The sequence below is a fragment of the Natranaerofaba carboxydovora genome (assembly GCF_022539405.1).
In the GTDB taxonomy this organism is placed as follows: domain Bacteria; phylum Bacillota; class Natranaerobiia; order Natranaerobiales; family Natranaerofabaceae; genus Natranaerofaba; species Natranaerofaba carboxydovora.
In genome coordinates, this window is record NZ_CP054394.1 from 1,444,290 (window position 1) to 1,674,975 (window position 230,686).

232 protein-coding genes, 2 pseudogenes and 1 riboswitch (1 of these 235 running past the window's edge) are annotated in these 230,686 nt (G+C 33.8%); of the genes and pseudogenes, 19 read left to right on the plus strand and 215 right to left on the minus strand.

Translation table 11 applies throughout. The features are described from left to right. The 3 genes in view from ACONDI_RS06870 to ACONDI_RS06880 are tightly spaced (at most 33 nt apart) and all read right to left on the minus strand, a layout consistent with a single transcriptional unit that may run on beyond the window. Positions 1–130, minus strand: the 5' end (the start) of a protein-coding gene (locus tag ACONDI_RS06870) for an FtsX-like permease family protein (RefSeq protein ID WP_241080725.1). It extends 2,252 nt beyond the left edge of the window; only the first 130 of its 2,382 coding nucleotides appear in the window; the start codon lies at positions 128–130; the stop codon falls past the left edge of the window. Then, positions 130–840 (minus strand): ABC transporter ATP-binding protein, encoded by a 711-nt coding sequence (locus ACONDI_RS06875; protein WP_241080726.1) that lies wholly within the window; start codon positions 838–840, stop codon positions 130–132. The genes ACONDI_RS06870 and ACONDI_RS06875 overlap by 1 nt, the downstream gene beginning before the upstream one ends. A gap of 33 nt (positions 841–873) precedes the next feature. Then, positions 874–1,491 carry a TetR/AcrR family transcriptional regulator gene (locus ACONDI_RS06880; protein WP_241080727.1) on the minus strand — a complete coding sequence of 206 codons (618 nt, stop codon included), beginning with the start codon at positions 1,489–1,491 and terminating at the stop codon, positions 874–876. 220 nt (positions 1,492–1,711) lie between these two features. Here ACONDI_RS06880 and ACONDI_RS06885 point away from each other — a divergent pair, with 220 nt between their 5' ends. Further along, positions 1,712–2,134 (plus strand): gamma-glutamylcyclotransferase family protein, encoded by a 423-nt coding sequence (locus ACONDI_RS06885; RefSeq protein WP_241080728.1) that lies wholly within the window; start codon positions 1,712–1,714, stop codon positions 2,132–2,134. A 2-nt stretch (positions 2,135–2,136) separates the two neighbouring features. Here the strand turns inward: ACONDI_RS06885 and ACONDI_RS06890 are convergent, their stop codons facing one another. From ACONDI_RS06890 to ACONDI_RS06935, 10 genes are all read right to left on the minus strand, one after another. Next, the gene (locus ACONDI_RS06890) at positions 2,137–2,493 is read right to left on the minus strand and encodes a hypothetical protein (RefSeq protein ID WP_241080729.1); all 357 of its coding nucleotides are present in this window, start codon (positions 2,491–2,493) and stop codon (positions 2,137–2,139) included. 126 nt (positions 2,494–2,619) lie between these two features. After that, positions 2,620–4,572 (minus strand): phosphodiester glycosidase family protein, encoded by a 1,953-nt coding sequence (locus tag ACONDI_RS06895; RefSeq protein ID WP_241080730.1) that lies wholly within the window; start codon positions 4,570–4,572, stop codon positions 2,620–2,622. 248 nt (positions 4,573–4,820) lie between these two features. Continuing rightward, positions 4,821–5,399, minus strand: coding sequence for an indolepyruvate oxidoreductase subunit beta (locus tag ACONDI_RS06900; protein WP_241080731.1), 579 nt, complete (start codon positions 5,397–5,399; stop codon positions 4,821–4,823). Continuing rightward, positions 5,392–7,152 (minus strand): indolepyruvate ferredoxin oxidoreductase subunit alpha, encoded by a 1,761-nt coding sequence (gene iorA / locus ACONDI_RS06905; protein WP_241080732.1) that lies wholly within the window; start codon positions 7,150–7,152, stop codon positions 5,392–5,394. Before iorA ends, ACONDI_RS06900 begins: the two co-directional genes overlap by 8 nt. Before the next feature lie 59 nt (positions 7,153–7,211). Continuing rightward, entirely contained in the window at positions 7,212–8,486 is a 1,275-nt protein-coding gene (locus ACONDI_RS06910) for a phenylacetate--CoA ligase family protein (protein ID WP_420848187.1), read from the minus strand. 204 nt (positions 8,487–8,690) lie between these two features. Then, positions 8,691–9,233 carry a carbonic anhydrase gene (locus ACONDI_RS06915; protein ID WP_241080734.1) on the minus strand — a complete coding sequence of 181 codons (543 nt, stop codon included), beginning with the start codon at positions 9,231–9,233 and terminating at the stop codon, positions 8,691–8,693. Positions 9,234–9,350: 117 nt separating this feature from the next. Next, positions 9,351–9,989: a cation diffusion facilitator family transporter gene (locus tag ACONDI_RS06920; RefSeq protein ID WP_241080735.1), complete on the minus strand. Its 639-nt coding sequence runs from the start codon at positions 9,987–9,989 to the stop codon at positions 9,351–9,353. Positions 9,990–10,068: 79 nt separating this feature from the next. Then, positions 10,069–11,373 carry a stalk domain-containing protein gene (locus ACONDI_RS06925; protein ID WP_241080736.1) on the minus strand — a complete coding sequence of 435 codons (1,305 nt, stop codon included), beginning with the start codon at positions 11,371–11,373 and terminating at the stop codon, positions 10,069–10,071. A 27-nt stretch (positions 11,374–11,400) separates the two neighbouring features. Continuing rightward, positions 11,401–12,357 (minus strand): tRNA modification radical SAM protein MnmL/YtqA, encoded by a 957-nt coding sequence (gene mnmL / locus ACONDI_RS06930; RefSeq protein WP_241080737.1) that lies wholly within the window; start codon positions 12,355–12,357, stop codon positions 11,401–11,403. Positions 12,358–12,415: 58 nt separating this feature from the next. Then, complete coding sequence (locus ACONDI_RS06935) at positions 12,416–13,132, minus strand: flavodoxin family protein (protein WP_241080738.1); 717 nt, start codon at positions 13,130–13,132, stop codon at positions 12,416–12,418. Between the two features lie 222 nt (positions 13,133–13,354). Between ACONDI_RS06935 and ACONDI_RS06940 the strand changes: the two genes are divergently transcribed. The 3 genes from ACONDI_RS06940 (at position 13,355) to ACONDI_RS06950 (ending at position 16,375) form a co-directional block, all read left to right on the plus strand. After that, positions 13,355–14,392, plus strand: a complete 1,038-nt coding sequence (locus tag ACONDI_RS06940; RefSeq protein WP_241080739.1) for a sodium:calcium antiporter — start codon at positions 13,355–13,357, stop codon at positions 14,390–14,392. Positions 14,393–14,748: 356 nt separating this feature from the next. After that, positions 14,749–15,096 carry a P-II family nitrogen regulator gene (locus ACONDI_RS06945; RefSeq protein WP_277397818.1) on the plus strand — a complete coding sequence of 116 codons (348 nt, stop codon included), beginning with the start codon at positions 14,749–14,751 and terminating at the stop codon, positions 15,094–15,096. Between the two features lie 25 nt (positions 15,097–15,121). Then, a complete protein-coding gene (locus ACONDI_RS06950; RefSeq protein WP_241080740.1) occupies positions 15,122–16,375 on the plus strand; it encodes an ammonium transporter in 1,254 nt (417 codons plus the stop codon). Positions 16,376–16,428: 53 nt separating this feature from the next. Here ACONDI_RS06950 and ACONDI_RS06955 read toward each other — a convergent pair whose 3' ends face one another. Next, positions 16,429–18,087 carry an NAD+ synthase gene (locus ACONDI_RS06955; RefSeq protein ID WP_241080741.1) on the minus strand — a complete coding sequence of 553 codons (1,659 nt, stop codon included), beginning with the start codon at positions 18,085–18,087 and terminating at the stop codon, positions 16,429–16,431. Positions 18,088–18,261: 174 nt separating this feature from the next. After that, entirely contained in the window at positions 18,262–20,172 is a 1,911-nt protein-coding gene (gene asnB, locus ACONDI_RS06960) for an asparagine synthase (glutamine-hydrolyzing) (protein WP_241080742.1), read from the minus strand. 188 nt (positions 20,173–20,360) lie between these two features. On the opposite strand from asnB (ACONDI_RS06960), the gene asnB (ACONDI_RS06965) reads away from it, so the two are divergent. Beyond that, positions 20,361–22,214: an asparagine synthase (glutamine-hydrolyzing) gene (asnB, locus tag ACONDI_RS06965; protein WP_241080743.1), complete on the plus strand. Its 1,854-nt coding sequence runs from the start codon at positions 20,361–20,363 to the stop codon at positions 22,212–22,214. Between the two features lie 188 nt (positions 22,215–22,402). Here the strand turns inward: asnB (ACONDI_RS06965) and ACONDI_RS06970 are convergent, their stop codons facing one another. The 3 genes from ACONDI_RS06970 to ACONDI_RS06980 are packed head-to-tail and all read right to left on the minus strand — an operon-like array spanning position 22,403 to position 25,795. Next, on the minus strand, positions 22,403–23,170 hold the full coding sequence (locus ACONDI_RS06970; protein WP_241080744.1) for a GltB/FmdC/FwdC-like GXGXG domain-containing protein: 768 nt from the start codon (positions 23,168–23,170) through the stop codon (positions 22,403–22,405). A 5-nt stretch (positions 23,171–23,175) separates the two neighbouring features. Continuing rightward, positions 23,176–24,654 (minus strand): glutamate synthase-related protein, encoded by a 1,479-nt coding sequence (locus ACONDI_RS06975; RefSeq protein ID WP_420848188.1) that lies wholly within the window; start codon positions 24,652–24,654, stop codon positions 23,176–23,178. Next, positions 24,641–25,795 carry a class II glutamine amidotransferase gene (locus ACONDI_RS06980; RefSeq protein ID WP_420848189.1) on the minus strand — a complete coding sequence of 385 codons (1,155 nt, stop codon included), beginning with the start codon at positions 25,793–25,795 and terminating at the stop codon, positions 24,641–24,643. Before ACONDI_RS06980 ends, ACONDI_RS06975 begins: the two co-directional genes overlap by 14 nt. A gap of 479 nt (positions 25,796–26,274) precedes the next feature. Between ACONDI_RS06980 and glnA the strand changes: the two genes are divergently transcribed. The 4 genes from glnA (at position 26,275) to carB (ACONDI_RS07000) (ending at position 32,638) form a co-directional block, all read left to right on the plus strand. Next, positions 26,275–27,600: a type I glutamate--ammonia ligase gene (gene glnA, locus ACONDI_RS06985; RefSeq protein WP_241080747.1), complete on the plus strand. Its 1,326-nt coding sequence runs from the start codon at positions 26,275–26,277 to the stop codon at positions 27,598–27,600. A gap of 119 nt (positions 27,601–27,719) precedes the next feature. After that, positions 27,720–28,295: an ANTAR domain-containing response regulator gene (locus tag ACONDI_RS06990; protein WP_241080748.1), complete on the plus strand. Its 576-nt coding sequence runs from the start codon at positions 27,720–27,722 to the stop codon at positions 28,293–28,295. A 34-nt stretch (positions 28,296–28,329) separates the two neighbouring features. Beyond that, the gene (gene carA, locus ACONDI_RS06995; RefSeq protein ID WP_241080749.1) at positions 28,330–29,415 is read left to right on the plus strand and encodes a glutamine-hydrolyzing carbamoyl-phosphate synthase small subunit; all 1,086 of its coding nucleotides are present in this window, start codon (positions 28,330–28,332) and stop codon (positions 29,413–29,415) included. Between the two features lie 13 nt (positions 29,416–29,428). Then, on the plus strand, positions 29,429–32,638 hold the full coding sequence (gene carB / locus ACONDI_RS07000) for a carbamoyl-phosphate synthase large subunit (protein WP_241080750.1): 3,210 nt from the start codon (positions 29,429–29,431) through the stop codon (positions 32,636–32,638). A 1-nt stretch (position 32,639) separates the two neighbouring features. Here carB (ACONDI_RS07000) and ACONDI_RS07005 read toward each other — a convergent pair whose 3' ends face one another. The 9 genes from ACONDI_RS07005 to ACONDI_RS07045 all read right to left on the minus strand — a co-directional run bounded on the left by ACONDI_RS07005 (position 32,640) and on the right by ACONDI_RS07045 (position 43,709). Continuing rightward, the gene (locus ACONDI_RS07005) at positions 32,640–32,873 is read right to left on the minus strand and encodes a hypothetical protein (protein ID WP_241080751.1); all 234 of its coding nucleotides are present in this window, start codon (positions 32,871–32,873) and stop codon (positions 32,640–32,642) included. Positions 32,874–33,138: 265 nt separating this feature from the next. Beyond that, complete coding sequence (locus tag ACONDI_RS07010) at positions 33,139–33,939, minus strand: methyltetrahydrofolate cobalamin methyltransferase (protein WP_420848190.1); 801 nt, start codon at positions 33,937–33,939, stop codon at positions 33,139–33,141. Next, positions 33,939–34,607, minus strand: a complete 669-nt coding sequence (locus ACONDI_RS07015; RefSeq protein WP_241080753.1) for a DUF1638 domain-containing protein — start codon at positions 34,605–34,607, stop codon at positions 33,939–33,941. Before ACONDI_RS07015 ends, ACONDI_RS07010 begins: the two co-directional genes overlap by 1 nt. A 159-nt stretch (positions 34,608–34,766) precedes the next feature. Further along, a complete protein-coding gene (locus ACONDI_RS07020) occupies positions 34,767–36,230 on the minus strand; it encodes a trimethylamine methyltransferase family protein (protein WP_241080754.1) in 1,464 nt (487 codons plus the stop codon). Between the two features lie 113 nt (positions 36,231–36,343). Next, complete coding sequence (locus ACONDI_RS07025) at positions 36,344–37,822, minus strand: trimethylamine methyltransferase family protein (RefSeq protein ID WP_241080755.1); 1,479 nt, start codon at positions 37,820–37,822, stop codon at positions 36,344–36,346. Positions 37,823–37,875: 53 nt separating this feature from the next. Continuing rightward, on the minus strand, positions 37,876–38,502 hold the full coding sequence (locus tag ACONDI_RS07030; protein ID WP_241080756.1) for a corrinoid protein: 627 nt from the start codon (positions 38,500–38,502) through the stop codon (positions 37,876–37,878). Positions 38,503–38,811: 309 nt separating this feature from the next. Further along, positions 38,812–40,221, minus strand: coding sequence for a trimethylamine methyltransferase family protein (locus tag ACONDI_RS07035; protein WP_241080757.1), 1,410 nt, complete (start codon positions 40,219–40,221; stop codon positions 38,812–38,814). Positions 40,222–40,425: 204 nt separating this feature from the next. Further along, positions 40,426–42,036, minus strand: a complete 1,611-nt coding sequence (gene cimA, locus ACONDI_RS07040; protein ID WP_241080758.1) for a citramalate synthase — start codon at positions 42,034–42,036, stop codon at positions 40,426–40,428. Between the two features lie 131 nt (positions 42,037–42,167). Next, on the minus strand, positions 42,168–43,709 hold the full coding sequence (locus tag ACONDI_RS07045) for a hypothetical protein (RefSeq protein ID WP_241080759.1): 1,542 nt from the start codon (positions 43,707–43,709) through the stop codon (positions 42,168–42,170). 194 nt (positions 43,710–43,903) lie between these two features. On the opposite strand from ACONDI_RS07045, the gene ACONDI_RS07050 reads away from it, so the two are divergent. Further along, the gene (locus ACONDI_RS07050) at positions 43,904–44,296 is read left to right on the plus strand and encodes a DUF4870 domain-containing protein (RefSeq protein ID WP_241080760.1); all 393 of its coding nucleotides are present in this window, start codon (positions 43,904–43,906) and stop codon (positions 44,294–44,296) included. Here ACONDI_RS07050 and ACONDI_RS07055 read toward each other — a convergent pair. From ACONDI_RS07055 to ACONDI_RS07110, 12 genes are all read right to left on the minus strand, one after another. Continuing rightward, complete coding sequence (locus tag ACONDI_RS07055) at positions 44,291–44,989, minus strand: O-methyltransferase (RefSeq protein ID WP_241080761.1); 699 nt, start codon at positions 44,987–44,989, stop codon at positions 44,291–44,293. The two genes, ACONDI_RS07050 and ACONDI_RS07055, sit on opposite strands and share 6 nt — an antisense overlap. A 24-nt stretch (positions 44,990–45,013) precedes the next feature. Continuing rightward, complete coding sequence (locus tag ACONDI_RS07060; RefSeq protein WP_241080762.1) at positions 45,014–46,120, minus strand: PP2C family protein-serine/threonine phosphatase; 1,107 nt, start codon at positions 46,118–46,120, stop codon at positions 45,014–45,016. A gap of 19 nt (positions 46,121–46,139) precedes the next feature. Next, entirely contained in the window at positions 46,140–46,556 is a 417-nt protein-coding gene (locus tag ACONDI_RS07065) for a GIY-YIG nuclease family protein (RefSeq protein ID WP_241080763.1), read from the minus strand. A gap of 41 nt (positions 46,557–46,597) precedes the next feature. Then, positions 46,598–47,266 (minus strand): HAD family hydrolase, encoded by a 669-nt coding sequence (locus ACONDI_RS07070; protein ID WP_338086473.1) that lies wholly within the window; start codon positions 47,264–47,266, stop codon positions 46,598–46,600. 106 nt (positions 47,267–47,372) lie between these two features. Continuing rightward, positions 47,373–48,623 (minus strand): nickel-dependent lactate racemase family protein, encoded by a 1,251-nt coding sequence (locus ACONDI_RS07075; protein ID WP_241080765.1) that lies wholly within the window; start codon positions 48,621–48,623, stop codon positions 47,373–47,375. A 136-nt stretch (positions 48,624–48,759) separates the two neighbouring features. Further along, complete coding sequence (locus ACONDI_RS07080; RefSeq protein WP_241080766.1) at positions 48,760–50,160, minus strand: anion permease; 1,401 nt, start codon at positions 50,158–50,160, stop codon at positions 48,760–48,762. A gap of 394 nt (positions 50,161–50,554) precedes the next feature. Continuing rightward, positions 50,555–51,646, minus strand: coding sequence for a hypothetical protein (locus ACONDI_RS07085; RefSeq protein ID WP_241080767.1), 1,092 nt, complete (start codon positions 51,644–51,646; stop codon positions 50,555–50,557). A 149-nt stretch (positions 51,647–51,795) separates the two neighbouring features. Next, positions 51,796–52,437 carry a hydroxyacylglutathione hydrolase family protein gene (locus ACONDI_RS07090; RefSeq protein ID WP_241080768.1) on the minus strand — a complete coding sequence of 214 codons (642 nt, stop codon included), beginning with the start codon at positions 52,435–52,437 and terminating at the stop codon, positions 51,796–51,798. Positions 52,438–52,500: 63 nt separating this feature from the next. Next, positions 52,501–53,781, minus strand: a complete 1,281-nt coding sequence (locus tag ACONDI_RS07095; protein WP_241080769.1) for an ATP-grasp domain-containing protein — start codon at positions 53,779–53,781, stop codon at positions 52,501–52,503. Positions 53,782–53,870: 89 nt separating this feature from the next. Continuing rightward, positions 53,871–55,106: a metal-dependent hydrolase family protein gene (locus ACONDI_RS07100; RefSeq protein ID WP_241080770.1), complete on the minus strand. Its 1,236-nt coding sequence runs from the start codon at positions 55,104–55,106 to the stop codon at positions 53,871–53,873. Between the two features lie 188 nt (positions 55,107–55,294). Next, the gene (locus ACONDI_RS07105; RefSeq protein ID WP_241080771.1) at positions 55,295–56,626 is read right to left on the minus strand and encodes a histone deacetylase family protein; all 1,332 of its coding nucleotides are present in this window, start codon (positions 56,624–56,626) and stop codon (positions 55,295–55,297) included. A 165-nt stretch (positions 56,627–56,791) separates the two neighbouring features. Further along, on the minus strand, positions 56,792–58,504 hold the full coding sequence (locus ACONDI_RS07110; RefSeq protein WP_241080772.1) for a hydantoinase/oxoprolinase family protein: 1,713 nt from the start codon (positions 58,502–58,504) through the stop codon (positions 56,792–56,794). A 194-nt stretch (positions 58,505–58,698) separates the two neighbouring features. On the opposite strand from ACONDI_RS07110, the gene ACONDI_RS07115 reads away from it, so the two are divergent. Then, a complete protein-coding gene (locus ACONDI_RS07115; protein WP_241080773.1) occupies positions 58,699–59,037 on the plus strand; it encodes a hypothetical protein in 339 nt (112 codons plus the stop codon). Between the two features lie 58 nt (positions 59,038–59,095). On the opposite strand, the gene ACONDI_RS07120 is transcribed toward ACONDI_RS07115, so the two are convergent. The 3 genes from ACONDI_RS07120 to ACONDI_RS07125 all read right to left on the minus strand — a co-directional run bounded on the left by ACONDI_RS07120 (position 59,096) and on the right by ACONDI_RS07125 (position 61,545). After that, the gene (locus ACONDI_RS07120) at positions 59,096–60,694 is read right to left on the minus strand and encodes a sodium:solute symporter family protein (RefSeq protein ID WP_241080774.1); all 1,599 of its coding nucleotides are present in this window, start codon (positions 60,692–60,694) and stop codon (positions 59,096–59,098) included. Then, entirely contained in the window at positions 60,691–60,798 is a 108-nt protein-coding gene (locus tag ACONDI_RS15755; protein ID WP_338086487.1) for a symporter small accessory protein, read from the minus strand. The genes ACONDI_RS07120 and ACONDI_RS15755 overlap by 4 nt, the downstream gene beginning before the upstream one ends. 108 nt (positions 60,799–60,906) lie before the next feature. After that, complete coding sequence (locus ACONDI_RS07125; protein WP_241080775.1) at positions 60,907–61,545, minus strand: class I SAM-dependent methyltransferase; 639 nt, start codon at positions 61,543–61,545, stop codon at positions 60,907–60,909. A 160-nt stretch (positions 61,546–61,705) separates the two neighbouring features. On the opposite strand from ACONDI_RS07125, the gene ACONDI_RS07130 reads away from it, so the two are divergent. Beyond that, complete coding sequence (locus tag ACONDI_RS07130) at positions 61,706–62,587, plus strand: cobalamin-dependent protein (RefSeq protein ID WP_241080776.1); 882 nt, start codon at positions 61,706–61,708, stop codon at positions 62,585–62,587. A 10-nt stretch (positions 62,588–62,597) separates the two neighbouring features. On the opposite strand, the gene ACONDI_RS07135 is transcribed toward ACONDI_RS07130, so the two are convergent. The 10 genes from ACONDI_RS07135 to ACONDI_RS07180 all read right to left on the minus strand — a co-directional run bounded on the left by ACONDI_RS07135 (position 62,598) and on the right by ACONDI_RS07180 (position 72,108). Beyond that, positions 62,598–63,065 (minus strand): hypothetical protein, encoded by a 468-nt coding sequence (locus tag ACONDI_RS07135; protein ID WP_241080777.1) that lies wholly within the window; start codon positions 63,063–63,065, stop codon positions 62,598–62,600. 253 nt (positions 63,066–63,318) lie between these two features. Beyond that, positions 63,319–65,655 carry an FAD-dependent oxidoreductase gene (locus tag ACONDI_RS07140; protein ID WP_241080778.1) on the minus strand — a complete coding sequence of 779 codons (2,337 nt, stop codon included), beginning with the start codon at positions 65,653–65,655 and terminating at the stop codon, positions 63,319–63,321. A 36-nt stretch (positions 65,656–65,691) separates the two neighbouring features. Further along, entirely contained in the window at positions 65,692–66,120 is a 429-nt protein-coding gene (locus ACONDI_RS07145; RefSeq protein ID WP_241080779.1) for a YbaK/EbsC family protein, read from the minus strand. 8 nt (positions 66,121–66,128) lie between these two features. Further along, positions 66,129–67,115: a heparan-alpha-glucosaminide N-acetyltransferase domain-containing protein gene (locus ACONDI_RS07150; protein ID WP_241080780.1), complete on the minus strand. Its 987-nt coding sequence runs from the start codon at positions 67,113–67,115 to the stop codon at positions 66,129–66,131. Beyond that, the gene (locus tag ACONDI_RS07155) at positions 67,115–69,214 is read right to left on the minus strand and encodes a hypothetical protein (protein WP_241080781.1); all 2,100 of its coding nucleotides are present in this window, start codon (positions 69,212–69,214) and stop codon (positions 67,115–67,117) included. Before ACONDI_RS07155 ends, ACONDI_RS07150 begins: the two co-directional genes overlap by 1 nt. A 32-nt stretch (positions 69,215–69,246) precedes the next feature. Next, positions 69,247–69,549, minus strand: a complete 303-nt coding sequence (locus ACONDI_RS07160) for an STAS domain-containing protein (protein ID WP_241080782.1) — start codon at positions 69,547–69,549, stop codon at positions 69,247–69,249. 86 nt (positions 69,550–69,635) lie between these two features. Continuing rightward, complete coding sequence (gene queF / locus ACONDI_RS07165) at positions 69,636–70,037, minus strand: preQ(1) synthase (RefSeq protein ID WP_241080783.1); 402 nt, start codon at positions 70,035–70,037, stop codon at positions 69,636–69,638. Then, the gene (locus ACONDI_RS07170; protein WP_241080784.1) at positions 70,030–70,671 is read right to left on the minus strand and encodes a queuosine precursor transporter; all 642 of its coding nucleotides are present in this window, start codon (positions 70,669–70,671) and stop codon (positions 70,030–70,032) included. The genes queF and ACONDI_RS07170 overlap by 8 nt, the downstream gene beginning before the upstream one ends. A gap of 70 nt (positions 70,672–70,741) precedes the next feature. Next, complete coding sequence (locus tag ACONDI_RS07175; protein WP_241080785.1) at positions 70,742–71,602, minus strand: aminotransferase class IV; 861 nt, start codon at positions 71,600–71,602, stop codon at positions 70,742–70,744. Between the two features lie 92 nt (positions 71,603–71,694). Continuing rightward, on the minus strand, positions 71,695–72,108 hold the full coding sequence (locus tag ACONDI_RS07180; protein WP_241080786.1) for a bifunctional nuclease family protein: 414 nt from the start codon (positions 72,106–72,108) through the stop codon (positions 71,695–71,697). A 215-nt stretch (positions 72,109–72,323) separates the two neighbouring features. On the opposite strand from ACONDI_RS07180, the gene ACONDI_RS07185 reads away from it, so the two are divergent. Continuing rightward, complete coding sequence (locus ACONDI_RS07185) at positions 72,324–72,947, plus strand: flavodoxin family protein (protein WP_241080787.1); 624 nt, start codon at positions 72,324–72,326, stop codon at positions 72,945–72,947. Between the two features lie 187 nt (positions 72,948–73,134). Further along, entirely contained in the window at positions 73,135–73,728 is a 594-nt protein-coding gene (locus tag ACONDI_RS07190; protein WP_241080788.1) for a flavodoxin family protein, read from the plus strand. Positions 73,729–73,825: 97 nt separating this feature from the next. Here ACONDI_RS07190 and ACONDI_RS07195 read toward each other — a convergent pair whose 3' ends face one another. The 13 genes from ACONDI_RS07195 to ACONDI_RS07255 all read right to left on the minus strand — a co-directional run bounded on the left by ACONDI_RS07195 (position 73,826) and on the right by ACONDI_RS07255 (position 90,843). Further along, positions 73,826–74,953 (minus strand): site-2 protease family protein, encoded by a 1,128-nt coding sequence (locus ACONDI_RS07195; protein WP_241080789.1) that lies wholly within the window; start codon positions 74,951–74,953, stop codon positions 73,826–73,828. Positions 74,954–75,011: 58 nt separating this feature from the next. Continuing rightward, positions 75,012–76,142 (minus strand): polysaccharide deacetylase family protein, encoded by a 1,131-nt coding sequence (locus ACONDI_RS07200; RefSeq protein ID WP_241080790.1) that lies wholly within the window; start codon positions 76,140–76,142, stop codon positions 75,012–75,014. A gap of 182 nt (positions 76,143–76,324) precedes the next feature. Further along, positions 76,325–76,594, minus strand: a complete 270-nt coding sequence (locus tag ACONDI_RS07205; RefSeq protein WP_241080791.1) for a hypothetical protein — start codon at positions 76,592–76,594, stop codon at positions 76,325–76,327. 360 nt (positions 76,595–76,954) lie between these two features. Further along, positions 76,955–77,773: an ABC transporter permease gene (locus ACONDI_RS07210; RefSeq protein WP_241080792.1), complete on the minus strand. Its 819-nt coding sequence runs from the start codon at positions 77,771–77,773 to the stop codon at positions 76,955–76,957. Continuing rightward, positions 77,766–78,944, minus strand: a complete 1,179-nt coding sequence (locus ACONDI_RS07215; RefSeq protein WP_277397820.1) for a quaternary amine ABC transporter ATP-binding protein — start codon at positions 78,942–78,944, stop codon at positions 77,766–77,768. Before ACONDI_RS07215 ends, ACONDI_RS07210 begins: the two co-directional genes overlap by 8 nt. Before the next feature lie 185 nt (positions 78,945–79,129). Beyond that, positions 79,130–79,696 carry an orotate phosphoribosyltransferase gene (gene pyrE / locus ACONDI_RS07220; RefSeq protein WP_420848191.1) on the minus strand — a complete coding sequence of 189 codons (567 nt, stop codon included), beginning with the start codon at positions 79,694–79,696 and terminating at the stop codon, positions 79,130–79,132. Between the two features lie 70 nt (positions 79,697–79,766). After that, positions 79,767–80,492: an orotidine-5'-phosphate decarboxylase gene (gene pyrF, locus ACONDI_RS07225; protein WP_241080794.1), complete on the minus strand. Its 726-nt coding sequence runs from the start codon at positions 80,490–80,492 to the stop codon at positions 79,767–79,769. Positions 80,493–80,521: 29 nt separating this feature from the next. Beyond that, positions 80,522–81,490 carry a dihydroorotate dehydrogenase gene (locus ACONDI_RS07230; RefSeq protein WP_241080795.1) on the minus strand — a complete coding sequence of 323 codons (969 nt, stop codon included), beginning with the start codon at positions 81,488–81,490 and terminating at the stop codon, positions 80,522–80,524. After that, complete coding sequence (locus ACONDI_RS07235) at positions 81,491–82,285, minus strand: dihydroorotate dehydrogenase electron transfer subunit (RefSeq protein WP_241080796.1); 795 nt, start codon at positions 82,283–82,285, stop codon at positions 81,491–81,493. Next, complete coding sequence (carB, locus tag ACONDI_RS07240; protein ID WP_241080797.1) at positions 82,285–85,542, minus strand: carbamoyl-phosphate synthase large subunit; 3,258 nt, start codon at positions 85,540–85,542, stop codon at positions 82,285–82,287. Before carB (ACONDI_RS07240) ends, ACONDI_RS07235 begins: the two co-directional genes overlap by 1 nt. Next, positions 85,529–86,845 (minus strand): dihydroorotase, encoded by a 1,317-nt coding sequence (locus ACONDI_RS07245; protein WP_241080798.1) that lies wholly within the window; start codon positions 86,843–86,845, stop codon positions 85,529–85,531. The genes carB (ACONDI_RS07240) and ACONDI_RS07245 overlap by 14 nt, the downstream gene beginning before the upstream one ends. Next, positions 86,826–87,764: an aspartate carbamoyltransferase catalytic subunit gene (locus tag ACONDI_RS07250; RefSeq protein ID WP_241080799.1), complete on the minus strand. Its 939-nt coding sequence runs from the start codon at positions 87,762–87,764 to the stop codon at positions 86,826–86,828. Before ACONDI_RS07250 ends, ACONDI_RS07245 begins: the two co-directional genes overlap by 20 nt. A gap of 292 nt (positions 87,765–88,056) precedes the next feature. Then, a complete protein-coding gene (locus tag ACONDI_RS07255; protein ID WP_241080800.1) occupies positions 88,057–90,843 on the minus strand; it encodes a YheC/YheD family endospore coat-associated protein in 2,787 nt (928 codons plus the stop codon). Positions 90,844–90,969: 126 nt separating this feature from the next. On the opposite strand from ACONDI_RS07255, the gene ACONDI_RS07260 reads away from it, so the two are divergent. Next, complete coding sequence (locus tag ACONDI_RS07260; RefSeq protein ID WP_241080801.1) at positions 90,970–91,281, plus strand: carboxypeptidase-like regulatory domain-containing protein; 312 nt, start codon at positions 90,970–90,972, stop codon at positions 91,279–91,281. Between the two features lie 35 nt (positions 91,282–91,316). Here ACONDI_RS07260 and ACONDI_RS07265 read toward each other — a convergent pair whose 3' ends face one another. Continuing rightward, positions 91,317–92,033, minus strand: a complete 717-nt coding sequence (locus ACONDI_RS07265; protein ID WP_241080802.1) for a CAP domain-containing protein — start codon at positions 92,031–92,033, stop codon at positions 91,317–91,319. A gap of 210 nt (positions 92,034–92,243) precedes the next feature. Further along, a complete protein-coding gene (locus ACONDI_RS07270) occupies positions 92,244–93,842 on the minus strand; it encodes a hypothetical protein (RefSeq protein WP_241080803.1) in 1,599 nt (532 codons plus the stop codon). A gap of 177 nt (positions 93,843–94,019) precedes the next feature. Between ACONDI_RS07270 and ACONDI_RS07275 the strand changes: the two genes are divergently transcribed. Next, the gene (locus ACONDI_RS07275; protein ID WP_241080804.1) at positions 94,020–94,676 is read left to right on the plus strand and encodes a hypothetical protein; all 657 of its coding nucleotides are present in this window, start codon (positions 94,020–94,022) and stop codon (positions 94,674–94,676) included. 103 nt (positions 94,677–94,779) lie between these two features. Here ACONDI_RS07275 and spoIVA read toward each other — a convergent pair whose 3' ends face one another. From spoIVA to ACONDI_RS15660, 116 genes and pseudogenes are all read right to left on the minus strand, one after another. Next, positions 94,780–96,258 carry a stage IV sporulation protein A gene (gene spoIVA / locus ACONDI_RS07280; RefSeq protein WP_241080805.1) on the minus strand — a complete coding sequence of 493 codons (1,479 nt, stop codon included), beginning with the start codon at positions 96,256–96,258 and terminating at the stop codon, positions 94,780–94,782. A gap of 105 nt (positions 96,259–96,363) precedes the next feature. Further along, on the minus strand, positions 96,364–97,404 hold the full coding sequence (locus ACONDI_RS07285) for an NAD(P)H-dependent glycerol-3-phosphate dehydrogenase (RefSeq protein ID WP_241080806.1): 1,041 nt from the start codon (positions 97,402–97,404) through the stop codon (positions 96,364–96,366). Between the two features lie 4 nt (positions 97,405–97,408). Continuing rightward, positions 97,409–98,008 (minus strand): glycerol-3-phosphate 1-O-acyltransferase PlsY, encoded by a 600-nt coding sequence (gene plsY, locus ACONDI_RS07290; protein ID WP_241080807.1) that lies wholly within the window; start codon positions 98,006–98,008, stop codon positions 97,409–97,411. 41 nt (positions 98,009–98,049) lie between these two features. After that, the gene (gene der, locus ACONDI_RS07295) at positions 98,050–99,375 is read right to left on the minus strand and encodes a ribosome biogenesis GTPase Der (RefSeq protein ID WP_241080941.1); all 1,326 of its coding nucleotides are present in this window, start codon (positions 99,373–99,375) and stop codon (positions 98,050–98,052) included. A gap of 15 nt (positions 99,376–99,390) precedes the next feature. Further along, positions 99,391–100,728 (minus strand): DUF512 domain-containing protein, encoded by a 1,338-nt coding sequence (locus ACONDI_RS07300; protein ID WP_241080808.1) that lies wholly within the window; start codon positions 100,726–100,728, stop codon positions 99,391–99,393. A 114-nt stretch (positions 100,729–100,842) separates the two neighbouring features. Beyond that, positions 100,843–101,310 (minus strand): DUF3189 family protein, encoded by a 468-nt coding sequence (locus tag ACONDI_RS07305; RefSeq protein WP_241080809.1) that lies wholly within the window; start codon positions 101,308–101,310, stop codon positions 100,843–100,845. Positions 101,311–101,353: 43 nt separating this feature from the next. After that, complete coding sequence (locus ACONDI_RS07310; RefSeq protein WP_241080810.1) at positions 101,354–101,545, minus strand: capping complex subunit for YIEGIA; 192 nt, start codon at positions 101,543–101,545, stop codon at positions 101,354–101,356. A gap of 26 nt (positions 101,546–101,571) precedes the next feature. Then, positions 101,572–102,483, minus strand: a complete 912-nt coding sequence (locus ACONDI_RS07315) for a YIEGIA family protein (RefSeq protein ID WP_241080811.1) — start codon at positions 102,481–102,483, stop codon at positions 101,572–101,574. A gap of 19 nt (positions 102,484–102,502) precedes the next feature. Then, entirely contained in the window at positions 102,503–103,720 is a 1,218-nt protein-coding gene (gene spoIIP, locus ACONDI_RS07320; RefSeq protein ID WP_241080812.1) for a stage II sporulation protein P, read from the minus strand. After that, complete coding sequence (locus ACONDI_RS07325) at positions 103,710–104,477, minus strand: DUF1614 domain-containing protein (protein ID WP_241080813.1); 768 nt, start codon at positions 104,475–104,477, stop codon at positions 103,710–103,712. The genes spoIIP and ACONDI_RS07325 overlap by 11 nt, the downstream gene beginning before the upstream one ends. A gap of 174 nt (positions 104,478–104,651) precedes the next feature. Next, positions 104,652–105,707: a type 2 isopentenyl-diphosphate Delta-isomerase gene (fni, locus tag ACONDI_RS07330; protein WP_241080814.1), complete on the minus strand. Its 1,056-nt coding sequence runs from the start codon at positions 105,705–105,707 to the stop codon at positions 104,652–104,654. Positions 105,708–105,742: 35 nt separating this feature from the next. After that, on the minus strand, positions 105,743–107,779 hold the full coding sequence (locus tag ACONDI_RS07335; RefSeq protein ID WP_241080815.1) for a bifunctional 4-hydroxy-3-methylbut-2-enyl diphosphate reductase/30S ribosomal protein S1: 2,037 nt from the start codon (positions 107,777–107,779) through the stop codon (positions 105,743–105,745). A gap of 18 nt (positions 107,780–107,797) precedes the next feature. Then, positions 107,798–108,382 (minus strand): lysophospholipid acyltransferase family protein, encoded by a 585-nt coding sequence (locus tag ACONDI_RS07340; RefSeq protein ID WP_241080816.1) that lies wholly within the window; start codon positions 108,380–108,382, stop codon positions 107,798–107,800. A gap of 1 nt (position 108,383) precedes the next feature. Then, positions 108,384–109,079 carry a (d)CMP kinase gene (gene cmk, locus ACONDI_RS07345; RefSeq protein ID WP_241080817.1) on the minus strand — a complete coding sequence of 232 codons (696 nt, stop codon included), beginning with the start codon at positions 109,077–109,079 and terminating at the stop codon, positions 108,384–108,386. Positions 109,080–109,216: 137 nt separating this feature from the next. After that, positions 109,217–109,585: a chorismate mutase gene (gene aroH / locus ACONDI_RS07350; protein ID WP_241080818.1), complete on the minus strand. Its 369-nt coding sequence runs from the start codon at positions 109,583–109,585 to the stop codon at positions 109,217–109,219. Between the two features lie 51 nt (positions 109,586–109,636). Beyond that, positions 109,637–110,086: a hypothetical protein gene (locus ACONDI_RS07355; RefSeq protein WP_241080819.1), complete on the minus strand. Its 450-nt coding sequence runs from the start codon at positions 110,084–110,086 to the stop codon at positions 109,637–109,639. 84 nt (positions 110,087–110,170) lie between these two features. Then, positions 110,171–110,887: a pseudouridine synthase gene (locus tag ACONDI_RS07360; protein ID WP_241080820.1), complete on the minus strand. Its 717-nt coding sequence runs from the start codon at positions 110,885–110,887 to the stop codon at positions 110,171–110,173. A gap of 16 nt (positions 110,888–110,903) precedes the next feature. Continuing rightward, a complete protein-coding gene (locus tag ACONDI_RS07365) occupies positions 110,904–111,605 on the minus strand; it encodes an NAD(P)-binding domain-containing protein (protein WP_241080821.1) in 702 nt (233 codons plus the stop codon). A 50-nt stretch (positions 111,606–111,655) separates the two neighbouring features. Next, positions 111,656–113,020, minus strand: coding sequence for a hypothetical protein (locus tag ACONDI_RS07370; RefSeq protein WP_241080822.1), 1,365 nt, complete (start codon positions 113,018–113,020; stop codon positions 111,656–111,658). A gap of 54 nt (positions 113,021–113,074) precedes the next feature. Then, positions 113,075–113,539, minus strand: a complete 465-nt coding sequence (locus ACONDI_RS07375; protein WP_241080823.1) for a RidA family protein — start codon at positions 113,537–113,539, stop codon at positions 113,075–113,077. 318 nt (positions 113,540–113,857) lie between these two features. Continuing rightward, positions 113,858–114,391: a spore maturation protein gene (locus ACONDI_RS07380; RefSeq protein ID WP_241080824.1), complete on the minus strand. Its 534-nt coding sequence runs from the start codon at positions 114,389–114,391 to the stop codon at positions 113,858–113,860. A 37-nt stretch (positions 114,392–114,428) separates the two neighbouring features. Then, positions 114,429–115,007 (minus strand): nucleoside recognition domain-containing protein, encoded by a 579-nt coding sequence (locus tag ACONDI_RS07385; protein WP_241080825.1) that lies wholly within the window; start codon positions 115,005–115,007, stop codon positions 114,429–114,431. A gap of 297 nt (positions 115,008–115,304) precedes the next feature. Continuing rightward, positions 115,305–116,432, minus strand: a complete 1,128-nt coding sequence (locus tag ACONDI_RS07390; protein WP_338086488.1) for a D-alanyl-D-alanine carboxypeptidase family protein — start codon at positions 116,430–116,432, stop codon at positions 115,305–115,307. 84 nt (positions 116,433–116,516) lie between these two features. Beyond that, a complete protein-coding gene (gene ytfJ / locus ACONDI_RS07395; RefSeq protein ID WP_241080826.1) occupies positions 116,517–116,969 on the minus strand; it encodes a GerW family sporulation protein in 453 nt (150 codons plus the stop codon). Further along, positions 116,942–117,571: a DUF2953 domain-containing protein gene (locus tag ACONDI_RS07400; protein WP_241080827.1), complete on the minus strand. Its 630-nt coding sequence runs from the start codon at positions 117,569–117,571 to the stop codon at positions 116,942–116,944. Before ACONDI_RS07400 ends, ytfJ begins: the two co-directional genes overlap by 28 nt. Before the next feature lie 168 nt (positions 117,572–117,739). Then, positions 117,740–118,276 carry an SMC-Scp complex subunit ScpB gene (gene scpB, locus ACONDI_RS07405; protein WP_241080828.1) on the minus strand — a complete coding sequence of 179 codons (537 nt, stop codon included), beginning with the start codon at positions 118,274–118,276 and terminating at the stop codon, positions 117,740–117,742. Between the two features lie 16 nt (positions 118,277–118,292). Next, positions 118,293–119,078 (minus strand): segregation and condensation protein A, encoded by a 786-nt coding sequence (locus ACONDI_RS07410; protein ID WP_241080829.1) that lies wholly within the window; start codon positions 119,076–119,078, stop codon positions 118,293–118,295. Between the two features lie 18 nt (positions 119,079–119,096). After that, positions 119,097–120,080, minus strand: a complete 984-nt coding sequence (gene trpS / locus ACONDI_RS07415) for a tryptophan--tRNA ligase (RefSeq protein ID WP_241080830.1) — start codon at positions 120,078–120,080, stop codon at positions 119,097–119,099. 39 nt (positions 120,081–120,119) lie between these two features. Then, entirely contained in the window at positions 120,120–120,812 is a 693-nt protein-coding gene (locus tag ACONDI_RS07420; RefSeq protein ID WP_241080831.1) for a site-2 protease family protein, read from the minus strand. Then, positions 120,805–123,465 carry a CBS domain-containing protein gene (locus ACONDI_RS07425; protein ID WP_241080832.1) on the minus strand — a complete coding sequence of 887 codons (2,661 nt, stop codon included), beginning with the start codon at positions 123,463–123,465 and terminating at the stop codon, positions 120,805–120,807. The genes ACONDI_RS07420 and ACONDI_RS07425 overlap by 8 nt, the downstream gene beginning before the upstream one ends. A 60-nt stretch (positions 123,466–123,525) precedes the next feature. Further along, on the minus strand, positions 123,526–124,608 hold the full coding sequence (locus ACONDI_RS07430; protein WP_241080833.1) for an acyl-CoA dehydratase activase-related protein: 1,083 nt from the start codon (positions 124,606–124,608) through the stop codon (positions 123,526–123,528). Next, a complete protein-coding gene (locus ACONDI_RS07435) occupies positions 124,605–125,597 on the minus strand; it encodes an acyl-CoA dehydratase activase-related protein (protein WP_241080834.1) in 993 nt (330 codons plus the stop codon). Before ACONDI_RS07435 ends, ACONDI_RS07430 begins: the two co-directional genes overlap by 4 nt. Positions 125,598–125,605: 8 nt before the next feature. Further along, a complete protein-coding gene (locus ACONDI_RS07440) occupies positions 125,606–127,081 on the minus strand; it encodes a spore germination protein (RefSeq protein ID WP_241080835.1) in 1,476 nt (491 codons plus the stop codon). 23 nt (positions 127,082–127,104) lie between these two features. After that, a complete protein-coding gene (gene spoVAE / locus ACONDI_RS07445; RefSeq protein ID WP_241080943.1) occupies positions 127,105–127,464 on the minus strand; it encodes a stage V sporulation protein AE in 360 nt (119 codons plus the stop codon). A 248-nt stretch (positions 127,465–127,712) separates the two neighbouring features. Further along, positions 127,713–128,768 carry a stage V sporulation protein AD gene (spoVAD, locus tag ACONDI_RS07450; protein WP_241080836.1) on the minus strand — a complete coding sequence of 352 codons (1,056 nt, stop codon included), beginning with the start codon at positions 128,766–128,768 and terminating at the stop codon, positions 127,713–127,715. 27 nt (positions 128,769–128,795) lie between these two features. Further along, positions 128,796–129,239 carry a stage V sporulation protein AC gene (gene spoVAC, locus ACONDI_RS07455; RefSeq protein ID WP_241080837.1) on the minus strand — a complete coding sequence of 148 codons (444 nt, stop codon included), beginning with the start codon at positions 129,237–129,239 and terminating at the stop codon, positions 128,796–128,798. Between the two features lie 49 nt (positions 129,240–129,288). Beyond that, a complete protein-coding gene (locus ACONDI_RS07460) occupies positions 129,289–129,495 on the minus strand; it encodes a dodecin family protein (RefSeq protein WP_241080838.1) in 207 nt (68 codons plus the stop codon). Positions 129,496–129,588: 93 nt separating this feature from the next. Further along, a complete protein-coding gene (locus tag ACONDI_RS07465) occupies positions 129,589–129,741 on the minus strand; it encodes a hypothetical protein (RefSeq protein WP_241080839.1) in 153 nt (50 codons plus the stop codon). Positions 129,742–129,937: 196 nt separating this feature from the next. After that, entirely contained in the window at positions 129,938–130,666 is a 729-nt protein-coding gene (locus tag ACONDI_RS07470; protein WP_241080840.1) for a sigma-70 family RNA polymerase sigma factor, read from the minus strand. 6 nt (positions 130,667–130,672) lie between these two features. Next, complete coding sequence (spoIIAB, locus tag ACONDI_RS07475) at positions 130,673–131,101, minus strand: anti-sigma F factor (protein WP_476739060.1); 429 nt, start codon at positions 131,099–131,101, stop codon at positions 130,673–130,675. A gap of 17 nt (positions 131,102–131,118) precedes the next feature. After that, positions 131,119–131,472: an STAS domain-containing protein gene (locus ACONDI_RS07480; protein WP_241080842.1), complete on the minus strand. Its 354-nt coding sequence runs from the start codon at positions 131,470–131,472 to the stop codon at positions 131,119–131,121. A gap of 176 nt (positions 131,473–131,648) precedes the next feature. Next, positions 131,649–132,902 (minus strand): D-alanyl-D-alanine carboxypeptidase family protein, encoded by a 1,254-nt coding sequence (locus ACONDI_RS07485; RefSeq protein ID WP_241080843.1) that lies wholly within the window; start codon positions 132,900–132,902, stop codon positions 131,649–131,651. A gap of 184 nt (positions 132,903–133,086) precedes the next feature. Next, positions 133,087–134,409, minus strand: coding sequence for a thymidine phosphorylase (locus ACONDI_RS07490; RefSeq protein ID WP_241080844.1), 1,323 nt, complete (start codon positions 134,407–134,409; stop codon positions 133,087–133,089). A 39-nt stretch (positions 134,410–134,448) separates the two neighbouring features. Then, positions 134,449–135,264: a purine-nucleoside phosphorylase gene (locus ACONDI_RS07495; RefSeq protein WP_241080845.1), complete on the minus strand. Its 816-nt coding sequence runs from the start codon at positions 135,262–135,264 to the stop codon at positions 134,449–134,451. Between the two features lie 149 nt (positions 135,265–135,413). After that, positions 135,414–136,580 carry a phosphopentomutase gene (locus ACONDI_RS07500; protein WP_420848192.1) on the minus strand — a complete coding sequence of 389 codons (1,167 nt, stop codon included), beginning with the start codon at positions 136,578–136,580 and terminating at the stop codon, positions 135,414–135,416. A 34-nt stretch (positions 136,581–136,614) separates the two neighbouring features. Beyond that, on the minus strand, positions 136,615–137,502 hold the full coding sequence (xerD, locus tag ACONDI_RS07505) for a site-specific tyrosine recombinase XerD (RefSeq protein WP_241080847.1): 888 nt from the start codon (positions 137,500–137,502) through the stop codon (positions 136,615–136,617). Positions 137,503–137,600: 98 nt separating this feature from the next. Then, the gene (locus ACONDI_RS07510; protein ID WP_241080848.1) at positions 137,601–137,831 is read right to left on the minus strand and encodes a hypothetical protein; all 231 of its coding nucleotides are present in this window, start codon (positions 137,829–137,831) and stop codon (positions 137,601–137,603) included. Between the two features lie 74 nt (positions 137,832–137,905). Continuing rightward, positions 137,906–138,538 carry a stage II sporulation protein M gene (spoIIM, locus tag ACONDI_RS07515; RefSeq protein ID WP_241080849.1) on the minus strand — a complete coding sequence of 211 codons (633 nt, stop codon included), beginning with the start codon at positions 138,536–138,538 and terminating at the stop codon, positions 137,906–137,908. A gap of 97 nt (positions 138,539–138,635) precedes the next feature. After that, a complete protein-coding gene (locus ACONDI_RS07520) occupies positions 138,636–139,184 on the minus strand; it encodes an NUDIX hydrolase (protein ID WP_241080850.1) in 549 nt (182 codons plus the stop codon). A 24-nt stretch (positions 139,185–139,208) separates the two neighbouring features. Then, positions 139,209–140,285, minus strand: coding sequence for a DUF3866 family protein (locus tag ACONDI_RS07525; RefSeq protein ID WP_241080851.1), 1,077 nt, complete (start codon positions 140,283–140,285; stop codon positions 139,209–139,211). Further along, positions 140,286–140,849, minus strand: coding sequence for a 2-oxoacid:acceptor oxidoreductase family protein (locus ACONDI_RS07530; RefSeq protein ID WP_241080852.1), 564 nt, complete (start codon positions 140,847–140,849; stop codon positions 140,286–140,288). A 15-nt stretch (positions 140,850–140,864) separates the two neighbouring features. Beyond that, positions 140,865–141,557, minus strand: coding sequence for a thiamine pyrophosphate-dependent enzyme (locus ACONDI_RS07535; RefSeq protein WP_420848193.1), 693 nt, complete (start codon positions 141,555–141,557; stop codon positions 140,865–140,867). 25 nt (positions 141,558–141,582) lie between these two features. Next, positions 141,583–142,671, minus strand: a complete 1,089-nt coding sequence (gene vorB / locus ACONDI_RS07540) for a 3-methyl-2-oxobutanoate dehydrogenase subunit VorB (protein WP_241080854.1) — start codon at positions 142,669–142,671, stop codon at positions 141,583–141,585. Between the two features lie 19 nt (positions 142,672–142,690). Continuing rightward, positions 142,691–143,767 (minus strand): butyrate kinase, encoded by a 1,077-nt coding sequence (gene buk / locus ACONDI_RS07545; protein ID WP_241080855.1) that lies wholly within the window; start codon positions 143,765–143,767, stop codon positions 142,691–142,693. Positions 143,768–143,793: 26 nt separating this feature from the next. Beyond that, complete coding sequence (locus ACONDI_RS07550; protein ID WP_241080856.1) at positions 143,794–144,846, minus strand: Leu/Phe/Val dehydrogenase; 1,053 nt, start codon at positions 144,844–144,846, stop codon at positions 143,794–143,796. A gap of 43 nt (positions 144,847–144,889) precedes the next feature. Then, positions 144,890–145,711: an MraY family glycosyltransferase gene (locus ACONDI_RS07555; protein ID WP_241080857.1), complete on the minus strand. Its 822-nt coding sequence runs from the start codon at positions 145,709–145,711 to the stop codon at positions 144,890–144,892. Next, complete coding sequence (locus ACONDI_RS07560) at positions 145,683–146,402, minus strand: glycosyltransferase family 2 protein (protein ID WP_241080858.1); 720 nt, start codon at positions 146,400–146,402, stop codon at positions 145,683–145,685. Before ACONDI_RS07560 ends, ACONDI_RS07555 begins: the two co-directional genes overlap by 29 nt. Before the next feature lie 12 nt (positions 146,403–146,414). Next, entirely contained in the window at positions 146,415–147,011 is a 597-nt protein-coding gene (locus ACONDI_RS07565) for a copper transporter (RefSeq protein ID WP_241080859.1), read from the minus strand. Positions 147,012–147,023: 12 nt separating this feature from the next. Further along, complete coding sequence (gene steA / locus ACONDI_RS07570) at positions 147,024–148,145, minus strand: putative cytokinetic ring protein SteA (RefSeq protein ID WP_241080860.1); 1,122 nt, start codon at positions 148,143–148,145, stop codon at positions 147,024–147,026. Positions 148,146–148,257: 112 nt separating this feature from the next. Continuing rightward, positions 148,258–149,118: a sporulation transcription factor Spo0A gene (spo0A, locus tag ACONDI_RS07575; RefSeq protein ID WP_241080861.1), complete on the minus strand. Its 861-nt coding sequence runs from the start codon at positions 149,116–149,118 to the stop codon at positions 148,258–148,260. A 350-nt stretch (positions 149,119–149,468) separates the two neighbouring features. Beyond that, a complete protein-coding gene (gene spoIVB / locus ACONDI_RS07580; protein ID WP_241080862.1) occupies positions 149,469–150,752 on the minus strand; it encodes a SpoIVB peptidase in 1,284 nt (427 codons plus the stop codon). A 194-nt stretch (positions 150,753–150,946) separates the two neighbouring features. Next, a complete protein-coding gene (recN, locus tag ACONDI_RS07585) occupies positions 150,947–152,638 on the minus strand; it encodes a DNA repair protein RecN (RefSeq protein WP_241080863.1) in 1,692 nt (563 codons plus the stop codon). Positions 152,639–152,667: 29 nt separating this feature from the next. Continuing rightward, positions 152,668–153,525: an NAD(+)/NADH kinase gene (locus tag ACONDI_RS07590; RefSeq protein ID WP_241080864.1), complete on the minus strand. Its 858-nt coding sequence runs from the start codon at positions 153,523–153,525 to the stop codon at positions 152,668–152,670. 37 nt (positions 153,526–153,562) lie between these two features. Then, entirely contained in the window at positions 153,563–154,393 is an 831-nt protein-coding gene (locus tag ACONDI_RS07595; protein WP_241080865.1) for a TlyA family RNA methyltransferase, read from the minus strand. Next, on the minus strand, positions 154,377–156,278 hold the full coding sequence (gene dxs, locus ACONDI_RS07600; RefSeq protein ID WP_241080866.1) for a 1-deoxy-D-xylulose-5-phosphate synthase: 1,902 nt from the start codon (positions 156,276–156,278) through the stop codon (positions 154,377–154,379). The genes ACONDI_RS07595 and dxs overlap by 17 nt, the downstream gene beginning before the upstream one ends. Positions 156,279–156,289: 11 nt before the next feature. Then, a complete protein-coding gene (locus ACONDI_RS07605) occupies positions 156,290–156,979 on the minus strand; it encodes a hypothetical protein (RefSeq protein WP_241080867.1) in 690 nt (229 codons plus the stop codon). A gap of 583 nt (positions 156,980–157,562) precedes the next feature. Continuing rightward, a complete protein-coding gene (locus ACONDI_RS07610; protein WP_241080868.1) occupies positions 157,563–158,456 on the minus strand; it encodes a polyprenyl synthetase family protein in 894 nt (297 codons plus the stop codon). Between the two features lies 1 nt (position 158,457). Then, complete coding sequence (gene xseB / locus ACONDI_RS07615; protein ID WP_241080869.1) at positions 158,458–158,760, minus strand: exodeoxyribonuclease VII small subunit; 303 nt, start codon at positions 158,758–158,760, stop codon at positions 158,458–158,460. Beyond that, complete coding sequence (xseA, locus tag ACONDI_RS07620) at positions 158,760–159,989, minus strand: exodeoxyribonuclease VII large subunit (protein ID WP_241080870.1); 1,230 nt, start codon at positions 159,987–159,989, stop codon at positions 158,760–158,762. Before xseA ends, xseB begins: the two co-directional genes overlap by 1 nt. Continuing rightward, the gene (gene folD / locus ACONDI_RS07625) at positions 159,979–160,830 is read right to left on the minus strand and encodes a bifunctional methylenetetrahydrofolate dehydrogenase/methenyltetrahydrofolate cyclohydrolase FolD (RefSeq protein WP_241080871.1); all 852 of its coding nucleotides are present in this window, start codon (positions 160,828–160,830) and stop codon (positions 159,979–159,981) included. The genes xseA and folD overlap by 11 nt, the downstream gene beginning before the upstream one ends. Positions 160,831–160,949: 119 nt before the next feature. Next, on the minus strand, positions 160,950–161,930 hold the full coding sequence (locus ACONDI_RS07630) for a Kae1-like domain-containing protein (RefSeq protein ID WP_241080872.1): 981 nt from the start codon (positions 161,928–161,930) through the stop codon (positions 160,950–160,952). After that, positions 161,927–162,346, minus strand: a complete 420-nt coding sequence (nusB, locus tag ACONDI_RS07635) for a transcription antitermination factor NusB (protein ID WP_241080873.1) — start codon at positions 162,344–162,346, stop codon at positions 161,927–161,929. Before nusB ends, ACONDI_RS07630 begins: the two co-directional genes overlap by 4 nt. Positions 162,347–162,367: 21 nt before the next feature. Then, on the minus strand, positions 162,368–162,586 hold the full coding sequence (locus tag ACONDI_RS07640) for a DUF2273 domain-containing protein (RefSeq protein WP_241080874.1): 219 nt from the start codon (positions 162,584–162,586) through the stop codon (positions 162,368–162,370). Positions 162,587–162,603: 17 nt separating this feature from the next. After that, positions 162,604–163,326: an alkaline shock response membrane anchor protein AmaP gene (gene amaP, locus ACONDI_RS07645; protein WP_241080875.1), complete on the minus strand. Its 723-nt coding sequence runs from the start codon at positions 163,324–163,326 to the stop codon at positions 162,604–162,606. A 30-nt stretch (positions 163,327–163,356) separates the two neighbouring features. Then, positions 163,357–163,719, minus strand: coding sequence for an Asp23/Gls24 family envelope stress response protein (locus ACONDI_RS07650; RefSeq protein WP_241080876.1), 363 nt, complete (start codon positions 163,717–163,719; stop codon positions 163,357–163,359). A gap of 208 nt (positions 163,720–163,927) precedes the next feature. Beyond that, complete coding sequence (locus ACONDI_RS07655; protein ID WP_241080877.1) at positions 163,928–164,578, minus strand: SpoIIIAH-like family protein; 651 nt, start codon at positions 164,576–164,578, stop codon at positions 163,928–163,930. Positions 164,579–164,625: 47 nt separating this feature from the next. Further along, complete coding sequence (gene spoIIIAG, locus ACONDI_RS07660; protein WP_241080878.1) at positions 164,626–165,213, minus strand: stage III sporulation protein AG; 588 nt, start codon at positions 165,211–165,213, stop codon at positions 164,626–164,628. Between the two features lie 6 nt (positions 165,214–165,219). Then, positions 165,220–165,924 carry a stage III sporulation protein AF gene (spoIIIAF, locus tag ACONDI_RS07665; RefSeq protein ID WP_241080879.1) on the minus strand — a complete coding sequence of 235 codons (705 nt, stop codon included), beginning with the start codon at positions 165,922–165,924 and terminating at the stop codon, positions 165,220–165,222. An 11-nt stretch (positions 165,925–165,935) separates the two neighbouring features. Next, a complete protein-coding gene (gene spoIIIAE / locus ACONDI_RS07670) occupies positions 165,936–167,228 on the minus strand; it encodes a stage III sporulation protein AE (RefSeq protein WP_241080880.1) in 1,293 nt (430 codons plus the stop codon). Between the two features lie 19 nt (positions 167,229–167,247). Continuing rightward, on the minus strand, positions 167,248–167,634 hold the full coding sequence (spoIIIAD, locus tag ACONDI_RS07675; protein ID WP_241080881.1) for a stage III sporulation protein AD: 387 nt from the start codon (positions 167,632–167,634) through the stop codon (positions 167,248–167,250). A gap of 29 nt (positions 167,635–167,663) precedes the next feature. Further along, positions 167,664–167,870 carry a stage III sporulation protein AC gene (spoIIIAC, locus tag ACONDI_RS07680; RefSeq protein ID WP_241080882.1) on the minus strand — a complete coding sequence of 69 codons (207 nt, stop codon included), beginning with the start codon at positions 167,868–167,870 and terminating at the stop codon, positions 167,664–167,666. 18 nt (positions 167,871–167,888) lie between these two features. Continuing rightward, a complete protein-coding gene (locus tag ACONDI_RS07685; RefSeq protein ID WP_241080883.1) occupies positions 167,889–168,413 on the minus strand; it encodes a hypothetical protein in 525 nt (174 codons plus the stop codon). Between the two features lie 12 nt (positions 168,414–168,425). Next, positions 168,426–169,268 (minus strand): annotated as a pseudogene (spoIIIAA, locus tag ACONDI_RS07690) (stage III sporulation protein AA); the annotation flags it as partial. Positions 169,269–169,517: 249 nt separating this feature from the next. Next, positions 169,518–169,940: a CD1247 N-terminal domain-containing protein gene (locus ACONDI_RS07695; RefSeq protein ID WP_241080884.1), complete on the minus strand. Its 423-nt coding sequence runs from the start codon at positions 169,938–169,940 to the stop codon at positions 169,518–169,520. Positions 169,941–170,016: 76 nt separating this feature from the next. Continuing rightward, complete coding sequence (gene efp / locus ACONDI_RS07700; RefSeq protein ID WP_241080885.1) at positions 170,017–170,574, minus strand: elongation factor P; 558 nt, start codon at positions 170,572–170,574, stop codon at positions 170,017–170,019. Positions 170,575–170,724: 150 nt separating this feature from the next. Next, positions 170,725–171,804, minus strand: a complete 1,080-nt coding sequence (locus ACONDI_RS07705) for a M24 family metallopeptidase (protein ID WP_241080886.1) — start codon at positions 171,802–171,804, stop codon at positions 170,725–170,727. Positions 171,805–171,820: 16 nt separating this feature from the next. Continuing rightward, positions 171,821–172,252 (minus strand): type II 3-dehydroquinate dehydratase, encoded by a 432-nt coding sequence (gene aroQ / locus ACONDI_RS07710; RefSeq protein WP_241080887.1) that lies wholly within the window; start codon positions 172,250–172,252, stop codon positions 171,821–171,823. 127 nt (positions 172,253–172,379) lie between these two features. Further along, positions 172,380–173,828: a dihydrolipoyl dehydrogenase gene (lpdA, locus tag ACONDI_RS07715; RefSeq protein ID WP_241080888.1), complete on the minus strand. Its 1,449-nt coding sequence runs from the start codon at positions 173,826–173,828 to the stop codon at positions 172,380–172,382. A 1-nt stretch (position 173,829) separates the two neighbouring features. Beyond that, on the minus strand, positions 173,830–174,645 hold the full coding sequence (locus ACONDI_RS07720) for a lipoate--protein ligase family protein (RefSeq protein ID WP_241080889.1): 816 nt from the start codon (positions 174,643–174,645) through the stop codon (positions 173,830–173,832). Beyond that, positions 174,620–175,675 (minus strand): LipS2 family lipoyl synthase, encoded by a 1,056-nt coding sequence (locus ACONDI_RS07725; RefSeq protein ID WP_241080890.1) that lies wholly within the window; start codon positions 175,673–175,675, stop codon positions 174,620–174,622. Before ACONDI_RS07725 ends, ACONDI_RS07720 begins: the two co-directional genes overlap by 26 nt. Continuing rightward, a complete protein-coding gene (locus ACONDI_RS07730; RefSeq protein WP_241080891.1) occupies positions 175,672–176,547 on the minus strand; it encodes a LipS1 family lipoyl synthase in 876 nt (291 codons plus the stop codon). The genes ACONDI_RS07725 and ACONDI_RS07730 overlap by 4 nt, the downstream gene beginning before the upstream one ends. Then, positions 176,540–178,051 carry an aminomethyl-transferring glycine dehydrogenase subunit GcvPB gene (gcvPB, locus tag ACONDI_RS07735; RefSeq protein ID WP_241080892.1) on the minus strand — a complete coding sequence of 504 codons (1,512 nt, stop codon included), beginning with the start codon at positions 178,049–178,051 and terminating at the stop codon, positions 176,540–176,542. The genes ACONDI_RS07730 and gcvPB overlap by 8 nt, the downstream gene beginning before the upstream one ends. Beyond that, positions 178,048–179,412: an aminomethyl-transferring glycine dehydrogenase subunit GcvPA gene (gene gcvPA / locus ACONDI_RS07740; RefSeq protein WP_241080893.1), complete on the minus strand. Its 1,365-nt coding sequence runs from the start codon at positions 179,410–179,412 to the stop codon at positions 178,048–178,050. Before gcvPA ends, gcvPB begins: the two co-directional genes overlap by 4 nt. 2 nt (positions 179,413–179,414) lie before the next feature. After that, complete coding sequence (gene gcvH, locus ACONDI_RS07745) at positions 179,415–179,810, minus strand: glycine cleavage system protein GcvH (RefSeq protein WP_241080894.1); 396 nt, start codon at positions 179,808–179,810, stop codon at positions 179,415–179,417. A 2-nt stretch (positions 179,811–179,812) separates the two neighbouring features. Further along, positions 179,813–180,940: a glycine cleavage system aminomethyltransferase GcvT gene (gcvT, locus tag ACONDI_RS07750; RefSeq protein ID WP_241080895.1), complete on the minus strand. Its 1,128-nt coding sequence runs from the start codon at positions 180,938–180,940 to the stop codon at positions 179,813–179,815. Between the two features lie 176 nt (positions 180,941–181,116). Further along, positions 181,117–181,224, minus strand: a riboswitch (glycine riboswitch). A 348-nt stretch (positions 181,225–181,572) separates the two neighbouring features. Continuing rightward, positions 181,573–182,505 carry a cysteine synthase A gene (gene cysK, locus ACONDI_RS07755; protein ID WP_241080896.1) on the minus strand — a complete coding sequence of 311 codons (933 nt, stop codon included), beginning with the start codon at positions 182,503–182,505 and terminating at the stop codon, positions 181,573–181,575. A gap of 16 nt (positions 182,506–182,521) precedes the next feature. Continuing rightward, entirely contained in the window at positions 182,522–183,034 is a 513-nt protein-coding gene (locus ACONDI_RS07760; RefSeq protein ID WP_241080897.1) for a shikimate kinase, read from the minus strand. Positions 183,035–183,082: 48 nt separating this feature from the next. Beyond that, complete coding sequence (locus ACONDI_RS07765) at positions 183,083–183,349, minus strand: late competence development ComFB family protein (RefSeq protein WP_241080898.1); 267 nt, start codon at positions 183,347–183,349, stop codon at positions 183,083–183,085. A gap of 88 nt (positions 183,350–183,437) precedes the next feature. Next, the gene (locus ACONDI_RS07770; RefSeq protein WP_277397822.1) at positions 183,438–183,974 is read right to left on the minus strand and encodes a GspH/FimT family pseudopilin; all 537 of its coding nucleotides are present in this window, start codon (positions 183,972–183,974) and stop codon (positions 183,438–183,440) included. Further along, entirely contained in the window at positions 183,958–184,581 is a 624-nt protein-coding gene (locus ACONDI_RS07775) for a type IV pilus inner membrane component PilO (RefSeq protein ID WP_241080900.1), read from the minus strand. Before ACONDI_RS07775 ends, ACONDI_RS07770 begins: the two co-directional genes overlap by 17 nt. Further along, positions 184,578–184,970, minus strand: coding sequence for a PilN domain-containing protein (locus tag ACONDI_RS07780; protein WP_241080901.1), 393 nt, complete (start codon positions 184,968–184,970; stop codon positions 184,578–184,580). The genes ACONDI_RS07775 and ACONDI_RS07780 overlap by 4 nt, the downstream gene beginning before the upstream one ends. A gap of 38 nt (positions 184,971–185,008) precedes the next feature. Continuing rightward, positions 185,009–185,131 (minus strand): hypothetical protein, encoded by a 123-nt coding sequence (locus ACONDI_RS15655; RefSeq protein ID WP_277397823.1) that lies wholly within the window; start codon positions 185,129–185,131, stop codon positions 185,009–185,011. Then, a complete protein-coding gene (pilM, locus tag ACONDI_RS07785; protein WP_241080902.1) occupies positions 185,131–186,120 on the minus strand; it encodes a type IV pilus biogenesis protein PilM in 990 nt (329 codons plus the stop codon). Before pilM ends, ACONDI_RS15655 begins: the two co-directional genes overlap by 1 nt. After that, a complete protein-coding gene (locus ACONDI_RS07790) occupies positions 186,101–186,628 on the minus strand; it encodes a hypothetical protein (protein WP_241080903.1) in 528 nt (175 codons plus the stop codon). Before ACONDI_RS07790 ends, pilM begins: the two co-directional genes overlap by 20 nt. Positions 186,629–186,647: 19 nt before the next feature. After that, positions 186,648–188,819, minus strand: coding sequence for a diguanylate cyclase domain-containing protein (locus ACONDI_RS07795; protein ID WP_241080904.1), 2,172 nt, complete (start codon positions 188,817–188,819; stop codon positions 186,648–186,650). A gap of 18 nt (positions 188,820–188,837) precedes the next feature. After that, on the minus strand, positions 188,838–189,353 hold the full coding sequence (locus ACONDI_RS07800; protein ID WP_241077978.1) for a PilW family protein: 516 nt from the start codon (positions 189,351–189,353) through the stop codon (positions 188,838–188,840). A 35-nt stretch (positions 189,354–189,388) separates the two neighbouring features. Next, positions 189,389–189,811: a prepilin-type N-terminal cleavage/methylation domain-containing protein gene (locus ACONDI_RS07805; protein WP_241077979.1), complete on the minus strand. Its 423-nt coding sequence runs from the start codon at positions 189,809–189,811 to the stop codon at positions 189,389–189,391. A 3-nt stretch (positions 189,812–189,814) separates the two neighbouring features. Further along, positions 189,815–191,050, minus strand: coding sequence for a type II secretion system F family protein (locus tag ACONDI_RS07810; protein WP_241077980.1), 1,236 nt, complete (start codon positions 191,048–191,050; stop codon positions 189,815–189,817). A 23-nt stretch (positions 191,051–191,073) separates the two neighbouring features. Beyond that, positions 191,074–192,609 (minus strand): GspE/PulE family protein, encoded by a 1,536-nt coding sequence (locus ACONDI_RS07815; protein ID WP_338086489.1) that lies wholly within the window; start codon positions 192,607–192,609, stop codon positions 191,074–191,076. Positions 192,610–192,736: 127 nt separating this feature from the next. Further along, positions 192,737–193,588 carry a shikimate dehydrogenase gene (gene aroE, locus ACONDI_RS07820; RefSeq protein WP_241077982.1) on the minus strand — a complete coding sequence of 284 codons (852 nt, stop codon included), beginning with the start codon at positions 193,586–193,588 and terminating at the stop codon, positions 192,737–192,739. Positions 193,589–193,636: 48 nt separating this feature from the next. Further along, positions 193,637–193,843: a hypothetical protein gene (locus ACONDI_RS07825; protein ID WP_241077983.1), complete on the minus strand. Its 207-nt coding sequence runs from the start codon at positions 193,841–193,843 to the stop codon at positions 193,637–193,639. A 52-nt stretch (positions 193,844–193,895) separates the two neighbouring features. Beyond that, positions 193,896–194,138 (minus strand): hypothetical protein, encoded by a 243-nt coding sequence (locus ACONDI_RS07830; protein WP_241077984.1) that lies wholly within the window; start codon positions 194,136–194,138, stop codon positions 193,896–193,898. A gap of 63 nt (positions 194,139–194,201) precedes the next feature. Then, on the minus strand, positions 194,202–194,693 hold the full coding sequence (locus ACONDI_RS07835; RefSeq protein WP_241077985.1) for a YqeG family HAD IIIA-type phosphatase: 492 nt from the start codon (positions 194,691–194,693) through the stop codon (positions 194,202–194,204). 72 nt (positions 194,694–194,765) lie between these two features. Then, complete coding sequence (locus ACONDI_RS07840; protein WP_338086490.1) at positions 194,766–195,227, minus strand: sigma-70 family RNA polymerase sigma factor; 462 nt, start codon at positions 195,225–195,227, stop codon at positions 194,766–194,768. 48 nt (positions 195,228–195,275) lie between these two features. After that, a complete protein-coding gene (locus ACONDI_RS07845) occupies positions 195,276–196,808 on the minus strand; it encodes a recombinase family protein (protein ID WP_241077987.1) in 1,533 nt (510 codons plus the stop codon). A 14-nt stretch (positions 196,809–196,822) separates the two neighbouring features. Further along, positions 196,823–196,954: a hypothetical protein gene (locus ACONDI_RS15660; protein WP_277397760.1), complete on the minus strand. Its 132-nt coding sequence runs from the start codon at positions 196,952–196,954 to the stop codon at positions 196,823–196,825. 376 nt (positions 196,955–197,330) lie between these two features. On the opposite strand from ACONDI_RS15660, the gene ACONDI_RS07850 reads away from it, so the two are divergent. Then, positions 197,331–197,855 carry a GNAT family N-acetyltransferase gene (locus tag ACONDI_RS07850; protein ID WP_241077988.1) on the plus strand — a complete coding sequence of 175 codons (525 nt, stop codon included), beginning with the start codon at positions 197,331–197,333 and terminating at the stop codon, positions 197,853–197,855. A 31-nt stretch (positions 197,856–197,886) separates the two neighbouring features. Here ACONDI_RS07850 and ACONDI_RS07855 read toward each other — a convergent pair. Continuing rightward, a pseudogene (locus ACONDI_RS07855) lies at positions 197,887–198,234 on the minus strand (sigma-70 family RNA polymerase sigma factor); the annotation flags it as partial. Positions 198,235–198,375: 141 nt separating this feature from the next. On the opposite strand from ACONDI_RS07855, the gene ACONDI_RS07860 reads away from it, so the two are divergent. Then, entirely contained in the window at positions 198,376–198,570 is a 195-nt protein-coding gene (locus ACONDI_RS07860; protein WP_241077990.1) for a MoaD/ThiS family protein, read from the plus strand. Between the two features lie 6 nt (positions 198,571–198,576). Continuing rightward, positions 198,577–199,536, plus strand: a complete 960-nt coding sequence (locus tag ACONDI_RS07865; protein WP_241077991.1) for an adenine nucleotide alpha hydrolase family protein — start codon at positions 198,577–198,579, stop codon at positions 199,534–199,536. 68 nt (positions 199,537–199,604) lie between these two features. Here the strand turns inward: ACONDI_RS07865 and ACONDI_RS07870 are convergent, their stop codons facing one another. The 31 genes from ACONDI_RS07870 to ACONDI_RS08020 form a co-directional block, all read right to left on the minus strand. Beyond that, positions 199,605–201,542, minus strand: coding sequence for a SpoIIE family protein phosphatase (locus ACONDI_RS07870; protein ID WP_241077992.1), 1,938 nt, complete (start codon positions 201,540–201,542; stop codon positions 199,605–199,607). A gap of 51 nt (positions 201,543–201,593) precedes the next feature. After that, positions 201,594–203,144 carry a stalk domain-containing protein gene (locus tag ACONDI_RS07875; RefSeq protein ID WP_241077993.1) on the minus strand — a complete coding sequence of 517 codons (1,551 nt, stop codon included), beginning with the start codon at positions 203,142–203,144 and terminating at the stop codon, positions 201,594–201,596. 146 nt (positions 203,145–203,290) lie between these two features. Then, the gene (locus ACONDI_RS07880) at positions 203,291–204,748 is read right to left on the minus strand and encodes a TrkH family potassium uptake protein (protein WP_241077994.1); all 1,458 of its coding nucleotides are present in this window, start codon (positions 204,746–204,748) and stop codon (positions 203,291–203,293) included. Positions 204,749–204,807: 59 nt separating this feature from the next. Further along, positions 204,808–206,175, minus strand: a complete 1,368-nt coding sequence (gene trkA, locus ACONDI_RS07885) for a Trk system potassium transporter TrkA (RefSeq protein ID WP_241077995.1) — start codon at positions 206,173–206,175, stop codon at positions 204,808–204,810. A gap of 141 nt (positions 206,176–206,316) precedes the next feature. After that, positions 206,317–207,567 (minus strand): peptidase U32 family protein, encoded by a 1,251-nt coding sequence (locus tag ACONDI_RS07890; protein WP_241077996.1) that lies wholly within the window; start codon positions 207,565–207,567, stop codon positions 206,317–206,319. A 34-nt stretch (positions 207,568–207,601) separates the two neighbouring features. Further along, positions 207,602–208,729 (minus strand): endolytic transglycosylase MltG, encoded by a 1,128-nt coding sequence (gene mltG, locus ACONDI_RS07895; protein ID WP_338086439.1) that lies wholly within the window; start codon positions 208,727–208,729, stop codon positions 207,602–207,604. A gap of 250 nt (positions 208,730–208,979) precedes the next feature. Further along, the gene (locus ACONDI_RS07900; RefSeq protein ID WP_241077998.1) at positions 208,980–209,294 is read right to left on the minus strand and encodes a DUF1292 domain-containing protein; all 315 of its coding nucleotides are present in this window, start codon (positions 209,292–209,294) and stop codon (positions 208,980–208,982) included. 22 nt (positions 209,295–209,316) lie between these two features. Further along, complete coding sequence (ruvX, locus tag ACONDI_RS07905) at positions 209,317–209,727, minus strand: Holliday junction resolvase RuvX (RefSeq protein ID WP_241077999.1); 411 nt, start codon at positions 209,725–209,727, stop codon at positions 209,317–209,319. Positions 209,728–209,752: 25 nt separating this feature from the next. Beyond that, entirely contained in the window at positions 209,753–210,025 is a 273-nt protein-coding gene (locus ACONDI_RS07910; protein ID WP_241078000.1) for an IreB family regulatory phosphoprotein, read from the minus strand. A 140-nt stretch (positions 210,026–210,165) separates the two neighbouring features. Continuing rightward, positions 210,166–212,790 (minus strand): alanine--tRNA ligase, encoded by a 2,625-nt coding sequence (alaS, locus tag ACONDI_RS07915; protein WP_241078001.1) that lies wholly within the window; start codon positions 212,788–212,790, stop codon positions 210,166–210,168. A 581-nt stretch (positions 212,791–213,371) separates the two neighbouring features. Then, a complete protein-coding gene (locus ACONDI_RS07920; protein ID WP_241078002.1) occupies positions 213,372–214,469 on the minus strand; it encodes an AI-2E family transporter in 1,098 nt (365 codons plus the stop codon). A gap of 231 nt (positions 214,470–214,700) precedes the next feature. Next, positions 214,701–214,880 (minus strand): hypothetical protein, encoded by a 180-nt coding sequence (locus ACONDI_RS07925; protein ID WP_241078003.1) that lies wholly within the window; start codon positions 214,878–214,880, stop codon positions 214,701–214,703. An 86-nt stretch (positions 214,881–214,966) separates the two neighbouring features. Further along, positions 214,967–216,094, minus strand: a complete 1,128-nt coding sequence (gene mnmA / locus ACONDI_RS07930; RefSeq protein WP_241078004.1) for a tRNA 2-thiouridine(34) synthase MnmA — start codon at positions 216,092–216,094, stop codon at positions 214,967–214,969. Continuing rightward, positions 216,084–217,439, minus strand: a complete 1,356-nt coding sequence (locus ACONDI_RS07935) for a replication-associated recombination protein A (RefSeq protein WP_420848194.1) — start codon at positions 217,437–217,439, stop codon at positions 216,084–216,086. The genes mnmA and ACONDI_RS07935 overlap by 11 nt, the downstream gene beginning before the upstream one ends. A gap of 21 nt (positions 217,440–217,460) precedes the next feature. Then, positions 217,461–218,879, minus strand: a complete 1,419-nt coding sequence (scfB, locus tag ACONDI_RS07940) for a thioether cross-link-forming SCIFF peptide maturase (protein WP_241078006.1) — start codon at positions 218,877–218,879, stop codon at positions 217,461–217,463. 81 nt (positions 218,880–218,960) lie between these two features. Then, positions 218,961–219,101: a six-cysteine ranthipeptide SCIFF gene (scfA, locus tag ACONDI_RS07945; protein WP_241078007.1), complete on the minus strand. Its 141-nt coding sequence runs from the start codon at positions 219,099–219,101 to the stop codon at positions 218,961–218,963. Between the two features lie 47 nt (positions 219,102–219,148). Next, the gene (locus ACONDI_RS07950; protein ID WP_338086492.1) at positions 219,149–219,325 is read right to left on the minus strand and encodes a DUF1858 domain-containing protein; all 177 of its coding nucleotides are present in this window, start codon (positions 219,323–219,325) and stop codon (positions 219,149–219,151) included. A 196-nt stretch (positions 219,326–219,521) separates the two neighbouring features. Continuing rightward, entirely contained in the window at positions 219,522–219,725 is a 204-nt protein-coding gene (locus ACONDI_RS07955) for an alpha/beta-type small acid-soluble spore protein (RefSeq protein ID WP_241078009.1), read from the minus strand. 84 nt (positions 219,726–219,809) lie between these two features. Beyond that, positions 219,810–220,214 carry a TIGR04086 family membrane protein gene (locus ACONDI_RS07960; RefSeq protein ID WP_241078010.1) on the minus strand — a complete coding sequence of 135 codons (405 nt, stop codon included), beginning with the start codon at positions 220,212–220,214 and terminating at the stop codon, positions 219,810–219,812. A gap of 78 nt (positions 220,215–220,292) precedes the next feature. Beyond that, positions 220,293–220,559 (minus strand): preprotein translocase subunit YajC, encoded by a 267-nt coding sequence (yajC, locus tag ACONDI_RS07965; protein WP_241078011.1) that lies wholly within the window; start codon positions 220,557–220,559, stop codon positions 220,293–220,295. A gap of 23 nt (positions 220,560–220,582) precedes the next feature. After that, positions 220,583–221,704, minus strand: coding sequence for a tRNA guanosine(34) transglycosylase Tgt (gene tgt / locus ACONDI_RS07970; RefSeq protein WP_241078012.1), 1,122 nt, complete (start codon positions 221,702–221,704; stop codon positions 220,583–220,585). Positions 221,705–221,759: 55 nt separating this feature from the next. Then, entirely contained in the window at positions 221,760–222,794 is a 1,035-nt protein-coding gene (gene queA, locus ACONDI_RS07975; RefSeq protein WP_241078013.1) for a tRNA preQ1(34) S-adenosylmethionine ribosyltransferase-isomerase QueA, read from the minus strand. A 19-nt stretch (positions 222,795–222,813) separates the two neighbouring features. Next, on the minus strand, positions 222,814–224,991 hold the full coding sequence (locus ACONDI_RS15760) for a SpoIID/LytB domain-containing protein (protein ID WP_241078014.1): 2,178 nt from the start codon (positions 224,989–224,991) through the stop codon (positions 222,814–222,816). Between the two features lie 51 nt (positions 224,992–225,042). After that, positions 225,043–225,261 carry a DUF2905 domain-containing protein gene (locus ACONDI_RS07985; protein ID WP_241078015.1) on the minus strand — a complete coding sequence of 73 codons (219 nt, stop codon included), beginning with the start codon at positions 225,259–225,261 and terminating at the stop codon, positions 225,043–225,045. A 34-nt stretch (positions 225,262–225,295) separates the two neighbouring features. Continuing rightward, positions 225,296–226,336, minus strand: a complete 1,041-nt coding sequence (ruvB, locus tag ACONDI_RS07990; protein WP_241078016.1) for a Holliday junction branch migration DNA helicase RuvB — start codon at positions 226,334–226,336, stop codon at positions 225,296–225,298. A gap of 12 nt (positions 226,337–226,348) precedes the next feature. Next, on the minus strand, positions 226,349–227,002 hold the full coding sequence (ruvA, locus tag ACONDI_RS07995) for a Holliday junction branch migration protein RuvA (RefSeq protein ID WP_241078017.1): 654 nt from the start codon (positions 227,000–227,002) through the stop codon (positions 226,349–226,351). Continuing rightward, complete coding sequence (ruvC, locus tag ACONDI_RS08000) at positions 226,999–227,493, minus strand: crossover junction endodeoxyribonuclease RuvC (protein WP_420848139.1); 495 nt, start codon at positions 227,491–227,493, stop codon at positions 226,999–227,001. The genes ruvA and ruvC overlap by 4 nt, the downstream gene beginning before the upstream one ends. An 86-nt stretch (positions 227,494–227,579) precedes the next feature. Beyond that, on the minus strand, positions 227,580–228,125 hold the full coding sequence (locus ACONDI_RS08005) for a BofC C-terminal domain-containing protein (protein ID WP_241078018.1): 546 nt from the start codon (positions 228,123–228,125) through the stop codon (positions 227,580–227,582). A 94-nt stretch (positions 228,126–228,219) separates the two neighbouring features. Then, on the minus strand, positions 228,220–228,972 hold the full coding sequence (locus tag ACONDI_RS08010) for a YebC/PmpR family DNA-binding transcriptional regulator (protein ID WP_241078019.1): 753 nt from the start codon (positions 228,970–228,972) through the stop codon (positions 228,220–228,222). Between the two features lie 53 nt (positions 228,973–229,025). Beyond that, positions 229,026–229,775, minus strand: a complete 750-nt coding sequence (nadE, locus tag ACONDI_RS08015) for an NAD(+) synthase (RefSeq protein ID WP_241078020.1) — start codon at positions 229,773–229,775, stop codon at positions 229,026–229,028. Between the two features lie 170 nt (positions 229,776–229,945). Further along, positions 229,946–230,656, minus strand: a complete 711-nt coding sequence (locus ACONDI_RS08020) for a hypothetical protein (protein WP_241078021.1) — start codon at positions 230,654–230,656, stop codon at positions 229,946–229,948. Between the last annotated feature and the right edge of the window lie 30 nt (positions 230,657–230,686).

Consider the following 230,686-nt stretch of genomic DNA (forward strand, 5'->3'; position numbering starts at 1 on the left):
AAAGGTTCAAGTTATCACTCAAAATTGAAAAAGAGGTAAATACAATTAAGCCTATAATAACTATAATAAGGCATGCAAGATACGATCCTTTGTTAGACCAAATATCTCGAATCATTTTTTTCCAAAGCATTACCAGCTCACCTTCTCGGGTGGTAGTGGTTTTTCATTCACCACTACTTTTTCAACCAAACCATCTTTCAGAGAAAAAACTCGGTCAGCCATGTTGCTAATAGCTTCATTATGGGTAATTATGACTACAGTCTTATTGTAGGTATCACAGAAACTTCGAAGCAGTTTAAGTATCTGAATACCAGTAGGCAGGTCCAAAGCTCCTGTAGGTTCGTCACATAGTAGCATACGCGGATTTTTGACAAGGGCTCTTGCTATAGCTACTCTCTGCTGCTCTCCTCCAGAAAGCTGCGAAGGAAAGTGATCTCTACGATCAAAAAGCCCTACCTGCCGGAGTAATTCATCAACCTGAAATGGTTCATTTGCAATTTGTACTGATAGATCAATATTTTCATAAGCCGTAAGATTAGGCATCAGATTATAAAATTGAAAAATAAATCCAACTTCGTTACGTCTAAAATATGTCAATTCTCTTTCACTAGCTTTGTGAAGGGGCTTATCTCCATAATAAAGTTCACCTTCACTTGCCATATCCATTCCACCAACAATATTAATCAATGTACTTTTGCCAGAACCACTTGGTCCAAGTACAACTACTAATTCCCCATCATATAAACTAAAATCAACTCCTCTTAAAGCATAAACCGTAACTTCGCCCATTTTGTATTTCATTTTAACACTTTTAGCTACAATCAAAGGAGATTTTGTCATAAAATCAATTTCCTTTCTAAAGAAATAGATTTCTTAATCTTTGTTTCCTGCTATCCCATACATAAAAAAGTCCGTCAAATCATCCAAAATATGTTCTTTTGAAATATTTAGCATCTCATCAGAAAATTTGACTTCTTTCTTGTTAGACCAATCTTTAAAATTAGTATACATCCATAAAGCTAAAAATTGACCCAGAGCAAATATCAGAAAATTTCTTGAACGTTTAATCTCTCCCATACTCTTCATATCCCCAATTAACTTTGTTAATTTTCCTTCGTTCGTTAAAAGAAAGTCCATATACTGATTCTTCATCTTATCTGAATAGGGTAGTTCATTAAAAATAATTCGAAAAGTATCATAATTTTCGACAAAAAGATTTAGCCTTAATTCTAAGCCTTTATACATTATATCCCGTAGGTTATAGGCTTCAGTAAAAATTTTGTGTTCAGCAATATCTATCATATTTTCAAAAATTGGTTTAACACACTCCATCATCAGTTCTTCTTTGTTTTCAAAATGTCTATAAATTGTTCCTTCAGATATTCCAGCAGATTTAGCAATTTCAGCCGTTGTTGCACCTTTAAAACCTCTCCTAGCGAATAGAGTCCTTGCAGATTCTATAATACTTTTTTTTGTATTTGTCTCATTCAAATAAACCCCTCCATTATTTCAAGCTAAAAAATACAAGCTAAAACTTCGAAAGTCGTAGATTATTGTAGATTCTTACTAAGTGTAAGTGAGTATTTACTTACATAATATATTAAAGGCATCTACAATGTCAATCACTTTAAAAATTAATTTCTATAATTTATAATATATAATGTGGTTAAGTAATTTCAAATATTTGCATATCTGTGGAGGCTTGATTCTATTGACAAATAGACATAATAATGAACTACCATTTTTTGTATATGGCACATTAAGAAGAGATCAACATAACTATGAGCGATATTTTAATAATAAAACAGAAAAAGAAAAAACTGCATGGATTAAAGGTAGCTTATATAACTATGGGAATTTGCCTGCGTATTTACCCCAAGGGGAGACCTGGATAAGAGGAGATTTGATCTACATAAAACCAAAATATTATCAGGAAGTTCTAACAGAGGTGGATTTCTTAGAAGGATATGAACCCTCATCAGAAGGTACTAGCCTCTACCTCAGAAGAAATCACAAAGTAACAACAGAAAATGATGAAAAAGTAGAAGCGTGGATATATATATTTAATTATCCTGTAAGCGAAAAACTAATGACTAAAATTGACTCAGGAGACTGGAACAGTCCTTTGGAATAATTTCATAATCCAGTTAATTTAACTATTTGGTCCACAGCTTCCCTTTGCTCTTTATTAAAATCATAATAATAACTTAACAAAAACTCCAACTGTTTTTGCGTAACTTTTCTAAAAAAACTTTCGTCATCTATATTATACATGCTGGTTTCCATAGAATAAACATTGTCTTCAGTAATTCGAATATATCCTTCTTTTTCTAAAATATAATCAGCATTTATATTGCCTCTGCTATTAATATTGTATTTTTCAATTATATCCTCAGCTAGATTTCTGTGTCCACAAGGCTTACAAGAATAAAATTTTCCATGGGGTGTTAACCAGCCGCATATTTGTTGATCACTATTTTGAAGATTTTTCATAAGAGCTATCCCCCTATTTTTAAGTTAATTGCGAATTTTCTTTCGATTCAAATTATAACATGACCGAACAGGCAAAAACACCCCAAAATAAATACTTTGGAGTGTTTTTGCCTGTTTTTCTTTATTTTATGATATTACTAATGCATTTCCAATGTTTCTTAAAGTTGCACCTGAGGGATGATTTATTATTTCATCTTCTAGCCACATCATTGTAGAGCCTCCACCATCTAGATTTAAGGCGGACTTAACACCTAAATCTTTTAAGTACTCTGCTAGTTCCTCTAACTCAAACCCTATACTTTTGGTTGGTGCTCTACCATCCACTGTTATAAGTAATATTTCATCATCTGGAAGTATTCCAATAGCAGTACGTGGATTTCTACCAGTACTAATATTGTCTGCTACTTTTTCTTCTTCTGTTTTGACATTAATCTCACCATCAGAAATCAACCCAGGACCAGCCCCGATAGCAAAAGAGATGTTCTCTAGTGTAAGTTCTGGCTCTAGATCCCATTCAAGTTTTATTTCGTCATCTTCTTTTATAATATCCCAATCATCATCGTTTTTTTCATCCACGGATATAACGTAACCATCTTCAGGTATTTTGCTATCTCCGTAATTTATTTCTTTAACTTTGCCATCAACCACTACAAATTCTTTATGCCCTTTATCATTTTCATCAGGTGTGCCGGTTTTTTCTCCATATTCTCTAGTGTATACAATAACACGTCCTTCGCCTCTGGTTCTATTAAAGTGATAAATGTTAAGTTCAAATTCACCATCATTTATTATAGCTTTATGATCATCACCCATATCTATTTGTTTTATTTCTGCTTTATTTGTTTCCCCGTCCATAATAAAAGCGCTGCTAGAATTACGCGGATGAGTTATTAAACGACCATTTTTTATTGTTAAACCTAAAGGATCACCCTGCCAGTGAAAATATCCACCATTAATAGCTGCTACTGCTTCTTTTCTTTTGGCTATCTCCTCTATACTTTCAAGTCCTTTGATTTCATCTTGTGCCAGTACCAAGTCAAGCTCTAAATCACTTTCTTCAGGATCAAAATATAACTTGTTTATGTTTAAGGGCCCATCTCTCACACCTTTGAATATGTTTCTTGATAATAAACCAGCTTCTAATTCTTTTTCTTTTTTCACTTCTTTAAATTCTCTAAAGATATTAAACTCAAGCTTATTTTCAGCATCTAGTAGATCATAATATTCAAAGTTATTCTCGGGGATAGGATATTTAAGCCGAAAAGTTAGTTTATTTATATTTAATTCTTCATTGTCCTCATAATCATCCGAAACATCATCAATTTCGTCTAAATCCAGTGGCTCTACTACTATCTCCTCTAATAACGGATCATTAAACTGATCTATTAATTTGTAATACTTTTCTCCAGTAAAGTAAAAATTAATTTCATTATCTTCAAATTCTACATCCAAAAGTTTTTGTTCTTCTTTATACACATGCTCGTCTACTGTTTGAAAATCTTCAATATTTAGTTCAACTCTGATCTTTTCATCTTCTAAGTCTATATCAAAATCAGGTTGTTCATATTTTTCTTCTTTTTCTTTTTTTTCATCTTCTTTCTCTTCTTCTTTTTCGTATTTTGGAGTTAGATCAACACTTCGTGATTCTTCATTCCATTTTACATCATATTCAAACCACTCTGCTAAAAATCTCAAAGGTGCATAAGACCTATCATTCTCAATAAATACTGGAGAATCCGTCTCTGTCTCCTTATCATTAACTATAACATATTCATTATCAATCCACATGCTAATTTCTAAATTATCATATGAAATTATTATACGTCTATCCTCTGGCTTAAACTTAACATCTGCTCCCAAGGTTTCAGCTAAATTTCTAACAGGAGCATATGTCCTATCATCTCTTATAATAGGCTCTAACTCTTTGCTTACTTCTTCATCTTCTATGTATATTACAATATCGTTTTTTTGATCATTATTATTTTCTTTATTTGCAGCATTGTCTTCAGCTAAAACAAAACCAGTTGATAAAAATAGCATAATAATTGCTGAAATGGTTATTGTTGTTAGTTTTTTCAATTAAATAAGTCCACCTCCGTTATTTTGTAATTTATTTATATTAGACGTCTAATTTAGAAAAAAGTTCGCTTTAATAGGATTCTTTTCTCTTTATAAATATATTCAAAATTTATAGCAATTAAATTAACCAAAAAACCCCTTTAACCAGAAATATCCTTAGTTTAAAAGGGGTTTATTGAGAAAACCATTTTTAATACTTGATTCTGGTGCAAAATGAGTAGACTTTTTGCACTAGAATTTTACTTAAATTAAGTATGATTATAACCTAACATGAATGCTTCTTTATTTGGCTCAATTATTTTTTCAGGTATAATACTTTCAAGGGCTCTAACCCAGTAATTTTTCTCAAATTCTAACTGTCTGGCAAGCACTCCTAACAGGACAACATTAACTGTTTTTTCATTTCCAGCCTGTTCAGCTAATTTTAGCGCATCAACTTCTAAAGTTTTATCAACGTTTTTCTTTAATCTATTTATTATATTGTCAGGGTATTCTTGGTATCCTGATATTACGGGTACGGGGCTGATTACCTGTGTATTAACTACAGCCATCCCGCCCTCTCTTAAATACCCAAGCCAACGCCAGGCTTCTAATTGTTCAAAAGCAAGTATAACATCTGCTTGTCCTTTCTGAATAAGCGGAGAATAAACCTTATCTCCCATTCTGAGGTGAGTAACAACGCTACCTCCTCTTTGGGCCATTCCATGCACTTCAGAGATTTTGACCTCTAAATTATTATCCTGAGCAACGTGGGCTAAAATTCTACTGGCCAATATGGTTCCCTGTCCGCCGACTCCAACAAGTAAAATGTCAGATCCTTTATTCATTTGTATCACCTGCTTTCTTGATAGCACCCTTTTTACATACCTGTTCACATAAACTGCAGCCAGTACACATGGTTTTTTCTACTTGAACTTTTTCTTCTTCAACATCATTCATTAGAGCAGGACAACCAAGGTTCAGACAAAGTTTGCAATAGACACATTTATCCTCATCAACAACATAAGGTGTATCCTTTTTTCTTTCTAATAGAGCACATGGCTTTCTAAAAATTATTACAGAGGGTTCTGATATGTTCACCTCTTCTTGGACAATTTCTTTTGTCTTTTCTAAGTTTGAAGGATCAGCAATAGTTACACGGTCAACGCCCATAGCTTTTACAACTTCACTAAGACTTGCAGCTTTGGTCTCTTCTCCTTTTAGAGTTTTTCCTGTGCCAGGATGATCTTGATGTCCTGTCATGGCCGTTGTTCTGTTATCAAGAATTATTATAGTTGATGATCCAAGATTGTATGCCACATCCAAGGTGCCTGTTAAGCCAGAGTGAAAATACGTTGAGTCGCCAATAACTGCTACTATTTTACCTTTTAGCTCTGGATTAGCCTTTTCCATTCCAAGGGCTTTTCCAATGCTTGCCCCCATACAAACACAGCTATCTATAGACTCCAAAGGTGGGAGACAACCAAGAGTATAACAACCTATATCTCCAGTAACTATAAGTTTTAATTTTTTGAGAGTATAAAAGACTCCTCTATGTGAGCAACCAGGACACATAACGGGAGGCCTGGCTGGAATTTCATCCTCATCATAATCACTTAATTGAATAGTTTCAAATTCTTTTTCACCTTTTATTTTTTCCTGAATCATAGATGCGCTTATTTCACCGTTTAGAGGAAATACTTCCTTGCCAATAACTTCTATCCCCATTGCTTTTATCTTTTCTTCCATATATGGTTCTAATTCTTCAACAACATATAATTTGTTAACTTTGCTTGCAAATTCTTTAATTAATTTTTCAGGTAAAGGATGTGTAAAACCAAGCTTCAAACAAGAAGAACCAGGCAAAGCCTCTTTAACATATTGATAACATATTCCAGATGTTATTATTCCAATATCTTTGTCTCCCCACTCGATTTGGTTCAAACTAGAATTTTCACTAAAGCTTTTCATATCGACAAGTTTGTTTTCAAGTACTTCATGTCTTTTCCTTCCATACGCAGGTATCATTACATATTTTTCTTTGTCTTTATTGTATTCTTTTAAGTTGCCCTCATTAGGTTCTTCTAAATTAACTCCTGTCAGTGCATGAGATATCCTGGTAGTAACCCGAAGCATCACCGGAAGATCAAATCTCTCACTAATATCAAGAGCTTTACCTACATAGTCTTTCGCCTCTTGACTATCAGATGGTTCTAGTAAGGGTATTTTAGCAAATTTTGCGAAACGTCGATTATCCTGTTCATTTTGAGAACTGTGCATACCAGGGTCGTCAGCTGATACGAGTACCAACCCCCCATTAACACCTGTATATGACAGAGTCATCAAAGGATCTGCCGCCACATTTACCCCAACATGTTTCATTGCCACAAGGGTTCTAGCTCCACCAATAGAAGCTCCAATCCCTACTTCTAATGCTACTTTTTCGTTAGATGACCACTGGGCATATATATCCTCATACTCTGCAACATTTTGCAAGATTTCTGTACTAGGAGTTCCTGGATAAGCAGCAGCAACCTTGACGCCACTTTCAAAAGCACCACGGGCGATAGCTTCATTCCCGGATAACAAAGTATAGTTCATCTTTTCCCCTCCAAACAGCATTGATTGCTAGTTATTTTCTTTATAAAGAAATATCTCTTTTAGACATTTAGTGTTCTTTTATCAATAACACGTTTAGCCTTTCCTTCTGTTCTTTCAATTGTTTTTGGTTCCACAAGTTTTACTTTAACATCAATAGTCAAAACAGAGTTTAACTTCTTTCTAATTTTGTTTTCCATAGCTTTTATATCCAAGCCACCTGCATATAATTCCTCTTCTAGTTCAACAACTACACTCAAATCGTCAAGATGTCCTTTTTTGTCAACTATTATTTGATAGTGCGGTGCAATTCCTTTAACACCCATAAGTACACTTTCTATTTGTGAAGGAAATACATTTACACCTCTGATAATTATCATATCATCAGTTCTGCCAGTTACTTTGTTCATTCTAGCTGAGGTACGACCACATTCACACGGCTCGTCCCATAGGGTAGATATATCTTTGGTTCTGTAGCGAATTACAGGCAAACCTTCTTTTGTAATAGTTGTAAATACTAGTTCACCTTCTTCTCCAGGTTCTAAATTTTCTCCGGTTTCTGGATCAATAATCTCTGGAATGAAATGGTCCTCTGCTATATGAAGTCCTTTGAAGGACGGACATTCTCCAGATACTCCAGGTCCAATTATTTCACTAAGACCATAATTATCTGACGGAGTTATATCTAATTTTGCTTTAAGCTGTTCTCTCATATTTTCCGTCCATGGCTCAGCTCCAAAAAGACCTAATCTTATGTTCAAATTCTGCCTACTATATTCTGATTCTTCCAAAACTTCTGCCATATAAAGTGCATATGAAGGCGTACAAGCTAAAACTGTAGCACCCAAATCTTCCATCAACATAATTTGCCTGCTGGTATTACCAACAGAGGCAGGAATTATAGCAGCTCCTATTTTTTCGAGACCATAATGAAAACCAAGACCTCCAGTAAATAAACCATAACCATAACTAACCTGTACTACATCATCTTTAGTGACTCCAGCCTGAGTAGCCATTCTAGCAATCAGTTCTCCCCAGACTTCTAAGTCATGTTTAGTATAGCCAACAACTGTTGGTTTCCCGGTAGTACCCGATGAAGCGTGAGTCCTGTTAATTTCGGATAATGGCGCGGCAAATAATCCGTATGGATAATTTTCTCTCAAAGCATCTTTGGTAGTAAAAGGCAACTTGTGTAGGTCATCTACTCCTTTAATATCCCCGGGCTCTATACCTCTCTCGTCAAAAAGTTTGCGGTAATACGGAACATTGTTATAAACCCTATAAACCACATTTCTTAATCTTTTTGATTGAAGTTTCTTAAGTTCTTCTCTGTCCATACATTCATACTTTTCGTTCCAAATTAAACCCGACAAAACCAGACTCTCCTTTCCCTAACAATAAAAGTTTTATTTCAGAATTATTACTAATGTTAAGTAAATTATTACATTTTACCCTAAAAAATTCGCCCCTACCCCCCTATTTCCTTTTAAAGATTTTATCACAAAACTTACTGATTGCGAAGTCTAAATTTTATATAATGATCAATCTTCAACAACTTGGTACAGTAATTTATCCTCTATGCTATAAAATAACGGTGCTATTAAAATCGGAGGAAATATTGATTTTAATCTTTTTGACTCTTTAAAAACAAATTCTATTTCATTTTCAATTTCAAACTTAGGAGCATATTTATCAAAATGGTCTGTTGCCTGCTCTTCACTCCAACCTCCATTATCAACCAACCCTTTAACAAAATCATCTTTTTTTAATAATAGATCAACCATCCCACAATCATTATGAGCTATTAGGGCAACAGCATTCACTTTTCCAAGAGCAATAGTAAATGAAATTTTAAATTCAACCTCCATCATATTACTTCCACCGGTTCTAATAACATAAGCAAAATTCTCCGGCATATTAATGCTTTTTCTGTTATCCATACACATACCTATCAATAGTGAACCAGGTTTATAGGAAAGTTCTTGTTTTCCCAAGTTATGATGTTCTAAAAGCACTCCAACCGGAGTATTCAGGTAATCAGGCATTATATCCCTTCTCTTAACAACAGGCATTAGCGAAGGCAAATAAGCCACCTCCTTATTTTTAGTATTTGAAAATTAAGAAATTTTAGATAAATGATATTAACTTCAGATTCTTTTGCGATTGGATAAATTCCTGCACTATTAAAAGATAAAATAAAATTAATCAAAGAAAACACCTATCGATTCTGAAAAAACTTTAATAGCTGAAAATAGTATAAAAGCAGCTACTATCACAGAGCCTATTGGATCTATATATAAATGCCAGTGATAAGATTCAAAAATTTTAGAAGTAATCAAAGTGATAACTACGCTGGCATCTACCATCGTTTTTGAACGATATAATCTTCTTTGAGCTTCAATAATTGGACTTGACTCTTCTTTAGAAAATTTAGTATGTCTTCTCCAAAAGTAGCTATTTATTATAACTCCAAAAACAGCTAGCAAAAGGCCTGGGATTATCCATCCTACTGGTTTAGGTGACATAAACTCTTCAATAGTATTAATCGAGATAAGAATAAATGAAAAAAACATAACAAAAGAAATAAGAAGACCTGAAACATTTTCTAATTTGGATGTAAAATAAACAGGCTTAATATTAGATTTTTTATTAATTTTGACAAATATTAACCAGGAAATGAACATACTAAGTAGTTCTGTACTACGACGAAATAGATCTGCAAAAATAGTAGCAGATCCACTAACAATATAAGCATAAACTGTAATAGAAGAACCGATTAAACTTATTATCCAGGCCACGCGAAAAGTCTTTTCTTTTTTATAATAATCATTATCTTTCAATAATAAAAATTCCTTTCCACACAAATTAATAAATATAAGCCGTAAACAAAAAAAGGCCTTATGAAAGGCCCCTTGGTTATTATTCAATAATAATCAAATTATAGTCCGCATTCCACGTAACTTTATAATCGAAGTTTTCACTTATTACTCGAAGAGGTACAAAAATCACATCTTCTATTTCCTCTACGGGAGTATTTAACTTTTCTTTTTTATCATTAAAATAATATTCTTTTTTGTCTACTTGTAATTTTAGTGTATTACCTTCTTTTTTGGCTATTATAGTTTTAGTTTCTGGTTCCCATTCCATTTGAACATCTAACCTATTGAACAAAGTACCCAAAGGTACTATAACACTACCATCAACGACTCTAGGCAAGCGTTCAAATTCCTGCCTTTTACCATCAACGTAAATATCAATATCTTCATTATTTTCTATACTTACAGCCTTCAGAATAGTTGATATTTCTTCATCTTCGGTTTTTGTAGTCCCTACAGAAGCAAAGGTAAAATCTTCAAAAATTATTTCTCTATGATTTGATGGAGAGTTAAGCCAAGAATTCACAATTTCTAAAGCATTATTTTGACCTTTTGCAATGTTTATACTCCAATCTTCTATGTCAAGGTTTGAATCTACTATATCAGAGAAACTATGATTATTTTCTGCCATGCTTTGACTAAAAGTTCTAACCAATTCATTCAAACCTTCATGGGCATAATAAGAAGACTTTTCTCTAGTTGATCGTAATACATTTATCTGGTCAATAATTTGTTTCTCCATATCCTGAAAGTACTCTTGACTTTTATCACCGTAATTATTATATGAAAACAATGGATAATTATCGCTAAGTATTTTAGCTAAATAAACTTGATCATTATCAAAACTATCATAATAAAACCCAATTTTATAATCTACATTATCACCATCGCTAGATATTGCGTAACCATCCTTGTGTTCACTTTTGTAATTAGGGTCACCATAATAGCTATGTACATCTTCTCTATTAATATTGTTATAATTTTTTTGGGGCGAATTAATAACACTTGGGGTGCCTAGAAGAGCTACTACTTCGTTATTTTTTATACCTACCTGCAAATATTCCTTGTACTTTTCATTATATATATACCAATCAAAATCATGTTCGCTTTCATCTTTTCTTCTAGGTTCCCCCAAAACTGCTTTTACATCACTCACCTTATCGCCAACTGATAATCCTTTTATACTGTGTTTTTTACCATTTTGTTCTTGCTTTTCTTTCTCTGCTTGTTCTTTTTCTAATATATTTCTGTCATCATTTGAAGGTTCAGTAAAGCCAGCTGCTATCTGAAAGATAAATATAAAAACCAGTGTTAATAAAATACCAGTAACAAATTTTGCTTCTTTCATTATTCCATCTCCTATCATATTAAGTCTTTACTGAAATTTATTAAGGGCCCTTCCATTAAGATAGTTACATTTTTTCCCCTGCCAAGTATTTCTTTCTTGTAATGTTTTTTCTATCCTTTCTTTTATGTGCCACCAGCTTCTATCCCAATTGTTAAAAAGGAGTTTATTCTTAGGACCTTTCCCCACCAGGCGCTGAATCACTATATCACTTGAAAGATGTTCAATAAAGTTAATTACTCTTTCTACATATTCATCTAAAGAAATTACTTCAAATTCATTATTTTTATACATCTCACCCAGTACTGTACCTTCTACAATATAGAGTGAATGTAATTTTACCTGCTCTACCTCAAGTGCTGACATTAGCTTAGCACATTCTACAACATCATTCATATTGTCCCAGGGTAAGTTTATAATCAAATGAACACAAGTGGCAAAGCCTCTTTTTTTATTTCTTTTTACTGCATCCACAAACTCTGCCAGGGTATGACCTCTGTTTATTTTCTCTAAAGTATGGTAATTAATCGTTTGAAGCCCAAGCTCAATATTAATATCAAGATTTTTGTTTTCACTCAAAGATTTTAATACATCAAGGTAATTATCACTAATACAGTCCGGTCTTGTTGATACAGATACTTCAACTACATCTTCAACTTCTCCACTTACTTCAACAAAAGATTTAAATTTGTCAAGAGGCCAATAGGTATTAGTAAAGGCTTGGTAATAGACAATAAATTTTTTTGCTTTAAACCTCTGGGAAAAAAATTTTTTATTTTTTTCAATTTGTTCTTTGATAGCCAACGAATTTGGAAGAAGATCAAACCCGGAACCTTCTTCATCACAAAAAATACAGCCACTACTTCCTATAAAATTATCCCTATTTGGACATGTTCCAGGAAGATTTACCGGAAGTTTATATACTTTTTCCCCATACTTGCTTTTTAAATAATCTGAATAAGTCAGGTAACGTTTTTCTTCGTCCATATAATTCTCCTTTTAATACTGCTTCGTCAGAAATTATACCATAAAATTGTAATATAATCTATTCGTTAACTTTTTTGTTCCAGTATTTGTTTGCCATTTTAATATATTCATCGTGAGGAATTAAGGGTTTGTTTAATTCAGCTTGCGTTTTATCTAGAATTTTATTTTCATTAACAAGTTCCTTGCCTGCATTCTGTAACAGCTCTTTGTACTTAGTCATTTGTTCTTTTAACATTGGATGTTCAACCTTAAGCAGTTCCCCTGCTCCCCTGTAGATTTCTCCTACCACTTCAGTGCCAAAATTTCTAGCCACACGCTTAAACAATAGCTCTAAGACTTGAAAATGACTTAGTTCCGGAAAGCCACTATTTGAAACTACCACTATCTTAGGACTCTTATCATATCTTTTTGGATGAACGCATTCGCCTTCTTGATCTTTTTCGAAGAAAGGTTCAGCCATCGGTATCAATCTTTCGAGAAAGAGTTTAAGTATCGCTGTAATATTATCTACATAAAGAGGACTGGCAAGAACAACTATATCTGAATCCAAAAATTCTGGCAACAAATCATTCATGTCATCGTTTATCACACATTTTCCTGGAGTTTTTGTCCAGCAGTGAAAACATCCTTGACAACTGTTAACTGTGTAATCTTTTAAAAAGTGATTACCAATTGAAGCTCCTTCTTTTTCTGCTCCTTTTAAAAGCTCTTGTACTAAAACGTTTGTGTTCCCCTTCTCTCCCCTGGGACTTCCATTATAAGCTGTAACCTTCATTAAAAACATCTCTCCTTTATATTCTATAATTATAAAAACCTTTATTATGTTTTTATTCTACCTTTGCAAAAAAAATCCTCTGAATGATCATTCATTTTTTATTTATCTTAAAATTTCTTTGTTTTTATTATAGAATAGTAATGTGTAAATAGAATAATAATGACTTTACTACAAAAGTCTATTCACATAAGCTTTAATATTTACAACTAATGGAGGTAACCTATGCTTATTTTATGGATTGTATTTATTTTACTATCTATTTTGATATTTGTTTCAGGGGCAACACTATCCAAAACAGCAGACAAAATTGCTATAAAAACAGGTATTGGTGGCCTATGGATAGGAGCTTTAACACTTCCTCTTATAACTTCAATTCCAGAAGTAGTTGTTGGGATAAGAGCAGCCAGTATAGAGGCAGTAGATTTAGCCATGGGTAATTTATTTGGCAGTAATATGTTGAACCTATCTATTATTATTTTTATAGATTTTTTTTCCGGTAAAAAACAACTCTCAAGAAGCCTACAACAAGGACATATATTGACGAGCGGGCTTTATATAGTTATGGTCGGAGTAGCACTTCTAGGTATGAGTTTAGAATGGATCCCTTCAATAGGGTTTATCGGGGTTGAATCCATAATAATCGCACTAATCTATATTTCAACGATAAGATTTATTAGCCGTGATCAGAAAAGAAGAAACAATGAAAGTTTAATACATGAAAACATTCAAGAGGTAGTACATAATGAAAATGATACAACCACAAAAAACAACTATAAAGTAGATTTAAAAAGAGTTTCAAAAAAAGATATTTTAATTTTTGTATCATCAGCTATAGTAGCAATTTTAGCCTCAAGAGGACTTGCAGATACAGGTAATTTAATTGCAATAGAAACTGGGTTAAAAGAATCGCTGTTCGGATCAATTTTTATTGCAATTAGTACAACTTTACCAGAAATAGTTATAATAATCTCAGCTGCTAGAATAGGCGCAGTTGACATGGCTGTTGGGAATATTCTGGGTGCTAATCTACTAAATATCGGCTTGATCTTCTTAGTAGACTTATTTTACCTACAGGGGCCATTATTATTGTCAGCAAGCAAAACTCATTTAATTTCAGGAATTATCACTGTAGTAATGACAGCGATACTTATTATAGGTGTGACTTACAGATCCCAAAGGAATATATTCGGTATAGGTTTGGACACTGTTTTTATCCTTTTGATGTACTGTGTAGGTTTAATAAATATTATTGTAAGTTGATAAATTATAATCCTGTTTTATAGGATATGGTATTTTATGTCATTGACAAAGATTATTTTCCTGTTATAATTGACTTAACATAAACACAGATTAATAAAAATTGATAATTATGACTTACAAATACAAGGAAGTATTTATAAGTTGGGTGAAGAAGCCTACAGTCCTCATTTAGTTTTTTGAGACGTAGGCATTTTTAATTTTGGCAAATTATAAAATACTCATTACAATTTTATTATCTAACGATACGAGGAAGTATTAACCGGGCAAAGAGGCCTATATATTCTCTTTTTTGACAAGAGAATATATAGGCCTTTTTTTATAAAAAATTTTAATTATAAAAATAGGAGGTGAAAGTAATGGCTGAAATTACAAAAATAGAAATAATAACGCGCCAAAGTAAGTTTGAAAATTTAAAAGACGCTCTAAACGAAATAGGAATCACTGGTATGACGGTTTCTCAAGTACTTGGATGTGGGCTTCAAAAAGGAAAAACTGAAGTCTATAGAGGTAGTGAATACACAATAGATCTTTTACCCAAGACAAAAGTAGAAGTTGTGGTAAGTGAAGTACCGGTTGAAAAAGTGACTGAAACTGCAAGAAAAGTTCTAAACACAGGTCAAATCGGCGATGGTAAAATATTTATCTATCCTGTTCAAAACGTCATCAGGGTTAGGACTGGCGAAGAAGGTTACAACGCTCTTTAATTTTAAGACTAAGGAGGAGATTTTTATGGATATAGGTGAAGTTTCAATTGCGGTTGATACCGTATGGGTCTTAATAGCTACAGTTTTTGTATTTTTGATGCAGGCAGGATTTGCAATGGTTGAATCAGGTTTCACAAGGGCAAAAAACGCTGGTAATATTATCATGAAGAACTTAATGGATTTTTCTGTGGGATCGATTATGTACTGGACTATTGGATTTAGTATAATGTTTGGGGCAAGTGTAAGTGGGATTTTTGGGCAGATAGATCTTTTTTCAAGAGGAAGTTACGAAGGATTAGTAGATATACCATTATATGCTTTCCTAATCTTTCAAACAGTCTTTGCTGCAACTGCAGCAACTATATTATCCGGTGCAATGGCAGAAAGAGCAAAGTTTATAGCTTATTTAATATATAGTTTTTTCATTACAACTCTTATCTATCCAGTTGCAGGACACTGGATTTGGGGAGACGGCTGGCTAGCAGGACTTGGTTTTCATGACTTTGCAGGTTCAACAGTAGTTCACTCTTTGGGTGGTTGGGCAGCATTGATTGGAGCTATGGTTATTGGACCAAGGATCGGAAAATATACAAAAGATGGAAAGCCTAATGCAATACCAGGTCATAGTTTGACACTTGGGGCTTTGGGTGTGTTTATTCTCTGGTTTGGATGGTTTGGCTTTAACCCGGGATCCACCTTATCAGGTATGGCAGTTGAAAGCATAGCACATATTTTTGTTACCACTAACTTGTCAGCAGCTTTTGGTGCAGTTGTAAGTATGTTTGTTACCTGGGCTAAGTATGGTAAACCAGATGTAAGTATAGCTCTAAATGGAGCTCTTGGAGGCCTTGTTGGAGTTACGGCTGGGGCTGATATCGTTAGTCCCTTTGGAGCAGCAATTATAGGAATTCTTTCAGGATTTGCAATAGTTTATGGAGTAGAGTTCATAGATAGAGTTCTAAAAATTGATGATCCTGTAGGGGCTGCAGGTGTACACGGAATATGTGGTGCAATTGGTACAATTGCCGTAGGTTTTCTTGCCACAGATGGTGGATTATTTTACGGTGGCGGTGCTGGTCTATTAGGAGTTCAGTTAATAGGTGTTGTAGCAATAGCAGTTTGGGTCATGTCAACGACCTTTGTCTTATTCAAAGCTATAGATGCTACAATAGGGCTTAGAGTTTCTGCAGCCGAAGAAACAACTGGGCTTGACATAGAAGAACACGGTATTGAAAGTTATGCGGACTTCCAGGTAAAAGGAGCAGCAGGCAGTAATTAATAACCTATCAGAATAATAAAAGCTGTCACCGATTTTCAAGGTGACAGCTTTTATTATTTCGCCGCAATAGGCATTCTTCTTCCCGAACCAAAAGCTTTAGAAGTAATTTTTAGCCCGGGAGGAGCTTGCTGTCTTTTATATTCATTTTTATCAACCATTTTTATAATATTTTTCACCAAAGTCAAATCTATGTTTAACTGCCTAGCTATTTCTGAAGGTGAACTTTGAAGAGTTATATGATAATATAATATATTGTCTAATAGATCATAAGGCGGCAGACTGTCTTCATCTTTTTGGTCTGGCTTTAATTCTGCTGATGGTGCTTTATTAATAATATTATTTGGGATTATTTCTTTATCCTTATTTATATAATTTGCAAGTTGGTAAACCATTGTTTTTGGAACATCTGAAAGAACTCCAAGTCCCCCACTCATATCTCCATACAGAGTACAGTAACCTACCGCAAGCTCACTTTTATTACCTGTTGTAAGAAGCAAATGCCCAAATTTATTAGATATAGCCATTAATATATTACCTCTTATTCTTGCCTGAATATTTTCTTCAGCCACATTATCTTCTGTACCTTCAAAAATATGTGAGAGTGAATTAAGAAAGGTGTCATAAATTTCATTAATATTAATCACTTCAAAATTTATCTCTAGCTTTTTCGCTAATTCTTCAGAATCAACCCAGCTTTCTTTTGAAGAATAAGGCCCAGGCATGTAGACTGCCATAACATTTTCCCTGCCGAGGGCTCTTTTGGCCATAGCGCATGTTACAGCTGAATCTATCCCTCCAGAAAGACCTATTAAAGCTTTTTTAAAACCGCATTTTTTAAAATAATCCTCTATTCCAAGCAGCAGTGCATCATGTAAATTTTTAACCTTTATGCTTTCTACCGTATCTTTCTTAGAATAATCGGACATTTTTTGGTATTTATTTTCTTCTATATCAATTGTAGTTATATTTTCTTCAAAGGCTGGTAGTTCCATCACATAGTTATTTAAATTAATAAATAGACTTTGGCCATCAAAAATTAGCTCGTCATTCCCTCCTACCTGGTTAACAAAAATAAACATAGAATCGTGCCTTGACACATGGCTTTGAATTATCTTTTTTCTTAAATTTTCTTTGTCTAAATAATAAGGTGATGCTGAAATGTTTATAAACAAGTCAGCCCCTTTTTTACTTAGTTCTTCTATAGGATCTATCTGGTACTTGTTCTCCGTCCACAGCTGGTAATCGTTCCACATATCTTCGCAGATATTTATACCTATTTTATGACCTTTAAATGTTACGGGCTTGATTTCTTCTGCTTCTTTAAAATAACGCTTTTCATCAAATACATCATAAGTTGGTAATAGCTTTTTGTTATATCTAAAAATCTCCTTACCATTTGATATTAATAATGCCGAATTATATAGTTTGTTTCCTACTCTTTCGCTAGAAAGTATAGGAGTACCAAACAATATTCCTAAATCAGGGTAGTTTTTAGACAATCTCTTTACTTCTTCTATATATTCGTTTATTTTTTCAATAAACCAACCTTTTTCCAGAAGATCTTTTGGGGGGTAACCAGTTAAAAATAACTCTGGGAAAATCATTAAATCCGTTGATTTTGTAGTATCACTTTTTAATGCTTTTTCTATCTTTTCATAATTTCCTTTAATATCACCTATAAAAGGGTTAAGCTGACAAATAGTAATTTTCATTTGAATCAACTCCAATTCATTAAATAAATAGTAAAATAATAAAGGCCTGTAAATCTCTTTAATTATAAAGAGATTATACAGGCCTCTTTGCCCTCTAATATCAAAATACATCATCGCACCTTGAGTACCTTAAGTTTAATCCATAAGACAAAAATTGTCAAGGAATTCTCATTTTTATTTTTTTATCTTTATTTTACCTGACTCTTTACTATTCTTTATTGGTTTTTTTCCTTCAACAAAATTTTTATGCCAGATCATGAAAGTTATTATAGTCCATAGCTTCCTGCTGTAGTCATGGGGACCTTTCCGGTGTGAATTTAATAATTTTAATACCTCATTTTTATTAAACAAATAATCGGTACCACTTTCCTTAATCAGGTCTCTTGCCCATTCATACATCGTATCCTTTAGCCAATATCTTATAGGTACTGGAAAGCCTAATTTTTTCCGGTATAATATTGATTTTGGTATCACATCTTCCACAGCTTTTCTGAGTGCATACTTTGTTGTCTGATCAGTTACTTTCCATTCTGGCGGAATCATTGAAGCAATTTCAAAAACCTTTTTGTCAAGGAAAGGTACTCTAAGTTCAAGAGAATGAGCCATAGTCATTCTGTCGGCTTTTACTAGTATGTCACCTGAAAGCCATGTTTTCAGATCTACGTACTGCATTTTGGCTAATTCATCAAAAGCAGTTATTTCCTTATAGATAGGCGCTGTTATGTCATAGTAAGAGATTTCCCGGTTATATCTTTTATAAACTCTATGTTTTACATCTTCTCTAAATATCCTCGCATTTCCGTAGTACCTTTTTTCAAGAGGAGTTGCTCCTCTTCTTATAAAATCTTTTCCCTTAGTACCTTCAGGCAAAACCTTTGATAAATAAAACAAGCTTCTTTTAACAGGTCCGGGAAAGTTATTAAAAATACTTAAATCTCTAGGCTCACGGTATATATTATACCCTCCAAAAAGCTCATCTGCTCCTTCACCTGAGAGTACAACTTTTACATGTTTTGAAGCTTCCTTACTTACATAATATAAAGGAACTGCAGCAGGATCAGCAACCGGATCATCCATGTGCCAGATTATTTCAGGCAAATCTTCCATTACCTCTTCGGCTGTGACAAGTTTTGTATAGTGTTCCACTCCTAATTCTTCTGCAGTCTCTTTTGCAATATCAGCTTCATTATAAAACTGGCTCTCAAATCCACTGGTAAAAGTTTTTATCTTAGGATGAAATTTTTTGGCTAATGCAACTATTGCAGTTGAATCAATCCCGCTTGAAAGAAAAGCACCCACAGGAACGTCACTTCTCATGTGTATTTTTACTGAATCTAAAATTTTTTCTTTAATCAGGTCAAACAATTTTTTTTCATCACTTAAAAAACTGTCATTAGGCCTAAAACTAGGGGTAAAATATCTATTAAAAGAGAGCTTTATATCATTTCTTTCAGGACAAAAAGAAAAAGAATTTCCTGGTGGTACTTTTTTAATATCTCTATATATTGTGCTAGGCTCTGGAGGATATTGAAAAGTTAAATAATGCTGGAGGGTAGTCGTATCTACTGGGTTTACTTTACTATCATAAAGGTCAAGTAGAGCCTTCTTTTCTGATGAAAATAATATACCATTATTAGTCTTTAAATAATATAGGGGTTTAATTCCAAAAGGGTCTCTTGCTCCAAAAAGTTTTTTCTCTTTTTTATCCCAGATTAAAAAAGAATACATCCCTCTTAATTTTTCAATCATTTTATCTCCAATTTCACTATAAAGAGCAAGGACAACTTCCGTATCTGATTCTGTTTTTAATTCTGGATTTTTTAGTAATTTTTTCAATTCAAGATAGTTATATATCTCTCCATTTAGAACAATCCAATATCTTTGATTCTGATAAGAAAGAGGTTGATTTCCTTTTTCAATGTCGATGATACTTAGCCTTTTAAATGCAAAAGTAACATAGTCATCACTATAAAAGCCAGAACTGTCAGGCCCTCTATGGACTAGCATATCAGATGCATTTAATATTTTTCTATTAATTAATCCATTTTGATTATCTACTGTCACATAACCAATAAAACCACACATAACATCTATTCCTTTCAAATTGCTTTTAGGTTTAATATTTGTTTAATTTAGCTCGCTTATTATATTACGTAACAAACCCTGAATCTGTTAAAATTTTATATCTTTTTCACAAGACAGCAGTTAGATGAATAGAATTTATAAGCAAGAACAACGAACGATAGTCTAATTAATGTTAGGAGTGTTCGCTTATGTGTGGTATTGTTGGCTGGCTTTATCCCGGAAAAGATATGTCAGAAGAAAAAAAAGAAATTAAAAAAATGACAGGCAGGTTAATGAAGCGGGGGCCTGATGATTTTAATATTTGGTCAAATCAAAATATCGCTTTCGGTCACACAAGGTTAGAAGTGGTTGATCCTGAGTTTGGAAAACAGCCTATGACAAAAAAAGAAAAAGATTCTACCTACACTATAGTTTATAACGGTGAGCTGTATAATACAGAGGAAATTAGAAGAAAGCTTAAAAACAAGGGCTATAAATTTAATTCCCATTCAGATACCGAAGTCCTCTTAACCTCATATATAGAATGGGAAGAAGAATGTCTTGAAATACTTAATGGTATATTTGCTTTTGCCATCTGGCATGAAAGAAAAAAGAGATTATTTTTAGCTAGAGACAGATTGGGTGTCAAGCCATTATTTTATTCTAATAAGAATAATTCCTTTTTCTTTGCATCAGAACCAAAGGCCTTATTAGAAAATAGACTGATAGATACTAGTGTTGATTTAGAAGGTTTAAGAGATGTTTTTGCCCTTAGTCCGTCTAGGACACCCGGATGTGGGATATTCGAAGAATTAGATGAATTAAGGCCCGCACACGCCATGATATGTAATCTAAATAAAGAAATTAAAATGTGGAGATATTGGCAGGTAAAAAGTAAGCCTCACAACAAAAGTATCAAAGATACCGCACTGGACTTACATGATCTCCTTCAAGATACAGTAAGAAGACAACTTGTGGCTGACGTTCCTGTATGTACATTCTTATCTGGAGGAATTGATTCTAGTATTTTAACAGCCTTTACAGCTGAGGCATTTGAAAGAGATAACAAAAACGCCTTAAAAACTTATTCAATTGATTACGAAAATAATGATAAATATTTTACAAAAAATAGTTTTCAACCAGAAGGTGATATGCCCTGGATTCGATTAGTCTCAGAAACTTTTGGTACAAAACACAAAAACAAAATAATATCAATAAATGAACTTACGAATTATCTAAAAAGAGCTGTATATGCAAGGGATATGCCAGGAATGGCAGATATTGACTCCTCTCTATTGTGGTTTTGCGAAAAGGTAAAAAAAGATGCTACAGTTGCCCTCTCTGGTGAGTGTGCCGACGAGATATTTGGCGGCTACCCCTGGTTTTATAAAGAGGAACTTATGAATAGGCCTTATTTTCCGTGGATGGATTCTATAAAAGATAGAGAATATCTTCTTAATAATAAGTGGAAAGAAAAATTAAAACTTGAGGAATATATACGTACTAAATACAACGAAACTTTAAAGGAAACACCTTATCTTGATGGAGAAAATAAAGCAGCTGATAAAAGACGTGAGATCTCATATTTGAATATAATATGGTTTATGACCACATTACTAGATAGAAAAGACCGTATGAGTATGGATGCTAGTTTAGAAGTGAGGGTTCCCTTCGCTGATCACAGGTTGGTGGAGTATGTTTGGAACATACCCTGGGAGATGAAACAAAAAGACGATACAGAAAAGTGGATTTTAAGAAAAGCCACGGAAGACGTATTACCCCACAAAGTCTTATATCGCAAAAAAAATCCTTACCCTAAGACCCATAACCCAATATACAAAAATATAGTTGCTTCCTGGGTTGATAATGAAGTACTCCAGGATAAAAACGCCCCAATTTTAGAATTCATGGACAAAAATAACATCAAAGAGCTGGTCACTTCAAAAGGAGATTCTATGAAGACGCCGTTTTTTGGTCAATTGATGAGTGGTCCTCAACTGCTTGCCCATTTGGGCCAAGTTAACACCTGGCTTAAAGATTATAATATTACTATTAAAAAATAGGCTCTATTAGAGTTCATTGTTGGTGATCTCATAGCATCTGCCTAGCTACCAACGTATCGGGGAAACTTGCTAAAAATCTCGCAAATTATAAGCTCACTTAGGTAGCTAGCAGGTGTTATAAATAAAATCAAAAATGAACTAAAACAGAGCCAAAAACTTAAAAATCCCAATTAAATTATAGATTTGTATTAACTTACATACAATCTGCCATATGGTCTGGTACTTACCGGCTCTAATTTAATAAACTCACTGTCTATAAGTTTATTTAGGTCTTTATCAAAGTAATTACAAAAGGTTTCTATATTATCTTTTAATATCTTTTTGTCTTTGTCATTTAATTCTATTTTGGAAACTTCTTTTCCAAGTTGGTCTTCATCTACATGCCCCCTGATATAAATCGTGCCACCATGCATACCTGTACCAACATAATCTCCAACAGGACTCTTATCCTGAGGGGTGTTTAGCCCTAATACAATGAGAACTCCACCGGCCATATATTCACCCAAAAAATCTCCCGTATTTTCACCGACTACAAGTACAGGTATCTTATCTTTATAAGCCTTCATATGAATACCCACTCTGTATCCTGCCTGTTCACGAATAAAAATTTTCCCGCCTCGCATGGCAATTCCCGGTGTGTCTGAAACATGGCCGTAGATAATAATTTCACCATCATTCATTGTATTTCCAACCATATCCTGAGCATTATCAAAAACTTCAAATTTCGGCCCATCACACATAGCTGCTAGATTATTACCCGGCACTCCATTTATTTTGATATTTATATTTCCCTCTAGACCTGCACCAATATATCTTTGCCCAAAAATATTTTTAAGCTCAATATTCTGTTTATTTACTTCCTTTACAGCTTTTCGTATCTCCACGTTAAGATCTTTATAATTTTTATCTTTCCCACAAATCAACATAGACTTTTCTGAAGTCAAATTGTTACTCATTCATTTCACCTCCCAGCCCCTTTTACACCAAGGGTTTCCATGGTATAACTGTCCAAATCCAATGCTCTAAGCCTCTCTCTATTGCCTTTAAGACTTTCAATTGAGGTGATTCCCAAAGATCCAAGAAGTTCTTTCATCTCAAGGCTCCAACTTCGTAGTAAATTATAGACTCTTTCGCCACCTTCTTCAGGATCTAAACGCTTAGTAAGTTCTGGTTTTTGAGTTGCTATCCCCCAGGCACACTTATTAGTATGACAGCTTTCACATACAGTACAACCAAGGGCAATCAGAGCTGCGGTACCAATGCTAGCACAATCAGCACCAAGTGCTATTATTTTCAAAATATCAGCACTTGATCTAATACCTCCTGACGCTATTATAGAAGCTTTATGTCTAATTTTCTCTTCCCTTAATCGTTTGTCAATGCTTGATATGGCCAGTTCTATTGGTATTCCTACATTATCTCTTATAGTAGCAGGTGTTGCACCTGTTCCACCTTTTAGACCATCAACTGCGACAAAGTCGGCACCTGCTCTTACTATTCCTGTTGCTATTGCCGGTGCATTATGAACTGCTGATATTTTGACTCCTACAGGTTTTTTATACTCTGTAACTTCTTTTAACAAATATATAAGATTCTCTAAGTCCTCTATAGAGTAGATATCATGATGAGGGGCCGGCGAAATAGCATCAGAACCTTCAGGTATCATTCTTGTTTTTGAAATTTCTTTGTCGATTTTTTCCCCAGGCAGATGCCCTCCAATCCCAGGTTTTGCCCCCTGGCCGATTTTTATCTCTATAGCTGCACCAGATTCTAAATATTCTTTATCAATACCAAATCTACCTGAAGCTACCTGCACAAAAGTATTAGGGCCATACTCTACCATATCAGGATGCAGCCCACCCTCACCACAGTTCATACAGGTTCCGGCTTTTCTAGCAGCATTACCTAAAGCTTTATGAACATTGAGACTTAATGCGCCAAAGCTCATCGCAGCAAATACAATAGGTGTTTCAAGCTGCAGCTGTGGCCCTATTTCATCTGAGATATTATCTGATTTTCTACCTACAAATGTTCTAAGTTCCATAGGCTCTCTCAAAGGATCAATTGAAGGATTGGTTACCTGGCAGGCATCAAGTAGTAAGTGGTCAAAAATATTTTTGTGCGAAAGACCTGTTCCAACAGAAGTTAATAGTTTGGCACCAGTATCTGACTGCTTATGAATATCATTTTGAGTTTTATAATCCCAATTAAAGTGAGAGTTAAATGCAATTTTGTTTTCAGAAAGTTCAATAGCATTTTGTGGGCAGGTTAAGACACAGCGCCGACAAGCTACACAATTTTTATTGTATGCCACAATATTATTTTCTGTTTCATCAAAAGTAAAAACATCAAAGCTGCATTCCTTGGCACACCTTTTACATTTGTTGCAGTTTTCATTTATATTTAGTTTATACTTGGGAGGAAAATTATTTGTTATCATCATTTAGCTCCCCTTTCAGTCTAGCACCCTGAGATATTTTTGTGCCTTTATCACCTTTTTTATCTTTATTTTTTAGAGTAGCATATAGCGGCTTACCTGCATGAGAATAAGTATATTCTTCTGGTTTTGGTTCAATTTTTCTAATAGCTGCCTCTTCAGTGGAAATATAATACCAATTGTCTTTCTGGGCTGCTATTAAGGGACGTAATTTGATTCTATCTGTTAGACCAATCATCATATCAGTATTTGCAATAATAACTCCAAAAGGGCCATTTAATAAAAGATCTTTATAGATTATCCTAAGTTTAGTTAGATGTTCTTTTACTGAAGGCTCCATATTATCAATTTTATCCCAAAATGGTGCAGCAAGGACTGAAGCCATATCTTTTAAGGATAAAGAATGCTTACGCATCAATAAATCAACTGCATAAGTTATAACCTCAGTGTCTGTCTCTAACGTACAGGGATAACCTTGAGTATCTAGATATCTAGCATTCGTTCCATAAGATGATATCTCACCATTGTGGACAACACTCCAATCAAGTAAACTAAAAGGATGAGCACCACCCCACCAGGCAGAAGTATTTGTAGGGAATCGACCATGAGCCGTCCATAAATAACCATGATACTCCTCAAGCATAAAAAACTCACCTATATCTTCGGGATAACCCACCCCTTTAAAAACTCCCATATTCTTACCTGAAGAAGAAACAAAAGCTCCTTTAATACCCGTGTTAATTTCCATGACACGTCTAACTACAAATTCTTCTTCATCTATTTCCTCAACTAAGTGCTCCATCGGCTTTAGAAAATAACGCCACAACATTGGAGATGTTCTTATTTTAGCGGTATTTCTTGTAGGAATTGTCTCTCCACCAACCATTACAAAATATTTCCTCAGAAACTGTTCGGTTTCAACCCTACTTGGCTCATCATCATAAATTAGATGAAAAGCATAACAATCTTTTAGATCAGGATATATGCCATAACTAGCAAAACCTCCACCTAGTCCATTAGAACGATCATGCATCACTTCTATACAATCCATAATTTTGTTACCTGAAAAAGACATTGCTTCAGTATTCATAATACCAGCTATAGCGCAACCTGATGGGACTTTCTGATAAAATTCCAATACTATCACCTCGTCTTTTTACGAACGAATAATGGTGAAGCGTAAAATTATATCGTTCGCTTTTTAGGTGTTCTAGTTTAAAAAAGTATATCATTGGTTTATTTCCAATGTCAAACTTTTTTTATTTTATTTTTCTCCATAGCCTATAACTCCGATTTTTTAAAATTTTTTTGGCAGCGACGTGTTGTTACGACCGTACTGGACATTGACCAATTTTATTTATTATGAATTTTTCCCTTGACAATTAGTTTGCCACATGATAAAGTTTAATCAAGTAAAACCTAACAAATAAGCAAAAATTAAATAAACGTTCGTTTTTTTGGTGCAAGGGCGCACTAAGAAAACAACCCAAGTAACTAAATTTAAACTAAAATTTAGCAAATAACTTGATTAGAGGGCAAAGGTGTCCTTGAAAGGTACTAGTATACTCTAACCTTTTAAGGACACTTTTTTTATAAAATTTTATTTAAAGGAGTGGTTTAACCATGGATATTAATGAAATCAAAAAATTAGTTGATGAGAAAAACGTTAAATTTATCCGACTTCAGTTTACGGACATAACAGGGGTGCTTAAGAACATAGCAATAACTCCGGAACAGCTTGACAAAGCTTTGGAAGGAGAATTGATGTTTGATGGTTCATCAATAGAAGGCTTTGTAAGAATAGAAGAATCCGATATGTATCTGCGTCCAGATCCAAATACCTTTGTCCTCTTTCCCTGGCGTTCAACTGAAGGTACTGCTGTAGCTAGAATGATATGTGATGTTTATACTCCTGATGGCAAACCTTTTATCGGCTGCCCAAGGAGCAATCTACAAAAAATAATAGATGAGGCAAAAGAGATGGGTTATACGATGAATGTTGGACCTGAAGCAGAGTTTTTCCTCTTCAACACTTCATCTGAAGGAAAACCTACATTAGATACACATGATCAGGCTGGTTACTTTGATCTAGCACCAGTTGATCACGGGGAAGATGCAAGAAGAGATATGGTAATTACTTTACAGGATCTTGGCTTTGAAATAGAAGCAAGTCACCACGAAGTTGCACCAGGACAGCACGAAATTGACTTCAAATATGATGATGCTTTAAGTACAGCTGATAATATCATGACCTTCAAATATGTTGTAAGAGCAATAGCCAAACGTCACGGCCTTCATGCTACCTTTATGCCAAAACCTATCTTTGGAATTAACGGATCAGGAATGCATGCAAACATGAGTCTTTTTAAAGATGGGGAAAATGCATTTTTTGACCCAAATGGAGAAAATCAATTAAGTGATGAATGCAGATACTTTATTGGTGGGTTAATTAAACACGCTAAAGCTATCGCAGCTATCACTAACCCTACTGTTAATTCTTACAAAAGGCTTGTACCTGGCTATGAAGCTCCAGTCTATATAGCATGGAGTGAGAAAAACAGAAGTCCATTAATTAGGATTCCTGCCAAAAGAGATGTATCTACCAGAGTAGAAATGAGAAACCCAGACCCATCCTGTAACCCTTATCTAGCAACTGCTGTAATGTTAAAAGCTGGGCTTGAAGGCATAAAAAATAAAATTGTCCCTCCTGCCCCAACAATTGAAAACATTTACGAAATGGATAAAGCTGAGATGGAAAAAAGAGGTATATCACAATTGCCAACAAACCTTAAAGAAGCAATAGAAGCCCTATCAGAAGACGAGGTAATAAAAGATGCATTAGGGCCCCATGTTTATGAAAGATTCGTGGAAGCCAAAATGCTAGAATGGGAAGATTATTCTATCACGGTACATCCGTGGGAAATAGATCAGTATCTAACCAAGTTTTAATTAATGATCCACAATTTAGGGTGAAGGGGTTTCAAATAACCCCTCCTCCCGTTTTTTTGTGTAGGCAAACATTTTGAATTATATTTGCTAGATCAAATTATGAAAAGAGGTTTTCTGTCATGAAGCAGAATAGAATTGTGTTTCTCACAGAAAATGATAAATTAGATAAACAGGTTATAGGGATTTTGCAAAAGTATGGGTACGGCAATATAGAAACTGGACCTGTAGGTCAGGATGGTCTAAGGTTAATAAGAAGAAAAGTACCAGATTTAATATTATTTGACGCTTCAAACAAAACAACTACCAGCTTAGAACTATTAAAAGTATTTGCTGAGGATGAGATAGCTGCAGTAATATTGATACTATCAGAATTGACCCCAAAGTTTGTTGAAGAAGCTAGAGATAGTGGTATTTTGGCCTTTTTGTTAGAACCCATCTCAGAAGTAAATCTTATACCAACTGTTGAATCATCTTTAATAAACTTTGAACGCTTTAAAAAATTAAAAACAGAAAAAGAAAATCTTGAGAAATCACTTGAAAAACGAAAACTAGTTGAAAGAGCAAAAGGTATAGTAATGAAAAAATATAATTTACCAGAAGATGAGGCTTATAGAAAATTACAAAAGCAGGCAATGGATAAATGTATCTCCTTAAAAGAATTATCAGAAGCAATTATCCTTGCCGATGAAGTATAGATTATATTTCAAACTTTAGAAAGGGGGTTTTTTTGTGGAAGCAGTACTGTATTTAGAAGATGGAACTACATTTCATGGTAAAGCAATAGGAAAACAAGAAAATTGCGAAGGAGAGATTGTATTTACTACCTCAATGACAGGATATCAAGAAACATTAACTGATCCCTCATACTGTAATCAAATTGTTACATTTACTTACCCTCTGATCGGAAATTACGGTATCAATAAAGACGACATGGAGTCTATTAAACCTAATTTAAAAGGTGTCGTGGTAAAAGAAAACTGCGACAATCCAAGTAATTATAGAAGTCGGGTCAGTTTAAACGAGTATCTTAAAGATTGTAATTTGACAGGAATATCAGGGATAGATACCAGAAAATTAACCAGGTTAATCAGAAATAAAGGCACCATGAAGGCCAAGATTATATGTAATGTTAATCATAATGATAGCCAAAATAACATTTCTAAATTCAATTTTGATAATAGTGATTCAAATGAAAGCTGGGTAATGCAAGTTACAACCCCTAACCCTTATGTCATCCCAGGAAATAAATTTAAACTTGTTATCTTAGATTTAGGTTGCAAAAAAAGTCTAATCCATTATCTTTCAGAAAAGGGCGCTGGTATAGTTGTGGTTCCCGCAAATACAAATAAAGAAACAATACTTAGCTACAATCCTGACGGAGTAATTCTATCAAATGGACCCGGAGATCCTAAAAGCGTTCCAGATGTTATAAAAACTGTTAAAAGTATTATTTCTTCTAACATTCCTGTATTCGGTGTTTGTCTTGGTCACCAGATAATTGGTCTTAGCCAGGGATTTGATTCATTCAAAATGAAATTTGGCCACAGAGGAATTAATCATCCTGTAAAAAACCTTATTACAGGAAAAGTTAGTATTACTTCTCAAAATCACGGTTATGCCCTAAAAAATGAAAATGTTCCCCCGGAAATGGAGATAACCCACTTAAATGTTAATGATAACACTGTAGAAGGTATAAAACATAAGTCCCTTCCTGTGTTTTCAGTTCAGTTCCATCCTGAAGCAAATCCTGGGCCTAAAGATAATAAGGATTTGATTCAGGATTTTTTGTTTACGTTGGAAAAAGATAAGAACTAAGAGGGGTGAAATCATGAAAAATAAAACAAATATTAAAAAAGTCTTAATGATAGGTTCAGGTCCAATTATCATAGGTCAAGCAGCAGAGTTTGATTATGCCGGAACACAGGCCTGTAGGGCACTAAAAGAAGAAGGAATAGAAGTAGTACTTGTAAATTCTAATCCAGCCACAATTATGACTGATGAAAATATAGCCGATAGTGTTTACTTGGAACCGTTGACTAAAGAATATATTACTAAAATAATCGAAAAAGAACGCCCTGAGGGATTGTTAGCTACCCTCGGCGGTCAGGTCGGTCTAAACTTAGCTATGGAATTAGACCGAGATGGTGTTTTAGATAAATATGGTGTCAAACTCTTAGGTACTTCCCTAAATTCTATTAAACAAGCTGAAGATAGAGATGGCTTTAAAAAACTTATGGAAAAAATAAATGAACCTGTACCAGAAAGTATTATAGTTTCTACAACGGAAGAAGCTATATCTTTTGCAGAAAGTATAGGATACCCGGTCATAGTTAGACCTGCCTACACTCTTGGTGGCACAGGTGGCGGTGTAGCAAATAATAAAGACGAGTTAAAAGGTATCTCCACGAGAGGAATCCACTACTCTTTAATTGATCAGATATTAGTTGAACGTTCAGTAACTGGTTGGAAAGAATTAGAGTACGAAGTCATAAGGGATGCTAATGACAATTGTATAACCGTATGTAATATGGAAAATATAGATCCAGTAGGGGTTCATACTGGTGACAGTATGGTGATTGCCCCCTCACAGACTCTAGCAGATAATGAACATCAAATACTTAGAGAAGCAGCAATAAAAATTATCAGGGCCCTTGAAATAAAAGGCGGATGTAATATTCAATTTGCCCTTGATACAAAATCAGATAATTATTATGTTATTGAGGTTAATCCAAGAGTTAGTAGGTCAAGTGCTCTTGCTTCAAAAGCAACTGGATATCCAATTGCCAAAATAGCTGCAAAAATAGCCCTTGGTTATAATTTGGATGAGCTAAAAAATGAAGTTACAGGAAAAACTTACGCTTCTTTTGAGCCAAGTCTTGACTATGTAGTTATAAAATTACCTAGATTCCCATTTGATAAATTCAATGTTGCTGATAGAAAGCTTGGTTCACAAATGAAAGCCATCGGAGAAGTCATGGCTATTGAGAGATATTTTGAGAGCGCTTTTTTAAAAGCATTAAGATCCCTTGAAATTAATCTTAATGAGTTTTGGAAAGATGATTTTTCACCGCACGAAATTTTTACAAATATGTCAGCAGGAAAAGATGATAGAATAATATGGTTGTTAAGAGCTATTAAAAGTCGTATTTCTATCGAAGAGCTACACGAGATAACAGGAGTAGATACATTCTTCTTAAATAAATTTAAAAACATTGTTGAGCTAGAGCAACAGTTAAAAGAAAACAAAGATAAAATCCTAACAGATAATAAGGTGCTTTTCTCGGAGGCTAAGAAAAGAGGGTTTACAAACGAACAAATCGCCAGCTTCACAGATGTTAGCTTAGATAAAATCTGTGAATTACAAGATAACGAAGATTTACACCCTGTTTATAAAATTGTAGATACATGTGCAGCAGAATTTGAAGCCGAAACTCCTTATTATTATTCTTCCTATGAAGATGAGAATGAAATAAAAAAAACAGATAACGAAAGTGTAATCGTTCTTGGTTCCGGACCAATTAGAATTGGTCAAGGTATAGAATTTGATTACTGTTCAGTACACTCAGTTCTTGCTCTTAAGGAACTTGGTTATGATGCAGTTATTATAAATAACAATCCTGAAACTGTCAGTACTGATTTCAACATATCAGACAGACTTTACTTTGAACCTTTAACTACTGAAGATGTAATATCAGTTCTAAAGCAGGAAAATGCCAAAGGAATAATTGCCCAATTTGGAGGGCAAACTGCAATTAACCTAGCCTATCCATTATATAATGCCAAAAATAATATTTTAGGAACCTGCGTTCAGGATATGGACCGGGCTGAAGACAGGAATAAATTCGATACATTACTATCAGATTTAAAACTTGCAAGACCTGAAGGAAAAACTGTTACAAGCACTGAGGAAGCTAAAGCTATTGCAGATAATCTTGGATTTCCCTTGCTAGTTAGGCCTTCTTATGTCCTTGGCGGCAGAGCTATGGAAATAGTATATAGCCTGGAAGATTTAGAAAGATATCTAAATTGGGCCGTCAAAGCTTCTCCAGATTATCCTGTACTGATTGATAAATTCATCCAGGGAACAGAAATAGAAGTAGATGCAATATGTGATGGAAATGATGTTCTAATACCTGGGCTTATGGAGCATATTGAAAAAGCTGGTGTTCATTCAGGAGATAGTATGGCTGTTTATCCAACTATATCTTTGTCTATCGACTTAAAAGAAAAGATTATTGAATCTACAAAAAAGCTTGCTCTTGGGTTAAATATCAAAGGTATGCTAAATATTCAGTATGTAGTTAAAAACAATAATTTATATGTAATTGAGGTTAACCCCAGGTCCTCTAGAACTGTACCTTTTTTAAGTAAAGTTACAGGTGTTCCCATGGTCAATATTGCTACAAAAATAATGCTTGGAAATTCACTAAAATCTCAAGGCTGGAATTTTCACAGAATACCTGAACCTGATTTTTATGCCTTAAAAGCTCCCGTTTTTTCTTTTGCCAAACTCTCACAGGTTGATACAACCTTGGGACCTGAAATGAAATCTACTGGGGAGGTAATGGGAATTGACCAGGAGTTTGATAGAGCTATTTACAAAGGATTATTAGCAGCAGGATATAATTTAGAAGATGAAGGTGGGGTTTTGATAACAGTTGCAGACCGCGACAAAGAGTATGTTCATCCTTTAGCAGAAAAATTCGAACAACTTGGATATAGGATATTTGCTACTTCTGGCACCGCTGATTATCTGATAAGGAAAGGGTTAAAAGTAAACAAGGTAGGAAAAATAAACTCAGGAAAACCTAACTTATTAGACATCATTGATCAGGGAAAAATTAATCTAGTGGTAAATACATTTACAAAAGGTAAAGAGCCATCAAGGGACGGCTTTAGAATAAGAAGAGCTTCTGTAGAAAGCAACATACCTTGCTTTACATCTTTAGATACTGTTGAAGCATTTTTGTATGCTATAGAATCCAACAAAAAAGGTAGAGAAAAAAGGGTGAAGTCGTTACAATCTTATTTAGTTTAAGCTATTCTCCTCTGTCCCAGGTTAGTTTACATTCCTTACACTCAAACTCTTTAGTTTTAACGGCCATAGCTGCTGGGATTCCCAGGGCTATGGCCATATAAAAAATGACTCTAAACTCAGGAACAGAAAGAGACATCAAATACGTAATAAATACAAAAACCAGAGCCATAATTATTCTATGGGATCTTTTCCCAATATGTCTAATATTTAAACCTTTACATTGAGGGCATTGCAAGTTGTTTCACACCTTTCTTTCAGGATATACATTTAGTACAAACATAGTACCATCTACTAAAATTTTTCTTCAATTTTTCTTCTTTAGGTTTGTTGCTAATAATTTGGACATTCATGTCTTCGGTTGCTGGATAATTTAGTCTTCATTTACCACATTTATTTTGGGCACGATAAAAACTCCTTTATACAATAACTCCCTCCCCCAGTTCTATTAATCAATTATATCAATATACCGGGAAAGAGAGTTATCAAATAACTTTTTTTAATTACTTTTCTAATTTTCCAGCTCTTTGAGCTTTCAGATAGTTCATACAAAAGTCATCATTACCAATTAAAGTGTTAGAAGCTATTAGTAATGACATAATTTTCTTGTCTAGTGGGTCCAAAATAACTGAATCCATCCCTTTAGCCATACACATTACCAAAAATGCTCTGTTTAAGAGATGTCTATTTGGTAGGCCATAGGAAACATTACTTAATCCACAAGTTGTATGTACCTTGTCATACTCCTGATGAATCATCTCTATCGCATCTAGTACTTCATTTCCAAAGTCTGTATTTACACTTACAGGCTTAACTAACGGATCTAGAAAGATATTTTCTTCTTTAACTCCAGCATTTTTCATGTTATCTGTTAAATTTTTAGCAATATCAAGCCTTTCTTGCCCTGTATCTGGCATTCCGTCATCATTCATACATAATGCTATAATTTTAGCATCATATTCCAAAACCAAAGGAAGTACTTCATCATAACGTTCTTTTTCATCAGTAATAGAATTTATCATTGGTTGACCATTTTGGTGTGCTTCAAGGCCTACCTTTAGAGCTTCGGCACTTGGGCTATCTATACATAAGGGCATATCTATTTCTTCTTGGACAGTTTCTACAAGCCATTTTAGACATTCGGCCTCGTCATGAACTCTTGTTCCAGCATTAACGTCTATATAATTTGCACCAGCTTCTACCTGTTGTCTAGCTATATCTTTAATATATTCGGCATCTCTTTCTTCTACTGCTTTTGATATTGCTTTTCTGCTCGTGTTTATAAGTTCACCTATAATTAACATCATGCATCATCCTCCCTATCGAAAAAATAGTTATTCTTAACAATTTTACAAGGTGGAACTACTACAAAATTATCGTCTTTTTCCCATTCCTTAACCACTAATTTTTTAAAAATATCTTCTTTGCCATCAAATACTTCAAATTTGATATTTAGAAAATCTGCCACTTTTTTTGCATAATCAATATATTTACTCTGATCACCCAGATTATTGCTTTTTACAAATGCAAGGCGAGTATAGTTTTTATATTGCATATCTATAGACCATTTTGCTATTTCTTCACCAAATTTTTCTACATATTCCTGATATTCTGCATACGGCTCCCTTAATTCATCAATCCAACCTTTACTCAAGTAGTATGTCCCGGGTTCTTTGTCAAATTCTTCATTGTACTTCTCCCTTGATCCAAGAAGAATACCGATACAATCATGGAACCTAGGTATTACAAGGGTTTTATCTTTAGACTCAAGGCCGGCTAATCCATTTGAACATAAGCCATATCCAAATACTAATACATCAGCATCTGTAGTATTATCGATATATTCCTGCAATTTTTCCCTTAATTGATCTGGATACCTGTGATATCCAGATTCCAAGAACTCAGCTTTAATATGTGAAGGCTTATAATAATTTATTTCATTCATTATAGTTTTACATGCAATAATCTTCATAAAACCACTCCAACTATTGTCAGCTTTAAGGAAAGCTTATAAGAAATAGAAACATCTTAACTGCCATTTAAAAACCCGTCAGCAGCAGTTAAGATGTTTCTTTTGAAAGGTCACGACCTCAGGTATACTAGTTCAAATTTATAGAGCTTAATAGGAGTTTTATAGAAATTTTTCTTCAGCTCGTTTAACAATTTCTGATATTTTCTTCTGTACATCTTCCGGCAACGGTTCTGGTTCGTAATTTTCTAGGATGTCTCTAACTTTTTCATTAGCTCTATCAAACAATCTTTTCTTGCCATCTGCTGCCCAATTATCATATCTGCTGCGATCCATAAGAGATGAAACACCATCTCTTGTATCATAGAATTCTTTTTTGAACCACTTTTTAGTATGAGCAGCTGTTAAGAAGTGTCCCGATGGACCTACCTCATCAAAAACTTCCATACCTAGAGCTTCATCGGTAACAGTTACTCCTTCAGCTACCCTGCGAACCATACCTATTATGTCATCACAGATCACAAGACTATCCCAAGAAGTAGTCATTCCGTACTCTATATAGCCAACATCGTGATTCAAGTTAGAACCAGAAAGTTGAGTCATAAGGATAGAGATAGCTGATTCTATACCGTCTTGCTCATCAGCTAACTTAGAGTCACTACAGCCACAAGTACCAAACATAGGTAGCTTTAGATAATGGCACATATCTGCTAGAGCGCTTTGTAGTAGGTCAAACTCTGGAGCACCATAGGAGAATATTGTTGAGTTCATATCCATTATAGTATATACTCCACCTTTAATAAATGGAGCACCTTCATTTACTAGCTGATGAATCACTAGACCACTTAAACTCTCTGCAATACCAGTCGCCAGATTCCCCGCTAATGTAACAGGGCCAGTAGCTCCTGCCATTATACATGGCGTATATACAGCTGGAACTTCTTTTTCAGCAGTTATAATAAGCTTGCTCACTGCTTCTTCAGAGTGCTGCAACGGAGAACTAGGCTCAATATAAAGCCCCATAATCGGATTTCTCTTAAGTTCTTCTTCTCCTCCTGCAACAAGTTCACACATTTCAATTATATCTTTGAAACCATCTGCATCAGCAGCCGTAGTGATTATTGGCTTCGAAGTGTTTTTGATTTGTGCTTCAAACTGATGTCTATCATGAATTTTTTGGTCAACATCCTGAACGATACCTGCAGACATAACAAAATCTAAGTTAGGTAGTGCATCTATTATTTTACAGGAATTACTAACACTTTCTTTAGTAGTTTTCTTTTTCTCTTGAGTATAAGGATCAATGTAATATGGTGTATCCGAACCTGTACCATAGTATGCGTTATGGCTTTCTAAGTGGACCGTCCTCTCACCTGTTCTACTATCACATAGTGTAACTCTAGACGGAGCAGTTTGTAGAGCTTTTTCTACTTTACTTGCTGGAATCCTTACCCTATTTCCTTGAACCCAACATCCAGCTTTTTTTAGTATATCTAATGCCTGATCGTCAAATATATCTACCCCTGTTCTCTCTAAAATCTCAAGGGAAGCATGAAATACTTTTTCGCACTGGTCTTCAGACAAAACTTGCATAGACAAACTCTTAGAATTTATATTACTTTTCAATTACCTGTTCCTCCTTCCTGATAAAAAGGATGCTACACTATTTCTTTTTATCAAGTTTTTTCATTAAAAGATCTTTAATGATACTGTTATAAACAGATTTTTATAATCAAATTTTATTTATTTTTTTCGGCGAACTTTTTCTCTGCTTCTTCTAGGATATCCGCTATATCTTTTTGAACATCTTCACTTAATACTTCTGGACGATCATTCTCGATTAAGCGTACTGTCTTCTCTTTAACTCTATCTCTCATGCTCTTGCTACCGCTTTTCTGCCAAGCTTCATATCTTTGTCTGTCAATCAGATCTGGGAACCAGAACTCATTTTTAAAGTTTTTCATTGTATGACTTTCTCCAAGGAAATGGCCTCCTGGCCCTACTTTATCAATTACATCTAAAGCTAGAGTTTCGTCGCTTACTTCGATACCTTCCATAATGCGTCCTACCATTCCAACAACTTCGTCACCAAGTACACACTGATATAACGATCCAGTATTACCATATTCACTATAACCAACATCATGTACTAAGTTAGCACCCATAGTAGCAGCCATACCGATTGATAACGCAGATTCTATAGCAGCCTGCTCGTCTAGCAGCTTTGAATCCGTACATCCTGCTGTACCAAAGATTGGGATTTCCATATAATGGCCAAGGTCAGCCATAGCACCTTGCATTAGCATGAACTCCGCAGAACCATAACTTAATATAGTACTCTGCATATCCATAATCGCAATCAATCCACCAATGATGAATGGGGCACCAGGGTTTACAAGCTGCCCTGCAAGTAGTCCAGGGAATGAAGTTACAAGTGACTGAGCAAGTACTCCAGCTATACTAGCAGGTGCAGTAGCCCCACCCATTATACAAGGTGTATAAACTTTAGGAAGACCTTTTTCTGCAGCCCACATAGCCTTTGATATTGCATCATAGTCCTGAATACTTGGAGGACTTGGCTCAGAATAAAAAGCGACAAAAGGTTCATGACGTAGCTCCTCAAGGCTTCCTTTAATTGCTATAGCCATGTCTGTCATTACTTCATACTGTTCAACACCAAAGCCCCAATGGCATATTGGTTTAGTTGTATTTTGTATCATAGCTTCAAAAGCATGTACGTCCGCCAAGTTATAAGTAACACCTGTAGGAGTTCCAAGATCCATAACATAATCTATATTATCAAGCTGATCACAGACCTTACCTACATTTCTTTTATCATCTTTGTTTGGCTTTCTTCTTTCCTCAGTGTAAGGGTCTATCCAAAATGTATTTGTAGGTCCCGGACCATAGTAGCTATTGCTTCCTTCTAAATAAAGCTTTCGCTCTCCCTTCATGTCAGTCATTGTAACTCTTGAAGGCGCAGTCCTTATAGCCCACTCCATTAAACCTGAAGGTATTTTAACCCTCTTTCCATCAACATGACAGCCATGATCAGCCAGTATTTCTCTAGCTTTGTCATAATACACATCAACACCTGTACGTTCTAGCATCTCCACAGCAGTAGAAACTATCCTACGACACTGGTCTTTAGTAAGAACTTTTGCCTGCGGAGTATCGTTTGTTGTATAATTACTTCTTACATAGTTGCTCTTTTTCACAACATATCCTCCCTTCCTAATATAAAAAAACTATCTTATACCAAATATAATACTTACAGCTCTTCTATGATATCTGTTGCTGTAGGCGCATCTGGTGCATAAGCATCAGCACCAATTTCTTCTGCAAACTCTTCTGTGACCGGAGCACCACCCACAATAATCTTGACGTCGTCTCTAACACCTGCTTCTTTAAGAGCATCAATTGTTTCTTTCATTTCCATCATTGTAGTAGTTAGAAGAGCTGACATTCCAACTATCTGTGGTTTTTCATCCTTAACTGCTTGTACAAAGTCTTCTGCTGGTACATCGATACCTATATCAACAACATAATATCCTACACTTTCAAGCATCATTTTTACAAGGTTCTTACCTATATCGTGAAGGTCTCCTTTAACTGTTCCCAAAACAACTTTACCTGAAGATGGAACATCGGCTTCAGCAATTAGTGGCTTAACTTTGTCAACCCCAGCTGCCATTGCTTTAGCTGCCATAAGTACCTCTGGAACAAACATGTCACCATCTTTAAATCTTTGCCCCACAACGGTCATTCCAGCTATCAGGCCGTTATTAATGATTTCAATCGGATCAGATCCCCCATCAATTGCTTGCTGAGTCAATTGTTCTACTTTCTCCACATCAGCATCAATAACAGAATTCTTTAATTCTTCAAAATTTGCCATAACTTAATATACCTCCTGTAAAATTTTTTGATCTGTTAAGCATTTTATTAATAAACATTTAAAATATCTTTTCTAAAGAAAGATATACAAAGGTAGCTTAACAGACCTATTGTTTAATTATTTTAACCTTACCACCACTTCTTAACTATACTTGAATTTGCTAAAATTATCAAGCTCGATTAAAAGGGCAGATATAACCTCTCACGTTAAATAATCACCTCACTATAAATCATACCGGTTAAACTTTAAAAACTTCGTTATAACTTAACATATAGATTTAATGCTATAGAAAAAGTGTTCTGTTTGGTTTCACTCACCATTATTAACATACTCATCAAGACGTTTAATTGTCTCTTTGTCTAATATACCCATTTCTTTACCTAAGTATAACCTTTCCTCAACAATCTCTTTTGCTTTTGTAAATTCATTTTTCCCTTTTTCAATCCATTTGGAATAAGTATATCTGTCTGCAATTGTTGGGAAATAAAATTCCTTTTTATAATTTTCAAAAGTATGAAAGCTCGTTATAAATTCTCCCCTTGGACCCACTTCTTTAATTAAATCGAGAGCTAGGTTCTCTGGAGTTACCTTTACACCTTTTTTTATATGTTTTGCCATGCCGCAAAGCTCTTCATCTAAAATAAACTTTTCATAACTCATCGCATTATAGAACTGCAAGCCTCCTGCTGCATGCAAAATAAAATTGACACCTGTAGCTGCTGAACCCATCAAGTTCATACTTGATTCCCAACTAGATTGGTATCCAGGAGCTTTGGCATCTGTCAAACTACCACCTCCACCTCTTACAGGTATGTCATACATTTTTGCCAGCTGAACACTACCGGTAACAAATAAAACTGTTTCTGGCCCTCCAATAGATAATTCTCCATCCTGCATATCAGTTATTGCAGAAGCACCACCATATATAATTGGATTCCCTGGGTTTAGCAGTTGTGTAAAAGTTAATCCTGCTAATACCTCGGCATTTTGCACAGCAAGAGAACCAGCTATAGTTGCTGGCCCTGTAGTCCCAGCCATAGTAACCGAGGAAATTATAACTGGTTGATTATCCTTTACATATTCCATAATAGCTTCCAAACATGAATCACTATAAGCAAGAGGACTAAATGAATTTAACAAAGGAACCATTACCGGATGACTCTTTACATAATCTTCCCCAAAAACTATTTTAGCTAAATTAATAGAGTCCCTAGCACCTTCTTTACCTTTAGAACTTCCAATAAATGGTTTATCAGAGTTTTTCATTAACCTAAATATCATTTCTCGATGCCTATTTTTTTGGGGTACATCGCTAATAGCAACAAGTTCACCACCAGTAAAGTCCATATGCGGACTTGTCGCTGCTAAAACAGCAAAATTTTCAAAGTCTGAAAGTAATGCTTTTCTGTTGATGCCTCCTTCCAATACAAAAGGAGCTCCATAACCTGGAGCAAAAGTAATATTATTTCCCCCTAAATATACATTTTTATCAGGGTTTAAAGCATAAATGGTAAAAGACGATGGTGCTTTTTTCATATTGTCTAATACCTGGCCCTCTGTTATATAAACTCTGTTTCCATCTACCTTATATCCTGCTTTTTTAAAAACCTCAATTGCAGGTTCATATAAAAATTCGATACCGGTATTCTCTAAAATTTCCATTGAAGCCGAATGAATTTGTTTTACATCTTCTTTACTTAAGACATCTGCTTTATACAATTATCTCCCCCCACATGATTTGCTATGATTTAAAATCTTTATTTTATTTTCTCAAATAAGTCTATTTTTTGAAAGTCATTTTTAAAAATAATCTGAAAATTTTACAAAAAAATAAGCCCCACAAAAGAGACTTATTTCTTAAAAAGGCGAAATACCACGAAATTTTGCAGAAAATGCGCTTTCCCAGGAAATATTAATCAAGCTTTAACTACATAACCTTTCCATTTTTTCTTTCATTTTAACTAATCCCGGGTCATGTTCACACATTAATCCATACTCTATACTATCTACTAAAGCAATCCAACTAGCTTCAATGATATTAGGGGACATCCCCACTGTACTCCAAGATTCTTTATCATTTTTTGATTCTATCAAAACTCTTACTTTAGATCCTGTACCATCAGTACCTTCAAGTACCCTAACTTTATAATCAACAAGACTAATATTTTTAAGAGCAGGATAAAATTCTTCTAATGCCTTTCTAAGTGCATGATCTAATGCATTAACTGGACCATTTCCTTCTGCAGCTTTTAATAAAACCTCGTCCCCGACTCTAATTTTGACTGTAGCTTCGGTATCTCTAAATGTTTCCTCTTTATTATCAACTATCACTCGAAAACTAATTAATTCAAAAAAACTTTCGTATAGATTTAATGTTTTCCAAATAAGCAACTTAAGAGAAGCTTCAGCACCTTCAAGTTGGTACCCTTGATGCTCCATGCGTTTTATTTTTTCTAATACCTTTTGTGTTTGAGGTATATTTCTATTTAGGTTAAGATTAACTTCTTTAGCTTTTTGAAGTATATTACTCTTTCCTGATAATTCAGAAACAAGAACCTTTCTATCATTGCCTACAATTTTGGGGTCAATGTGCTCATAGGTATTATTTTGTTTCATTACAGCACTAACATGAATGCCACCTTTATGAGCAAAAGCATTTTCACCTACATATGGCGAGTTAGCTGGTGGTGAAATATTTGCAACTTCTGCCACAAAACGTGAAAGAGCCGTGATATCTTTAAGCTTTTCTTTACTGAAGTTACATTTTCGGTCTAATTTTAAAATTATATTAGGAATCAAAGTACATAAATTTGCATTCCCACATCTTTCACCATAGCCATTCACAGTCCCCTGAACTTGAACAATACCATTTTGAACAGCTTTCATTGAATTAGCAACAGCAAGTCCTGAATCATTATGTGAATGAATACCTAGCGGAGTACTAATTTTTTCATTTACTTTTTTTATTATTTCTTCTAGTCTAGTAGGCTCTATACCACCATTTGTATCACACAGGGTTATAGTATCTGCCCCTGCCCTCTGGGCAGTAATTAGAGTTTTAAGTGCATACTCTTCATTTGCTTCAAAACCATCAAAGAAGTGTTCTGCATCATAAAAAACTTTTATCCCTTTATCCTTTAAAAATTTTATACTGTCTTCAATCATTTTCAAATTTTCTTCTAAAGTGGTATCTAAAGCTTTAGATACATGGAGATCCCATGACTTTCCAAATATCGTAATGGCTTTGGCTCCTGATTCTAGTAAGTATTTTACGTTAATATCTTTTTCAACAGGTGTATCTGGCTTTCTGGTACTTCCAAAAGCTACAAGGGTAGTATTTTTCAATTCTATATCTTTAGCTGTCTTAAAAAATTCAATGTCTTTTGGATTAGAGCCAGGCCATCCACCTTCAACATAATCTATCCCGAATTCATCAAACTTTTTTAAAATATTTATCTTATCATTAATAGAAAATGAAATTCCTTCTCCCTGTGAACCATCCCTTAAGGTCGTATCATAAATTTGAATTCTCATAAGCCACTCCTCCATTTTTCACACACATTTGTACATATACATACAGTTTATCAAAATTTTATTAGTAGAATCAATGTATAATTAAAAACTTTTAAAATAAAATCACCCCATTTTGTAAAAAGGGTGAAAGCTTAGTCAATAAAAGGAAGATCAATCTCAGGATAATCATCTTGATGCCTAAATACATATTTGTTATCTTTATTAAGTTCTAAAGATCTAGTAATTACATCTTTATTAAGTATATCCTCACCACTTTGATATTCTTCATAAGTTTCTTCAAATAGAACATTTACTATTTCCGTAAATTCTTCCTCATCAATGTCAAACTTAAGATTAAAGTTATTAAGATGAGTAGATTTTAAAAATTCTTGTTCTGGATAAGTTAAAATCAACTTATATTTTGAGTCTTCACTGCTTTCTTCAGTTATAATATCATCCTGTAAATAAAAAACTTCTTTTCGTTTTTCTTGATTAGAATCTGTAAGAAAATGATCAACGTATGCTTTTTTCTCCCTAATATAATTAATAAATTCATATATTCTTTTACCTTCTTCAATAAAATCAAAATTTACTATCTGAATATACGGAGATTCATTAATTTTGAACTTAAATTCATCTTTGCAAAAGTACATATATGTACTCTTTTGAAAACTTTTTAAACTAGCTTCATTCAAGACATTAATAAAAGCTGTTTCGATAATTCTATGCTTTGTACTCTCATCTATGTCTCTTCTTACCTGGCTAAAGAGATTTAAGTTTTCAGACAAAAATTCAGGATACAGTTCTACATTATCTGGATACTCAATTGTGTTTATTAAAGCCAAATTTTCATCATTATCTTCTAACGTAAGATCAAATTTAATATAATCATCAATTCTACCTTCAACCCTTTCATTGTATCCAAAGTTGTCATTGATTAAATTTTCTTTATTGTTTAATGTTTTGAGAGCTAGATCTTTAAAGTCAGGAAAATCAATTCCAATAAATTCAGCTTCTTTTATCTTCCAATTATCACTATTCTTATTTCTTTTAAGTATTACGTTTTCAGTAACAACCTTTGATTCAGGTCCGTCGTAATCTATCTTCTGTAAAGTTTCTACGAGAATTTCAGAGAGCAATCTATCCTTTTCTGCTTCATCCATATTCTCTTTTTGTTCAAAAAATGAGTTGTACGAATTAATCATAAATTTTGGATAAACATCCTCAACTGATGGAATTGTAAGTTCTACTTTTACTTTTGCAAATTCACTGCCATTTTTATCTTTTGCCCTAACCTCTCCCAAATAATCTAATTGAATTTTATTAATAATTTTTTGATGTATGGCATTTTTATCACTTACATTTTCTTCAAATATCTCTTTCGACGGTGATTTTAAGTAAGATAAAGCACTCTCAAAATTTCCATTTTCATATTCTTGCCAAAAATCAATTATTGTGTTTTCTAATGGTGAATCGTCAATACTGTCATATTCAATCTTATCGTTTTCCGCCATAAATAATCTATCATAAATAGAATAGCTGTATCTAGAAGATTGTTTTTCATCTTTTTCTTTTTCTTCTTCTTTTTGTTTTTGGACAGTTTCTTCCTCTAGGTCAAAATCATAAATCCCTATAAATAACAAAGCTATAAATAGTAATACGCAAATATATGTTAGTACTTGTTTATCTTTCAATAATGGTTCCTCTCCCTTTAAAAAATATCAATTCAATGTGTCTTAGGCTTTTCGACAAAACATTTCAAATTCCTACCTAATTTTTTAAATTAATATTTAATTTTGAAGGATTTGCTCCATACAAAAAAGAATATAGCACCTCAACGATGGTATTATAAAGAAATTGTAAAATTCAAACAAAAGAGGTGAGCAAATTGAACAGGGATAACAATAATACTGAACTTGGAATCGATGAAAATATTTCTGGGGTTTTATGTTACGTTTTGGGTTGGGTTTCAGGTATAATCCTTTTATTTATAGAAAAAAATAGTTTTGTTAAATTTCATGCCTGGCAATCTATTATGGTTTTCGGTGTAATTACAGCAGTACAAATTATCCTTAAGGTTTTGGCTTCCATTTTTGGATTAATGTCAGTCTTCTTATTAGGCGGGATAGCTATGGTATTTGTAAGTATTTTAACTTTCATATCCATATTAATCTGGATTGGAACTTTTATTCTGTGGGTGATATTGATGGTCAAAGCATATCAAGGGGAAAAATTTATGCTTCCGATTGCAGGAGAGATCGCGGATAAGTACAGTTCATAGGCTTAGCTTTAAACTTAAAGTTAACCCATCACCTATCGGTAATATCGAGCTATAAAGTCGTTTGTCATTGAAAACCTGATTGTTATATTTATCAACTGGATCACTCACTTTTTTTCGCAGGCCCTTAGGTTTAAAAAGGGTATCATCAGCTATTATAGCACCATTCTCGGAGACTATTTTTATACATCTCTCAACCAAATCAGGATACAAAGTTTTTTCTAAGTCAATAAAAATAAGGTCAAAATTTTCTTTTTTATCTGATTGTATTAGTGAGTCAATATAACTTATAGCATCCTGCAAAATAAGCTCAACCAAATCTGTATTTAACCTTGCCTTCTTGATGTTTTCCTTAGCTATATTATACTTGTCATTATCTAGTTCTAATGATATTAGTTTACCGTTAGTATATTTTAAGGCTTCAGCTAGCCAAATAGTTGAATATCCTATTCCTGTTCCTAATTCTAAAACCTTTTGGGCTTGTATCGACCTGATATAAAAGTTTAAAAATCTACCTACTTCTGGTTCAACAATTGGCGATAACTTTTTCTTTTTACTTTCTTCTTCAAATATCCGTTTTAACTCTGGATTATCATGACCTGTAAAATTTTTAGTGTAGTTATTTATTTTTTTAACTTTATCAATTACTATATTTGAATTATTATTTTTCATGATTTCATTATCTTTAAAACCCACTACACTTCTCCCTTTCTTATAAGTCTATTTAAAACGGGCCATCAATAATGTGATATCGTCCTCGAGGCCATTATGACCGAGAAATTCATCAAAATCCTTAACAATCTTATCAACAAGTTCTGTTACACTTAAACTGTAATTATTTTCTAAAACACTCAAAAGTCTATCGAAATATTCCTCATTCTTTTCATTTCTTTGTTCTGCTATTCCATCAGTATACAACACTACAATATCTTCGTTATCAAGCTTAATATTATAATCCTTATAGCTCATAACTTCCTCAGGTACAGCAGAAGAAATAGGTATCCCGCCACAATCTAATTTTTTTAGTTTCCCATTATTCCGATTAATTACCAATGTAGGATACTGCATCCCTGCACTACTGTACATAAATTCTTGTAAGTTTAAATCAAATACTCCTATTAATATTGTAACAAAATAGTCTCCAGGATAACCTTCTTGAAGAAACAGATCTTTTAAGTGTTCTAGTATTCTACTTGGTACAACCATTTCACCTTCATTATGTTTGTTCATAAAATAGCTATCAATTGAATCTTTAACAAAAGTTGAAAGCAAAGTACTATCAAGCCCATGACCTGTTACATCGACAACATAACTAACTACATGATCAAAAAAAACACTCATTGCCCCATGGTCTACTTCTATAACATCATACATATCCCCACCTAAATGATATTCTGCAGGTTGATAGTAGGAGGAGAAGCTTAGTTTTTCTAACTCGGGTAAATTTTTAGGTAAGTTTACTTCATGTATAAGACTTGCCTTATTTAACTGAGTTTGTAAATCATCTAACTTATCTTTTAGTTTTATATTTTCTCTTTTTTGATTTACAGAAGTTATAATTATGTACTTAGAAAAATGTTCAACTTCAACGGGATAGTTTTTTTCATTTATCTTAACGTTAGTTTCCTTTTTAGAGTCCTTAAGCTCAGAAAAACTGCCACTGTCGATCAAATCTTTTATATTTGTAGGAGATTCATCTACAATTTGACTTAAATAATCATTATGATAAATAATGTTTCCATGGTAATCAGTAATGATCACTAACTCACCTATCAAGTCCAAAGTTTTTTTTAAATATATATTTTCTTCATAAAATTTGTCCTTCATTTTTATGTTTAATCTCCTTTTAAAAATTTAACACTTTATTATAATCAATTATAGGTTTATATTGAAAGTATAATAGATGGGAAGGACAATTACAATCTGAGGCCCCAAAACCATCAACAATAATCAGGCCACCCATATCAGATAATCGCCTTGCAAGACAACATTCTTCCTTGTCATAATTATTGTGATTATCTATATTACTATCCTTTAAAAATCTAACTTCTACAGGGCTAGCAACAACTGATAAATAATCAATATGCCATCTTTTCTTTTTGTTTTTTTTAATGTGCCTAGCAACCCTAGCTTCAATGTTTTTTTTGCCACTTCCAATATAAACATAAAATCCCGGTGGGAAATGAAATTCCCCCAACTTGCCAATCTTAATTATTTTGGACTTCTCCAACTCAAAAACTATTAAATAAAAAGTATAACTCATAGTTATTCAACCCACATAACGATTCTTTTTGATAATCTACCTTAGATAAATTCAAAAACCTCTTTAATATGATTTATATTTCCTATGTATTCAATATTTTTTTCTTTTAATTCTTGCTCATTTGCCTTGTATGCCAAAAAACTAATTCCACCATTGATAGCAGCCCTACCATCAATCCAAGAGTCTCCAATCAAAAGCCATTCCTTCTGCTTTAAGTCAAACTTTTTCAGAATATTTTTTACACCCCCAGGGGATGGCTTAAGCTCAACAACATGGTCTCTAGTAACAATATAATCAAAGTATTTATCAATAGTATGTTCCTTTAATGCAGATACTGCAGCTTCGTTAGAATTATTTGTTAAAACAACCAAAATATAATTCGAGTATATTTTGGTTAGTAAATCAACTACGCCTGGTTCTAAACAAGCATCTTTCATGCCTTCTTTTTCAATATCTAGGATTATCTCCCATACCTGTTTGTTAGCTTTGTCATCATAATTTCTGGATTCTTTTGCTTTTTGGATAATTGTAGATACTGTATGTACGTCTAATACAGTTTCCTGGTTAATTAAATTTTTTGATACCAAAAAGTCAAAGATCTCTTGTTTCATTCTATCAAAATCTATTCTAGATGATAACAGTGTGTTATCCATATCAAATATAATCCCCCGAAATCTTCTTTTACAAATTAAGGACCACCCCCATTTCATTCCCTTAAATTATAATTCTTTTCTACTTATTTCTCAACGGGGTGGTCATAAATAAATCTATATTTAAGTTATGATTTGGTACAAAAAGTCACCAGAGTCAAATTATTTATTTCAGAACTGGAACAGTTAAGGAGCCTTCCGGCATTATATATAGAAGCGGAGAGGATTCAGAAGTTTGTTCTATTGCTTTAGACAAAGCATTATCTAAAGTTTCAACAATTGTAAAGCCTAGTTTATCTGCGTTTTCTTTTTCTATCGAGGAAACAAGCAGAACGTTAGCTCTATCAGCTATTTTATAAATAGCATAAGCTTTATGTCCTCCCAGTACGAAGTGTTTTTTTAAAGCTTTTTCAGTTTCGTCCAAAGAGTTATACTTTGAAACCCATTCTTCAAACACTTTTGAGCCCATACCTTCAGGGCAATGAGCAAGAAGTATAAGCTGTCCTCCTTCTTTTAAACCCTGTAACGCATTATCTAAGGTTTTTTGAGCCTGATAAATATTTATATCTTTTGGATATCCGCCACAGCTTGCAATGACTATATCTGCTGGTTTGTCTATTTTAACCCCATACACCTCTTTGACAAACTCACAAGCTTTAGAGTGAGCTTTTATCATATCCCCTGCATATATGTTTAGAAATTCTTTTTTTTCATTTAAAACAACATTCAATAAAAAATTGTTTTTGACCATTGATGAAGCTTCGATTTGGTCTTCATGAACAGGATTTTTTTCTAACCTTCCTAGTTTAGCATCATCTGATAACATTAACCTGTGATTAGCCTGAATGGTTTTATGGCCAGATACGCCCGGTACTAAAGCTTTTCTTCCTCCTCCAAATCCAGCAAAGAAATGATAAACTACACTTCCTGTTAGTATCCTCTTATCAGCCTCATAAACTAATTTGTTAATATAAACGGGTGTACCTCTACTAGTTTCACCCAGGTAAACCATTTCATCTTTTTCACAATCATGATTATACATTTTTACTCTCCTGGCCACATCTTCACCTACAAGAGAAACCATTTCATCTTTATCCATAGGTCTGTGATTACCATTTGCAAATACTATAATAACATTTTCATCTTTTACTCCAGTTTCATTTAAATTATCAAGTATTAGAGGCAAAAAGAAGTCACTATTTGCAACCCTGGTGGAATCGTTAACTATAATACACACCTTGTCGTTAGGTTCAATGAACTCTTTTAAAGACAGCAAGTTAATTGGGTTATCCAAGGCTTTTTGGATTTCTGTCTTTGGATCATTAAGTGGTAATATGTTTGGCAGTTCTAATGTTTTGGCATCTACATTTTTCGGAATATTAAGCTCCACTTCATCTTTACCATATTTTAAATACATTTTATTATCCTCCTCCTTTTAAACCTATTTGATAAATTGTAAATGAGGCAGGCTAATATATCAAGCCTGCCTCGAAAATATTGTCTCTAAAATCCTTCTTTTAAGATAACATTTTAAAATATCTTATTAACTTTGTTTAAATTAACCCGATAATATTCCACCATACAGAACCTAGTCCTAACCAGATAACTACAAATATTACTGAAGTCAAAAAGCCTAACTTCCACCACTTACCTAGCTCAACATAACCAGCACCAAAGTATATTGGAGCAGGGCCTGTGCCGTAATGTGTCATGGCAGCATTCAAGTTAGAGAAAAATCCAAGGGTCAAAGCAACCATATAAGCAGGTGCTCCTGCTGCTATTGCAACAGTCGCAAATGGTACAAACATTGCAGTTACGTGGGCTGTCATGCTAGCAAAACCATAGTGAGCATAAAAGTATACAAGGGCGATTATAATATAAGCAGTAAACCAACCCATATCAGCAACTCCTGCTTGAACCTGCTCAGTAAACCAATCTATAAATCCAAGCTCACCAAGACCGCTAGCCATAGCCACTAGGCCTCCAAACCAAATCAATGCGTTCCAAGCACCATTTTCATTCAAAACATCTTTCCACTCTAGTACACCAGCTATTAGTAAAAGACCAACCCCAAGTAATGCAACAGTAGTCCCTCCAATATCATGCAGCTGTCCAGTAGCCCATAACACTAACGCTAAGACAAAAACCCCAAGCATTACTTTTTCATTAAAGGTCATTGGACCTAACTTTTTTAGTTCATTATCTGCAAACTCTGCCGCTTCAGGAGTTTGTTTTATTTCCGGTGGATAAATCTTGTAAAATAAAATAGGTATTAAAATCAAAGAAATAATTCCGGGTACAGAAGCAGCAAGTGCCCAGGTTGCCCAGTCAAGTTGCACTCCTAAATGCTCAGCACTAAGTTCAACAACCAAAGGATTTGCCGCCATAGCTGTCATAAACATCGCAGAAGTAACAAGATTTGCCTGAAATACTGTAACCATAAGGTAAGATCCTAATTTTCCAGCAGTTGGACCAGGCTCAGAATCATAACTATTACATAAGCTGCGAACTATTGGAAAAAGCACTCCACCTGCCCTTGCTGTATTAGATGGAGTAGCAGGTGCAAGTATAAGGTCGCTTCCTACAATTGCATAAGATAAACCTAATGATGACTTGCCAAACCTTTTGATCATTAGATAAGCGATTCTCTGCCCAAGGCCTGTTTTGATAAATCCCCTTGCAAATAGAAAAGCCATAACAATTAACCACACAACTGAATTTGCAAATCCGGCAAGAGCATCATCTAATGATAAAGTTCCCGACAGTGCAGTAAATGTAACCGCTATAAGCACAATTGCACCCATTGGCAGCGGCTGTAAAATCAGTCCTACTATCGTTGCAATAAAAATCGCAAGAAGCTGCCATGCTTCTGCTTCAAGGCCCTGAGGAGTAGGTATTAACCAGATGATAATTAATGTTAATACAGTTATTAGACCCCTCAACAATTTTGACATACTTTAGCCCTCCTTCACTTTTAGTTTTGAGGCTCGCATCATTCGGGTGTTATTTTTTTCACTTTCAATCCGTTTGAAAATCACCCCTTTCAAATTATCTATAGAGTATGCATAATCAAAACTTGTTAATTGTTTCACAACACCCTGTCTTTATTATATTAAATTAATAATGAGTTTTCAATGATTTAAAAGAATTTGAATAAAATTGATAATTATTCAATGTTATTTAATCTTATTAAAATTAGAGTTGTTCAACCTACCTCACTCGATCTTAAAAATTATACATTTTTTCCAATATAAAAGACTCCTGACCGATGAAAAATAAATTCGATCAGAAGCCATTAGTTCAAGCGGACGGTTCAGGTGAGCTCCACGCCTATTAGTTTTAAGATTTTTAACTGTTAAATTTTAGAAGACCTAAGTCATCTAATATTTCCTTTAGAGATTCAAGATAACTTAAAGCCCTATTTAAATCATTAACATTAAAATAAATCATAGAATTTTTAGATATATGAAATTCAGTAACTTTATCTTTTAAATTTTCAAACTGACTGTATGTTGAAATTACTATTACTTTCTGAATCGAGGCGTCAAGCCTCATAATATCTGCAATCTTTGCAGCAATAAATCTAATATTAGCATCTTCTTCTAGAACTTCAAAGGCATAAGTTATCACCACATTTGCTATTTTACTTTTCCAAACTGCATCAATTGAGTATTTTGAAGTCATGGTTATATCTTTTTCAATTTCAAAACCTAACTCAGACCCTAATTGTAAAACCTGATTTATTACATTTGCACTATTTATAGAGCCATCATATTTATTCTCATCGTTTATTTTGTCTTCTTCTGCGCTTTTATCATATTTATACCCTTTATTAGCCATAAAATCAAGAAGAAAACTCAATTTAAAAACTGAATCTATCTTTGGATAGTAATCCTTGATTTCATAAAGTATACCCTGCAATAGGTTAGCATATATTTCATACTGTTTTCCATTTAGTTGTCCTTGACTTGGGAGTCTATCTTTGGGAACCTCTAAATATTTAAGGCTGTAATAAATTTTATTATTAACCCACAAAGGATATTTTTTGTCATTAAAATGAGATAAAACTTCTGACAAAACTACATCATCAATCATCCTTATGTTCTTGAGTACTTCATCAAAGCGCTTATCCACAGGTTCATCTTCATTAATCAAAAACTTAAAACTATCTCTTATTACACCCAAACCAGATCTCAAAATCTCATCAACAATAAAATTTGTATCTGCGCAATCATCAAAAGCCCACAACTTGCTAACAAGGTTTTCTATAGTTTCTTTATCTAAACTATCTATAGCTTCTTCTTGAAATAAATAAACTTTTAAATAGTCACTTACTTTATTTCTCTCTCTGATATACTTAATACCCTCTCCATTTAAATAAACTTCAAATTCAGGCACTATTTCTTCAAGTTTATCAAAATTGATCAGAGAGGAGCCCATAATTTTATCACCCTCTCTGTAATAAATTTTTAGATACATAGATATAAGCTAGGATATAGGATACATTCGCTAAAAAACTTTTTTTCCCTTCATAAATTTTTAATCACAGTAGGATCTAATAGGTTGCCTTGATATTTTTTTATTTATGTTTATTCAAGTCCATGTTTAGCTTTAAAATCTAACCAGTTATCTTTTAGATCAACAAATTCATTAAAGTTATTAAGCCTAAGGCAAAAAGGATTATTAGTCTTCTCTTCACCAATAGTAGACTTAGATTTAGCACCATTGTTATGACCAGGCCAAACTACAACTTCATCAGGTAATTGCATAAGTTTTTTCAGACTATCAAATTGCCTTTTTGCGCTTTTTTCATCAGAAGTGCCACCAACTTTACCTACAAAAAGGGTATCTCCAGTAAAAAGGTTGTTTTCAACAAAAATGCATATATCATGATCAGTATGTCCCGGGGTATGAAAAAATTTTAATTTTGTTTCACCTAATCTGAGCTCTTCTTCATCACCAATTTTTAAATCTCCTCTTTTTGAAGCAGTATGCTGTACTATTTTGGCACCTAATTCTTCTTTTAATTCTTCATTGTCAACTGTATGATCAGGATGATCATGAGTATTTATTATGTAGTTAATATTAATATTTTCTTTTTCTACTTCATTTATTATCGTTTTGTAATCCATTGAAGGGTCAATAATAGCTCCTTTATCTGAATCCTCGCAAGCAACTAAGTATGTGAAATTTTTATAAGGTGGTGGCGAATTTAACTGTTTAATTCTCAATTTTCCTCCTCCTCTCTAATCTAAAAAGCTGACCCAATTAATTAAAGGGCCAGCTTTACTTTTTTAAGATACTGTTTCTTCAAACTCATATCCAAGCTTATTAACAATGTTTTCGTATTTTTTAAGTATATCTTCTTTGTTATTACCTGGTACGTCAAGAATACAATATCTATAACTATTTGGGTTTTGCTTATAGTCGGATAGTTTTGTGTTAGCATCAACAAGATTCTTAATAGCCACTTCCGGATACTGTCTGCTTAACTCTTCTAAGTTTGTAGCCATTGGCGTTCTTACAATATCATGATCAGAAAATTTCCTGAGTTCAAAGTTGAAACAGTAATCAAATGTTTCATCCTTTCTAAATTCACTAACATCCCTTGGTTTTTCTCCTACAGCAAGATCACAAAGCCACTGTACCAAATTGACCCCCTTAACTCTCTCTATCATTTTGGCAAATTGAAATGCTGCCCTGCTGTTAACCTCAACTATCCAGATCTTTTCTTTTTCTTCATCAATTCTAAGCTCTACATTATAAAAGGTATTATTCAAACCTAAAGCTCTAACAAGCTCAGAAGTAACATCATTTATTTGTTTTTCTAAATTGGGTGAAATCTCATACGGTAATTCATGATGGCTAAAACTTATAATATCATCATGAAACGCAGCTTTAACAATGCCAAAATTATGAGGTTCTCCTCCATAAACATATCCGTTCACTGTAACCTGAGTGCCTTCCATAATCTCTTCACTCAAAAACTTATTACAAGTTTCAAGGTTTAGTTGATTTTCCAAATGAGAGGTAACAGCTAAGGAGTCTAAGAAGTACTGATTATACTTGACCAACTCAACAGTATAATCTTTTATTAACTCCCTTATTTCATTGTACGAGTGCGCTCTTTGACTCAAATAAGATACATTTGCCCGAACCGGTTTAACAAAAAACGGAGGCTCTAATGGAAACTCTCTTAAAAAATTAGAGTCTAACCAAAATTTTGGTGTGTTTTGGGGCAAGTGATCATTCTGTATTATCCTAGAGATGTATTTGTTTTGACAATTAATCATACTTTCAACTGTAGTACCGGGTTTTCCTGTTTTTTCACAAATAACATTTGAAAAAACGCTTGTCATATCTCTTGTTCCAACTATTCCATCATATCTATCAGGTTTATCTTTAATAAGACTTATCATTTCCTCTAGATAGTTTCTAACACCCCTAGAAAGTATATCATCCGATGTCTCTATTTCTATAATATAATCATCCACTTCTTGACAGCTATCTTCGATAATTGGTATTTCATTTGCATCACAAATAAATAATATTTTCTTCTTTCTTTCCTGTTCCACACAATCCCCACCTTTTGCTTTAATATAGCTTTTATCATTTATTCTGCTTTTGTCCTCAAATTTTAGCAAATGTTGTTGAGCAAGTCAATTTATTTGATATTCTTCATTATTTCGCCTTCTTTCATAACAGTTAATATGTTTGATTCATTTGTCAAAGTTTCAATGTCTTCTAATGGATTATCTTTTACCACTATAAGGTCTGCAAGTTTTCCCTCTTCTATTGTTCCAATTTCATCCCCCAAATCACATGCTTGGGCAGATATTTTAGTTCCACTTATCAAGGCTTCTGCAGCGGTCATAAGTCCTTCTTTAACCATAATCACCATTTCATAAGCATTCTTCCCCTGAAAGTTATAAGGAGTTCCTGCATCAGAACCTGTAGCAATTTTCACCCCTGCGTCTAAAGCCCTTTTTACCCTATCTAATCTGGCAATCCTTTTCTTTTTGATTTCGTCGACCATAAATGCAGCAACTCCACCTTCTTTACCGTGTTTATTCATAAAATAATCTGGAGCTAATGTTGGCACATAATATACACCTTCATTAACCAGCATTTCTATAGCTTCTTTGTCTGCAAATGTACCATGTTCTACACTATGCACCCCTGCTCTTATAGAATTTTTTATTCCTTCTGCACCATGAGCATGCGAAGCAACTTTTTTATTTAATTTGTCAGCTTCTTCAACTACAGCTCTAATTTCCTCCACATCGGGCTGAGTAGCTCCTGCAACCCCTCCTGGATTCATAATTGCCCCTGTAGCCATTATTTTTAATAGATCAGCACCACGTTTTAGCTGTTCCCTGGCACCTAGTTTAAAACCGTCGTACCCATCAACTTCCTCATAAAGACCTTTAAAATATTCAGATCCAGGTGAAGTAATACATAAGATCTTACCGCAGGCAAGTATCCTAGGTCCCTTTATAATCTTCTGTTCAACTGCTTCTTTAACACTAAGATCTATCCAATTAACAGAACCAGCATTTCTTACAGTAGTAAAACCCTGCCACAAAGTGTTCTCCATTTCTTTGGCAGCCCTAATAGATCTTAATTTATCTTCAACTAAATTCTCATCATAAGTATCGGCCATACCGTGCTGATCAAGATGAATATGGCTGTCTATTAATCCAGGCAATAGTATATTGCCCTCAAGGTCATAAACTTGTGCTTCAGGATAATTTTCCATGATTGTCAAACTATTGTTTTCACTTACATTCTCCATTACTTTTGTGATTTTTTCTTCTTCAATTACAACGAAAACATCATTTTTTAATTGCTTCTCTTGTCCATCAAACATTCTACCGTTCTTTAAAATTTTAACTGTCATAACTTCTTCCTCCTTTAATACGTTTAGGTTACTCTGCAATAACTTAATTAGTCATTTGTACTTATTATTTATCAAAAAAAGTAGGAAGAAAGTTAGTCTCCCTACTAAAATAATTTAGCCACTAAGCGACTTATTTATTGGAGATGTATCTTATCCGTAATAATAATTATACCATAAAATCTTACAAATTAGAATTTATATTCAGGAAATCTGCTATAATTTCTTCTAGAGTGATCCTGTATATAAACATAATCATATTTTTCAATTAAAGTAACATAATCATCCGTCAAATTATCAGCTTTATTTTGACAGGCCTCACAAGCATTTCTAGGTACTATTATAGAAATAATATCATTTCTTCCATAAACACTTGACTCTACTATTCTAACACCACTACATTTATCACATTTTAAAAATTCTTCCCTCTGCTTTTCTAGTAGACCACTTGTATCGTAAAATATACTTCTGTTTTTCTTATAACTATCTTTACTACCAAAGTACTCATCTAAGTTAATATCTTTTCTTAAATTATACACTTCTGAAAGATGATTTACATAATCTTTTATCTGATCCATAATTTTCGGTGAGCTTTTCATGTCTAATTGGTCCAATTTTGGTTCCCTGACGTTACTATAATCGAGTCCAGCAAGGGCTAATATTATTCCCACATTGACATATGGCAAAGCTCCTTCTATAGAGTAGCCTCCTTCTAATACTACAATATCCGGATCAAGGCGTTTAGTTAGCTCTGCATAACCTCCAGCAGTAATATTCATCATAGTAAGCGGATCTGTAAAGTGATTGTCCTGTCCGGCAGCATTTATAATTAAATCAGGTTCAAAATCTTTTAGGACAGGATCAATTAAGTTATCCATAATATATAAAAGCCCTTCATCAGTTGTGTTAGTCGGAACTGGTATGTTAAGCGTATGGGCAAACCCACCAGGTCCACCTAAGTCATTGGGAAAGCCTGTACCAGGAAATATAGTTCTCCCGTCCTGATGAACAGATATATGAAGCACATCAGGGTCATTTATATAGATGTCCTGGGTACCATCTGCATGATGTGCATCTGTATCAATAATTGCAATTTTTTTAACGTCATAATTATCTCTTATATACTCAACCATTACTGCCTCAATATTTATATTGCAAAACCCTCTAGAGCCATGTGTTACAAGCATTGCATGATGCCCGGGCGGCCTAACTAGTGCAATCCCTTTATCAACTTCTCCTTTCAAAACAGAATCAGCGATAGCTTTACAACTGCCGGCTGAAATCAAGTGAGACTCAGTTAAGATGTCTTCAGGCTCTGTAACACAAATGTGAGTCTTAATAATATCTTCCAAATTGCATATTTCAGGTGGATATTCAATTATACCTTCTATGTCCATTAACCCTTCTTCAAATATCTGATCTCTTGTATAAAGTAATCTTTCTTCTCTTTCAGGATGATTAGGTGAAATAGCCCAATCAAAAGCTGGGAAAAACAAAACACTTGTCTTATTATTAGCTTTCATCAATATTAATACACCTACCTTATAAAATATAATAGCACTAAAATAATAAACAAATTAAAAACTTATTGTTGATTCTGGTGCAAAAAGTCACATGAGCAAAGTTTTGTTTTTAATATCAATTAAAAACACTTTACTTATGTGAATAGACTTTTTGCACCAGAATCATTATTTTGAGTTATTTAAGGTAAATACAGGACCGGGTTTTATTTGGGCACCAAGCTCAATTATCTTTCCTATAGTTGTAAAATCTCTTACTACATTAAATTCTTCAGTATAAGTTATTTCCGTTTCTCTAGACACATCTACTTCTTCATAACCCTTTCTTCTCTTCGCTCGTTCACTTATAGCATTGCGAGCTATTTTGGCTATTGAGACAATGTCGTTTATACCCTCAGCATCTTTTTTAATTCCCATCTCAGGAATAACATAGTAGTTAGAAGCTGTATCACAATGAACAGTAACAACAGTTGTTGGTCTTGCCACTCCTGCTCCAATAGCATTCGCCACTTCATGATGTGGGGCCAATTCATACTCTGTTTCTAAATATTTTGCTATATATGGTAAAAATAGATGAGCGGGTCCTCCTATTCCAACTAATTTGTTAACTTCAAGCTTAAAAGGTTCTAAAACTTCCTTAACCGTATATACCGGACGGTTACTTAACTTCCTACATACATCTAAGATTTTATCACCTATAATTCTTGAGCTATTTTCCATAATTTTTTTTGCAACTTCATCAGGAGACAAATTAAGCTTATCACCTAAAGATTTTAGTTCAGATTCTATCCTTTTAATTTTATAATTACTGTCTGCATCAGTAATAACATTTTTACTGTCAATATATGCTGCTGCGTCAGTAGGGGTAATGACTGGCCCTCCATATAAAATAGCAGGACCTTCGCGTCTTGGGCCTATCATTAAATCACCATTTTCCACAGATATTGCACTATCTCCTCCAATTCCAAGCGACTGTGAATAAAGCCCCCTGACACTAGTCTTGTAACCACCTATTTCAGTTCCTCCAGATTTAAATACAGGTGACCCATTTAGCATCAAGCCTATGTCTGTTGTCGTTCCTCCTATATCTAATAAAAATGCTGAACTATGTTCGCTTGTTAACGCCATCTTTCCAAGTATACTTGCTGCTGGTCCAGATAATATTGTATGTACACAGTGCTTAACCGAATCTTCAAGGCTTAATGTGCCACCATCTCCTTTTAAGATAAATGTAGGAGCATTTAACCCTATCTCCTGCAAAGAGTTTTTGACCGATTCAACAAAACTTTTATGCCTTCTATAAATTGCAGCATTAAAATATGAAGTGCAAATTCTTCGGGGAAAATTAAGCCTCCCTGCAACTCTGTGACCTAAGGAGATATATTCTATCTCTGGAAAGTCTTTTTTGATCAAGTTTTCTACTTTCTCTTCTAATTCAGGATTTCTATTAGAAAATTTGCTCACCACAGCAATATATTGGGATCCCTCTTCTATAAATTCTTTTACAGCTTTTCTTACTTCATCTTCATCTACATCTTCAATTACTTTTCCTCTATGATCAATATAACCTTTTAAAACTTTAGAATGTTCAAAAAAAGGTAAATTTAGAGGAGATATGCCTGGTCCGGGTAAAGTTAGAAGACCTACTTTATCATATGTTTTTTCTACAATTGCATTGGTAGATAGAGTGGTACTAAGACATATCCTACTTAAGTTTTTACACAACTCAGGATCATAGATAGCCTTAATGGCCTGCAAAGTAGAGTCTAATAAATCATCATGATCGGTCGGTATCTTTGCTTTTTTATAAACCTTATCCCGAGATATTAATACCGCGTCTGTATGAGTGCCACCTACGTCAATTCCAATAGTTAATGTCACTTTATTCACCCCTGTGTAAACATTCGAATTTTTCTTAACAATGATATTATACCACTTTATTTAGTGATACGTGAACCTCTCAATGACTAAAGCCACAAGAATACGTGGAGACTATTTCAACAAATCCTCTATAGTAAATATTCGCAAAATGAAAATACTAATATTAAATAAATTAAACGGGAGGTTATTATTTAATGTGGGGATTTGCAATTGATGTAGACACTTCATCTCCTATCTATATTAAAGAATGTATTAGTAAGTCAGGACACATAACACTAATTACTGTTTATCAGGAACCATATGGTATAAAACTATATCCGAGCACTTTTATAGATGAAATCAAAAAATCAAAAGGTCATGAAGGAAAAAGATATAATATCGAAAAAAGAGAAGTTCTTAACATTAAGGAAAATGATGTAATAAACTTCGGTGGGTTAATTAATATAGAAGAAATCAGGAATATCTTGTCTAGAGTTATTGTTGATCCTGATGTTGATGAAGTTATAAAACTAACAACCAAGATTAAAGCTTAAAAATTAGTCCTAAAAAACAAATCTTAGGACTAATTTTTATCGTATAACTGATTACGATTTATAATTTTTTTACACCTTTATAACAAATTTCAAGATGTTCGTTATAAACAGGTTTTGTAAAAAGACTTACTACAACAAAAACTATTCCTGATATAATTATAGAATACACTAAGGGGTCAATATGAGTCCATGGAAAAGGCAATAACGCATCCTTTCCAAAAATTAGACGAGATAAACCTAAAACTTCTGACTCAGATATATGAAGAAACACATATCCAAAAATACTAACTGTCAAGCCAGTAACTACACTAGATATAGCTCCAACTCTACTACTACCAGGCCAAAACAAAGTCCCAATCAGAGTTGGTAGAAAACTGGCCGCACAAATACCAAACCAAAATGAAGTAGCTCTAGCAATTATACTTCCTGGTAATACATAAGCTAACAAAATAGCTAATAAAACTGCAATCAAAACCCCAATTCTAGCAAGCAAAGTATTATCCTGTTTTTTATCATTATCATTACTTGATAAAGGGCCAATTATATCTTTACTCAAGGCTGTCCCTTGCACATGCACAAGGGAGCTTAATGTAGAAATAGCAGCTGAAATTAAGGTTACCATAAATAAGTACAAAAACCATGACGGCATAACTTCACTAATAAAAAGTGGTATTATACTATCAGTATTACCGCCTGCAGCTTCTACACTAATCATACCAGTAGTTTCATAAAAATAAAGATTGCTTAGTGGTCCAACTATGAAGGCTGTTCCAGTCATAAAAAATATAAAAAAACCACCGACCGCAATAGCACGATATAGAGACTTAGTGCTAGGTACAGTCATAAAACGCATAGCCAGCTGAGGTTGTGCCAAAGCTCCAATTCCAACTCCAAGGATGATATTTGTAATAACTTGCAGCCAAATTTGAGAGCCAGGTTCTGGCATTGCAGTCCAACCTCTATGCCCTTTTTCAATAAGGTTTTCGGGAATCATGTAACTCAAATCTGTTAATGCCTGATGACTACTAATAACTCCACCTACTACAGAATAGGCAGTAATTAATAGTGCAATCATTCCTACCAACATTACCAAAGCGCAAAAAGCATCTGTGTACATAACTGCTTTTATGCCTCCGGATAAAACATAGGCTCCCACAATAATCGCAAGAATAAAAAGAGCTAAGTTATAGTCAATCTCTAGAGCTTCCTCAAAAAAACGAGCTCCTCCAACTAGGATTATACTCGTATAAGCAGGCATAAAAATAAATATCATAAAACCAGAAAAAACTGTTAAGAAATTTGAATCATACCTGCGTCCAAGCAAAGACGGAAATGAACTAACATTAAGATTAACAGACATTTTCCTTATACGAACTCCAAATAAAGCAAAAGCAACCATTATACCCAAAACAATGGTTAAAAAAGCAAGCCAAAGAAGACTAAATCCAAATAATCCTGCTGCTCCTCCAAACCCAACTATTGCTGACGTACTAATAAATGTAGCTCCGTAAGAAAGAGCCATAACCCCAGGATTAATATTTCTTCCTGCTATCAGATAGTCTTCATCTGTTACTGTCTGTTTGTATGCGTGATAAGCTAATGTCGTTAGTATAGCCAAAAAAATTAAAATAATAACTGATAGCAAAAGAAGATTCATGATGCATCATCTTCTTTATTCCAATTAACTGCACCATAACTTATGCAAACTATTGCTGATACTAATGTTAGAATCCATACTGCAGTTATCCAACCATCTTCCATGCCCACAAGAACTTCCTCCCTTGTATAAAAATTTTTATATATTAATAAAAATATGTAACACCACTATTTATCTTATCAAAATTCTCACAAACCTGCAAAGAGTTATAATCATAACTTTGTTAATTCATTAATGGTAATAGCATAATAAGGAAACAATGAGTTTGCAACTGTTATAGTCTTATAATAAATTGCTTCTGACCAACTGCCTTTATTCTTCAAGCTATCTAAAAGTTGTATTGTATCGGGTCTATTATGATGAGACACTATTAAAGCACCATTTGATCTAAGGTTATCCATAAATATTCTTTCCAAGTATGTATTTAGCTTTGGATCATAGCAAATATCTGAAGCCAAAATTACATCATATCTTGTATCTAAGTCAAAGCTTCGCCAGTCACCAACATAACTGTCATAATCTTTTATATCATTTAACCTTGCATTATTTAATGCCATATTAACTGCATCTTCATTGAAATCAGAAAAAGTAACTTTCCCTCCTTTTAACCCTGCAGTTATACCTGGTAAGCCAAGGCCACACCCTAACTCTAAAACTGTCTTATCTGTAAAGTCGAGCCTTTCCCAAATGTGCAAAGCCATCGCTTTAGCAGCGGGCCATAGTTCTGCCCAACATGGGACTTTATCAGGATCATTGGGGTCAGTTATTAATGCTTCAACATCTTCAACTATCTTAAATTTTATTGTTTTACCTGGCAATTGGTAATCAACTATCTTTTCATTGCTTTCCAAAATTTAACCTCCAAACTAAAAGATAAAGCTATTCACAGGATAGATTTTATCTCAATTATGTTATTTTAACAAGTTTAATTTAATTTTGATATTAAAATTTATCTACATTTTTGATAAAATAAAAAAGAGCTAAAATACTTAAAGATATGAGGGAAATGCCTTGTCAAACTTTGGAAGTCGTTTAAAAGAGCTCAGAGCAAAAAAAAGGATAAGTCAAAAGCAACTTGCAGAAAAGCTTGGTATTGTTCAAAGTACTATTGCAAACTATGAAAAAGGACTTAGATTTCCAGATCATAACACTCTGATAAAGCTAGCAGGTATTTTTAATGTTTATATCGATTATCTATTAGGACATCAGGCACTTAATAATAAAGGTTGGTATTTAACCCACGATGCCAAAGAATTTATAAATGCTTTTTTTGCCAATGACAAGAAAAAAGCAAGCAATATTGTCTTATCTTTCTTTGACAGTATAAATACTAAAAATGGTCTTAAAAAAGTTTATCAAGAATTATTTGAATATACTATGGAACATATCGGCCTTCTATGGAATCAAGGAAAAATAGATGTTTCAGATGTATCAAGGTTTGCTATATTTTCAAAAGATTATTTAACAATACTAAAGGAGAATGTGCCTTCATTTGCAGACAAAGAAGCAGATAAGAAGATTACACTTCTTCCAGTATGTGGTGAAGAACATAATTTTGGTATTAGAATTATTAATGATTATCTCGAAGTATTGGGCTATGATACTTATTTGCTTGAAGATAACATACCTATCAAAAACTTAGTGTGGTTTGTTGAGCAATACAAAATAAACTTGTTAATGTTATCTGCAACAATGAATTTTAATGAAGATACAGTAATTAATACCATTAAAGCCGTTCGAAGTAACGATAATGACATAAAAATTATAGTTGGTGGTCCTTTATTCAATTTAAATAAAAATTTATGGTTACAAATTGGTTCAGATGGTTATGCAGAAAATATTAATAAAATTGATGAAGTTTTAAAGCACTTAGATTCTTCCATTAACGTTTAAATCACCCTTTTCAATTAACATTATCCTCTCTCCATTCCCAGTAAGTTTTATTCATTTCGTATGTTTTATTAACAATAACTTCTTTTTCGTCCGGAGTTAACCCTGGTTCTTTATAATCCAGGGTTTCTTTTAATTCTATAACCTCCATACTATAATCCACTAAAAATTCTTTTAAATACCCATTATTTTCAGCAAAATTTCCAAGGCGATTTAAATCAGCCATAAATAATGGAGGACTAACTCTCATTAACGATATAGTATCTACAAGGTTTTTAATATTATTATATACTTCTAAAGATTTGTCATCTCCTCCAAATGGAAATCTAACTTCATGTGGATCAATATTATCAGACATTTTTGTCATCAAAATAAAATTCTTATTTACTCGTTCTCTAAGTTCCGCCTCTCTTACTTCATCAAAATCTTCTTCTTTTGCTTCTTCTAAATAGACTATTAATTCTGTTAAATAACTTTCCATATAAGTTATAGTTTCCAAAACAAGATTATGATTTTGCCTTTTATTTTTATCTATTAATTCATTAACTTTATTATAATTATACAAATTAAGTATAAGGCTAACAATTAGTATAGTATAAATAATTATTTTTCTCTTATCAAAATTTAAAATAGCTAAACCCCCCAACAACATTATAAAATTGAATTATAAATTAATCTTAATTATATCAAAATATAATTTACCCGGCCTAAAAAGACCGGGCAAACTATACCTATTATTCTATAGTAATAATGTTGGCATTAGCATCATAATCCGCAATAACACCAGCTAATTTTTCAAAATCACTGGCACTAATCATCGGGCGTCCGTTATACATTTCAAATTTATTTGACAGATTTGTTTCTTTATCATTGTTCCAGACAAGTTCATCTGTTTCCATCGATAATTTTAATTCTAAATCTCCTATTCTTAACCTATAAGTTAGCTCTTCTACATCAAAGAAAAATTGGTCAACATCTAGAACCTTGTTTAACAATGCTATATCTACGTATATTTGATCATCTTCTGTAATTTCAAATCTAGCCCTATTTATTTCCTCTCCTTTTACTACAAGCTGTTCCAAATAGTCATCTTTAATATTATTATCTTCCAGGTAGTTTACAAATTCTTCAATTAATGCATAGATTTCATCTCTTTTTAGCGCTTCATCTTCACGGAGCTTATCTGCAGTATCTTCGCTTATTATACCGACAGAAATAGCTTCTTTAAAAGCTTCACTGTCATCGAAGTCTTCACTGCCAAATTCTTCAATATATTCTAAGAACACTTTTGAAATATCGTTCGCTTTAATATAATCTTCTCCATTATCCACAGAAAAATCTCTTACATGACTAAATGTTCTTCTTAGGGCATTGTTAAGCATATTTTCTAACTGGTCTCCTTTCACATTTTCATCAAATCCAAAATTATTGTCATAGCCCCCATATACAAGGCCTAAAGAGTTCATAAACCTTATCCCATCTAAAGTCCACCGATCTTCCCCTACAAAAGAGTAGTCAAAATCAGTCAAATAAGCTCCCTGTTGTCTTAACGTATCTTGAATCTGCTCGATTGAATCTTCATTTTGTGAAATATCTCTAAAACCTTTTTCATTATTTATCGAGTGAGCCGCTGCCACTCCGGCAGCTTCACCAGTAGCCATACCAATAGGGATTACCCTTGCAGACCCATGTGAGAGTGAGTCAAAACCTGCCGCCTTACCCACTACCAACAGGTCATCGACTTCTAAAGGAACTAAAGATCTAAATGGAATAGAGTACTTATCGGGTGCGTCTAGTACAAAACCTGTATTATGTCTGCCTGTGGGTTGTAAGTCAACTGGATACGAACCAAAGGCTATTTTATCCCAAAAGTCCCTGTGCTCTCTTACATCATTAATAGTCAAATTATATTCTGCCTGAATATGACGTCCCTCTCTTAGGTAAAACTCATCGGCCGCACCAACAAGTTCTACATCCTCAAACCCAACCAAATTCTCTCTCATATGCTCAACTATTCTGGGTAGTTCTTCTTCAATCTGTTCTCTTCCGTCTTCTATGGAGCTTTTATCAAGAGGATTTACATTAAAAATGTGTAACGCATTAACATAAGCACTATCTTCTCCTTGCCTACCCAAGTTCAGACCTCTCATTCGTATATCTTCATCTTTGCTTTCATATTCTTGCATTTCTCGTAAGAATCCCCATGCTGATACATCCGTAGCACCGGACTGATAACTAGCTTCCTCGCTTCTATTTAAGTGTCTTGACATAGTATTCCAATCTATGTTTTCAACTTTAAAGACAAGGGTAGAGACCTGATACTCCCCTATCACTCCTGCATCTTCTAGGCCCACTGTATATGGTACCCCAGAAAGAAAAGCCATATCACCATTTTGGGTTGCATCGATAACTCTTTTAGCACCATAATTAATTAATTTATCATCTTGTAATGTTTTTATCCCATTAACACTTCCATTTTCCACAATAGGCCCTAGAACATTTTTTTCTTTTTTCCAGGTCAAATTTTCTTCTCCAAACACCATATCTTCAAATACTTCTTCTGCCGTATTAGTATTAAATGAGTCCCCTTCTATCTGCTCAAAAAACTCCATAAATATACCACGAGTTATAATTTCACCGTCAGGGTTGTAGTTCATATCAATAGTATTTAAAGCACCTTTTGTCATTAATCCACCTAACCTACTTCTATCGTCAATCAAAAGGGTTTTATTTCCGTTTCTAGCACTTGAAACTGCTGCTGAGATCCCCTCAGGGTCTGTACCTACAACAATAACGTCATACTCAAGACTGTAATTGTAATCTATTTTGTTATCTCTTCTGTTTTCAATTAATTCATGATATTTCTCTTGTTCAATTAATTCTAGCGACTTTTCATCCAGACTTTCAAATCTTTCTTTTTCTTTTGAACCATCATGTTTGTATTCTTCTTCTTTTTGTTCTCTTTGTTCATTACTTGATTCATCGCTTGTACAACCGCCTAAACTAGCTCCCACAGCCAAAAACACAGTCATTACTAAAAGTGTGTAAAAAGTTAATTTCTTTTTTTTCATAACCAATAATTATCTCCTTTCGATTCAATAGTAACATTACAGTTCACTTACTAGTATTTTGGAAAGAATTCTAAAAAGGTCTTTGGTAGTAACTTCATAACAAACTTTATTACAATCTGTAACAATATTAACTATATCATAACTCAATATATTTTTGTCGTAAATCGTATTTATTTTTTTATTTGTCAAACTAATCGGTGATAGAAATTCAATATTAACTTTAGTTAAAAAATTTTCATCTAGCTTTACTTTTATTTCATCCATGTTTAGGGTCTTTTGTCCAGATAAAACCACACCAAAAAACTTATCTTTATTATTTTTTAAAAGATAAGTTTTTAATATCTGAGCTTTATCCACGCTCATTGCCTTTGATATACTTTCAGTTGATATCATTTGTTTACAAAATATATATTTTTTGTAATTTATATTTTCTTTTTCAAAAAAAACTTCAACTTCATCAACCATATTATCACCTAGGCTTTTAGCTTAATCCCTAGCTTTATTAAATATTTGTCAATTATAACCAAAGTAACAACACCAAACAAAGCTATAACTCCCCCAACAGGCCAATCAAAGTATGCTCCTCCTATTGTTAAATATACAGGTACATAAAAGAGGCTTTGCAAAATCCACGCCTGTAAGGGATACATTCCCACTTCACGAAAAACTTTTCCATAGTTATCTAAAAAAAGATGGAACAGTAAAAACACAAAAATAGAAATACCTGCTGAAAAGAACATATAAGATGCGCTTACATCTAACCGAGTCATTGGAGTAATCTGTCCAAAGTGTAAAGCCAAGCCTACAATACTATTGAGCAAACTAATTAGAACAGACTTTTTTATTAAATTTAACTTATTAGTATTGACAATAAGCTCACCAATAACAGTTCCATTAATAATTACGAATAACCAGGATAAAACAGATACAACTCCACCTTCAGCCTGACTGTATACATAAGAATATATTCCAGGTATTTCTAACAATACGAATTGGTAAATAAAAAGAATTGCTACAGACACAAAAATCCTTTTAGTTAAATTTAATTTAACTAAAAGAATTATAAGGCAAAGCCCTAAAGCCCATGTTTCAAGGATGCTCCAGCTATTAAGATATGCATTAGCTACACTTTCTTCAAAAATCATAAGCCGGTATAAAAAATTAGGCGAAGCTCCTACAATGTATAAAATAATCACGCGGAAAAAAAATCTTTTTGCTGGCTGAGTAGCTTCTAGCATTTTAGTTTTATATATAAAATAAGGAAAAGAAAGACCTATTGCAAAACCAAAAAAGGGAGCCACAAAATCTAATGGTAAAATCATCCCTGGCTCCGCATGTCTTATAATATCTGGCGGATTCTTAACAAAAAGTACAATAAAATTAGCTATAAACATTAAAATTATTGCAAATCCTCTAAAATTATCAATACTTTCAACCCGGTTTTTGGCATTACTACTCATTAAAATAAAGTTAGTTCTCCTTCCTCTGAACCTTCGTCTATATCGTTGTATTGTTCAGAATCATCTTCCACATCACTATCTTCACTATCGTCTACACTTTCGTTTTTAGACAAAAACTGTTTAGCTTTAGCTCTTTCTAAATAAGTAGTAAACTGATCGAAGAAACTCACTAACTCATTATCACTTTCTTCCCACTCAGTAATATTATAATAATCCATTATTCTCTTCTTTTCAGCTTTAACCTTATTTGAAACTTCTTTAGAATAGTCAGTCAACATTTTTGTAAATCTAAATATATCATCAGCCGATTTTAACTCTTCATTTATTACTTGGGTTTTATTATATAGATTTTCTACTTCCTGACTTAAAGTTATAACAGCACTTGATATTGCATCTTTTGCAGTTTTTACTTTTTTGGCTGAATTTTCCACATCCTCAAGTGAATTGTTGATAGTATTTTGATTTTCTATGACCAACTCATCAAATTTATCTAAATCATTATTTAGATCAGCTTTTAACTTCTCAAAAGCATTTTTATTATCATTTACTTTTGTTTGTATCAATTCTACAATTGTATTTATCCTATCTCCAACTAACTTACCCTGATTATCAAGCCTGCTAACTTCAATGTTTGAAAGCAGTTTGACCTTCTTTAAAAAGTTAACCTGTTTATAAACTCTCTCTAAACCTTCACTCAGATTGTCTATATTTACATCAAAAGAATTTTTTTGGTCAATCAAATCATTTACATCGCCCTTAACTTCTTTAAGGAGATGGATGAAATCATCCATGGATTCAGTTAATTCCTTAAATGTATGTCCGACCGCTGAACTTGCTTCCCTTTCTTTATTTTCAACATCTTCATTAGCTTGAGAAGAAGGTTCTGATGCCAAAAATTCAGATAATTGATTTGAATCATTCTTCACCTCATATAGATTCTCTACCAAATTTTCAGAAGTGTTAATAATATCGTTTAAAGAATTTTCAAGTTGTGTTTTGACATTTTCTCCAAGTTGAGATAATAAGTCTATGCCTCGATCTAGGAAAGTTATTAAATCTAGTATCCTATCTTCTTTTTTTTGTTTATCTTCTTGATGGCCATCCTGTTTTTCTTTATTATATTCATCATCATCATCTTCTCCATAATCATGATCTTGATTTTCGATCTCATTATAATTTTCAGCATCATACAACTCGTTGTTAGTTTTATGATGTTCATCGTCTGTATCTTCTGTAATTAAATACTGTAGCTCATCAAATTTTCTCTCTAAAACATGAAGGCACTTTATTAAATTCTCTAAGTTTTGTCTTATAATATCCTGGCGCTGTATAAATGTCATTAACTCCTGAAATGGTTCTGTCGCATTCTTGACATTTTGAATCAAATCTTTCAATAATTCACTAATAGATTTCATTGATTTTAATATTATTATTAAGTTTTCATCTAAATCTTCACTATGTTCTTCAACTGCTCTTTCTCTTTTTTTAGTTATATCATTGATTTTCTCCTTAAAATCTCCGTGCCACTTTATAAGCTCATCGGTAGAACTATTAATGTTATTAATATTTTTTTCTAAAGTGCTTGAAGTTTCCCTAAGATTATCAGATATAACATTAAATCCTTTACCCTCAGTACCTAACCTTGCAGAAAAAATTATAGAATTATAAGATATCTCTTTCACTTTTAAGAGTATATTTTCCATCTCTTTTAATAGTTCTAAAAAATTATCAAAAGATGTTTTTTCTCCATCTTTGATAGCTGAAAAATTTGAAAGTATTTCGTCGATCTCTGATTTATTAATTAATAAATCACTTACTTTTTCAAATTCTTCTTTTATCTCCTTTAATACTCTAGAAACAAAAAACGAATCTAAGGAAGCATCTTTTAAGTCATCAACATCTTGAGAGTCAACAAAATAATCAATTAAAATTTCCGTTTCTTGATTGGTCAAGTCAATATTTTTTTCAATTTCTGGAAGCGTCTCATGCACTATAGAATAATAATTATCTGTTTTACTAATAAGATTTTCAGATATTTCTACTAAATATCCTAAATTTGTCTTTATTTCTTTTTCAAGTGCTTCAGGTTTATCGGGCATACTAATCCCCCTAGTGTAACCTTTTTAATTAATTATTCTTCCATATCTATAACTTTGTCCAAATGAATTAATGTAAACATACTTTTAACATTTTCGTTTTTCACATTAGTCACCTTAAGTCTTCCTCCTCTTTCCTTTAACTTCTTTTGAAAAAGCAGTATCTTACCCAGTCCAGAGCTATCTATACCGTCAACATTTTCGAAGTTTACATCTATATTGCTGTATCCTTCATTATAAAGTTCCAGAAGCTTATCCTTTAGTTCTCCTGAATTTGTTATATCTATTCTCTTTCCCGGATAAATAACAGCAAGGTCGTTCCCCTTATTCACTTCCATCCTGAATTCCTCCATTTCGCACTATTTATTTATCATTTTAATATTTCTATAATTTAACTCAAATTCCTTTATTATTTTAAATTAAGTTAAGGAAACTTTGCTTTAGCTACAGTTTTTATTCCTCCTCTAGGATAAAAATCTCCTGTAACTTCCATTGACAAAGGTTCAATTAAATCAACAAGGTGATTCAAAATTTCATTAACTACGTGCTCCTGAAGAATACCAACATCTCTATAGGAGTGAAGGTAATATTTCAAGGATTTTAATTCAACAAGTTTTTCTTTAGGAACAAACTTAATTGTCAGCGTACCAAAGTCCGGCAGTCCGGTCCAAGGACATACAGATGTAAACTCCGGGTATACAAATTCCACTTCTGTCTTTTTCCCTGGATAATCATAATCAATAGCTTCTAATATTTCTACATCAACGTCCTCTTTTGTGGCTGTATCAAACCTTCTGTCTTCATATTTTTTCTCGTTGTCATTCACTGGTCCTTACCTCCTTACTTAATTCTCTTTTTGCCCAATTGACAGTTAAATAACAAAATGGTGTATCTAATACTGCAAAAAATAACTTAATAACATACTGGCTGATTATCATGGTAATCAATACCGGCATTGGAACCGTCCCCAAAAAACCTACACCTATAAATATTACACTATCAAATAACTGACTTAATATAGTTGAAAAATTATTTCTTTGCCATAGATGTTCTCCTTTGGTTATATTCCTCCAAAAATTAAAAAACCATACATCAAACATTTGTGATCCAAGATAAGCCATTAAGCTAGCTGCTACCATTCGAGGCACTGTACCAAACACAGCTTCAAAAGCAGCTTGATATCCCCATCCTTCAGCTGGTGGCAACCACAAAGCAATTTGAAATAAAAGTAACATTAAAATGTTCATAAAAAACCCCAGCCATACAACTTGTTTAGCAGTATTCTTTCCCCATACTTCATTAATCGTATCTGTAATTAAAAAAGTTATTGGAAAGACAATAACAGCGGCGGGAACAGTAAAATTCCATATTTCCACCAATTTGCCAGCTATTATATTAGAAACAAGCAAAGAAGTAATAAATAAACTAGATAAAAGAAAAAGCTTTTTGTTTTTATTCAATTATTATACCCCCTGTTTTTTTTATAGCAGGGTTGCCGCGACCTGCTAAAATTTAATTATCTTTTTTCATTTATCTTTTTGTATTTTTTTCTATATATTCATCTAATTTTTCTTGCAGCATAAAAGTTATTTCATATTTTGATACTTCGAAACTCATCATATCTATTTGATTTATTGGCATAACTCTACAACTAGTACTAGATAAAAAAACTTCATCACAGTTTAATAATTCTTCTTTAGTTAAAAAGACCTCCTCATAAGGTATCCCAACTTCTCTTGCTAGCATTAAAACAGTTTTACGCGTAACTCCAGGTAGTACCCTCTTTCCTTCCGGGGCAGTATATAAGACACCGTCTTTTATGCCAAAAATACTGGTGCTAGTTCCTTCAGTAACTCCAGCTGTTTCATGGACTTGGATAGCTTCAAATGCGCCCTCCTGTTTAGCCTTTTCTTTGTAGATACAATTTGGAATAAGGTTTATAGTTTTTATATAACATCTATCCCAGCGTTCATCTGGCACCAAAATTGTCTTAACGCCTTTTGTTCTTCTTCTTTCTTCTTCCTCAGGTTCAACATAAGTTGGAATAATATAAGCAAATATAGTAGGGTTTGCGTTCTTAGGAAAATCATGCTGCCTGGGAGCAATTCCTCTAGTAACTTGGAAATATATTAATCCTTCGTTTATCTCTGATTTGTTCATAAGTTCCTCGGAGAGTTCTTTTAACTCATCATAACCTGGATAATTTTCTAACATAAGTCCCTTAGCACTATCAAAATATCTGTCTAAGTGCTCATCAAATTGATAAATCCCACCATTTTTTATATATATAACTTCGTAGACGCCATCTCCAAATAAAAATCCTCTATCAAAAGTAGAGACTTTGGCATCTTCTAAGTTATAATATTCTCCATTAATATATGCTATAGACATATTATGGAACAACTCCTTTCAATGAATACAGATAAATAGTATTATACTAATTTATATTTATATATCATTATTTACTTATCTATTGTTCATTTTTATTGTTCATCAAGTAGATCCTCATAGTCGCAAGTAAATTCAACTAGTTGGAAATTTATAAAAATTGGTGCCTCAAATCTCAACGCCAACGCTATTGCATCACTAGGACGAGAATCTATTTTATGTGTAACACCTCCACTTTGAAGATAAATTTCAGCATAAAATATATCTTCTCTGACATCTGTGATAACTATTTTTTCTATATATCCTTCTAGAGTTTCGCATAAAGTTTTAGTTAAATCATAAGTCATAGGACGTGGAGGTTCATAGTCCTTCAGTATTGATATAATTCCCTGAGCTTCAAAAGGACCAACTACTATAGGTAGAACTTTAGTTTCTTCCATATCAGAAAGCAAAACCGCATATCCATCACCCTCATTGGTAGTACCTATTCCTTTTACTTTAACCTCCAAAACATTTACCTCCTCATAAGTAAAAATATTTATCTACACAATGTTCTTTAAGCGGTAATCAAAATCCTTCATATATAATTAGAAAAGGGGGTTAAGCAAATAGTATTAATTTACAGAATTTTTTTCTCGTGTTATAGTATTTTATGAGATTGGAGTTGATTTATCAACTCTTATTTTTAAATTAAAAATAAATTATCTCTTGGGAGGAATATAAAATGAAAATTTTAGCTATCAATGGTAGCCATAGAAAAGGTATGAATGTATCAAAAATGCTAAACGCAGCATTAGAAGAAGCTAAAAAGCAGGGTGCTAGTACCGAACTAGTTGAAATTACTGATTATGAAATAAAACCATGTATCTCCTGCAATAAATGTCTTTTTAAACCTGAATGTAAGATAGATAACGATGATATGAAAGAATTGTATGATAAACTCCAGGAAGCTGATGGTATAATAATTGGTTCTCCGGTTTATTTTTCTAACGTGACAGGCAGGTTAAAAACTTTCATGGATAGAACAAGACCCTTACATATGACCAAAAATTATTTAGAAGATAAAGTAGGAGCAGGTGTTGTACATGCAGGACTAAGAAATGGAGGACAAGAATTAACCCTAGAACTTATACAACACTTTTTGATAGGACATGGATTATTAGTAGTAGGTGATCGAAAAGGCAAACAACCTATTATTAGCCTTGGAGCTATGGGAACCATGTGTGAAGATTTCGATGGAAAGAAACTGGAGTTTAAACAAAGTGTTGAAGAAGATGACCTTGCAATGGAAAGCAGTAGAAGAGTCGGAAAAAACGTTGCAGAGTTAATCAAGAAGTTGAGTAATTAACTAAACCTTTTAATTCCCCCACTTTATGTTGCTCGGGGGAATTATTTTGAAAATAATAAAATTGGATTTTTCAATAGAATAAATAGGGTTATAGGGGCTAATAAAGACAAAGATAAACCCTGTATAGTTTTATGTAAAAAATAGTAGGTTTGTAGCTAAATAATAAATTTTAAAGGAGGCATAAAAAATGTATATTTTAGGTCTAAACGGCAGTCCAAACACCAATGGCAATGTAAATCACTTGCTCGAAATAGCCCTTAATTCAGCAAGAGACCACGGTGCTAGCGAAATTGAAATTATTCAAATAGGCAAGAAAATGATGGAATCTGATAACCCTTTTTGTTCCCATTGTTCTCATCCTTGTGAAGATATTGAATGTGCAGATAGCAATATAAATAAAGTTCTAAGTAAGCTTGGAGGCGCTGATGGAATTATACTTGGAAGTCCTGTTTATTTTGGTACAGTTTCCGGACAGTTAAAAGCTTTTTGGGACAAAACTAGAGCACTTAGGACGAAGAAACAACTATTAGATGTTCCTGGAGGTGCAATAGCAGTAGGAGGGGCAAGATTCGGGGGACAAGAAACAACTCTTCGCACCTTACACGATATGATGCTAATTCAAGGTATGACTGTTGTTGGAGACGGAAGTTTCTCAACAGATGCAGGACATCAGGGGCCAGTTGGTCAAAAAAATGTTAAGGAAGACGATAATGCTTGTAATAGAGCCAAAATCCTTGGAGAAAGAATCGTTCAAACTGCAAAAAAACTAAAAAGCAATTAAAAACAATCAAGTTAGTTATAAAGGTTGCAAACATATTGATGAGAAAAAAAGTAATAAGGTCTAATGATGCCGATATCATTAGACCTTATTACGAAATTTACTGCTCTGCAATGCCATCAAACATAGATTTCATTTTTATAAGCCTCATCATATCAGTATTACTAAGTATTCCTTTAAGTTCACCATCTTCCATGACTAATATTCTACTAGCATTATTATTAGCCATTTTCATCATGGCTTCTACAGCTTCCTCGTCAGGTGTTAGAACATAGCACTCTTCTGTTGGAGTCATTATATCATCAACCCTTGTTAAATACCATTTATTTTTGGTGATGCCCTTTACACCATTCAAGGTAACAATACCACTTACACTTCCATCATCTTCAACTACAGGAAATGCGCCTACTTTATATTTATAAAATTGATCAATTAATTTCTCTACAGTAATATATGGCGGAACAGTAATTACTCTATCTGTCATTACATCTGAAACAGTAATGCCCGATAAGCTGTTTTTAAGAACCACCTGTGTATAACTTGAATGACCTGCTTGGTATAATAGCCATCCCATAAGCACATACCATAGTCCAATTAAAGAGGTTGTAAAAATAACTATAAAACCAAAAGATATAAGTAAAAAAGCAAATATACTACCAGCATAAACCGATATTTTAGTGGCATTCACAAGGTCATTTTTAAATTTCCAAATCAAGGACCTTAATATTCTTCCCCCATCTAAAGGAAATGCAGGAACAAGATTTATGATGCCTACTACAAAATTTATCCTGGCAAGGAAAAATAATCCTTCGCCAATTGGTGTTCCAGACTCAAATAGTAAATACAACCCACCAAAAATAAATCCAAGTACCACACTCGAAAGGGGACCCATAATAGTTATTTTTAGTTCAGAAGATGGTGTAGTTGGTTCTTCTTCTAGGTGAGCAACTCCACCAAAAATAAATAGTGTTATCCTCTTTATTGAAATACCCTCTTTAATAGCAGTAAGTGAGTGCGCAAATTCATGAACAAGGACAGATAAAAATACCAATAAAGTTACAACAATTCCCATAATTAGATAGATAGACTCATCATATTCTGGTACGACATTAGGAAAATAGCCTACAGACAAGCTATATGTAAATAACAAAAAGACCAGTATCCAGCTAATATCAACTTCTACGTTAATTCCAAAAATTCTCGCTATCTTTAATGAGTTTTTAAACAATGGCTCAGCCTCCTTCTTTAATTATTTAAAATAAAAAGGCCTTTTGAAGGCCTTTTTTTTAAATAATTTCACTTACAGTTACAAAATCATAACCTCTTACTTTTAGATTATATATTATTTCCGGCAGTGCGTCTACAGTTGACTGATAACCTTCACTACTTCCTGCAGAATGAAGCAGTATTATTGAATCAGGGTGCAAATCTTTTAGTACATTAATCAATATTTTATCCGAATCCATATTCCACCAATCCCAGGTATCAATAGACCAATTGACTACATTATAATTTTCTTCAACTAAATACGGCATATTATCAATATCCAAATCCCCATAAGGTGGTCTAAGCGTAGCTGCTTCTTCTCCTGTATATTCTTTAATTATATCACTTGTTTTGTCTATTTCCTTTTCAAATTCATCTTCTGGTAAATATCTTAAATTCGGGTGAGACCAGCTGTGATTGCCTACTTCATGTCCTCTGTCAACTGTATCTTTTAAAACATCAGGATAAGATTCAATATTTTGGCCTACATAATAGAAGGTTGCCGGTACATCATACTCATCTAGGATCTCCAATATTTGCGGAGTATATTTTGAGTCTGGTCCATCATCAAAAGTTAGTGCAACTTTTTTCTCACCAGTAGATCCTCTTTGGTAGAAGTTATCAGGGTAAAGGCTTAATAAACCCTGTGTAGTTGAAATAACATTATCTTCGATATCAGCTTCATCATTAACAACTTTTGTGTCTTTTATTTCATTAGTTTCAACAGTTTCTAATGAGTTAGAAGTACCTGAAGAACTAGCGCTTATATGAGGAGGCATAGTCACTATTCTTGGAAGCGTGATTTCCTGATCAATATAAATTACATCTGAGTCCTCAATATCATTTATTTCAGTTAACTCCTCAATGCTAAACCCGTAGTGACTGGCTATATTATTCAGTGTATCCCCTTCACTAACAACATGTGTATCTTCGCCTTCTTTTGGTATTAGTAAGGCCTGTCCATCATAAACTAAATTAACATCTTTTAATAGATTTAATTCACTTAATTCCTCAGAATTCACATCATATTGATTCGATATTTCAAATAAAGTTTCACCTGCTTCAACTCTGTGTAATTGTAAAGCAGAAACCTCACCGGACATTGGAACAAATATAACGAAAAAAGCCAGAATAAAAGTTAATAACTTCAATCTATCTCCCCCTTATATCCTATTCAATTTATCTACTATAATAAATATTTAATATCATCAGCAATGTAAGTACAATGTAGTTATTTATGCAATAAAGGGGGAATTTTACAGTGATTAAATAGGAGGCAAACTTTAAGTTTGCCTCCATATCTATAAAAATTACAATCTACATCACTTAATAGCTATTTAGATTTTTCTTTAGCTTCCAGAAAGTGATGATATCTGTCTTCTAATTCCTTCTGATATGATTGAAGACTAGCATCCTCTCTAATTGCAACAAGGATGTTATTCTTATTCTTTTTTCTTGCTTTTTCATGCAACTGCCTTACAATTTTGTTAGCCCTGTCATCTTGCTTCAAAAACTCCTCGTAATATTTCTTCGAATAAGTTGACACCTTTGGATTTTTGCTTTTGAAGATTTCTTTTAGTTCAACTATCCTGTTTTTGATCATTATTAACCCTCCTTTTTCTGTCCCGATAATGTTATAAGTAATTTCAAACCTTCTGAGCAAGAATTATTGCGTGTATACAAGCATTATTCTTGCTTAAAAAAAAATAAATCAGCATTTCTGCTTATTACTATTTTCTCCTCTAATATAGTCTGTGTCAAGGGGTTATCAAATTTTTTTAATAAATTAATTTCTACCAGTGATTTTGGTGCCAAAAATTCTAATATTTTTAATCAAAAGGCTCTTTATAGTTAATTGTTGAACAGAGCCAAACACAAAAATATCGGCTTTTTAGAGTAGTATCTAAAAAGCCGATATTTTTAAATAATAATTAAATTTCATAATTAAATTTTTTTGTACAAGCTACAGTTCTTGTAAGCTCTGTGTTATCCTGTCTAGATAAATGGCAAGTATAACAACAGCCAAGCCACCTTCAAAACCGAGTCCAAGCCTAAGCTGCTGGATCCCTCTTAAGACAACTCCTCCAAGTCCACCTGCGCCAATCATAGACGCTATAACAACCATCGATAGAGACAACATAATTGTCTGGTTAACGCCGGCCATTATAGTCGGAATAGCAAGAGGAAGCTGAACTTTGGTTAACATCTGTCCAGATGTTGCACCGAACGCTCTGGAAGCTTCAATAACTTCTTCATCTACCTGGCGAATACCAAGGTTTGTAAGCCTAATTGCAGGCGGCATAGAGAATATAACGGTTGCAATAACACCTGGCACAATACCAAGTCTAAAAAAGATAACTGCTGGAATTAGATAAACAAACGCTGGTAAGGTCTGCATAAAGTCTAATATTGGCCTTATTACGGCATTAACAGTTTCATTTTTTGCTGCAAGTATACCTAATGGGATTCCAATACCCAGTGAAACTACACCTGATATCAAGATCATTGATAAGGTAGTCATAGTTTGTGGCCACAATTCCATGCTATAGATCAAAAACAAGCCCACTATAGAAAATATGCCTACACCTGTCCCACTTAACCACCATGCAAGGGCAGTAAGAGCTAAAATTATCACAATTGGAGGAAAAAACAACAACCCTGCTTCAAGAGAATCCACAGCAATACTTATCACATATGATATAGCTCCAAATAAAGGCCCTAAATTATCGTTTAGCCAGTAAACAATAGTCTCAAATATGTCACCTATAGGTAATTTAATCACTCAAATCACTTCCTTCTGCTAGAGATGCTAACACCGAAACTCTGACTATAATCCCTTCCAATTTGTCATCTTCATCAACTACTGCAATTGGATAATTGGTCTCTGCTGCTGTTGGAATAAGATCGCTTAAAGGAGTAATTGGTGTTGTAGTTGGAAAATCTGTTTTTAAATATCCCTTAAGACTTTTTTCATTATTTTTTAAAGCTGAAAGTGCATCTTCGTCTTCAATTATGCCCTGTAATTTTTTGTTTCTGTCTACAACAAATAGGTTCGAGAATCCATGTTTCTCCATTGTCCTCAAGGCTACCCTCGGACCATCATTAATATCAATTAGTACATCTGGTCTCTTCATAACCTGGCCTGCGTTTAGTACTTTAAGTCTATTAACATCCTTTACAAACTCTTCCACATAGTCAGTCGCTGGATTTGATAAGATCTCTTCAGGTTCACCAACTTGGTCAATAACACCATCCTTCATTATGGCAATCTTATCTCCAATCCTAAGAGCTTCATCTAAGTCATGCGTAATAAAAAGAATAGTTTTGTTTAATTTTGATTGAAGTTCCAAAAGTTCCGTCTGCATGTCTCTTCTGATGAGAGGGTCTAATGCACTAAATGGCTCGTCCATCAGCAGTACGTCAGGATTTAGTGCAAGTGCTCTAGCCAATCCAACCCGCTGCTGCATACCTCCACTAAGACCGCTAGGCTTAGCCGAGGCCCATCCTTTTAGTCCTACCTGATCAAGAGCTTTCATCCCTGCTTCTTCTCTTTCTTTTTCATCTACATTTTGAATCTCTAGTCCAAAAACCACATTGTCAAGTACTGACTTATGCGGGAGTAAAGCAAAATGTTGAAATACCATCCCTAGTTTTTTCCTTCGTGTTTGTCTTAACTCTTCATTGTTCTTTTTGACGATATCTTCTCCATCAATTTTTATTTCACCACTGGTTGGTTCAATCAATCTGTTAATACATCTGATTAAGGTAGACTTACCACTTCCCGAAAGACCCATAATAACAAATACGTCACCTTCGTTAATATCAATATTGGCATTGTTAACCCCAACTGTATTACCGGTCTTTTCAAGGATTTCTTCTTTGCTTACGCCTTTTTCTAGTAAGGGAAATGCCCTTTCGGGACGTGGTCCAAAGATTTTGTATAAATTCTTCACTTCAATTTTAACATTTTTGTTAGTTGCTTCATCGTTACTAATTTTACATCTACTCCTTTCATTTAATTTTAAGTTTTAATTAGGTTAAATACTAGCCAGGTCAGAAAATGAGTAATAATAATAAATATAGACAGATATATTATAACAATAAATTTTATGATAATAAAGTACTTTAATAAAGTACTTTACCTGCTTCCAGGCTTAACTAATGGGATGTTTTTTTCACACAAGGGGCAGGATGATGTTTCATAATTGTTTATATCAAGTTCTAGTAACGATATATATGGCACTTCAAAAACATCTTTTCCCTGAGTTCTGTTTATAATGGAACTTACGGCAGTAACTTTACCCCCATGATCTTCTATCTCTTCTATTACTTCTCTAGCTGACCCTCCAGTTGTAACCACATCTTCTATGACTAATATACTTTCTTCAGGCTCAATTTTAAATCCTCTTCTAAATTTCATTTTATCATCTTTTCTCTCTGCAAATATATTTGGCTTTGATAAAATCTTAGAAATTTCATACGCTGGCAAAATTCCTCCCATCGCAGGCCCTACAATTTTGTCAAAACTAAAGGCATTAAGCTTTTCAGCTAATTCTTTACAGAGTTTGTTTGCTATTTCTGGATATTGAAACACTTTGGCGCACTGCACATATCTATCACTATGTAATCCAGAGCTTAGTAAAAAATGCCCTTCTTCTAAAGCTTCGGTCTTGTAAAGTATATCTATCATTTCTTCCTCTGACAAAGCCATCCTCTACATTACTCCCTTCTATATATTAATGTTTGTAAATAGAATATTGCTCATTCGTTAAATGTTATTTAAATTCATCTAAAATTTTAGAAACAGCTTCTTTTGGCTTACTAGCTTTTGTTATTGGACGACCTATAACTAGAAAGTCTGCACCATCTTGAAAAGCTTCTTTAGGAGTCATTATTCTTTTTTGATCATTACTTTGACTCCAAATAGGGCGAATTCCTGGACATACTACAGTGAAATCCTCTCCACAATTTTCTTTTATCACTTTGACTTCTCTAGGTGATGCTACAACACCATCAAGACCTGCTTCCTTAGCAAGATTTGCTTTTTTTAGAACTAATTCATCAGTGTATCCTTTATAACCTCCTATATCCTCTAGATCCTTTTTCGTCATAGAAGTTAATACAGTAACTCCAATTAAGTAAGGCTTTTTCACGTTTAATTTTTCTGCTTCTTCTTTCGTTGCCAAAACAGCCTGTTGCATAGTCTCAATGGCAGTAACATGAATATTAAACATCCAAACACCTTTTTTTACAGCTTCTCTTGCTGCAGCATTAACAGTATTAGGGATATCATGAAATTTAAGATCTAAGAAAACATTCTTTTTTCTTTCATTTAATGTATCTACCATTTTGCCATCACTAGCTAAGTACTGTTCTAAACCAACTTTATAATTTATAACATCGTCATCTAAAGCATCTATTAAGCTTTTTGATTCCTTGACTGATGAAGTATCTAGGGCAACAATGATTCTATCTTTTAAATCCATTTTAATATCACCCAAAGGCTTTTCCTCCCTATTACGAAGCTGTTTTATATACTTCTAGCTTTGCCAATCAATTCATTAATAGAAGAATAATTCCGATCTTCAATGTGTTTGTCTAAATCATTAATGATATTAGGTACTATTTGGGGATCAACAAAATTTCCTACTCCGATTGACACCAAGCTTGCACCTGCAAGCATATACTCAAGAGCATCTTCATAATTCATGATCCCACCCATTCCAATAAGAGGTACATTTACCTTGCTTGCCACCTGCCACATAATCCTAACACCAATAGGCTTTATAGCAGGGCCTGATAGTCCAGCAAATACATTATTAAAAACAGGTTTTTCGGTATATACGTCTATCCCCATGCCCAAAACCGTATTAATAAGCGATATGGCATCACAACCTGCCTCCTCTACGGCAACAGCTATTTCTGCAGGATCTGTCACATTAGGACTAAGTTTGGCTATTATTGGTAAATTAGTTTCTTTTCGAACAGCTTTTAGCACCTGGTTTGCTGTATCAGGAGAAGAACCAAAAGCCATTCCACCTTGTTTTACATTAGGGCAGGATATATTTACTTCTAGAGCATCTATACCTTTTTCTTTTACGTCATCTAGTCTCGAGGCAATCTCTGAATATTCTTCTACGGAGTTTTCAGCGATATTGACTATAACATTTGTAGAGAAACTATTATTCATTTTTTCCAAATAATCATCTATAAACCCTTCTACACCAGGATTTTCTAGTCCAATAGAATTTAATACACCAGCAGGTGTTTCCCATAGCCTTGGTGGGGAATTACCTTGTCTTGGTTTTAGAGTTATCCCTTTGGTTACAAGCCCACCTAAAATAGAAGGATCAAAGTAATCTGCATATTCAAAACCAAAACCAAAAGTACCAGAACTAACCAAAACTGGATTCTTAAAATTTAGACCTGCTAAATCAACTGATAGTCTATTACTATCAATTATATTATCATTAAAGTTACTTTTGTTATAGTCTCTCATTTACAGTTCCACCTCGTCTACATAAAATACAGGTCCATCTTTACATACCTTAAGATAAGAACCTTCTCTAGAAGAATTAACTGCACAGCCAAGACAAGCCCCTACAGCACATCCCATTTTAGCTTCTAAAGAAAGCTGACATGGAATTTCTTCATTGACTGCAATACTTTTAACTTTCCTTAGCATCGGCATAGGACCACAGCTGTAGATTGTTTTATCTTTATTTTCACTTTTCGAAAGATTGTTAGCTATTTTTTCCTCAAATACATCTGTAACAAGCCCTTTGTGACCCAGGCTTCCATCCTCCGTAACATACTCTAGTTTTAGTTTGTTTAGACCAGAAAAATCATCACTAAAAATAAAATCATCACTACTTTTTGCACCTAGAACTGCTATCACTTCATTATTATATCTCAGAAGTTCTGTTGATAGGTAAAAAAGAGGAGCGATACCCATGCCTCCACCTATCACACATATTTTTTTATCCTGAACCACATCAAAACCTTTACCCAGTGGGCCCATTACAGACAAAACTTCACCTGGACCTATTTCAGCTAAACGTTTAGTACCTTCACCTACTATAACATAACAAATAGATATAAGTTTTTTATCTTGGTCAACATCATAAATGCTAAATGGCCTTCTAAGCAGTGGATCCATACCCGGGGTACACTTAATGTGGACAAATTGGCCGGGGTTTATCTGACCGGCCAAAACCTCCGAGTGAATAACTAACTTGTAAATTTTTTTATTTATTTTAGAATTAGACTTCACCGTCGCATCAAGTAGATTCACTAGCTTTTGTAAACCTCCTTATCTAATTCGCTATTATACTCCTGCAGAGGATGAACCCTTACCATGGATTTAAGAACTTCTGAAATCGTAGAAAGTGTGTCTAGTGAAGTTACACATGGAACCCCATACTCTACTCCGGCTCTTCTGATCTTAAACCCGTCTCTTTGAGGTTTCTTGCCCCTTGTGAATGTGTTTATTACCATGTCAACTTTGTTGTCTCTTATATAATCTACCACATGAGGTGATCCTTGAGAAACCTTGTTAACCACTTCTACTTTTATATCTTCTTTCGCTAACATTTTTGCAGTTCCTTCCGTTGCAAGTAAATTATACCCCATTTTATAAAAATCTTTTAATATAGGCAGTGCTTCTTCTTTGTCTTTATCAGATATGGTGACAAGGATAGTACCCTGCTTAGCAAACTCAAAACCTGCTGCCAAAAAGGCTTTGTACATAGATTTGGTATAATCCCTATCAAGTCCTAAAACTTCACCTGTTGATTTCATCTCAGGACCTAAAGAAGTTTCCACATCCAAAAGTTTTGCAAAAGAGAATACCGGCATTTTTACAGCTGATAAGTTGGTCGGTGTATAAAGCCCCCCGCAGTACCCCTGCTCTGAAATAGTTTTACCAAGCATACACTGGGTAGCTATATCAATAAGTGGAATATCGCTAACCTTACTGACAAAAGGAACTGTTCGGCTAGATCTTGGGTTTACCTCTAATACGTACACTTCATCTTCGTAAACAACATACTGTATATTTATTACACCTATTATATTCAATTCTCTTGCAAGTTTTGTTGTATAATCGACTAATTTGTCGAGAACTTTGTCAGAAAAAGTCCTTGCCGGGTAAACAGCAGTACTATCACCTGAGTGAATCCCCGCCATTTCAATATGTTCCATTACCCCGGGTATCAATACTTCATTACCATCGCTTACTGCATCAACTTCTACTTCTCTACCTCTTAGATATGAATCAACAAGAACAGGGTAATCAGGTGAAACTTTAACTGCCATTTCTAGATACTCTTTTAACTCCTCTAAACTGTCAACTATTTCCATTGCTCTTCCGCCTAGTACATAAGACGGACGGACAAGAACAGGGAAACCAAGACTTTTTGCTATGTTTTCTGCTTCTTTTTGGCTTCTAGCTGTTTCTCCTTTTGGATAAGGTATATCTAATTTGGTTAGTACTTCACCAAACTTCTCCCTATCTTCTGCTAAATCCATATTTTCTACGTTTGTGCCAAGGATTTCTACTCCTCTCTCCATCAAAGGGCGTGCCAGGTTGATTGATGTCTGTCCACCAAACTGTACTATTACTCCCTTAGGTTCTTCTTTTTCTATAACATTCATTACATCTTCAACATCCAAAGGCTCAAAGTAAAGCTTATCTGAAACATCATGATCCGTACTTACAGTTTCAGGATTATTGTTAATAACTATTGACTTAACTCCTGCTTTATTTAGACTCCAGGCCGAATGCACTGAGCAATAATCAAATTCAATACCCTGGCCAATTCTAATTGGTCCTGAACCTATAACTACAACTTTATCTTCCTTTGACTCTTCAGTATTATTGTTTTCTTCTTTTTCTTCACCTTCATCAAAATATGATGAATAGTAATAAGATGAAATTTCCGAGTAGCCTTTTCCTCCAGAGAATGCATCTACTTTCTTAAACTCTGGAGTTATATCATATTCTTTTCTTAAGTTTGTAATTTCGGTTAAAGTTTTATCTGTAAGCCTGGCAATTCTTTTATCACTAAATCCTTTATATTTTACCTCTTTCATTAACTCTTTTGAAATCTGTTCATCACTAACAGAATATTTTTCTAATTCTTTTTCTAACTCTATAAGCTCCTCTAGCTTCTCCAAGAAAAAGTCAGATACCCAGGTACTCTTTTTAATATCTTCAAGGTTATATCCTCGCCTAAAAGCTTCTGTTATACACCACAGGCGCCTGTCATCTGGTTTTTCCAAAACTTCTTCAATCTTTTCATCTGTCCATTCTGATAATTCGTCCATTTTTAGATCATCAATTGATTGTTCAAGGGATCTAATGGCTTTTAGAAGGGCAATTTCAAAATTATTACCTAATGACATAACTTCTCCGGTAGCTTTCATCTGGGTGCCAAGGGTTCTATTTGCAGATTCAAATTTGTCAAAGGGCCACCTTGGAATTTTTAAGACAGTGTATTTTACATCTGGTTCTACATCTGCAGTTATCTGGGGAAAGACTTCATTTTTGATTTCTTTTAAAGTATATCCTAGAGAAATCTTTGTTGCCACCCTCGCAATTGGATAACTTGTAGCTTTACTAGCAAGGGCACTAGACCTACTTAGTCTAGGGTTTACTTCAATAACATAGTACTCTTTTGTCTCAGAATTAAGAGCAAACTGAATATTACATCCACCTTCAATATTTAATTCTCTAATTATATTAAATGAAGCTTCTCTAAGCATTTTTTGTTCTTCATCAGTAAGCGTCTGGGAAGGTGCCGCTACAATACTATCTCCCGTATGAACTCCAACAGGGTCAAAATTTTCCATGTCACATACTATCATACAGTTATCAGAAGAGTCCCTGATAACTTCGTATTCGATTTCTTTCCAGCCATAAACACTCTTTTCTATTAGAAGCTGTTTAATCATACTGTAATATAATCCTCTAGAGGCCGTTTGCTCTAGTTCCTCTTCATTATAAGCAATTCCACCACCGGTACCACCAAGAGTATATGCAGGTCTAACAATAACGGGGAAACCTATCTTCCTGGCAAAATCTAACGCTTCTTCTTTAGTTGATACAATAGTACTTTCAGGGATTGGCTCATTTAGCTTAATCATTGTATCCCTAAAAAGATTTCTATCTTCTGCTTTACTAATAGCTTCCAAAGGTGTTCCAAGCAGTTTTACATTATATCTTTCTAAGACTCCGCTTTTAGAGAGTTCCTCTGCCATGTTTAGTCCAACTTGTCCACCTAGAGTGGACAAAAGTCCGTCTGGTCGTTCTGTCATAATAATTTCTTCTATATATTCTTTGTTCAAAGGTTCTAAGTATACTTTATGAGCCATTTCTTTGTCAGTCATAATCGTAGCAGGATTGGAGTTTACTAATACAACTTCAATTCCTTCTTCTTTTAATGTTCTACAAGCCTGGGTACCTGCATAATCAAACTCAGCTGCTTGTCCGATTATTATTGGTCCAGAACCTATAACAAGTACTTTCTTAATTCCATCAATCTTTGGCATTTTTATTCACCTCTTCATCAATATATTTTATTTCCCCTTCTACCATAGTCATTACCGGCCAACCTTTGAGTTCTTTGCCAATATATGGATTATTTTTGCCTATTGATGTTAAATCTTCTTTTATGACTTCTTTTGTTTCATCTAAATCAATTACGGTCAAATCTGCCACAGCACCAACTTCTATGCTAGGTATATTTAACCCAAGTGCCTTAGCAGGATTGACAGTATATTTTTCTATTATTTGTTCTAAAGAAAGGGATTTTTGATGGTATAGATAAGTAAATGTCACAGGCAGGGCTGTTTCTATACCGGAAATTCCAAAGGGGGCATAATCATACTCAACTTCTTTTTCGTGTCTTGCATGAGGAGCATGATCAGATGCTATTATATCAAAGATTCCATCTTTCAAACCTTCTATTATAGCTTCTACATCATCTTCTGATCTTAAAGGAGGTTTAACTTTTGTAGAAGTATCAAAGCTCACTACTGCTTCATGAGTTAAGCTAAAATGATGAGGGCAAACTTCTGCAGTTACAAGTAGACCTTTATCTTTAGCCTTACGTATTAACTCTACACCTTCTCTTGTACTTATATGACAGATATGAAGCCTAGCGCCAGTAAGAGCTGCAAGCTTAATATCTCTGTCTACAATAATATCTTCTGCTTCATTAGGCATACCTTTTAGACCAAGGATAGTACTATAATAACCTTCATTAATCTGTCCCTTAGAGACAAGGGCCTCATCTTCACAGTGAGTTAGTACAGGTAGATCATAGTTTTTGGCATATTCAAGGGAGCGACGCATTACAAGAGAGTTCATTACAGTATCGCCGTCATCTGATAAGCCAACAACCCCTGATTCTTTTAGTTCACCGTATTCTGCAATTTTTTCACCTTTTCTCTCCTTAGTAATGCAGCCTATAGGAAGGACATGACAGTTATCAGCTTCCTTTGCTTTTTCTATAATATATTTAACTGTTGCAGCTTTATCAGCTGGCGGATCAGTATTTGGCATAGCACACACAGATGTGAATCCGCCTTTCACTGCAGCTTTAGTTCCTGATTCTATAGTTTCTTTTGCTTCAAAACCCGGCTCTCGTAAATGAACATGCATATCAATAAATCCAGGTGCCAAAACTTTTCCTTCAAGGTTATAAACTTCATATTCAGTTGAATCTTTATTTACTTCTGTTCCTTCATTTATTTCTTTTATCCTTCCCTTTTCAATCACAACACTGCCAACAAAGTCAGCTGATGATGATGGATCGACTATCCTAACATTGTTAAGAATTTTGGGCTTCATCATATTCGCCTCCCATCAAATATAGTAAAGCCATTCTTATAGCCACCCCACCAGTAACCTGCTCATCGATTACTGAGTTTTCACTATCATAAACTTCAGGGGATATTTCAATACCTCTATTTATTGGACCTGGGTGCATAATCATCAAACTATCTTTAGCATGTTTTAGTTTTTCTTTGTTAAGCCCATAATATTTCGCATATTCTCTAGATGATGGGAAAAAACTTTCATCCTGTCTTTCAAACTGTACTCTTAAAGCCATCATAACATCTGCAAACTGAAGTGCATCTTCAAGGGAGCTTGTAACATTTACACCCATTTTTTTAATCTCAACGGGAAGCAAAGTATTCGGTGCACAAAGAGTTACTTTTGCCCCCATTTTTATTAGTCCCCAAATATTTGATCTTGCAACTCTACTATGGGCAATGTCACCTAGAATAACAACGTTTAAACCTTCAAAAGACTTAAACTTTTTTCGCATAGTGTACATATCCAAAAGCGCCTGGGTCGGATGTGCATGACATCCATCTCCTGCGTTTAGTACCCTAGCGTTTACACTCTTAGCAAGTAACCCGGGTGCTCCGCTTACAGGGTGACGAATGATAATCATATCAACACCCATTGCTTCTAAAGTCCTCGCTGTGTCAATAAGAGTTTCACCTTTTTTTATTGAACTAACATTAGCATTCATGTTGACCATATCAGCACCCAAATACTTACCCGCTAGTTCAAAAGAAGACCTTGTCCTAGTACTTGGTTCATAAAAAAGATTGATTATGGATTTTCCTTTTAAGGTAGGTAATTTTTTAACATCCCTATAGATTATTTCCTCCATCGATTCTGCCGTGTCTAATATTGTGTTAACTTCTGCTGCCGAAAGGTCTCTCATGTTGAGCAGGTCTTTCCTACTTATAGTCATAATAATAACCCCTTTCGTTTTTGGCTATAAAAAAAGACCCTTTACCATCCGGGAGTGGCATAAGGGCCTTTAATTACAAGGTAAAAAGACACAGATCACCTTATAATAATATACTTAAAGTTACTTTAGACATCCTTATGGCCTCACCGGACCATATTAAAGGACTTTCTAAATATTTAATTTTAATGTTCAAATTACTGTTAAGCTTATATTGTACATTTTCTTATATTTTATTCTGTCTATCCTCGCAAATTATATAGTATAATTTGTTGGTAGTCAATGAAAATTTGTTTTAAATTTTTAACATATTGTAAGCTAGGTTTTTAGAATAATCTAATGGTAAACCGAGGGATTTTCTTAGCGAACTTTCTGTTAAATACTCATAATACCCCCCAGTATCTGGTTTGCTGTTAGCTTCAAAAAACCATAGCTTTCCTTTAGGGCCAACACCTATATCAAGGCCCACTTCTCCCAGATTTCCAAAAGAAGCTTCTAAAGCTAATACTAATTTTAAACTAAGTTCACTTATACTTTCCCATGTCAAAAATTTAAATGGCAATTTCTCTCCGGGACTTACTATAATCTCATCGCCTCCTACTGCAACATTAGTAACTATTCCTTCTATAGGAGCAATCCTAAAAGACACAGCAGATATCTCCCATTTTGAACTAATATTTTTTTGAATCAGAACTCTTAAATCAAATTTTCTATTATTTATTTGTCCAAGCTTTACTTCTCTTTGTATAATTGCTCCTTCTCCCAATTCTTCTCTTAAAAAATTAAATAGCATATCATAGTATCTAAACTCCTTAGTGCTAACTTTGCTGCCACCAGTTCTGCAGATAAGTCTCTCTTCTTCTTTTTTAACCTGTATTACTCCCCAGCCAAAACTTCCATAGTTACTTTTCACAAAGACACTTCCATGCTTTTCAACAGCTTTCTTAAGGCTTTCAGGTGTTAAATAGTAAGTCTTAGGCATATTATCTCGTATATCCTTAAAAAAATTTAACGCTTCAAAGGTGTTTAGTTTTCCAAAATACCTTTTTGAATTTATAACCTGCATCTCATGATTCATCCTAAGTCGTCTATTAACTTCTTTAGCAACTGGCCTTTTCTCAGGATTTAGCGGATAGGTAGCTTGATCATATAATACCTGCGGTTCGTTAAATGCCCCATCTTCCCATCTTTTATTACTATGATTATAAAAACAGCTTTCTATTATATTTTCTTCTAAATTTACATTTTCAGGTTTGAAACAGTAAAATACTATTCCTTTTTCTCTTGCAAACTCTGCTGTTTTGTTTAAGTCTATGTCTTCATTGTTTTTAATAGCATCCATGGTCCCTTCTGATACAGTCATTGCAACTGTTGGTCCAAATATTAATTCATTGTAAGATAATGCTACAAGATTTAGTATAGAGTTATGAGGTAAGTTCAGGCCATTAAAGACTGAAGCGTTAATATACAAATTATTAAAGGTATCATCAACTTTTTGCCTTTTTATCTTTATTATTTCTTTAGAAACACCGGCTACTAAATTTATCTCATCTCCTATAGAATAGCCAAAATAATCCAATTGTTCTGTGTTCAAAAATAAATGCGGCTCATAAGATCCGTGGCTTATCTCTTTGAATAAAAATTTATCTTGTTTTTCTGGATGTATAAAACTCTTATCATCAGTTACATCAAAACCAGTTAAAGATAATCCGCTAATTATAGGTGATTTATTAATTCTTTTGGTAAGAGCTCTATCTTTCATTCTATGAAAGCTCACTTTTAAAGGCTTGCCATTCACCTCTATAAGCCATACATTACCTTCAGTATCTATCCCCAGATCAACACCTATATTTCCTAAATAACCAAAACCCTTCTCCAAGTTGCTGCCAATACATTTTGATACTTTTTCGATTAAATTTATTAGTTCTTCTTCTCTACCGGGGAAGGCAAACTTTAATACACTTTCTATGGCCATTACCTTGCCGCCACTTCTGGGGCTTGTAATTATGCTATTCACAGGTGCTATTCTGCAATTTATTCCGTTTACTTCCCATTTGTAAGGACTTACTTTTTGAAGCATCACCCTTATATCAAATTTATTTCCCCATATAGAAGCAAGTTGGATATCCCTTTGTATCAAATAGTCTTCCAAATGTAGCTCTTTTTCTAATTTTCTTATTAAACTGTCAAACCTTTTATAGTGAATTGTTTTATTCCTATCTACATCACCTGATTCTCTGTATTTTAGGTTATAGCCGTTATTTTTCCTAATAACCTGTACAATGCCCCGGGCTTTATAAAGACTGTCCGGCTTTAAATATATTGAACCATATTTGTTTAATAACTCCTCGAATTTTTCATCAGTATAATCTGCAAACTCTGGAAGATGGTTTTTTGTATCTTCATAATTATACAAATGCTTTAGGGTCTCTTTTTTCTTAATTTTTACTGCCTGATTGTAAACAATCATCTTATTTGCCTGCTGCTGGACCAATTTTCTAAGTCTATACGAATCTTTTCGGCCATCTTTTCCAAAGCATCTATCATATATGACCCTGGGAAGGGGGTATTCGTTTTTCACCCATTTTTTATTAGAATCAAAGTGATATCCTGTTACTTTTTTGTTGCTAAAATCTATATCATTTAACGTAAAGAAATAACAAAGACCATTTACTTCCTTACTCCATTTTTGAAAACGCCAGTAGATACTATCCCAATTATCATTACATAATTTGTCAATTTTGTTTTTGCTAATAAAAATCCCCAAAATAGGTCCAAGTTCTATTTTTTTTAGTTGTTTATCAATCACTGCATTTAAACAGAGAGTTTCTGATTTAAGATTTTCATCTAACATTAAATAACTGACAACTTCTTCAGTTAACCATAATACACTGTATTCATCACCTGTAGATGTGTTTTTAAAATTAATTTGGTCTTGCATTTTTTTACAACCAGCTTGAAATAAATATTCTCCTTTTTTTTGTCTAATTGTTATACTATCGTTGTTACCAGGAATATCTTTTAATTCCAAATAATTTTCTTTTTCTGAAGTCAGTTTTATTTGAACTTTAATAGTTTTCAATACCACCACCTCAAGATTATATAATGCAATTGAAGCAATATAAGTGAAAATTATTTAGCAATTATAAGAGGTGATGTTCATATTAATTATAAAAGAAACGTAAGGAAGGAAAGGGGGAGTAAAGCATTGGGGCACAAGTTAAAAAGAATTGACTTAAAAGTTAAAGAAAACGAGCAAATAAATCTAAATGCACAATTAAAAAAAGAAAACAGATCATTAATACACGGGGTAGTACTAGACGAAAAGAAGGAACCAATTGAGGATGCCACAGTTTTGATGTTTAGAAGAGGAGAAAGTGAGGATTGCTGTCTACATCCTATAGCTAGTACCTTTACAGACGATTGCGGTCAATTTGTTTTTGGGCCAATAGAACCAGAGTTAGACGTAGTCATAAAAATTTGGGCTAATGGTGCCTGTATGGTCGATTTGTACCGCTAAAAATGGGGTGGGAATAAAATCCACCCCAAAAAAATTTATCTTTGTACAAAAATTTGAGTTACTTTTACACCGCCTCCATTTGTCTCTACTACACCAACTCCTACATGAGTATACCTCTCTCCTAAAATACCAGATCTATGTCCAGAACTTGACATAAGCATTTGATGTGCACTTCTAACGTCACCAGCTCTTGCCAGATTCTCTTTTGATACAGTAAACGAAATCCCTTCACTTCTTAACATATCACCTGCACTACCATATGTAGGGGACTGGTGTGCAAAATAATTATTCTCCACCATATCTTGAGACTTCATTCTGGCAACTCTGCTTATTTCACTACTATACTCAAGTTCTTGTATCCCTCTATCTCTTCTTTCTTTGTTAATCATGTCAAAAATATATTCTTCGTCACTATTTCCTATATCAGAATCTCTATTCTCTTCACCATCCTTTTCATTATCTGATGAAGGTTCTTCTGGAGATGGCTGTGATGCGTCAGATCCATTTCTTCTATTCAACTGCCACCAATCAGCAATATTTTGAATCTTAGAGCCTGTACTATTTCTGGACTCGCTTTCTTCAATATTCTCTTCATTCTCTTCTTCTTCTGTTTTTTCTTCTTTTTCATTCTCCTCTTCCACAGCTTGTCCAGATCGCCTATTTGTCTGCCACCAGTCTGCTGCCGAATAAGCACTTGCTGTGCTGCTAAAGATAAACATCGTTACTAGAGCTAGTACTAAAGTTTTTTTCAAGTTCAATTCCTCCTTTGTATATTATGTTAACAATACCATCTTTCTATTAGAAGATAACTTAATTTTATAGTTAAAGCAAATGCTGTATTATAGGTCTTAAGTTTACTAAAAAAGATAATATTGTCAATTCCATACTTATGTTACAACTTACCCAAAATATCATAGTAATGGTAATTTAATCTTTTTATTAGACATTAATGGAAGTATTTATTATTTAAAAAATCTCTCTAACAAACCTTTCTTTTTTTCCTTTTCTTCTATTTCATTCTTTAGTTTTTTTACTTTTTCTTCTAATTCTTTTTTTGAATTCTCTAACCAGGTAGTATGACTTAATAATTCATTTTTTTCTTTCTTTAATTTTTGAATTTCATTTTCTTTTTCATTGATCTGATTTTCTAATTCTAAGTTAGGAGCTATCTTATATTGACTTTTCTGCTCTTCTTTTTCTTTTAACTCCTTTATTTGATTTTTTAATTCTTTATTTTCTCTTCTTAGTTGTTTTTCACGATTATCAACTCTGCTTCTTGTAAAATAACTCAGTTTTTTTTCTAACTCACTAATTTTACTTTTCAGTTCTTCATTTTCTCGTTTTAATTTATAAATTTCATCTTCATCTAGAATGTTTTCATTATCACTAGATTCATTTATAATCAAGTCTTTATTTGTTCTAGAATCTTTTTTAGCATTTGAACCAACATAATCAAGTTCATATTTATCTTTCATTTTTTCTTCCATTTTCTCTTTCATTCTTTCCTTTTTAGTTGTTTCGTAGTTTTTATTTTCCTGATTTTCAACTGATAATTCTGTTAAAAGGGGTCTATATACCTCCAATCTATTTACAATTCCATAAGCCCTGTTTCCCCACCCGACTTTAGGACATGAGCTAGAATTTGAAAATCTTATACCTGCAACCATCGAAGGCAAAGTTAACTCTTCAAAATCCACATTACTTTGATCTTTACTTATATATCCTTCCATTTGATTATTCCACCAAATAAACCACAATCTTCCATTGTCTTCTCCGGCCGTTAGATACTGTATATAATTTTTCCGTGAATTTATTGCTTTTGGTATTGACCATTTTTGTACATGGTCATCATCCCTGGCTTTGTAAGTAAAATATACAGAACTATATCCTTCTTGAGTTTTTTCAACCCAACAGACAAAAATCTTCCCTTTTTCACTAAGTACTAGTATAGGATCACTTAAAGAGCTGTTAAAATTACTCTTTTCCAAAACAATGGGCAATCCTACTCCTTCTTTAGAAGACAGGTTTCTATAAAATAAAAAGCTATAATTTCCATGGGTAGTGACATAAATTAAGTGTCCTACACCATTATCGTCTATTTGAAAGGAAGAGTCATTAATGATAAAATGACTTCCTTTTTCTATAATATCCAGCTCTTTAATTTCTTCTTCTTTTATTTGCCATAACAATAGTTCCTCTTCTTCATCTAGTTCTCTTTTGGCAATTAAGTAAATAGTATGTTCATTTAGTGCTTTTGCACAACATAGATGTATATTTTGCGGTTCTTTTAGTACTTCTCTACTTATTAAATTATTTTCGTTTAATTCATCACTTACATCATTAATTACAAATAATTTAAGGCTATCACTTTCTTTTGCAACTATACCAACTTTTTCTCCCCAAAAAACAGCTATATATTCTACAGTATTTTCAGACATAGTTATATCAATGCCTTCTTTATCCAAAAATACCAACCTCTGCTCCATCAACCTTACAAGAAAGGTTTGATCGTTGTTTTTAAGAAAAGTTGGAAACGACTTCTCATTATAATTTTCAAACATAGGTTTTCTCCTCCTTAACTTCTTATCTTAAATTAAATTCATTAAATTTTTATTATCATATAAAAATAATATTCTTTAATATTAAAAATAATGCACCGCACACTCCATATATAATTAACATATTATACATTAAAGTTTTGGTACAAAGCTTTTAATAATTAAAGGAGGTTATAAGTAATGACTGAAGAATTCCAAAGAAGAAGAGGTTCTGGTGGCTGTCACGACGATAATAACAACAATAATAACGACAATAACAATGCTGTAGACCCTATACCCCCACCAACAGTTATTGAGCGGGTCAAAATTGATAAAGTTTACGAAGAATGTAAGGTGGTAGATGTCAATGAAGTAGAGATTCCTATATATGAACCAAATGCAACCACATCAAATGTTATTGATCCAGAAGATATTGAAGATGTAAAGTGTGTTAGTGTAAAGGTAAAAGAAGATACAAAGAAATGTAAAATCCCCAATAACAGACAAGTCCAACTAACTTTTGAAATGAAGATTAAATACAAGGTAGATGGAAAGATTAAAGAACATGTAGAACCTGTTGAGAAAACCGTTAGGTTATCAAGGGCAGGAGAAGAAGGTTTAGAACCCCAATGTGAAATCTTTTTAGAGTGTTTAGATGCTTTTGTTACCACTGATGAGGAAGATAATCCAATTATCATCCTTTGTATTGGCAAATTAATTTTATTTAAATTATTCGCCCATGTGCAGCTGCTGATTCCTGCTTACGGCTTTGCTCCACAACCACCAGAATGCCCAGAAGTTCTTGAAGAATGTCCAGAATACGAACCAGAGTGGCCACCATATCCAGAACAGTTTTAATTGTCTAAGTGATTTATAGGGCTGTCCCAAAATAAATACTTTTTGGGTTCAGCCCTATTTTATTAAAGAAAAAAATGCGTGTTAGCTAAACACGCATTTTTGTTTATAAAATAATTGCAATAAGACCTCCACTGCCCTCATTAATAATCTTTTCTAAAGTATCTTGAAGTTTTTCTCTTGCATTTTGAGGCATATTGTCTAGCTTCTTCTCGATTCCATCTTCTACAACACTATGAAGGCTCTTGCCAAATATATCACTTTCCCAAATCTTCTCAGGGTTCTCTTCAAATTCTTCCATGATATAATTAACTAAATCTTCACTTTGTTTTTCTGTACCAACAGTAGGTGAAAATTCACTATTTACGTTGACTCTAACCATGTGTATACTCGGTGCACTCGCCTTTAATCTTACGCCAAACCTATTACCATGCCTTACTATCTCTGGCTCTTCAAGGGACATCTCCTCTAGTTGAGGCGGTACAACTCCATATCCATATTCTCTAACATCTTCTAAAGCTTCAGCCACTTTATCGTACTCTTTCTTGGCTTCAGCATAACTTCTGATGGTTTTTAGAATATCTGCTTTGTTTTTAATTTCTGTTTCACATATTTCACTTAAAACTTTTTCAAATAAGTTTTCTACAACTTTAATATCAATCTCAGCATGCCCTGTTCCCAGATCTACTTTTTCTAAAATTACCTCTTCTGAATTTTCTAGCTCATCTAAATTATAAACTACTTTGTTTATGTCACGAACTCTGTCAACATCTTCAATACTATCCCTGATTGCAGTTTCAAATCCTTCTCTAAGCCAGTGGTCATTATCAAGTTCTTCTACCCAATTAGGAAGATTAATACTAACCTCTTTAATCGGAAATTCATATAAAATCTCCTGGAACACGTGGTTTATCTCATCTTCATTCATATCAAGGATATCTAGGGGAATCACAGGAACATCGTACTTTTCTTTTAACTCTTCTGTAATATTTTTTGCCTCTTCACTATAAGGGTTGGTGCTGTTTAGAACTACTACATAAGGTTTGCCAATTTCTTTAAGTTCTGAAACCACCTTCTCTTCAGCCTGCACATAACTTTCCCTGGAGATTCCAGTTATTGATCCATCTGTAGTCACAACAACTCCTATAGTCGAATGTTCATCAATAACTTTCTTTGTACCCACTTCAGCAGCTTCTTCAAAAGGAACATCTTCCTCAAACCATGGTGTAGACACCATTCTTGGTCCTTCTTCTTCTTCATAACCTATTGCACCATCAACCAGATAACCAACACAATCTACCATTCTTACTTTCATAGAAATGTTATCATTCAAAACTACTTCTACTGCATCGTCAGGAATAAATTTTGGTTCTGTTGTCATAACTGTTTTGCCACCACTACTTTGAGGCAGCTCATCTCTTGTACGCTCTAGATCATTTACATCTTTGATGTTAGGCAGTACTACCATTTCCATAAACTTTTTAATAAAAGTTGATTTTCCCGTTCTTACGGGGCCAACCACTCCCAGATAAATATCGCCATCTGTACGCTTGACCATATCTTCGTAAAGATTAGACTTATCCATTTCTCACCCTCCTCCCTAGCTTTTAACACTACATATATATTTAGTTCAGTGGACAATTATTCCAAGAGAATTAAAAAAAAGCACTTTTAAAAGTGCTTTTTTTGTTCACTCCTCCCACATATCTTCCTGGACAACTTCTTCCATTTCATTTTTTCTAACTCTTTGCATCAAATCTTTAACAGCAATATCCGTCTCTTTATTATTAAATAATACATCGTATAACTCTTGGGTAATAGGCATTTCCACATCTTTTTCGATTGACATTTTGTATGCTGCTTCTGTCGTTTTAATCCCTTCAGCAACCATTTTCATTTCAGCTAATATCTCCTCTAAACTTTTCCCTTCTCCAAGCATTTTTCCAACTCTATAATTCCTAGAATGTGTACTTGTACTTGTCACTACAAGATCTCCCACACCCGAAAGTCCCGCAAAAGTTAATACACTTGCATTATATGACATCCCAAGCCTTGCAATCTCATTAATCCCTCTTGTCAAAAGCGCAGCCTTGGTATTATCACCATAACCAAGACCATCAGCTATCCCTGCACCAAGAGCTACTATATTTTTTAGTGCACCTCCATATTCAACACCAGTCAAATCTGGGTTAGTATAAACTCTAAAATATGGAGTCATAAAAGCTTTTTGCAGTCTTTCAGCATATTTTTTTACTTTACCCGCTATCACAGTTGCAGAGGGTTTTTTCTTGCCAACTTCTTCAGCGTGATTGGGCCCAGACAAAGCATAGACTCTTCGCTTTTCTCCATCAAATAGGGCATCAGATAAAACTTGCGTCATAGTTCGATATGTCTTAACATCAAATCCTTTAGTAGCACTAACAACTAAAATATCTTCTTTAAGATGTTTTTTTAATTCTTTAGCAATAGTTGTCATAACGTGTGATGGAACAACTATTAGCCAAATATCAGTGTTTTTCGTAGCCTCTGTGAGATCACTTGTTATATTTAAATTTGAAGGAAGTTTAACACCTGGTAAATACCCTTCATTTTCTCTCTTTTCCTTTAATTCTTCTGCTAGCGAAGACCTTCTTGTCCAAAGCCACACCTCATGGCCTTTTTCTGACAACAACGCGGATAAGGCACTTCCCCAGCTGCCCGCTCCAATGACAGAGATCCGCTCATTTTTCAAACTATCACCTGCCTTTTCCTATTTTATTTTCTGTACCTTTCAATAATCTCTTGATATTCGGAATATGCCTTACTATACCTAAAACACTCATAATAATTCCAAATATTATATAAACCGTATGAAGTCCAAGAAAGTACATTACAAAAGGCAGTATCACAGCCCCAGTAATTGAGCCTAGTGAAATATAACGGCTAATACCAATCACTATAAGCCCAATGACCAATACTACAAGTATCACCTGCCAGGATATACCAACCAATATACCAAGACTTGTAGCTATTCCGCGACCACCTTTGAACCCAAAAAACACCGGCCAGTTATGTCCAATTATAACGAGGATCCCACTTAATAATACATATTGTGGAGAAAAATCTAGCATCTGGGCAACATAGATTACCAAAAAACCTTTTGCACCGTCAAATAGTAAAGTAACCACTGCTTCTTTCTTTCCCATGGTCCTTAAAACATTAGTTGCTCCAGCATTGCCGCTTCCTTGATTTATTATATCAATATTTTTTGTCTTGGCCATAATATATCCTCCAGGGACAGAACCCAAAAGATAGGCTATTAAAAAGAATATCACATGAAATATATTAATCTCCACTATCATCTCCCCCCTCACCTTAAATTAAAATTCCCATTTTATTAGCCTCTTCGCTCTCTTTCTTTTTCTTTTATATGTATTGGAGTTCCTTCAAAATCAAAATTTTCTCTAATCCTTCCCATTAAGTATTTTCTGTAAGAATTTTTAAACAGTTCTTTATCATTAATAAATAATAAAAAAGTAGGAGGCTTAACTTTTGTTTGAGTAGCATAATAAATTCTTAACCTTCTTCCTTTGAAAGATGGTGGCGGATACATTAAAACACTCTGATGAATAATATTATTTATATCAGGAGTTGATACTCTTTTACTATGATTTTCAGCTGTAACTTTGATTACATCTAATAATTTTTGTAGGTTTTTCCCTGTAACAGCAGACACAAACAAAATTGGTGCAAAATCTACAAATGATAATTCAAATTTAAGTTGTTCTAAAAATCTATCGCCTGTCTTTGTATCTTTGTCAATTAAATCCCACTTATTAACTAAAATAATAAGTCCTCTTCCCCTATCAGTTATCAAGTGAGCTATTTTTTTATCCTGTTCTGTGACCCCCTGGGTAGCATCAATTACCAAAAGGGAAACATCACTTCTTTCTAAAGCTTTAATACTTCTAAGAACACTAAATTTTTCTATGCCCTGTTTGACTCTACTTTTTTTTCTGAGCCCTGCGGTATCAATAAAAATAAATTCTTCTTCCTCAATTTTTATCCTGGTGTCTATAGCATCTCTGGTGGTGCCCGGTTCATCGCTTACTATAATTCTATTTTCATTTAAAATTTTATTTACTAGAGAAGATTTGCCTACATTTGGCTTCCCTAACAAAGAAATAGTTACCACGTCTTCATATTCTTCTTCTCGTTCTTCAAGCAGTGGAAATTTATTTATTATCTCATCAAGCAAATCCCCAACATTAGTACCGTGGATAGCAGAGACTGGAATCATGTCCGAAAATCCTAAAGAATAAAATTCAAAATAATTTGCTTTATTAATATTTTCGCTTTTATTTGCAGCCATAATCACAGGTTTATTCGTCCCTCGCAGCATATTAGCTATTTCTTTATCATGTTCTGTAAGTCCAGTCATACTATCTAATGCCAAAATAATTATATCTGCTTCTTCTATTGCAAGCTCTGCCTGCGCTCTAACCTGGCTTATAATACTGTTATCGGTTTTTTCAATTATCCCACCTGTATCAATTAGCACAAATTCTTTCCCCGACCACTCTACCTCACCATAAATTCTATCCCTAGTAACACCAGGGGTGTCTTCAACAACTGCTATTGAACTTCCAACCAATCTATTAAATAGGGCTGATTTCCCAACATTTGGACGTCCAATCAAGGCTACTATTGGTTTCAGAAAAATCACTCCTTGTCCATCTTAATATATCAAATCACTCAAGTTTTTAACAAATTCTTCTCCATGTACCGGAACTTTTATAACATTAGTTCTTAAAGAACTTTCTATATCTTCTATGGTTACATCATCAAGAAAAACATTTCCCTCATCCTTTAACATAACTTCTGGTACAAACAAATACTTACCAATATTTTTACCCTGAAGCTGGTTGATTATATCTCTTCCGGCTATAAGACCGCTAACTGTAACATTCTCCCCAAAATAATTATTAACAATACCATAAACATTAATATTCACATCTAAGTAATTATCTGTAATATAATTTACCATTTTGCTTAAATAAGGTTTTGAAGATACCCCTGTAACTAAACTTCCAATCGTAGGCGTACCCAAATATGACTTTTTAGTATTATCTATATCAATTTTATCCAATGCACCATAAACCTCATTTTCGAACTTTCTAATAAGACCAACTCCATTTTCAAGTTGTGAAAAATATTCGTATTCCTCAACAGATGGAAGTTCTTCGCCAGCTAATATATAAAATTCATCAGCCAAAAAAGCAAACCTTGTATTAATATTTATCTTACTTTTTTCTTGAAAGCTGTGAACCTGATCGATTAGTTCTTTAGCCTTATCTTTATCAACTGGATTAATACGATAGAGTTTCTCCCTATGGGCTGTTAATCCTACAGGAACAATTGCAACATTTTTAAATTCTGGCCATAATTTATACAGGTCATTTAAAGTTTTAGAAAGCTCATTACCATCATTAATACCAGGGCATAAAACTATCTGCCCATACATTTCAATACCTGATTCTTTTAATAAGTTCAACTGCTCATATATTAGACCAGCATTTTTATTGTTCATCATTTCTTTTCTTAATTCACTATTTGTACTGTGAACAGAGATATATAAAGGCGAAATCTTATATTCAATTATCCTATTTGTCTCTTCTTTATCTAAATTAGTTAAAGTAATATAATTACCTGATAATAAACTTAACCTATAGTCATCATCTTTAAAATATAAAGATTCTCTTAAGCCCGGCGGCATTTGATCAACAAAACAAAAGATACACTTGTTTTTGCACTTTTTTAGTTCTGACATGATAGGGAGTTCGAATTCAACTCCCAAATATTCATAAAAGTCTTTTTCTATTTCAATTAACCAATTTTCATTATTTTCCTTCTTTTTGACTAGAAGTTCTAAGTAATCATCATTTACATGATAATAATAATCAAGTATATCACTTAAGTAGTTATCATTTATTTTAATGATTTTGTCCCCTGGCACAAGACCTATTTCATCTGCAATACCTGTGGGATAGACTTTCTTTACTGTGTGTTCTTTCATAATTTCACTTCCTCACTTATTTTTAAACACTATAACATGTGAATACACTTATGCAGTTAGAATCAATTGTAATTAATATCACTTTTTTGATTATCCTACAAAGGTTTGTAATCGTCAAGATTTTGTCTTAGTTAGATTTTCTTTTACTTGATCTACAAAATTAACAATTTTATAAAAATTTGACCTACTCCCATATATAACCAGAGGACGTCCTAAGCTTATTAACCCCAAATGTCTGCTCAAAAAACCACCTATTCTAATACTAAATGTTACTAGGCCTAATGTATTAATAAAATAAATTTCCTCGGTTTGTAAGTTATAAATTTTCAAGATATCTTTCAAAGCTTTTTTTACTATAGAAGCACATTTTTTCATACCACAGGAATATATTTCATTTCCTAATTCGTCCATGCCAACAAAATGAATTTTACCATAATCCTTTGGAGAAACATCATCAAAATATTTTAATTCATTTATTTCTTTATTATCTGGTAATTTTTCTTTATTAAGTTTGCCAACATGTATAGAAGCAGCCAGAATTGAAGTGTGAGTTCCTCCGTAACAGTGATATATTATTTTCATTTGATATATCCTTTCTAGCTTGTACACCGGCTAATTATAGATACTAATGCTTAACTATAACATAGATTCCATTCCCTATATAATGAACTACCCCTTGTAATATTTTCCCTAGTCTTTCAGCTATTTCTTCAGCATTTAGCTCATTTTCTGCTCTAAAAATCGGGATAGCTCCTGTGATGCTTTCTTTTTTATAAGTTACTGCTGCCTTTAACTCAGGAGATTCAAGTTTTTTCAATGCTTTTCCCCTTTTCATTCCATCTTTTACTTTGATTGAATATTTTTCTCTGCTGCCCTTTTACCCGGTCTAGAGCTTAAAGGTTTCCTAATCGAACTTTCTAGAACAGGAACATACTTAATTGCTTCGATAAGATTTTCCATATCTCTTTCAATAGGGACTATTACCATTCCTAGCTGGCCTGTTTTTAAATCTCTTCTTATAAGTGGTGTAAACTGCGGAGTATCCACATCTTTGTATATTCCTAGCATTCCTGCAGCATCATGAGAAATTGCTAACCTCTGACCTCTGTTTGTTAAAGTCGCCCTTGAGTTGTCATTTTTAGGTTCAATAATCACACCTAAACCTTTTTCTCTGATAATCTCTCTATGTTGTGGATGACCAATATTCATTAAAAAAACATCATCAACATAAAGATCCGAATTAAGAAAGTTAATTTCTCCGCCTTTTATTTCTGCAATATCACCAACTTTACGACCTCTCATAAAGATTTTATTAGCAGGAATTATAAAAAACAGACCAAGTACTGATAATAATAAGTTATTAGTAAAATACACCACTCCACTAGTAAATAACGCAACTAAAATCGCAAGATAATTTCTTGCCTCAAATATTCTTGCAATAGCTTCTATGTACTCAAGACCCCTGGGTACCATCTCTGACTCTTCAATATTTTGGAGGGTTTCTCTCTCCATACTTCTAATCTCTCTAAATTGTTGAGCCGCCAAAGCCAAAAAAGTAGCTGCTGTATATTCTTCACTAGCAAGGGCAGGTATTGCTACACCTCCAAGAAAAGAAGCAATAAAACCAAGGGAGAGATGTGTTATGATACCATGGGGATAGGAGGGGTATATTCTATAATCAGACCTTAACATTATACCCCTGATAATAGTACCAACTACAATTCCTGCAACCATGGAGGCAAAATTTATATTCATTAGAACCTACCCCATTCTTTTATTCATTTTTATCTTTATCTTCTTTATTTTCATCTTCACCTTGATTTTTATCGCGATTTGAATTTTGGGGACCTAAGAAATTTGAAAACTCTTTTGTAAAAAAATGTTTTAATCTTTCTTTTACCTGGTCTAAATTTTTATAGTTTATTGCCAAGAAAATTCCAACCGCTATAATCAATAGCCCAATTATCCATACTACCGACCGAGCTACTCTTCCAGCAACACCGCCTTCGCCATCTACTATTTGATCTGCTGGTCCTGCACCTGCCCCTTCTTCTCCACCGTATAAAGTTTCATTCAGCACACCAGCAAATAATGAGGCAGAAGCCTGTGCACTTTCCCTGGTGTTTTCATGTCCTCCAAGTTCTATTAAAATATTTCGTGGATGTAAGTCTTGATTGTAGCTTCCATCAGCATATAATATACCCTTAATAAAACCATCATACATCTCATCTCCTGTTGCTTTAATACTTTCTGCAAAAGCTTTGTTCTCTTCAAAGTTAGGCTGCTGCTGTCCTACCACCAATAGTGTGTGAACTACTTCATCAAAACCTAAATCTACTTTATACTCTTCTCGTGGAGCCGCATCCCTGTGGATATCAATTAAAGCATCAGGATTCTGCTGCATTAATTCTTCTACAGTCCTTCTTGATCTTGAATAAGCTCCTGCATCATGAGGGACATGGGTCTCGTCACTCCATATTGCATTAATATTTCTTCCCTCTAGGCTGTCTCTTAGAGTCATCCCAACCTGGATTATACCTCCACCTTCATCTATGCTTTCTTCACCATCACTTGGCACATAGCTTTCTGCACCATGGGAATGATAAAGCCCAATTGTTCTTTCATCATTTTGAAGTGCTTTTCTTGCTTCAAGGCTTTCATCAGCCGTCACTTTTGCTTCCGTGGCGTCTAAATCAACTTCCTCTACAAACTCTGCCCTTGCTACATCGTCTTCAATATCTACAACTTTATATAGTTCATTATCCTGATTCAAATATTTGTTTCCTGTATTTAATATTCTTCCGGTTTTCATAAGTATATCATCGTCTTCATCTACCATCTTGTAATATCCATCTGTTCTTTCATAGAGACCTTCTTCATTAATTTCATCATTTTCTTCTGCCCAAACACCTTTTGGCAAAAACATTGAAGCTATTATAAAGAAAACCAAACAAATATAGCCAGTTTTTAAAAACAAATTTTTACTCGTCATGGTGATCACTCTCCCTGGCTTTAGATTCACTTTCTTCTTTATCTTCTTTTATTTTGTCCAATTTTGCTTTTTCGTTTACAGATACATATAACTCTTTACCAAACTCGGTTTGGGTCAAATTTTTCTTTAATGAAACTGGCCTGTCTTTTTTTGGGCCTCCTTCTATTCTTTCGCGAATTTCCCCTACGGTTTCTGCTAGTAAGACAGCAACCACTCCGGACAAAATCACTGCATCAAATATTCCTGCTCCTCCTATAATTGTTGTACCTCTAACTCCCTGGGCCAATACTTCCAATCTAGTGTAAAGATCACTCAAAACTATTCCCATTATCCCTGCAACAAATGCAGAGCGCCTAGACCTACCAGCAAGATACGCTACTATCCCTGCAATCAAACCAAGTAATAAAGTTGGATCAATTATACCTCCATAAGTTGGTTCCAAAGGAACTAATCTCATAACACCAACTACCAAAATAGCAGTTACAATTGACGCAATAATCGCTCTCCATCTTTCCATCCAAGTCCCTGCCTTACTTATTAAATAAATAGCTAAAGCAATGGGAATAATTGCACCACCAATATTTATTGCAAAATTATCACCAAGGGGTATATCAGGCAAATAACTCCCTATTAAAATTGCAGCAATAAATATCAGTGCAGTTGTATCAGTTAATCCCATTCTGTCCAAAACTCTTTGAAACACTCCAAAAAATACTAAAGCAGAAACAACTAATAAAATCACTAAACCTACTGGCATTATTATCACCTCTTTAAGTTATGTGGCATTTTTATAATGTTTCATGCCAGTAGAATTTATACTTAAAAACAAAAATAAAATTGAATAGTTCATTGTTGATATTTATTGTGATATGAGAGGCACCAACAATGAACTATAACAGAGCAAAAATTTTAGAAATATAAAAAACGCGCCTTAAAGCGCGTCATTTCTCACTGTATAACATTTGGTATTAATTCCTCTTTCTCTGGCAAAATTATTTAACTCACCTTCTATAACTGCTGAAACTTTAGTCAATTCATCTGTTTCTTTAACTCCTGCCAAAAGATAATAATATTTCAACTGTAAAAGCCAGGAACTTAACTCTTTTATTAAAGCTTCTCTTCCATTTTTCATCAATATTCTTAAAGGGTAACCCGCAATAGCAATAGCTTTGGCACCTAAAACCATCGCCTTAAAAGCATCTAATGATGAAGCTATCCCTCCAGAAGCAATAGTATCTTTTGGATTCACAGCTAAAACTTCTAATAATGATTTGGGGGTTGGAATTCCCCATCCTTCTAAATCATAAAAATAATCTTCTTTTCTTCTACTATTCTCTATTTCTATAAAATTAGTCCCACCGTAGCCTCCAATATCTATAGCAGAAACACCAAGATCAATCAACTTTTTAGCTTCTCTACCCGCTATTCCCTGACCAACTTCTTTAACAATAACAGGTACTGATAGTGAATCAACAATGTCACTTATATTTTTTAAATAGCCTTTAAATTTTTTATCTCCTTCCGCCATCACCAGTTCTTGAGCAAAGTTTAGATGGATTTGTATCGCATCTGCATCAATCATCTTAACAGCCTCTTTGGCATCATCGGGGCTAGCATATGCACCCAGGTTTGCAAAAATTATACCCTCAGGGTTAACTTCTCTAACAACTTCAAAGGTATAACTTACGCTCGAATCTTCTAAAGCAGCTTTTTGACTACCTACAGCCATAGAAAAGCCTAATTCCCGAGCTACCAAAGCAAGGTTTTGATTTATCCAGTAACTACTTTTGTTACCACCAGTGATCGCATTGAAAATAAATGGTGTTTCTAGTTGTATATTAGCTACTCTAGTCTTATAACATATCTCGTCAAGATCTATCTCTGAGATAGAGTTCCCTAAAATCTGAACATCTTTAAAAACATTTTTGTTATCCCTTTGTTCCAGTGCCAGCTGTAAGTGCTCTGTCTTCCTTTCTTTTCTACTCATATAAAACCTCACCAACAAGTCATTATTTTCCCATACTATTTATCATCATCTTCTTTAAATTCTTTCAAAACATTTCCAAAAACTTCTCCTAATTTTACACTTCCATCGTCTTCTTCGATCTTGTCTTCATCTGCTTTGTTATTCTTTTGTTCTTTAGGTTCATTTTTTTCTAGTGGATTTACCTCTTTTAAACTTAAGCTAACTCTTTTTTGTTCTAAATTAATATCCAAAATCTTTACTTTAATCTTATCGCCTTCTTTAACTACATCTTCTGTTTTTGCAACGTGTTCATGGGCTAGTTGAGATATATGACAAAGTCCTTCTACTCCAGACATCACTTCAATAAAAGCACCAAAATCAACTGTTCTTGTAACTTTACCTTCTACAATATCGCCTGGGTTAAATTCTTCTGAAACTTTTTCCCAGGGATCTGGCATAGCTTTTTTCAGGCTAAGTGCAATTTTTTCTTTTTCCTTATCCACATTTAAAACTTTAACTTTTACTTTGTCTCCAACCTGTAATACATCTGTAGGATGTTCAACCCTGTCAAAGGAGATCTCAGAAATATGACAAAGACCATCAATGCCACCTACATCTATAAAAGCTCCAAAGTCTGTTACTCTTTTTACTTCTCCTTCAATAATAGAATCTTCTTCAATTTTGTCCAAAACTTCGCGCTTTTTTTGTTCATACTCTTCATCTAGCACATCTTTATGACTTAAAAGCACCTTATTTCTCGATCTGTCCAGTTCAATCACCTTTAATCTCAAAGTCTTCCCAACATACTGGCTCAAGTCAGGCACATAAAACCTTTCAACTAAAGAGGCCGGTATAAAACCCCTCAAACCATTTAAATAAACAATCAAACCTCCCTTTACTTCTTCAACAACTTCCGATTCAATAATTTCTCCATTTTCATAAATCTTTTCAAGCCATTCCCATACTTTTTCTTTTTCTACTAGTTTTTTAGATATGATAACAGTTTCCTCTTCCTCTTCACCCTCATCTCTTGAAGTTTCAATTTTTAATATTTTGGCTTCTATTTTTTCGCCTTCATTAAAGATATCATTTAAACTTTCATCAGGTTTAGTATAAACTTCAGAATGGGGTAGGATAGCTTCTTTTTTGTGACCAATATCTACAAATGCTTTAGTATCTAGTATTTTGACAATCTCACCATCTACAAGCTGGTCTTTTTCAAAGCTATTATTTTCAAGCTTGTCTTTAGCTTGTTCATTTTGATACTCACTCATTTTGTCAATAACCTCCTTTATTATCCAATCCGGTGTTGATGCTCCTGCAGTAAGTCCAATTTTATTGCTATTTATAAACCACTTTGGATTTATGTCATTAGCTTTCTCAATATGGTAAGTTTGGACACCTTCTTTTAAAGATAATTCTTTTAATTTTCGTGTGTTAGAACTGTTATACCCACCAATTACAATCATTATATCAACTTCTCTAGCTAGTATTCTTGCAGATTCTTGCCTTACAGAGGTTGCATCACAAATTGTTTCATTGACTTGAATAGCAGGGTTTTTATCTTTTAAGGCACTTACAATTTGGTTAAAATCAAATTTTCTAAATGTTGTTTGACACACTATAGCGGATTTGTTTCTCACCTTAATCCATTTAGCTATTTCCTTATGATTAATAATTATTCCCTTTTTGTATGTCCATTTATGTATAGCACTTACCTCCGGATGATTTGGGTCGCCAATAATAAATACTTGGTAGCCTTTATTATATAATTCATTCGCTTTCTTTTGTACTTTTTTTACAAAAGGACATGTAGCATCAATGATTTCGATATTCTTTTCTTTTGCCTCTCTAAAAACTTCCGGGCCTACTCCATGGCTTCTTATCACTAAACTGCTCCCTGGTTCTAGATCATCTATCTCTTCTATTGTTTTAACACCTTTTGATTTTAGGTCATCTACCACCTGTTTATTATGTACAAGAGGACCATAAGTGAAAACTGTATTATCGTTTTCTACCTGATTATATGTTTTGTCTAGTGCACTTTTTACCCCCTGACAAAACCCGGCCTTCTCAGCAATTATCACCTCCACTACAGTACCACCTCTAATCTATAAATCTTCATAAATTGAAGCCATTATCTCCTCTGTAAATCCCAAAATTGGGTCATTAAATTTATTTTCATATTCTTTTTTATCATATACCATAGGCTTGTGCGCTATAACCCTGACTTTACTAAAAGGCTTGTATTCACCTTGAATAGTTATTGGATATACCATAGCTTTACTTTTTGCAGCTATAAATCCCACTCCTTTTAGCGGTTTTATGTCTTTTCTTCTTTCTTTATTTCTTGTACCTTCGGGAAAAAGACCAAAAACTCCTCCTTCTTTTAGTCTTCTAAGTGCATCTTTAATAGCTTTTCTATCTCCCTGACCTCTTCTAACCGGTAAAGCACCTAATTTTCTAATTATTATATTTAAGAGCGGAATCTTAAAAAGTTCTTCTTTTGCCATAAAAGAAACCCTTGGATTAACAATACAACCTAATACAATAGGATCAAAAACACTAGTATGATTCGAACATAATATTGCAGGTCCTTTTGTTGGCAGATACTCTTTGCCTTCTATTTCAATTCTAAAAAAAAATTTTATTAATACCCTCAATATAAACTGCACAACACGGTAGAATAAACCCATTTTAACCACCCTGTACTTTTTCTTTATATCTTTGGTTTACAATATCAACAATCTTATTTACAACTTCGTTCAACGAAAGATCTGTAGTGTCAACTTCTACTGCGTCTTTTGCTTTCTTTAGTGCACCAACCTCTCTATTTTTATCTTTATTATCTCTATCTTCTATTTCTTTTTTTAAATCACCAAATTCTATTTCATATCCCTTTTCCTTTAGCTCATTAAGACGCCTTTTTGCCCTTTCTTCTATAGATGCAGTCAAAAAAATCTTCATATCCGCATCTGGAAAAACATAAGTGCCTATATCTCTGCCTTCCAAAATACATTCTTTGCCTTTAGCTAGTTCTCTTTGCTTATCTACCATATAATATCTCACACTTATATCATTTGCCACATAAGAAACGGCCTGGGATATCTCAGGCCGGCGAACTTCTTCGGTTATATCCTTACCATCCAAAAAAAGTTCACTATTGCCTTTAGAGTCTGTTTTTATATCAATATCAAAATCATTTATTAATTCTTTAAGGCTGTCACTATCTTCAAGGTTTATATTCTTTTGCAAAGCAAACCAAGCAAGCGCTCTATACATAGCACCTGTATCTAAATAATTAAATTTCAATCTAAAAGCAGACATTTTGGCAACAGTACTTTTACCAGCACCCGCTGGCCCATCTATAGCTACTATAAACCCGGTTTGCATTTTATTTGCCACCTCCAAAAAACAACTATGTCAAACGCCTATGTCATATGTCATTTGACTCATCCCGATTTCGACATTTACACAAATTTATCCTGCAACTTAACTAACATTTTAACTTCGATACTGGTGCAAAAAGTCTATTCAAGGTCAGGCCTTAGCTTTTTAGCTTCTTTTAGATATATATGTTTAACCTCTTTATCCTCGTTATTATCATGAAAATGAATTAACACCCTAATGCATGAATTCATAGCACCGACAATTTCAAGTTCTCTTGCACACAACAAAGGAACACTTGTCCATCCCATGAGCCTTGCAGCTTTAGCCGGAAAATCTGCATCCAAATCACTTGTCGAGGTAAAAAAAGCACTTATTAACTGACTTTCATCTTTTATATTATTCTGTTTACAAATTTCTGTCAAAAGCTCTTTCGTACTTTCAGAAATAGCTTCTATAGTGTTTTCATCAACAGTAGTTGCACCTCTAACAGCATAAACACGTCCTTGCATTTGATTAGGCACCTCCCAGAGACAACAGCTCTTCTCCCTAAAAAATTACTATTATGATTCCATTTGTTTTCTCAGTTTATCTATTTGTTTATGAAGTTCTTCATTTATTTTTATAAAAAACCTCTCTAAACCAATCTTGCTGAAATTGGCAGATTCTGGATCATAAACTTCTATTTTTCTTAATTCAGGCTTTAAAATAAACGGTAAGATAGATTCACACGAGTCAGCTGATACAACAATTTCAACAGGAGCATAGGCAGCTTCTTCGTTATAAACTTCTTCGAAAATAGTATAAGGTTCTTTTTGTTCAATATTTTCTATTTCAACGCCCTGCATAGGAATGTTTTCCCATACCATCAGCTGCTTTTCCCTTGCTTCCTCTGCAACTTCAATGGAATCTTTCCCACCAAAAAAGAATTTAGCAGGCTTTGCTAATCCTAAAAAATCCAGGCGAAGCTTACACCTCAAAACTTTTTCACCTTCTCTTCTTTCTTCCATCATTTTTAGTCACCATCCAAAGTTGTATAATTATTGCAGTCAAACGACATTATTTCCAAAATTATTCACCTAAATTCGTTATCACCACTATTTTAAGTTTATCAATTTTTTTAATTTATTCAACTCATTTTTTGTTAACTGTCTAAATTTCCCCTCAGGTAATCCTTTTAGATACAAATTCCCAAGCCTTGTCCTAACTAAATCAACTACTGGATATCCTACTTCTTTAAACATTCGTCTTACCTGTCTCTTTCGTCCTTCACCAAGAACCATTTCTATTAGAGTTTCGTCATTTTTTACCGTTAACAATTCGACTTTTAAAGGTTTTGCAAATCCATCTTCTAGCATAATGCCATCTGATAGTGTATTAACAACACTTTGTGGTATTTTTCCTTTAACCATTACCTTATATGTCTTATTTACTTTATATCTAGGATGGGTTAATCTATGTGCTAATTTCCCATCATTAGTTAACATCAAAAGGCCACGTGAATTAAGATCAAGTCTACCCACCGGATAAATTCTTTTGTCTGTATCTACAAGTTCTAAAACAGTAGGCCTGTTTTTTTCATCCTTAACAGTTGTAACATATCCTTTTGGTTTGTTAAGAATATAATAAACATTTTCAAATTCTATTTTAATTTCATCTCCGTCAACATAAACTCTATCAGTATCCGGATTAATCTTTGTGCCAAGTTCAGTTATAATTTCATTGTTTACTTTTACTCTTTTAGATGTAATAAGTTCTTCTGCCTTTCTTCTTGACGCAACACCTGCGTGAGCTATGAACTTTTGTAACCGCAAAGCACATTTCATCCCTTCATCTTAAAGTTTCTTTTTTTAGTTGGGTAATAACCTTCTCTAAGAATGGCCCTATATTTCCCATTGAATAAGTTTTAACTGTTCCCGCTACAACATTATTCAAAAAAGCATTATACATTTCATCGTCTAATTCTATGTTATTTTCATCAAGCCTTTTTTCTATACGAAGTACCGTTCTAATTGCTTCAATAGCTCCGATCTTATTTATTTTGGAAACATCTTTTTCATCACCCTTAATAGCATAGCCAAGGTTAGAAAAGAGATTTACGCTTTTTTCTACTAACTTTTCATTATGGCCATCCAAAACAATCCCAGGTTTTTCACCTTTTTCTATCTCATAAGCATTCCCAATAATTTTGGCAGCCACAATACTTTCCTTAGACAACTCTGACTTAAGTTCTGTCAAATAAACTTCAGTAGCAGTATTAATCACCCACTGATCTTTCTTTAATACTTTTTTTAGTGTCCTAGCCACATCTAAGGTTACCTCTGAAGGAAGTGTAAGAATAACAACATCAGTATTACTAATTTCTTTTATATCATTTGTCGGCTCAATTTTGCCGTAATAATCATATTCTCTACAAAAATTTTCAGCTTTTTCTTTGTCTTGGTGATAAGCTAAAATTTCTTTTTGAGCGAGCAGAAGATATTTTGCAATCTGCGATCCTAATCTGCCAATACCTATCAGTCCAATTTTCATAGATATTCCTCCTTTTATCATTACAATAATTTTACCACGAATCTTTATAATCACGTCAACATCAAAATAACACTAGTTATTGTAGCAATAGTTAGCCCTATTAATACAGGGAAAAAATTTTCTTTTGCAAGCTGGGCAGGGTCAACATTTAAAAGTCCAGCAGTTGTTAAAAGGCCAAAAGACCATGATATAATCGTACCACCCCCGCACCAAACAGACCCCATTTGCCCTATTGCTATTAATGGCTCAACAGGAAGTCCAGTGCCTTCAGCAAGGGCTTTTGCTAAGTTTGCCGTCAATGAAAGACCAGAAAAACCCGAACCATCTAGTCCCGATACAATCCCAACAAACATGTTCGCAAAAGCTAAAAATATAGGATGTGAAGGAATTATATCCATGTAATACTTTGCTATGTCTAAAAGAATCGGAGAAGCTGTTTCACCTAAAATCATCTCGCCTTTACCAGACCCCAAAAAGAAAAATCCCGCAATAGGGATCACCGGACTAAAAATTTTTATAGCAAAAACAAAACCTTTTTTCAAATACTCTGCTGCAAACTTAACAGTATCTTTTTCTCTATTAAAACAAGAAGCCAGAAAAACTAAAGAAATTGCGAGGCCACCAAGAAGAGAGGAGGCTTCCTCACCTTTTAAATCATATTTAGCTAATAGAAAGATTGTGAATAAAAATGAAATCATTACTAAAGCTGCCATAATTTTACCGCTTAAATAATTGTTATCTGTTTTTGATGGACCATCACTAATTTCTTTTAATGTTTTAAAGTCTTTAACTTCTAATCTATCATTCAATCTAAAATAAGAAGTTGTAATGGCAATTATTCCTGTTACAAGAGATAGTACTAATACTTCCTGATTTATCGCTCCCCGCTCAAGGCCCGCTGCTTTTTCACTCAGCCCTGATGTTGCCTGCAGGATAAAATCTCCACTTAAAGCCATACCATGACCTAAGAGGTTAATGCTTACAGCAGCTGCCAGGGGAGATAATCCTGATTTAATTGCAGCAGGAGCTAATACAGATGCAACAAGAGCAGTGGCAGGAGTTGGCCAAAATACAAGAGACAAAAAGTACATCATTAACCCAAGAACCCAAAATGATATTTTAGGGTTAATGAAAAATATTTTAAATGGCGCCACCATATAATTGTCAGCATTCACAGATTTTAACGCTTCCAACAATGCTACCATTACACTTATAAGTATAACAATATCAAATAGTTCTTTTCCTGTAACAACCATTGAAAAGAAAACTGTCTGCAAACCACCAATAACTGAAAACTCATGAAATATTAATCCAATAAAAAAAGTTCCACTAATTGTAACAAAAATTATCTGCTTCTTAAGTAATAAAAATATAAACACTGCTATTACAGTAAGTAAATAAGCATAGTGTACCAAACCGAGGCTCACCTGTGGATTAATGAAATGGCGCCCCCCTCCCAGTTTATATTATTAATCTCTCACCTCTACAATCATCTCAACTTCTACTGCAGAGTTTAATGGAAGTTCATTCACTCCTACAGCAGACCTTACATGTTTACCCTTGTCATAAAATATTTCTCCTAGCAGCTCACTTGCTCCATTCAACACTTTGGGCTGCTCATTAAAATTATCTGAACTGCTAACATATCCAGTTACTTTTACAATCTTTTTAATCCGTTTTAAGTCACCTACTTCATCCTTGATAACACTTAAACAGTTTAACACACACAATTTTGCTGCTTCATAACCCTGTTCTAAGGTTAAATCTTGACCAACTTTTCCTTCATATTTCAACTTATTTCCTTCAAGGGCTATCTGTCCCGCTGTAAAAACTAAATTTCCACTTCTAATGACAGGAATATAACTTGCTACTGGTTTTGGTGGCTCAGGTAATGTGTAATTTAATTCTTTTAATCTTTTTTCAATAGTTCCCATAATCATGTTCCCTCCTAGAAATTCAACTATTGATTCTGGTACAAAAAGTTTATTCACATAAGTATAATATTTTTAATTGATACATCTAAGATTTGTCAGCAGTTGAAATAAGGCTACCTAATCGAGAACTCCTCCTGAGTTCAATTAGCTAATGACCTCCTGTCATTAGACCTTATTTCTCCTGCTTTCTCATCAAGATGTATTGCAATTAAAAACAAAATTTTGTTCATATGACTTTTTGTACCAGAATCAACTATTATGGTTTATTTATAATACCATAATTTAGTTTTTGTTTGCATTATTTTTATATATATTTTGTTAACCAAAAACCAGTGTACAAATTATCAACGCTGAAACAAAGCCGGTTAAGTCACCGATCAATCCGATGGCAAGGGCATGTCGAGATTTCTTTATCCCTACGGAGCCAAAATACACTGTCAAAACGTAAAATGTAGTATCAGTACTTCCCTGCATTGTAGAAGCTAATCTGCCAACAAAAGAATCCGGTCCATGGGTTTGAAAGATCTCAGTCATCATAGCAAAAGTACTAGAGCCTGAAATTGGCCGCATCAAAGCCATTGGTATAATATCAGAGGGAATATAAAATGCTGTCAGGATAGGTTCAATGAATGACAAAATAAATTCCATGGCACCACTTGCTCTAAAAATACCTAGCGCACACATCATTGCTACTAGAAAAGGAATTAGTTTTATAGAAGTATCAAATCCATCCTTTGCACCCTCAACAAAGGTATCAAACACATCTACATTTTTGATTTGACCATAAATTAGAGTCACAACTATTAAAAAGGGTATTGCCCATTTAGAAATTAGTGTAACCAAATCAGTCATTTAAAGGCTCCCCTCAAAATATTTTCTTTAATTTTATTTATTTGCTAAACTTTCTAGCAACTTTATCAGCAGAAATGGCCGCAATTGCAGAACAAAGTGTAGCGATAAGAGTAGTCCCAACAATTTCTGTTGGTTCTTGACTACCTGCCGCAGCTCTTATTCCTAAAACTGTCGTCGGAATCAAAGTAATACTTGATGTATTAATCGCCAAAAACGTACACATAGAATCTGTTGCTCTATCTTTTTTATCATTTAACTCCTGTAAGTTTTGCATTGCTTTAATTCCAAAAGGAGTTGCCGCATTGCCCATTCCAAGAAGATTTGCACTCATATTCATAAGTATAGCATTCATAGCTGGATGGTCTTTTGGTACATCAGGAAAAAGAAATTTAGCTATTGGGGTTAATATCTTATTTATAACCCTGATTAGGCCTGACTTCTCAATTATTTTCATTATTCCTAACCAAAAGCTCATAATACTAATAAGCCCTATCGAAAGGTTGACCGCTTCATCTGCAGAATTAAATAAAGCGTTTGTTACATCATCAATATTTCCATTAAAAAGGGAAAATAAAATACCACCAACTATAAAGAATAGCCAGATATAGTTAACCAAAAGATTTCCCCCTCTCCCCCGTCACTCATACCATAAGTAAATTTTGATTCAACTACAAAAAGTCATATGAACAAAGTTTTGTTTTTGAAAGTTTTGTTTTTGATTGCAATACATCTTGATTAAAAAGCAGGAAAAATACGGCCTAATGACGCCGATGTCATTAGCTTATTGAATCAGGAGGAGTTCATAAATTAGGAAGCCGTATTTCGACTACTGGCGAATCTTAGATGTATCAATTAAAAACGCTATACTTATGTGAATAGACTTTTTCAATTGAATCAATATCTAATTAAATAATTATCTTCCGAAGAAACTTAAAATCCTGTTCCAAAAACCTTTGACTTCTATATCATTTTCAGCAACTAGTTTAACTTCTGATACTTTTTGTCCATCGATAGTTACCTCTAAATTTCCAATATAATCTTCAGTATAAATTGGAGCTTCAATATTTTCCTTTGGCTTCAGTATATAGCTAATTTTACTTTTTTCTCTTTCACGTAAAGGTAGTGTAACTTTGTCTTTTGTAATCAATCTTACTTTCTCTTTTTCATTGCCATCTACTTGAAGTTCTTCTATGTGCTGTCCTTCTTCAAATAATGTAACTTGATTATATTCAGAAAAACCCCAATCCAGAATCTTACTGGCATCTTCATACATTTTAGGTGCATTTAGCAATGTTCCTACTAGTCTAGTACCGTCTTTTGATGCAGAAAAAACAAGACACCTTCCAGCTTTTTCTGTCCAACCTGTCTTAACCCCATCTGTACCTGGGTATTTGCCAAAAAGCTTATTTGTATTTCTCAAAAATCTAAAACGAACTTCTTCATCAGGACCAGGAATAATCTTTCTTTTTGTTGCTACTACCCTAGAAAAGACAGGATCTGTTAAGGCTTCTTCTGTAATCTTTAGTAGGTCTTTAGCAGTAGTAAAATGATTTTTGGCCGGAAGGCCATGAGGGTTTTGAAATTTTGTTGAGGTTGCACCTAGCTCCCTTGCTTTTTCATTCATTAACCTATTAAAATTCTGTATGTCACCTGCAATATGTTCAGCTATAGCATGAGCCGCATCATTTCCAGATTCTAAAATAAGACCGTACAACATTTCCTCCATTAATAATTCTTCATCTTCTTGTAAGTAAATCGAAGAGCCTACCACTTCTGAAGCCTCTTTACTAGCGGTCACTTTAGAATCTAACTCTTCATTTTCTAAAGCTAATAGGCCGGTCATGACTTTAGTTGTACTCGCCATAGGAAGTTCTTTGTCAGGATTTTTGACATAGATTATTCGACCTGAGTCTAATTCTAAAAGTGCTGCTCCATCTGCAGAAATTTCAGGGGTGGCTTTTAAAGATTGTGGGTAAACAAAGCTAATAAATATTATTAAAATTAGTATAGTAAAGTAACTTGTTAACCTTTTAATTTTTATCCACCTCTAATTTCAAATCTTATATTATCCGTACACAATATATGATTATTGCCCGACCAAAAAAAATATGCCTCAAGGCTTTAGTTAACCTTGAGGCTGATTAAATGGAGAGCTTCCCTGCTGGTTTTGCTGATTTTGTTGGTTTTGCTGGTTCTTAGCATTTTGCATCATGGTTTTTAGTTGTTCAACAAGCTGTGGAGCATAGTCTACAATTTTATCTAGTATTTGGTGATCATCAACCGTCATTAGTCTAACTTGCTCATTGTTAACAACCAAAAAGGCAACTGGCTGAACTGAAACTCCTGCTCCACTTCCACCGCCAAATGGTAAAGACTGCTGATTATTTTGACTTGAGGATGTTGATGAGTTAAATTCACTACCTCCTGCACAGAAACCAAAATTCACTCTAGATATAGGAATAATAACACTTCCATCAGGTGTTTCTACAGGATTACCCACAATGGTATTTACCTCAACCATTTGTTTAATGCTTTCCATTGCTGTTTTCATTAAGCCCTGGATGGGATGATTATCCATTTTTTAATCCTCCTTCTTATCAAGTTAAATATTTGTCTAATAGTAATTAATGTTAAATGAACCAACCTAAATTGAATTTTGCAGCTTAGCTCTATTTCAAATTTATACTGATTATAAAATGGTTTGATAGTAATATTTTCTTTATAATCATTACTGGCTGATATATTATTTGTTATTGGTTTCATTATTCCCATTATGCTATAAATAAAACCCATTGCTATTGCAGTTGACGAAGCATTTTTTAAGCCAATAAAGAATTTTAAATATAGTTTGTGCAAAATAATAGAATTTATAAACTGCATCATAGATTGTTTAAGCATTTCAAACGAAATATTTGATTTTTTCTTTTTTGATTTATTTTTAGATTTTATTTTTTGTCTGATATTACTAAATTTTTGTCTTAGGCTTATAATTTTATGTAATATCTTTTGAATTCTTTTTGTATCTAGGGTTATTTTTATTATTCCAAACAAAGTAGTTATAATTATTTTGAAATTCCAGCTAGTATCTTGACAAGCATAGAAATCTACCTCAACATAGATTGGCATTAACTGTATAGTCAAATAAATTGTCAGCACAGCCATAACATAATATATAATCAAAAATACCACCTCATCATTTATTATTTTCGTCACGAGGAAATTATATCCACATAAAACAAAAAAACCCGGTAAATTTTTTACCAGGTTAGTAATTCATAATCTTAAGATGTATCAATTGTAAACATTTCACTTATGTGAATAGACTTTTTGTGGCGGAATCACATTATTTTATCCTTTTGATATTTCCTCAATCTCTTCTGGTTTGGGTAAATCTTTTGTAGAGTTTAGGCCAAAGTGTTCTAAAAATTTTTTTGTCACCCCAAACAAAATTGGTTTTCCAGCAACATCTTTTCTCCCAACTGTGTTAATCAAATCTTTTTTTAATAATGAGTTGATTACTCCATCAACTTTTACACCTCTTATTTCTTCAATTTCAATTTTTGTTACTGGTTCTTTGTATGCAATTATTGCAAGGGTTTCTAGTGCAGCTTTACTTAATTTATTTTTCTTGCTATCTTTCTCATATAGCCTGTCCATATAAGGAGCTAACGTAGACTTAGTAACTAGCTGGTAACCACCGGCAACCTCAATAATTTGAAGTCCTCTATTATCGTCATTACTAAAATCATCATTTAAGTCTTTTATTACTTCTCTAATTACAGCAATATCTTTTTGTAATATCTTTGAAATCTCATTTAAAGTAACAGGCTCTGCCTTCGTAAACAAAATCCCCTCAATTATAGCTTTCAGTTTTGAGGCTTGCAAATTACATCCTCCTAATTTAACCTATATTTATAACACCCTCATAGTTAAGCTTTATCCAAATTGGTGCAAATACACCTTCTTGGATAACATCTAATCTGGCTTCTTTAATCAAATCCAAAAGAGCTAAAAAGCTTACTACAAGCTCCTCACACGTAGTGCTATTTTGATTCATCAAATCCTGAAAAATCATTTCCTTATTTTGAGAAGACTCTAAGCTCTCTAGTATAAAACTTTTCTTTTCTTTTACAGTTACATTTATTCTATTATTTTTTATTTTTTCAAGCTCGTCCTTAACGTTATCCTGCCTGGTTTTTCTTTCTACTACATTATTAAAAGCTTCAAGTAAATTTATAACGTTTAAGTTCTCAAAATAATCCTCTGAAGAATCTGTTTGATTTATTTGCTTATTTAGATATTCATCAACGCTTGACACTTTCTTATAGAGTTTACTTTGTTCATTTTCTTTTATCTCCAAATTCTTTGCTATATTCTTATAAAAACGATACTCTACTAGTCTTTTTATTAGCTCTTCACGAGGATCTTCTTCTTCATCTTCTTCATTATCTTTAGGAGGAGAAGGCAGCAGCATCTTAGACTTAATTTCCATTAAATTTGCAGCCATTACTAAAAATTCACTGGCAATCTCTAGATCCATCTGTTTCCACTCTTCAATGTATTCAAAATATTCTTCGGTAATCTCTGATATGGGAATATCATAAATATTAATCTCTCTTTTCTTAACTAAATGGCATAGAAGATCTAAGGGACCTTCAAAAGCATACAAATTAACTTTATAGCTCAAGTCAAAGCACCCTCACAATTAAAATTTAACATATTCTTTAATCTCATCTATGGTTTGTCTTGCAACTTCACCGGCCTTTTTAGCTCCATCATTTAATACCTCATCTACAATTGACGGATTTTCTTCTAATTTTCTTCTCTTTTCTGCTATAGGTTCTAAGAAGTCTCTCATTACCTCTGCAAGACTCATCTTACACTGAACACAACCGATGCTGCCTTCCCTGCACTTGGAGGCAAAATTTTCGAACTCATTTTCATTAAAGATAGTATGAAATGTATATACTGTACATACTTCAGGATCTCCAAGGTCATCTTTTCTTACCCTCTGGGGATCTGTAACCATCATTTTTACTTTTTCTTTAATTTCATCTTCATAAGCTCCTAAAGGTATGGTATTGCCATAACTTTTACTCATTTTGCGGCCATCTACCCCCGGCAAAAGCGTCACCTTATTTAGAAGGGTTTGTGGTTCTGGGAAAATCTCTCCGTATAGATGATTAAACCTTCTTGCTATTTCCCTTGTCAGTTCGATATGTGGTGCCTGATCTTCGCCCACGGGTACTTTGTTAGCTTTATATAACAAAATATCAGCAGCTTGAAGTACAGGATAGCCTAAAAACCCATAAGTAGATATTTCTCTTTCGTTCATCTCCTTGAGCTGTTCTTTGTATGTGGGATTTCTTTCTAACCACCCAAGAGGAGTTATCATTGAAAGCATTAAGTGAAGTTCGGCATGCTCTTTTACATCAGACTGACGAAAAATTACGTTATTTTCGGGGTCAAGCCCAGCACTTAACCAGTCTATTACCATCTCTCTAACATTATCTCTTAAATTTGAAGTATCTTCATAACCAGTTGTCAGCGCATGCCAGTCCACTACGGAAAAGAAACATTTGTGGTCTTTTTGTAATTTAATCCAATTATCAAGAGCTCCAACCAAGTTTCCTAACTGTAGTTTACCAGTTGGTCTCATTCCGCTAAAAATTATACCTTTTTGTTCCATTATTTTTTAAACCTCCTATAGTTCTTAGATATTATTTTGTCATAAAAAATTAAATAAATTAAATGGTAAATACATAAGTTCCATTATTCTATTAGCAAGGGGAACTAAAACATTTCCTATAACACCAGTAAATAAAAGCAGGATTAATATTATAAATCCATACTGATTAAAAAAATCAATAATATTTTCGTGTTCTCTTGGCAAAAGTCCTCTAAGAATTTTGGACCCGTCAAGGGGTGGAATAGGTAACAGATTAAAAATCGCAAGATAAACATTAAGAATTATTATCCAACTCAATACAAAAAGTCCTACACTTTCTTGAATTACAGGTGGGTTTAATGGACTTTGCGGATTTATAATCATCATAAAAGTTGTTGGCGTTATGTTCATAAAAAATCTAATAAAAAAATCCGTAAAGCCAATAAATACAAAAGCCATTACCAGATTACTAAGGGGTCCGGCTAAAGCAACATATAGAAGCCCCTGCTTCATTGGCATATCCCTTCTAAAATTAACAGGATTTACTGGAACAGGCTTTGCCCAACCAAAACCAACAAACCATAACATTATAAGTCCAATAGGATCAAGATGACTTACTGGATTAAGGGTAAGTCTTCCGTGCATTTTTGCAGTACCATCTCCTAGATAATAAGCTACCCTACCGTGAGAATACTCATGCACTGTAAGTGCAATTAATAAAGCAGGTATCCTAAATAAAAGGTCATCACCCATTTTTTGCTTCTCCTTTCTTAGAAAAGAAATCCATTACAAATTCTATCTCTTCATCGACTGAATTTACAAGTCCATCAAGCCGTGCTTTTCTGACTTGTTCTAATACTTCTTTGTATATTGGTCCAGGTTCAATGCCTAAGGATTTTAAGTCTTCTCCTGTTATTTCTATACCTATTCCCTGTAATTCATCCATATAATGATAGATGTTTTCCCGTATTTGAAAAGAATCATTTTCGGCTAAAATATACAAAACGGTCTCAAGGGGAAGCCCTTCCATAATTTCTGCTAATTCACTATTCTTAATATCTTTTTGTTTAAGTTTATTTGAAATTTCAGGTGTTTTTTTAAGAGTCTCAAATATTACCTCCCTAACTTTTTTTGCAATTTTAATTCTCTCAAAATAGGAATCTATTAAAGAAAAAGACTGACCAAAAAACAACACAGAAAAAACAACAGCTTCTTTGCTAATAGAATAACTAAAGTTTTTGCGTTTGCTGTTATACCATTTAATTACATCTTCTACATTATATAGCATTTTTACTTTTTTATCATCTAATCTAACACCAGGAAAAATATTATTTAATATACCCAGGTTATCTATTCTACGAATTGCCTCAGGATAGTTAGGTTCATGAAAAACAAGCCTCAATTCTTCATGCAGCTTTTCTCCTGGCAGTTTTTCTATCACCCCTGTTTCTACAGCATTTTTGATAAAAAGAAGTGTCTGCTCTTCAATTATAAATCCTAATCTGGTCTCAAACCTTATTGCTCTAAATATTCTTGTTGGATCTTCCACAAAGCTCAGGTTATAAAGAACCCGTATATGTCTTTTCTTTAAATCTTCCCTACCATTAAAGAAGTCTAACAATTTGCCAAAAGATGAAATGTTAAGTTCTACAGCCATTGTATTAATAGTAAAATCCCTACGATATAAATCTTGTTTTATTGTACTCTTTTCAACTTCAGGAGCAGCAGCCGGAAAGGCATAAAACTCAATCCTTGCAGTTGCAAAATCTATCCTCAGACCCTGAGGAAGAGTTAGGGTGGCTGTCTGAAATTGAGGAAAAGTTTTGAGTTCACCATTCAAATAATTAGCGAGTATTTTGGAAAGGGAAATAGCATCCTTTTCTACTACTAAGTCTAGGTCTATATTGTTTTTGCCAAGTAAAAGATCTCTAACAAATCCTCCAACTCCATAAACTTTATAGCCTTCCTTCTCAGCTTTTTGACCAATTAAATAAAGTAACCCAACAACTCTTTCAGGTAATCTCTCATTAATTAATTCTTTAATATCTTCTTTTTCTTCATCTACTTCTTTTAAATACAGATTCTCTTTTTCTTCTGCCTTTTCACTCAAGCCATGCTGAATCCTTAGTAGATCAGACCTTGTAACAATACCAACTAACCTACCTGCTGAATTGAGAACAGGTAGTCTACCCACATTTTTATTAACTAGCAAATGCTGTATTTCTCTCAAAGGAGTTTCGGGTGTTATAGTAACAACTTTTTGTGACATGTAACCTTTTACAGGTGCATGTCCAAGCCCATGGTGCTGTGCTTTTTCTACATCTCTTCTTGATATTACACCAACAAGTTTATTTTCGTTTTCATCATTAACTATAGGCAAACCACTATGACCATAACGCATCATAGTTTTACCAGCTTCCTCAACAGTAATATCCATCGAAATTGTCTTAACAGGCTTTGACATAATAGTTTCTGCATTTATATGAACAGGCAAATGCCAGTTAAGTAACTCTATAATTCGACCCTTGATCTCTTTAATATCAGTACCATGGTTATCAATTGTTGCTGAAGCTGCCTGATCGTGACCCTTACCATCAAAATGTTCAATAACCCTTCTAACATTTAACTCCTTTCTCCTACTTCTAGAAACTATATGAATTTTATTTTTTAAATTTACAATAATAAAAAACATATCAACATTTTCTATTTCCATTAACTTATGTATCAGTATTGCAAGACCTGCTATGAATTCCTCTCTCTGGGCTATCGATATTCCTATTTTATAATCATTAATATTATAGTTTTCAGTATTAATAAGAAGCTCTTCTAGCAAATCTCTTTGTTCTTTTTCAAGGGTATCAGTAACATACTCTCTTATTAATTTTAAATCAGCACCACATCTTAGAAGATAACCAACAGCCTCTATATCACGATATGTAGTGGTATCAAAAGTCATAATCCCTGTATCAGCATATATTCCAAGAGCAAGAATCCCTGCCTCTAATGAACTTAATTCTATATTTTTTTCTTTTATTTCCTCAGTAATCAATGTACAGGTAGCACCAACTGTATCCACTACCTGATAAGTAGGGGCTCTATCAAGGTCAAAGTGGGGGTGATGATCAAAAAGAATTAAATTATTCGCCTTTTCTATTATTTCTTTTACAAAACTAAGCCGGTTAATATCCCTTGTATCAACAATAATTAAATTATTAATACTACCCGGATCAAAAGTTATTTTTTCAATAAAAGGAAATGTATCCTTATAAAGTGCCAAAAAAGCTTTAACATTATTACTAATTTGTTCAGGTAAAAGCAGCTTGCTATCAGGATACAGTTTATAAGCTCCAATCATGGCAGCAAGACCATCAAAGTCTAGATTGTTATGAGAAGATATAAGATCCATAATAACCCCCCTTACTTCTGTAACATTATACCATAGTTAATATCCATAAAAAAGCAACCCTTATACCTCAAGGGTTGCTCTCTCTCTTCTAGACAAGAGGTCATAAAAAGCTTCTAACCTGGTATGAAGGCCTAATCTGCCGGTATGTTCATCTAGAGATAAAGTAAGTATAGGAATATTATAATCTTTAGAAACCTTTGGTAACAAACTTTGAGCTATTATCTCCGGGGCACAGGTAAATGGAAGTATATGAACAATACCATCATAATTTTCTTTTGCTTTAATTACAGCATCACCTACAGATTCCCTGCCGTGCCCACCAACAAAATGATCAAGATAAGGTTTTGCAGCATGAACTGCCGGATTTTTCTTTCTAAAAGGCAAAGGGTTAAGGTGCTCTCTAACCCAATTACCCAAGTAAACATTTCGCTTTACTACAGCACCCAAATTGCCTAAATATTTTTCTATGCCCATATTAGCCCGTTTTTCTAGCAGCATGTATATTTCACCCAAAAGCGCTATTTTAACTGGATTTTCTAATTCTAGATTTTTATTCTCATTTAATTCATCAAATCCTTCTCTTGTTACCCTTTCTATATCTTTAATACCTGAAGCCTTATCTAACCTGTCCAAAATCTTTTCATATGTATTATCTAGATCTGATTTGTTTTGACAGTAAGGTCTTACCTCTGCTGTATGAATATCAATTTTGTCTATTGCATCAATCTTTGCAATAGTTATTCGGAGTGCTTTATATATAGTGTTCCAAGAATTTTTGTTTTTTAATTTTTTTAGTTTATCCAAAAATTCATTATAGCTGTGCGGAGGTTCTAAAACTATCATTTCAAAATTATAACCTAAATCTGTAAGAATTCTTTTTTGTACCTGGGAATAATACCCAAATCTACATGGCCCTACACCACCACCCATTACAATGGTATCCGCACCATCTTCTAAAGCCTCAATAAAGTTACCCATATTAAGTTTGAGTGGAAAACAAGCAAACTCCGGTGAATGTTTGACACCTAACTCTATAGTTTTATTAGTTATTGGAGGTGGTACTATTACTTCAAAACCTAATTCGTTAAATAATGCCTTTACTGGTATACTAATTGTCCCCATATGAGGGAAAGTTATCTTCATACAGCTTGTTTCCTCCTTTTTAACATTTCGACAAAAGCTTCAACTCTGGTATTTATTCCTGCTTCTCCTGTATGTTCATCAAGGGTAATCATTAAAAGGGGTATATTCGCCCCTTTCATCTCTCTTTCTACAAGTTCATTAATTAGTGAATCCGGTCCACAACCAAAAGAAACTACCAGAATAATTCCATCAACTTCCCGGTCAGTTAAACTAGAATATGCCGAACCAATAATTTCTTTTCCAAAGGTCCAAAATATTGGTTTCTCAAGCTTTTTCAGCCCTTTTTCTTTTGACTTTTTACTAATCATTTCAGTTGTAATAGGGAAAACATCAGAATTCCTTAGTTTTTCAATCAAGTTATGGTTTATAAAATCATCATTTATGTTGTATGAATGTCCTAAAACTGCCACCTTTGTATCTAACATACTTCTTGTATCTAACATGCCCCTTCTTTTATCTGAATGGTTTGAATTAGCCTCCAAAATGTCTAATGGCAGATTACCGCTTAATAATTCATTTTCATAATTATTCTGGCAGGCAAGGGCTGTATTATATGATTTTAGTGTATCTACCATTCTGCAGTTAAGCTTATTACCCAGACTAATTAATTCTTTTAGAAAAGCTAATGGCTTTTTAGTTAAGTCAACAGTAGGACTTAATATTCTATCTTCGCTAAGTTCAAATTGATTTATAATTAGGTTTGGGAGACCAAATAATTTTGGACAAAGATACTTTTTTCTTTCAACCCCAATGAACCGGGGTGCAAAAATAGTATCAACTTCGTTCTCCTCAATTAACTTTTTCACATGCCCAAGATAAATTTTAATTGGCAAACATACATCATCTATACATAATTTGACTCCATCGTCTAAAATCTTTTTGTCAGTTTTTGGCGAAACTTTGACCTCATAACCTAAATTTTCAAAAAAAGCTTTCCAACCTGGGTAGTAATTATAATACAAAAGTGCCCTTGGTATACCAATTTTCATAGCTAAAATTATTCACCTCTTCTTCTTTTATCCTTAGTATCTAATACTGTTGGCCTATCAAACGATCTCATTGGCACAGGCTTTCGTAAAACTATTGCTAAAAAACCGGTCCAATCAAATGGAACAACAGGCCATAAGTATGGAACGCCAAATGATTTTGTCCTTACAAGTATTCCAAATAACAGGATTAAAGAAACTAAAAAACCAATCAAACCAAATAAGCCGGTTAATATAACAAAGAAAAATTGTGCTATTCTGTTACCTAGCTGCAATTCAAAACTAGGAGTAACAAACATTCCTACCGCAACAAGACTGACATAAAGTAGTACTTCTGGAGTAAAAAGCCCGACTTCAACAGCAATCTCACCAATTAATAACGCTGCTACTAGGCCAAGGGCAGTAGCTAGGGGTGAGGGAGTATGTATTGAAGCCATCCTGATTAAATCGACAAATACATGCCCAAATACAAACTGTAACCCTAGAGGAATCGGACCAATTTCTTCTGGACCCAAAAAATCAAGTGCTTCAGGTAAGAGCCATGGTTCAAGAGAAGCTAATAACCATAATGGTACAAGAAATAAGCTTATAAATACTCCTAAAAAACGAACCCATCTAAGATATGTACCAACGAAAGCATTCTGACGATATTCTTCTGCATGGTGTAAATGATTGAAGAAAGTAGCTGGAGCAATTATTGCAGCTGGTGAGGTATCTACCAGTATTATCACATGACCCTCTAAAAGATGAATTGCTGCCACGTCAGGCCGTTCTGTATATCTAACCTGGGGAAAGGGATTTAAATGTTCATTTATAATGTATTCTTCTATTGTTTTTTCCGCCATTGGTACACCGTCTAAGTTTATCGATTCTACCTTATTTTGTATATTTTTTACAAGTTGTGGGTTTGCTACATCATCTAAATAGACAAGGGCAACATCACTTTTTGAACGTTTACCAAGCCTATAAGGAAGAACTCTTAAGCTATAATCTCTAAGTCTTCTTCTTATCAAACCTACATTAAACACAAGAGTCTCTACAAAACCATCCCTAGATCCTCTTGTCACTCTTTCAGTTTCAGGCTCTTGAGGATCTCTAGCTGGATAAAAACGTGTATCTAAGATTATTGCATCGCTTTCTCCATCAATAAATAAAGCCATTGGACCAGCAAGAATTTCATCCATTATATCTGCCATTTCATTTTTAACTTCTATATCTGTATAAGGAATATTACTCTTAATTTTGTCTTTTACATTTGGAACTATATCTTCCTGGTTCAATTTAACAAGGACTTGCATTACCAGCGCTATAACCTGATCGTCACCGAAGGCATCTACGTGACATAGTGCTGCTTTTTTGTTGCCAATAGTAAACTCTCTAATAACTATATCAAAACTTATATCAGAACCTAATTTTTGCTTAACTACACTTAAGTTTTTTTCTATATCTTTATCTACTCTTTTAAGCTCTGGTAGTGAATCAACCATTTAACCCACCTCTTTATTACAAATTAATTTAAGCCCTTAGGATCAAATATTAATGCCATCACAAATGCAAATATTATAGCTGCAGTTATACCTGTACTTGTCACCTCAAACATACCTGTCAAAACACCTATTATACCTGTTTGGGATGCTTCATACATTGCCCCTTGAACTAGAGAGTTACCAAAACTAGCAATTGGAATTGTAGCACCTGCACCTGCAAATTGTACGATTGGTTCATACAGTCCAACACCAGATAAAACCCCACCTGCTATTACAAAGAGAACTAATATATGGGCAGGAGTGAGTTTAGTCAAATCAAAAAGCAGCTGCCCAATTATACAAAACAATCCCCCAACTAAAAAAGCTGTTAAATATGTACCTATTTGAAACACCCCCCTAATCAAGCTTGGTTGACGATACAATGTACAATCAAATTAGTTGATTCAACTGCAAAAAGTCATATGAACAAAGTTTTGTTTTTAATTGTAATACATCTTGATGAGAAAGCAGGAGAAATAAGGCCTAATGGCAGGATGTCATTAGCTAATTGAACTCAGGATGAGTTCTTGGATTAGGTAGCCTTATTCCGACTGCTGACGAATTTTAGATGTATCAATTAAAAACACTTCACTTATGTGAATGGACTTTTTGCAGTTGAGTCACTGTTTGATATTTCTACAGCATGACATATACCTGGGATTGATTCGCCTTGTGCACATGATATCGGACTATGAAGAGCACCAGTTGCCATAAATAAAACATTGTCTAATTCATTGTTTTGAAGTTTGTTCCAAATATCCCCATAAAATATAACTGCAGAACAGGCACAACCACTACCTCCACCATGTACATCCTGACTACTGTAATATACAGCAAGACCGCAATCAAGGTGATTCGTTTCTACGTTTATGTTGTTTTCATTTAACAGATCTTTAAATAATGAACTTCCCTGCAGTCCTAAATCTCCTGTAATAATTAAGTCGTAATATTCTGGGTCTCTATCTGTATCCTGCAGGTGAGCAGTCAAAGTATCTGCCGCCGCAGGAGCCATAGCTGACCCAAGATCATAAGGGTCTTTTTCTCCCAAATCTACTACCTTACCTGTAGTAACACTTTTTACCACAGGACCATTTCCATCCAAAGATATTACAGCTGCTCCTGCTCCTGTAACCGTCCACTGGGCATACGGCGGCCTTTGCCCTCCATATTCAGTTGGGAATCTAAACTGTCTTTCACTACCATGATGATGACTTGAAGTACCAACCAAAATCCTATCAACAAATTTCCCAGAGACTAGCATTGAGGCAATAGATAAACCTTCAGCGGCAGTAGAACATGCACCATAGAGACCATAAAAAGGGATCCCCATATTTCTAGCCGCCAAATTGGAAGATATAATTTGATTAAGTAAGTCTCCACCTAAATATAGATCTATATCACTAGTAGTGAGGTTTTCTTTTTGTAGAGCTTTTTGTAGGGCTTTTTCTAAATATTTACTCTCTGCAAGATCCCAGCTAATTTGACCAAGACCATTGTCTTGTGTTATTTCATCAAAAGTTTCCCCGTAGGGACCTTTCCCCTCTTTTGGACCTACTACTGTTCCAACTGAACTAATATGTGGTGTTCTTGTTAATTTTATAGTTTGATTGCCAATTTTGGCCGAACTTTTTTCTGCCACTTCTACCATTTAATTTTCTCCTTTCCTACCCATCTTCTATATAATTGCCGAAATAACACCTATTACAAAAGCTGTTACTACTCCATATACTATTACAGAGCCAGCTAATATGAACATTTTTGAGCCAATCCCCTGGATATAACCCTCTTTTTTGAACTCCATAGCAGCAGATGTAACAGCATTTGCAAACCCGGTAACCGGAACAAATGCTCCTGCCCCGCCAAACTGACCTAGTTTTTTATAGACACCTGTTCCTGTAGCAAGGGCAGCTAGAAATATTACCGTTGCTACCGTTGGATTAAGTGCATCAGTAGGTGAAAATCCCAAGTAAATGTAGAAATTAAGTATTGCCTGACCAATCAAACAAATGGTTCCTCCGACCAAAAAAGCTAATATAACATTTTTTAAAATTGGTGGCATGGGACGATGTTTTTGAACCAACTTTGAATACGCTTTACTCTGAGAGTTTAAATTACTCACTATTTTTCCCTCCTTCAATTAAAAGCACCCTTAACGGGTGCTATTAAATTTAGCGAGATACATTAAAAGCTACCTTAACATTAGCTTTATATTCTACAATCTTTCCATCCTCAACATCACCGGTAAAATTATATATTTCTACACCAGCAATATCATCAATGGTTTTAGATGCTTCATGAACTGCATTTTGTACTGCATCTTCCCATCCTTGCTTTGACTCTCCAACTAATTCAACAACTTTTACTGTTTCAACCATTTAATTTTCCTCCTCTCAGGATATTATAGTTTATTTATAATCTGCCCTTTTATGAAACCTAGTATTCTTCAAAAAAATTTCTAATTTCTCTTGCTAATTTGTCTCAGTAATTTCTATTAATACACGCTTAGAATCCCTTGGCGGAGTTTCATTATTACTTAAATAATAAAAAGCTGACAAAAATATGGATAATAAAACTGTAATTAACAACAAAATCAAAATTTCATAACTTCTAATTTTAGACATTTTCTTTCCCTCCATTATTTTCTGACTTCTATATTTTTTACTTTTTTTTACTTTAATATTCATTAATATTCATGTCTCTGATACAAAAAGTCTATTTACATAAGTGAAGTGTAAAACAAAAACAGCTCAAAGAAAAACTATAACAAAGTCTTTATTTAACAAAAAATTAGCGGTCTAATAGAATCAATTTAGACCGCTAAACAACATTCACGTTCATCTCTCTTAATTTCCTTAATATTTTTCGCTCCCACCTAGAAACTTTAACCTGGTTAATACCTAAGTATTCCCCTACTTCTTTTTGACTTTTCTCTTCAACAAATCTCATTATAATTAATCGCTTTTCTTTTTCATCCAAACCATGGGTAAGTTCTAGTATACCTATTTCATCATCTTTGTCTTTCTTTAATTTTTTAGTTACAATGTTTTCCATAAAAGAATTATTATTTTCACCTGTACTATAATCTATAGACAAAGGATCTTTGCTAGATTCTAGTGCAGCAGCAACTTCTTCTGGAGAAGTATCTAGCTCTTCTGAAATTTCATTTAGAGTTGGGCTCCTATTTAAGTATTTTGCCAATTCTTCTTCTTTTTGCTTTACCCTTTTTCCTTGCTCTTTTAAAGTTCTGCTAATCTTTAGTTTATTATTATCTCTTAAAAAAGTTTTTATTTCCCCAATAATTACAGGTACAGCATAAGTTGAAAATTTTACGTTTTTGTTAATATCAAACCTGTCAATAGCTTTTATTAGTCCAATCATCCCTAATTGAAACAAATCCTCGTAATCAAGCTTTCCTTTAAAACGTTTTATAATAGAATGCACTAAAGCTTCATTAGATTTAATTAATTCTTCCCTAGCCTTCTCATCTCCCTCTATCCTCCACTGTTTGATTAAAACATAAAATTTGTCGTAATAATCCTCCCTCAATCTAACCTACTCCTTTTTATTGGTAGAAGTAGAAAACGACTTTTTCATGATAACTTTTGTTCCTTCTCCAGGAGTTGATGATATCTCCACTTCATCCATAAAACTTTCAATTATAGTAAATCCCATACCAGATCTCTCAAGCTCTGGTCTAGTTGTATACAAAGGCTCTTTTGCTTTTTCTAAATCTTTTATGCCTTTACCATCATCTTCTACAACTAAATTTAAAGTATTATTCTCAATACTTCCCATTATTTTTATTTCTCCGGTTTCCTCTTCTGAGTATGCATGTATAATACTGTTGGTAACAGCTTCACTCACTGCGGTTTTTAATTCATTTATTTCTTCTACCGTTGGATTTAGACGTGCCGCAAAAGATGCTACTACAACTCTTGAGAAGGACTCATTTTCAGATATATTAGGTATTATTAATTCCATATAATCATTAGATCTTTTCAATTTCTTCTCTCCCTTCTATTTTCAAGGGTTTTTTCTAAAGTTGGATAAATTGATATTAATTTCTTTAACCCCGCAAGCTCAAAGACTTTTTCCACTTGAGGTGATAATCCGCAAGCTTTCACATTACCTCCTGTCTTCGATGACAAATTCTTATATCTTCCAAGTATTGCACCAAGTCCAGAACTATCCATGAACCAAAGCTTTGAAAGCTCTAGTATCAAATTTTTATAGATTCCCTTGTTAAGCTCTTCATCCACCCTTTCTCTAAACTCATCGGCATAGTGATGATCAAACTCACCTTCAAGACTAACAATTAAATTATCTTCCTCAGCTGAGATATCTATCTTCATTTACTATCCCCCCTTTACTTAAGGTCCTCCATATCTTTCCTATAGTTTTTAAATGCTTCTAGAAACTAGAAAATTTTCCTTCTAAAGCAGAAAAATTGCACAAAAGTGCAATTTTTCTGCTTTAGTCTACAAAATAGGACAATGTAATTTTGGTTTCGATGCAAAAAATCTAAATCTTAATCTCCAAATTTCACCCAATTCTCAATTATCCTACCAAAGAAGTCACTGTATGTTCCTCTTGAGATCTCTTGCTCAGCTATTAGGTCTACTTCCGTTCTTTTATTGCTATGATCAAAATATGCTTTTCCAATTTTTTGACCTTTCTCAATAGGTGCATCTAATATTTCACTATCTAATTCAATCTCTACATCAACGTCAACATCGTCTCCTCTTTCATAAATCACCGAAAGATTATCCGCTGCAACAGCATTTACGTTTTGTTTGTCACCTTTGTTAACAGGGACTTCTTTAAGCACATCTCCAGCTGGGTAAATATTTTCAACTTCATAGTTAGAAAAACCATAGTCAAGTAAATCTGCCGCTTCATCAAATCTTTCTTCTGAATTTTCGCTTTCTAAAACTATAGATATAAATCTTCTATCATCTCTTTTGGCAGTAGCAGAAATCCCATAGCCCGCTTCGTCTGTAAATCCAGTTTTTAGACCGTCACAATTAGGATACCAATCTATAAGTTTATTCGTGTTACTTAGATAAACACCCTCTTCATCTATTACACCTTCCAAAAAGCTTTCATCTAGCCATATCCGAAACCAGTCTAGCACCTGTCCATATTTAACTAACTCTGTTGACATTTTAAAAATATCTCTAGCTGAAGTATAGTGGTCATCATGGTGAAGGCCATGAGGATTTTTAAAATTAGTATTGTCCATTCCTAATTCTTTTGCTTTTCGATTCATCTCTTCTACAAAACCCGAGACAGATCCTGAAATATATTCGGCTACTGCTATGCTTGCATCATTTGCTGACCCAACTGCAATACCTTTTAACAAATCTTTAAGGGTTAAAGTTTTCCCTTTTTCTAAAAATAACGTCGTCCCTACAACACCTTCGGCATTCTTACTTATAACCACTTCATCTTCAAAAGAAGCCTTACCCTCTTCGATATGCTCCATAGCAACAAGTAAGGTCATAATCTTTGTAATGCTTGCAGGATAAACTTTTTTATCAATTTCACGTTCAACAAGCACTTCTTTGGAACCTGGTTCTCCTAATAGTAATACTGGTGACTCAAATTCTTCAAACTCATCTACTTCTTCATCAGTATCTTCCCTACTATCATTTTCATTGTCTACTTCATCTTCTATCAAAATTTCTAACAGCCCATCAATATCAAACTCCGCATTAGCCGTTGAAAAACTAGCTAAAACTAATATTACTGCTAAGAATAAACAGGAGACTGTTTTTGACATCATATACCTCCTTCGTTTTGATCATAGTCATAAATCTTTGCATATTAAGTCAAGAATTGTTTTTTATATTTTTCCCTTGTAATTTTAAAACATACAAAAAGAAAGAGCTTCTTACTTTTGAGTAAAAAGCTCTTTCTTTTCGACTGCCCTCGAAGTGACCAGACTTTTTGCAGTAGAATCAATTTTATAATATATCATAAATAAGTGGTATCTCTTCTTTATTTTTTCTAGCCCACTCATCTTGGGAAATTATTTCGTATGAAGATACAAGTCTATCTTGTATAGTTTCTAAATCAACTAAAAGAGAAGAGGTGTTATAATGTATTTTAAACACCGGTTCCTCCTTGGCTACAAAATCACCTCTTTTTTTTAGTAATTCTATTCCTACAGCCGGATCAATGTCATCTTCTTTGGATCTTCTACCAGCACCTAACAGAACTGAGGCCTTACCTATAGTCTCTGAATCAAGCCAGGATATATAACCTTCAAGGTTAGATTTAACATAACAGTAAGTTTCGCTTTCTGGTAGTTCAAATATATTTGAACAATAGCTTACACCCTGTTTTAAAAAAAACTCTTCGAACTTTTTAAGGCCTTCTTTTTCTTTAAGTTTTGTCAGTAATATTTTTCTACCCTCCAAAACATCCTTTACTTTATCCGCCTCTTTAAGAATATAGCTCCCTATAGTCAAACATAACTCTTGAAGGTCCAGTGGACCTTTGCCTTCTAAGGTTTGTACTGCCTCTTTTACTTCAAGAGCATTTCCTATAGTATTTCCAAGGGGTTGGTTCATATCACTTATTACAGCAAAGACTTTTTTATCAAATGATTTTCCTATGCTAATCATTTCCTTTGCTAGCTCTTTTGCTTTATCTAGCTCTTTCATAAAGGCGCCTTTCCCCACTTTAATGTCTAAGGCAATTATATCAGTACCAGCAGCTATTTTTTTGCTCATTATAGAACTAGCAATCAAAGGTATGGAATCTACCGTGGCAGTAACATCTCTTAAGGCATATATTTTTTTATCAGCAGGTGCAAGCTTTTCTGTTTGGCCAATAATTGACATGCCTACTTCATTAATCGCTCTGATAAATTCATCATTAGTAAGGTTAGCTTCAAAACCAGAAACAGATTCAAGTTTATCGATTGTGCCGCCTGTATGACCTAGTCCCCTTCCAGAAATTTTTGCCACTTTTAGACCACAAGAACTCAAAAGGGGCGCAAGCACAAGGCTGGTCTTATCTCCTACTCCACCTGTACTGTGCTTATCAACTACTATTCCTTCAACCTCATCTAAGTTGAGTATTGTTCCGGTTTTGATAATTGCATGGGTCAAATCACTTGTTTCTTTTGAGCTTAGGCCTTTCAAAAAAGCCGCCATTAAGAATGCGGCCATTTGATAATCTGGTATTGTCCCTTTATTATACCCATTAACTATAAAATCAAGTTCTTCTAGACTTAACTTTTCACCCATTCTTTTTTTAAAAATCACATCATAAGGAGTCAACTAATAGACACCACTTTCTAAATAATTATAACTCTATAATTAAAATTCTTTTACAATCTCTTTTACAAGGTTTGAAAAATTCTCGCTTATTTTTTCAGTAACTTCCATAACCTCGCTATGGTCTAATTTTTTGCCTGCTTTGCCTGCAGCATCATTTGTAATACAAGAAATACCCAAAACATTGATACCCCCATGATTTGCCACTATAACTTCGGGTACTGTAGACATACCTACTGCATCTGCTCCAAGAGCTTCAGCCATTTTAATCTCAGCTGGTGTTTCGTATGTAGGACCTGCCACACCCATGTATATACCTTCTGGCATAGATATACCTAATTTTTCACCAACTTTTCTTGCTTTCTCTCTAAGTTCAGGATTATAAGCATAAGTCATATCAGGAAATCTCTCCCCTAACCTATCATCATTTTTACCCATAAGAGGATTATCCCCAAAAAAATTAATATGGTCAGTAATAAGCATTAAATCACCAACTGATAAATGCTCTCCTAGTCCACCTGCAGCATTTGTTACAATTAAATTTTTGATACCCAGTAACTGCATCACTCTAACGGGAAAGGTCACTTCTTTCATGTCATAACCTTCATAGTAATGAAATCTACCCTGCATAGCCATCACATATCTTCCCTCTAATTGTCCAAAGACCAATCTTCCTTTATGACCTATCACAGTGGAACTTGGAAAATGAGGAATCTCATCATAATTAAAAATTATTTCTGGCTCTATTTCATCAGCCAAAGGCCCAAGACCAGAACCCAAAATAATTCCTGTCTCAGGCTTGATGCTAATATTTTTTTCAATGAAATCTCTTACTTCAATTATCTTATAATAATCCATCCCAAATACCTCCAATCATAAAATTTAATTATCATTCTGGTGCAAAAAATCTTATGAACAAAGTTTTGTTTTTATTTAGATACATCTTGATGAGAAAGCAGGAGAAAAAGGTCTAATGACAGGAAGTCATTAGAAATCAATTATTAATTTTATTCTAGTAAGTAAGCAAAGCTCTCTCCATCTTCTGTGCTATCTATGTCTAAAACCTGGGCTATAGTTTGGCCTACATCAGCAAAAGTATCCCTAACTCCCAGATTTTTTGGTTCTTTAAAATTATGGTTATAAACCAAAAGCGGTACATACTCTCTGGTATGATCTGTTCCAGGATATGTAGGATCACAACCATGATCGGAAGTGATAATTAATAGATCGTCATCATTTAGATTTGCCAAAAAAAGCGGTAAGTTAAGATCAAATTCGTATAATGCATCAAAAAAACCAGAACAATCATTTCTGTGTCCATATAGCATGTCAAAGTCTATCAAGTTTGTTATAATAAGCCCTTCATCTATTTCATTTACCATCTCTAATGTTTTTTCTATACCATCAGTATTATCCTTGGTCTTAATAGATTTAGTTAGGCTTTCACCTGCAAAGATATCTTCTATTTTACCAACACCTACAACTTCTTTGCCGCTATTTTTAATTATAGATAATAAATTATTTTCTGGCGGTTTTAGTGAAAAATCCTTTCTCTTTTCAGTCCTGACAAAGTTAGGGTATTCCCCCTTAAAAGGTCTTGCAATCACCCTTCCAACTCCATGTTCTCCAGTCAAAATCCTTCTTGCTGTTTCACATAATTCATAAAGTTCTTCCAAAGGAATCACTTCTTCATGAGCAGCAATTTGAAATACACTATCAGCTGAAGTATAAACTATTGGGGCTCTGTTTTTTAAATGTTCTTTACCAAGTTCAATTATAATTTCAGTACCTGATGCAGCTTTATTTCCGAGAACATCTTTACCTGTTTCTTTTTTGAACTTTTCAATTATTTCATCAGGAAATCCGTTCGGGTATGTAGGAAATGGTTTTTCTATAATATTTCCTGCAATCTCCCAGTGACCTGAAGTCGTATCTTTTCCGGCAGACTTTTGAGTCATCTTACCATAATAAGCAAGAGGGACCTCTGTTATATCTATCCCCGCAATTTCACTGATATTACCAAGCCCAAAATCACTAAAATTTGGCAGTTTAAAGTCTTCAATTTTCTTGGATATATTCCCCAATGTGTTAGCTCCATCATCCCCAAAATTTTTTGCATCAGGCAGCGCTCCTATACCAACTCCATCAAGCACTACTAATACTACTTTATTTATTTTCATCCACAAAATGCTCCTTTCAGGGTTCATATTAAGCTCTTGGATGCGCTTTAGAGTATATACTTTTTAGTCTTTTTTTAGTAATTTGTGTATATACCTGAGTAGTTGAAATGTCAGCATGACCTAACATTTCTTGTACCGACCTAAGGTCTGCTCCATTTTCAATAAGATGCGTAGCAAATGAATGCCTTAAAGTATGTGGAGTTATAGTTTTTGTTATTCCCGCTTTTATGGCATACTTTTTAATAATTTTCCAAAAGCCCTGCCTTGTCAATCTTCTTCCATGATGATTTAAAAATAAGGCTGTTTCGGCCTGATCTTTAATTAGATTGGCTCTTGCTGTATCTAAGTATTTTTCTAAAAAATTCACAGCATAACTTCCAAGGGGAATAATTCTTTCTTTATCTCCCTTTCCTTTACATAGTATGTACCCATTCTTAATATCGGCATGCGTTCTATCTAAATCAATAAGTTCACTTACACGTATCCCCGTTGCATATAACATCTCTAACATAGCTCTATCTCTAAGTCCACGATTACAACTAGTATCAGGCTGGCTCAAAAGTCTTTCAACTTCATCAAAAGTAAGTACATCCGGTAGCTTTTTCTCTTGTTTAGGAGATTCAAGTTCACTAGATGGGTCAAAGTTAATAATGTCTTCACTGATCAAAAATTGGCAGAAAGTCCTTATCGAAGCTAAATTCCTCGATATTGTAGAGGGAGCTCGTCCTTTAGTTTTTAATAGAAATAAATAATCCCCTAATTCTGATCTGCTAATTTGTGTGAGTTTTGAAATATTTTTTGATTCCAAGAAATTAATAAAGCTAAGTAAATCTCTTCGGTAAGAAGACAGGGTGTTTTCAGCAAGCCCTTTTTCAACGCTCAAATAATGGATAAATTCATCTACTAAATTATTCATATTAAACTACTCCCTTATGTAATAAAACATCTTTTTGCCGTAATCTGACAGCATAAGGCATACTTCAACAAAAATTGATAAATTCCTCTTTTGAGTTATCAAAAACCATACCAATAGGATTCTTTTAATTCTAACCATAGCTTATTAAAAAAATCTTCATCTTCACTGTCTTCAACTGTAACTTCATAAATATTATTCATGTACCTTTCATTATCTAGCAACTCTAAACCTAAGAAAAAAATTTTTGATACTACTAGAGTCAAAATAATCAATAACACTATGAATCTATATAATCCTTTTAAGTAATCCCCAAAAAAAATAAACTTCATAGAGTTCACCTCTTCCTCTGTAATAATTCTATGAAGTTTTCTCTATGAATAGACTTTTGCAGTAGAATCAAATACTAAATGTAACTTAAAACTATACTCATAAAAGTTGGTGTAATATATGCTTCAACAAGAGAAGCAAAGATAGTAACAACACTAGTTGCTATTATAATAACCATATAATTAAGGATCTCAACTGACACATTTAAACCTTTTTTAGAGAAATGATTCCTAAAAAGCATTATAGAAAATGCTATGGCAGCAATTGACATTAAAAAAAACACAGGAATAAAAAGCAAATTATGTGGTAGTAATGATGTTATTGAAAAAAGAAAACCATTAAATGAAAGGCTAGAAGTCAGAAAAGTAACACTAAATCCAAATAAAAAACCTTTCATGAAAACAAACAGTAATATAAGGGGAATACCAATAATAGTAACTCCTAAAAGCCAAATCACACTCATTAATGTTAAATTCTGACTTAAACTTGAGAAAAATATCTGACTTGAAGATATATTTTCTTGATCTCTCATTAACTCAAAAAAATTCTGGAGATAATCAAATAAAATAGTTCTGCTTTCACCTGGCATTGTTATAGCCATAATTCCTCCAGAGATAATGCCAACCAAAAATAAAACTAGGCACAATATAAAAATAAACAAATTTTCTCTAATATATTCATTTAGAGCTAGTTTTATATTGATAAACAATTGTTTCCCCCCTGCAACTGTACTCTAATCAATTAATCTTATAAATAAATATGCAGGAGGGTTTTATATTATACACGGCTTGTCATTTAATCATTAATTATTTATTCTTTAGGCTTGAATAAAAAGTAACTGAAAGGACTGTTTTTCCATCTTCTATTTCGCCTTGCAAAATTTTATCCCATAATTCATCATAGTGTATCTTCTCCATCTCAATAACTTCATCATCATCTGCCTTGCCTTCACATATTGTAAGATCTTTTGCAACATAGAAAAACATTTTTTCATCAGTAAAGCCAGGGCTTGTATAAACTGAAGTCAGGTAAGTCCAATCAGACGCTTTAAGATTTAACTCTTCTTTCAATTCTCTTATCGCACACTCAACCGGAGGTTCATTATCATCAAGTTTTCCCGCAGGCAGTTCTAATAACTCTTTTTCTATAGGTTTTCTAAACTGTCTTGCCAGGTATACATAACCCTCAGAAGTAATTGGCAAAATCACCACTGCCCCAGGATGCTTTACCACTTCCCGCACTCCTTCAGTACCAACATGATTTATTATTTTATGTAACTCTACATTTATAATCTTCCCTTCGTACAGCACTTCTTTAGACGTAGTTGTCTCCTTTATTGTAATAACCCCCTTCAAACTGTAAACTACTATATTTATATATTAACATTTTAAAAACCATTTTGAAACTACATAGAGGGTTTCAAAAAAGTCATTATCACTATCTAAATCCCTTCCCATAGTCATAAAAGGATGGTTAATTTTTTTAAAAAATTTAATAGCTCCTTCACTTTGAAGCCATAAAAATTTGTGACCCACCTTAGTGATATTTTTTATTTCCTTGCATTGTCTTTTTAATAGTTGTAATTTGTTTTTATCACTCAATAATGGCATTGGCACATCAACGCTATTATCTAAAAAAGATAATATCCTTTTAGTATGATGAGATAATCCCCTATGTCTTTCTCTTTTGTCAGAAAAACTGATCCTGGGTACCAAAATTCCTTTCCCACCTAATTTATTAACCGCCATCAAATTCTCCACCTGTTCCATACCGCTAAAACCAAGGGCAGTAGCAGTCCCTACTATCCCAGGCCCCATTGTAATTATTGCAAAATCTGAATTAAACAACATTTTAGCTGATATTAGTGCAGAATAAATATTAACAGCTTCATAATCACCACCAAATGCATTACCTACTGTTATTGTTTTATGAATAATATCTTCTTTCTTTAATTTACTTATACTGTTAGATAGTTCAAGAGGTAAAGCTGCCGCATCTGTCATAATGTAAACAATTTTAGTATCAGGTCTGTTTTTTTTGACACCATAAGCGATAGGAGCCACCATGCTATGTAGCTCACCAACTGCAACTTTCATTGGCCATAAGGAAGTAAATTCTCTTTCAGCAGATTTGTAATCGTTATACTCCTCTATTGATGGGACAGCAAACTGATATGGAGTATAACGAAGCTTCATTATATGACCATCGCCGTTACTTTTGAAAGTAGGCTTAGACAAATTAGAAACTACAAAATCTTCTCCTCCAGAACCTAATTTCAGATCTCTAGCCACCTGATTAATTAACACAGTTTCACCAGGTCCAGTCTCGAAACAAAACTTCTTATAAAGCCTGGCCGTCCTTTTTTCTTTATCTACTTTTATCTCCAAGACTTGATAGTCTGGTGTATTCTGTATTATCCTGTTTACGTTTCCTATATTTAGTGATATTCTAGCCATTTAACGAACCTCCGCCGTCATTACTAACTCATAACCTTTTTCTAGAGCTTTTTTGTTTTCGTCAATTATAGTCTTGCCCTTTTTTATGAAGACTTTTTCTAAAGATTTTTCTATTGCTCTAAAGGATACTACTTCAGTTTTATTAGCTATAGCTCCAAGTACCACGGTATTTTTAAGCCTGCTATCCCCAAGCCCTTTGGCTTCTTTTTTTAACGATAGTGCAACCATCTCCATTTCAGTTTCAAACTTTTGTATTTTATCATCTAGTGCTTTGCTAATTTTATTTTCGAAAAAGACTATTCCACCCGGCTTTACATCAGGTAAAAATTTGTCCATAGACTCCTGGTTCATTGCTACAAGTATATCAGGATAATTTATCATAGGTGAGGCGATTTCTTCTTCTGAAATTATCACACTACAATTTGCAGTACCTCCTCTCATCTCTGGGCCATACGAAGGTATCCATGATACTTCCTTACCTTCATGCATTGCCGCATATGCAAGCAGCTGCCCCATACTCAATATACCTTCTCCCCCCGAACCAGCCATCAAAATTTCATACATATTTTATTGCCTCCTCTAGTCTGTTGTTTTTAGATCTCCTGTTTGAAAGATTGGTAACATATTTTTTTCAATCCATTCTATAGATTGTTTTGGATTTAATCCCCAGTTAGTCGGGCATGTTGAAAGAATTTCAACCAGACTGAACCCTTCTTTATTTTGTTGTGCTACAAATGCTTTTTTAATAGCTCTTTTCGTATTTTCTATAGCATTTTTATTATGTACAGACTGTCTTGAGACATATGAGGCACCATCAAGATTTGCAATTTGTTCAGAAATCTTATAAGGATAGCCGTGATCTTTACTGTTTCTTCCTTTTGTTGTAGTTGTAGTTATCTGCTCTATAAGTGTAGTAGGTGCCATTTGGCCACCTGTCATGCCATATATGGCATTGTTAACAAAAACAGTTGTTAAATTTTCCCCACGCACCGCTGAATGAATTATTTCTGCAGTACCTATTGAGGCTAGATCCCCATCGCCCTGATAAGTAAACACCATATTGTCTTCATTAGCACTTTTCATCCCCGTTGCTACTGCAGGTGCTCTACCATGAGGTGCTTGAACCATATCACAGTCAAAATACTCATAAATCAGCACAGCACAACCTACCGGAGCAACACCTATAGCCTCTTCTTTTATTCCAAGTTCATCTATTGTATCGGCTAAAATTTTGTGGATTGTCATATGGGTACAACCCGGACAGTAATGCATTCTCTTTTCTTTTAAAGTTTTAGTCTCAAGTTTCAATCATCTCACCCTTTAGCATTTTATCTTCAATTACTGACATAATATCATTAGGCTTTGGCAGTACTCCTCCGCTCCTGCCATAAAAAAACACCTGAGCTCTGCCATCAACTGCTAGCTTCACATCTTCAATCATTTGGCCCATACTCATTTCAACACACAAAAATGATCTTGCGTTATCCATAACGTTTTCAAAAGCAATATCCGGAAAGGGCCATAAAGATATTGGCCTTATAAGCCCAATATTTAATCCTCTTTCTCTAGCGTTTTTAACTACTAATTTACATATCCTAGACACTATGCCATAGGCTACGAGAAAATACTTAGCTCCTGGATTAATTATTTCGAAACGCTTTTCTTTCTTTTTTATAACATCATATTTTTTATTTAGTTTTAAATTGTGCTTCTCTAACTCTTCAGGCTCAAGATATAAAGAAGTTAATTTGTTGACATAACTTCTATTTTTTTGACCAGAGGCCGCCCAAACCTTTGGTAGCTTATCTCTAGTTCTGTATTTGCTAAATAAGTTATCACTTTTGACATTAACGGGTTCCATCATTTGTCCTAATACTGCGTCAGCATATAACATAACCGGATTCCTATATAGCTCTGCCAACCAGAAACATTCCGAAGTTAGATCAATAATTTCCTGAATATTAGCCGGCGCTAATGTAATAACCCTATAATCTCCATGGCCACCTCCCCTTGTTGCCTGAAAATAATCTGACTGGGCAGGCGCTATTCCTCCAAGTCCAGGACCGCCCCTGACGACATTCACTATAAGCGCAGGAAGTTCCATGCCGGTCATATATGAAATTCCTTCTTGTTTTAGGCTTATCCCTGGACCAGAGGAACTTGTCATAGCTCTAGCACCAGATGCTGCAGCACCTAAAAGCATATTTATAGCCCCAACTTCACTTTCCGCCTGTATAAACCTACCACCGTATTGTGGAAGTTTTTCACTCATATATTCAGTCAATTCATTTTGCGGAGTTATTGGGTATCCAAAGTAAGCCTCACATCCTGCCTGTATTGCCGCTTCACCTATAGCTTCATTACCCTTGATTAATATCCTTCTCAATAAAATTCATCCTCCTATATTATCCTGGCATATATTTTTTGGGTTTTTCTTCATTTCTTAACACTCTAAGAGCTCCAAGAGCCAGAGCCTGCATCTCAAACTCTCCTGGAAAAACATAAACCGGAGCAATGAAATTCACCTTTTTCTTAATTAAATTAACTAATCGTTCACTATTAGATAGTCCTCCAGTTAGCACCAAAGCATCTACTTCACCATCCACTACAACAGAGCAAGCTCCAATCTCTTTAGCCACCTGATAAGCCATGGCCTCAAATATCAATTTGGCTTTATCATCATTGTTTTCAATCAATTCCTCAACTTTTCTTGCATCAGTTGTTCCTAAATAGGAGGCCAGCCCTCCATTGCCTATTAAATCTTTTTTTGCTTCTTCATAATTTTTATTATTTTCCTTAAGGTTTTTTAATAAATCGCCCCAGGGAAGTGATCCACACCTTTCTGGTGAAAAGGGTCCATCTCCATCAAGGGCATTATTTACGTCGACAACTTTTCCATATTTATGCACTCCAACGGAAATTCCACCACCGAGATGGCTAACTATAATTTTTGCTTCGTTATAGTTTTTACCAAGTTCACCAGAAACTTTTCTTGCTACTGCTTTTTGGTTAAGAGCATGGAAAATACTTTTTCGATCAACCTCTACAAATCCAGAAACTTTTGCAACTTGCTCCATTTCATCAACAACTACTGGATCTACAATATATCCCGGAATAAATAATTCATCAGATAACTCCCTGGCTATCAATCCTCCCAAATTTGAAGCATGCTCACCTTCTACACCTTTCATCAGGTGATTATACATTAAGTCGTTTATTTCGTATGTACCACCTTTTAGCGGTTTCAAAAGTCCTCCTCTGGCTACTACAGCATTTAACTCACTTAGTGCAATATTCATCTCCTCTAATGATTCTAAAACCTGATCTTTGCGATATTTATACTGGTCATTTATCCTATTGAAATTTTTAAGCTTTTTGTGTGAATGTGCAAGAGTCTTATTTTTTATAATCTCCTCATCGTCAAAAACCGCAACTTTTGTAGATGTTGAACCTGGATTAATAACAAGAATTTTATTAACCAAAAAATTCCCCTCCCTTTAAATTTCATTTATAAAGTAATATAAGACTTTTTGTTGTTTACAAGCCTTTTATTAGCAAGCTTGTATGCTGCTTCATTTGTAGATATATTTTCTCTTCTAGATATATTCAATAACTCTAAAATATTGTCATATATCTTTTCAGTCTTTTCTTTTACTCTTTTGTAATCGTAACCTTTTAACTCTTCTGAAACATTTATTAACCCTCCCGCGTTAATTACAAAATCAGGAATATACATAATATTCATATCTTTTAATAATTCAGAATGAAAACTTTCATCTTCTAATTGATTATTTGCAGCACCTGCTATTAAATCAACTTTTAATTTTGGTATAGTGTTTGAATTTAAAACTGCCCCCATAGCACATGGAGCAAATATATCTGCTTCAACTTCAAATATCTTATCTTCAGATACAGAATCTGCGAAAAAATCCTTTTTGACCCTTTCAACTTTATCGTGGTTAACATCGGCTACAATTAATTTAGCTCCGTTTTCGTAAAGATGTTTACATAGATAATACCCTACATTACCTAATCCTTGTACTGCAATTATCTTGTTTTTTAGAGATTTTGAGCCCCAAAGATCTTTACAAGCTGCTTTCATACCCATAAATGTGCCGTAGGCAGTTGCAGGTGATGGGTCTCCACTTTTCTCTTTAAGTCCTACAACATAGTCAGTTTCCTGCGATATAATCTCCATATCATCAACTGTGGTATTAACATCTTCAGCTGTAATATAGTATCCACCTAACTTATCAATTCCTCTTGCGTATGCACGCCATAGCTTTTCTGTCTTTTTTCTTGGATCAGCAATTATAACGGCTTTACCACCACCTAGTTCAAGATCAACCGCCGCTGCTTTATATGTCATTCCCCTTGATAATCTAAGGACATCCTTAATAGCTTCGTCTTCACTTTTGTAATCATACATTCTGGTACCACCAAGAGCGGGACCAAGAGTTGTATCATGAATAGATATAATTGCTTTCAGACCCAACTCTTTATCCTGCAAAAAGATTAATTTTTCATAATCATAAGAACTCATCTGTTCTAATATACTCATTTAAAACTTCCTCCTAAATTTAAGTAAGATCTATTTCTTATTATTAACTTCTTCCCCAATTGTCAATATGAGAAATTATAGGGGTCTTCTCAATTAATTTACTTAGAGAAACAATTTCAGTTAATATATGAAAAAAAATCAATCCTATCAATAAGAAAATATGGATCTCAAAAGAAAAAAAGAAAACTGCATACCCTCCTAAAAAAGCCCCTAAAGTGTTAGCACCTGTATCACCTAGCATATATTCGGCTTTTAAATCACCCGGAAGGTATATTAAAACAGATATAATAAGAGGGATAAGGTGGAGTGCTTGCCAATTTTGGGTGTAATATATTGACAATCCCCCTAATATTAAAAATATTTTCCCTGCCCTTCCGGGTCTTAAATCTAGAGAATTCATTGCATTAGCACTAAGGGCAATAACAAATCCATTTATGAATAATTGATATATACTGGTTGAATTTACCACATATAAAACAGCTGCTATCTTAAAAGACAAAATCAGGCCAAAAAAAGCCTTTAATAATCCAGTTGTTATTATTTTTTTAAACAAAAAAGCTTTTAAATGTCCTCCAAATCCTTTGCTAGTGTCCCTTCCAAAAAAATCATCCAATAATCCTAGAAAGGAAAATCCCCAGCATAAGTAAGTGAGACTAATGATATATATAGGTGTGTTAATATAAAATAAAAGAGGCAAAATTACTGCTATGTAACTTAAAGGAAAAACTATACCTAAAGCTGTAGGAATTTTTTTATTTTTATAATTATTTAACATAAAATTATTTTTTGTTAAAATAACTTTCATTACTTTTAACAATAATTTAGTTGAGATAACGCTAATTCCAATGCTTGTTAAGTATAACATTTTTTTCTTCTGCCCTCTGTAGTAGGTGTTTAAGTAAAACAGTTTTAAAAATTTGATACCCCTGGTTAACTCTATGTAAAAATCCATCTAGATCACGCGTTGTTTTTCGATGATTCATATTAACTTCAACCTCTTTAATAGTAAGTTTGTTTTTTAATGCTTTTATGGTACCATCTATCTCTACTCCAAAGTCTTTTTCAAGGGGGAATATAGTTGTTGCGGCTAATTTTGTCATAACCCTCTGCCCACTAAGTGGCGCCGATATATATTTCCCCGTAATTAGATAAACACACAAGCTAGCTAAAAATCTTACAAAGCCAAAACCTTTAGAATTGTTTGTTTTCTTAAATTTAGCTATACTTATATCTACTTCGTTGTTTATTACAGGGCCAGCTAATTCTATTAATTCACAAGAACTAACTCCCAAATCTGCATCAATAAAAGCTATAATATCTTCTGTTGCATATTGTAATCCTGTATTTAAAGCATTGCCTTTACCTTTGTTTGAATCTATACGTAAAATCTCAGCTTTTGCACGTTTAGCTTCAAGAGAAGTATTATCCGATGAACCATCATCTATAACCAAAACCTGATTAATAAGAGGAACGCTTTTTGCGCCTGAAACTGTTTTATAAATCAAATCACCTTCATTATAGGCTGGAATTATAACTGAAATAAATTTGTCCTTCATTTTTTGCCTCCATTAGTTTAAAAGTTCCTCAATTCCTAAGATCTCGTTAATAAGTTTAAATTCATCTAGAAGCCCATTAGTATCCTGGATGGAAACTATTTTATATTCAATTTCTTTTTCTTCAAAGATTTCTTTTAGCTCGTCATTAAAGGTGTTATTAGAAACAATTAGCTTTTTACTCTTTAATTTATCTAAGTTTTCATTAATGTAGTATTCAAATCTACTGCTATTTACAAATTGTGAGGTAACATCAATATTCCAATCTGACAAAATATCTCTTTTATTATCAACAAACCTTTCTTCACCAACAACTATAAGTTCAGGTATAGATGATAATTTATTGTCATTGATGTTTTTTGTAATTTCTTTTTTAAAAACTTCACCCTTAGTTTCCCACGTATTTAGTGTATTTTTCATATCTTTTGTTTCCTTTTTAAGGGACCCAAAATCTTTTTCATAACTACTTAGCTCTTCTTTTAGATTATCTATTACTTGTGCTTGTTGAAAAGTTATATGATCTTCACCTAGAGAAATCCCTATTAATAACCCAAAAGTAAGACTAAAAAAAATTGATACAATCGTCAAAATGTAGTATTTAAATCTTATCATTTTACCACCCTCTCAATAGCCTTGAATTAAACGTAAATTGATTAATCTAAAAATTATTTGTAATTTATCTGAATGTATTATTAGAAATGTTAGCGGTAGTAATGCCATAATTAATACAATTGCAAGGCTCTTCAATTCAACTATATCACTAAAAATATTACTTACCCCTTTTAAGTCGATAAGACGATCTCCAACTTTTAACCTTGTCAATATAGTACTTGACATACCTTTTCTGTCCTTTTCGAAAAAATCAATAATATTTGTATGAGATCCAAGTGCAAGTATTTTTTTCGCTTTTAATTGATGTGCTACAAGTAAAGCAAGATCTTCACTGGTTCCGGGAGCAGTTATTTTTGTGCAATCTAAAGATTTCTCCTGTAGCCGGCTCTCTCCTGGGGCTCTTCCATTCGTATACGCATGGATCAAAATTTCACCGGCTTTATGTAAAGTTTCATCACTTACACTATCCATATCACCCAGGACTACATCCGGTTTTAAGCCAAACATCATAAGAGCATCTGCTCCCCCATCAACCCCGATTAGAAGAGGCTTTTTTATATTAATATAATCAATTAGTGCTCTAAGATCATTTTTAAAATTACTGCCTCTAGTAACTATTAAACATTCCTTCCCCTCGAATTTGGTCTTAACTTCAGATAAATCAAGTTTATCTACAAACATATCCTTTTCATAATCTGCATAAGAGATGGTATTTTCAAAAAAATTTAAAAGGTTTTTACTCATCTTCTTTTCTGCTTGCTTAGTTAGTTCAACATGTTTATTCCAATTAAAAACTCTTCCTGTACCAATTTTCTGTTTAGAACTATCAAATACATTGTTACCTTTTATCTGTACTAAATCTCCATCATTTATTTTTTCAGTTAAGTTTTCATCAACAAGATCTATAAAAGGCGTTTCATTCTCTAATAAAACCCTTGGCCCTCTATTTGGAAATTCACCTGTCATTGTATTATCAAGATTTATAACTGCTTTAACTCTGGTATTTACAAGGGAATCTGCTCCAACTTCATCTAAGTTTTTGTGCTTAATAACTGCTATCTCACCTGGCCGTAATTCTTTTACAAGGTTTTTTGTTTTGAATCCTATTCGCACTTTCCCTTTAACATTTTTCATAGTATACCACCTTTTTTACTTCTTAGTTTTATTATGTGTTTTAATTAACAGGTTATAATAAAAAAACTGCTCCCTTTGGGAGCAGTTAATATTTACAAAATAAATTGCTAATTTAAGCTTTCACTTTTCTATTCAATCTTAATCTATCTGCTACTATCGCAATAAATTCTGAATTGGTAGGTTTACCTTTTTCTGTATCTATGGTGTATCCAAAAAAGCTTTTTATTGTATCTAAATCATTTCTGTTCCATGCCACTTCTATTGCATGCCTGATCGCCCTTTCTACTCTGCTTGGAGTTGTATCAAATCTTTCAGCAATTTTTGGATATAATTCTTTTGTGACAGAGCCTAATAACTCTAAATCATCAATAACCATCATAATTGCTTCTCTTAGATACAAATATCCTTTAATATGTGCAGGAACACCAATCTCATGAATTATATTAGTTACCTCAGCTTCTAAATCAGTCGACAACATTTCTTTATCATAATTATTGCTCTGTGAATCCTCCATATTATTGTCTGTTACTGTATAATTATTATCTTTTGTTATATTAATCTCTCCTAATTCATGGTTGATTTCTATATTACTTTCTTCTAATCCACCATATATCTGATTGATCCTTTTGACAAGTACATCCATATTAAATGGTTTTAATATATAAAAGTCAGCTCCTAAGTTTACTGCTTTTTGAGTGGTGCTTTCATGACCAAAAGCTGTTAACATAATAATTTTTGGATTGAATTCTTTCATCTCTTCAGTTCTTAGCTTTTCTAACACACCAATACCATCTAAAACTGGCATAATTATGTCTAACAAAATGATGTCGGGATTAGTTTGTTTGATTTTTTCTAAGGCTTCCTCGCCATTATAAGAAATACCAACAACTTCCATATTTTCTTGCTCATTCAAAAAATCTCTTAAAATTTCACAAAATTCCTTGTTATCGTCCACAATCAGAACCCTTACCACCTTTAAAACCCCCTTAAAAAGTATAAAACTATTACTAAGGAACTATTACTAAATTTTCATTCCTATCCTAATATTATAATAATTAGGTATAGATTTCCTTCGACGTTATTTTTTGATTATCCTGCATAGTTTTTTAAAAAATATAAAATTTTCTAAAAAATTGCCAATTACCAATAATAATGACCACCCCCAGATGGATGTGGTCATTATATACATTTCCTTAATTTAAATATGATTCTGGTGCAAAAAAAGTCATGAGTTAGGAAACCTTATTTCGATTGTTGATAAATCTTAGATGTATCAATTAAAAACAACTATGTGAAAAGACTTTTTGCACCAGAATCAAACATTCATTCTTCAAAGTATTCTATATCTCCAGATTCAGTTAACATCCATTCCATGTAAGTACCATACCCTTTTTTAGGGTTATTCATAAATACATGAGTTACTGAGCCCACTAGTTTGTCATCCTGAATTATAGGACTACCACTCATACCTTGAATTATCCCACCTGTTTTGTCAATTAACTCTGGATCTGTAACCTCTATAACCATTCCTTTGCTAGAGTCATAATTTTGTGGCATAACTCTTCTAATTTTGATATCATAACTTTCAACATTTTGACCTTCTAAAACAGTTAGTATCTTTGCTGGACCTTCTTCTACATGTTGAGATAGACCAACTGGTATTGGTTCTTCATAATACAGATCTTGTGAATCCATCTCATCAAATTTGTCGCCAAATATACCAAATTCAGTATTTGTATCTATTGATCCTATGGGACCATTATTTTCAATAAAGGCTCCTCTTTTTTCTCCTGGTTTATTTTCTTCGCCTCTAGTAACGTCAACAATATTGGAGCTTACAATTTGACCATTTCTAATATCTAAGGGTTGATTTGATTCGGCATCAGAAATAGAATGACCGAGAGCTCCGAATCTATCGTTTTCTGGATCTACATAAGTTAAAGTACCTACTCCTGCTTTAGTATCTCTAATATACATGCCTGTAAGATGATCATTTGTTTCTGGGCACTCTTCAGGTTCCACTAACTTAACTTTTTCTTTACCATCACGATCAATTACAACTTCTATCTTATCTTCATTCTTAGAATACTTCTCTAATATTCTTGCAGTGTTTTCAACGTCACCAACTTCATCGCCTTCAATTTCTAATATTGCATCACCCTCTTGCAAGCCTGCTTCTTTTCCTGGTGACATTGAACCTTCTGGTGTCTCAATTTCATGAAAACCAACAACCATTGTATCTGAAGGACGCAATTTAATGCCTACAGAATTCCCACCTGGTATTAATTCAATGGGCGAAATTACGTCAATATTTATAGTTCTAAGTGGTATATGACCAAATAACTTAAACTCAAGGTCAATCTCACCTAATTCTAATGGTTTTACTTCCTTCGATTCACTATCAAATTGTACTGATTCTTTACTCTCTCCATGTACGCTAAGAATTAATGGGTAACTAACTTCTATCTTTTCTGCCTGACCTTTTAACATAGTAATTTCATTAGGAAATTCACTAATTTGTCTTACCGGCGGTGTTAAACTCAAAATTACGATTAAAATGGCCAGTATTATACCTATACTTTTACTGCGTCTATTGTCACATTTCACACCGGTTCACACTCCTAAAAATTAATTTAATTTTTAATTTGGCTTATTAATAAAATCCCCCTTCAAAGTAGGTCATATACCGTTTTTAGATAGGTAAACTGGGCTATAATTTCGAATGTTTAACAATAAAAAAACATCATTCAATTAGAATGATGTCCCATGAACATAAAGATATTTATTTGATTTTACAAAATTTAATTTTCCTTTTTAAGCATTTTTTTAGCATGAGATAAAGAAATTTCAGAAGGACTTGAACCGTCTAACATCCTTGCTATTTCCTGTATCTTTTTGTCTTCTTCAAGCTCTATAATATTAGTAAAAGTTTTATTTGAACTCTCTTCTTTATAAATATTAAAATGTCTATCTGCTTTAGCCGCTATCTGTGGTAAATGCGTAACACACAAAATCTGTTTTTCTTTTGATAAATTTTCTAATTTAATACCTACTTTTTGGGCTGCCTTACCACTAATTCCAGTATCAATTTCATCAAATATTAGTGTTCTTATGTTATCAACTTTTGACAAAACAGTCTTTAATGCGAGCATAATTCTTGCCAGTTCACCACCTGAAGCTATCTTAGATAACGGCTTTAGTGGTTCGCCAGGATTGGGGCTTATCAAAAACTCTACTTTATCACTACCTTTAGGATTAAGAGATGTTTCTTTGATTGATACTTCAAATTGAACTTTCTCCATTGCCAATTCCATCAATTCTTTAGATATATCTTTAGCTAACAATTTAGAAACATGCTTTCGCTTTTCGTTTAATTGCTCTGCTTTTTCCTTTAGTATATCATCTAACTGAATAATCTCTTTTTCAATTTTCTGTGCCTTTGATCTAGAATTTTCTAACCATTCTATCTCTTTAATAATTTCTTCTTTATAATTTAATATTTCGTCAATATTATTCCCATATTTTCTTTTTAAATCATTAATTTTATCTATTCTTTCTTCAATGTCATGTAATTCTTCTGGTTCTAATTCTATATCATTATAGTATGTACCAAGCTCCTGACTTGCCTCTTCTAAATGAATAAGTGCTGTTTCTATCTCTTTAACAAGGGTGGTCAAACTATCATCCATTTCCTTAAGTTCATTCAAATCTTCTAACACTACACCAAGCTTATCAGTTACCGAAGTTTCAGTTTCTCCTTGATATATCGTGTCATAGGCTTTATAGATTCCACTTTTCAACCGTTCAAAATTTAATAGCTTTTTCTTTGTCTTTTGTAGCTCTTCTTCTTCTCCTGGTTTTAAATCTGCTGATTCTATTTCATCTAATTGAAATTTTAATAAATCAATTCTTCTTTCTCTTTCTTTAGGATCTCCTTTTAATTCTTTTAACTCTTTTTGTTTCTTTTCACGCTCAAAATATTTTTCTTTAAAATCATTTCTATCTTTTAAAATTTCTTTTCCACCGTAAGCATCCAAAATATCTAGATGATTTTTCTCATTCAAAAGTGACTGATGCTGATGTTGTCCGTGAATATCAACAAGCCCATTAGTAACCTTTCTTAAATTGCTTATTGTAGTAGCTGTACCATTAATCCTCAAAATACTTTTATTATTGGTTATCTCTCTTGATATAATCAGATCATCATTCTTATCAAATTCTACGCCTATTTCATTAAAAAAATTAATTATGTTATTATAATTATCTTCACCTATTTCATCAGTCAAAGAAAAAATTCCTTGAATTAAGGCTTTATCCTTTCCCTGTCTAACCATCTCCGTTGAAGCTCTATCTCCTAGTATTAAACCTAAAGCATCCAAAATAATTGTTTTACCCGCACCTGTTTCACCTGTTAATATATTTAATCCCGGTCCAGGTTCAATTTCTAAATTATCAATCAAGGCAAAGTTTTTAATTTCCAGATGTAATAACATTAATTTCACCTCATTAGTGAAGCTTTATTTTATTCTTTTCGCTCCACCAGCTTATGATTTAATACGTCACAAAAACTTCTTTTGTTAAATTTCACTAATTTTGTAACATGTTCTGAATTCCTTATTATTACTTCATCCCCATCCTGCAAAGTAAATCCTTGCTGTCCATCAATTGTCAAAACAACATGAGCGTAATTTGTATTTACTTTGACATCAATCTTTTCCTTAGGTGATACTACAACAGAACGACCATGCAAAATATGTGGACATATAGGTGTTACTAATATTGCATCAAGGTCCGGATTTATAACAGGGCCTCCTGCGGATAAAGAATATCCTGTAGAACCAGTTGAAGTTGCTACTATTAATCCATCCCCCGGATACTTTTCAAGGTAGCTATCATTTATGTATGTCTCAAGTTCTATTAATTTAGAAAAAGGTCCTTTTGAGATTACAATATCATTTAGAGCAATAAATTTACATAACTTGTTATTATTTCTCACTACACTTGTTTCTAACATTACTCTTTCTTTTATTTCAAAATTATCTTTTACTATATCATCTATGTAACCATTAACTTCGCCTATTTCTATTTCAGTTAAAAAACCAACCTTCCCCACATTTATCCCAAGAATTGGTATGTCATACTTTGCATAATCTCTAGCAACTTTTAGAAGTGTCCCATCTCCACCTAATACTATTAAAAGCTCAGCATGTTCTGCAATCACATCTGGTTTTGCTCCAGCTTTTTCATTTCCTATAGCTTTAGCAGCTTCACATGTCAAATATATTTCAAGGTTGTGCTTAAAAAATTTTTCGTATAATTCTCTTGTTATTTCTAAAGCCTTCTCTTTTTTCATGTTTGGAATAAGTCCTATTCTTTTCATTTCAAGCCTCCCTAAAGCCCGGTTAGAATTACTAGGTTTATAATTTTATATTAGCAGAATAAACAACATCGTTGACAATCTTTGATACTTCAAGGGTCATATCTTTTACTGTAACAGTTTTAGATAATTCTTCAAAATATGCTAAATATTCAATGTTTCCCTTTGGGCCTTTTATTGGTGAATAAGTTAATCCTCTTAATACAAATTCATGCTCTTGCGCTTTATAGATTACTTTTTTAATCGCTTCTTTATGAAAATTAGGGTCTTTCACTACACCTTTTTTACCTATTTTATCGCGACTCAATTCAAATTGAGGCTTAATCAACACAATTGAAGTCTTAGGGTAAACAATAAAATCTTTAAGTTTAGGTATCACTAAATCAAGGGAGATAAATGAAACGTCAACACACGCTAAGTCAGGGGCTGCTGTAAATAAATCTTTTTCAACATATCTAATATTTGTCCTTTCAAATACACTAACTCTTTGGTCCTGTCTAAGCTGCCAAGCTAATTGTCCATAACCTACATCTACTGCATAAACATGCCTTGCTCCATTTATTAAAAGACAGTGTGTAAAACCACCTGTTGAAGCACCAATATCTAAGCACACCCTATTATTTACATCTATCTCAAAACTTTGCAGCGCTTTTTCTAGTTTAAGCCCACCTCTACTAACATATCTTTCGGAAGCTTTCTCTTTTATTTCAATAGGTAGATCGTCTCTGATTTTTGTCCCCGGTTTGTCAATTCTCTCACCATCTATAAAAACTACGCCTGACATTATCAGTCTCTTTGCCTTTTCCCTTGTAAGACTGTAATTTTTATCTACTAAAATTTGATCCAACCTTTTTTTATTTGCATAACCCAATCTTTTCACCCCGGTTTTTCTTTAATATTTTGGCAGTGATTTTGTCCGGGGAAAGTCCGTATTTGTCTAAAATTGCGTTTCTATCACCATGTTCCACAAATTTATCATTTATCCCAAACCTAACAACCAACTTGTCCGCTAGACCATATTCTGATAACAATTCTAATACACCACTTCCAAAACCGCCAACTAAACTATTTTCTTCTAAAGTATACAGTTCATTATGCGATTTTGCCAGATTTATAATATTATTTTCATCAAGTGGTTTAACAAATCGAGCATTAAATAAAGTTGCATTAACACCCTTTTCATTTAATTTTTCTAAAACTTGTTCACCAATTTTGACCATAGAACCCACACAAATAAGCGCAACATTTTTTCCTTTTTTTATAATTTCGCCTTTACCAATTTCTAATTTTTCAATACTTTCGTCGATATTAACTCCTTCTCCTTTACCTTTTGGATATCTAATAGCTACCGGCTTATCTATTGTAAATGCAGTCGAAAGCATCGTTTTTAGTTCTTTTTCATCTTTTGGAGCCATAATTATAATATTTGGTATAGTCCTCAAATAAGAAAGATCAAACAAACCCTGATGAGTCTCACCATCTCCACCAACAATACCTGCACGGTCAATAGCGAAAGTGACCGGCAGCTTTTGCAGGCAAACATCGTGGACAATTTGGTCATAGGCTCTTTGCAAAAAAGTAGAATATATAGCTACAACTGGTCTATATCCACCCTTTGCAAGTCCGGCAGCAAAAGTAACCGCATGCTGTTCTGCAATGCCAACATCAAAAAAGCGCCTGGGATATTTTTCCTTAAATTTATCCAGGCCAGTGCCAGAGCACATAGCAGCAGTTATAGCTAAAAGATTATTATTTTTTTCAGCAAGTTCAGTCATAACATCGCCAAAAACTTTAGAATATGTTGGAGGTTCATTATCAGAAGACTTTTTTAGATCGCCTGTATCTTTATCAAATGGACCTACTCCATGAAATAGGTCTGGTTCGTTCTCTGCAGGCAAGTATCCTTTACCTTTTTTTGTTACTACATGGACTAATACTGGACCACGAGTTGCTTTCGCATTCTTTAACATCTGCTTCAATGTGGTTATATTATGTCCATCTACTGGCCCAAGATAAGTAAAACCAAGCTCTTCAAACAACAAACCGGATACAAGAAGGTATTTCAGGGTATCCTTAACCCTTTCAATAGATTTTACCATCTTACCACCAATCGCCGGGATCCTTTTTAATATAAATTCTAAATCTTCCTTCACCCTTTGATATTTAGGATCGGTCCTAATTCGCGTCAAATAAGAAGACATAGCTCCAACATTTTCACCTATTGACATCTCATTGTCATTTAAAATCACTTTAATATCGGTTTTTTCATGACCTGCCTGGTTCAATGCTTCAAAAGCCATTCCTCCAGTAAGAGCGCCGTCTCCTATCACACTGATAATTTTCTCATTACCACCAGACAAGTCACGGGCCTTACACAACCCAAGAGCAGCAGAAATTGATGTGCTACTGTGACCAGTCTTAAATGCATCATACTGGCTTTCTTCAGGATTTGGAAAAGCACTAATACCTCCAAATTGCCTTATGCTAGACATTTCATTTAATCTTCCGGTAAGCATCTTATGTACATATGCTTGATGCCCTACATCCCAGATAAACTTATCTTCCTCTAAAGAAAAAACATTATAAAGACTTAACGTAAGTTCAACAACACCCAAGTTTGGTGCCAAATGTCCCCCAATTCCAGAAAGATTAACAATTAAATTTTCTCTTATTTCATCCGCTAATTGCTGCAGCTCATTAGTTTCTAAATTTTTCAAATCACCAGGCAAGCTTAAATTATTTAATAAATTTTCCATAACTTTTTACCTCACTTTCTACTTCTAAAGGGGGCTTTATTAGGAACTAAAGACAAAAAGTCATCTATCCTTGTCAGTATTTTCCCTACATAAAAAATAACCTCTGTACCAAAAGTAACAGCTATATATTTCCCAAGAGCTTTTCCTCCAACTGTCAGTGAAGAAACAAGAGCTGTTAATATTATATTTAAAGTAGTTGTACCTGCAAATTCCTGCAGGACAATCATTCTCATAACCAAAATCGCAGTAATTGAACCTGTAGCAATCCCTGCGATATCACCTATTACATCGGCACAAAAACTAGCCACCTGATCTCTATTTTTAACAAGCTTTACTGCTTTTTTAGCACCATATACTTTATTTGCAGCTCTAGCATTTAAGTTTGATTCCACTGCAGAAGTGGCAGATATTCCAATTAAATCAAATACTATACCTATCATAATTACCAAAAATAATACAGCTACGTTGACAATTATTGACTCAACTTGACCAAGTATAATTTGTGTAATAATGCTAAACCCTATAGCTAACACAAAAGTCCATATACTAATATATATAGCCCATTTTTTTATATAATTTTTTTTATTATTATTTCCCAAAACATTCACCTCATGACAAACAAAACCATTGGGCGAATGGGACGGTAGTGAACCAAGTAAATGTTGTGGCTTAAGGTCTGGTAGGTTTTCCCAGAAAGCCAACCTCCCGTTTCCGAGAGAGGCGGTTTCCCTTTAATGGCTTCTCCATCTTTTGATGGCACCAGATCACCACTTAGTCCACACTTCAATCCCTGATTCACTTCCCTAGATGATAGGGAACAGCCTAGGAGCTTTCCTCAGGTAGGCATTGCCCATCTCCTAGCCTCTTTTGCAGTAACGGTTTCAAGTCACTGCTATACAGCCTAGGCGCCTTTCTCGGCTATATAGCATTATGAACTATCCGCCGCTACCACTCAAGGCAGGCTACGCTACACGCAGCTGATCACCACATGTAGGTTTCCCTCAGGTCGTAAATTGCACCCGGAAAAATTCAATCTACGAACCCTGAGTCTCCACGAAGGCAGGGACGCGCCCTACATGCCTTTGTAGACCGCCCTACCTTCTTAACCCCCAGCATCGACCCCGGGCTGGGCGCCTAAAGCCGACACCAGAGACTTCATCGATGTGCCCTTTAGCGGATTTTTAGGCCCGCCTTCGGAGATGGGATGACCCACTAGGATACTGCACCGTCCATCGCCCACTGTCACCTTAATTATAACACAGGATAAAATAAAGGGAAAATTATTTAATAATCCCTATTGATTAAAAACTTAGTAAGTTCTTTTAATATATTGGCTTTATCACCATAATAACTGAGTTCCTCCAAAGCTTTTTCAAGCATTATGTTTGCTTCTTTTTTAGAATTTTGTAACCCAAAAACTCTAGGAAAAGTAGCTTTATCTATATCTTCATCCTGACCAATTTTCTTTCCTATTTTCTCTTCTTCTCCTATTACATCTAATATATCATCTACTATTTGAAATCCAAGACCTACGTACTGAGAAAACCTCGATAATCTTTCAATGTCATCTTTTTTTGCTAATGCCAAAATCGCACCTGCTTTTATAGATGCACTAAGCAGTTTTCCAGTTTTGTTATTATGTATATACAATAATGTATTTTCGTCAATTTCTTTGCCTTCCATATCCAGGTCTACTACCTGCCCACCAATCATTCCATTAGTCCCAATTGCATCAGAAATTTCTTTAGCAGATCTTAAATAAACTTCTCTATCCAAGTTTCCTTCAAGCCCCTGCTGCAGCATTATTTCATAAGCTCTATTTAAGAGCCCGTCTCCTGTCAAAATAGCGTTTGCTTCTCCAAAAACTTTATGATTAGTCGCTTTCCCTCTTCTTAGATCATCATTATCTAAAGCAGGCAAATCATCATGAACTAAAGAATATGTGTGAATCAACTCCACCGCACAAGCATAAGGCATCATTTCATCCAGGTCACCATCAAATAATTCACCAGCAGCTAACATCAAAATTGGCCTTAACCTTTTTCCCCCGGCAAACACACTATAATGCATACTTTCATGAATTACAGTAGGAAATTTATTTTGTGGAGGGAGATAATCTGCTAAATTTTTTTCTATCAATTCTGCTTTTTCTTGTAAATAGGCCTCTACATTAACCAATCTAATTATCCTCCTCTATATCAAAAGGACGAAGGCTAATCTCACCATCTTCATCCTGGGTTAATACATTAATTTTCTGTTCCGCTTTTTCTAGTTTTTCGCTGCACAATTTCGTTAATTTAATCCCGTTTTGAAAATACTCAACAGACTCATCAAGAGTCAGTTTACCACTTTCAAGAGATTTCACAATTTTTTCAAGATTTTCAAGGGCTTTTTCAAAGCTTAATTCTTCACAATTATCCTCATTTTTATCTTCATTTACATCCTCATTTACTTCATTTTTATAATCTTTAGGTTCACTCATTATTCCTCTTGCCCCTCCTCGCCACTGTACAAGTTTTCCACCTTACAATCTGCCTTACCGTCTTTAAAGTTAACTCTTATTTTCTCATTTATAGATATATTATTTACACTTTCAATTATTCTACCATCACCCTTTTCGCACATAGAGTATCCCCTCTTTAATACTGCAAGCGGACTTAAAGCTTCTAATCTATCGATCATTGATGATAGTCTTTGTTTTTTATCTTTAAAGTAATGATATTTTTCACGTAATAAAAGCTGATAATAATAATCTAGTTCTTTTCTTCTTTCTTCAACTATAAAATGTGGATCTTTTAAAACATGTCTTTCTTTTAAATCATCTAGTTCATCTTTTAATTTTACAACTTTATTTTTTAGAGATACTACCATTCTACTTTTGTATTCTTGTATATCTTTTTGAATTTCATCTTTATCGGGTACAATAATCTCACCTGCTGCTGTTGGTGTCGGAGCCCTAACATCTGCTACAAAGTCAGAAATTGTTATATCTGTTTCGTGACCAACACATGAAATGACAGGTGTAGAGCACTTAAAAATTGTTCTTGCAACTACTTCTTCATTAAAAGGCCAAAGTTCCTCTAAAGACCCTCCACCACGACCAGTCAATATAACATCCGGCTCAAGTACTTTATCTGCAAGCTCTAAAGCATAGGATATTTCGTTAGCTGCTTTGTCTCCTTGAACTCTTACTGGAACTATTACCAATTCAACTCGAGGAAACCTTCTGGTAATGGTAACAACCATATCTCTGACTGCTGCACCAGTTGGCGAGGTTATAATGGCAACTTTTGTGGGGAATTTTGGAAGTGGCTTTTTGGTTCTATCATCAAATAAACCTTCTTCTCTTAATTGTTGTTTTAGTTTTTCAAAGGCCTGGTGCAAATCTCCAATACCATCAGGCTTTAATTCATCGACATAAAGCTGATAGAGTCCGGCTCTTTCAAATACACCTACGGATCCCCTAGCCACAACATTCATGCCGTCCTGAGGATTAAAATCCAGGGCCTGATTACGATTTTTAAACATCACACATCGCAAACTAGAACCCTGGTCTTTTAATGTAAAGTACATATGCCCTGAGCTATGGTGTTTAAAATTTGAGATCTCACCTCTTACCCATAAATCTTTTAAAACAGAGTTTTGACCCAGTATGTCTCTTACATACCGGGTCAATTCTGTCACCGTAAAGCTTTGTTTATTAGTCAGCATGTCTCTTAGCGGATTCTAAAGTATTATTCATAAGCATAGTAATTGTCATTGGTCCTACTCCACCAGGAACGGGTGTTATCATTCCAGCAACATTTTTGGCAGATTCAAACTCAACATCTCCTACTAGCTTATCCTCTACCCTATTAACACCAACGTCAATTACAACTGCACCAGGCTTAATCATATCACCAGTAACCATCTCAGGACGTCCTACAGCAACTACAAATATGTCCCCTTGCTTCGTAACTTCTTCTAAGTTCTTAGTTCTTGAATGGCAAATTGTTACAGTAGCATTTCTTTCTAGTAAAAGAAGTGATATTGGCTTACCAACTATATTACTTCTACCCAAAACAACTGCATGCTTACCATTTATATCTACATTGGAGTATTCAAGCAACTTGATTATACCGTAAGGGGTACACGGAACAAAAGCATCCTGTCCAACTACCAGGTTACCTACGTTTTCAGGATGAAATCCGTCTACGTCTTTTTCGATAGAAATAGCATCCAAAACAGCTCCCTCATCTATATGATCTGGAAGTGGAAGCTGTACCAAAATACCATGTACGCTATCATCGTTGTTCCATTTCTTCACATAACTTAGCACTTCTTCCTGGGTAATATCTGCAGGAACTCTTTCAACTACTGACTTAATCCCAAGGTTATTGGCAGTCTTTTCCTTCATTCCTACATAAGTTTGTGAAGCTGGATCTTCCCCCACTAATAAAACATTAAGACCAGGGGTTATCCCTTTTTCGTTCTTAAGCTGCTCGATTTCCTTTTTTAGCTCTTCCCTAATTTGCTTACCAATTTCCTTTCCACTAATTAACTCTGCACTCAATTAAATCCCTCCTTAAATTTATTAATAGTTAAAAAATAGTTAAAATTTTAACTATATCTAACATATTGAAGCTATAATTGCCAACTACCTTATTCTATCACACTGATATAAATTCCTTCTCATTTTTTAAAAACCTGTTTTTCAAACTTTTGTTTTGTTAGCCAAGCTACACCACAAGCATTATCTTTAGACAGTTCTGGTGGGGTATAACAGGTCCTCAAATTAAAATATTCTTTTAAATTTTTTTGTAGATAATTTTTAATATACTTATTACTCATCACACCACCAACCAGGATAATATTCTTAATATTTTTTGGATATCTTACATTTGAAATGAGCTTTTCAATAGACTGAGAGATGTTATCAAATACCCCTCTCGCAATATTAGCTTTTTCTATTTCTGTTAAATTATCCTTTTCTAGTTTTCTTTCTACATGCGACAAGGGTCCAGAAAAACTCACCTTGCTATCATTAACTGCAACTGGTACCGATTCAGTCATCGTTGCCTTTTTCGATAGTTCTTCCAAATAAACTCCAGAGGGAAATTTATAACCAAGCTTTACCCCAACCCTATCTATGTATTGACCTGCTGAAATATCTTCAGTTTCACCTAAAAGTTTAATATCAAATTTGTAATTATTAAACTTTACCTTCAATAATTCAGTAGTTCCTCCAGATATATGTAAAGCTAAAAAATCATCTAAAGTAGTATTGTTGTAATAAAAGCTACATGCAAGATGATTCTCTTGATGGGTAGTGGTCAGAAAATCTATATTCAAAACCCTTGAAAGAACTTTAGCATAAGAAGTTCCAGTAACAAATACAGGCATATATGAGCCTCTAACCGGCCGTGGGGCTGTACTTGCTCCAATTGCCTTAATATCTGTCACTTTAATTTTATTTTCTTTTTCTACATAATCCATAAGATGATCAAACAATACAGGTAAATTCTTTTGATGTTGAAAAACAGCCTCTGATTGACGAAGCCCTTTTTGACCTTCCTGAACTTCTAGCACTTTTTCTTTTTTATATAATTTATCTCCACAAAAAAGCGCCAAAGATGTTGTATACGCACTAGTATCAATCCCAAGATAAATCATTTCTTGTCACCTTGAAGACTTTTAAAAGCTTTGTCCAACACCCCATTAACATAAGAGGGTGACTCATGAGTACTGTATTTTTTAGCAAGTTCTACTGCTTCATTTATTGATACTTTATAAGGTATATCTTCAACATATAGTAATTCTGCCAGGGCAAGTCTCAAAATAGAAAGATCAACTTTTGATAGCCTTTCTATACTCCAATTTTCAGTATGTAAATCTATAATCTCGTCTATTTTATCTTGATTATCCATGGTTATATTTATTATGTCTTCTAAATATTCCATATCCTGCTGACTAACTTTATTTTCCATCTTGTTTCTTAAATATCCAAGTGCATCTTCAGGGTTATTTTTTCCTACTTCAATTTGAAAAAGGGTTCTCATAGCACTTTCTCTAGTGTAACGCCTGCTCAATTTGTATGCCTCCTTATCCAATTAACTCCAGGGTGGAAAGATATATTCTAATAATCTATAAAAATCTTTTCTATCGTAATTGTTCCCGATAAAATAACCTGCTGTTACAAATAAAATTATCAAAATTCCTCTCCAAAATCCAAATAACACAAAAATAAGAGCAAAAATTAATCCAATTATAGCTCCTATTATTCCTCTAAAATTATTTTCGATAAAATAATATATGTCATCTCTATTCAAAGTTATCACACCTTTTATTAATGATTCTTATAATTCTCTTTGTCAGTGTTATTGTCTTCATTCATAAAATTAGATTCATTTTCTACATTCTCACTGGTTTCTTTTAGAACTTCTTCTTTTGTTTCGTTTGATTTTTCATCATCTACTTCAAGGTTTCTAGATGTCTCAGTTTTAGTTACTGCTTTTTTTCTGGTTTTAGCTTTTGGATTAATTGACTTTCCTTTTTCATTAGATATATTTTCTATTAGCATCTTAACCTCTTTCACAACAATACCAGAAACAGTTTCTACATGTTCTTTGATATCGTTTTGTAGTTCTTCTGATAGTTCTGGAATGATCACATCAGGTAGAACCTTTCCTTTAAAATATATTATCACTCCGTCTTCTTGAGATCTAATTTTGGTTTGTATATCTTTTACCCCTTTTGTCTGTTCAGCAACTTGTTTAACCATGGTTTCGATAGCATCTAAAGAAATCTTGACTTCCCCTAGTTCTAACTCTTTTGTTACACTGTCCACTTTCTTCTCCCTCTTAAATGCTATCCACAGTGTCCTTATTGAAATTAGCAAAATAACCAAACCAATCAAAACTATTTCTAAAACACCTAAAATACTAAGCATGCTTGTCCAGTAGTACTCTAAGAAGTTTTGATAAGGAGAAACCAAGATAAATAATGATATAGCACCTGCCAAAATCAACAAACCACCTAGTAAAGAAACTATCCTATCAAAAGCATTCATAAATTACTCCCCTTTCTAATTTTTATCCGTTTATTCTACAAAGTTAATACCTTGAATATAAACATCAACGGCTTCTACTGTCAGGTTTGTCATATTTTCAACAGAACTTTTTACTCTTTCCTGTATTTCATAAGAAACCTGAGGAATTTTGTATCCATAATTAATCTTTATATTTAGACTTATAACAGCTTTATCTGCATCAACTTTAGTTTTAACACCTTTAAGTAATTTCTTTCTTCCTAATTTTTCATTTACATCTTCTGATATACTACCTGTCATACTATAAACACCTTTCACGTTATCTGCTGCAAGTCTGGCTATTGTTTTTACTACTTCATCAGATATCCTGATCTCCCCGTACTCTTTTTCTTCAACAAACATATTAGAGCTCAATTCCAACGTCCCTCCTCAAAAAATTAACTGTACTAAAGTCTCCTTAGTTATTATAAGTACATTTATATTCATTATTTTACCACATAAATAAATTTTATTCCAAAAATTTATAATTTGTGAGCCCATTGAACTTTTAATCTGCGAGATTTTTAGCAAATTCTCAACAATGAGCTATAACAAGGCCTTCAATAAAAAAAAAGAAAATCCTTTATAAATTTTCTACAACTTTTACCTCGTCTAAATTTAAACCTATTTTGTCAGAAACGAGCTCAACAATTTGACGTACCTCAGTTTCGCTTAAGTTCTCAGCTTTTACTGCCACCGTCGCACTATCTTGCCTATAAAATAATATTGCATCCTCAAAACCATAAGACTTTATTAAATTTTCAATTAACATCTCCTTTTCCATTACATTCAAAATTTCAAGAAGCTTATTCTCTGCTCTTTCTTTAGCTTCCTGGCTTATTTCTGGATTATCCATTAATTGATTTAATTTTTCAATTTCTTCACTTCTGATTCTATCCCTTTGAAGCCTATATTCTACAAAAAACTCTTCTTCATGCTCTATATCCCAATCCTCATAGTCTTCCCTGGGGAATATTTCCATAACTTCCTGGTCTAAACCCTCTATTTCATCAAACTCTATCTTTTCAGCCTCTTCAGCTTTTTCATGCTCATTTTCATTACTTTTCTCTATTATTTCACTACCTTCGCTATTTTGTCCACTTTCTTCCTTGATCAAAGAGTAATCATCGCTATTACTGATACCCAATATGGTGCTAAAGATTAAAGCCAGGCCAATTAAAACAACAGCACAAATTATTATTAATTTGCTTAATTTCATACTTATAATTTTCATGATATATCTCTCCCCTCCCAATATTGATTAAATCTTAGGATTTAATATTAATTTTGAGGCAAAATCCTTATTTTATGTGAAGGTACATCCATAAGACTTTCAACTGCCTTAGTTAATTTTTTTTGAGTCTGTATATTAGCTCCACCTTCAGCTACTATTAGCACACCATTAACCTGTGGCTTTAAAGTCCTTAGAACAAGAGGTTTATCTTCTCCGCCTTCTCTTATCATCTTATACTCTTCACTTGCCATCTCTTCCTCAATTACTCTTGTTCCACCACCTGCATCAGTTTCTTTGGTCTTTGTAATGTCTCTTTCCGATTCATATGCTACATCTAGCTCTTTTCCTCCTTCTAACTGCAATAAAACCGAAACTTCTCCTGCACCTTCTATTTTTGATAGTATCTCAACAAGCCTATTTTCCAAGTTTTCCCTATAACGCGTTTTTTCACTATTCATATAATCACCCTTTCTTATTTCCTGTGACATCTCGTTTTCAGTTTCTCTTGTTAATTCATCTTTTTCATCCACTGAAAAAGGATTTCCAATTATCAAAAGCAAGAATCCAATAACACCTAAAACAATAAAATGGATTGGTATTTTACCGATTTTTAGTTTGTCAAAGTTATTTTTCATATATTTTTACCTCCTTTTAACCCTGATATTTATATCTTTTTCTGATAAGTGAAACTCATCTGCCAATCTATTTTTCAACCTGTTTTTCTCTTCTTCTTTAACATCAGGTAGATAAGTAAAGTCTCCACTAGACTCATGTTCCTCTGCTTTACTTTTTTTATCCATTTGATTTTGATCTCCATTTTCAAATTTTATTTTAATATCCTCTACTTCTTCGATTGAAATATCCGAGAAAGTTGATTCTTTTTCATCCACCTTATTTTTTTCCGTTAATATTAATTTTAGATCATGAAGCTCACCAAAATCTTCATCCCACTCTTCATTGTATGAAGGCTTAAGACTATAAAGATCATATTTATCAAAATATTCACCAACTAAATTAGATATCTCATCTTCTAGGGAGCTCTCAAACCTTCTACTGATTGCATCTAGTTCACTTTCTTTAATATCATCACCTCGCTTTATAATTTCTTTAGTTTCGTTTGGCGAAGCTGTTTCAATAAACAAATCAGGACCTTTGTCGAGTTTCGCTGCCATTTCAGTGTCTATTAAGTTTACCACCGGATTTAGTATAGTTAACATAATTAACAAACCAATAAAAAGTTTTACATAATTCTTAATTGATCCTTCTGGTAGTAGCAAATCAAGAAAAGTTGCAAGAACTATTATTATCACAATCGTACCAACAAGTTCACTTATCATATCCAACATTTATATCACCCCTAGCCTCTGATCATCATTGATGCATTGGCTGCTCCCATAATAACGGCCAAAGCTACAAAAAACATAAAACCGACAATTGCAACTCCTGCAAAAACAAAAGTTAAACAATTTGCCATAGTATTTAAACTATCAGGGATAGAATCATCTCCTAGTGGTTCCAATAATGATGCAGCAATTTTGTAGATAAAAACTAGTGCCAATATCTTTAGTGCAGGAAATACTGCTGTGAAAAATATCAATGCAGCGCCAGCAATGGTAATGCTATTTGTAAGAACTAAAGATGCTCCAACAACTGTTTCAACTGCATCTGCTAGTGATTTACCTACAACAGGTATAAAGGTTCCCGTCAAAAATTTGGCCGTTCTAATTGAAATACCATCAACAACTGCTCCACCAATTCCTTGAAGTCCCATAACCCCTAGAAAGATCGTCATAAAAAAACCAAGGGCACCAATGCTTATATCTTTAAATAAACCTGCAAGCCTGGTTACCTTAAAATGAGGACTTAGATGGCTAATAATATTTAAAACAGCTGAAAACACCAGTAAAGGAAATACAACGTTTCTGATAAGAGCGCTAAATGTGTTTATTAGAAATATCGAAATAGGATGAAATATAGCCACAGAAGTAACAGCACCCATTGACGCCATTAAACTCAAAAGCAACGGAATCAAAGCTAAAATTACATCTACCATATTTTGTACTGCTTCCCTACCTATGTTTAACGCTATAAAAAAACTTTGTAAAGCAATGCTCATAATTAGTAAATACACAACCTTATGTGCTAAATCACCTATAAATTGCTCAGAAAAAGCTGTTTGTAAATTTACTAATAGTGCAGCTATCACACTTAAGACCATAACTTTGCCAAGCAAACTAAGATTAGCAGTTATTTCCCCTAAAAAGAAGTTTATTAATCCAAAGAAGAGCTTGTTTAATTGAAATTCACCATCTTCCCCTCTAACCATATCTAGCAAATCTCCAAAACCAATTTGAGGCATATATCCTTCCATTTCCTCGGAAAGTTCCATCCATTGTTTCTCTAGGTCCTGCATTTCAGGCTCATCGATCATCTGATCTTGTTTTTCTTGAATTTCCCTTTCTATCTCTTTTTCAGCCTCATCTTCAGCCTGATCAATGTCTTCTTTACTTAATTCCCGTTGCTCATGTTTTTTTTCTACCTCATTACCTTGCACCTGGCCAAAAGCTTCATGGCTTATAGCAAACAAAACAGTAATTATAGTAATTATAACAATTAATATCACAATAACATTACTCGTTTTGCCTTTCATATATTGCTTCCACCTTTCTTTAAGGCAACAGCCGCATAACCGTTTCGAGTATCATTATTATTAGTGGTACGGCCAGAAGCATGATAATAATTTTACCGGCAAATTCAATTTTTTTGGCAATTGTCTCTTCATCAGCATCTTTGCAAACCTGGGCACCAAATTCAGTAATATATGCTACCCCTATAATTCTTAAGAGAGTATCAACATACCTCATCTCTATATCACCTTCAACAGTTAACTCTTCAATGATATCTAGTACCTCTACTAGGGGCTCTACTATTTGTAAAAATATCACTATTCCAGCAGCTACCGATAACAGCAGAGCCATCTCCCGGTTGTACTGTCTAAGAGTAACTGATAAGATAGCAGCGATTATACCAAAGGTTACAATCTGAATGATACTCATGTTTTATTCTCCTCTGTCTACAGTTCTTGTTAATAAATTCCAAATACTTCTCTAACTGTTTCAAAAAGATCTGCTAGAAGCTGAATTATCATAAATAGTACAATTATTATTCCTGTTAAGTTTACATAAGTAGTAACTTCCTTTCTATCCAAAATTTCTAAAACTGGATTTAAGACTGCAAGGATCATTCCCACACCAGCAATTTTAAAAAGTAAATCAATATCTATCCCATTCATAAGAGAGCCCCCTTATAATCACCAGAATAAAACGATTAATAAAAGCCCAGCCAAAACTCCCAGATAACGCCACATTTTTTCATTTTTCTTCCTATCTTCTTCTGCTTCATTTTTGGCATTTTTCAATTGATATAAAGTAAGTTCAATTAATTTTATTTGATCATCACGATGGCTTTTTCCAAGATTAAAAAACAAGGATTCTAATATTTCCCAGTCTGCTGAAGTTAAGGAAAGTTCATGTTCTAAGTCCTCTAGGCAGGTTTTAAAAGCTTCTTCTAAAGATATAGTTGGGTCTTGACTTTCGTTTAACAATCCACTTATTTCAGAGAATATCTTGCCTGTCTCTTTTGGATAACGACTAGCAAGGTCCTCAAAAATTTCTGGTATAGGTGTTGCTGTATAGTCTATTACTGAAGATAATGAGCGTATTTGTACTTCTAATTGTTGTAACTGGTGGGGTCTTTTCCTATAAGTCCATGCTATTTTTGTACCTATACCAACTGTTGAAAATAACAAACATCCAGCACCAACTATCTGAATCAATTAAGACCACCTCTAAATTTTATTTTTATTTAAAAATTCTTTGCCAGATATTGTGGCTTCTATTGTTCCAGGACCTTTTTCGCGGCTTAATAAAATAACATTTTTTATGCCACCGGTTTCTAAAAGTTCTCTAAAACCTTTTCTATTCATTAACGATTTTAGACTGTCAGAATGAGCAGAAACTAAAACTTTCACTCCTGCATTGACAGCTTCATTTATCGCTTTTATATCCTCGTCTTTTCCTATTTCATCAGTCACTACTAAATCTGGGGACATAGATCTGATCACAAGAATTATACCTTGTGCTTTTGGACAAGCATCTAAAACGTCGGTTCTGATACCAACATTTTTTTGTGGAACCCCAAGGTACGAGCCAGCAATTTCTGAGCGTTCGTCCACCAGGCTAACTTTGCAAGGTGATATATCTTTGTCTCCATCACTAAAAATCTTGGTCAAATCTCTTAACAAAGTTGTTTTACCTGCTCCCGGTGGGCTTACTATCAATGTATTTTCAATACTCTCCCGTTTAGAATTAAAAATTATAGGAGCAATTTTATCTCCAGCTCCTATAATCTCCCTAGAGATTCTAAAGTTTAGCCCTGAGATATTTTTTTGATTTAATATTTTATCGTTTTCAACCATCACTTCTCCGACTATCCCCACCCTATGACCTCCAGGTATAGTAATATATCCTTGTTTTAACTCTTCTTGAAAAGCGTACAGTGAATTCTTACTTAATATTTGTATTATGTTTTGGATTTCTTTATGTCTACATATTTGATCTATAATTATTTCATCATCACGTAAATTTAATAAAACAGGACGGTTTATCCTAAACCTTATCTCCTCTGCTTTGTCTTTTTTCTCTACCGGGAGTTTATTTAATTTTTTTTAATTTGCTCTGGTAGTAAGTTTATGATTTGATCAAATTCTTTCATCGCCTGGCCTCCTCTCTTAAAACATTCTTTATTTAGACAGGCTCTCATTATAATCTATTAAGCTAGTCCTACATTTATGCTTTAATATAAAAAAAATCCAAGAAGCTAAATTAGCCTCTTGGATTTCTTATGTACTCCAACAGTTTACTCCAATAGTCCTATGTTTTTATCTGGGTTGAAACTCTTCATTCATAACTTCTTCCTTCCCTGATTGACTTGAAGGATTGTTTTCAAAAATAAAAAGGTCTTTACATACAGGACAATACACTTCAGGTGAGCTATTCTCATCTAATATTCCTTCTTCAACTGTAACCATTTCACTGCATCTCGGGCATTCTATCTCAACAAGCCCAGGATCATAAGCCGGATAATTATCACCATAAAAATCTCTTTCCAGCAAGTTCAATCTTTCCTCTAAGTATTCGTTGTCCTGTTCCACTGCTCCTAGGTCCTGATCCATGGCTTCAAACATTTCTGCAAACTCCTCTAATGCCATGGTAATCTCTTTGATAACTTCACCTTCTTTAGATTTTTTGGAAAGCTCTAATCCATCAACCAGGCCATTTAAGTAAGACATCCTATCTCTCATTCGCTGTTACCCCCTTGTACCTAATTAAATGCTGTTAACTCTAATACATAGTTTTCCCCAAATGGCCCATGCTTAATCAAACCCTTTCAATATATTCGCCTGTTCTGGTATCAACTTTTATTGTATCACCTTCATTAATAAATAATGGGACATGTACTGTAGCACCGGTTTCTAATTTGGCAGGTTTTGTACTTCCAGAAACAGTGTCACCTTTTACCCCGGGTTCTGTCTCAGAAATAGTTAGCTCAACAAAAGTTGGAAGTTCAACTCCAATATTTTCACCTTCATGAAATAATACATTTATAACTGCATTCTCTTTTAGAAACTTGACACCTTCTCCAAGTTGTTCTTTATTAATTGTCATTTGATCAAAGTCTTCCATATCCATAAAAATATAATCATCATCAGCACTGTATAAAAACTGCATTTGTTTTCTCTCAAGATGTGCCTTTTTCACTTTTTCCCCGGCTCTAAAGGTTTTCTCAGTAATCGTTCCTGTTTTAAAGTTTTTCAATTTAGACCTAACAAAAGCAGCACCTTTTCCAGGTTTAACGTGCTGAAATTCTAATATCGTAAAAATTTGCCCATCATATTCTATAGTCATACCATTTTTAAAGTCATTTGTACTGATCAATGTTTTATACCTCCTTTATGTTTTTCATAGTTTGTCTGCATACTAACGCCTCGCAAGAATTTGCAAAAACACGCAAATTAAAAGCTCGCTTATAGTATGCAGACAAACTATCGAATAAATGATCTTCTCTAACCCTACTTCTATATGTAATCACAATACCAGAAGTTCTTTAGTTGATTTAGTTAAAGGGACGCAGCCATCATCAGTAAGGATTACTGTATCCTCTATCCTTACTCCACCAAAGCCAGGCAGATAAATACCCGGTTCAACGGTAAATACCATACCGGGTTTTAATACATCTTTTCCATTAAAAGAGATGCCAGGAGATTCATGAACTTCTAACCCTAAGCCGTGTCCTAGGCCATGGCCAAAGTTTTCACCATAACCGGCCTTGTTTATCTCTTCTCTGGCAATTCCATCAGCTTCACTAGCCATCATTTGAGGTTTGATAGAATTAAGCGCATTTTTTTGAGCATTTAATACAATATTATAGATTTCTTTCTGTTTATCATTTCCTTCACCCAAGATTATAGTCCTGCTAAGATCAGAGCAATAACCATCATACACTGCACCAAAATCCATCTTTACTAAATCACCAAAATTGAATTCTTTACTGCTTGCAATTCCATGAGGAAGAGAAGATCTTTTGCCAGATGCTACAATTATATCAAAAGCAATATCATCCGCGCCATTTTTTTTCATGTAGTGTTCTAATTCTAATGATACATCTCTTTCCAAATTCCCTGGTTTAATAAATGATAGAATGTATGAGAAGGCATCATCGGCTATTTTACAAGCTTCACGGATTTTATTTAATTCTATCTCATCTTTTTGTAGACGAATTTGTTCTAAAGCACCACTATGAGGAATAAAACTTAAAAAATCAAATTCATTTTTTAACTTTTCATACTGTTCATAAGTTAAATGCTTTTTTTCAAAAGATAAGTTCTTAATATTTAAATCATACAGGTATTCCTTAAGTGTTTTCGTTGCAGGGCTTTCATGCTTTATTACTATTAAGTCATTCAATTTTTTAGTTTGCTCTTTAGCTTGTTCTATATATCTAAAATCAGTAAAAAGCATGGTCTTGTCCTTCGTTATTATAACAATCCCACTACTGCCACTAAAGCCAGTTATATATCGGATATTAACAGGATTAGTTACCAAGAGGGCCTCAATGTCACCTGCTTGTAGAGTTTCTTTTAGCTTCTCTTTTCTTTTATTATACATTAATGCATACTCCTTTTTATTTTAGTTCATTGATTAATGCATATAAGCCTAAAATATAGCTGTAATAACCAAACCCAGAAACCTGTCCAGAAACAACAGGGGCTATAACAGACTTGTGTCTAAAAGACTCCCTTTGATAAATGTTTGACAAATGCACTTCTACAGCCTTAATATCAACAGAAGCGATGGCATCCCTAAGGGCAATACTATAATGAGTTAGAGCACCAGGATTGATTAATATCCCATCATATTCACCTCTTACTTTATGAATCAGTTCAATTAGTTCTCCCTCATAATTACTTTGATAACAGTCCAATGAAACTTCCATTTTTTTTGCTTCATCGTTTAGTTTTTCATTTAAATCGTCTAATCCCATTTTCCCATAAATATCAGGTTCTCTTTCACCTAAGAGATTCAAATTTGGACCATGCAGCACTAAGATTTTCATACTTAACCCCTTCTTTCTTTGAACTATTGATTCTACTGCAAAATCATATAATTTTTTCTTACTTCCTTCATAATGTTGATTCTGGTGCAAAAAGTCAAATGAACAATGTTTTGTTTTTAGTTGTAATTTATCTTTTCTTTTTTACCTGATGAAGCGCTATTTCATTTGCATCCAAGCTCGCTTCCCAAATCGCTTCACTTAGAGTAGGATGTGGATGAATGGTTTTTGTTAATTCTTTACTTTTTATTTTGTTTTTAACTGCCAGGGTTCCTTCCTGAATCAGGTCAGAGGCGTTCGGGCCGACTATATGCACGCCTAACACTTCATCGGTCCTCTCATCAGCGATGATTTTAACAAAACCATCCTCTTTCATAATCATCGCCTTAGCATTTGCTCTAAAATTAAATCGTCCAACTTTATAAGGTATTTCACCTGCTTTACATTCCTGTTCAGTAAGGCCAACTTCAGCTATCTGAGGAAAAGTAAATACACAATTTGGTATAGCACTATCATCAAAGTAGCTATCACTATAGGGGTTTAGAGCATTTTCTGCTGCAATTTTTCCCTGGTGCATAGCAACGTGGGCAAGCTGTTTTCCCTTTGTTATAATATCACCTGCAGCATATACGTTGTCAATGCTAGTTTTCATTTTATAATCTGTCATAATATAATTATTACGCAGATCAAGCCCTAACCCTTCCACATCTATACCCGTCAAATTGGGTTCTCTACCTACTGACAAGATCACTTCATCAGCTTCTATAGTAATTTCTTTGTTATTCTTCTTTCTGAGTTGAAGCTTCATTTTTGATTCATCTTCAACAATATTATAAACCACGCTATTTGTTTGGACTTCTACGCCTAATTTTTTTAGATAAGTGCTAACCCTTTTTTTGATATCTACATCTAGAGGCGGAAGAAGATTCGACTCAACCTCAATCAGTTTAACATTCTTACCTAGTAACGAAAGAATAGAAGATAGCTCAACACCAATAACGCCTCCACCTATAATTACTACATCATCCCCGCCCTTTTGCCAAAAATCTTCAGCTTCAGAAACAAGAGCGTCAGCACTCCAACATAATCTTGATAGTTCTGGCCCCATAATTTTCTCATTTGGATTAGAACCGGTGGCAAGGATTACAGATTCTCCATTTATAGAATAATTATCACCCGAGTTTTCTTCAATTTCAATAATATTCCCTTTTCTCAAAGTTCCTTTGCCATCTATTACATCAACCTTATTATTATTAAGTAAAGTTTTAATACCATCCACAAGCTCATTTACATTTTTATCTTTAAATTTTATAAGCTTATTAACATCTAGACCAAAGTCTTCGTCTACAGTCTCAAGCTCTTCTACTAATAGGCCGTAATCATCACCTTTTCTTATATCATGCAGTAATTTTGCTCCTTGGTACAAAGCTTTTGTAGGTATACAGCCCCTGTTTAAGCATGTGCCACCCAAAGCTTTATCTTCAATTATTGCTATAGAACCACCCAGGTCCGCTCCCCTCAAAGCTGCACTATAACCTGCAGGTCCACCACCTATAATCACCAGGTCATATTGTGTCATATTAAAAAACCCCCTCACTCCTTTTAAAGTTCCATTCATTTAGAGAATATTTACTTTTTGATAGTTCATTAGTCCTTGCCTTCTCAAAAGCATTATAATTTTCTCTTACTAACTGAATTTCAAAGGCTCTCTCAAATCCTCTAAGAATTGCACTTACACACTCTTCTTTTGTTAGAGAAGGATCAAAATCAAATATTCCGCAAGCAGCCTTTTTCAAATACTCTTTTTGTATTTTATTTGTACCAAAAATACTGCTAACTAAGTTAGAATCAAATTTTAACTTAATAGAGCCATGCTGTAATATAGCCCCTTTTCTTCTCATCTGGGCACTTCCTACAACTTTTTTTCCGTCAATAAGAAGTTCATACCATGAAGGCGAATCAAAACAAACTGATGAATTTTTATCTTTTTTAGCAGATTTTTGAGAAAGAGGCATCAACTCAGGAGATAAACCCAAATACTCCAACCCAAGTTCTATCCCTTTAATAAGCTGTTTGTATGACGTGGTAACATTTTTAGAAACGTCAGGATATTCTTCACCAATAATAATAGAATAAGTTATTTCATCAGTATGAAGAACTCCACGGCCTCCTGTAGGACGACGAACAAGATCTATATTGTTCTCTTTTAGTTTTTCTATACTTCGAGGGTTAATATTCTGGAAATAACCCAGAGAAAGACACATAGACTCCCAACTATATATGCGCAAAGTAGGTAGTGAATTTTTTTCGATAAAAGAATCAAGTAGGGCTTCATCAGCAGCCATGTTAAAATTTCCTTTTGATGGCCCATCAATTATTAGACGCCAGGTTCTCATTTTGACCCCCCTTCCTGATCTCATCTTCCCTAACCTCATAATCCCTAATTCTATTAATACCCTCAAATAATAAATTATCTATTAAAAAGGAAACTTCTATTTCTATTTCTTCATTTGTCAAAGTTCTAGGGTAATTATATGGAGTATCCTGAGGTTTTTCATTGTAATAAGGGCGGTTACAATCCTTGCACCCTGCAGTCATAAATGCATTTCCTGAATCTAAATATTTTTTAAAATCCCCAGGATAAATTCTCATCCCTACTAGTTCACCATTTTTATTGCAATTATCAAAGATTAGCCTTTCGAAGTCGACAAAGTTATTTTTAAGCAAATAAACCGCTGCTTGAATCTTTCTATACCTAATAATTGAAGGAGGTTTCTTATTGTTTAACTTGGTACCTTTAAGGGGCGTAAAAGCAAAAAGTCCAATTTCAACATTAGCTTTAAGTAGCTCACTGCATACCCTTAAAAGTTCTCTATCTGTTTCACCAAGTCCCACTATAATATGAGTACTAATCTTACCTGGATAATTAAGGGCAGTTTTTATGATGAAGTTAATCCTTTCATTAAGCAAGCCACCTTTGTACTCTGAGTATTTAGAAGGTTCACATACATCAAGGGAAACACCGATTTTATCAATTCCAAGTGAAAGAAGTTTATAAACGTCATTAGAATTACAGGCATTAGATGAAAAAGAAATAGGGAGATCACTATTTTTCTTAATAGCTCTTATTATCTTTACAAGATCATAAGAAATGTCTTCGCTTTTCACCTCTTGAATACATAATCTTTTCAAACCATTTTTTTCTCCTACTTTAATTCCCCAAAGAAGAGTATCCAGGTCACACTTTGGCCAGATCACTCTACTAAGTCTATCATTACTTCCAAAACTGCTCTTCGCCTGAGCACAGTAAGCACAATCATTAACACATTTTTCACCGAGCATTATATAACCTGTTGTGGGTTTTACCTTAGGCTTTATTTTCTTTAGTCCCATTACCGATGCCGTCCCTGCAGAGACCCTGATCATAGAGAACAGCACTCCTTTTCCCAGTTAATTTCAAAACCTTCTTCTACAGCTAGATTCCTTATTGCTGGTGTCGGAGATACTATTTTATTTACTCCGGCCCAAAATGCTATCTTATCAAGTTCTTCTCTATACTTTCCACCAGGACGCATACAACCAAGGAATATAGGGTGCTGGGGAAATTTTATCCTTGTAAGAGATATTACCTCACCAACATAAGAAAGATCCGGAGGGTCACAGTTTTGATAGCTGGTATCTTTAGTAGGTGTAAAAACAATAAAGGTTATAGCGTCAGCTCTCAAGTTTTTTAACACATTAAGACTTTTTTCTTCCATTCTAGCCTCTCCACCCGGAAGGCCAATAATAATATGAGGCACAATCACCTTAGCATATTTACTTAGTAAATTATATGAATCTAAAAAATCCTGTTTCGTTTTTTCTAAGCCGTATAGATTTTTGATTATGTCTTCATCAACAATAAAATCAACTGAACAAACATCTACAAGACTAACTTTTTTAGCTTCAGCCTCGCTTACTAGACCCGGATGTAGATTTGTTTTTATGTTTTTGTTTGAGAGGTCTTTTATAAGTTTTTCGTTTTCATAGAAAGGGACTTTTCCATTTTTGTCACTGCCGCCGCTAATAAGACAGCTCTCATAATTACCTATGATATAATTAATATCTATATTGTTTGTTTTGTCTTTGTCTAGAGGTTTCATGTTTTTTAAATAATGGCCTTCACAGTGGGGGCAGTTTAACTCACATTTACTTCCGGTAAGGCTAACTGCTAGAGTTTTTTTAGGTTTTACAAATTTAATCAAGCGTGGAAAGTTATTAAGCCTAACCTTCCACGCTTTTTTTAACAGATCATTCATCTTCTTTTGTCCAGGTCACTTTTGGTTTTCTAGCAGCACCAGCCTCATCTAATCTTCCTACAGGTGTAGAGTTTGGAGCGCTTTTAACTTTATCCGGGTCTTCTTTTGCTTCCTTTGAAATAAGTTTCATTATTTCAACGAATTTATTTAGATTTTCTTTGCTTTCTGTTTCAGTTGGCTCAACCATCATCGATTCCTCAACTATTTGAGGGAAATATATTGTAGGTGGATGCACATTGTAATCTAATAATCTCTTAGCAATATCCATAGTTTTCACATCATTTTTGGCCTGGTTTTTTCCGCTTATAACAAACTCATGCTTACAGGGGAGTTCATCATGAGGAAGCAGATAGTCTTCTTTTAATTTTTCCCTCAAGTAGTTAGCATTTAATACAGCATCTTCACTTACCTGCTTTAGGCCTTTGGCACCCATCATTCGTATATAGGTATATGCTTTTATTAAGACATTGAAATTGCCGTGAAATCCATGAACTTTTCCAATACTGCTTGGAATATCGTAATTTAGATAAAACTCGCTATCTTCTTCATTTGCTATATTCTTTTCTTCTTTAGCTTTTTCAGTATTTTTTTCAACTGTAGGATAAGGTAGATACGAAGCTAGCTTATCGTTTACGCCAACAGGGCCGCTCCCTGGCCCTCCTCCACCATGGGGGGTAGAAAATGTTTTGTGCAAATTAAGATGCAATACATCAAAACCCATATCACCGGGCCTTGCATAACCCATAATAGCATTCAAGTTAGCCCCGTCATAATAAAGAAGTCCTCCTGCATCGTGAACCATTGAAGCCATCTGATGAATCTCAGATTCAAACAGCCCCAAGGTGTTTGGGTTTGTAAGCATTAAACATGCAACATCATCATCTAAAACTTTCGCTAAATCATCAAGGTCAACAAGACCTTTTTCATTGGATTTAACAGTAACAACTTTAAACCCTGCCATAGCAGCGCTTGCAGGATTAGTACCATGAGCAGAATCAGGGCAGATTACTTTTGTTCTCTTCTCACCCTTAGCATTTAGATAAGCTCTAATCATCAAGAGGCCGGTAAGCTCCCCATGTGCACCAGCAGCAGGCTGCATTGTGTATTTATCCATACCTGTGATCTCTTTTAACAACTCCTCAAGGTTATACATTAGTTCTAGTGCGCCCTGGCAGGTTTTATCAGGCTGATAAGGATGAAGTTCTACCAAGCCTGTAAGGGAAGCAACATCTTCATTTACTTTGGGGTTATATTTCATTGTGCATGAACCAAGGGGATAAAAGCCCGAATCAACGCCAAAATTTTTAGTAGAAAGCCTCACATAATGCCTCATAACTTCTCCCTCAGACACTTCCGGCAGATTAGGAGTTTCTTTTCTAATCATATCTTCTGGAATGATTTCGTTAAGTTCAACATTTTCTACATCCAGAGCAGGTAAGGAATATCCTTTTTTCCCTTCTTTACTTTTAGTAAATATAACATCATTATTCTTAACATCCTTCACTTTATCACCTCCCCCAGGGAGCTAACCAGGTAATCGATCTCTTCTTTGGTTCTCTTTTCTGTTACACTTAGCAACAAACAACCGTCTAATTCTTCATAATACGCCCCAACATCTATACCAGCAAATATACCTTTTTGGGCAAGTGCATCTCTAACCTCACTGGCTTTGCCTGGCACTTTTATCAAGAATTCTTTAAAAAAGGGCTTGTCGTCAAACATAATAGTAACATTATCTAGTTCTTTTAGTTTTCTCTTGGCATAGTGAGCCTTTTGTAGAGATAGATTAGCTACTTCCTTTATACCTTCTTTTCCCATAACCGACAGGTATACACAGGCCGCTAGTACATTAAGAGCCTGATTAGAACATATATTAGATGTAGCCTTTTCTCTTCTTATATGCTGTTCTCTAGTCTGCAGGGTCAAAACATAACCGGTATTGCTATCTTTATCTTTTGCTTCCCCAACCATTCTTCCGGGCATCTTTCTCATATATTTTTCTTTTGCCGCAAAAAACCCAAGTAAAGGTCCACCAAAGCTTGTAGGATTACCAAGGCTTTGACCATCACCTACTACAATATCAGCTCCCCATGTTGAAGGAGGTTCTAGCAAAGCAAGGGAGATAGGGTCAACTACAGATACAAATAGTGCTTTTGATTCACCCAAAATATCTTTAAGCTTGCTGTAGTCTTCTATAATTCCGAAATAATTAGGACTCTGCAGGATAACACATGCTGTATTTTCATTAAGCATATCAGGTAAATAAGACATATCAGTTTCTCCGTTACTTTGAGGTAGAGTTCTCAAAGTAAATCCTTGAGCTTCTAAGTAAGTTTTTAATACTTCTCTGTAAGTAGGGTTAAGTGCACTAGAAACTATAATTTCATCATTTCTTGTGATAGCAACAGCCCTTATTGCCGCTTCAGCTGTTGCTGTAGCCCCGTCATATATTGAAGCATTAGACAAATCCATTCCAGTCAGTTCAGCTATCATAGTCTGGTATTCAAACATACTCTGCAAAATCCCCTGGCTTATTTCAGCCTGGTAAGGTGTATAAGAAGTATAAAATTCACTTCTACCTAGTACATGGCCAACTACACTTGGAACATAATGATCATATATTCCTCCGCCCAAAAAGGATATATATTCATCTATATTTTTGTTTTTTTCTGCAATTTTTTTAAGATGCTTTTTAACTTCCATTTCGCTCAAAGCTTCTGGTAGTTCTAAATCCTTATTTAATTTAACAGATAACGGAATATCCTCGAAAAGCTCATCAATAGACTTTCTATCTATCTCTTCTAACATAGCCCTTCGATCTTTTTCAGTATGAGGAAGAAAAGGATTATTATTTGTATTTTCCAATGTTATCCCTCTCCTTCTTCTTCAAGAATTTTCTCATACTCCTCTGCAGTAAGTAAGTCATTTAGTTCTCCTTCATCTGATATACTCATCATAAACAGCCATCCCTCACCGTAAGGGTCGCTATTTACTATTTCTGGATTATCTAGTAGTTTTTCGTTAACCTCTTCTATAGTACCTGAGATTGGAGCATAGATATCCGCTACTGCTTTAACAGATTCAACCACACAAACCTCTTCATCTCTTGAAAAATCATCATCTACTTCCGGTAATTCAACAAAGACAATATCTCCAAGTTGTTCCTGAGCATAATAAGTTATTCCAACATATGCTTTTCCATCTTCCACCTTAACCCACTCATGCTCTTTGGTATAACTTAAATCCGGACGAGTCCTTACCAAAATTATCCCCTCCTATAAAAAGGTGTTTTAACAATTTTTGCCTTTTCGTGACTTTTCCTGATCTTCACTTCAATTTCCCCACCAACTAAAGCCACTTCCGAGGTAACATAACCCATACCTATTGGTTTTTCAAGGGTAGGAGAAAAAGAACCAGAAGTTACTTCCCCTACTTTATTATCATCTAGACACAGCTCATAACCCTGACGTGGTACTCTCCTACCATCCATCACAAAACCTATTAATTTTCTATTGAGCCCTTCTTCTTTTTGTTTTTCTAATGCCTCCTTCCCAATAAAAGAAGTATTTAATCTAACAAAAGGAGTTAACCCAGCTTCCAAAGGCGAGAACTCTTCTGAAAGCTCATGCCCATATAACGGTAGTGATGCTTCAAGGCGAAGGACATCCCTGGCTCCAAGGCCAGCCGGTTTCAAGTCATATTTTTCCCCTAACTTTTCCAACTTTATCCATGCTTCTACTCCCTCTTCCCATGGCATATATATCTCAAATCCATCTTCACCCGTGTAGCCAGTCCTTGATATTATAACCTTGGAATTAGATCTAAATAATTCTGCCCCTATAAATTCAAAATAACCCAAATCATCTAAGAGTTCCCTTCCTACCCCCTTATCTTTTAATAGTTCTTTTAATATATTTTTTGCACTAGGTCCTTGAAGTGCAATTTGTCCATATAAATCAGATTCATCTTTTATTTCAACTTCTTTCTCATTTTTTTCTTTGACCAGCCATTCAAAATCTTTGTCTTTATTAGATGCATTGACTACCAGCCAAAATTTATTATCAGCTAACTTATAAACTAGCAAATCATCAATAACCCCACCATCATAATTGCAAAGTAAAGTATACTGTGCTTTACTTAGTCCGATCTTAGTAATGTCATTACTTAATACCCTTTGCAAAAACTTCTCGGCACCTTCTCCTTCAACCAGTATCTCTCCCATATGACTAACATCAAAGATTGTCGCCTTTTGTCTGGTATAGTTAACCTCTTCTATAATCCCAGAATATTGTACAGGCATTGCCCAGCCAATAAAATCTACTATCTTTGCCTTTTTGGAGAGATGAATATCATAAAAGGGAGTTTTTTTCTGAGACGAATGATCAAGAGTCATAATATTCCCCCAATTCAAGAGCTGTTTATTATATACTTATTGTTAACAACTTTTCTTCACTTTAAAATTTAATAAAAAAGGACAGAAGTGCAAAAAACATAGCTGCACTCTGTCCTTCTTACCTGAGAGAGTTACACCTTCGGTCTTCCCTACAAACTGGAAACTCTCCAGAGCTGCGTCTTTCGACGGTCCTTTTACCTGCAAGTTTCACAGTATAGAAGCTATTACTCTATACCGTTTGCTCCTTCGGTGCCCTCTGTTAGGGTCTCTCCCGCCGAGTTCATCCGCCAAAAATCTGGTTATCATAACTTATTGTGCCACTATTATACAATATAGACAATTTCATTGTCTATTATAAATATACTTCTTTTGTAAAAAGCTTAATATTGATTCTGGTGCAAAAAGTCATATGAACAAGGTTTTGTTTTTAATTGCAATATATCTTGATGAGATAGCAGGAGAAATAAGGTCTAATGACAGGAAGTCATTAGCTAATTGAACTCAGGAGGAGTTCTTAAATTAGGAAACCTTATTTAGACTGCTATCGAATCCTAGATGTATCAATTAAAAACACTATACTATTGTGAATAGACTTTTTGCACCAGAATCAAAATATTAAAGTTAATTTCACTCTAATCATCGAAGTCAAACAAAGTAGTAGAAAGATATCTCTCTCCGGTGTCCGGAAGTATAACTAATATACATTTTCCTTCATTTTCTTTTCTATTAGCTAGTTCTATCCCAGCATATAAGGCAGCACCTGAAGAGGTCCCAGCAAGTATGCCTTCATTTCGGACTAGTTCTCTTGCAGTCTCCATGGCACTTTCATCTGAAACCTGGATTATTTCGTCAATCAGTTCCTTATCAAAAACATCCGGTACAAAACCAGCACCTATTCCCTGTATCTTATGTGGACCAGGCTCTTTACCCGAAAGCACTGCAGAAGCTTCAGGTTCAACACCAACTAGTTTGATATTTGGGTTTTCTTCTTTTAAAACTCTTCCAGCACCTATTATAGTTCCCCCTGTACCAATTCCAGAAACAAAAAAATCTATCTCCCCGCCTGTGGAATTTAAAATTTCTTTTGCCGTTGTTTTAGCATGTACTTTTGGGTTAGCTTCGTTTTCAAACTGCTGAGGGATAATAGAGTTAGAGTATTTTTTATTTAACTCTACAGCTTTATTAACAGCTCCTTTCATCCCTTCATTACCTGGTGTTAACATAAGCTCTGCTCCAAAAGCTTTAAGCAAATTCCTTCTTTCAAGACTCATTGAGTCAGGCATAGTAAGTATAAGCTTGTATCCTTTTGCAGCAGCTACCATTGCAAGCCCGATACCTGTATTTCCACTAGTTGGTTCTATAATTACAGTTTCTTTATCTATTTTGCCTTCTTTTTCAAAAACTTCAATCATACCAAGTGATATCCTATCTTTAACACTACCACAGGGGTTGAAACTTTCTACTTTTCCATAAATAGTAGCATGTGAATCATTGATCCCACTAAGTTCAACAATAGGAGTGTTACCTATTAACTCTAAAATATTAGAGTAAATTTTATCGTGCATAATTTCCCTCCCCTTGTCACAGACTGACTTTATCAATAACCTTTTCCACTATTTCTTCAACAGCCAAATCATCTGTCCATAATACTATATCAGCTCTAAGATACAATTCCTTTCGCTTATCAAACAGTTCACATATTTTCTCATACGGATCTTCTACCTGTAAAAGTGGCCTTGCTGTATCATTTTCAAGACGCTCATAAATTGTCTCAGGCTTAGCCATCAAAGATATTAAAAACATATTTTCATTACTTTTAAGTATATCCCAATTTTTATCTTTTAGTACAACTCCCCCGCCGGTAGAAATAACACAACCTCTAAAGGATATAATCTCTTTTAAAACTTCTGTTTCAAGTTCTCTAAAATATACTTCGCCATATTCATCAAATATATTTGGTATCGATTTCCCTGCCTTTTGTTCAATCAAGTTATCAGTATCATAAAGGGGTAATTCTAACTTTTTTGATAACCTCTCACCTACAACAGTTTTTCCAGTCCCCATAAAGCCCATTAAAACAAGATTTTTGTTCAATTACTTCTTACACTCCTATCTCAAAATTTTGAATGTATCTTACACTTATTAATGCCTGGGGTTTTTCTTTACTTTGTCCATAGCTTTTATTATAGAACTGGTAACATCTGTAGAAAACTGAAGAAATAAAGAGTTAATTTTAGAGTAAACTTCTCCTTTTTGCGTAACTATATATCGTGGTGGCAAATCATTAAGAACAAGAGCCATAATGTCTTTTTTACACTGTTCACATTTACAAACATCTTCTTTATCAATCAATTCCTCTAGCTTGTCTTTTACAACTACTTCCATATAATTCGTTAATTCATATTTCATTTTTCTCGCTCCTCTCCTAGTATTCATCACTTTTCTATCTTCTTCGAGATCATTGTAATTATTTCCTGTTAGTATAAAAAAAAGATTGTCAAGTTATACTGCCATAATTAGATACCCTAACCCTTCCTGAACGGGCCGCTACAATAACATACAACCTCTTGCCCCTGCTATTTGTAAGGTTAATTGTAACACCCTGGCTAGGATAACCTTTGCGATTAAAGCTTAGTCTATTGCCATGAGGAAGGTTGGTAATTTTTATTTCCTTCGGAAAAGATTTGAGGCCTTTAAGAACAGGAGAAACAATTTCATCTCCTGACTCTAAAAGAGTTCCAGATTTTATTTCATAAAAAACTCCTTCGCTTGTCAAATAAAAATCTATCCATACGGACTCTTTAAACATAATTGCATGCATTTTAGCTGTACTAATATCTTTGGCAAGTCTTTTAGCAGATGCCTCTAAGCGATAAGAGCTTAAAGCACTTATCATGTTTGGGAAAATCATCATAGAAACAGTGCTAAATATCAAAAGCACGCCCAAGACTTCTAACAAAGTGAAACCTGAATTGCCAAAATAAATTTTTTTGTTCAGCTTACTCTCCACCTTCGATTTATTTGTTAATGCCATCCCAATAAAAAGTCAAATTAAAATTTGTAATCAATCTTTCATTCTTGCCAATCATACTATTCTCAAACCTTATAGAATTTATAGTATGTATTCTATCAAAGTTCTCTAAATTTTCTGTGAAGCTTAAAATATCCAGGGTATTACCGGCTAGCTTTAGGTCAATATTAAATTCATCAGGCTTATATTCTTCCTCATATTCTACTTCGCTGTCGATATCTATATAATCATCAATTACAGTATCAGAAAAATTATTATATGAGATCTGTATCGTTTCAATTGTTACATTATTTGATTTAATAAGTTCTTCTAAATCTATCAGCGTTCTTTCTATATTTTTTTCATCAGGCAAAATAGTATCATAATAATTGTAATCTTCTTCTATATTATCTAAAATTTTATCTAAGTTGATATTTTTATTTTTTAAATTCGAATTCTTTTCTAAAAGCTTTTCTAGCTCTACCGTAAGCTTTTTATTTTCTTCAATTTTGGGTAAAAATATATTAAACCACAGAAGCATAGTAACCATTAAAATAAAAGTTACAAACAGCAGAACTTTTTCTCTTGTAGTTGTCTTCCTAATTACATTCTTATAAACGAAATCTTTCATCTAGTATTTGCCCCCGTTAATCTAGCACTTAATTCAAAATAATATACTTCATTATCTGACCGAACTCGTTTATCAATTAAATTTAATAAAACATTAGTATAGTAAGGTTTCTCTTTTAAACTCTCTTTAAGCTGAGCTATATCTTTAACTGTGCCACTCATTCCTTTAATAATCAAATTCTCAGCATTACTAGCATCATAATATTCTATAATTAAACTATCTGGAGAAATTTCTAGTAATTCACGCAATATAACTGACCACCGGGTATTAGTATCAAGTATGCTCTGTGCTTTTATGGCCATTTTTTCACTTTCCAAATAAGCAGCACTTATCTCTTGATGATCATATAAATCATTTTCTATTTTGATATTTTCTGCTTCAAGATACATTAGTCTATTAGACAGCTGTTTGTTATCCGATATTAATCCTAAATACCAAAAGCCCCAAAAACTAAAAATACACAGATTAATACTGTGACAAAAATTAACTTCCATCTCTTTTTTTCTTCCATTTTACTTTGTTTTGGTCGTAAATCCAGCAGCATATCCATTAATGCCACCACCTTAATGACAAGCCAACCGCTACCGCAGCATTTTTCCCGCTGTAATACTCATCTGACATCTCATATTGATATATTTTTTCTAAAGGTTCTACTACCTTTGTCGTTGTATGTAGTTTACTTTGAAATAAATCTATCAATCCTTTTATTCCACAACTTGCCCCAGTAAAAAGCACTTTATAATCTTTTTTTATTTCGCTTTTTTGGGAGCGAGCAAAGTTTATAGATATTTCAATTTCTTTTATCAGTTTCTCTGTAAGTTTAGCTAGTTCAGCATTTGTAACTTTAAAAAAATCACATTCACCTATAGATATATTTCTTGAATACAAATAATTTTCACCTAAAGATATAATCAGTGCAGTATTAGTATCATCCATGAATAAAATCAACCTCAGCTCTGTTTCATCTTTTGGAAGCAAGTTATTATATTTAACTAATCTAAATACAGAAAAAATATCCACCTCAAGAGAATTTAAACGAAACCCTTTATCCTTTAAAAAGCTATAATATTCATTACATTTTTCTTTTTTTGCAGCAACTAACAAAATTTTTTGCTTGCCCGCCTCAACATTATCAGTTCCAAGTTTGTAAAAGTCATATATTACATCATCAAAGGGTATAATCAACTGATCCCTGGCTTCATAGTTGACTGCCAAAGGCAGTTCTTTTTCAGGCATATTTGGGAGGTCAAACTGCCTTATAATAACATCTGTACTTTTTAAAGCCATATTGAAGTACTTATCAGTTAATTTTTCTCTAGCCATAATTTTCTTTAAGTTCATAAGGTTATTTTCTTTATCCTGTTCTTCTAACTCTATATCTGAGAACTTATTTAATACTAAACCATTCTTACCTCTTTTTAACTGGACTATTTTGTAGCTATTATCATTTATATCTAACCCAAGCGGAGACCTAACAGCAAGCTTCTTTTTTAACTTTTTTATTATAAGCCCTCCATTCTCACTTTTTATCAGCTTCAAAAAAAGAAGTCGGCATTTTAACCTCATACTCTTTTTCCATATTATATCTAGCTCTATAGTAATACCCCGTAGAGTTAATAAAAACTCTAACCGATAATCCTAAATCATCCTCCTCTTCTATTTCACCTTCTATTTCATCATCTAGCTCCTCTTCTGCCTCCTCGTCATCCTTTTTCTCATACTCATTTGTAGAGTTTGAATCAGACTCTGGGTCAGATACTTTATTAATTATTTCTAGCTCCAAAATCGAAGCCTCAAAATAGCCACCATTTAATTCTTTTGTTATCTCATCATTTAGATCCATCTCACCATTAACAAACATATATATAGCGAATTCATTACCAGCTTTTGCTATATAATATCCCTTCTTATCATCCTCCACGGTTCCTGCCACTACTCTATCATTCAGAGAAATATTTAAAGAATGAATACTGATAATAAATACAACCGACATCACAAATAAAACATAGATTAAAATGCTACCTCTATTAGGCAATATCTTTTTCATTTAATTTTGACGCCTCACCTTATTTGATGATCTTGCTTATAAACAAATCAACCAGACGTGGATCAAATTGGGTTCCTTCACATCTTTTTATTTCATTTACCGCCTCTTCTTTAGACATAGCTTTTTTGTATGATCTACTACTTGTCATCACCTCGTATGAGTCTGTAAGGTTAACAATTCTAGAAACAAGGGGGATTTCTTCACCTTTCAACCCCTGTGGATAACCCTTCCCATCCCATCTTTCATGGTGCGATAATATCGCTCCAGCTATATGTACAAATTCATTGGTTGACCTAGCAATTCTACAACCAACTCCTGGATGTTCCTTTAAAAGCTCCCATTCTTTATCAGTTAAAGGAGAAGTTTTCTCAAATATATATTTTGGGACGGTGATCTTACCTAAATCATGTAAAGATACAAGTGTAGATAATCTGTCAAGCTCATTAGCTGTTAATCCTAGAGCTTCTCCCAACTCTAGAGCCATCATCTGCATTCTAAAGTTATGTTCTTCGGTTTCATCGCTATGCTCATCTAATTTTTTCAAAAGAGAGTTTACTATAGCACCACGATTTTCTTTACTTTTTTCAATTTTATTCTTGTACATTACATACTCACTATCTTTTAAAATTTCATGGATATCCTGGCTAGGTTCAGTTTTCGTAGCACAACCTAATGCAATCGTAACGGGTATCGGGTCTTTATCTTCTTTTTTCGCTCTTTCATTAATTCTTTCACAGACCCTTTTTGCTGCCCACTTTGGAGTTTGAGGCAGCAGTATAATAAATTCATCACCTCCCCATCTTGCAATGATGTCCTCTTTCCTTGCTGATTTTCTAAGTATATCAGCGACTTTTTTGATTAACTTATCACCATCATAATGTCCAAATGTATCATTAACCAATTTTAGACCATTAACATCTCCCAAAATAATACTAAGGGGCAGCTGGCGTTCAGTATCAATTCTTTTTAGCTCTTCATCAAAATAAGCTCTGTTATATAATCCTGTCAGACTATCATGAAAGCTTAAGTACCTTATCTTAGCATCCTGTTTTTTTCGTTCTGTTATATCACGAACTATCAACAAAGCCGCTGGCTTTCTTTTATAATACGTTTTGGCTGCACTCATTTCCACCTGAATATTAAAGTCTTTTCTGTTTTTAAGAGTAGTTTCAAAAACAAGTGATTCTTTTTGGTTATCTCCAACTTGTTGGTCGATTATATTATTAATAATTTTATTTTCGGCTGAAGGTACAAAATAAGAAAGTTGTTTTCCTAATAATTCTTCTCTAGTATAACCTAAAAAGTCTTCCATCTTTGGATTAGCATACTTTATAATCTCCTCTTCTACGATCATAACACCATCAGAAGCCTGCTCAACGAGGGTCCTATATTTTTCTTCAGATTCTTTAATTGCCATTTCAGCCTCTTTTTTATCTGATATATCCCTAAACACCAGAATAGTTCCCATGAGCTCACCTTTTTCTTCTCTTATGGGTGAAACATTAAATTCTATAGGTTTTTTATTTTTTTCTTTATCCAAAAGAAAAGCTTCTTTAAAGTTTTCTGTACTATTTGCCACCTCAAACATTTTTTCAACTGGTACATCTAATCCTTCAAACTTACCCTCGCCTGTGACATAAAAGATATCTTTGAGAAATTTACCAATCAGTGAACTTTTCTTCCCACCAATAATCCTTTCTGCAGCAGAGTTTATGAAATTAACTTTCCAGTCTGTATCTGTAGTAATAACCCCTTCTGCCAGGCTTTCAAGTGTTGTTTTGAACCATTTTTCGCTCTCTCTTAGCTTTTTTTCTAGTTCAGCTTTATGAAGAGCCATTTCAATATTAGTTAGTAATTCCTTTTTATTAAAAGGCTTCAAAATATATCCAAAGGGCTCAGTTATTTTTACCCTATTTAATGTTTTTTCGTCTGAAGCACCTGTCAAATATATTACCGGGATATTATGATCTGCATCTATAATTTGCTTAGTCTCGATTCCATCTATATCCCCTTGCAAACCTATATCCATCAAAATTAAGTCAGGTTCTGCATAATCTCTAACTTTTTCAATAGCTTCCTCCCCTGTCTTTACTATATCTAAGATTTGATAACCTATTTCCTCTAGCAAATCCTTAAGTTGTAAAGCTACAAGCTTAGTGTCTTCAACAATCAATATCTTAGCTTTAGGCAAAAAAACACCTCCCAACTACTAAAAACCCTTAGGCTGCACAAAAGTCTGAAGTTTATAACTTATATTTTTTTTACCAGTTACGAGTTCAATTTTAACTAGATTCCAATCATCAGAAGTATTTACTAAGAAATAATCATTTTCATTAAAAACTACTTTATTATATGAAAAAGTTAGCTCTTTTATATTTGAAGCAAAGGGATATTGGCTTGCTGGATATTGCCTAATATAAAGATTTTGGCCTAAATTGTAGATGCGATAATCGAAATCCCCTTCTTTTCCTAAGTAAATATTAGAACCGGAAGAAGTTATAAATATATCTTCCTTATCAAACTCCTTAATTAAATCTACAATATGAAAAAGTGCAAACCTTGCACTTTGGTGACTATCAGCTGCATTATTGATTCTACTCCAGTTACCCATAGAAGTTGACAAAAATAAACTTGTTATACTAATAGTAATAGCAAAAACTAACAGGGTTACAATAAGTTCAACCAGAGTAAGACCTGATTCATTATTTATTATTTTTAGCCCCAATTTATGTCACCTTCTAGTATCAAAGTAAGAAGAAATTATAGCATAAGAAAGGTAGAAAGTATATATTCTCTTTCAGTCTTTTTCTCATACCAGTTAACTTTAACTTTAATTTTGATAAGTTTTTGTTCCTTCTCTGGTCTTTCAGCTACAATTTCATAGTAATTATGCAGTACAAAATTATCAAAGTACGAATCATAAAAGCTTCTATCGATTTTTTCCCATGTTTTTTCTTGATTTAAAACATTCAACATCTCATCATATGTAAGTTCTCTTAAAAATTCCATCCTACCAGATCCCAAATAAACTGCTTGAGTACTTTTGCCTGATTCTGCTTCTGCCTTTAAGCTTTGATTCAAAGAACCAAGAAAAGGTGTAATAATGATTGAAATAATTATAAGTGACAATAAAGATTCTATTAACGTAAAACCAATTTGATTGCTTTCTAGGCGTTTAATCAATAACTAAAACACCTGCCAAAGCTGCATCATAGGTAGTATAACAGAAACAACTATAAAACCTATTATTATCATTAAAAATATAATCAGCATAGGCTCAATCATAGTACTAAGCCTTTCAAGTGAATGTTTACTTTCTAACTCATAGTAACAAGCAAGCTTTTCTAAAGTATCTTCAAGAGAACCCGTTTCTTCTCCTACAGAGATCATTTTGCCCACTAAAATTGGTATATTTTTATTGTTTTTAAAAGGTGTCGCAAAGGGCTGTCCATTCTTAACATTATCATATGACTTATGAATTGTTTTTTCAATCACTTTATTGTTAAGAATTTCTTTTACTAACTCTAGAGACAAAAGTAAAGGTATGCCACTTCCAATTAAAGTGGATAATGTCCTAGAAAATCTTGCAAACATAACTTTTTGTACTATACTTTTGATAACAGGAACTTTTAATTTTAGTAAATCAACCCATTCAGACAATTTACTGTCTTCAGAGTGTTTTAGATTGAGTTTTAGACTTATGTATAGCAAAAGCACAATAGGAAGTAATATTAGCATTGTATTTTGGATTATTTCACTAAATCTAAATACAAGCAAAGTTAAAAAAGGAAGTTCTATATCTAAACCTGAAAAAACAAAACTAAATTCTGGAAGTACATAGGAGGTCAAAATATATAAAACAGTAAATGTTGAGACAATCAAAATACCAGGATAAATTAATGCCCCTCTAACCTTTTGCTCCATCTCATATTCTAATTCGTAATGAAAAACTATTCTGTCCAAAATTTCTTCCAAAGCGCCAGCCTCTTCTCCTGCACTAATCATACTAAGATAGATAGCAGGAAAAACATTTTTATTTTTTTCTAAAGCCTCCCTTAGACTACTTCCTTCCTCAAGAGACTTAACAGCCGATTTAAGAGCATTTTTTAATTTTGAGTTTGTCATTTGGTCAGACAGGGTAGAAAGGGAGTTTATCAGATTCATTCCTGACCTGATCATATACGAAAGTTGGCGAGAAAAAATCATCAACTCTCTTGCATTAGGCTTTTTCCATACAAGATTTTCTAAAACTCTCTCTTTTAATCCATAACTTGTAGTTAAATTATTTTCACTTATATATACTGCAAATAGATTATGTTTTTTCAGGTTTTTTACAACATCATTTACGTCGATAGCAGTTAAAGAACCCACTTTCATACGACCAAACTTATCTCTAGCCTTATAGTAATATGTCTGCCCCACTCACCTGACCTCCAAAGTTTTATTTACTCTGCTACTTTTAACACTTCTTCAATAGTCGTTTCTCCATTCTCTACTTTTTTAATTGCATTTTTGACAAGTGGTGTATAGCCCTGCTTTAGAGCCTCTTTTTTAAAATCCTTGTAAGGTGTATTTTTATTTAGCAGTTCTTGAAGGTTATCATCTATTTTTAGAAGTTCATAAACTGCAGTTCTACCATTGTAGCCTGTATTATTACAGTATTTACAACCTTTTCCCCGGGTCAAATTATTTAATTTGTCATCACTTGAAAATTTTTTTAAGACTTCTATTTCTTCTTTTGATGGCTGATAAGGTTCCCTACAATTATTACATATAAGCCTAACAAGACGCTGAGACAAAACCCCTTCTAATGCTGAAGCTAAAAGATAAGATGGTATTTCCATATCTAAAAATCTGAATATAGTAGAGATAACATTTTTGGTATGAAGAGTGGAAAATACTAAATGACCTGTCAGAGCTGCACGGATTGCAATTTGTGCCGTATCAACATCTCTTATCTCTCCCACCATAATAATGTCAGGATCTTGGCGCAGTACTGATCTAAGACCTGTGGCAAAAGTAAGATCTGTTTTTTCATCAATTTGAACCTGATTAATATTTTTGAATTGATATTCAACGGGATCTTCTAATGTAAGTATGTTTTTTTCGGGAGCTTCAAGATGGTTAATAGTAGAATACAAAGTAGTTGTTTTACCACAACCAGTGGGGCCTGTGACAAGTATCATGCCAGAATTTTTATTAATAAATTGTTTATAATTTATAAAGTTCTTTTGCAAAAAACCCAGTTCCTCTAGAGAAAAAACAACCCGCTCCTTATGTAGAAGACGAATTACTACTTTTTCACCAAAAATTGTAGGTAAGGTAGCAATCCTTAAATCAATATTTGATCCTGATACATCATAATTTATCCTGCCATCTTGCGGCAGGCGCTTATTTGTTATATCCATTCCAGCCATTATTTTTATTCTGGTAATCAAAAGATTCTTAACGTGTTTTGGAGGAGTTGTCACGTCTTTAAGCATTCCATCTACCCTAAACCTAACTCTAAGTCCATATTCGTTAGGGTCTATATGAATATCACTAGCCTTTTCGTTTATTGCCCTCACCACTAGATAATCTACAGCTTTAATTATTGGACCTTCAACTTCTACATCGTCCCCTTTAGATACTGAAGAATATACATCTATATTATCACGCTCAATATTTTCCATAACTTTTTCTACTGATTCTTCTATCCCAAAAAATCTTTCTATTTCTTTTTTTATATCATCATTAGAAACAACAACTGTCTCAATTTCATATCCTGTAATCATTTTAACATCATCTATAGCAATAACATTTAATGGATCTTCCATGGCCAAAACCAATTTATCGCCCATTTTTTGGATCGGAATCACGTTGTATTTTAGTGCAATATATGAAGGTATAATCGTTGCGATGTCCGGATCTATACTAAGATTTGACATATCAACACGTTTAACTTCTGATGCAAAATCCTTTCCTTGATCCTTTTCTATTATAAACTCCCCCTACGTATAATTTACAGACGAGTACATTATTTCTAGATTTTTCTCGAAATACCTTTATTTTTATGCAAATAAAATTTGATTCTGGTGCAAAAAGTCATATTAACAATGTTTTTTTAAATTAAATATTATTATGCAAAGCATTTTTCATAACATCAACTGGAGCTTTTGTAGATGTAAAATACTCAAAAGCAATTACTCCTTGATATAAAAGCATCATAAGACCGTTCATGGTATAAAGTCCTTTTTCTTTGCATGCTAATAGAAAGTCACTTTCCTTTGGATGATACCTAAAATCAACAGCAATACTGTCCTCTTTAAGTTCATTTAAGGGTAAAAGCCAATTATCATTTTCTGATTTCGGATCCATGGGCAGCCCATTTATAACCAAATCCACATCCTTTAATGCTCCAACTAAATTTTCATAATCAAGTAAATAAGCTTTTATATTTCCTGTATCAAAATAACTATCCAGTTCATTAGCCAGATTTTCTGCTTTATTTTTAGTTCTATTAACAAAACGTAATTCTTTAACATTGTGTTTCAATAAAGAATACCCTACTGACTTACTAGCTCCCCCAACTCCTAATATCATCACAGTTTTTCCTATAGGATCAAAATTTTCATCCTTTAAGCTTTGAACAAAACCTGCTCCATCAGTATTGTAACCTACGAGCTTCTCATTTTCTCTAACTATCGTATTAACCGCTCCAACCTCTTCGGCTTCCTTAGATATTTCATCTAGATATTTGATCACTTCTTCCTTGTGCGGTGAAGTCACATTTATACCTTTAATATTCAGGCCTTTTATTCCTTCTACAGCATTTTTTACCTTTTCTGTTTTAACCAAAAAAGGTACATAACAATAGTTAAGTCCAAGGTATCTTATTGCTTCATTATGCATAACAGGTGACAAGGAATGAGATATGGGGTCTCCAATCACTCCCAAAGTTTTTGTATTACCATCAAACATTTATTTTGCCTCCTTTTATATATTTTGTAACCAATTACTTGTACAACATTATCCCATAAAGAAAAATATTGAAGCGGCTACAAAAATAATGAGCGCCACAATCCTGACAAAAATAAGATAAAGAAAGAATGGTTTTTTTCTACTCTTTCCTCTAATAGCTTTGACAAAATCATAAGGAAAAAGGACAGCAAAGCCGGTTAAAAACAGCACCCCTAATTTTAGAAGCCATAAAATAATAGTTAAAAATAAGTCCATCCTGGGCTTGTCCTCCTTTCATCAAAACAAAAGAAAGTGCAGGACCGCACTTTCAAAATAAGTTCCATACGTTGTCTTCTTTATTTGGAGTATGGACAAAATAAAGTTTCACCTTGATCGCTGATCCCTCTGGATAAAAACCTAAATCCTTTAACTCATATTCATTTAGATCTTTTCTTTTTTGCTTGACATCATTAACTATTTTCCTTAAGCGCTCTATAAACTTATTCTCATCTTCTAGAATCTCATTCTTTTCCCCGGATAGAGTTTCAACAATGGAAACCCCTTCATTCAAATAATCTACCTCCTAATTTTTTCACCTCATTATTTCCAGATTGTTTCATTTTTATTCAAAATATCAATTAAGGTTTTTCAAAAATTGTCTTTCTATCTTACGAACAAATCTTGTTCCAATAAATTCTTTTTCATCAATAGGTCTTATTAATATAGTAAACAACCCTACTCTATTGCCTCCTAGTACATCTGTAAACATCTGATCACCTACTACTGCCGCCTGCGAAGGTGAAAGCTTTAAAATTTCAAGCGCTTTTCTAAAAGCCTTCCTCCTGGGCTTTTTTGCTTTTGGAATGGCCGGAATATCAAAATTTCTAGCAAAATTATACACCCTGGAACTGCTGTTATTAGACACAACACATATATTAATATTATGTTTTTTGACTTCCTCAAACCAGTAACCCAGCTTTTTGCTTATTTCTTCTTCATTCCAGGCTACTAAGGTGTTATCTAAGTCTGTTATCAAACCTTTTATCCCATTTTTCTTTAACTTTTCAAAATCAATGTCATAAATTGAGTTTAGATAAAGGTCCGGATATAATCTCTTTAGCTTCAATGTTTATTATCACTCCCGAAAGATCCAATAGTTAGGTATATTATACCATTCCCAACCCCCCCTAAACAAAATTTAATTAAGTGGATAACCAGTTGTTTTGGAAAAATCCTTTGTGGCCAAAAATTCTTTAGAAACCTTTTTAATCACGCTTTTTTCTATTCTTGATACATAAGAACGTGATATCCCAAGCTCATCAGCAACCTCTTTTTGGGTTTTCTTGTCACCAGAATTAAGGCCATAGCGCCATTTAAGTACTTTCTGCTCTCTTTCTGATAATTTGTCAATTATATTATAAATTTTATCTTTATTAATAGAAAAAGATACTTTATCAATTACTTCATCGGTATTACTTCCCAATATATCAAACAAAGTTATTTCATTTCCTTCTTTGTCGGTACCTATTGGATCATAAAGATATGATTCGTTTTTGTTCTTTTTAATTGATCTTAAGTACATAAGTATTTCAGGACTTATTACATAACACTGCGGTATTAATTTCCAGTCCAGTGGTTTTATTAAATATTTTTTTATTATTAATGACGCAACCTACAAAAAAAAAGCCCACAATTGGGCTCTAAATTATTAGTAGCCATAAATCTCTACCTTGTAATTACCATAAACTACAACTTTTTTCACCAGTAACCTGGCTAGACTATTCCTTTCTTTGGAGGACAGTTTCTCAGGTTCTTTTTCGATATAATTTTGTATAATATTCCTATAAGAATTAACCCTTCTTCCTTTTCTATTTTCTTTCTCCTTGTAGTAAATATTACGTTTCACATCCTCAATTTGAGTTTTGATTTCATTTTCTTTTTCTTTTTCTTTTATAATTTCTTCTGCTATATCTTTATCATCAGTCTCTTTCAAAAAATTAATCAACTTGGTTTTATTTTTATTAATTCTCTTTAGACTTTTTTCAAGTTCTGCTAACTCTTTTTTTTGTTTTTCAAAGATACTGTTACTTTCTTCGTTAATCTTATCAATTATTATTTTAGGTTCATATAGAATATTTTTGATATATTTCCATACTTCATTATTTATCTTTTCCATATAGATTCTCCTGCCACAACGGTTTTTTGCTCCACTCCAATTATTCTTGCAATAATAGACATAAACTGTTCTACCCCAGTCTTTAGCTTTACTTCCATACATATTAACACCACAATTCCCACACTTTATAATACCGGAACACAAATATTTTCCCGCATTATTCTTACCATACTTTTTTCTGCTGTTTTTCAGTTTGCTGTCAACTATTTGTCTCCACTGTTTTGGAACAATATTAGGGCAACTAATAGGAATCCAATCATTCTTGTCTCTTTTTTTCATAGTTATCCTTTCACTAGTGTCCCTTTTTAATTTGCTTACTTTGACTCCTTCTGTATTCCATTTGTTTGCATAAAAAGTCCCAGTATAGGCTGTCTGTAATAAAATTTGCCTAACTACCTGCCTGTGCCAAATTTTTTTACCAGTCTTAGTGGATATACGCCTTCTGGTCAAATCTTTAGCAATACTATTAATACTTTCATTATAAAAGCAGTAGCGTTCCCATATTTCATATACTACCTGGGCTTCATTTTCGTTTACCTTCAAATTATGATTTTCCCTGTCATAATAATAACCATATATATTGTAGTCTCTCAAAATTTTCCCTTGTCTTGCCTTAGATCTTCTACCTCTTGACATATTAAAAAGTATCTTCTTTTTATCATATTCTGCAGTAGCTGATAAAATAAGGTCTATAAACTGTCCTTCAGGGCTATTTTCTCTTTTGATATTAACATACTGAAGATCCACATTATATTTATTAAATTCGTTAATTACATAAGCATATATAGCTGTATTTCTAGATAGCCTATCATTATTAAGAGCAATTACAATATCAATATGCCCATTTTTTGCATCTTCTAAAAGATTTTCTAGCCCCGGTCTCTCCAAAATTTCCCCTGATATCCCATCGTCAACATATTCAAAAACAGAACACTCATTATATAATTCTTTCGCTCTTTTTTTACATTCCTGTATTTGTTCTGGTATGGAATAGCCTTTTTCTACCTGCTCTTCCGTACTAACTCTAGAATAAATCCCAACTCTTTTTGTAGGGTTATAAGACATGCTATTATACGCCCTCATACTTCTTCTTTATTTTTTTGTTCATCCATAACTCGGATTATTTCTTTGGCAAGTAGGCTATATGCTTTCTCTAATCTTTCTTGTCTATCCTCATCAAAACTACCAGGTTCTATAATTATAATTTCCAAACATTATCCTCCCTGTCTTTTTTTATATCCCTATGTCAAAATTCGTCGAGGACAACACTTAAAAATGCAAAAAATTAAAATTAACAAAAAAGATTATTCTTGTATCCAAACCTTTTTTTGACATTAAATGTTATCTAATGGTATTATTGTCTAGTAATTTATATTTACGACCATATTACATCCAATTAATTTATAGTTTTTCCTTTAAGGATGGTGGTTTTTTATTAAAAGCAAAAGTTTTTTTAAAACAATTGGGTTTAAAATACCAGAAGAAGCTATTGAAAGAGATATACTCACTAACAATATTTTACACACTTCAATGGGGGTTGTTGAATTTTATGGACCAGTGGAAAAAGAATTTTTGGAAAACTGCACTATGAATGAAGGTTTAAGAAATTTTAGAAAGCCAACAAAACAACTCGAAGCTTTAAAATATATTTCTACGCTATCAGATGGATTAGTTTTTATAGCCTGCAACAGCAATGAAATTATTGGTTATGTGGCTTTTACCAAACCAGAATTTCCAAGATGGGCTAAAGCTGCAAAAGAAATACCTGAACTTATCGAACTAGGCGGTATTGAGGTATCTCTAGCTTACAGAGATGAAGGAATAGGTAAGGGAATTTTAAAGTGGACATTTAACAATTATGATTTTGAAGATAGAATTATTATAAGTATTGAAACTGTATGTAACTGGAATAGTAAAGATCCTGAGACTTCTGTATGGGAATATAGAAATATGGTAAGAAGTGTACTTGGCTCAATTGGTCTTGAACCTAGATCAACTGATGATCCAGAAATACGAAGTCACCCTGGCAATATATTATCAGCTAGAATAGGCAAACGCGTATCTGCCCAATCACAAAAAAAGTTCGAAAAATATTTAAAACTTAAACGCTAATTAATTACCATATTCTACCGCAATATTATGAAATAAGTATTTCATTCTCTATACACCTTGCGGCATAAGTTGCAAGCCTTGTGCCTTTTTTGTTGTTAAATGTGTCTATAGCCTTTATTAAGCCTATAGTACCAATAGATATCAAATCTTCTGTATCTTCTCCACTGTTCTCAAACTTTTTTGTCACATGTGCCACAAGCCTTAAATTTCTTTCAATCAACACTTCTTTTGCATATTCATCTCCATTAGCAAGGGCCTTTAAATATTTTTCTTCATCTTCTTTTGATAACGGCTTAGGAAAAGAATTATTTGTAATATAAGAAACAAAAAGTATTATTTCTCGAAACACATAGGCCACAGCTGGTAATATTGGAAACAAAAATAAACACCTCCATTAAACAGGTTACAATTATAATATGGGATATAAGTTACTTTTGTGCCTGTTTAAACATAAAAATTTTGATCTTATGTTGCATTATTATTATTTCTTTTGTAAACTGCCTGCATAGGAGGTGTTAAAATGAAAATCATAATGAAGCGCGACAATGAAATTAAAGAATTAGCAGGTAACAAGCGTGTTAAAGATATACTGAAAGAATTAGATGTCAACCCCGAATCTGTTCTGGTTATAAAAGACGGGGAAACTTTAACTCCTGATACCATAGTAAAAGATGATGAAGAAATAGAAATACTTTCTGTTGTTTCTGGGGGTTAATTAATTATGAAATGCCTTAAATGTGAAAACAAAGCTGTATTTGAAATAAGAAGGCACAGAGCAGCTTTTTGTAAAGAACATTATATTTTGCACATTCAAAACCAGGTAGCAAAAGCTATCAAAAAGTTCCGGATGTTTCCACCAAAAACAAAGCTTCTTATTGCAATTTCAGGTGGGAAAGATAGTTTGGCCCTTTGGGATATTTTGTTAGACCTTGGTTATAATGTGCATGGGCTATATATCGATCTTGGCATTGATGAGTATTCTAAAAGATCTAAAGAAAAATCAATAGATTTTAAAGAGTCAAGACAGGCTACTTTGCATACCATTTCTTTAGAAAAAATTTATGGCATAGGTATAGGAAATATTTCTAAAAAAACATCTAGAAAATTCTGTTCTATATGTGGAATAATAAAACGTTATATAATGAATAAAACAGCCCTTTTAGGTGATTATTATGCAGTAATTACAGGACATAACCTTGATGATGAAGCTGCAGCATTATTTGGTAACCTAATGGGCTGGCAGGTAGACTATCTAAGGCGCCAACATCCTAATATGCCTCCAAAGAAAGGGTTTGCAAGAAAAGTAAAACCACTTTGTAGATTAGGCGAAAGAGAGATGGCAGCCTATTGTGTACTAAAAAATATTGATTATATCATTGAAGAATGTCCTATGTCTAAAGGTGCTAGCAGTATAACCTATAAAGAAGCATTAAATACGCTAGAAGCTAAGTCACCAGGTATTAAAGATCATTTCTACCTGGGTTTTTTACGAGGCGGACAGGAATATTTCAAAGACACTAAAGATGAAAAGGAAGATGAAGAAGCTGAATTAAATCCCTGTGAGTTTTGTCATCAACCAACATATGCAGCGGGAAAGTGTAACTTTTGCAAACAAATGGAAAAGGCTAATATCGATCCGCTAAAAATACATGATGAAATAAAAAGTAAGGTGACAACATAAAAAAACATAAAATAAACAAACACCCGGTCATTTAAATGCCATCAAGCAGTGATGAATACGGGTGTTTGTTACTTAGTTTCCATTATCAAAAATGCCTTATTTCCTTTCTCGTTATAATAAAGAGAGTCACAAAGCATCTGAGTTAGTATTATACCCCTTCCTCTTTCACCACTATGCTCAAGGTCCAAAGGAGCAGTTTTTTTCTCTAGCCAGTCAAATCCTTTTCCTTCGTCTTCTACAATAGCAACTATATACTCACCAGTTATTATAATATCGATATATACTTTCTTTTTAGCATTTTCTTTGTTTCCATGTTCAATTGCGTTTGTAACTAATTCATATAAACCCTGGAAAGAAACATTTTCTTTACTAAATGCATTAATAATAGGGTAAACTTCCGAGCTAAGCTTATCTAGTTGACTTTTATCACTTTTAAATTCAAAAGAATATTCCTTTTTGTCACCTGATTCAAGCTGCATGATAACATAAGTTATATCGTCTTCACCTTGAAGTGAACCATTGTTAAATTTGCAAAAATCGTCATTTATTATATGCTTAAGTACTTCTGGAGGTAAGTTGCCTTTAGAATAAAATATTTCTTTAAGGTTTTCTTCATAGATACTCTTATTACCCTCCTGCTCGGCAATTCCGTCTGTAAAAAAAAGCACAGTAGAGCCTGGACTAAGTTTAATTGTACTAGGAGTAAAATCTACAAATTTAGCCGGAACTGCAGAAGATATTGGTAGTCCCTCATTATTAAGTGTAATAATTTCTCCGTTTCCTAACCTCACCAAAGGCGTAAATTGCATTCCTGTACCAGTATAACAAAGTTCAAAGGTATCAAGATCTAAAACAGCTAAAAAGATGCATAAAAAATAATCATATGGATAATTATCCTTACGATATTGCTTATTAATATGTTCTAATATTAATTTAGGATCAAGTTTATCGGGTTTAAAACTTATATAACTTTCTATCGTTTCTTTTACAAAAGTTGTGATTATTGTACCATCAAGGCCATGTCCTGAAACATCTGCAAGATATATTAAAAGCTTATTATTAACTTTTATAATATTATAAAAATCCCCGCCCAAACGCTGAGCAGGATAAAAGTGAGCTTCCAAGGAGACGCCTTCTATTTTAGGTATTTCTGACAAAAAAGTTCTTTCGTGAATTTTTTTAGCTCTTTTAAATTCAGTTTCAAGTTTCTCAGCATATTCTGAGAGTTTTAATTCTGCTTCTTTTCTTTCAGTGATATCCCTTGCAGTAGCCACAAATAACAATTCATTTGATTCACTAGTCATATCAGAAACATGTATAGAGACCTCCACAGGAAAAACGCTGCCATCTTTTCTAAGATGTTGAGTCTCAAAAGTTTCTGCGCATCCTACCCCCTGATATCCCTCTCTAATATCTATAGAACAATTCATTACTTCTTTAAATTTATCAATAATCTCCTCTTTTGACATATAAGGTTTTATGTCAAAAAACTTTAATGATAATAACTCCTCTTTCTCGTAACCAAGCTCAATACAAGCTGTTTTATTAACATCGATTAATCTAAAAGAAGGATAAGCAATTATAAAAATACTATCACCAGAACTATCAAGTGCATTACGAAATCTAATCAGGGATTTTTCAGTTCTCTTTCTTTCAGTAATATCAAAAATATATTCAATAATTTGAATTACTTTTCCATCTTCACCAAAAATAGGATACGCATGTACCTCTACAATGCATTGATTACCATTGTCATCATAATGAATATGTTCTACCGTTGTTGGCTGTTTAGTCTCTTTAATTATTTCAAGGGGGCATATTTCCTTTTTGCAAGGTTTGTTTCTACTATGTTTAAGTGCATAACAGGTAGTCTTCTCACCTTTAAATATACCTGATGCAGAATTTGCCTCTAGTATTGTATAATCCTCTACATTAATAATAAGAAAAGGATGATTAAAAGCTTCAATTGCATTTTTGAATAAATCTATTTCACTTGATTCTCTCATAATCTAAACTCCCCTTTTACTAAACGGATCAGTTATTTTGCTAAAATTTTATTATCTCTTAAAAAAGTCATCAAGTTCATCATAAATTACTTCCGGGACAAGTCCAATTCTCCAAATTGCTAAGCCTTTGAGGTTATAATCTCCAATCAAATCAAGCTTATAATTTAAGCTTTCGTCTGTTTTATAATATATATAATTTTCAATACCATCTTCTTCCCACCTAACATAATTAACTTTACTATCCTCATCCCATAATACATCAAAACCATCTATTTCTTCTTTTTTCTCATCAACTAAATCATAAACAGAATCTAGAAAAATGTGCCTTATTCTCCATGAGATCTCATCATCCTCTTTTAATTCTTTAACAATTTCTCTATCTTCGGTCTCTTCAAGGTTAATATCATTCTCATCTTCTACTTTTTCATTTATCACATTAGAATACTTAACAGCAGGAGTTCTAACCCCAAGAATAATTTTATCATTATCAATTAATTCAACACTCTTTTCTACAGCTTCTTTTACTTTCGGGTATGGAGCGCTAGCACCTGGAGTATTTATTTCGTTATAATCATAAGCCATTATCACAACTTGATCTGCTAGTTTTCCTAACTGTTCAAAATCGTAAGCATCACTGTATACACTATTTGGGGGATGAAGAGTAATAGTAAGAGATTTTTCTTCATCAAGACCTTCTTTTATCTCTTCTACAAAAGCTGTAAACTTATTTTGAACTTCAGTAACTTCATCTTCATCCGAAAAAAATCCAAGCCCCTCTAGGTCTAAATTAACTCCAGAATAATTTTCAGCTTCTAGGATAATCTGTTTGGCAGCCTCTTTTCTCTTTTCTTCTGAAAGAATTATTGAAGAAAGGTCTTTATCTTTAGTTTCCATTTTAAAAACCATCATTTCAACAGCTAAATTATATTCTTCATCAAAAGCATATTCTAAAACTCTTTCATACCCACCTGGCCTACTAAATCCATAATTTCCATCAGTCACTAGATTTCCTTCTTTATCAAGCTCATACCATCCAACCCCAATGGTATCATATGTATCAAGCCTGTGATTTTCCCCTAGCTCTGGATAATCTTCGCCAAACAATTCATTCCAGCTTCCACCAAGAGCATAAAATCCATATACCTCACCTTCTACCCCTACTTTTTCATCCGCTATAGGCGATAGATAAACAATACCGTCCTCATACTCCACATTCATATTAAAGCTCTCTGCAAAAAACCTTAAAGGAACCATAGTTCTATCATCAATAATTCTTGCATGCTCGTCCTCGTCTAACAATTTTTCCTGTCTATTAAGAATTACATTCGGGTTATCAATCTCCATAACAAGTTTCAACTCATCTTTAACTGCCTCAACCTTTCGTTCTTCACCCTTCCATTCAACTTCTGTATCAGTAAGTTCTGCAACTTTTCTAAAAGGCAAAAAAGTCCGGTCATTTATCAGCTTTGGTTTCACATCATCAAATACTACTTTTTGATCAGAAAGGTATACATCAGGTCCAGGCATTACTTCATTATTAACAGCAAAAACATTCTCTGGCATAAGCCCAAAAAAATTTATAGATAAAATCAGCAGTATCAAAATTTTTATACTCCTACGATAAACAAACATTTTACTCACCTCATTTGATTGATTAAGAACCTTGACATGCCCTATTAAAAAATCCATTGTAAAAATCATTTAGTTCTTTATCGTAACGACTAACAGGCTTGTCCATCCCCCTTGCTCTAATTACTTCTTTTTTTGAATGTCCTAAATTCAGGCAAAAGCAATACAATAACAGTATATATTTCAAGCCTTCCAACAACCATCAATATTGAAAGAAGCATTTTCGCCCATGATGGGAAGAATGCGTAGTTTTCAGTAGGTCCTACCATGCCAAGTCCGGGACCAACATTGCCTATATTAGCCGCGACAGCAGACAAAGCTGTAGTAAAATCTACTTTTGTTAGAGATATAAGTAATGATGATACTACAAAAATCAAAATATATAAAATAACATATCCAAGAATACCTGAAACAATTTCCTCTTTTATCACCTTTCCTTTTAACCTTATTGGCAAAACTGCATTCGGATGAATTAGCTTATATATCTCTCTAATACTGTGCTTAAATAATGTCAAAATCCTTATTTGTTTAATAGATCCAGAAGTAGATCCTCCACAACCTCCCAAAAACATCAGTAAGAAAAGCATTACTCTCATAAAAGGAGCCCATATATCATAATCAGCTGTAGCAAATCCTGTTGTTGTAACCATAGTAACAACTTGAAAAGACCCATACCTAAATGCCTGTAAAACCTCCTGATATTCCTCTATGTATAAGTAAAACGATGCAATCAATATAAGTGCAAATAATCCCATTAGATAAAATCTGAACTCTTCATTTCTTAGAAAACTTTTGTAATTTCCCCTTACCATACTAAAATAAATTGCAAAATTACCACCAGCTATAATCATAAAAAATAGCACAATCATTTCCGCAGCAGGGTTTTGAAACCCAGCTACACTTAGATCTTGAGTTGAAAAGCCCCCTGTAGGCATTGTAGTAAATGTATGAGCCAAAGCATCAAAAAAGGTTAGTCCAACCAACAGTAACAATATAAGTTGTAAAAGAGAAAAAGATACATAAATTTTCCATAATATTTTTGCTGTATTGGCAACTCTCGGAACAACTTTTTCTGTTACTGGACCTGGCACTTCAGCCTTTAATAAATGCATACCTCTAACTCCAATCCTTGGAAACAAAGCCACAAAAAGAGCAATTATTCCCATCCCACCAAGCCACTGGGTCAGACTTCTCCACATCAGAATTCCCCGGGGCAGATCTTCCACCCCATCAAATACACTAGCTCCGGTTGTAGTAAAGCCCGACATAGTTTCAAAATAAGCATCAAAGAAGTTCTCTAAAACTCCTGATAGCAAAAACGGAAATGATCCAAAGAAAGCCGCCAAAATCCATGTTAAAGTTACAAAAGCAAAGCTTTCCTTGATTGATATTTCATATTCAGATTTTGTAATAATCCTCATAATATAACCAGTAATAATCGTAAGTACAATAGTTATTATAAAAGCATTTATGTCTTTTCCAGAATCATAAACTGCCCAGGCCAAAGGTATAAGCATTGATATCCCAAGATAAATCAAAACAGTTCCTAACATGTTTACTATCACATTAGTTCTCATATATATACTTCCTCCAAATAGATCTACTATTTTATCATCTAATTAATTGTCTAATTATTTTAAATCACTGTCTTTTTGGTACCTCCAAAATACTTGCTAACTTTGTTAGAACACTCTTCCATCGAAAACAATATTATCCTATCATCAGGCAAAATAGAATCTTGACCACCTGGTGTTATGACCCGTCCTTTTCTTACAATAGCTCCAACCAAGATACCTTTTGGGAGTTTAGCTTTGGCTAATTTTTTATTGACTATTGGAGCATCAGCCGGAACATTAAGTTCTAAAATTTCAGCTTTATAGTTTCCAAGTATAGTCATAGAAATAACATCACTCTCAATAGTAAGCTTCAAAATTTGGGCAGCAGTTAATAGTCTCGGACTTATTGCCGCATTTACTTTCATAGTATCTAATACGGCTTCATAATCAGATTTTATAATTTCTACAATTGTTTTCGAAACACCAAGTCTATCACTCATTACAGATGACAATAAATTAGTTTTATCATCACCCGTAACTGAAACAACTACATCCACATCTTCTAAGTCCTCTTCCTGCAAAAATTTCAAATTAGTACCATCGCCATTTAATACAAGTGTTTTATTAAGTTCTTCAGTTAAAAAAGCACATCTCTTGGCATCTTTTTCGACCAATTTTACATGAAATCCATGTTTCTTAACACCTTCTAGTAATTTACATAATTCTAGTCCTATTCTTCCGCCACCTATAACCATTATATTTTCTGCCTTTTTATCAGGATGCCTGGTTAAAGTTCCTAAACTTGCCAGTAAACCTTTCTCACCTAAAAGATAAATAACATCTCCAGGATAGATCATATCCTCTCCACCAGGGATAACTACTTCTTGATTATTTCTTACTATAGCAACAACGTTGCTATCTGAAGGAAATTTGATATTTTTAATTCTACTATTTGCAATAGGAGATTCTTCTTCTACTGTTAGTCCTACCATCTGGACTTTACCGCCAGAAAAATATTCAATTCCTTTAACATTAGGAGCTTTAATTATTTTAGCTATCTCTAAAGCTGCTACTCTTTCAGGATTTATAATTATGTCAATACCCAATTGATCATTGGTGAAAGACATAGTTTCATCTGTATATTCTGGATTTCTAATCCTGGCCACAGTTTTTTTGACACCACAGCGTTTTGCCATCATTGAAGCTATCATATTTACTTCATCTACTTCAGTTACGGCTATCAAAAGACCAGCTTCTTCCACGCCGGCTTTCTTTAAAGTACTTAAACTAACACCGTCCCCTTCTATTAACATCGCATCAACATTTTTGGCAATCTTATCTAACTTCTGAGGGTCTTTTTCAATCAAAACAACATCATGTTCCTTTTCCGCAAGTTTTGTGCAAATTTCAACCCCAACAGTTCCTCCGCCAACAACAATCACCCTCATAGTACATCCTCCTATATATCAAGCTTAATCCAAATCTATCTAATCTAGCCCTATTTTACACCTCTAAATTCAATGTTACAAGATAAAAGTAAAAATCAAAAAACTTCGCACATAATCACTATTATGTGCGAAGTGATAATCCTAACCAACTTTTCTGATAAGGGCATTTTCTTTTACAGAAAAAGATATAGGAATCATTATCCGCTCCTTAGGATGAGGAGCAGATTCAACTTTATTACCTTCACTATTAATAATCTCTTCTACTTTAATTTTGCCCAAATAGTTCTTAGGTTCTATAAGCTCCAAAGTGTCTCCAACTTCAAATCTATTTCTTTGTTCGACGATTAAATATTTTTTACCATCAATTTCTTTCTCTTCTATTGCTATCCCCACAAATTTGTTATAAGTCAATTTCTCCTTATACTCATCATCATAAATCTGATCCTCTTCGTCAGGTGAAGAAAAATAAAATCCTGTAGTAAAAGGCCGTGTAGAAGCTTTATTTACTTCTTCAATTAAGTTCTTATCTAGTTCATAATTAGAAGGATCATTTAGATAATTATCTATTGTTAGCCTGTATGCTCTCGTAACGGTTGCAACATAATGAATACTACGCATTCTTCCTTCAATTTTAAAAGCTTTAATACCTGCATTTATAAGGTCTGGGATATATTCAAGCATACACAAATCCTTTGAGCTAAGTACATAAGTACCTCTTTCATCTTCTCCAACTGGAAAGTATTCGCCGGGACGCATTTCTTCCATCAAACTGTATTTCCATCTGCAGGGATGGGCACATGTACCTCTATTAGCATTTCTGTTCAGCATATATGCTGACAATAAACATCTTCCAGAGTACGAAATGCACATTGCTCCATGAACAAATGTTTCCACATCTACACCGCTTTTTTCCTTAACTTCTTCGATTTCATCAAGGCTTAGCTCTCTTGCCATAATAATTCTTGTTAACCCAATCTCTTTCCAAAACAGTGCACTTTTCCAATTAGTACAGTTTGCCTGGGTAGAAAGATGAAGTTCTAGGTTTGGAACTACTTTTTTGGCAATTGAAATAACGCCTGGATCCGAAACTATAACCGCATCTACACCCATGTTATAAAGTTCTTCTAAATAACCTGGAAGACCCTCTAAATCTTCATTGTGGGGTATCACGTTAACGGTTACATAAACTTTTTTACCTTTACTATGAGCATAATTAATCCCTTCCTGCATCTGATCTTTGTCAAAGTTTGAGGCAAATGCCCTTAACCCGTAATCTTTACCACCCATATACACAGCATCTGCACCGTATTCTATTGCAATTTTGAGCTTCTCAAGGCTACCTGCCGGTGCCAATAATTCTGGTTTGATTTGCTTTGTATTTTCGACCTTCATTATTTCACTCCCAGTTTTTAAAAGTTGCACTTAATTAATCATTGCTCCTCGCTCTTTGTCTTGCCCTAATATGCTCATCCAAAGTTTCACTAAAATAATGTTCTCTTGAGCCGTCTTCTTTTGCCACAAAGAAAAAGTAATCATGGTCTTCAGGAAATAGAGCTGCCTCTATAGATTTTATTCCAGGAGAGGCTATAGGACCTGGCGGAAGACCTTCATGTTTATAAGTATTATAGCGAGACTCAATTTCTGTATCTTCTATAGTTAATCTTGGTTTGTTCTCCTGTAGAACATATTCCACAGTAGAGCAAGCTTCTAGTTTTTTGTTTTCTTCTAATCGATTATAAAATACACCAGCCACTTTTGACCGCTCTCTATCAGATATTGCCTCGCGTTCAACAATAGATGCAATTGTCATTATCTCCATTATATCCATATCTAACTCTTCTTTCCTTTCTCTAAACTCGCTGTTAAAAACACTATTAAACTGATCAAGCAATTTTTTCACTACTTCTTTTTCTGTTGCATCTTCCTCAATATTATATGTCTCGGGATACAAAAACCCCTCCAACGAAAACTTCACATTCTCTCTTTGATCTATTTCATCCAAAAACCAGTAATCAAATTCATCTAAAGAATTAAAAAGTTCCAAAAAAGTTTCCTTATCTCCAAAGCCATATGTTTGTAAAAGTTTTGCAGTTTGATCTGATCTTAAACCTTCAGGTATGGTAAACCTTATACTTTTATCAACTACTTCTCCATCTTTAATTTTGTTTGCTATTTGAGACGGGGACATTTCCCCATTTAACTCATAAGTCCCTGCCTGAAAAGAGCCGGCCAATCCTTCATATCTTGTATACATTTCAAATACAAAGGCATTTTTTATCAAATTATTATCTTCTAAAATATTAGCTATATCACCAACACTACTACCTTGAGATATTTCAATTTCAACTATTTCACTAGATCCAACAGGCTGTAAGTTACTATAAACAAAATAAAAACTACTGAAGATTGCCAAAACACCCAGCAGTAAAATTACTGTTATTATTATTTTATATTTCTTAATAATTGAAACTATTTTAAAAAAACCTCCTCTCCAGTTCTTAAAACAAGTTCTATTAATAATTATTATATAACGAGATTTTGCATATAACAACAAACAGCTTGATTTTTATTATATGACTTTTTGCAGTAGAATCAACTATTTGTTTTAATAAAAGGCTCTGTTAATAGTTCATTGCTGATATCTATTAAAAACACCTGCCTAGCTACCATAAGTGGAGCTTTTAATTTGCGAGGTTTTTAGCAAATTCTTGCGACACGTTGGTAGCTAGGCAGGTGCTATGAGACCACCAACAATACAATCCTAATAAAAAAAGAGGAGTGTGGCCTCCTCTTTTAGAAAGTTATCAACTTTGTTGTTTTTCTTCAAAGGCTTTAGCCACTCTTTCCCATTCATCATCATCTTCAACCAATACCAATACATGTTCATCATTTTCTTCTTCAACCCTCATTATCACTGCTTCATAAGCTTCATTTTCTTCTTCAGTTTCATTTTTCATATTTTCTTCCTTTTCAATATCATCCTCTTCGCTAGATATTGAAGGTTGTAATACAACATATTTACTTTCGTTTTCTGTCAAAAAGTCAATAACATGAAATTCGTGTTCCTCTCCATTTTCATCTTTCAAGAGTATAACTTGCTCTTCATTTTCTTCAGTCATATTACCACCCCATTTTATTTTATTAAACTTTGCTGTCTAGATACCCTTGCAGTAAATAGACTGCCGCCATCTTGTCAATGACTTCCTTCCTTTTTTTCCTGCTTACATCCCCTTCAAGTAAAGTTCTCTCTGCAGCCTTTGATGATAACCTTTCATCTTGCAATTCAAGAGAGATAGATATCTTCTTTTGAATTTCTTTAGCGAATTCTTTAACTTCTTCAGCCATAAACCCTAGGGTCCCATCCATATTTTTGGGAATTCCAACAACAATTTCACTAACATTATATTCCAAAACTAATTCTTTTATCTTTTCTATATCTTTATCTAAAAGGGTCCTTTTTATTACAGTGATACCCTGAGCTGTCATTTTCAACTCATCACTTATTGCGACCCCTATTCTTTTTTCACCGTAATCTAGGCCCATTATGCGCAATATTTTTTACCTCCATGGGATAAACTTAATCATACTTCTTTAAGTAATGCTTTACTATATTTTCTAATAATTCATCACGTTCCATTTTACGGATCAGATTTCTTGCTTTATTATGACTTGTAATATATGCTGGATCCCCGCTTAAAAAATAACCTACAAGTTGGCTAACTGGGTTATACCCCTTTTCCTTCAGGGCATTATAGACAAGCTCTATAATTTCATCAGGATCTTTTACTTCATCAATATCAACGTCGAATCTAACTGTCTTATTAGATTTATTAGAACTGTTGTCTTTCATAATTTTCACCTCTTATCAAAAGATGATTCGTTAAATTGTAGTATTCAACGACATAATCCTTAAAACCTTTAAAGTTAAAAAAAAATCTGGATGCAATTAAACTTTCTTGTTAAAGTGTTTTGCATCCAGATAAATATTAACTATTGAATTTTTTCTTTAATTAAATCTGGCACAATTCCCAGGGCTTCATTAAGTTTTCCTGGATTTTTTCCACCAGCCTGAGCCATGGTAGGGCGTCCTCCACCGCCTCCACCAGTAACTTCAGCGACTTTTTTAACAATATCTCCAGCGTGGATCCCTCTATCAGTAAGATCTTTTGTAACCATAGATATAAATTGGACTTTTTCGTTATCACTGCTACCAAGAACTACAACACCAGAGCTTAATTTATTTTTAATCTGATCCCCTATTCTTCTCATACTTTCCGGGTCTCCGTCGTCCACTTTATGAGTAAGAACTGATACACCATCAATCTTCGTCACTTTATCCAATATTTCATCTACTTCATTTTTCCTTATCTCTTCTTTAAATTTCTCAAGCTCTTTATCTTTTTCTTTTAAATCATTTAATACTTCTTCCACCTTCACAACAACGTTTTCTTCATTTGTTTTTAAAAGCGAAGATATATCCTTCACTTTTTCCCAGCTATCATTAAGATACCGGAAAGCTTTTTCACCTGTTATGGCTTCTATTCTTCTAAGACCTGCTCCTATACCACTTTCTCCAATAATCTTAAATAATCCCACTTCTCCAGTGCTATCAACATGGGTTCCACCACATAGTTCCATACTTTCACCCATCTCAACAACCCTTACCTCGTCTTCATATTTTTCTCCAAATAAAGAAACTGCTCCCATTTCTTTGGCTTTATTATAATGGGTTACCGTGACATTCACCGGATAATTCTCCCATATAAATGCATTGACTTGCTTTTCTATATCTTCCAACTCTTCTTTAGTTATAGCTTCAAAATGGGTAAAGTCAAACCTCAACCTGTCGGGAGCAACAAGTGAACCTGCCTGTTCCACATGAGCACCTAGAGTACTTCGAAGCGCATGGTGTAGAAGATGAGTTGAACTGTGGTTTTTCTTAATTGATTCCCGTCTTTTTCTATATACCTTACTATTAATTTTGTCACCAACCTGAAGCGATCCTTCTTCTATTCTAATTTGGTGTACAGGTTGCTCAAAAGGACTATAATAAGTATCTTCCACTACTGCCTTTGCATCTTCTTTTTGAATTTCGCCTTGATCACCAACCTGACCACCGCTTTCAGCATAAAAAGGTGTAGCATCTAATAAAATCTGCGCATCTTCTCCTTTTTCTACTTTATCAACCAGTTTGTTTTCTTTAATAATGCCTTTTATTAGAGCTTCACATTCTAATACTTCATAACCTACAAACTTTGATGATATTTTCTCTAAATCTTTAATTTCTCCAAGATTTTGGATCATATTTGAAGAAGCTGCTTGTGCTTTTCTAGCCCTTTCTCTTTGTTCTTCAAGACACTCTGTAAATCTATCTTCATCAACTTTTAAGCCCTGCTCTATTAAAATTTCCCTGGTTAAATCGATAGGGAAACCATAAGTGTCATATAACTTAAATGCTAGGCTGCCATCAAGGACATCTTTCCCTTCGTTATTTAGGTCTTCTATATAACCTTTGAGTATCTCCATCCCTTGTTCAACTGTTTCTAAAAATCTTTCTTCTTCAATTTGAATGATTTTATTTATGTATTCTTCTCTTTCCTTTAGTTCAGGATAAGCATCTTCCATTATATCAATTACAACATTAGAAGCTTCAGGCATAAATGTCCCTTCAATGCCCAACAATTTAGCATGCCTTGCAGCTCTTCGTAAAATCCGCCTTAAAACATAACCCCTACCTTCATTTGACGGAAGTACACCATCGCCAACCATGAAAGTTACACTTCTTATATGTTCTGTAATAATTCTCATTGAAACATCATCTTTTTCATTTTTACCATACTCTTTATTACTTGTCTTACAAACAAAGTCAAGTATAGGCTTAATAGAATCAATCTCATAAATCGAAGAAACATCTTGTAAAATTACAGCTAAACGTTCAAGACCTGCACCTGTATCTATATTCTTTTGATCTAACGTAGTATAGTTACCCTCACTATCTCTATTAAACTGTGTAAATACATGGTTCCAGAGTTCAAAAAACCTATCGCAATCACAACCGGGTTTACATTCAGAACCACCACAGCCATACTTTTCTCCTCTATCATAATAGATCTCAGAACATGGCCCGCACGGTCCTTCTCCTATCTCCCAGAAGTTATCTTCTTTCCCTAATTTCACTATCTTTTCTTCAGGGATCCCAATGTCATCTTTCCAAATATTATAAGCTTCATCATCTTCATAATAAACACTCACCCAAACCTTTTCTTCAGGAAGCTTTAATACTTTGGTTACAAATTCGTAACCCCAGGCAATTGATTCTTTTTTAAAATAATCTCCGAAAGAAAAATTACCAAGCATCTCAAAGAAGGTAGCATGTCTTGCAGTTTTTCCTACTTCTTCTATATCCGGGGTTCTAATACATTTTTGACAGGTAGCCATCCTTGTCTTAGGTGGGGTCTTTTCGCCTGTAAAATAAGGCTTTAAAGGCGCCATTCCAGCTCCTATAAGTAAAAGCCCTGGATCATCCTCAGGTATCAATGAAAAGCTCGGCAAAACCATATGGTCTCTCTCTTCAAAAAACTCCAAAAATTTCTTTCTAATTTCATCAGTCTTCATTCTAACTCACCCCTCAAAAATATTTTTAAAACACTATCTTTAATATTAACCACTCTTGTTTATTTGTAGTGTTTTCCGTACACACTGTTGCACATTAGTATATTTCTCATACCATAAGCGAGTTTTTAATTTGGATGTTTTGCAAATTCTTACGAGCGTTGGTATGAGAGATATACTAATAAAAACACCCCTCGAACCCAAATTTCAGGGACGAGGGGGTATCCCGCGTTACCACCCTGATTATCAGTACTTTATTATAAAACTCTATACAGCTTTATAAAGAGTACTGATCTCTCAAGCTTGCCTACCCGGCAAATGGTTGTAACGTAACCACACGACTAATCTTACTAATGCTAACTTTTTCATGTTAACATATTCGGATTAGCTACTTCGGGGCGGCCCAAACTGACCGGGTATAAAACCCTTCCAGCTTATCTACTCATATAGATAAAGGTTTCTCTCTGGATACCCGTTTACAGTTATTTACCCCTTCATAGTATTTTTTATCTTGATTTTTTGCTATTATATACAGTTTAAGGCACCTATGTCAAGTCATGACAGCAATTTTCAAGACATTATTATTATTGCTCCTCATCCTGTAAAAAATAATCCCAAAATAAATGACGTATTATTACTCTTACAATTGCAACAACCGGAACTGCAAGAATAAGCCCTAGAAAACCAAAGAAATGACCTCCAGCTATAAGCGAAGTAACAACAGCTAGCGGATGCAGCTTCAAATTTCGTCCAAGAATCTGAGGAGCAACTAATTGGCTTTCTATCTGCTGAACTATCAGAATCCAAATTACCACCTTCAACGCAAGTAAGGGTTCTTCTAGTAAAGCAATTATCACCGAAGGCACAGCTCCTATAAAAGGCCCAAAGTACGGGATGATATTAGTGATTCCTGCAATTATACCTAAAACAAGGGCAAATTCAACCCCTAAAAAAGCAAGACCTATATACGTTAATATACCTATAAAAAGGCATACAACTAATTGCCCTCTAATATAATTTCCAAAAGTAATACTAACATCTTTCATTATTTCCGTTACTTTGCCCCTGTATTTAGGCGGTACAACAAGTATCATATTACTTCTCAAAATTTCTGTATCCTTTAAAAAATAAAAGAGAATAATCGGTAAAGCTATCAAACTAAACACATACGCTAAAATACTAGCTCCTGTACCAATTATACCTTGAAAATCAAGAATAGTACCTAAAATATCTTGAAAATTTACCTGGTATTCAATAATGGCTTCATTTATCGCATCTGTTATAGGTGGTGGAAGCTCATACAAAATGAATTCTGTTTCATCAATAAATTGCCTAAATTCACGAGTAAAATAAGGTATCTCTCTTGCAAACTCCTGAATTTCTATAAATATAGCATTTACAAGACTAATACCTACTAAAACAAGTAAAGTTATTGATATCCCATAAACCCCTAGTATTGTAGCAATTCTTGGTACTCTATAAGATTCAATAAATTCAACTAATGGGTTTAAAATATAAAATAAAATTATAGCAAGTAAAAAAGGAAGTAAAAAAATAAAAACTTGATCTCTAATCTGATAAACACCAACTACAAAATCCCGTACTATCTCAAAACCAAAAAGCACTGCACTAACAACCAAAGTTATCCATGCGACAAGCTTTAATAAATCCTTATGTTCCAACTGTCTAGCACCCCTCTCACCTAACAGTAAAAGCAACCTTTAAAACTAAGGTTGCTTTCAAATTAACTATTCCCATTATAACATTTTTCGTTTTCTTTGTTTGATAAATTTGAGGAAAAATTTATTGCTGAACTTTTTTCTGATAATAACATGCCTACTAATACACCAAACGCACCCCCGGTAAGCATACCTTTGAGGTATCCACTCCTAAAAAACATAAGGCTCATCCTTTCATTCTTGTAAGTCTACCTTATATGCTGATTCCAAGGTTCCATCATCTTGTATATTATAGATATGTGCTTCATTACCTTTTTTATACTTTATTTCAACCAGGCAGTTCCAGCAATAGTAGTTGCTGCTGCTTACTTTTCCAACGTCTATTCCCGAACATACAGGACACTGTACCCACACTTTTAATTTACCCCTTTCCAGCAAACATTACTTCCATTAAATATTTTCCCCGAAAGAAGGTAAAATAATACACATTTCCATGATATTCATCTACAACTTTTTTTAATAGTCCCTCCACCTACTACCATTTCACCATCATAAAAGACAACTGCCTGACCCGGGGCCACTGCTTCTTCAGGTTCATTAAATTCCACCTTTACTTTTCCTTCTTGTTCAGTTAAAGGTATAATTTTTGAGGGTACAGGTTCTGCGTTATATCTAATTTTGGCATCTACATCAATTGAATTATCCAAAGAGTCAAATGCAATCCAATTTACATCCTCAGTAATAAATTCGTGTGTCAAAAGATCTTCTTTGTCACCAATAATTACTGCATTTTTCTGAGTATCAATATCCACAACATATTGCGGTCTGCCAAGGGAAATACCTAACCCTTTTCTTTGACCAATGGTATAATAAGGAATTCCTTTATGTTCTCCAAGCTTCTCTCCATTTAGGTTTATTATAGGTCCTTTTTCAATCTTTTTAGGCGCTTCTTCACTAATAAATTTTCTATAATCATTGTCAGGTATAAAACATATATCCTGACTCTCAGGCTTGTTTGAAGTAACAAGATCATATTTTTGGGCAAGCTCACGAGTACGTGCCTTACTATAATCCCCCAGAGGGAACAGAGTTCTAGACAGCTCTTCTTGATTCATATTATATAGCATATAAGTCTGGTCTTTCTTATCGTCTACAGCCGTGTACAGTAAATAGCGACTTCTTTTTTCATCATATTTTATCCTAGCATAGTGACCAGTAGCAATATAATCACATTCAAGCTCTAAAGCTTTTTGCAAAAACTTTTGCCACTTTAGATATTTATTGCAGGCAATACATGGATTAGGTGTTCTTCCCTTCATGTACTCATTAATGAAATCTTTAACAACCTGTTGATAAAATATCTCCTTAAAATTCATTACATAAAAAGGTATATCAAGCTTATCAGCCACTCTCTTTGCATCGTGAGAGGCCTTGAGAGAACAACATCCCTTGGCATTTTGCTCGGCTATTTCTTCATCCTTATCCCGGTACCATAACCTCATATTTGCTCCAATAACTTCATAACCTTGATCTTTTAGCAAAGCAGCTGTTGTCGAACTATCCACCCCTCCACTCATTGCTACCAGGACTCTTTTATTTCTATTTTGATTATTTTTATCACTTGACATCTTTACCACCACTCTTGTGTTTGTTTTGTTCTCCTCGTAGATATTTTAATCTATTTTTAAAGTGAGATTCATGACCGTTTTCAGAAGGCTCATAATAAACTTTGCCTTTGACATTATCTGGGACATAATCCTGCTTAACATAGTTAACTGGATAATTATGCGGATATTTATACCCTTCCCCGTGCCCCATATTTTTAGCTCCACGATAATGAGTATCTCTTAAGTGAAGTGGTACAGGCTCCTGTCTTGTTTGTTTTACATCTTTTAAAGCTTTTTCAATTGCTACATAACTACTGTTGCTTTTTTCTGTAGACGAAAGATAAGTAACTCCTTGAGCAAGGGTTATTCTAGCTTCAGGCATCCCAAGCTCTGATACAGCCTGATGTGTGCTAAGCGCCACCTGTAAGGCCTGTGGATCAGCATTTCCAATATCTTCGCTTGCAAATATTAACATTCTCCTAGTAATAAATAAAGGATCTTCTCCTCCTTCTATCATCCTGGCCAACCAGTAAAGGCTTGCATCAGGATCTGAGCCACGCATAGATTTGATAAAAGCCGAAATAATATCATAATGATTGTCCCCATCTTTATCATAATACACTGCCCTATCCTGTATGGACTTTTCTATCTTATCTAATGTGATTTCCCTTAAATTATTTTCATCAGGAATTGTTGTAATCACACTTAACTCCAGAGCATTTAGTGCAGTTCTTATATCACCATTAGCTAGCCTTATTAAATGTCGCAAAGCATCTTCATGTAACTTAACATTATAATCTCCAAGACCATTTTCCTTATCTTCTAGCCCACGCATTATTAACTTCTCAATTTCATTATCAAACAATAATCTTAGTTGAAATACCCTTACTCTAGATAAAAGAGGAGAATTTATACTAAAATACGGGTTTTCTGTGGTAGCTCCAATCAATATAATAGTACCATCTTCAACATAGGGAAGCAGTCCATCCTGCTGGGCTTTATTAAACCTGTGAATTTCATCAATAAATAAAATAGTATCTTCCTGATAATAACTTTTCTTTTCTTTTGCTTTGTTAATAACTTCTCTAATTTCTTTTATCCCACTGGTAACCGCATTTAATTGAAAAAAATTCGAATTTGTATGATTTGCTACAATTCTTGCGAGGGTAGTTTTGCCAGTGCCGGGGGGACCATACAAAATCATCGAAAAAAGCCTGTCTTCTTCAATAGCTCTTCTTAAATATCTACCTTCTCCCACTACTTCCTGTTGACCAACCATATAATCAAGGGTTTTGGGCCTTATTCTATCAGCAAGGGGAGAGCTCTTTTTTGATTTTTTTTCATAATTATAATTAAACAAGTCGATAATATCATCTCCTCCAAGAGATCATCTATATCGCTGTAACAAGCCTTTACTGGCAAGATACAGGGCACATTCAATCCTTTTCTTTAATAATTCACATCCGGTTTTGTGCGGCTCTTCCATGTTACCATTAAATAAATATGCATTTGCATGACAGCCGCCACCGCAGTGAAATTTAGCCCAACACTCTTTACATTTTTTCTTACTTAAAAAATTATGCTCGTTAAATTTATTTTTTACAGACTGATCTACCAAAAAACTTTTCTTAAGATCTCCCATTACAAACTCATCATTGCCAACAAACTGATGACAGGGATAAATTTCACCAGATGGTGTAATAGCTAGATATTCACTCCCTGCTCCACATCCAGAAAATCTTTTTTTAACACAAGGTCCACCATCAAGATTTATCTCAAAATGATAAAAACTAAAACCTTCGCCTTTATCAGCCTTTTCTTCATAAAATAAAGTTAGCCTTTCATACTCTTTTTTAATTAAATCTAAATCCACATTTTCTAACGAGTAATTTTTTTCTTTTGAACATACCACAGGTTCAAGGGAAATATCTTTAAAACCAAGATCATAAATATGTTCAACATCCCTGGTGAAGTCAAGATTATCAGCACTAAAAGTTCCCCTGACAAAATACTCTTTATGATCTCTACTCTCGACAAATTCTTGATATAACCCAACTATACTATCATAAGTACTCTTATCATCATATAGACTTTTTCTATTAGTATCATTAATCTCTTTCCTACCATCTAGACTTAATACTACTGCAAAATCATGTTCATTTAAAAATCTCATAACTTCATTATCTAGACTCAATCCATTAGTAGTTAAAGTAAATTTTATGTTTTTATTATTTTTAGATGCTTTTTCTCTGGCATAATGGACAGTTTTTTTTACAACTTCCCAATTTAATAAAGGCTCTCCTCCAAAAAAGTCAATTTCACAGTTTTTTCTTTCATTAGAATTTTCCAACAAAAAGTCAACTGCTTTTTTGGCAGTATCAAAATCCATCAAATCTTTTTTCTTTGTATCTTGTCCAAAAGTACCACCTCCTGCAAAACAATACTTACATTTCATGTTGCAGGTATGCGAAATATTAAGACATAGAGCTTTTAATTGGTCATTATTTTTCTTAATTTTGTCAGTTTCTATTATGATATCTGAAAACAATTGTTCTTTCTGAATCAAAGTCTCAACTTCTTCTAAAACCTTATTGATAGTATTTCCGGGCCACTTTTTATCTAGCTCATTAGTTATATTATTTTTATCAATATTATGTAAATTCAATTCTTTGTATTTGTTAATTTTATTTATAACATCAAAAGCAGTTCCATTTAATTCATGAAGTGATCCACTATTAGTATCTATCGCATAATAATAATTATTAAATTCAAAGGTATGTACAATGCTTTCTTTTGGTAATTTCAATTTTAGTCCTCCAGTTTAATCCTCCAATTTTGTCGTAAAACTAAAAGAAAAAAGTAGCCATTATGACTACTTTTTAATCTTTTAATCCCTTTCACAGGCCTGGTTCCCTACAGTACAGGAAGTTTTACAAGCGGATTGACATGATGTTTGACATTCACCACATCCATCATGTTCTGAAGTAATTCCAGACCAGCCACTGAATACAGTTTTTATATTATCCAAACGAAATACCCCCTATACTGCAAATTTAATTCATCACCTAACAAATTCTATTCTACGACTTTATTTAGTTCATCTATTAATTTGTCTAAGTCTGTTCCATGGACCATTGCAGCCTGGGCAATAGTCTCACCAGTAGCAGACGGGCAGCCAAGACAATGCATCCCATGTTTCATGAACACATCGGCTGTTTTTGGTTGTTGCTTTAATACATCACCGATTGTCATATCTTTTGTGATTTTTTCTCCCAAGTAAATTACCTCCCTTTTATCCAATAATTCTATATTTTTTGTATCATACAATACTTGTAGAATTATTTTACTTCCTAGTAACTTTCACGTCAAGGGTTACTAATATACCTTTTAGCTATTATGTATGGTCAACTTTTAGTATACCGGGGAGAATCCCCGGTATATTTTCTAACTAAAATTTATTCAACCAATTTTTTTCATACTCTTTAATCATTCTTCTAACCATATTTCCACCTATCTTCCCAATATCCCTAGTAGGCATCTCTCTCCAACCCTTTAATTCAATATCTTTATCAAGTTTCAAATCTTTAGCCACCTCATACTTTAAACTTTCTAACTGCTTTGCTGATTGAGGCAGTCGATGGCGTTTAGCCATCGAAAACACCTCCTAAATAGGAGTATAGTGTACTATTATTTTTACAAATGCAAGATTGTCCTATGCCATTTTAAAAAAATTTTATTAAGTATTTATTCCTAACACTCCACCTACAGCACCAAAGACAAATGCCATAAACAAGCGGGATAAAATTATATTTGTCGAGGCAAGTTCAATACCCATCAAAACACTTAATAAAAGTAACCCAACAAAATATAATATTCCACATACGCCCCCGTTTAACCATCCTTTTTCTCCTATATTTTTTGTAGCATGCATAGAACCCACAACAATACTGATTACACTTGTAATATAAGTTAAATGGGGTATAATAACATCAGAAATGTTAGTCAAATTTAACAGTAGTGCTGTTACTAAAAAAACTAGAAGAGATATAGCATAAGCTAATAATACCCCCGTCAAAATAAAACTTATCCTGCTTGTTTTACTCTCAGATTCGTTTTCATACCTTTGGGTTAATCTTGACATAATTCCATCACCTCCATATTCGGTGTTAAATAATTAATATGCAAGGTGATGGAAGTTTATGTACTAGTCCACAAAACTTTATTCTTCATCATTGACTACTTTTTGAATACCAAAGCGGCTTACGGTTATAGTCATATTTTCCGCTATTTTTAATTTTATAGTATCCTCCTGTATGTCTTTAATAGTACCATGAATCCCACCAATTGTTATAACCTCGTCATTTTTCTTAAGGGATTCTAACATCTGCTGCCTTTCTTTTTGCTGCTTTTGCTGCGGTCTTATGATCATCAAATAAAAAACTACAACTACTAAAATTAGAGGTAAAAAACCAGCTATTCCTTCCATTTAATTCACTCCTTTATAAATTTTTAACTTTCATATTGTTCGAAGAAATTTTCTCTAAAAGCAATAAAATCATCATCTTTTATAGCCTTTTTAATCTCACCCATTAACTTTATCAAAAAATGAAGATTATGCCAAGTCAAAAGTCTAAATCCTAAAATTTCATTGGCCTTAATTAAATGCCTTATATAAGCCCGGGTATAATTTTTGCAGGTATAACAACCACAACTTTCATCTATTGGCCTAAAATCTTTAGAATACTGTGCATTTCTTACTACTAATCTACCACGGCGCACCATTGCAGTACCATTTCTAGCAATTCTTGTAGGCAGTACACAATCAAACATATCTATGCCATGATAAACACCTTCTACAAGATAGTCAGCCGACCCAACTCCCATCAAATACCTTGGTTTTGTGTCAGGCAAAAAAGGTACAGTTTCTTCTAACATTTCTTTCATAAGTTCAAAAGGCTCTCCAACACTTAACCCTCCAATAGCATATCCTGGAAAACCAATGTTGACTGTTTCAATTGCACTCTTTTTTCTTAAATCTGGATACATTCCTCCCTGAACTATGCCAAATAAAGCTTGATCATTATATTTTAAATTTTTTTCATTAAACTTTTTACATAGCTCTGCCCATCGCAGGGTACGTTCCATAGAGAACTCAGCATATTCTTCACTACTTGGGTAAGTTGTACACTCATCAAAAGCCATCACTATATCTGAATTTAAATTACTTTGTATTTCCATAACTTTTTCCGGGGTAAAATAGTGCTTTGATCCATCCAAATGCGATCTAAATGTCACACCATTATCATCTATATCTCTCATTTTCCCCAGACTAAATACTTGATAACCACCACTATCAGTTAAGATAGGTCTATCCCAATTCATAAAACTGTGAAGACCACCAGCCTCATAAATTGTCTTTGTTCCTGGCCTGAGATATAAGTGATATGTATTACCTAAAATAATTTCAGCACCTATATCTTTTAACTCTTCTGGAGTCATTGTTTTGACTGTAGCCTGCGTACCAACGGGCATAAAAACAGGAGTACTTATTTCTCCTCTTCTTGTAGTTAATGTACCTGTTCTTGCAGAGCTTTTACTGCATTTAGCTTCTATTTTAAAGTCTATCGGCATAAATTAACACCACTTCCCCAAGTATGATTTAATATATGAGTTTTTGTCACTAGAATCAATGTATAAACATTGCATCTCCAAAACTGTAAAATCTATATTTTTTATCAATTGCCTCTTGATAAGCATTCATAATAAAATCCTTTCCAGCAAAAGCAGAGACAAGCATTAAAAGAGTTGACTTTGGCAGATGAAAATTTGTTACCATTGCATCAACAATTTTAAATCTATAACCAGGATATATAAAAAGATCAGTCCAACCCTTATGTCCTTTTACAAGACCCTTATCAGAAGCACAGCTTTCAAGTGTCCTAACCACCGTTGTGCCAACGGCAACAATCCTTTGGTTATTTTCCTTTGCCTCATTAATAATGTTAGCTGACCCATCCGGTAAATAGTAGAATTCAGAGTGCATTTCATGTTCTTTTATATTTTCAACTTTGACAGGCCTAAAAGTTCCAAGGCCAACATGTAAAGTTAGTTCTAATACCTGAACTCCTTGCCCCCGTATTTTATTCAATAATTCTTCAGTAAAATGAAGCCCTGCTGTTGGAGCAGCTACAGAACCTTGATTTTTGGCATACACTGTTTGATATCTTTCTGGTTCATCTAATTCTTTTTTTATATATGGCGGTAGGGGAATTTTACCTAATTTTTCAAGAATATCTTGAAATCTATCTCCTTCATATTCAAATTTTATAATTCTAGTACCTTCATCTTTAACATCCAAAATTTCGGCTTCAAGTAGACCCTCTCCAAAAATAAACTTGCTGCCTACTTTTGCTTTTTTGCCAGGTTTTACCAGCGCCTCCCACGTATCCTTATGTCCATCTATAGGATAGAGAATTACTACTTCTAGTTTTCCGCCTGTTTTTTTCTTTGAACCAAACAGCCTAGCTGGTATAACTCTAGTATTATTTAACAAAAGAACATCTCCCTTTCTTAGAAAAGAAGGGAGTTTATTAAAGTAAGTATGTGTAATATCATTATTCTTTTTATCAAGAACCATTAATTTAGATACATCCCTTTGTTTTAATGGCGAATTTGCAATTAGCTCTTCTGGCATTACATAATCAAATTCCTCAACTCTCAAAGAATATACACCTCTATTATTACATTTTATCAATTTCTATGTCGCCGGAATAATAATGTTTTAAAATTTCTTTGTAATCATAACCTTCTAAGGCCTTGCCTTGAGCTCCCCACTGGGACAAACCTGCACCATGGCCAAACCCTTTACCTCTAAAAACAAATTCTTCTACGGTTCCACCTTCTGAAGTTAATTTTTCTGTACCATTTTTAGAGTTTATATAATAATCATCTTCTGTTAATAGTTTTTCCTCATTTTCACCGGTCATAACATATACATCTTGTCCCGAATCTTTTTTTACAACATTTTCTTCGCTACTCATAAAATATACTTCACCTTTGACATTATTATTGTTGTTACCACTTTTTTCTACAATTTCAAAATTTGTGCTTCTTAGTTCAAGGGGTGTTCTATTAAAATCGCCATGAACCTCATGTTCCCCTTCTTCTCCAATGTACCTAACAGTTAAAACCCTTCCTGCCTCCGTTCTTTCTAATATCTCTATATCTATTAATTCTCCAATATCATAGAGATTGTCAATCCTTTCAGACAATTCATCCCTTGTTCTGGTTTCCTCCCACTCATAAGCTTGATAAGAATTACCTTCTAATGCAATCTCATCCCAGGAACTTTCCCTGCTCCTGATATAATCAATTTCAGAACCCCATATATTTTCTGCATCTTCTGTATATCCACCCGCATTAGAATGATATAAGGCATTTATTAATTTATCGTTATTTAAAACTACTTCTCCACTAGTTTCTCTAACTGCTTCGTTTGTTCGACTGTTTTCGACATTATAGCCTGCATATACCTGAGAATCTGTATCATCAGTTACATCAAAGTGCTCATACCTATCCATATTCCTATCTCTGCCATATAAAGCGTACGTTCTGGCAGCTACTGCTTGAGCTTTTAAAGCATCCATTTCCCAGCTGACAAAAACTTCAGCCGGTAGTACACCTTTTAAATATTTTTCAAGTTCTACAGTATTTATGGCCATGATCCTGTTTCTTTCATCAGTCTTTAGTTTCAAATTACCTCTATATTTTCTTTCATTGTTTTTAAGCTCCAAAGGGCTATCTTCAGAACCAGATGATACCAGAATTGACTTGTTGCTCATATCAATTTTTTCTTCTGTTAACAGATTAAAAGAACTACCAGGGTAATAATAATATCCAGTATAATCAACAATAGATGGATATAATTCATTTCGCTCCATAAAATAAGTAAAATCACTATCTTCCTTTAACCTGTCCAAAAAACTTTCTGCCAAATACTTATCCGTAAAACCTGATATAATTAAATTTAGTTTCCCATGATCAACAACCGCTCCGGCTTCAATATCATTACCATCGATTTTATAGTTCAATTTTTCCTTAAATTCAATAATTTTCTCCTCGGGGGAATCTAAATTATTATCAATTTCTAGCTTTATACCTTTTCTTTCTGATTTATGTACAAAAACTTTATTTTCAAGACTTTCTTCTGAAGATAGCAACTCTCCAGGCCTATGATCTTTTAATAGATCATACTCACCACCTGATCCATCTAGTTTATCAGCTAGTAAACTAACTAGACGGTCATAAAATTCATCTATTCTAGCCTCCCCATTTGAATTGTTTTTTTCTTTTGATTTTATTGAAATTACATGAATATCGTCAATTTGATCCTTTATTTTTAATTCATCTACAAAACCATAATCACTTAAATCGTAAGTATTTTGTATCTCCTCCTTTATATTTTCCAAAAATTCAAGGTCATTTTTAATTCCTAATGTTATTCCAGATGTCACTTCATCACTTACATCTTCTTGTCCATCTATAATCCAGGAATCATTATTCCATTCAAAAGACGTTTCCCTATCAGCAATAGAATAGGGAATAAAACCAAAATCAGATGACTCAAAACCATAAATAATATTTTCATCACTATCAATATTAATCTCATCAGCAGCACTACTAGAGTACAATATCCCCACAGATATCTTATCGAGTAATTCGTCCTTATCTAAGTCCTCTACTGGTTTAGCTTCTGCACTTTCATCTTTATCCAACTCTTCTTCTTTAACGTCCATTTCCTTAGGTTCATCTGATTCATCTTCAGCATAAGCAAAAACCAAATAATCGCCCGGCATAAAAGATAATACCAATAGAAAAAGAACACCTAAAGTGAAAATAACTAAAGCTTTATTAGACATTTTCTCCTCTCCCTCGCTTTTAACTTTATTTTAATACCGTATAATTTATTTCTAGCGCCGTATAACAAAATTCAAAATTAATGAAAGAATGATACTAACAATTATAGCCGTCGTTATAGGAAAGAAAAAAGTAAAATTACCTCTTTGAATAAATATATCTCCCGGCAAACGTCCAATACCACTTATTCTATTAAAAAGTAACAAAGCTCCTCCAACAATCAAAAACAAAACACCAAGGCTCGTCAAAATTCTACCTAATTGATCAAACATAATTTCTCAACCCTCCCTACTATTAAAAAGGGTATTAAAAAAGTTTTTGTTGGTATGGTAAATTACTGTTCTGACCCAAATATTTTTTTGCTTCCTCAGTCAAAACTCTCCCTCTTGGCGTTCTATTAATAAATCCAAGCTGCATTAAGTATGGCTCATATACATCTTCAATTGTTTCTCTTTCCTCACTGATTGAGGCAGAAATTGTATCAAGTCCCACAGGGCCACCATTATACTTTTCTAGTATAGCTCTCATTAAACGCCTATCTGTTTCATCAAGGCCAAGCTCATCAACTTCTAACATCTCTAATGATTTCTCTGCCACTTCTTTTGTTATTTTATTATTTGCTTTTATCTGTGCATAATCCCTACATCTTTTTAAAAGCCTGTTGGCAATCCTAGGAGTCCCCCTAGAACTTTTTGATAACACCGTAGCTCCTTCATCATCGATATCTACTTCCAAAAGTTTGGCAGAACGTATAATAATCTCCTTTAATTCATCTACTTTGTAAAAATCTAATCTATTAACCACACCAAAACGTCCTCTTAAAGGTCCAGATAAGCTTCCTGCCCTCGTAGTTGCACCTATTAAGGTAAAAGGAGAAAGATCAAGTCTAACACTTCTTGCACCAGGACCTTTGCCAAGAACTATATCAATCGCAAAATCCTCCATCGCCGGATATAATATCTCTTCTACATTTCTATTTAGCCTATGTATTTCATCAATAAACAAAACATCTTTTTCTTCTAAGTTAGTAAGTATTGCAGCCAAATCGCCTGCCCGCTCTATGGCAGGACCGGAGGTTACATGTATATTCACGTTCATTTTATTTGTAATTATATGAGCGAGTGTTGTTTTACCTAGACCTGGAGGACCATACAACAGCACATGATCAAGAGCTTCTCCCCGCTCTATTGCTGCTCTAATAAATATATCAAGATTTTCTTTTATTTTTTCCTGTCCTATGTAATCGTCAAAGGAAAGTGGACGCAGGTTTTTCTCTAGATTACTATCTTCAGCTAGCTTTTCTCTAGATATTATCCTTTCTTCAGAAGCAAAATCATTACTGTCCAACATTTACCCCTCCTAGCCTTTTTGAAGGCTCTTTAATGCAATCTTCAGCACCTGCTCTAATTCCATTTTTGAACTAATTTCGGGTTTTATCTTCAAAAGCACTCTATTTGCTTCTAAATCACTGTATCCTAACGAATTTAAGGCAGCTTTTGCTTCATTAATGATATTATCTACACTTCCTTTAGCTCCTTCAGCTTCATATCCGCTGCCTGACTTATTAGCCTGCGGCACAGATTCATGTTCATCCATATTTAATACTTCTATGCTCTTAACTCTTTCTTTTAATTCTAATATTATTCTTTTCGCCGATTTTTTACCTATTCCAGGTATCTTTGTCAAAGTTACCTCTTCATCATTTAAAACAGCCAGATAAAATGATTTTGGGGTTAAAGTAGATAATACCTCAAGGGCAATCCTAGGCCCTATACCAGAGACATTCAAAACTAATTCAAACACAGCTAGCTCTTCTTGTTTCATAAATCCATATAAGTCCAAAGCATCTTCTTTAACCATCAAATAAGTATGTAACATTACAGTTTCATTTTCTGTAGGAAGTTCCATATACGCATTCCTTGATATATATACTTTGTAGCCAATCCCACCAGTCATTATTTCACAAAAATCTTGATTTTTTTCGATTAATTCACCTTTAATTCGTTTTATCACTTTGTTTTCCTCCTGCCAAGCTTAACATTTAAGTTAGAATGTGACAATGCTACTGCAAGTGCATCCGCAGCATCATCAGGTTGTGGGATTTCTTTTAAATTAAGTATCCTTTTCACCATATCCTGCACCTGTTTTTTAGGAGCTTTTCCGTATCCGCAAATCCCCTGTTTTACCTGAAGGGGAGTATATTCATATACTTCAACATTTGTATGGGCACATGCCAGGATGGCAACGCCTCTAGCTTGTCCAACCTTTAAAGCCGTTTTAGTATTTTTGTTTATAAATAATTCTTCAACTACAACCATATCTGGTCTGTGCTCTTTTATTAGAACAGTTATACCTTTGTATATTTTTTCTAATCTTTTAGACGTTTCTGATTCTGAATTAGTTCTGATACTACCATATTCAATCAAATGTTCCCTGCCTGCTTTCTTGGTTATTATACCATAGCCACAAATAGCAATACCAGGATCAATTCCCATAATAATCAAATAGCCCCACTCCCTACTAGGTTTATAATCATATAGCTAATTCTACACGACATTATACTATTAGGAAACCCTAATTAAGAGACTACTTAACTAGTGTAGCTTTCTAGTATGCGTTCTCTTTCTTCATTGGTGATAAAAGGAATACCCCTTTCTAATTCTTCTTTATAAACCTCTTTTGCTTCATAAGGAGTAACTTCAATTAACTCTTCGTTAGAAGGATTTCCCTTGTAGATAGCAATTCTTCCTTTATAAACACTTATGTATTTTATTTCATCTATTTCATCATCATCTTTGTTTATTTCGTCTTCATCATATTCTTCACCTTTATAAATCAAAGAAACTTGATTTTGTGAAAAATCTTCTACTTTCCAGGGTGAAGGTAAAAATTCCTTTAGTTCTCCCTTTTTAAATCCTTCGAAATTAAAATTTCTAAACATCTCTGGTGGAGATTCATCGTCATAATATCTTACTATATCACTATCTTGGTATTCTTTTTTAAAAAACAGATTAGTATCATCTGTTATTTTTTCTTCATCATATCCCGTTCTTGTATATACAAATATAGTAGATAATACTAGGACTAAAAAACCTACAATAAAGAAAGTTTTATTTTTTGTAAACTTCCCAAACACTAAAAACACCTCCCTTTGGGAAAAGAAATTCATTTTTATTTTTCCCAAACAGGAGGTTTATAATACAATTTTAATGTTGTATTAGTTCCAGGGTTTAATAGGAGCCTTCTAGATGTTTTTCTTCGATATTAAAATTTGAGTATAAATTTTGGACATCATCATGATCTTCTAATTCTTCCAAAAGAGTTAATAACTCTTTTACGTTATCTTCTTTAACGTCTACTTCTGTTTCCGGAATTTTAGTTACCTCGCTAGATAATATTTCAAATCCTTGTTTTTTTAGTTCTTCTTTAACATCTTCCAAATTCTCAGGCATTGTCATAACAGTATATACATCATCTTCTTTTTGACCATCTTCTGCTCCTACTTCTAATGCCATTAATATTACATCATCTTCTTCCATGCCACTATTATCTTTTAATCTTAACATTCCTCTTCTTTTAAACATCCAAGATACACAACCACTTTCACCAAGATTACCACCATGCTTAGAAAACAAATTCCTGATCTCTGCTGCAGTTCTATTCCTATTATCTGTCAAAATCTCTAGTAATATAGCTACTCCTCCCGGTCCATATCCTTCGTACGTTGTTTCTTCATATTTAACACCATCAGAATCTTCCCCTGTACCACGTTTAATTGCTCTTTCTATATTTTCATTAGGCATATTATTTTCTTTTGCTTTTTGAATAGCCATTCTAAGCCGAACGTTACCTTCTGGATCACCACCACCTTCTTTGGCAGCAACAATAATCTCTCTTGCTAATTTAGTAAATATCTTACCTCTTTTAGCATCTTGACGTGCCTTTTTATGTTTAATATTTGCCCATTTTGAATGTCCGGCCAAACCAAATCACCTTCCTACTAAATATTTTTAATTTAAGCTAAGTTAAAGTTAATCTAAATAATTATCTCTGATATAGAAAAAGCAGGAGGAAGGTTTCTTTTATGCTCATTAGCTTTATACAGTCTATCAATTTTATCAACAACTTCAGGGCTAATATTATTCTTCTGCCCTTTTAAATACTTCTCTAATTCCTCATAGGTGAAACCCATCTCTTTCTCGTCTGGTGTATTGCCTATTAGCCCAGCTGTAGGTGGTTTGTTAATTACTTCATCTGGAACTTCAAGATAATTAGCAAGTTCCCATACTTCATATTTTGTCATCTCACCGAGAGGTAACAAATCAGATCCACCATCTCCATACTTTGTAAAATAACCCACTGTAATCTCACTCTTATTACTTGTTCCGATAACTAATCTCCCTAAAGTCTGAGCATAATAATATAAAGTAGTCATCCTAAGGCGAGGTTTAATGTTTGCGAGAGCTAAATCGGGAGCAGTATCAGTATACTTAACATTACTAAGCATCTCATCATAAGTGCTAGCTAAGTTAACAACTTCTGTTTCCACCTCAAATTTTTCTGCTACTTTTTCAGCATGCTTTTTATCAGTTTCATTACTATAACATGGCATAATTACTCCAAGTGTGCTATCCGGAAAAGCTTTTTTACCCAGTGCAAGTACTACAGCAGAATCCACGCCTCCGCTATTACCAACTACAACACCAGAAGCATTGGCTTTTTTAACATTTTCTTCTAACCATTCGACAGCGTGTGATACAACTTTTTCTATATTACCATTTAGCAAGTTTATAACCCCCGAGGCATAATTTTATCATAATATTATATGAAAATTCACTACCTTATTCTACATTATTATTAAAAATCTTTCAATGTAAAAAAGGGCTGTAACAGAGGTGATGTTTTTAAAACAAACCCCTGTACAACCCTTATTATTAAACCCCAATTTAAATAACTTTATCTTATACTACTTACCACCTGATTAGCAATGGAGTTAAACTGCTGATTAGCCTGATCACATAGCTGTTGAATTTGCTGTAGCTGTTGACTAGCTTGTGCTTCTTGCTGACTAAGCTGTTCTAATCTTCTATAATTGTCTAGCTCTACTTGATAAAGTTCATTTAACTGCTGCTGGTTGCTTTGTTCAATTCTTGCTAATTCACTTGCCATCTGATTAATCTGATTAAGGTTTTGTCTAAACTGATCTAATTGCTGTCTAATAGCTTGCGAAGATTGTACTTGAGAAGTTGCCATTGGCGATCCAAAAGAACCATAGGAGCCATAGGCAGAACCAACATTCTGACTTACTCCTGCACCAGAAGAAACCGCTCTATATGCTTGGTCAGATACCGGTTGGCTTTGATAGCTTGACATTCTCTGAAAACTCGACTGCTGCTGAGGTGCATTACCTACATTATAGCCTTGATAATTTGCAGTATGGTATGCATCAGGATTATACTGACTTGGAACTTGCGAACCAGCATAACTTGAACCTGAATAACCTCTGTAATTGCTAGTTTGATAATTTAGTGGCCTACTTCCGCCAATATTAGGATTTTGAATCTGGCTTTGCTGACCAATATTTTGATTCCTACTAAAGTTCGAATTTAAATTTGAACTTAAGTTTGAACTTCTTTGTTGATTTTGATAATTAACCAACATTAACACCTCCTGTTTTTTTTACTTCATTTCGACCTA

Excerpts from the sequence above, each read along its gene's own strand:
- ACONDI_RS07560 (WP_241080858.1), bottom strand. The coding sequence starts at position 146,402 with ATGAAGGACAAATTTATTTCAGTTATAATTCCAGCCTATAATGAAGGT.
- ACONDI_RS07910 (WP_241078000.1), bottom strand. The coding sequence starts at position 210,025 with ATGAAAGACAACAGTTCTAATAAATCTAATAAGACAGTTAGATTCGAC.
- ACONDI_RS07775 (WP_241080900.1), bottom strand. The coding sequence starts at position 184,581 with ATGAAAGATTTCGTTTATAAGAATGTAATTAGGAAGACAACTACAAGA.
- ACONDI_RS07440 (WP_241080835.1), bottom strand. The coding sequence starts at position 127,081 with ATGGTTGATTCACTACCAGAGCTTAAAAGAGTAGATAAAGATATAGAA.
- ACONDI_RS07305 (WP_241080809.1), bottom strand. The coding sequence starts at position 101,310 with ATGAAAATAATATATCACTGTTACGGAGGAACTCACACTTCAATTCTG.
- ACONDI_RS06910 (WP_420848187.1), bottom strand. The coding sequence starts at position 8,486 with ATGGACAGAGAAGAACTTAAGAAACTTCAATCAAAAAGATTAAGAAAT.
- carB (WP_241080750.1), top strand. The coding sequence starts at position 29,429 with ATGAAAAATAAAACAAATATTAAAAAAGTCTTAATGATAGGTTCAGGT.
- ACONDI_RS06925 (WP_241080736.1), bottom strand. The coding sequence starts at position 11,373 with ATGAAAGAAGCAAAATTTGTTACTGGTATTTTATTAACACTGGTTTTT.
- ACONDI_RS07985 (WP_241078015.1), bottom strand. The coding sequence starts at position 225,261 with ATGTTTGATCAATTAGGTAGAATTTTGACGAGCCTTGGTGTTTTGTTT.
- ACONDI_RS07085 (WP_241080767.1), bottom strand. The coding sequence starts at position 51,646 with ATGGGCTCCTCTCTGATCAATTTTGATAAACTTGAAGAAATAGTGCCT.
- spoIIP (WP_241080812.1), bottom strand. The coding sequence starts at position 103,720 with ATGACGAGTAAAAATTTGTTTTTAAAAACTGGCTATATTTGTTTGGTT.
- ACONDI_RS07880 (WP_241077994.1), bottom strand. The coding sequence starts at position 204,748 with ATGAGAACTAATGTGATAGTAAACATGTTAGGAACTGTTTTGATTTAT.
- ACONDI_RS07730 (WP_241080891.1), bottom strand. The coding sequence starts at position 176,547 with ATGAATGATCTGTTAAAAAAAGCGTGGAAGGTTAGGCTTAATAACTTT.
- ACONDI_RS07780 (WP_241080901.1), bottom strand. The coding sequence starts at position 184,970 with ATGTATCTTGAAGCAGAAAATATCAAAATAGAAAATGATTTATATGAT.
- ACONDI_RS07695 (WP_241080884.1), bottom strand. The coding sequence starts at position 169,940 with ATGAGAGATAGGATGTCTTACTTAAATGGCCTGGTTGATGGATTAGAG.
- ACONDI_RS07955 (WP_241078009.1), bottom strand. The coding sequence starts at position 219,725 with ATGGCTAAACGCCATCGACTGCCTCAATCAGCAAAGCAGTTAGAAAGT.
- ACONDI_RS07420 (WP_241080831.1), bottom strand. The coding sequence starts at position 120,812 with ATGGGTGATGACCTTTTATTTAGGATACCTGCTTTATTAATTGCACTT.
- spoIIIAD (WP_241080881.1), bottom strand. The coding sequence starts at position 167,634 with ATGAGTATCATTCAGATTGTAACCTTTGGTATAATCGCTGCTATCTTA.
- ACONDI_RS07375 (WP_241080823.1), bottom strand. The coding sequence starts at position 113,539 with ATGGGAACTATTGAAAAAAGATTAAAAGAATTAAATTACACATTACCT.
- ACONDI_RS15655 (WP_277397823.1), bottom strand. The coding sequence starts at position 185,131 with ATGGATATGCTGCTGGATTTACGACCAAAACAAAGTAAAATGGAAGAA.
- ACONDI_RS07530 (WP_241080852.1), bottom strand. The coding sequence starts at position 140,849 with ATGTATGAAATTTTGATGGCTGGTTCGGGGGGAGAAGGTATATTGAGT.
- ACONDI_RS07015 (WP_241080753.1), bottom strand. The coding sequence starts at position 34,607 with ATGAAGATTATTGCATGTAAAACTATAATGAATGAAATAAATTATTAT.
- ACONDI_RS07120 (WP_241080774.1), bottom strand. The coding sequence starts at position 60,694 with ATGAATCTTCTTTTGCTATCAGTTATTATTTTAATTTTTTTGGCTATA.
- ACONDI_RS07510 (WP_241080848.1), bottom strand. The coding sequence starts at position 137,831 with ATGAAGTTTATTTTTTTTGGGGATTACTTAAAAGGATTATATAGATTC.
- yajC (WP_241078011.1), bottom strand. The coding sequence starts at position 220,559 with ATGGAAGGAATAGCTGGTTTTTTACCTCTAATTTTAGTAGTTGTAGTT.
- ACONDI_RS07135 (WP_241080777.1), bottom strand. The coding sequence starts at position 63,065 with ATGGAAAGTTATTTAACAGAATTAATAGTCTATTTAGAAGAAGCAAAA.
- recN (WP_241080863.1), bottom strand. The coding sequence starts at position 152,638 with ATGTTATTACATCTGGAAATTAAAAACTTTGCCTTGATTGATAATTTA.
- ACONDI_RS06970 (WP_241080744.1), bottom strand. The coding sequence starts at position 23,170 with ATGAGTAACAATTTGACTTCAGAAAAGTCTATGTTGATTTGTGGGAAA.
- ACONDI_RS07100 (WP_241080770.1), bottom strand. The coding sequence starts at position 55,106 with ATGACAGTTAAAATTTTAAAGAACGGTAGAATGTTTGATGGACAAGAG.
- asnB (WP_241080742.1), bottom strand. The coding sequence starts at position 20,172 with ATGTGTGGTTTTATTGGTTATGTGACAGTAGATAATCAAAATGGATTA.
- cmk (WP_241080817.1), bottom strand. The coding sequence starts at position 109,079 with ATGCAAACCGGGTTTATAGTAGCTATAGATGGGCCAGCGGGTGCTGGT.
- ACONDI_RS07140 (WP_241080778.1), bottom strand. The coding sequence starts at position 65,655 with ATGAAAAAAAAGAAATTAACTTTTTACACACTTTTAGTAATGACTGTG.
- ACONDI_RS07065 (WP_241080763.1), bottom strand. The coding sequence starts at position 46,556 with ATGAGTTATACTTTTTATTTAATAGTTTTTGAGTTGGAGAAGTCCAAA.
- ACONDI_RS07430 (WP_241080833.1), bottom strand. The coding sequence starts at position 124,608 with ATGAAGATAACTTTCCCTCATATGGGGACAATTAGTATACCAGTAAAG.
- aroQ (WP_241080887.1), bottom strand. The coding sequence starts at position 172,252 with ATGAAAATCTTAGTGCTGCATGGTCCAAATTTGAATCTCTTAGGTGAA.
- cysK (WP_241080896.1), bottom strand. The coding sequence starts at position 182,505 with ATGCACGATAAAATTTACTCTAATATTTTAGAGTTAATAGGTAACACT.
- xseA (WP_241080870.1), bottom strand. The coding sequence starts at position 159,989 with ATGCTGACTAATAAACAAAGCTTTACGGTGACAGAATTGACCCGGTAT.
- gcvT (WP_241080895.1), bottom strand. The coding sequence starts at position 180,940 with ATGACTCTTGATCATTCGTCTCAGAAAAAAACTCCCTTTTATGATATT.
- ACONDI_RS15755 (WP_338086487.1), bottom strand. The coding sequence starts at position 60,798 with ATGGAAGATGGTTGGATAACTGCAGTATGGATTCTAACATTAGTATCA.
- ACONDI_RS07850 (WP_241077988.1), top strand. The coding sequence starts at position 197,331 with ATGAATGAAGGTTTAAGAAATTTTAGAAAGCCAACAAAACAACTCGAA.
- ACONDI_RS07155 (WP_241080781.1), bottom strand. The coding sequence starts at position 69,214 with ATGCCCGATAAACCTGAAGCACTTGAAAAAGAAATAAAGACAAATTTA.
- ACONDI_RS06935 (WP_241080738.1), bottom strand. The coding sequence starts at position 13,132 with ATGAAGGTTACAGCTTATAATGGAAGTCCCAGGGGAGAGAAGGGGAAC.
- amaP (WP_241080875.1), bottom strand. The coding sequence starts at position 163,326 with ATGAATGCTTTTGATAGGATAGTTTCTTTACTAGGTGGTTTGTTGATT.
- mnmA (WP_241078004.1), bottom strand. The coding sequence starts at position 216,094 with ATGTCAAGTGATAAAAATAATCAAAATAGAAATAAAAGAGTCCTGGTA.
- spoIIAB (WP_476739060.1), bottom strand. The coding sequence starts at position 131,101 with ATGGAATTAATAATACCTAATATATCTGAAAATGAGTCCTTCTCAAGA.
- ACONDI_RS07495 (WP_241080845.1), bottom strand. The coding sequence starts at position 135,264 with ATGGATTATTATAAGATAATTGAAGTAAGAGATTTCATTGAAAAAAAT.
- ACONDI_RS07315 (WP_241080811.1), bottom strand. The coding sequence starts at position 102,483 with ATGAATATAAATTTTGCCTCCATGGTTGCAGGAATTGTAGTTGGTACT.
- trkA (WP_241077995.1), bottom strand. The coding sequence starts at position 206,175 with ATGAGGGTGATTGTTGTTGGCGGAGGAACTGTTGGGGTTGAAATTTGC.
- ACONDI_RS07890 (WP_241077996.1), bottom strand. The coding sequence starts at position 207,567 with ATGAAGGTCGAAAATACAAAGCAAATCAAACCAGAATTATTGGCACCG.
- ACONDI_RS07460 (WP_241080838.1), bottom strand. The coding sequence starts at position 129,495 with ATGGTTGAAACAGTAAAAGTTGTTGAATTAGTTGGAGAGTCAAAGCAA.
- tgt (WP_241078012.1), bottom strand. The coding sequence starts at position 221,704 with ATGCCGATAGACTTTAAAATAGAAGCTAAATGCAGTAAAAGCTCTGCA.
- spoIIIAG (WP_241080878.1), bottom strand. The coding sequence starts at position 165,213 with ATGAAAAATAACTTTGACAAACTAAAAATCGGTAAAATACCAATCCAT.
- ACONDI_RS07355 (WP_241080819.1), bottom strand. The coding sequence starts at position 110,086 with ATGATGGAAGAAAGAAGAGAAGGTGAAAAAGTTTTGAGGTGTAAGCTT.
- ACONDI_RS07525 (WP_241080851.1), bottom strand. The coding sequence starts at position 140,285 with ATGGCTAGAATATCACTAAATATAGGAAACGTAAACAGGATAATACAG.
- ACONDI_RS07765 (WP_241080898.1), bottom strand. The coding sequence starts at position 183,349 with ATGAAATATGAATTAACGAATTATATGGAAGTAGTTGTAAAAGACAAG.
- fni (WP_241080814.1), bottom strand. The coding sequence starts at position 105,707 with ATGAGTAGAAAAGAAAGGAAGACAGAGCACTTACAGCTGGCACTGGAA.
- ACONDI_RS07060 (WP_241080762.1), bottom strand. The coding sequence starts at position 46,120 with ATGAAGGACAAATTTTATGAAGAAAATATATATTTAAAAAAAACTTTG.
- ACONDI_RS06945 (WP_277397818.1), top strand. The coding sequence starts at position 14,749 with ATGGCTGAAATTACAAAAATAGAAATAATAACGCGCCAAAGTAAGTTT.
- ACONDI_RS07300 (WP_241080808.1), bottom strand. The coding sequence starts at position 100,728 with ATGAAAGAACACACAGTAAAGAAAGTCTATCCCACAGGTATTGCAGAT.
- ACONDI_RS07030 (WP_241080756.1), bottom strand. The coding sequence starts at position 38,502 with ATGGCAAATTTTGAAGAATTAAAGAATTCTGTTATTGATGCTGATGTG.
- ACONDI_RS06950 (WP_241080740.1), top strand. The coding sequence starts at position 15,122 with ATGGATATAGGTGAAGTTTCAATTGCGGTTGATACCGTATGGGTCTTA.
- ACONDI_RS07655 (WP_241080877.1), bottom strand. The coding sequence starts at position 164,578 with ATGAAAATTATAAGTATGAAATTAAGCAAATTAATAATAATTTGTGCT.
- ACONDI_RS07150 (WP_241080780.1), bottom strand. The coding sequence starts at position 67,115 with ATGAGTAGTAATGCCAAAAACCGGGTTGAAAGTATTGATAATTTTAGA.
- ACONDI_RS07105 (WP_241080771.1), bottom strand. The coding sequence starts at position 56,626 with ATGAAAGCTAATAATAAGACAAGTGTTTTGTTTTTCCCAGCTTTTGAT.
- mnmL (WP_241080737.1), bottom strand. The coding sequence starts at position 12,357 with ATGGACGAAGAAAAACGTTACCTGACTTATTCAGATTATTTAAAAAGC.
- steA (WP_241080860.1), bottom strand. The coding sequence starts at position 148,145 with ATGAAAAATGTTAAAGGGAAAGTGCGAATAGGATTCAAAACAAAAAAC.
- ACONDI_RS07080 (WP_241080766.1), bottom strand. The coding sequence starts at position 50,160 with ATGTCAAAATTGTTGAGGGGTCTAATAACTGTATTAACATTAATTATC.
- spoIIIAF (WP_241080879.1), bottom strand. The coding sequence starts at position 165,924 with ATGTTGGATATGATAAGTGAACTTGTTGGTACGATTGTGATAATAATA.
- ACONDI_RS07115 (WP_241080773.1), top strand. The coding sequence starts at position 58,699 with ATGTGGGGATTTGCAATTGATGTAGACACTTCATCTCCTATCTATATT.
- dxs (WP_241080866.1), bottom strand. The coding sequence starts at position 156,278 with ATGGAAAATTTATTAAATAATTTAAGCTTGCCTGGTGATTTGAAAAAT.
- xerD (WP_241080847.1), bottom strand. The coding sequence starts at position 137,502 with ATGAATAATTTAGTAGATGAATTTATCCATTATTTGAGCGTTGAAAAA.
- ACONDI_RS07555 (WP_241080857.1), bottom strand. The coding sequence starts at position 145,711 with ATGTTATACTTAACAAGCATTGGAATTAGCGTTATCTCAACTAAATTA.
- ACONDI_RS07860 (WP_241077990.1), top strand. The coding sequence starts at position 198,376 with ATGAAAATCATAATGAAGCGCGACAATGAAATTAAAGAATTAGCAGGT.
- ACONDI_RS07590 (WP_241080864.1), bottom strand. The coding sequence starts at position 153,525 with ATGAAAAGAATAGGACTTATTCCAAACATGAAAAAAGAGAAGGCTTTA.
- ACONDI_RS07075 (WP_241080765.1), bottom strand. The coding sequence starts at position 48,623 with ATGTATTTAAAATATGGTAAAGATGAAGTGGAGCTTAATATTCCGAAA.
- iorA (WP_241080732.1), bottom strand. The coding sequence starts at position 7,152 with ATGAACTATACTTTGTTATCCGGGAATGAAGCTATCGCCCGTGGTGCT.
- ACONDI_RS07185 (WP_241080787.1), top strand. The coding sequence starts at position 72,324 with ATGAAAATTTTAGCTATCAATGGTAGCCATAGAAAAGGTATGAATGTA.
- ACONDI_RS07465 (WP_241080839.1), bottom strand. The coding sequence starts at position 129,741 with ATGTCTAAAATTAGAAGTTATGAAATTTTGATTTTGTTGTTAATTACA.
- ACONDI_RS06900 (WP_241080731.1), bottom strand. The coding sequence starts at position 5,399 with ATGAATAAAGGATCTGACATTTTACTTGTTGGAGTCGGCGGACAGGGA.
- glnA (WP_241080747.1), top strand. The coding sequence starts at position 26,275 with ATGGATATTAATGAAATCAAAAAATTAGTTGATGAGAAAAACGTTAAA.
- ACONDI_RS07250 (WP_241080799.1), bottom strand. The coding sequence starts at position 87,764 with ATGACTATAAGTAGGAAAGACCTGCTCAACATGAGAGACCTTTCGGCA.
- ACONDI_RS07900 (WP_241077998.1), bottom strand. The coding sequence starts at position 209,294 with ATGACTGAAGAAAATGAAGAGCAAGTTATACTCTTGAAAGATGAAAAT.
- ACONDI_RS07275 (WP_241080804.1), top strand. The coding sequence starts at position 94,020 with ATGACTGAAGAATTCCAAAGAAGAAGAGGTTCTGGTGGCTGTCACGAC.
- spoIIIAC (WP_241080882.1), bottom strand. The coding sequence starts at position 167,870 with ATGAATGGGATAGATATTGATTTACTTTTTAAAATTGCTGGTGTGGGA.
- ACONDI_RS07380 (WP_241080824.1), bottom strand. The coding sequence starts at position 114,391 with ATGACTGATTTGGTTACACTAATTTCTAAATGGGCAATACCCTTTTTA.
- ACONDI_RS07190 (WP_241080788.1), top strand. The coding sequence starts at position 73,135 with ATGTATATTTTAGGTCTAAACGGCAGTCCAAACACCAATGGCAATGTA.
- ACONDI_RS07870 (WP_241077992.1), bottom strand. The coding sequence starts at position 201,542 with ATGAGAGAATCAAGTGAAATAGATTTATTCAAAAATGCAATTGAAGCT.
- aroH (WP_241080818.1), bottom strand. The coding sequence starts at position 109,585 with ATGCAAGGACGTGTTTATGCTGTTAGAGGTGCAACTACTGTTGATGAA.
- ACONDI_RS07950 (WP_338086492.1), bottom strand. The coding sequence starts at position 219,325 with ATGACAATCGGTGATGTATTAAAGCAACAACCAAAAACAGCCGATGTG.
- cimA (WP_241080758.1), bottom strand. The coding sequence starts at position 42,036 with ATGAGAATTCAAATTTATGATACGACCTTAAGGGATGGTTCACAGGGA.
- ACONDI_RS07270 (WP_241080803.1), bottom strand. The coding sequence starts at position 93,842 with ATGTTTGAAAATTATAATGAGAAGTCGTTTCCAACTTTTCTTAAAAAC.
- ACONDI_RS07630 (WP_241080872.1), bottom strand. The coding sequence starts at position 161,930 with ATGATTTATCTTGGGATTGATACTAGTGCGTATACAACATCTTTGGCG.
- ACONDI_RS07145 (WP_241080779.1), bottom strand. The coding sequence starts at position 66,120 with ATGGTTGATGAAGTTGAAGTTTTTTTTGAAAAAGAAAATATAAATTAC.
- ytfJ (WP_241080826.1), bottom strand. The coding sequence starts at position 116,969 with ATGGATAATCATCCCATCCAGGGCTTAATGAAAACAGCAATGGAAAGC.
- ACONDI_RS07960 (WP_241078010.1), bottom strand. The coding sequence starts at position 220,214 with ATGTCAAGATTAACCCAAAGGTATGAAAACGAATCTGAGAGTAAAACA.
- alaS (WP_241078001.1), bottom strand. The coding sequence starts at position 212,790 with ATGAAGACTGATGAAATTAGAAAGAAATTTTTGGAGTTTTTTGAAGAG.
- asnB (WP_241080743.1), top strand. The coding sequence starts at position 20,361 with ATGTGTGGTATTGTTGGCTGGCTTTATCCCGGAAAAGATATGTCAGAA.
- ACONDI_RS07790 (WP_241080903.1), bottom strand. The coding sequence starts at position 186,628 with ATGAAAAAGATATTGCCTAATAGAGGTAGCATTTTAATCTATGTTTTA.
- ACONDI_RS07175 (WP_241080785.1), bottom strand. The coding sequence starts at position 71,602 with ATGTCTATAGCATATATTAATGGAGAATATTATAACTTAGAAGATGCC.
- ACONDI_RS07550 (WP_241080856.1), bottom strand. The coding sequence starts at position 144,846 with ATGAGTATATTAGAACAGATGAGTTCTTATGATTATGAAAAATTAATC.
- ACONDI_RS07720 (WP_241080889.1), bottom strand. The coding sequence starts at position 174,645 with ATGAGAACCTGGCGTCTAATAATTGATGGGCCATCAAAAGGAAATTTT.
- ACONDI_RS07010 (WP_420848190.1), bottom strand. The coding sequence starts at position 33,939 with ATGTTAATTATAGGTGAACTTATAAACACGAGCAGAAAAGCAATATCA.
- spoVAD (WP_241080836.1), bottom strand. The coding sequence starts at position 128,768 with ATGGTAGAAGTGGCAGAAAAAAGTTCGGCCAAAATTGGCAATCAAACT.
- ACONDI_RS07705 (WP_241080886.1), bottom strand. The coding sequence starts at position 171,804 with ATGTATAATAAAAGAAAAGAGAAGCTAAAAGAAACTCTACAAGCAGGT.
- spoIVA (WP_241080805.1), bottom strand. The coding sequence starts at position 96,258 with ATGGATAAGTCTAATCTTTACGAAGATATGGTCAAGCGTACAGATGGC.
- ACONDI_RS07725 (WP_241080890.1), bottom strand. The coding sequence starts at position 175,675 with ATGATCAGGGTCTCTGCAGGGACGGCATCGGTAATGGGACTAAAGAAA.
- ACONDI_RS07245 (WP_241080798.1), bottom strand. The coding sequence starts at position 86,845 with ATGAAGCCCAAAATTCTTAACAATGTTAGGATAGTCGATCCATCATCA.
- ACONDI_RS07565 (WP_241080859.1), bottom strand. The coding sequence starts at position 147,011 with ATGATAAGATTTAAATACTACATTTTGACGATTGTATCAATTTTTTTT.
- ACONDI_RS06890 (WP_241080729.1), bottom strand. The coding sequence starts at position 2,493 with ATGAAAAATCTTCAAAATAGTGATCAACAAATATGCGGCTGGTTAACA.
- ACONDI_RS06975 (WP_420848188.1), bottom strand. The coding sequence starts at position 24,654 with ATGATAACAAATAATTTTCCTCCCAAGTATAAACTAAATATAAATGAA.
- ACONDI_RS07865 (WP_241077991.1), top strand. The coding sequence starts at position 198,577 with ATGAAATGCCTTAAATGTGAAAACAAAGCTGTATTTGAAATAAGAAGG.
- ACONDI_RS07480 (WP_241080842.1), bottom strand. The coding sequence starts at position 131,472 with ATGAAGATAGATATCTCAGCTGAGGAAGATAATTTAATTGTTAGTCTT.
- ACONDI_RS06875 (WP_241080726.1), bottom strand. The coding sequence starts at position 840 with ATGACAAAATCTCCTTTGATTGTAGCTAAAAGTGTTAAAATGAAATAC.
- carB (WP_241080797.1), bottom strand. The coding sequence starts at position 85,542 with ATGCCAAAGATTGATGGAATTAAGAAAGTACTTGTTATAGGTTCTGGA.
- ACONDI_RS06940 (WP_241080739.1), top strand. The coding sequence starts at position 13,355 with ATGCTTATTTTATGGATTGTATTTATTTTACTATCTATTTTGATATTT.
- ACONDI_RS07205 (WP_241080791.1), bottom strand. The coding sequence starts at position 76,594 with ATGATCAAAAACAGGATAGTTGAACTAAAAGAAATCTTCAAAAGCAAA.
- xseB (WP_241080869.1), bottom strand. The coding sequence starts at position 158,760 with ATGAGTGAACCTAAAGATTATAAAAATGAAGTAAATGAGGATGTAAAT.
- ACONDI_RS15760 (WP_241078014.1), bottom strand. The coding sequence starts at position 224,991 with ATGTCTAATAAAGCTTTAGTTATTTTCACTTTAGGTGTTCTTTTTCTA.
- ACONDI_RS06990 (WP_241080748.1), top strand. The coding sequence starts at position 27,720 with ATGAAGCAGAATAGAATTGTGTTTCTCACAGAAAATGATAAATTAGAT.
- ACONDI_RS07230 (WP_241080795.1), bottom strand. The coding sequence starts at position 81,490 with ATGAGAGACTATAACAAAAGTAACTTTAATGATAATATAATTGATAGT.
- ACONDI_RS07825 (WP_241077983.1), bottom strand. The coding sequence starts at position 193,843 with ATGGACTTATTTTTAACTATTATTTTATGGCTTCTAAAATTAGGGGTG.
- lpdA (WP_241080888.1), bottom strand. The coding sequence starts at position 173,828 with ATGACACAATATGACCTGGTGATTATAGGTGGTGGACCTGCAGGTTAT.
- ACONDI_RS07365 (WP_241080821.1), bottom strand. The coding sequence starts at position 111,605 with ATGAAAATTGGACTGATAGGTATTGGCAGATTAGGATCGCAGATTGCA.
- ACONDI_RS07325 (WP_241080813.1), bottom strand. The coding sequence starts at position 104,477 with ATGCCAGTAGGTTTAGTGATTTTATTAGTTGTTTCTGCTTTAGTATTT.
- ACONDI_RS07070 (WP_338086473.1), bottom strand. The coding sequence starts at position 47,266 with ATGAAATGGGGGTGGTCCTTAATTTGTAAAAGAAGATTTCGGGGGATT.
- ACONDI_RS07535 (WP_420848193.1), bottom strand. The coding sequence starts at position 141,557 with ATGCATTACTGTCCGGGTTGTACCCATATGACAATCCACAAAATTTTA.
- trpS (WP_241080830.1), bottom strand. The coding sequence starts at position 120,080 with ATGGAACAAAAAGGTATAATTTTTAGCGGAATGAGACCAACTGGTAAA.
- ACONDI_RS07435 (WP_241080834.1), bottom strand. The coding sequence starts at position 125,597 with ATGAAAATTGGTATACCAAGGGCACTTTTGTATTATAATTACTACCCA.
- ACONDI_RS07770 (WP_277397822.1), bottom strand. The coding sequence starts at position 183,974 with ATGGCATTAACAAATAAATCGAAGGTGGAGAGTAAGCTGAACAAAAAA.
- ACONDI_RS07160 (WP_241080782.1), bottom strand. The coding sequence starts at position 69,549 with ATGGAAGTGAATAAGGGGAACGACCTTGCTGTTATTTATCCGGGAAAG.
- ACONDI_RS07340 (WP_241080816.1), bottom strand. The coding sequence starts at position 108,382 with ATGGGTTTATTCTACCGTGTTGTGCAGTTTATATTGAGGGTATTAATA.
- aroE (WP_241077982.1), bottom strand. The coding sequence starts at position 193,588 with ATGTTTGATGGTAATACAAAAACTTTGGGAGTGATTGGAGACCCCATA.
- ACONDI_RS06955 (WP_241080741.1), bottom strand. The coding sequence starts at position 18,087 with ATGAAAATTACTATTTGTCAGCTTAACCCTTTTATAGGTGATATTAAA.
- ACONDI_RS07425 (WP_241080832.1), bottom strand. The coding sequence starts at position 123,465 with ATGGATCTTATATCTTCTCATAACAATCTAGACTTTGATGGTCTTGCT.
- ACONDI_RS07845 (WP_241077987.1), bottom strand. The coding sequence starts at position 196,808 with ATGTCTTATAACCCTACAAAAAGAGTTGGGATTTATTCTAGAGTTAGT.
- ACONDI_RS07485 (WP_241080843.1), bottom strand. The coding sequence starts at position 132,902 with ATGTCAAAAACAGTCTCCTGTTTATTCTTAGCAGTAATATTAGTTTTA.
- spoIIIAE (WP_241080880.1), bottom strand. The coding sequence starts at position 167,228 with ATGAAAGGCAAAACGAGTAATGTTATTGTGATATTAATTGTTATAATT.